At 51.0% G+C, this 230,686-nt stretch carries 214 protein-coding genes, 7 tRNA genes, 1 other RNA gene and 1 pseudogene (2 of these 223 only partly in view); 81 read left to right on the top strand and 142 right to left on the bottom strand.

The window, feature by feature from the left end:
* Together FQ015_RS06445 and FQ015_RS06440 are read right to left on the bottom strand one after the other, a co-directional pair.
* A protein-coding gene (locus FQ015_RS06445; RefSeq protein WP_160523858.1) for a nicotinamide mononucleotide deamidase-related protein YfaY crosses the window boundary here: on the bottom strand, positions 1-830 show its 5' portion. Its footprint begins 373 nt before the window's first position; 830 of the gene's 1,203 nt are visible here — the first part of the coding sequence; its start codon is at positions 828-830; the stop codon falls past the left edge of the window.
* Between the two features lie 99 nt (positions 831-929).
* The gene (locus tag FQ015_RS06440) at positions 930-1,472 is read right to left on the bottom strand and encodes a YfaZ family outer membrane protein (RefSeq protein WP_160523857.1); all 543 of its coding nucleotides are present in this window, start codon (positions 1,470-1,472) and stop codon (positions 930-932) included.
* 278 nt (positions 1,473-1,750) lie between these two features.
* On the opposite strand from FQ015_RS06440, the gene nudI reads away from it, so the two are divergent.
* Complete coding sequence (nudI, locus tag FQ015_RS06435) at positions 1,751-2,176, top strand: nucleoside triphosphatase NudI (protein ID WP_001353076.1); 426 nt, start codon at positions 1,751-1,753, stop codon at positions 2,174-2,176.
* A gap of 38 nt (positions 2,177-2,214) precedes the next feature.
* Here nudI and ais read toward each other — a convergent pair whose 3' ends face one another.
* On the bottom strand, positions 2,215-2,817 hold the full coding sequence (ais, locus tag FQ015_RS06430; protein WP_001306469.1) for a lipopolysaccharide core heptose(II)-phosphate phosphatase Ais: 603 nt from the start codon (positions 2,815-2,817) through the stop codon (positions 2,215-2,217).
* Positions 2,818-3,124: 307 nt separating this feature from the next.
* Here ais and arnB point away from each other — a divergent pair, with 307 nt between their 5' ends.
* The 7 genes from arnB to arnF are packed head-to-tail and all read left to right on the top strand — an operon-like array spanning position 3,125 to position 10,475.
* A complete protein-coding gene (gene arnB, locus FQ015_RS06425) occupies positions 3,125-4,264 on the top strand; it encodes a UDP-4-amino-4-deoxy-L-arabinose aminotransferase (RefSeq protein ID WP_160523856.1) in 1,140 nt (379 codons plus the stop codon).
* A gap of 3 nt (positions 4,265-4,267) precedes the next feature.
* Positions 4,268-5,236 (top strand): undecaprenyl-phosphate 4-deoxy-4-formamido-L-arabinose transferase, encoded by a 969-nt coding sequence (gene arnC / locus FQ015_RS06420; RefSeq protein ID WP_000461657.1) that lies wholly within the window; start codon positions 4,268-4,270, stop codon positions 5,234-5,236.
* The gene (arnA, locus tag FQ015_RS06415) at positions 5,236-7,218 is read left to right on the top strand and encodes a bifunctional UDP-4-amino-4-deoxy-L-arabinose formyltransferase/UDP-glucuronic acid oxidase ArnA (RefSeq protein ID WP_160523855.1); all 1,983 of its coding nucleotides are present in this window, start codon (positions 5,236-5,238) and stop codon (positions 7,216-7,218) included. The genes arnC and arnA overlap by 1 nt, the downstream gene beginning before the upstream one ends.
* A complete protein-coding gene (gene arnD, locus FQ015_RS06410; protein WP_160523854.1) occupies positions 7,215-8,105 on the top strand; it encodes a 4-deoxy-4-formamido-L-arabinose-phosphoundecaprenol deformylase in 891 nt (296 codons plus the stop codon). Before arnA ends, arnD begins: the two co-directional genes overlap by 4 nt.
* Complete coding sequence (arnT, locus tag FQ015_RS06405) at positions 8,105-9,757, top strand: lipid IV(A) 4-amino-4-deoxy-L-arabinosyltransferase (protein ID WP_160523853.1); 1,653 nt, start codon at positions 8,105-8,107, stop codon at positions 9,755-9,757. Before arnD ends, arnT begins: the two co-directional genes overlap by 1 nt.
* Entirely contained in the window at positions 9,754-10,089 is a 336-nt protein-coding gene (arnE, locus tag FQ015_RS06400) for a 4-amino-4-deoxy-L-arabinose-phosphoundecaprenol flippase subunit ArnE (protein WP_160523852.1), read from the top strand. The genes arnT and arnE overlap by 4 nt, the downstream gene beginning before the upstream one ends.
* The gene (gene arnF, locus FQ015_RS06395; protein WP_000523867.1) at positions 10,089-10,475 is read left to right on the top strand and encodes a 4-amino-4-deoxy-L-arabinose-phosphoundecaprenol flippase subunit ArnF; all 387 of its coding nucleotides are present in this window, start codon (positions 10,089-10,091) and stop codon (positions 10,473-10,475) included. The genes arnE and arnF overlap by 1 nt, the downstream gene beginning before the upstream one ends.
* Here arnF and pmrD read toward each other — a convergent pair.
* The 9 genes from pmrD to FQ015_RS06350 form a co-directional block, all read right to left on the bottom strand.
* The gene (gene pmrD / locus FQ015_RS06390) at positions 10,469-10,735 is read right to left on the bottom strand and encodes a signal transduction protein PmrD (RefSeq protein WP_032184684.1); all 267 of its coding nucleotides are present in this window, start codon (positions 10,733-10,735) and stop codon (positions 10,469-10,471) included. The genes arnF and pmrD overlap by 7 nt on opposite strands.
* A gap of 109 nt (positions 10,736-10,844) precedes the next feature.
* A complete protein-coding gene (menE, locus tag FQ015_RS06385; protein ID WP_160523851.1) occupies positions 10,845-12,200 on the bottom strand; it encodes an o-succinylbenzoate--CoA ligase in 1,356 nt (451 codons plus the stop codon).
* A complete protein-coding gene (menC, locus tag FQ015_RS06380) occupies positions 12,197-13,159 on the bottom strand; it encodes an o-succinylbenzoate synthase (protein ID WP_160523850.1) in 963 nt (320 codons plus the stop codon). Before menC ends, menE begins: the two co-directional genes overlap by 4 nt.
* Entirely contained in the window at positions 13,159-14,016 is an 858-nt protein-coding gene (gene menB / locus FQ015_RS06375; RefSeq protein ID WP_000640000.1) for a 1,4-dihydroxy-2-naphthoyl-CoA synthase, read from the bottom strand. The genes menC and menB overlap by 1 nt, the downstream gene beginning before the upstream one ends.
* Before the next feature lie 14 nt (positions 14,017-14,030).
* The gene (menH, locus tag FQ015_RS06370; RefSeq protein WP_160523849.1) at positions 14,031-14,789 is read right to left on the bottom strand and encodes a 2-succinyl-6-hydroxy-2,4-cyclohexadiene-1-carboxylate synthase; all 759 of its coding nucleotides are present in this window, start codon (positions 14,787-14,789) and stop codon (positions 14,031-14,033) included.
* Positions 14,786-16,456, bottom strand: coding sequence for a 2-succinyl-5-enolpyruvyl-6-hydroxy-3-cyclohexene-1-carboxylic-acid synthase (menD, locus tag FQ015_RS06365; RefSeq protein WP_001354789.1), 1,671 nt, complete (start codon positions 16,454-16,456; stop codon positions 14,786-14,788). Before menD ends, menH begins: the two co-directional genes overlap by 4 nt.
* Positions 16,457-16,544: 88 nt before the next feature.
* Positions 16,545-17,840: an isochorismate synthase MenF gene (menF, locus tag FQ015_RS06360; RefSeq protein ID WP_160523848.1), complete on the bottom strand. Its 1,296-nt coding sequence runs from the start codon at positions 17,838-17,840 to the stop codon at positions 16,545-16,547.
* 78 nt (positions 17,841-17,918) lie between these two features.
* A complete protein-coding gene (gene elaB / locus FQ015_RS06355; RefSeq protein WP_000070621.1) occupies positions 17,919-18,224 on the bottom strand; it encodes a stress response protein ElaB in 306 nt (101 codons plus the stop codon).
* A gap of 54 nt (positions 18,225-18,278) precedes the next feature.
* Positions 18,279-18,740 carry a GNAT family N-acetyltransferase gene (locus FQ015_RS06350; protein WP_000574094.1) on the bottom strand — a complete coding sequence of 154 codons (462 nt, stop codon included), beginning with the start codon at positions 18,738-18,740 and terminating at the stop codon, positions 18,279-18,281.
* A 64-nt stretch (positions 18,741-18,804) separates the two neighbouring features.
* On the opposite strand from FQ015_RS06350, the gene rbn reads away from it, so the two are divergent.
* The 5 genes from rbn to FQ015_RS06325 all read left to right on the top strand — a co-directional run bounded on the left by rbn (position 18,805) and on the right by FQ015_RS06325 (position 23,823).
* On the top strand, positions 18,805-19,722 hold the full coding sequence (gene rbn / locus FQ015_RS06345; protein ID WP_160523847.1) for a ribonuclease BN: 918 nt from the start codon (positions 18,805-18,807) through the stop codon (positions 19,720-19,722).
* Positions 19,723-19,909: 187 nt separating this feature from the next.
* Positions 19,910-21,133, top strand: a complete 1,224-nt coding sequence (gene elaD, locus FQ015_RS06340; protein WP_160523846.1) for a deubiquitinase ElaD — start codon at positions 19,910-19,912, stop codon at positions 21,131-21,133.
* Positions 21,134-21,522: 389 nt separating this feature from the next.
* The gene (locus tag FQ015_RS06335) at positions 21,523-22,497 is read left to right on the top strand and encodes a M28 family metallopeptidase (RefSeq protein WP_115738503.1); all 975 of its coding nucleotides are present in this window, start codon (positions 21,523-21,525) and stop codon (positions 22,495-22,497) included.
* Positions 22,498-22,596: 99 nt separating this feature from the next.
* Positions 22,597-23,100 (top strand): YfbM family protein, encoded by a 504-nt coding sequence (locus FQ015_RS06330; RefSeq protein WP_069912951.1) that lies wholly within the window; start codon positions 22,597-22,599, stop codon positions 23,098-23,100.
* Between the two features lie 150 nt (positions 23,101-23,250).
* A complete protein-coding gene (locus FQ015_RS06325; protein ID WP_115738502.1) occupies positions 23,251-23,823 on the top strand; it encodes an SMI1/KNR4 family protein in 573 nt (190 codons plus the stop codon).
* Here the strand turns inward: FQ015_RS06325 and FQ015_RS06320 are convergent.
* The 15 genes from FQ015_RS06320 to lrhA form a co-directional block, all read right to left on the bottom strand.
* A complete protein-coding gene (locus FQ015_RS06320; protein ID WP_160523845.1) occupies positions 23,818-24,534 on the bottom strand; it encodes a hypothetical protein in 717 nt (238 codons plus the stop codon). The genes FQ015_RS06325 and FQ015_RS06320 overlap by 6 nt on opposite strands.
* Positions 24,535-24,676: 142 nt before the next feature.
* Positions 24,677-26,134: an NADH-quinone oxidoreductase subunit NuoN gene (gene nuoN / locus FQ015_RS06315; protein ID WP_000156701.1), complete on the bottom strand. Its 1,458-nt coding sequence runs from the start codon at positions 26,132-26,134 to the stop codon at positions 24,677-24,679.
* Positions 26,135-26,140: 6 nt separating this feature from the next.
* Positions 26,141-27,670 (bottom strand): NADH-quinone oxidoreductase subunit M, encoded by a 1,530-nt coding sequence (gene nuoM / locus FQ015_RS06310; RefSeq protein WP_105277986.1) that lies wholly within the window; start codon positions 27,668-27,670, stop codon positions 26,141-26,143.
* 230 nt (positions 27,671-27,900) lie between these two features.
* Complete coding sequence (gene nuoL / locus FQ015_RS06305) at positions 27,901-29,742, bottom strand: NADH-quinone oxidoreductase subunit L (protein WP_001056607.1); 1,842 nt, start codon at positions 29,740-29,742, stop codon at positions 27,901-27,903.
* Entirely contained in the window at positions 29,739-30,041 is a 303-nt protein-coding gene (gene nuoK / locus FQ015_RS06300) for an NADH-quinone oxidoreductase subunit NuoK (RefSeq protein ID WP_000612644.1), read from the bottom strand. The genes nuoL and nuoK overlap by 4 nt, the downstream gene beginning before the upstream one ends.
* A complete protein-coding gene (gene nuoJ, locus FQ015_RS06295; RefSeq protein WP_000393511.1) occupies positions 30,038-30,592 on the bottom strand; it encodes an NADH-quinone oxidoreductase subunit J in 555 nt (184 codons plus the stop codon). The genes nuoK and nuoJ overlap by 4 nt, the downstream gene beginning before the upstream one ends.
* Before the next feature lie 11 nt (positions 30,593-30,603).
* Positions 30,604-31,146, bottom strand: a complete 543-nt coding sequence (gene nuoI / locus FQ015_RS06290) for an NADH-quinone oxidoreductase subunit NuoI (RefSeq protein WP_000172749.1) — start codon at positions 31,144-31,146, stop codon at positions 30,604-30,606.
* Positions 31,147-31,160: 14 nt separating this feature from the next.
* The gene (gene nuoH / locus FQ015_RS06285; protein WP_000118503.1) at positions 31,161-32,138 is read right to left on the bottom strand and encodes an NADH-quinone oxidoreductase subunit NuoH; all 978 of its coding nucleotides are present in this window, start codon (positions 32,136-32,138) and stop codon (positions 31,161-31,163) included.
* Positions 32,135-34,861 (bottom strand): NADH-quinone oxidoreductase subunit NuoG, encoded by a 2,727-nt coding sequence (gene nuoG, locus FQ015_RS06280; RefSeq protein ID WP_160523844.1) that lies wholly within the window; start codon positions 34,859-34,861, stop codon positions 32,135-32,137. The genes nuoH and nuoG overlap by 4 nt, the downstream gene beginning before the upstream one ends.
* A 52-nt stretch (positions 34,862-34,913) precedes the next feature.
* Positions 34,914-36,251: an NADH-quinone oxidoreductase subunit NuoF gene (gene nuoF, locus FQ015_RS06275; RefSeq protein ID WP_000789502.1), complete on the bottom strand. Its 1,338-nt coding sequence runs from the start codon at positions 36,249-36,251 to the stop codon at positions 34,914-34,916.
* A complete protein-coding gene (gene nuoE / locus FQ015_RS06270) occupies positions 36,248-36,748 on the bottom strand; it encodes an NADH-quinone oxidoreductase subunit NuoE (protein WP_000545042.1) in 501 nt (166 codons plus the stop codon). Before nuoE ends, nuoF begins: the two co-directional genes overlap by 4 nt.
* A gap of 2 nt (positions 36,749-36,750) precedes the next feature.
* Entirely contained in the window at positions 36,751-38,553 is a 1,803-nt protein-coding gene (gene nuoC, locus FQ015_RS06265) for an NADH-quinone oxidoreductase subunit C/D (RefSeq protein WP_000247885.1), read from the bottom strand.
* A gap of 93 nt (positions 38,554-38,646) precedes the next feature.
* Positions 38,647-39,309, bottom strand: coding sequence for an NADH-quinone oxidoreductase subunit NuoB (gene nuoB, locus FQ015_RS06260; protein ID WP_000386733.1), 663 nt, complete (start codon positions 39,307-39,309; stop codon positions 38,647-38,649).
* 15 nt (positions 39,310-39,324) lie between these two features.
* Entirely contained in the window at positions 39,325-39,768 is a 444-nt protein-coding gene (gene nuoA / locus FQ015_RS06255; protein WP_000062997.1) for an NADH-quinone oxidoreductase subunit NuoA, read from the bottom strand.
* A gap of 629 nt (positions 39,769-40,397) precedes the next feature.
* The gene (gene lrhA, locus FQ015_RS06250) at positions 40,398-41,336 is read right to left on the bottom strand and encodes a transcriptional regulator LrhA (protein WP_000622290.1); all 939 of its coding nucleotides are present in this window, start codon (positions 41,334-41,336) and stop codon (positions 40,398-40,400) included.
* 919 nt (positions 41,337-42,255) lie between these two features.
* Between lrhA and alaA the strand changes: the two genes are divergently transcribed.
* Positions 42,256-43,473, top strand: a complete 1,218-nt coding sequence (gene alaA / locus FQ015_RS06245) for an alanine transaminase AlaA (protein ID WP_000074527.1) — start codon at positions 42,256-42,258, stop codon at positions 43,471-43,473.
* 83 nt (positions 43,474-43,556) lie between these two features.
* Entirely contained in the window at positions 43,557-44,156 is a 600-nt protein-coding gene (yfbR, locus tag FQ015_RS06240) for a 5'-deoxynucleotidase (protein ID WP_000813867.1), read from the top strand.
* Between the two features lie 58 nt (positions 44,157-44,214).
* On the opposite strand, the gene FQ015_RS06235 is transcribed toward yfbR, so the two are convergent.
* The 4 genes from FQ015_RS06235 to yfbV form a co-directional block, all read right to left on the bottom strand.
* Entirely contained in the window at positions 44,215-46,047 is a 1,833-nt protein-coding gene (locus FQ015_RS06235) for an SLC13 family permease (protein ID WP_001012889.1), read from the bottom strand.
* A gap of 86 nt (positions 46,048-46,133) precedes the next feature.
* Positions 46,134-46,784 carry a hexitol phosphatase HxpA gene (gene hxpA, locus FQ015_RS06230; protein WP_039021420.1) on the bottom strand — a complete coding sequence of 217 codons (651 nt, stop codon included), beginning with the start codon at positions 46,782-46,784 and terminating at the stop codon, positions 46,134-46,136.
* 10 nt (positions 46,785-46,794) lie between these two features.
* Positions 46,795-47,289, bottom strand: a complete 495-nt coding sequence (locus FQ015_RS06225) for a YfbU family protein (protein WP_000426124.1) — start codon at positions 47,287-47,289, stop codon at positions 46,795-46,797.
* 82 nt (positions 47,290-47,371) lie between these two features.
* Complete coding sequence (yfbV, locus tag FQ015_RS06220) at positions 47,372-47,827, bottom strand: terminus macrodomain insulation protein YfbV (RefSeq protein ID WP_000106627.1); 456 nt, start codon at positions 47,825-47,827, stop codon at positions 47,372-47,374.
* Positions 47,828-48,164: 337 nt separating this feature from the next.
* On the opposite strand from yfbV, the gene ackA reads away from it, so the two are divergent.
* From ackA to yfcC, 3 genes are all read left to right on the top strand, one after another.
* Positions 48,165-49,367, top strand: a complete 1,203-nt coding sequence (gene ackA, locus FQ015_RS06215; RefSeq protein ID WP_160523843.1) for an acetate kinase — start codon at positions 48,165-48,167, stop codon at positions 49,365-49,367.
* 74 nt (positions 49,368-49,441) lie between these two features.
* Entirely contained in the window at positions 49,442-51,586 is a 2,145-nt protein-coding gene (gene pta, locus FQ015_RS06210; RefSeq protein ID WP_000086716.1) for a phosphate acetyltransferase, read from the top strand.
* A gap of 189 nt (positions 51,587-51,775) precedes the next feature.
* Complete coding sequence (yfcC, locus tag FQ015_RS06205; RefSeq protein ID WP_001274485.1) at positions 51,776-53,296, top strand: putative basic amino acid antiporter YfcC; 1,521 nt, start codon at positions 51,776-51,778, stop codon at positions 53,294-53,296.
* A 32-nt stretch (positions 53,297-53,328) separates the two neighbouring features.
* On the opposite strand, the gene yfcD is transcribed toward yfcC, so the two are convergent.
* From yfcD to yfcF, 3 genes are read right to left on the bottom strand one after another with little or no spacing between them, the layout of a single operon-like run.
* Positions 53,329-53,871, bottom strand: a complete 543-nt coding sequence (yfcD, locus tag FQ015_RS06200; protein ID WP_000437935.1) for an NUDIX hydrolase YfcD — start codon at positions 53,869-53,871, stop codon at positions 53,329-53,331.
* A gap of 57 nt (positions 53,872-53,928) precedes the next feature.
* Complete coding sequence (gene yfcE / locus FQ015_RS06195) at positions 53,929-54,480, bottom strand: phosphodiesterase (RefSeq protein ID WP_000772452.1); 552 nt, start codon at positions 54,478-54,480, stop codon at positions 53,929-53,931.
* A gap of 55 nt (positions 54,481-54,535) precedes the next feature.
* A complete protein-coding gene (gene yfcF / locus FQ015_RS06190; protein ID WP_032303444.1) occupies positions 54,536-55,180 on the bottom strand; it encodes a glutathione transferase in 645 nt (214 codons plus the stop codon).
* Positions 55,181-55,319: 139 nt separating this feature from the next.
* Between yfcF and yfcG the strand changes: the two genes are divergently transcribed.
* The 3 genes from yfcG to FQ015_RS06175 are packed head-to-tail and all read left to right on the top strand — an operon-like array spanning position 55,320 to position 57,300.
* Complete coding sequence (gene yfcG, locus FQ015_RS06185) at positions 55,320-55,967, top strand: GSH-dependent disulfide bond oxidoreductase (RefSeq protein ID WP_000566496.1); 648 nt, start codon at positions 55,320-55,322, stop codon at positions 55,965-55,967.
* A gap of 56 nt (positions 55,968-56,023) precedes the next feature.
* Positions 56,024-56,386 (top strand): dihydroneopterin triphosphate 2'-epimerase, encoded by a 363-nt coding sequence (gene folX, locus FQ015_RS06180; protein ID WP_039021419.1) that lies wholly within the window; start codon positions 56,024-56,026, stop codon positions 56,384-56,386.
* Between the two features lie 20 nt (positions 56,387-56,406).
* The gene (locus FQ015_RS06175) at positions 56,407-57,300 is read left to right on the top strand and encodes a TIGR01777 family oxidoreductase (protein WP_039021418.1); all 894 of its coding nucleotides are present in this window, start codon (positions 56,407-56,409) and stop codon (positions 57,298-57,300) included.
* 47 nt (positions 57,301-57,347) lie between these two features.
* Here FQ015_RS06175 and rpnB read toward each other — a convergent pair whose 3' ends face one another.
* The 16 genes from rpnB to pdxB all read right to left on the bottom strand — a co-directional run bounded on the left by rpnB (position 57,348) and on the right by pdxB (position 72,529).
* Positions 57,348-58,238, bottom strand: coding sequence for a recombination-promoting nuclease RpnB (gene rpnB, locus FQ015_RS06170; protein WP_000156119.1), 891 nt, complete (start codon positions 58,236-58,238; stop codon positions 57,348-57,350).
* Positions 58,239-58,433: 195 nt separating this feature from the next.
* Positions 58,434-59,207, bottom strand: a complete 774-nt coding sequence (gene hisP / locus FQ015_RS06165; protein ID WP_001293612.1) for a histidine ABC transporter ATP-binding protein HisP — start codon at positions 59,205-59,207, stop codon at positions 58,434-58,436.
* A 7-nt stretch (positions 59,208-59,214) separates the two neighbouring features.
* Entirely contained in the window at positions 59,215-59,931 is a 717-nt protein-coding gene (locus FQ015_RS06160; protein ID WP_000569957.1) for an ABC transporter permease, read from the bottom strand.
* Complete coding sequence (gene hisQ / locus FQ015_RS06155; RefSeq protein ID WP_000965505.1) at positions 59,928-60,614, bottom strand: histidine ABC transporter permease HisQ; 687 nt, start codon at positions 60,612-60,614, stop codon at positions 59,928-59,930. The genes FQ015_RS06160 and hisQ overlap by 4 nt, the downstream gene beginning before the upstream one ends.
* A gap of 89 nt (positions 60,615-60,703) precedes the next feature.
* Positions 60,704-61,486, bottom strand: coding sequence for a histidine ABC transporter substrate-binding protein HisJ (hisJ, locus tag FQ015_RS06150; RefSeq protein ID WP_000737621.1), 783 nt, complete (start codon positions 61,484-61,486; stop codon positions 60,704-60,706).
* 217 nt (positions 61,487-61,703) lie between these two features.
* A complete protein-coding gene (argT, locus tag FQ015_RS06145) occupies positions 61,704-62,486 on the bottom strand; it encodes a lysine/arginine/ornithine ABC transporter substrate-binding protein ArgT (protein WP_039020357.1) in 783 nt (260 codons plus the stop codon).
* Positions 62,487-62,750: 264 nt separating this feature from the next.
* Complete coding sequence (ubiX, locus tag FQ015_RS06140) at positions 62,751-63,320, bottom strand: flavin prenyltransferase UbiX (RefSeq protein ID WP_000825697.1); 570 nt, start codon at positions 63,318-63,320, stop codon at positions 62,751-62,753.
* A 94-nt stretch (positions 63,321-63,414) separates the two neighbouring features.
* Positions 63,415-64,932, bottom strand: a complete 1,518-nt coding sequence (purF, locus tag FQ015_RS06135) for an amidophosphoribosyltransferase (RefSeq protein WP_000334221.1) — start codon at positions 64,930-64,932, stop codon at positions 63,415-63,417.
* 35 nt (positions 64,933-64,967) lie between these two features.
* On the bottom strand, positions 64,968-65,456 hold the full coding sequence (gene cvpA, locus FQ015_RS06130; protein WP_032184707.1) for a colicin V production protein: 489 nt from the start codon (positions 65,454-65,456) through the stop codon (positions 64,968-64,970).
* A gap of 243 nt (positions 65,457-65,699) precedes the next feature.
* Entirely contained in the window at positions 65,700-66,362 is a 663-nt protein-coding gene (dedD, locus tag FQ015_RS06125) for a cell division protein DedD (protein ID WP_000146990.1), read from the bottom strand.
* Positions 66,352-67,620 carry a bifunctional tetrahydrofolate synthase/dihydrofolate synthase gene (gene folC, locus FQ015_RS06120; RefSeq protein ID WP_160523842.1) on the bottom strand — a complete coding sequence of 423 codons (1,269 nt, stop codon included), beginning with the start codon at positions 67,618-67,620 and terminating at the stop codon, positions 66,352-66,354. The genes dedD and folC overlap by 11 nt, the downstream gene beginning before the upstream one ends.
* A 69-nt stretch (positions 67,621-67,689) precedes the next feature.
* The gene (accD, locus tag FQ015_RS06115; RefSeq protein ID WP_160523841.1) at positions 67,690-68,604 is read right to left on the bottom strand and encodes an acetyl-CoA carboxylase, carboxyltransferase subunit beta; all 915 of its coding nucleotides are present in this window, start codon (positions 68,602-68,604) and stop codon (positions 67,690-67,692) included.
* A 155-nt stretch (positions 68,605-68,759) separates the two neighbouring features.
* Positions 68,760-69,419: a DedA family protein gene (locus tag FQ015_RS06110; protein WP_000364335.1), complete on the bottom strand. Its 660-nt coding sequence runs from the start codon at positions 69,417-69,419 to the stop codon at positions 68,760-68,762.
* Positions 69,420-69,501: 82 nt separating this feature from the next.
* Positions 69,502-70,314, bottom strand: a complete 813-nt coding sequence (truA, locus tag FQ015_RS06105; RefSeq protein WP_001283592.1) for a tRNA pseudouridine(38-40) synthase TruA — start codon at positions 70,312-70,314, stop codon at positions 69,502-69,504.
* Positions 70,314-71,327 carry an aspartate-semialdehyde dehydrogenase gene (locus FQ015_RS06100; RefSeq protein ID WP_001289165.1) on the bottom strand — a complete coding sequence of 338 codons (1,014 nt, stop codon included), beginning with the start codon at positions 71,325-71,327 and terminating at the stop codon, positions 70,314-70,316. The genes truA and FQ015_RS06100 overlap by 1 nt, the downstream gene beginning before the upstream one ends.
* 65 nt (positions 71,328-71,392) lie before the next feature.
* Entirely contained in the window at positions 71,393-72,529 is a 1,137-nt protein-coding gene (gene pdxB, locus FQ015_RS06095; RefSeq protein WP_160523840.1) for a 4-phosphoerythronate dehydrogenase PdxB, read from the bottom strand.
* 98 nt (positions 72,530-72,627) lie between these two features.
* On the opposite strand from pdxB, the gene flk reads away from it, so the two are divergent.
* The gene (gene flk / locus FQ015_RS06090; protein ID WP_000615830.1) at positions 72,628-73,623 is read left to right on the top strand and encodes a flagella biosynthesis regulator Flk; all 996 of its coding nucleotides are present in this window, start codon (positions 72,628-72,630) and stop codon (positions 73,621-73,623) included.
* Here the strand turns inward: flk and FQ015_RS06085 are convergent.
* Together FQ015_RS06085 and fabB are read right to left on the bottom strand one after the other, a co-directional pair.
* Entirely contained in the window at positions 73,620-74,798 is a 1,179-nt protein-coding gene (locus FQ015_RS06085) for an arabinose transporter (protein ID WP_000127791.1), read from the bottom strand. The two genes, flk and FQ015_RS06085, sit on opposite strands and share 4 nt — an antisense overlap.
* A 266-nt stretch (positions 74,799-75,064) precedes the next feature.
* Entirely contained in the window at positions 75,065-76,285 is a 1,221-nt protein-coding gene (gene fabB, locus FQ015_RS06080) for a beta-ketoacyl-ACP synthase I (RefSeq protein ID WP_000817187.1), read from the bottom strand.
* A gap of 158 nt (positions 76,286-76,443) precedes the next feature.
* Between fabB and mnmC the strand changes: the two genes are divergently transcribed.
* On the top strand, positions 76,444-78,450 hold the full coding sequence (mnmC, locus tag FQ015_RS06075) for a bifunctional tRNA (5-methylaminomethyl-2-thiouridine)(34)-methyltransferase MnmD/FAD-dependent 5-carboxymethylaminomethyl-2-thiouridine(34) oxidoreductase MnmC (protein WP_160523839.1): 2,007 nt from the start codon (positions 76,444-76,446) through the stop codon (positions 78,448-78,450).
* 218 nt (positions 78,451-78,668) lie between these two features.
* On the opposite strand, the gene FQ015_RS06070 is transcribed toward mnmC, so the two are convergent.
* From FQ015_RS06070 to prmB, 6 genes are read right to left on the bottom strand one after another with little or no spacing between them, the layout of a single operon-like run.
* Positions 78,669-78,944, bottom strand: a complete 276-nt coding sequence (locus FQ015_RS06070; RefSeq protein ID WP_032184715.1) for a YfcL family protein — start codon at positions 78,942-78,944, stop codon at positions 78,669-78,671.
* Between the two features lie 33 nt (positions 78,945-78,977).
* The gene (epmC, locus tag FQ015_RS06065) at positions 78,978-79,526 is read right to left on the bottom strand and encodes an elongation factor P hydroxylase (RefSeq protein ID WP_039020353.1); all 549 of its coding nucleotides are present in this window, start codon (positions 79,524-79,526) and stop codon (positions 78,978-78,980) included.
* Positions 79,526-80,335 (bottom strand): sulfite exporter TauE/SafE family protein, encoded by an 810-nt coding sequence (locus tag FQ015_RS06060; protein ID WP_000447348.1) that lies wholly within the window; start codon positions 80,333-80,335, stop codon positions 79,526-79,528. Before FQ015_RS06060 ends, epmC begins: the two co-directional genes overlap by 1 nt.
* The gene (gene mepA, locus FQ015_RS06055; protein WP_001043810.1) at positions 80,335-81,159 is read right to left on the bottom strand and encodes a penicillin-insensitive murein endopeptidase; all 825 of its coding nucleotides are present in this window, start codon (positions 81,157-81,159) and stop codon (positions 80,335-80,337) included. The genes FQ015_RS06060 and mepA overlap by 1 nt, the downstream gene beginning before the upstream one ends.
* Before the next feature lie 2 nt (positions 81,160-81,161).
* On the bottom strand, positions 81,162-82,247 hold the full coding sequence (aroC, locus tag FQ015_RS06050; protein WP_001353064.1) for a chorismate synthase: 1,086 nt from the start codon (positions 82,245-82,247) through the stop codon (positions 81,162-81,164).
* Between the two features lie 34 nt (positions 82,248-82,281).
* Positions 82,282-83,214, bottom strand: a complete 933-nt coding sequence (gene prmB, locus FQ015_RS06045) for a 50S ribosomal protein L3 N(5)-glutamine methyltransferase (protein WP_001298774.1) — start codon at positions 83,212-83,214, stop codon at positions 82,282-82,284.
* A gap of 164 nt (positions 83,215-83,378) precedes the next feature.
* Here prmB and smrB point away from each other — a divergent pair, with 164 nt between their 5' ends.
* On the top strand, positions 83,379-83,930 hold the full coding sequence (gene smrB / locus FQ015_RS06040; RefSeq protein ID WP_000730533.1) for an endonuclease SmrB: 552 nt from the start codon (positions 83,379-83,381) through the stop codon (positions 83,928-83,930).
* 57 nt (positions 83,931-83,987) lie between these two features.
* Here the strand turns inward: smrB and FQ015_RS06035 are convergent, their stop codons facing one another.
* The 11 genes from FQ015_RS06035 to FQ015_RS05985 all read right to left on the bottom strand — a co-directional run bounded on the left by FQ015_RS06035 (position 83,988) and on the right by FQ015_RS05985 (position 95,590).
* On the bottom strand, positions 83,988-84,827 hold the full coding sequence (locus FQ015_RS06035; RefSeq protein WP_039020352.1) for a StfH/YfcO family fimbrial adhesin: 840 nt from the start codon (positions 84,825-84,827) through the stop codon (positions 83,988-83,990).
* A gap of 1 nt (position 84,828) precedes the next feature.
* Entirely contained in the window at positions 84,829-85,368 is a 540-nt protein-coding gene (locus FQ015_RS06030; RefSeq protein ID WP_160523838.1) for a fimbrial protein, read from the bottom strand.
* A complete protein-coding gene (locus FQ015_RS06025; protein ID WP_160523837.1) occupies positions 85,365-85,853 on the bottom strand; it encodes a fimbrial protein in 489 nt (162 codons plus the stop codon). The genes FQ015_RS06030 and FQ015_RS06025 overlap by 4 nt, the downstream gene beginning before the upstream one ends.
* On the bottom strand, positions 85,850-86,365 hold the full coding sequence (locus FQ015_RS06020; protein WP_160523836.1) for a fimbrial protein: 516 nt from the start codon (positions 86,363-86,365) through the stop codon (positions 85,850-85,852). Before FQ015_RS06020 ends, FQ015_RS06025 begins: the two co-directional genes overlap by 4 nt.
* A gap of 15 nt (positions 86,366-86,380) precedes the next feature.
* Complete coding sequence (locus FQ015_RS06015) at positions 86,381-87,133, bottom strand: fimbria/pilus periplasmic chaperone (RefSeq protein WP_160523835.1); 753 nt, start codon at positions 87,131-87,133, stop codon at positions 86,381-86,383.
* Between the two features lie 19 nt (positions 87,134-87,152).
* Entirely contained in the window at positions 87,153-89,789 is a 2,637-nt protein-coding gene (locus FQ015_RS06010; RefSeq protein WP_160523834.1) for a fimbrial biogenesis outer membrane usher protein, read from the bottom strand.
* An 84-nt stretch (positions 89,790-89,873) separates the two neighbouring features.
* Positions 89,874-90,434 carry a fimbrial protein gene (locus FQ015_RS06005; RefSeq protein WP_160523833.1) on the bottom strand — a complete coding sequence of 187 codons (561 nt, stop codon included), beginning with the start codon at positions 90,432-90,434 and terminating at the stop codon, positions 89,874-89,876.
* 547 nt (positions 90,435-90,981) lie between these two features.
* Positions 90,982-91,467 (bottom strand): phosphohistidine phosphatase SixA, encoded by a 486-nt coding sequence (gene sixA / locus FQ015_RS06000; protein ID WP_001195813.1) that lies wholly within the window; start codon positions 91,465-91,467, stop codon positions 90,982-90,984.
* Positions 91,468-91,669: 202 nt separating this feature from the next.
* Entirely contained in the window at positions 91,670-93,814 is a 2,145-nt protein-coding gene (fadJ, locus tag FQ015_RS05995; protein ID WP_160523832.1) for a fatty acid oxidation complex subunit alpha FadJ, read from the bottom strand.
* The gene (fadI, locus tag FQ015_RS05990) at positions 93,814-95,124 is read right to left on the bottom strand and encodes an acetyl-CoA C-acyltransferase FadI (protein ID WP_032303470.1); all 1,311 of its coding nucleotides are present in this window, start codon (positions 95,122-95,124) and stop codon (positions 93,814-93,816) included. Before fadI ends, fadJ begins: the two co-directional genes overlap by 1 nt.
* A 181-nt stretch (positions 95,125-95,305) precedes the next feature.
* Positions 95,306-95,590, bottom strand: coding sequence for a YfcZ/YiiS family protein (locus FQ015_RS05985; RefSeq protein ID WP_135492858.1), 285 nt, complete (start codon positions 95,588-95,590; stop codon positions 95,306-95,308).
* Between the two features lie 371 nt (positions 95,591-95,961).
* Here FQ015_RS05985 and fadL point away from each other — a divergent pair, with 371 nt between their 5' ends.
* Together fadL and FQ015_RS05975 are read left to right on the top strand one after the other, a co-directional pair.
* Positions 95,962-97,302 carry a long-chain fatty acid transporter FadL gene (gene fadL, locus FQ015_RS05980; protein ID WP_004017164.1) on the top strand — a complete coding sequence of 447 codons (1,341 nt, stop codon included), beginning with the start codon at positions 95,962-95,964 and terminating at the stop codon, positions 97,300-97,302.
* Positions 97,303-97,668: 366 nt separating this feature from the next.
* Positions 97,669-98,928, top strand: coding sequence for a hypothetical protein (locus FQ015_RS05975; RefSeq protein ID WP_160523831.1), 1,260 nt, complete (start codon positions 97,669-97,671; stop codon positions 98,926-98,928).
* 181 nt (positions 98,929-99,109) lie between these two features.
* Here the strand turns inward: FQ015_RS05975 and mlaA are convergent, their stop codons facing one another.
* Positions 99,110-99,865, bottom strand: coding sequence for a phospholipid-binding lipoprotein MlaA (mlaA, locus tag FQ015_RS05970; RefSeq protein WP_000776770.1), 756 nt, complete (start codon positions 99,863-99,865; stop codon positions 99,110-99,112).
* A gap of 293 nt (positions 99,866-100,158) precedes the next feature.
* Between mlaA and FQ015_RS05965 the strand changes: the two genes are divergently transcribed.
* Complete coding sequence (locus FQ015_RS05965; protein ID WP_000368131.1) at positions 100,159-101,091, top strand: formate/nitrite transporter family protein; 933 nt, start codon at positions 100,159-100,161, stop codon at positions 101,089-101,091.
* Between the two features lie 75 nt (positions 101,092-101,166).
* A tRNA-Arg gene (locus FQ015_RS05960) sits at positions 101,167-101,241 on the top strand.
* Positions 101,242-101,676: 435 nt separating this feature from the next.
* On the opposite strand, the gene FQ015_RS05955 is transcribed toward FQ015_RS05960, so the two are convergent.
* Both FQ015_RS05955 and FQ015_RS05950 read right to left on the bottom strand, forming a co-directional pair.
* Entirely contained in the window at positions 101,677-102,924 is a 1,248-nt protein-coding gene (locus FQ015_RS05955; RefSeq protein ID WP_001197033.1) for an oligosaccharide MFS transporter, read from the bottom strand.
* Positions 102,925-102,995: 71 nt separating this feature from the next.
* Positions 102,996-103,910 carry an aminoimidazole riboside kinase gene (locus FQ015_RS05950; RefSeq protein ID WP_001274880.1) on the bottom strand — a complete coding sequence of 305 codons (915 nt, stop codon included), beginning with the start codon at positions 103,908-103,910 and terminating at the stop codon, positions 102,996-102,998.
* A 215-nt stretch (positions 103,911-104,125) separates the two neighbouring features.
* Between FQ015_RS05950 and cscA the strand changes: the two genes are divergently transcribed.
* Positions 104,126-105,559, top strand: a complete 1,434-nt coding sequence (cscA, locus tag FQ015_RS05945) for a sucrose-6-phosphate hydrolase (RefSeq protein ID WP_000194536.1) — start codon at positions 104,126-104,128, stop codon at positions 105,557-105,559.
* Between the two features lie 7 nt (positions 105,560-105,566).
* On the opposite strand, the gene FQ015_RS05940 is transcribed toward cscA, so the two are convergent.
* A complete protein-coding gene (locus FQ015_RS05940) occupies positions 105,567-106,562 on the bottom strand; it encodes a LacI family DNA-binding transcriptional regulator (protein ID WP_001354799.1) in 996 nt (331 codons plus the stop codon).
* A 256-nt stretch (positions 106,563-106,818) separates the two neighbouring features.
* On the opposite strand from FQ015_RS05940, the pseudogene FQ015_RS05935 reads away from it, so the two are divergent.
* Both FQ015_RS05935 and dsdA read left to right on the top strand, forming a co-directional pair.
* Positions 106,819-107,001, top strand: a pseudogene (locus tag FQ015_RS05935) (GntT/GntP/DsdX family permease); the annotation flags it as partial.
* A 17-nt stretch (positions 107,002-107,018) separates the two neighbouring features.
* A complete protein-coding gene (gene dsdA / locus FQ015_RS05930; RefSeq protein WP_039020913.1) occupies positions 107,019-108,347 on the top strand; it encodes a D-serine ammonia-lyase in 1,329 nt (442 codons plus the stop codon).
* 128 nt (positions 108,348-108,475) lie between these two features.
* On the opposite strand, the gene emrY is transcribed toward dsdA, so the two are convergent.
* Both emrY and emrK read right to left on the bottom strand, forming a co-directional pair.
* Entirely contained in the window at positions 108,476-110,014 is a 1,539-nt protein-coding gene (gene emrY / locus FQ015_RS05925) for a multidrug efflux MFS transporter permease subunit EmrY (protein WP_039020914.1), read from the bottom strand.
* The gene (emrK, locus tag FQ015_RS05920; protein WP_000435154.1) at positions 110,014-111,177 is read right to left on the bottom strand and encodes a multidrug efflux MFS transporter periplasmic adaptor subunit EmrK; all 1,164 of its coding nucleotides are present in this window, start codon (positions 111,175-111,177) and stop codon (positions 110,014-110,016) included. Before emrK ends, emrY begins: the two co-directional genes overlap by 1 nt.
* A 415-nt stretch (positions 111,178-111,592) precedes the next feature.
* Here emrK and evgA point away from each other — a divergent pair, with 415 nt between their 5' ends.
* Complete coding sequence (evgA, locus tag FQ015_RS05915; RefSeq protein WP_000991370.1) at positions 111,593-112,207, top strand: acid-sensing system DNA-binding response regulator EvgA; 615 nt, start codon at positions 111,593-111,595, stop codon at positions 112,205-112,207.
* 4 nt (positions 112,208-112,211) lie between these two features.
* Complete coding sequence (evgS, locus tag FQ015_RS05910) at positions 112,212-115,805, top strand: acid-sensing system histidine kinase EvgS (protein ID WP_160523830.1); 3,594 nt, start codon at positions 112,212-112,214, stop codon at positions 115,803-115,805.
* A gap of 55 nt (positions 115,806-115,860) precedes the next feature.
* Here the strand turns inward: evgS and yfdE are convergent, their stop codons facing one another.
* From yfdE to FQ015_RS05885, 5 genes are all read right to left on the bottom strand, one after another.
* Positions 115,861-117,006 carry a CoA:oxalate CoA-transferase gene (gene yfdE / locus FQ015_RS05905; RefSeq protein WP_160523829.1) on the bottom strand — a complete coding sequence of 382 codons (1,146 nt, stop codon included), beginning with the start codon at positions 117,004-117,006 and terminating at the stop codon, positions 115,861-115,863.
* A gap of 73 nt (positions 117,007-117,079) precedes the next feature.
* Positions 117,080-118,024, bottom strand: a complete 945-nt coding sequence (gene yfdV / locus FQ015_RS05900; RefSeq protein WP_000955028.1) for a transporter YfdV — start codon at positions 118,022-118,024, stop codon at positions 117,080-117,082.
* 68 nt (positions 118,025-118,092) lie between these two features.
* Positions 118,093-119,787, bottom strand: a complete 1,695-nt coding sequence (gene oxc, locus FQ015_RS05895) for an oxalyl-CoA decarboxylase (protein ID WP_160523828.1) — start codon at positions 119,785-119,787, stop codon at positions 118,093-118,095.
* A gap of 53 nt (positions 119,788-119,840) precedes the next feature.
* The gene (gene frc / locus FQ015_RS05890) at positions 119,841-121,091 is read right to left on the bottom strand and encodes a formyl-CoA transferase (RefSeq protein ID WP_000106772.1); all 1,251 of its coding nucleotides are present in this window, start codon (positions 121,089-121,091) and stop codon (positions 119,841-119,843) included.
* A gap of 513 nt (positions 121,092-121,604) precedes the next feature.
* A complete protein-coding gene (locus FQ015_RS05885) occupies positions 121,605-122,237 on the bottom strand; it encodes a YfdX family protein (RefSeq protein ID WP_000825617.1) in 633 nt (210 codons plus the stop codon).
* Positions 122,238-122,532: 295 nt separating this feature from the next.
* On the opposite strand from FQ015_RS05885, the gene ypdI reads away from it, so the two are divergent.
* Entirely contained in the window at positions 122,533-122,808 is a 276-nt protein-coding gene (ypdI, locus tag FQ015_RS05880) for a colanic acid biosynthesis lipoprotein YpdI (protein WP_160523827.1), read from the top strand.
* A gap of 76 nt (positions 122,809-122,884) precedes the next feature.
* Here ypdI and FQ015_RS05875 read toward each other — a convergent pair whose 3' ends face one another.
* A complete protein-coding gene (locus FQ015_RS05875) occupies positions 122,885-123,127 on the bottom strand; it encodes a YfdY family protein (protein WP_000639883.1) in 243 nt (80 codons plus the stop codon).
* A 353-nt stretch (positions 123,128-123,480) separates the two neighbouring features.
* Here FQ015_RS05875 and lpxP point away from each other — a divergent pair, with 353 nt between their 5' ends.
* A complete protein-coding gene (gene lpxP / locus FQ015_RS05870) occupies positions 123,481-124,401 on the top strand; it encodes a kdo(2)-lipid IV(A) palmitoleoyltransferase (RefSeq protein WP_000484014.1) in 921 nt (306 codons plus the stop codon).
* Between the two features lie 355 nt (positions 124,402-124,756).
* Positions 124,757-124,828, top strand: coding sequence for a membrane protein YpdK (gene ypdK, locus FQ015_RS24120; RefSeq protein ID WP_010723117.1), 72 nt, complete (start codon positions 124,757-124,759; stop codon positions 124,826-124,828).
* Between the two features lie 64 nt (positions 124,829-124,892).
* On the opposite strand, the gene alaC is transcribed toward ypdK, so the two are convergent.
* A complete protein-coding gene (gene alaC, locus FQ015_RS05860; RefSeq protein WP_000785914.1) occupies positions 124,893-126,131 on the bottom strand; it encodes an alanine transaminase in 1,239 nt (412 codons plus the stop codon).
* A 376-nt stretch (positions 126,132-126,507) separates the two neighbouring features.
* Here alaC and ypdA point away from each other — a divergent pair, with 376 nt between their 5' ends.
* Genes ypdA through FQ015_RS05845 form a run of 3 tightly spaced genes read left to right on the top strand, consistent with a single transcriptional unit; the run spans position 126,508 to position 129,823 of the window.
* The gene (gene ypdA, locus FQ015_RS05855; RefSeq protein ID WP_000544359.1) at positions 126,508-128,205 is read left to right on the top strand and encodes a two-component system sensor histidine kinase YpdA; all 1,698 of its coding nucleotides are present in this window, start codon (positions 126,508-126,510) and stop codon (positions 128,203-128,205) included.
* A gap of 14 nt (positions 128,206-128,219) precedes the next feature.
* On the top strand, positions 128,220-128,954 hold the full coding sequence (gene ypdB / locus FQ015_RS05850) for a two-component system response regulator YpdB (protein ID WP_001295458.1): 735 nt from the start codon (positions 128,220-128,222) through the stop codon (positions 128,952-128,954).
* Between the two features lie 11 nt (positions 128,955-128,965).
* Positions 128,966-129,823, top strand: a complete 858-nt coding sequence (locus FQ015_RS05845) for an AraC family transcriptional regulator (RefSeq protein WP_000648314.1) — start codon at positions 128,966-128,968, stop codon at positions 129,821-129,823.
* A gap of 1 nt (position 129,824) precedes the next feature.
* Here the strand turns inward: FQ015_RS05845 and ptsP are convergent, their stop codons facing one another.
* The 6 genes from ptsP to glk form a co-directional block, all read right to left on the bottom strand.
* On the bottom strand, positions 129,825-132,320 hold the full coding sequence (ptsP, locus tag FQ015_RS05840; protein WP_160523826.1) for a phosphoenolpyruvate--protein phosphotransferase: 2,496 nt from the start codon (positions 132,318-132,320) through the stop codon (positions 129,825-129,827).
* 24 nt (positions 132,321-132,344) lie between these two features.
* The gene (gene ypdE / locus FQ015_RS05835; RefSeq protein ID WP_000365995.1) at positions 132,345-133,382 is read right to left on the bottom strand and encodes an aminopeptidase; all 1,038 of its coding nucleotides are present in this window, start codon (positions 133,380-133,382) and stop codon (positions 132,345-132,347) included.
* On the bottom strand, positions 133,382-134,467 hold the full coding sequence (gene ypdF / locus FQ015_RS05830; protein WP_160523825.1) for an aminopeptidase: 1,086 nt from the start codon (positions 134,465-134,467) through the stop codon (positions 133,382-133,384). The genes ypdE and ypdF overlap by 1 nt, the downstream gene beginning before the upstream one ends.
* Before the next feature lie 14 nt (positions 134,468-134,481).
* Positions 134,482-135,729: a PTS fructose transporter subunit IIC gene (locus tag FQ015_RS05825; protein WP_000985313.1), complete on the bottom strand. Its 1,248-nt coding sequence runs from the start codon at positions 135,727-135,729 to the stop codon at positions 134,482-134,484.
* 21 nt (positions 135,730-135,750) lie between these two features.
* Complete coding sequence (locus tag FQ015_RS05820; RefSeq protein WP_000038455.1) at positions 135,751-136,077, bottom strand: PTS fructose transporter subunit IIB; 327 nt, start codon at positions 136,075-136,077, stop codon at positions 135,751-135,753.
* A gap of 218 nt (positions 136,078-136,295) precedes the next feature.
* Positions 136,296-137,261 carry a glucokinase gene (glk, locus tag FQ015_RS05815; RefSeq protein WP_115739242.1) on the bottom strand — a complete coding sequence of 322 codons (966 nt, stop codon included), beginning with the start codon at positions 137,259-137,261 and terminating at the stop codon, positions 136,296-136,298.
* A gap of 203 nt (positions 137,262-137,464) precedes the next feature.
* Between glk and FQ015_RS05810 the strand changes: the two genes are divergently transcribed.
* The gene (locus FQ015_RS05810) at positions 137,465-138,721 is read left to right on the top strand and encodes an ion channel protein (protein WP_160523824.1); all 1,257 of its coding nucleotides are present in this window, start codon (positions 137,465-137,467) and stop codon (positions 138,719-138,721) included.
* A 114-nt stretch (positions 138,722-138,835) separates the two neighbouring features.
* Positions 138,836-139,162, top strand: coding sequence for a DUF2502 domain-containing protein YpeC (gene ypeC / locus FQ015_RS05805; RefSeq protein WP_000490072.1), 327 nt, complete (start codon positions 138,836-138,838; stop codon positions 139,160-139,162).
* Between the two features lie 141 nt (positions 139,163-139,303).
* Here the strand turns inward: ypeC and FQ015_RS05800 are convergent, their stop codons facing one another.
* A complete protein-coding gene (locus FQ015_RS05800; protein WP_047645924.1) occupies positions 139,304-140,542 on the bottom strand; it encodes an Nramp family divalent metal transporter in 1,239 nt (412 codons plus the stop codon).
* Positions 140,535-140,579 carry a hypothetical protein gene (locus FQ015_RS24695; protein WP_418517219.1) on the bottom strand — a complete coding sequence of 15 codons (45 nt, stop codon included), beginning with the start codon at positions 140,577-140,579 and terminating at the stop codon, positions 140,535-140,537. The genes FQ015_RS05800 and FQ015_RS24695 overlap by 8 nt, the downstream gene beginning before the upstream one ends.
* A gap of 298 nt (positions 140,580-140,877) precedes the next feature.
* On the opposite strand from FQ015_RS24695, the gene nupC reads away from it, so the two are divergent.
* Positions 140,878-142,080 (top strand): nucleoside permease NupC, encoded by a 1,203-nt coding sequence (nupC, locus tag FQ015_RS05795; RefSeq protein ID WP_001317971.1) that lies wholly within the window; start codon positions 140,878-140,880, stop codon positions 142,078-142,080.
* A 142-nt stretch (positions 142,081-142,222) separates the two neighbouring features.
* Here the strand turns inward: nupC and FQ015_RS05790 are convergent, their stop codons facing one another.
* The 3 genes from FQ015_RS05790 to FQ015_RS05780 form a co-directional block, all read right to left on the bottom strand.
* Positions 142,223-144,412: a bifunctional diguanylate cyclase/phosphodiesterase gene (locus tag FQ015_RS05790; protein ID WP_001353055.1), complete on the bottom strand. Its 2,190-nt coding sequence runs from the start codon at positions 144,410-144,412 to the stop codon at positions 142,223-142,225.
* A gap of 206 nt (positions 144,413-144,618) precedes the next feature.
* Positions 144,619-144,694 (bottom strand) — tRNA-Ala (locus tag FQ015_RS05785).
* A gap of 39 nt (positions 144,695-144,733) precedes the next feature.
* Positions 144,734-144,809, bottom strand: a tRNA-Ala gene (locus FQ015_RS05780).
* Positions 144,810-145,029: 220 nt separating this feature from the next.
* On the opposite strand from FQ015_RS05780, the gene FQ015_RS05775 reads away from it, so the two are divergent.
* Positions 145,030-145,389 carry a YfeC-like transcriptional regulator gene (locus FQ015_RS05775; protein WP_000472023.1) on the top strand — a complete coding sequence of 120 codons (360 nt, stop codon included), beginning with the start codon at positions 145,030-145,032 and terminating at the stop codon, positions 145,387-145,389.
* A gap of 1 nt (position 145,390) precedes the next feature.
* Positions 145,391-145,783 (top strand): MerR family transcriptional regulator, encoded by a 393-nt coding sequence (locus tag FQ015_RS05770; protein WP_000826498.1) that lies wholly within the window; start codon positions 145,391-145,393, stop codon positions 145,781-145,783.
* Between the two features lie 50 nt (positions 145,784-145,833).
* On the opposite strand, the gene gltX is transcribed toward FQ015_RS05770, so the two are convergent.
* Complete coding sequence (gene gltX / locus FQ015_RS05765; RefSeq protein ID WP_160523823.1) at positions 145,834-147,249, bottom strand: glutamate--tRNA ligase; 1,416 nt, start codon at positions 147,247-147,249, stop codon at positions 145,834-145,836.
* A 258-nt stretch (positions 147,250-147,507) separates the two neighbouring features.
* Here gltX and FQ015_RS05760 point away from each other — a divergent pair.
* The 5 genes from FQ015_RS05760 (at position 147,508) to FQ015_RS05740 (ending at position 148,060) form a co-directional block, all read left to right on the top strand.
* Positions 147,508-147,583 (top strand) — tRNA-Val (locus FQ015_RS05760).
* Positions 147,584-147,626: 43 nt separating this feature from the next.
* Positions 147,627-147,702: transfer RNA gene (locus FQ015_RS05755), tRNA-Val, on the top strand.
* Positions 147,703-147,748: 46 nt separating this feature from the next.
* A tRNA-Val gene (locus FQ015_RS05750) sits at positions 147,749-147,824 on the top strand.
* Between the two features lie 4 nt (positions 147,825-147,828).
* Positions 147,829-147,904: transfer RNA gene (locus FQ015_RS05745), tRNA-Lys, on the top strand.
* Between the two features lie 30 nt (positions 147,905-147,934).
* Positions 147,935-148,060: non-coding RNA, RtT sRNA (locus FQ015_RS05740), on the top strand.
* Positions 148,061-148,170: 110 nt separating this feature from the next.
* Here FQ015_RS05740 and xapR read toward each other — a convergent pair.
* Genes xapR through xapA form a run of 4 tightly spaced genes read right to left on the bottom strand, consistent with a single transcriptional unit; the run spans position 148,171 to position 151,457 of the window.
* On the bottom strand, positions 148,171-149,055 hold the full coding sequence (xapR, locus tag FQ015_RS05735) for a DNA-binding transcriptional regulator XapR (protein ID WP_000442947.1): 885 nt from the start codon (positions 149,053-149,055) through the stop codon (positions 148,171-148,173).
* Positions 149,056-149,095: 40 nt separating this feature from the next.
* A complete protein-coding gene (locus FQ015_RS05730) occupies positions 149,096-149,254 on the bottom strand; it encodes a DUF1427 family protein (RefSeq protein WP_000651752.1) in 159 nt (52 codons plus the stop codon).
* 52 nt (positions 149,255-149,306) lie between these two features.
* A complete protein-coding gene (xapB, locus tag FQ015_RS05725; protein ID WP_160523822.1) occupies positions 149,307-150,563 on the bottom strand; it encodes a xanthosine/proton symporter XapB in 1,257 nt (418 codons plus the stop codon).
* Positions 150,564-150,623: 60 nt separating this feature from the next.
* Entirely contained in the window at positions 150,624-151,457 is an 834-nt protein-coding gene (gene xapA, locus FQ015_RS05720) for a xanthosine phosphorylase (RefSeq protein ID WP_000283878.1), read from the bottom strand.
* 248 nt (positions 151,458-151,705) lie between these two features.
* Between xapA and FQ015_RS05715 the strand changes: the two genes are divergently transcribed.
* On the top strand, positions 151,706-152,470 hold the full coding sequence (locus FQ015_RS05715; protein WP_000716371.1) for a nucleoside-specific channel-forming Tsx family protein: 765 nt from the start codon (positions 151,706-151,708) through the stop codon (positions 152,468-152,470).
* 38 nt (positions 152,471-152,508) lie between these two features.
* On the opposite strand, the gene FQ015_RS05710 is transcribed toward FQ015_RS05715, so the two are convergent.
* Positions 152,509-153,435: a LysR family transcriptional regulator gene (locus FQ015_RS05710; protein WP_001109794.1), complete on the bottom strand. Its 927-nt coding sequence runs from the start codon at positions 153,433-153,435 to the stop codon at positions 152,509-152,511.
* An 89-nt stretch (positions 153,436-153,524) separates the two neighbouring features.
* On the opposite strand from FQ015_RS05710, the gene FQ015_RS05705 reads away from it, so the two are divergent.
* Positions 153,525-154,523 carry a bile acid:sodium symporter family protein gene (locus FQ015_RS05705; protein ID WP_000765604.1) on the top strand — a complete coding sequence of 333 codons (999 nt, stop codon included), beginning with the start codon at positions 153,525-153,527 and terminating at the stop codon, positions 154,521-154,523.
* Here FQ015_RS05705 and FQ015_RS05700 read toward each other — a convergent pair.
* From FQ015_RS05700 to zipA, 3 genes are all read right to left on the bottom strand, one after another.
* Positions 154,520-154,738, bottom strand: a complete 219-nt coding sequence (locus FQ015_RS05700) for a DUF3820 family protein (RefSeq protein WP_000410201.1) — start codon at positions 154,736-154,738, stop codon at positions 154,520-154,522. The genes FQ015_RS05705 and FQ015_RS05700 overlap by 4 nt on opposite strands.
* A gap of 1 nt (position 154,739) precedes the next feature.
* On the bottom strand, positions 154,740-156,755 hold the full coding sequence (gene ligA / locus FQ015_RS05695) for an NAD-dependent DNA ligase LigA (protein WP_115739234.1): 2,016 nt from the start codon (positions 156,753-156,755) through the stop codon (positions 154,740-154,742).
* 70 nt (positions 156,756-156,825) lie between these two features.
* Complete coding sequence (zipA, locus tag FQ015_RS05690) at positions 156,826-157,824, bottom strand: cell division protein ZipA (RefSeq protein ID WP_001305210.1); 999 nt, start codon at positions 157,822-157,824, stop codon at positions 156,826-156,828.
* A 229-nt stretch (positions 157,825-158,053) separates the two neighbouring features.
* Here zipA and cysZ point away from each other — a divergent pair, with 229 nt between their 5' ends.
* The 5 genes from cysZ to crr all read left to right on the top strand — a co-directional run bounded on the left by cysZ (position 158,054) and on the right by crr (position 162,934).
* Positions 158,054-158,815 carry a sulfate transporter CysZ gene (gene cysZ / locus FQ015_RS05685; protein WP_000254839.1) on the top strand — a complete coding sequence of 254 codons (762 nt, stop codon included), beginning with the start codon at positions 158,054-158,056 and terminating at the stop codon, positions 158,813-158,815.
* A 184-nt stretch (positions 158,816-158,999) separates the two neighbouring features.
* Positions 159,000-159,971, top strand: a complete 972-nt coding sequence (cysK, locus tag FQ015_RS05680) for a cysteine synthase A (protein WP_000034402.1) — start codon at positions 159,000-159,002, stop codon at positions 159,969-159,971.
* A gap of 383 nt (positions 159,972-160,354) precedes the next feature.
* Entirely contained in the window at positions 160,355-160,612 is a 258-nt protein-coding gene (gene ptsH, locus FQ015_RS05675) for a phosphocarrier protein Hpr (protein WP_000487600.1), read from the top strand.
* A gap of 44 nt (positions 160,613-160,656) precedes the next feature.
* The gene (gene ptsI / locus FQ015_RS05670) at positions 160,657-162,384 is read left to right on the top strand and encodes a phosphoenolpyruvate-protein phosphotransferase PtsI (RefSeq protein ID WP_000623136.1); all 1,728 of its coding nucleotides are present in this window, start codon (positions 160,657-160,659) and stop codon (positions 162,382-162,384) included.
* Positions 162,385-162,424: 40 nt separating this feature from the next.
* Positions 162,425-162,934: a PTS glucose transporter subunit IIA gene (crr, locus tag FQ015_RS05665; RefSeq protein ID WP_000522247.1), complete on the top strand. Its 510-nt coding sequence runs from the start codon at positions 162,425-162,427 to the stop codon at positions 162,932-162,934.
* Between the two features lie 42 nt (positions 162,935-162,976).
* Here crr and pdxK read toward each other — a convergent pair whose 3' ends face one another.
* Positions 162,977-163,828, bottom strand: coding sequence for a pyridoxine/pyridoxal/pyridoxamine kinase (gene pdxK, locus FQ015_RS05660; protein WP_000096641.1), 852 nt, complete (start codon positions 163,826-163,828; stop codon positions 162,977-162,979).
* A 104-nt stretch (positions 163,829-163,932) separates the two neighbouring features.
* On the opposite strand from pdxK, the gene FQ015_RS05655 reads away from it, so the two are divergent.
* The gene (locus tag FQ015_RS05655; RefSeq protein ID WP_000719945.1) at positions 163,933-164,301 is read left to right on the top strand and encodes a YfeK family protein; all 369 of its coding nucleotides are present in this window, start codon (positions 163,933-163,935) and stop codon (positions 164,299-164,301) included.
* A gap of 2 nt (positions 164,302-164,303) precedes the next feature.
* On the opposite strand, the gene cysM is transcribed toward FQ015_RS05655, so the two are convergent.
* The 7 genes from cysM to murR all read right to left on the bottom strand — a co-directional run bounded on the left by cysM (position 164,304) and on the right by murR (position 171,242).
* Positions 164,304-165,215 (bottom strand): cysteine synthase B, encoded by a 912-nt coding sequence (gene cysM, locus FQ015_RS05650; protein WP_000105473.1) that lies wholly within the window; start codon positions 165,213-165,215, stop codon positions 164,304-164,306.
* A gap of 134 nt (positions 165,216-165,349) precedes the next feature.
* Positions 165,350-166,447, bottom strand: coding sequence for a sulfate/thiosulfate ABC transporter ATP-binding protein CysA (gene cysA / locus FQ015_RS05645; RefSeq protein ID WP_000021027.1), 1,098 nt, complete (start codon positions 166,445-166,447; stop codon positions 165,350-165,352).
* The gene (cysW, locus tag FQ015_RS05640; RefSeq protein WP_000852696.1) at positions 166,437-167,312 is read right to left on the bottom strand and encodes a sulfate/thiosulfate ABC transporter permease CysW; all 876 of its coding nucleotides are present in this window, start codon (positions 167,310-167,312) and stop codon (positions 166,437-166,439) included. The genes cysA and cysW overlap by 11 nt, the downstream gene beginning before the upstream one ends.
* Positions 167,312-168,145 carry a sulfate/thiosulfate ABC transporter permease CysT gene (gene cysT, locus FQ015_RS05635; protein WP_000458406.1) on the bottom strand — a complete coding sequence of 278 codons (834 nt, stop codon included), beginning with the start codon at positions 168,143-168,145 and terminating at the stop codon, positions 167,312-167,314. The genes cysW and cysT overlap by 1 nt, the downstream gene beginning before the upstream one ends.
* Positions 168,145-169,161, bottom strand: a complete 1,017-nt coding sequence (gene cysP, locus FQ015_RS05630; protein ID WP_000290253.1) for a thiosulfate/sulfate ABC transporter substrate-binding protein CysP — start codon at positions 169,159-169,161, stop codon at positions 168,145-168,147. The genes cysT and cysP overlap by 1 nt, the downstream gene beginning before the upstream one ends.
* 303 nt (positions 169,162-169,464) lie before the next feature.
* Entirely contained in the window at positions 169,465-170,256 is a 792-nt protein-coding gene (ucpA, locus tag FQ015_RS05625) for an SDR family oxidoreductase UcpA (protein ID WP_000517442.1), read from the bottom strand.
* 128 nt (positions 170,257-170,384) lie between these two features.
* Positions 170,385-171,242: an HTH-type transcriptional regulator MurR gene (murR, locus tag FQ015_RS05620; RefSeq protein WP_000966432.1), complete on the bottom strand. Its 858-nt coding sequence runs from the start codon at positions 171,240-171,242 to the stop codon at positions 170,385-170,387.
* Positions 171,243-171,405: 163 nt separating this feature from the next.
* Between murR and murQ the strand changes: the two genes are divergently transcribed.
* From murQ to pbp4b, 3 genes are read left to right on the top strand one after another with little or no spacing between them, the layout of a single operon-like run.
* Positions 171,406-172,302 carry an N-acetylmuramic acid 6-phosphate etherase gene (gene murQ / locus FQ015_RS05615; protein WP_046081661.1) on the top strand — a complete coding sequence of 299 codons (897 nt, stop codon included), beginning with the start codon at positions 171,406-171,408 and terminating at the stop codon, positions 172,300-172,302.
* 3 nt (positions 172,303-172,305) lie between these two features.
* The gene (gene murP / locus FQ015_RS05610) at positions 172,306-173,730 is read left to right on the top strand and encodes a PTS N-acetylmuramic acid transporter subunit IIBC (RefSeq protein ID WP_001040487.1); all 1,425 of its coding nucleotides are present in this window, start codon (positions 172,306-172,308) and stop codon (positions 173,728-173,730) included.
* Between the two features lie 2 nt (positions 173,731-173,732).
* Positions 173,733-175,034 (top strand): penicillin binding protein PBP4B, encoded by a 1,302-nt coding sequence (gene pbp4b, locus FQ015_RS05605; protein WP_160523821.1) that lies wholly within the window; start codon positions 173,733-173,735, stop codon positions 175,032-175,034.
* 57 nt (positions 175,035-175,091) lie between these two features.
* Here the strand turns inward: pbp4b and yfeX are convergent, their stop codons facing one another.
* From yfeX to FQ015_RS05585, 4 genes are all read right to left on the bottom strand, one after another.
* Positions 175,092-175,991 (bottom strand): porphyrinogen peroxidase, encoded by a 900-nt coding sequence (yfeX, locus tag FQ015_RS05600; protein WP_001561819.1) that lies wholly within the window; start codon positions 175,989-175,991, stop codon positions 175,092-175,094.
* A gap of 95 nt (positions 175,992-176,086) precedes the next feature.
* Positions 176,087-176,662, bottom strand: a complete 576-nt coding sequence (locus tag FQ015_RS05595) for an RpoE-regulated lipoprotein (protein ID WP_000838945.1) — start codon at positions 176,660-176,662, stop codon at positions 176,087-176,089.
* 60 nt (positions 176,663-176,722) lie between these two features.
* Positions 176,723-177,172: a DUF2919 domain-containing protein gene (locus tag FQ015_RS05590; RefSeq protein WP_105277949.1), complete on the bottom strand. Its 450-nt coding sequence runs from the start codon at positions 177,170-177,172 to the stop codon at positions 176,723-176,725.
* The gene (locus FQ015_RS05585; protein WP_000406000.1) at positions 177,159-177,584 is read right to left on the bottom strand and encodes a GNAT family acetyltransferase; all 426 of its coding nucleotides are present in this window, start codon (positions 177,582-177,584) and stop codon (positions 177,159-177,161) included. Before FQ015_RS05585 ends, FQ015_RS05590 begins: the two co-directional genes overlap by 14 nt.
* 213 nt (positions 177,585-177,797) lie before the next feature.
* On the opposite strand from FQ015_RS05585, the gene amiA reads away from it, so the two are divergent.
* The 4 genes from amiA to FQ015_RS05565 all read left to right on the top strand — a co-directional run bounded on the left by amiA (position 177,798) and on the right by FQ015_RS05565 (position 181,329).
* The gene (amiA, locus tag FQ015_RS05580) at positions 177,798-178,667 is read left to right on the top strand and encodes an N-acetylmuramoyl-L-alanine amidase AmiA (protein WP_000102907.1); all 870 of its coding nucleotides are present in this window, start codon (positions 177,798-177,800) and stop codon (positions 178,665-178,667) included.
* Between the two features lie 3 nt (positions 178,668-178,670).
* A complete protein-coding gene (gene hemF, locus FQ015_RS05575; protein ID WP_160523866.1) occupies positions 178,671-179,570 on the top strand; it encodes an oxygen-dependent coproporphyrinogen oxidase in 900 nt (299 codons plus the stop codon).
* A gap of 138 nt (positions 179,571-179,708) precedes the next feature.
* Positions 179,709-180,971: a DUF1963 domain-containing protein gene (locus FQ015_RS05570; RefSeq protein WP_160523820.1), complete on the top strand. Its 1,263-nt coding sequence runs from the start codon at positions 179,709-179,711 to the stop codon at positions 180,969-180,971.
* Positions 180,972-181,059: 88 nt separating this feature from the next.
* Complete coding sequence (locus FQ015_RS05565; protein WP_202385066.1) at positions 181,060-181,329, top strand: hypothetical protein; 270 nt, start codon at positions 181,060-181,062, stop codon at positions 181,327-181,329.
* 76 nt (positions 181,330-181,405) lie between these two features.
* Here FQ015_RS05565 and eutR read toward each other — a convergent pair whose 3' ends face one another.
* The 18 genes from eutR to maeB all read right to left on the bottom strand — a co-directional run bounded on the left by eutR (position 181,406) and on the right by maeB (position 198,861).
* Positions 181,406-182,458: an HTH-type transcriptional regulator EutR gene (gene eutR, locus FQ015_RS05560; RefSeq protein WP_160523819.1), complete on the bottom strand. Its 1,053-nt coding sequence runs from the start codon at positions 182,456-182,458 to the stop codon at positions 181,406-181,408.
* A gap of 45 nt (positions 182,459-182,503) precedes the next feature.
* On the bottom strand, positions 182,504-183,004 hold the full coding sequence (gene eutK, locus FQ015_RS05555) for an ethanolamine utilization microcompartment protein EutK (protein ID WP_001295463.1): 501 nt from the start codon (positions 183,002-183,004) through the stop codon (positions 182,504-182,506).
* Between the two features lie 12 nt (positions 183,005-183,016).
* Positions 183,017-183,676: an ethanolamine utilization microcompartment protein EutL gene (gene eutL / locus FQ015_RS05550; protein ID WP_160523818.1), complete on the bottom strand. Its 660-nt coding sequence runs from the start codon at positions 183,674-183,676 to the stop codon at positions 183,017-183,019.
* A 9-nt stretch (positions 183,677-183,685) separates the two neighbouring features.
* Positions 183,686-184,573 carry an ethanolamine ammonia-lyase subunit beta gene (gene eutC, locus FQ015_RS05545; protein WP_000372324.1) on the bottom strand — a complete coding sequence of 296 codons (888 nt, stop codon included), beginning with the start codon at positions 184,571-184,573 and terminating at the stop codon, positions 183,686-183,688.
* Positions 184,574-184,593: 20 nt separating this feature from the next.
* The gene (gene eutB / locus FQ015_RS05540) at positions 184,594-185,955 is read right to left on the bottom strand and encodes an ethanolamine ammonia-lyase subunit alpha (RefSeq protein ID WP_112013743.1); all 1,362 of its coding nucleotides are present in this window, start codon (positions 185,953-185,955) and stop codon (positions 184,594-184,596) included.
* Positions 185,956-185,966: 11 nt separating this feature from the next.
* Positions 185,967-187,370, bottom strand: coding sequence for an ethanolamine ammonia-lyase reactivating factor EutA (gene eutA / locus FQ015_RS05535; protein ID WP_032184843.1), 1,404 nt, complete (start codon positions 187,368-187,370; stop codon positions 185,967-185,969).
* Complete coding sequence (gene eutH, locus FQ015_RS05530; protein WP_000512386.1) at positions 187,367-188,593, bottom strand: ethanolamine utilization protein EutH; 1,227 nt, start codon at positions 188,591-188,593, stop codon at positions 187,367-187,369. Before eutH ends, eutA begins: the two co-directional genes overlap by 4 nt.
* 216 nt (positions 188,594-188,809) lie before the next feature.
* Positions 188,810-189,997 (bottom strand): ethanolamine utilization ethanol dehydrogenase EutG, encoded by a 1,188-nt coding sequence (gene eutG / locus FQ015_RS05525; protein WP_039020935.1) that lies wholly within the window; start codon positions 189,995-189,997, stop codon positions 188,810-188,812.
* Positions 189,987-190,823, bottom strand: coding sequence for an ethanolamine utilization protein EutJ (gene eutJ / locus FQ015_RS05520; protein ID WP_039020936.1), 837 nt, complete (start codon positions 190,821-190,823; stop codon positions 189,987-189,989). Before eutJ ends, eutG begins: the two co-directional genes overlap by 11 nt.
* 10 nt (positions 190,824-190,833) lie before the next feature.
* A complete protein-coding gene (locus FQ015_RS05515; protein WP_039020937.1) occupies positions 190,834-192,237 on the bottom strand; it encodes an aldehyde dehydrogenase family protein in 1,404 nt (467 codons plus the stop codon).
* 11 nt (positions 192,238-192,248) lie between these two features.
* Positions 192,249-192,536, bottom strand: coding sequence for an ethanolamine utilization microcompartment protein EutN (eutN, locus tag FQ015_RS05510; protein WP_000762196.1), 288 nt, complete (start codon positions 192,534-192,536; stop codon positions 192,249-192,251).
* 105 nt (positions 192,537-192,641) lie between these two features.
* Positions 192,642-192,935 (bottom strand): ethanolamine utilization microcompartment protein EutM, encoded by a 294-nt coding sequence (eutM, locus tag FQ015_RS05505; RefSeq protein ID WP_000387713.1) that lies wholly within the window; start codon positions 192,933-192,935, stop codon positions 192,642-192,644.
* A gap of 38 nt (positions 192,936-192,973) precedes the next feature.
* On the bottom strand, positions 192,974-193,990 hold the full coding sequence (gene pta / locus FQ015_RS05500; protein WP_039020938.1) for a phosphate acetyltransferase: 1,017 nt from the start codon (positions 193,988-193,990) through the stop codon (positions 192,974-192,976).
* The gene (gene eutT, locus FQ015_RS05495; protein ID WP_160523817.1) at positions 193,987-194,790 is read right to left on the bottom strand and encodes an ethanolamine utilization cob(I)yrinic acid a,c-diamide adenosyltransferase EutT; all 804 of its coding nucleotides are present in this window, start codon (positions 194,788-194,790) and stop codon (positions 193,987-193,989) included. The genes pta (FQ015_RS05500) and eutT overlap by 4 nt, the downstream gene beginning before the upstream one ends.
* Positions 194,787-195,488: an ethanolamine utilization acetate kinase EutQ gene (gene eutQ, locus FQ015_RS05490; RefSeq protein ID WP_000733930.1), complete on the bottom strand. Its 702-nt coding sequence runs from the start codon at positions 195,486-195,488 to the stop codon at positions 194,787-194,789. The genes eutT and eutQ overlap by 4 nt, the downstream gene beginning before the upstream one ends.
* On the bottom strand, positions 195,463-195,942 hold the full coding sequence (gene eutP / locus FQ015_RS05485; RefSeq protein WP_105288159.1) for an ethanolamine utilization acetate kinase EutP: 480 nt from the start codon (positions 195,940-195,942) through the stop codon (positions 195,463-195,465). Before eutP ends, eutQ begins: the two co-directional genes overlap by 26 nt.
* Before the next feature lie 12 nt (positions 195,943-195,954).
* On the bottom strand, positions 195,955-196,290 hold the full coding sequence (gene eutS / locus FQ015_RS05480) for an ethanolamine utilization microcompartment protein EutS (RefSeq protein WP_000356956.1): 336 nt from the start codon (positions 196,288-196,290) through the stop codon (positions 195,955-195,957).
* Between the two features lie 291 nt (positions 196,291-196,581).
* The gene (gene maeB / locus FQ015_RS05475; protein ID WP_000342645.1) at positions 196,582-198,861 is read right to left on the bottom strand and encodes an NADP-dependent oxaloacetate-decarboxylating malate dehydrogenase; all 2,280 of its coding nucleotides are present in this window, start codon (positions 198,859-198,861) and stop codon (positions 196,582-196,584) included.
* A 288-nt stretch (positions 198,862-199,149) separates the two neighbouring features.
* On the opposite strand from maeB, the gene tal reads away from it, so the two are divergent.
* Together tal and tkt are read left to right on the top strand one after the other, a co-directional pair.
* Positions 199,150-200,100 (top strand): transaldolase, encoded by a 951-nt coding sequence (gene tal, locus FQ015_RS05470; RefSeq protein ID WP_160523816.1) that lies wholly within the window; start codon positions 199,150-199,152, stop codon positions 200,098-200,100.
* A 19-nt stretch (positions 200,101-200,119) separates the two neighbouring features.
* Positions 200,120-202,123: a transketolase gene (tkt, locus tag FQ015_RS05465; protein WP_160523815.1), complete on the top strand. Its 2,004-nt coding sequence runs from the start codon at positions 200,120-200,122 to the stop codon at positions 202,121-202,123.
* Positions 202,124-202,218: 95 nt separating this feature from the next.
* Here the strand turns inward: tkt and FQ015_RS05460 are convergent, their stop codons facing one another.
* From FQ015_RS05460 to aegA, 3 genes are all read right to left on the bottom strand, one after another.
* Positions 202,219-203,262, bottom strand: a complete 1,044-nt coding sequence (locus FQ015_RS05460; RefSeq protein WP_001270546.1) for a DUF1176 domain-containing protein — start codon at positions 203,260-203,262, stop codon at positions 202,219-202,221.
* Positions 203,263-203,387: 125 nt separating this feature from the next.
* Positions 203,388-203,963, bottom strand: a complete 576-nt coding sequence (nudK, locus tag FQ015_RS05455) for a GDP-mannose pyrophosphatase NudK (protein WP_160523814.1) — start codon at positions 203,961-203,963, stop codon at positions 203,388-203,390.
* A gap of 67 nt (positions 203,964-204,030) precedes the next feature.
* The gene (aegA, locus tag FQ015_RS05450; protein ID WP_160523813.1) at positions 204,031-206,010 is read right to left on the bottom strand and encodes a formate-dependent uric acid utilization protein AegA; all 1,980 of its coding nucleotides are present in this window, start codon (positions 206,008-206,010) and stop codon (positions 204,031-204,033) included.
* 205 nt (positions 206,011-206,215) lie between these two features.
* Between aegA and narQ the strand changes: the two genes are divergently transcribed.
* Positions 206,216-207,916 carry a nitrate/nitrite two-component system sensor histidine kinase NarQ gene (gene narQ, locus FQ015_RS05445; RefSeq protein ID WP_160523812.1) on the top strand — a complete coding sequence of 567 codons (1,701 nt, stop codon included), beginning with the start codon at positions 206,216-206,218 and terminating at the stop codon, positions 207,914-207,916.
* A gap of 163 nt (positions 207,917-208,079) precedes the next feature.
* Positions 208,080-211,193, top strand: coding sequence for a multidrug efflux RND transporter permease AcrD (gene acrD / locus FQ015_RS05440; RefSeq protein ID WP_001273157.1), 3,114 nt, complete (start codon positions 208,080-208,082; stop codon positions 211,191-211,193).
* A 98-nt stretch (positions 211,194-211,291) separates the two neighbouring features.
* On the opposite strand, the gene ypfM is transcribed toward acrD, so the two are convergent.
* The gene (gene ypfM, locus FQ015_RS05435; RefSeq protein WP_001386977.1) at positions 211,292-211,351 is read right to left on the bottom strand and encodes a protein YpfM; all 60 of its coding nucleotides are present in this window, start codon (positions 211,349-211,351) and stop codon (positions 211,292-211,294) included.
* Between the two features lie 380 nt (positions 211,352-211,731).
* Here ypfM and FQ015_RS05430 point away from each other — a divergent pair, with 380 nt between their 5' ends.
* From FQ015_RS05430 to FQ015_RS05420, 3 genes are read left to right on the top strand one after another with little or no spacing between them, the layout of a single operon-like run.
* Positions 211,732-212,088, top strand: coding sequence for an ArsC family reductase (locus FQ015_RS05430; protein WP_039020945.1), 357 nt, complete (start codon positions 211,732-211,734; stop codon positions 212,086-212,088).
* A 3-nt stretch (positions 212,089-212,091) separates the two neighbouring features.
* Complete coding sequence (gene dapE / locus FQ015_RS05425; RefSeq protein ID WP_001277784.1) at positions 212,092-213,219, top strand: succinyl-diaminopimelate desuccinylase; 1,128 nt, start codon at positions 212,092-212,094, stop codon at positions 213,217-213,219.
* A gap of 27 nt (positions 213,220-213,246) precedes the next feature.
* Positions 213,247-213,447, top strand: coding sequence for a YpfN family protein (locus tag FQ015_RS05420; RefSeq protein ID WP_039020946.1), 201 nt, complete (start codon positions 213,247-213,249; stop codon positions 213,445-213,447).
* Positions 213,448-213,541: 94 nt separating this feature from the next.
* On the opposite strand, the gene ypfH is transcribed toward FQ015_RS05420, so the two are convergent.
* The 6 genes from ypfH to dapA all read right to left on the bottom strand — a co-directional run bounded on the left by ypfH (position 213,542) and on the right by dapA (position 220,233).
* On the bottom strand, positions 213,542-214,243 hold the full coding sequence (gene ypfH / locus FQ015_RS05415) for an esterase (protein ID WP_000679813.1): 702 nt from the start codon (positions 214,241-214,243) through the stop codon (positions 213,542-213,544).
* Positions 214,244-214,316: 73 nt separating this feature from the next.
* On the bottom strand, positions 214,317-216,332 hold the full coding sequence (gene tmcA / locus FQ015_RS05410; RefSeq protein WP_160523811.1) for a tRNA cytosine(34) acetyltransferase TmcA: 2,016 nt from the start codon (positions 216,330-216,332) through the stop codon (positions 214,317-214,319).
* A 14-nt stretch (positions 216,333-216,346) separates the two neighbouring features.
* Positions 216,347-217,210 carry a KPN_02809 family neutral zinc metallopeptidase gene (gene ypfJ, locus FQ015_RS05405; protein WP_160523810.1) on the bottom strand — a complete coding sequence of 288 codons (864 nt, stop codon included), beginning with the start codon at positions 217,208-217,210 and terminating at the stop codon, positions 216,347-216,349.
* A gap of 167 nt (positions 217,211-217,377) precedes the next feature.
* The gene (gene purC / locus FQ015_RS05400; protein ID WP_001295467.1) at positions 217,378-218,091 is read right to left on the bottom strand and encodes a phosphoribosylaminoimidazolesuccinocarboxamide synthase; all 714 of its coding nucleotides are present in this window, start codon (positions 218,089-218,091) and stop codon (positions 217,378-217,380) included.
* Positions 218,092-218,303: 212 nt separating this feature from the next.
* Entirely contained in the window at positions 218,304-219,338 is a 1,035-nt protein-coding gene (gene bamC / locus FQ015_RS05395; protein WP_001297320.1) for an outer membrane protein assembly factor BamC, read from the bottom strand.
* Positions 219,339-219,354: 16 nt separating this feature from the next.
* Entirely contained in the window at positions 219,355-220,233 is an 879-nt protein-coding gene (gene dapA, locus FQ015_RS05390) for a 4-hydroxy-tetrahydrodipicolinate synthase (RefSeq protein WP_160523809.1), read from the bottom strand.
* 145 nt (positions 220,234-220,378) lie between these two features.
* Here dapA and FQ015_RS05385 point away from each other — a divergent pair, with 145 nt between their 5' ends.
* The 10 genes from FQ015_RS05385 to hyfH form a co-directional block, all read left to right on the top strand.
* Positions 220,379-220,951: a glycine cleavage system transcriptional repressor gene (locus FQ015_RS05385; RefSeq protein ID WP_000176186.1), complete on the top strand. Its 573-nt coding sequence runs from the start codon at positions 220,379-220,381 to the stop codon at positions 220,949-220,951.
* Positions 220,951-221,421 carry a thioredoxin-dependent thiol peroxidase gene (gene bcp, locus FQ015_RS05380; RefSeq protein WP_001068682.1) on the top strand — a complete coding sequence of 157 codons (471 nt, stop codon included), beginning with the start codon at positions 220,951-220,953 and terminating at the stop codon, positions 221,419-221,421. The genes FQ015_RS05385 and bcp overlap by 1 nt, the downstream gene beginning before the upstream one ends.
* A gap of 252 nt (positions 221,422-221,673) precedes the next feature.
* On the top strand, positions 221,674-222,291 hold the full coding sequence (hyfA, locus tag FQ015_RS05375) for a hydrogenase 4 subunit HyfA (protein WP_160523808.1): 618 nt from the start codon (positions 221,674-221,676) through the stop codon (positions 222,289-222,291).
* Complete coding sequence (hyfB, locus tag FQ015_RS05370; protein WP_160523807.1) at positions 222,291-224,309, top strand: hydrogenase 4 subunit B; 2,019 nt, start codon at positions 222,291-222,293, stop codon at positions 224,307-224,309. The genes hyfA and hyfB overlap by 1 nt, the downstream gene beginning before the upstream one ends.
* Positions 224,310-224,319: 10 nt before the next feature.
* The gene (gene hyfC, locus FQ015_RS05365) at positions 224,320-225,267 is read left to right on the top strand and encodes a hydrogenase 4 subunit HyfC (protein ID WP_160523806.1); all 948 of its coding nucleotides are present in this window, start codon (positions 224,320-224,322) and stop codon (positions 225,265-225,267) included.
* A 16-nt stretch (positions 225,268-225,283) separates the two neighbouring features.
* Positions 225,284-226,723 (top strand): hydrogenase 4 subunit HyfD, encoded by a 1,440-nt coding sequence (gene hyfD / locus FQ015_RS05360; RefSeq protein ID WP_000429082.1) that lies wholly within the window; start codon positions 225,284-225,286, stop codon positions 226,721-226,723.
* 11 nt (positions 226,724-226,734) lie between these two features.
* Positions 226,735-227,385, top strand: a complete 651-nt coding sequence (gene hyfE, locus FQ015_RS05355) for a hydrogenase 4 membrane subunit (protein WP_000147995.1) — start codon at positions 226,735-226,737, stop codon at positions 227,383-227,385.
* Between the two features lie 4 nt (positions 227,386-227,389).
* A complete protein-coding gene (hyfF, locus tag FQ015_RS05350) occupies positions 227,390-228,970 on the top strand; it encodes a hydrogenase 4 subunit F (protein WP_160523805.1) in 1,581 nt (526 codons plus the stop codon).
* The gene (gene hyfG, locus FQ015_RS05345; protein ID WP_160523804.1) at positions 228,960-230,675 is read left to right on the top strand and encodes a hydrogenase 4 catalytic subunit HyfG; all 1,716 of its coding nucleotides are present in this window, start codon (positions 228,960-228,962) and stop codon (positions 230,673-230,675) included. Before hyfF ends, hyfG begins: the two co-directional genes overlap by 11 nt.
* 9 nt (positions 230,676-230,684) lie before the next feature.
* Positions 230,685-230,686 carry a 2-nt sliver of a hydrogenase 4 subunit H gene (gene hyfH / locus FQ015_RS05340; RefSeq protein ID WP_000916074.1) on the top strand. 544 nt of this gene lie beyond the right edge of the window, so a 2-nt sliver of its 546-nt coding sequence is all that appears in the window; its start codon straddles the right edge of the window (only 2 of its three bases are visible, at positions 230,685-230,686); its stop codon lies beyond the right edge, outside the window.

Here is a 230,686-nt window from a genome sequence, read left to right as displayed (position 1 = left end):
GTGAATTGCTCACTCAATGTCAGGCTGAACTGACGGCTTTGCAATTCGCGGCTGATCTGCGCGGGCAGTCCTTCAGTACCTTCGAAAATCACGCTCTGTCCGGCAACACGTTTAACGTCCAGCCACAGTTTTTCCATCGCCTGTTGCTCGCTTGCCGGTCCGGTCAGCTTAAGTTCAATTATCGGCATAGAAGAGCGATAACCCATTGTTACGCCCGGCGGCAGTTGCAGGGAGTCCAGGCTTTGCGCCAGATCGCTTTCCGAACGACCAAAGGTAGTCAAACGCAGACAAACCGGCGGCTGCGGTAAAGAAAAACGCTCGCGCAGGCGCGGCAGGATTTCGTGCTCGACCATCACCTTAAATTCTGACGGTACGCCGGGGGTAAAGAACATCAGGCAACGATTAAGCTGCACGGCAAAACCACAGGCGGTGCCTACCGGGTTATTGATAAATTCTGCACTGGCAGGTAGCTCCGCTTGTTTACGGTTGCTCGGTGCCATCACCCGTCCACGTTCGCGAAAATAACGTTCCATCTCTTTGAGCCAGGCCTCATGCAGCACCAGGCCTTCTCCTTTTGCAGTCGCAGCGGCGAGTGCGCTTAAATCATCACTGGTCGGCCCCAGCCCGCCGTTCACAATCAGCACATCGGCGTGCTGACTACGTTCACGAAGAATGGTCACTAAGTCATCGAGGTTATCCCCCACCGTATTACGGCGAGATAATGGCAACCCCTGATGAAAGAAAAAATCGGCCAGCCAGGCAGCGTTAGTGTCAACGATTTGCCCGTGTAACACTTCATCCCCGGTGGATAACATTTCCACTGTTAACATGGTTATCTCCTGCTTTTGTTATCGAATCACTATAACGCAAAGGGAGATAAGGCGTAGTAAGAAACTGAATGGCGCGACAGAATGCCGCGCCGGAAGGCATCAGAAACTGGCGTTAACCCCAACATATGGACCGTCAGCCACGGCGTTGTCGCGGTTACCGTCTTTACCAGAAAGGTTCAGGTAGCGATAGCCCGCCTCAATACTCACTGGACGCATAATGGTGTAACGCGCGCCCGCATTCGCTTCCTCATAACTTTGAATACCGCTGGAGAGCGAATCTGGAGAGTAGTAATACTCACCAAACAAACGGAAGCTGTTGCCAATCTGCCACTGCAAACCACCACCAACAGCAGCGGCATAGCCTTCATCACCATCATTCGGATTGGTATAAATACCTTTACCGCCAACGGTCGCCATTAACGGACCAAGAGGCAGATTCAACCCCAGCCCCACACCCGCGACGTCACCGTCGTCGTCGTTATGTGTCCAGTTACCGCTTAACGCCAGGCCCGTCGATTCCGTACCAAAACCGACACCAATATTGGTGTATTCTTTACCCGCCTGACCGCTGATACTCATTGCATTGACCGATGCAGAAACCAACAGCATTCCGGCCAGACCTGCTAGCGCAATTTTTTTCATTTTCCCCTCTCCCACAAGCAATAAATCAAAATTCCCAAAGCTGCGGGATTGTACTGCCTGGCACAGAGGATTCAATGAGCGAAAAAAGGGATCTAGTCACTTATTGTAACTAAATACTTCTTAAATAATTAAACGCCGAAAAAATAAACACACTTTACCGATACACACAAAAATAATAATAAGTGCAGTTATCATCGCAAAAGAAATTACTGTCATTTTCACATATTTCTGAGTTACCGTATTCTCATGGTTTCTTTTTATTTATAAGGAATATCCCCGTGCGACAACGGACTATTGTTTGCCCTTTGATTCAAAATGATGGTGCTTATTTGCTGTGTAAAATGGCCGACGATCGCGGCGTTTTCCCCGGTCAATGGGCGCTTTCGGGTGGTGGCGTGGAGCCTGGCGAACGAATTGAAGAGGCACTACGCCGCGAAATTCGCGAAGAACTGGGAGAACAGCTGCTTTTGACAGAAATCACGCCGTGGACCTTCAGCGATGATATTCGCACCAAGACGTATGCAGATGGTCGCAAGGAAGAGATTTATATGATTTACCTAATTTTTGACTGCGTTTCTACCAACCGAGAAGTGAAAATAAACGAAGAGTTTCAGGACTACGCGTGGGTAAAACCTGAAGATCTGGTACATTATGATTTGAATGTCGCCACCCGAAAAACGTTACGTTTGAAAGGTCTTCTGTAACAATGATGACAGCCATTACTGGCTGTCAGATTGAAAATTTAGTGGTTAACGAATTCCCCATCCAGATAAACTTTGCCTTTTTCCACATGCATGACTAAACCATCCAGATAATCAGGTTTAAATGTCGCATCACGCTTATCTTTAGCAATATATGTCAGGCAATGATTATGGGTAAAAATAACGATATTTTTATCAGGTGCTTTGCTTTGTAAGTCCTTAATTGCACTATAAATCTCATTACCGCATTGAAGAAGTCGTTTATCTACCGTCAGCTTTTTCCCCGCTGAAAACCAGGTCGCCGACTGAATGGTCCGGACGGTATTACTGGAATAAAGATCGAAATCAGGAATGTCAGCGCTAAAAGCGTTGCCCAGTTCACGGGCATCCTGGGTACCTTTGACCGTAATACCTGTTTTATCTGACAAGCATTGATTGGTTGAACGATCGCAACGTTCAGCATGGCGAAACAAAACGACAACCGGGTGCTGCTGTGCCAGTCTGGCCAGTGTTTTATTGTCGATACGTGGCAAACCATTGCTACTCCAGGCGGCATGAGTACCCAGTCCGGCAATTGCAGCGAGCGCCAGTAAAATGATGAAATATTTTTTTGACTTCAACGAAGAGCGGCAAAAAGCTAACACGTAAACTCCACCTATAGACAAGCGCAACCAGACAATTACCGTGAAATTGAGCGACATTTCTGGCGATAATTAGCAGTTGGTGTAATATTAAAAATCCTACGATGCCGGAAAAATGCCTCAAAATTTTGCCAAATGCAAAGCCTAAATAAGAAAAAATATAAAAATTTCAATATTTACGTCTAATATTAATTTCTTAAGGTTAAGTTAATATTCTATCCTTAGAATTTCGCTCCAAATGGCAAAATATACACAACACTCTTTATAGCAAATATAAGTGGACAGGTATTCAATGGCGGAAGGAAAAGCAATGTCAGAATTTTTGCCTTTTTCGCGACCAGCAATGGGCGAGGAGGAAGTCGCTGCAGTTAAAGAGGTTCTCGAATCTGGTTGGATCACTACAGGTCCGAAGAATCAAGCGCTTGAACAAGCCTTTTGCCAATTGACGGGAAATCAGCATGCCATCGCGGTCAGTTCAGCCACCGCAGGAATGCATATCACGCTGATGGCGTTGGGAATTGGCAAGGGCGATGAAGTGATTACGCCTTCCCTGACCTGGGTTTCAACGCTCAATATGATCTCCTTGTTGGGTGCAACGCCGGTAATGGTGGATGTTAACCGCGATACGCTGATGGTCACGCCAGAATTGATAGAAGCAGCCATTACGTCACGCACTAAAGCCATCATTCCGGTGCATTATGCCGGTGCGCCAGCAGATATTGACGCTATTCGCGCCATTGGCGAACGTTACGGCATCGCGGTTATCGAAGATGCGGCCCATGCCGTCGGTACATATTACAAAGGCCGACATATTGGCGCGAAAGGTACCGCTATTTTTTCGTTTCACGCCATCAAAAATATTACCTGTGCGGAAGGTGGGTTGATTGTTACCGATGATGAAAACCTCGCCTGCCAGCTACGGATGCTGAAATTTCACGGTCTGGGTGTCGATGCATATGACAGACAAACCTGGGGCCGTGCACCGCAAGCTGAAGTCTTAACGCCGGGCTATAAGTATAATCTGACCGATATTAACGCCGCGATTGCCCTGACCCAGTTAGCCAAATTAGAGCACCTCAACACCCGTCGGCGCGAAATTGCTCTGCAATATCAGCAAGCTCTGGCAGCTCTCCCCTTTCAGCCATTAAGCCTTCCCGCCTGGCCGCACGTTCACGCCTGGCATCTGTTTATTATTCGTGTCGATGAACAACGTTGTGGTATCAGTCGCGATGCGTTGATGGAAGCGTTAAAAGAAAGAGGCATTGGTACCGGGTTACATTTCCGCGCCGCTCACACGCAAAAATTTTATCGCGAGCGTTTTCCCGAGCTGTCGTTACCGAATACCGAATGGAATAGCGAACGCATCTGTTCGTTGCCGCTGTTCCCGGATATGACCACCGCCGATGCCGACCGCGTCATCACAGCCCTTCAGCAACTCGCAGGACAATAAGCCATGTTTGAAATCCACCCTGTTAAGAAAGTCTCGGTGGTTATTCCCGTTTATAACGAACAGGAAAGCTTACCGGAATTAATCAGGCGCACCACCACAGCCTGTGAATCGTTGGGGAAAGAGTATGAGATCCTGCTGATTGATGACGGCAGTAGCGATAATTCCGCGCATATGCTGGTCGAAGCCTCACAAGCGGAGAACAGCCATATTGTGTCTATTTTGCTTAACCGCAATTACGGACAACATTCAGCGATTATGGCGGGTTTCAGTCACGTTACCGGCGACTTAATTATTACCCTCGATGCCGATCTCCAGAATCCTCCAGAGGAGATCCCCCGCCTGGTGGCAAAAGCCGATGAAGGTTACGACGTAGTAGGAACTGTACGCCAGAACCGCCAGGACAGCTGGTTTCGTAAAACCGCTTCGAAGATGATCAACCGACTTATTCAGCGCACCACCGGCAAAGCAATGGGTGACTACGGTTGTATGCTGCGCGCCTATCGCCGTCATATTGTCGATGCGATGTTGCACTGCCATGAACGCAGCACCTTTATCCCGATTCTGGCGAATATCTTCGCCCGCCGCGCCATTGAAATTCCAGTGCATCATGCCGAGCGTGAGTTTGGTGAATCCAAATACAGCTTTATGCGCCTGATTAATTTGATGTACGACCTGGTGACCTGCCTTACTACTACGCCGCTACGTATGCTGAGTCTGCTCGGCAGCATTATTGCGATTGGAGGTTTCAGCATCGCGGTACTGCTGGTGATTTTACGCCTGACCTTCGGCCCCCAATGGGCGGCAGAAGGCGTCTTTATGCTATTTGCCGTGCTGTTTACTTTTATTGGCGCTCAGTTTATCGGCATGGGATTGCTCGGTGAATATATCGGCAGGATCTACACCGATGTCCGCGCCCGCCCCCGCTATTTTGTTCAGCAAGTTATCCGTCCATCCAGCAAGGAAAATGAATAATGAAAACCGTCGTTTTTGCCTACCACGATATGGGATGCCTCGGTATTGAAGCCCTGCTGGCTGCCGGTTACGAAATTAGCGCTATTTTTACTCATACTGATAATCCCTGTGAAAAAGCCTTTTATGGTTCGGTAGCTCGTCTGGCGGCGGAAAGAGGCATTCCGGTTTATGCGCCGGATAACGTTAATCATCCGCTGTGGGTGGAACGCATTGCCCAACTATCACCTGATGTGATTTTTTCTTTTTATTATCGCCATCTTATTTGCGACGAAATTTTGCAGCTCGCTCCTGCAGGCGCATTTAATCTGCATGGTTCGCTGTTACCAAAATATCGTGGTCGCGCGCCGCTGAACTGGGTGCTGGTGAACGGTGAAACGGAAACTGGCGTGACATTGCACCGAATGGTGAAACGTGCCGATGCTGGGGCCATTGTGGCCCAATTGCGCATTGCCATTGCGCCAGACGATATCGCCATTACGCTTCATCACAAGTTATGCCATGCCGCGCGCCAGCTACTGGAGCAGACATTACCCGCCATTAAAGACGGTAATATTCTGGAAATCGCCCAGCGCGAAAACGAAGCCACCTGTTTTGGTCGCAGAACGCCAGAAGACAGCTTCCTCAAGTGGCATAAACCGGCAGCAGTATTGCATAACATGGTGCGTGCCGTCGCCGATCCGTGGCCGGGAGCCTTCAGCTATGTTGGTAATCAAAAATTTACCGTCTGGTCGTCACGCGTACATCCTCATACATCCGCAGCGCAGCCGGGAAGCGTGATTTCTGTTGCGCCGTTGCTGATTGCCTGTGGCGATGGCGCGCTGGAAATCGTCACCGGACAGGCGGGCGACGGCATTACTATGCAAGGCTCGCAATTGGCGCAGACACTGGGGCTGGTGCAAGGTTCACGCTTGAATAGCCAGCCTGCCTGCGCCGCCCGACGCCGTACACGGGTACTCATCCTCGGGGTGAATGGCTTTATTGGCAACCATCTGACAGAACGCCTGCTGCGCGAAGATCACTATGAAGTCTACGGTCTGGATATCGGCAGCGATGCGATAAGCCGTTTTCTGAATCATCCGCATTTTCACTTTGTCGAAGGCGATATCAGTATCCATTCCGAATGGATTGAATATCACATCAAAAAATGTGATGTCGTCTTGCCGCTGGTGGCAATAGCCACGCCGATTGAATATACCCGCAACCCGCTGCGCGTCTTTGAACTCGATTTTGAAGAGAATCTACGCATTATCCGTTACTGCGTGAAGTACCGTAAGCGAATTATCTTCCCGTCAACTTCGGAGGTTTACGGGATGTGTAGCGATAAATACTTCGATGAAGATCATTCTAATTTGATTGTCGGGCCGGTAAATAAACCACGCTGGATCTATTCGGTGTCAAAACAACTGCTTGATCGGGTGATCTGGGCGTATGGCGAAAAAGAGGGGTTACAGTTCACCCTCTTCCGCCCGTTTAACTGGATGGGACCACGACTGGATAACCTTAATGCGGCAAGAATCGGCAGCTCCCGCGCTATTACGCAACTCATTCTCAATCTGGTAGAAGGTTCACCGATTAAGCTGATTGATGGCGGAAAACAAAAACGCTGCTTTACTGATATTCGCGATGGTATCGAGGCGTTGTATCGCATTATCGAAAATGCGGGAAATCGCTGCGACGGCGAAATTATCAACATTGGCAATCCTGATAACGAAGCGAGCATTGAGGAACTGGGCGAGATGCTGCTGGCGAGCTTCGAAAAACATCCGCTGCGCCATCACTTCCCACCATTTGCAGGCTTTCGTGTGGTCGAAAGTAGCAGTTACTACGGTAAAGGATATCAGGACGTAGAGCATCGTAAACCGAGCATCCGCAATGCCCGCCGTTGCCTGGACTGGGAACCGAAAATTGATATGCAGGAAACCATCGACGAAACGCTGGATTTTTTCCTGCGCACCGTCGATCTTACGGATAAACAATCATGACCAAAGTAGGCTTACGCATTGATGTCGATACCTTTCGTGGCACCCGTGAAGGCGTGCCACGTCTGCTGGAAATCTTGAGTAAGCATAATATTCAGGCCAGCATTTTTTTCAGCGTCGGCCCGGACAATATGGGCCGCCATCTCTGGCGACTGGTGAAGCCACAGTTTTTGTGGAAGATGCTGCGCTCAAACGCAGCATCGCTTTATGGCTGGGATATTTTGCTGGCGGGTACGGCATGGCCAGGAAAAGAGATTGGTCATGCCAATGCCGATATCATTCGAGAAGCGGCTAAACACCACGAAGTCGGCCTACACGCCTGGGATCATCACGCCTGGCAAGCCCATAGCGGTAACTGGGATCGGCAAACGATGACCGACGATATTGCACGCGGCCTTCGCACCCTGGAAGAAATTATCGGCCAACCGGTAACCTGCTCCGCAGCCGCTGGCTGGCGTGCCGACCAGCAGGTGATCGAAGCAAAAGAAGCGTTCCATTTGCGCTACAACAGCGATTGTCGTGGGGCGATGCCGTTTCGTCCATTGCTCGAATCAGGAAAACCCGGTACTGCGCAAATTCCGGTGACCTTACCCACCTGGGATGAAGTGATTGGTCGGGATGTGAAAGCAGAAGATTTTAACGGTTGGCTACTCAACCGCATCCTGCGAGATAAAGGCACGCCGGTTTATACCATTCATGCAGAAGTTGAAGGCTGTGCTTATCAGCATAATTTTGTGGATCTCCTGAAACGTGCAACCCAGGAAGGCGTAATATTTTGCCCTTTAAGCGAACTATTATCAGAGACGTTGCCGCTCGGGCAAGTTGTTCGCGGAAAAATTGCCGGACGTGAAGGCTGGCTGGGTTGCCAACAAATTGCGGGTAGTCGCTGATGAAATCGGTACGTTACCTTATCGGCCTCATCGCGTTTATTGCCTGCTATTACCTGTTACCGATCAGCACGCGTCTGCTCTGGCAACCAGATGAAACGCGTTATGCGGAAATCAGTCGGGAAATGCTGGCATCCGGCGACTGGATTGTGCCCCATATGTTAGGGCTACGTTATTTCGAAAAACCCATTGCCGGATACTGGATTAACAGTATTGGGCAATGGCTATTTGGCGCAAATAACTTTGGTGTGCGGGCAGGCGTTATCTTTGCGACCCTGTTAACTGCCGCGCTGGTGACCTGGTTTACTCTGCGCTTATGGCGCGATAAACGTCTGGCTCTACTCGCCGCAGTGATTTATCTCTCACTGTTTATTGTCTATGCCATTGGCACTTATGCCGTGCTCGATCCGTTTATTGCATTCTGGCTGGTGGCGGGAATGTGCAGCTTCTGGCTGGCAATGCAGGCACAGACGTGGAAAGGCAAAAGCGCGGGATTTTTACTGCTGGGAATCACCTGCGGCATGGGGGTGATGACCAAAGGTTTTCTCGCCCTTGCCGTGCCGGTATTAAGCGTACTGCCGTGGGTAGCGGCGCAAAAGCGCTGGAAAGATCTCTTTATTTACGGCTGGCTGGCAGTTATCAGTTGCGTACTGACGGTTCTCCCCTGGGGACTGGCGATAGCGCAGCGGGAGCCTGACTTCTGGCACTATTTTTTCTGGGTTGAGCATATTCAACGCTTTGCACTGGATGATGCCCAGCATAAAGCCCCGTTCTGGTATTACGTGCCTGTAATCATTGCCGGTAGCCTGCCGTGGTTAGGATTACTCCCCGGTGCACTGTATGCTGGCTGGAAAAACCGCAATCATTCCGCAACCGTCTATTTGTTGAGCTGGACGGTAATGCCGCTGCTGTTTTTCTCTGTCGCCAAAGGCAAATTACCCACCTATGTTCTTTCCTGCTTTGCACCATTAGCGATGCTGATAGCGCATTACGCTTTGCTGGCGGTAAAAAATAATCCTCTGGCGTTGCGGATGAATGGCTGGATTAACATTGCTTTTGGCGTTACTGGCATTATTGCCACGTTTATATTTTCCCCCTGGGGACCGATGAACACGCCGGTGTGGCAAACGTTCGAGAGCTATAAAGTCTTTTGTGCATGGTCGATTTTTTCGCTATGGGCATTTTTCGGCTGGTATACCTTAACAAACGTCGAAAAAAACTGGCCTTTTGCCGCACTTTGCCCGCTTGGGCTGGCGTTGCTGGTAGGATTTTCAATTCCTGACAGAGTCATGGAAGGAAAACATCCGCAATTTTTTGTCGAGACGACACAAGAATCACTGCAGCCAAGCCGCTATATTCTTACCGATAGCGTCGGCGTTGCTGCTGGTCTGGCATGGAGCCTGAGACGTGATGACATCATCATGTATCGCCAGACAGGGGAATTGAAATACGGCCTAAATTATCCGGATGCGAAAGGGAGATTTGTCAGCGGTGATGAGTTCGCAAACTGGCTTAATCAACATCGTCAGGAGGGGATTATTACACTCGTGCTTTCGGTTGACCGCGATGAAGATGTCAACAGTCTCGCCATTCCACCTGCAGATGCCATCGATCGTCAGGAGCGTCTGGTACTCATTCAGTATCGGCCCAAATGATCTGGATAACATTAGTCTTTGCCAGCTTGCTTAGCGTTGCCGGGCAGTTGTGTCAGAAACAAGCAACCTGCTTTGTGGCGATAAACAAACGGCGCAAACATATCGTGCTGTGGCTGGGACTGGCGCTGGCTTGTCTTGGCCTTGCCATGGTGCTCTGGCTGCTGGTCTTGCAGAACGTACCGGTAGGCATTGCCTACCCGATGTTAAGTCTGAATTTTGTCTGGGTGACGCTGGCTGCAGTAAAACTGTGGCACGAGCCGGTATCACTGCGTCACTGGTGTGGGGTGGCGTTCATTATTGGCGGCATTGTGATCCTCGGGAGTACGGTGTAATGGGCCTGATGTGGGGATTATTCAGCGTCATTATTGCCTCAGCTGCGCAATTAAGCCTGGGTTATGCGGCGAGTCATCTACCGCCGATGACGCACTTATGGGATTTTATCGCGGCGCTGTTAGCTTTTGGCCTGGATGCCCGGATACTGTTACTCGGGCTGCTGGGTTATCTGCTTTCCGTTTTTTGTTGGTATAAAACGCTACATAAACTTGCGTTAAGCAAAGCCTATGCCTTGCTCAGTATGAGTTATGTGCTGGTATGGATTGCATCAATGATACTTCCCGGCTGGGAAGGAACTTTTTCTCTGAAGGCACTACTGGGAGTAGCCTGTATTATGAGTGGGTTGATGCTGATTTTCCTGCCCACGACAAAACAACGTTACTGAGTTTTCTCAGCCGATTGACACTGCCGTTCCCACTCATCGGGGCTGTAGCTGCATGCCGAGAGGACTTTCACCGTATGTAGCTTTTCACGATTAATGCAGTAAAGCGCATTCTGCAAAGGGGAGAGTAAATCGCCCACTTTCACGGCGAAGTCACTCTTCACTTCGGCGATCATTTTTATCGCGCCGCCAGCATCGCAGAGCATAAGTACATGTCTGTTATCTTGTTTATCGCAGCACGATTTTTTGACCAGCCATTCCATTGCATTATCCTGTTTGCTAAGAGTTTTCACATCAATTTACAGATTAACAGATAAACTCTTTATCAACGGCAATGGAATGGCAGAAATGAGAAGTGCAACGGATGGTTAATTATTGCTGGCGTTGCACCCACTCTTTTAGCGCCTGACGTGAAATTTTAATACCGCCGTTTTTCAGCTCCGGCGGCAAAGTCAGCCAGCGCACCGGTTGTTGAAAACGGGCCAGCTTATCTTTCACCCATTCGCCAAGATCAACGCTTTGATGGTCATACTCCACCACCGCTACCGGTCGATGACCAAACTCCTTGTCAGCAACGGGAACGATAAACACCTGCAAAACCGCAGGATGTGCAGCAATAACGCGCTCGACTTCTTCTGGCTGAATGCCTTCGCCACCACTGAAGAACAGATTATCTAAGCGCCCGACAATGGTCAGTTTACCGTTATGCATCTCGCCGCGATCGCGCGTAGCGTACCAGCCTTCGTCATTGAGCAGCGGCACCAGTTGTCCGTTACGCCAGTAACCTTCTGCCATGCTGGCAGCCCGCAGCCACACTTCATCGTTAACGATTTTCACTTCCCGACCGGGCAGCGGCGAACCGACGTCCGCCAGACCGTCGGCTTCTTTCGCACACACCGTGGAAGCAAACTCGGTCAGACCATAGCCACAAAAGCAACGAATACCCTGCTCGCGCGCCTGTTCCGTCAACTCGACCGGGATCGCCGCGCCGCCAAGCAACACTGCTTTCAGGGAAACGGAACTGCGGTTAACCAGCAAACGCCAGAGCTGCGTCGGCACCAGCGATGCGTGAGTACAGCCTGCCAGCATTTGCTCCAATGGCTGTTTATCACGTACCGTCATCCGCGCACCAGCGTATAACCAGCGCCACATAATTCCCTGACCGGAGACGTGAAACAGCGGTAAAGAGAGCAACCAGTCATCGTGCTCGCCAAACGGTATCAGCGATAACACACCTTGCGCACTGGCAAGATGGGCCTGATAAGTATGAACAGCGGCTTTCGGCAAACCGGTAGAGCCGGAGGTCAACGTCATTGAGCACAGACGCGTCGGCTGCCACGCAGCGGCATGTACGCCTTCAACCTGCTGAATATGCAGCGATGTTAACGCCGAAAATGTGTTTTCCCCTTCCGGCACCAGCGCAAATTGCAGCGTCAGATTGGGCAACAACTCCTCAAGTAACGGTTGCGGCAGCTGTGGATTCACGGGCAGCACCCGCGCCCCGCATTGCAGTAACGCCAGCCAGGCCAGCAGCGTTTGCGGCGAATTCCACGCCCGCAACATCACGCCGCTGCCCTCAACAACGCCCTGCGCCGCAAAGCCTGAGGCTAATTCATCGACGCGAGCACAAAGCTCGCGCCAGTTGAGTTGCTCGTCATTGAGGCGTAAGGCGATGGCTTCTCCCCGCACTTGCCGCCAATGACGCCACGGCCAGTCAGAGAAGATCATAACAACCGCTCCAGTGCATCAACGTCGACAAAAGGCAGCGTGCTACCCGGCCAGCGACGAACCTGCTGCGCCTGCATCAGATCCAGCGTGTCCAGCCCCGGAATGGTGTCTGGTGTTAACCAGGCAGCAATCCGCGCCAGTTGCGTTAAGCCTAAGCTCGACTCAATAGATGAACTGATCACCGCCGTCAGCCCCAGCGCGTGCGCCGCCTGCACCTGCTCGCGCACTTTCTCCAGGCTGCCCGTAAGCGTGGGTTTGATCACCACCGCTCGCACGCCTTCTTCCGCCACAAAGGCAAAATCCGGCTCACGCAGGCTTTCATCCCAGGCAATGGCAATACCCGTTTCACGGGCAAAGGCGCGGGAATCCTCGCGGGTTTTGCACGGTTCTTCGAGAAACGCGATGCGGGGGCGATAATCCGGGTTAACGTATTTGGCAAACTGCTGGCCTTTCAGCGGTGTCCAGGCGCGATTCGCGTCAAGACGCAAATGCAGATCCGGAATGGCCTCCAGCAACAGATTCACCACCATGCCGTCGCGCACCGCTTCGTACAATCCCACCTTGACCTTCGCCACTTTCTCGCCAGGCATATCGGCAAGTTTCAGGATCAGATCGTCCGGATCGCCATTACACAGTGGTGCCGCACGATAATTGGCCGCCTGCGGGAGCGTGTCTGCCAGCTCAGCCAATGCACAGCTTACGCCAAAGGCGACGGAAGGCATTTGCGGTAATTCGCAATCACCTGCCAGCCAGTTATTTACCCAGGCAAGCAGCGCACTTTGCGCCTCTTCCCAGGTTTCCTGACTGAAGCCCGGCAGTGGGGAGCTCTCCCCCCACCCTTCGCGCTCGCCCTCACGCAGGCAAACATACAGCCCGTCGCGAGTTTTTAACCGCCTGTCGCGCAGAACCACCCCCGCGTCCATGGGGATCTGCCAGCGGTATACCTGCGCGCTACGCATTACGGATTCCGTTTAAATTTGCTGAAGTCAGGCTGACGTTTCTGGTTGAAGGCGTTGCGACCTTCCTGCCCTTCTTCCGTCATGTAGAACAGCATGGTGGCGTTGCCCGCCAGTTCCTGCAGACCCGCCTGACCGTCACAGTCGGCGTTCAGCGCAGCTTTCAGGCAGCGCAGCGCCATCGGGCTGTTTTGCAGCATTTCACGGCACCAGCGCACGGTTTCTTTTTCCAGATCCGCCAGCGGCACCACGGTGTTGACAAGGCCCATATCCAGCGCCTGTTTCGCGTCGTACTGACGGCACAGGAACCAGATTTCACGCGCTTTTTTCTGCCCAACAATGCGCGCCATATAGGAAGCGCCCCAGCCGCCATCGAAGGAACCGACTTTCGGGCCAGTCTGACCGAAGATGGCGTTTTCCGCCGCGATGGTCAGGTCGCACATCATGTGCAGAACGTGACCGCCGCCGATGGAGTAACCCGCTACCATCGCGACAACCGGTTTCGGACAGGTACGGATCTGACGCTGGAAGTCCAGCACATTCAGATGATGTACGCCGGAATCATCTTTATAGCCGCCGTAATCGCCACGCACTTTCTGGTCGCCACCAGAGCAGAACGCTTTATCGCCTGCACCAGTCAGAATAATTACGCCGATGTTATCGTCATAACGCGCATCTGCCAGTGCCTGGATCATCTCTTTTACCGTCAGAGGACGAAAGGCATTGCGCACCTGCGGACGATTAATGGTGATTTTTGCGATACCGTCGGTGGATTTTTCATAACGAATGTCCTCGAAACCTTCGGAGCAGTCGTGCCATTCAACCGGTGCGTAAAGCATTGCTTCATCAGGATAAATCATATTGTGTCCTTTAGTCAGAAACGCAAGATCTGCGCCAGACTTGCGATTACGCCAGCGGGATTTTCCCGGTGCGCGTTATGTCCGGCGCGAGGAATGACATGGCAGTCGGCAGCCAGTTCCGCCGCCAGAGCGCGGAATTTGCTGTCACGTTCACCACATAAATAATAAAACGCAAATGTGCGGGCGCTAAGGTTAGCACGTAAATCAGGCTGGACGGCGAGAGAAGTCGCCTCCAGCATGGCGGCAAGGGTTGCGCCATTATTGTTGTTGCGCAGCGCCACCAGCTCCCGGCGTTGGTCGTCATTGAGCGAGGCAAAAACAGGCTGTTGATACCAGTCGGTAAACACCGCCGTTAACGGTTCTGAGCGAAAACGCTGCGCCCACTGGCGATCGGAAAGCAGACGTTCCGTGCGTTGTTCAGCACTTTGCAGCCCGGGATGCCCACCTTCGACAATCACGCCACAAAGCCCCGCCATCCCCTGGCAAGCCGCCATCATCGCCACCCGTCCGCCGAGTGAGTACCCCACCAGCCAGAAGTTAAGGATGTTGTAACTAACCAGAGTTTTACGCAGTAAGCCGGTGACATCAGCAAATCCATCGACGCTAATTGCCGCCGAACCGCCGTGACCAGGGAGATCAACATACAACCGTGAGTAGTCGGCAAACGCCTCGCCCACTTCTTGCCATTCGTGGCAATCGCCGGAAAAACCGTGCAAAAACACCAGCCAGGGTAAACCTGGTTTGCCGTGTTTTGCCTGCGCGTGCAGGATCATAAATGGCTTACCTGCGCCAGAAGTTGCTGGAGCGTTTGCGCACCATCGGTGTCGTTAACCACCATTTCAATTACCGTGGTGGTCGGCGTGCGCCAGGCGTCGGCAAGTGCCGTTTCAAGTTCCTGCCAGTTTTGCGGACGATGATATTTCAGCTCGAACATCGCGGCGGCGTGCTCAAAATGGACGTTTTGCGGCATCAGATAGAAACGCTCACGCTCGCTTTTCGGTGTCGGCAGCAGCGAGAAAATTTGCCCGCCGTTGTTGTTCACCACAATTAATACCAGCGGCGCGGAAACCTGGCGCAATAGCGCCAGCGCGTTGAGATCGTAAAGTGCTGAGAGATCGCCCACAATCGCCAGCGTCGGTTTGCCACTGGCCCGCTGAACGCCTGCGGCAGTAGATAGCAGCCCGTCAATACCGCTGGCCCCACGGTTGCTATACACCGGGTAACCCGCCGGAAGTTGCGAGAGCGCATCGATCAGACGTACCACCAGGCTGTTGCCAACAAACAGTTGCCCCTGTTCCGGCAAATAGTCGCTGATGCGATGCGCCAGTTGCGCTTCGCCAAACGCATCGCGACGGGCAATAACCGCCTGCATTGCCTGTTCCGCCAGGCGCGGGATTTCAACGCACCAGGGCTGGCGTTTTTCTGCCGGATGCAGCTCCAGCCAGTCGGCAATATTGGCAATTAAGCGGCGTCCGCGATGGTGTGCCGGATCAAGTCGACCTTCAATGTCATCAACAATCCAGTACTCTTCTGGTTCACAGCTTGCCTGCCATTGCAGGAGCCGTTTGCCCGTCAGGCTGCTGCCCAGTTGCACCACAATCTGCGCCTGTTGCAGTTCGCTGGTCGCTTTGGCATTGCCTAACCAGAGATCGGCACACGGCAGCGGCTGTCCGGTTTGCGACAGGACGTCGCCAATCAGCGGCCAGCCAAGAGTTTGCGCCCACAGAGCAACTTTTTTGCCCTCTTCCGCACTCATGCGACCAGCAACTACCACGCCGCGCTTTTGTCGCCAGAAGAACCAGTCACGCTGTTTTTCACTTTCCAGACGAGGCGCTTCACGCAGCCACGGTTTATCGTCCTGCCACCAGTCGCCAAGACGCTGTTGCCAACTAAGCCCGGTGTCGTCCATCTCGCCATATAGCGGTTCAGCAAACGGGCAGTTGATATGGACTCCTCCAGCATGAAGCGTACCAAGGGCGTGGTCGATAGTAGAGACCAGCCAACGGGCAGAAATATCCTGCGTCGGGCGCGGCAGTGAAATGCTATGCGTAGGATGAGAGGCGAACATTCCCGGTTGACGAATCGCCTGATTCGCACCGCAGTCAATGAGCTCCGGCGGGCGATCGGCAGTTAGCAGGATCAGTTTTTCTCCGGTTAACCCAGCTTCAATCAATGCCGGATAGAGATTCGCAACCGCCGTACCGGAGGTCACTATCACCGCCACCGGCTGCTTGCTGACTTTCGCCAGCCCCAGCGCCAGATGCCCCAGTCCACGCTCATCAAAATGGGTGTGGTGAATGAATGCGGAATTCTCCGCTGCCGCTAACGTTAACGGTGTAGAACGCGAGCCAGGGGCGATACAAATGTGTCTGACGCCGTGACGCGTTAATGCTTCCAGAATGACCGCCGCCCAGCGTCGGTTAAATGCGCTTACTGACATGAGTTTGTCCGGTATCAATATTGCGGCTAAGTATAAGGAGCTACAAAAATAGATTATTGATATGAATCGGTAATGATGCGACTCATTACTATTCCATTTGTAATAAAGTACGCAGCCCTGCCGCTTTGTTGTCGATTTCCTGCCACTCTTGCTCGGGGTCGGAGCCACGGACAATGCCCGCGCCAGCATATAACCGCACGACATTGCCGCTAATTTTTGCTGAGCGCAGGGAAACGCAGAATTCGCTTTGTTGTAACGAAAGATAGCCCGCGGAACCGGCATACCATTCACGGGTGAACGGTTCGTGACGGGCGATAAACTGCCGCGCCAGGTCACGCGGTAAGCCCGCAACCGCGGCCGTTGGCTGCAACTGATGTAAACAGATCACATCATCCGCTTTGTTGAGTGAAGTCCAGATACAGCGGCGCAGATGCTGCACTTTACGCAGACGCAGTACCTGCGGCGGTAAAACATCCAGCGTCTGGGTATCGGCCTGCAATCGTTGGCAAATATCTTCCACCACCAGCATGTTCTCGCGCTGGTTTTTATCATCCGCCATCAGCCACTCGCCCAACTGCTGCGCCTGCTTATCATCAGGATGATTTGCTACCGTTCCCGCCAGCGCTTCAGTACGCAGCGCTTTGGCACGCCGCCGCCATAGCCGCTCAGGAGACGACCCCAGAAACGCGGTCTCGCCATCAAAGGCCATAAAGAAATGATAGCAGTTCAGATTGAGCCGACGGCTGGCTGCCATCATCGCCGCTGCGTTAACCGGGCTTGCAAAATGCAGGTCGGTCGCCCGTGCAAGAACGACTTTGTCGAGTTCACCTTCGGTGATGGTTTTCGTTGCCAGTTCGATTAATTGCGTCCAGACCGTTTTGTCCGGCCAGTGTTGTTCTCGCGTGGTGGTTAAATGTAACCCTGGCAGGGACTTGATACTCACCAGTGTGGCGATAAATTCTTTTGCCTTTATCGCATCGTGCTGAAGGGAGCTTTCGCTGAATAGCGTCAGCCGCAGCGTGGCTTTACCGCCACAGCGTCGCCATTCCAGTCGTGGTAAAAGTAAATTGCCCTGCGACGGGTCAAACGCATTCAGCCCCCAGATGCGTAAGTCGGCATGTTCCGGGTGCTGGTGAAGAAAACGTTGCGCCTGGTCCAACGAGGTAAAATGGGTAATCGCGCCCAGGACGGCAGCTTCTTCATCACCATTACGTTGTTGCCAGTAGAATTGCGGATACGTTTGCTGACTGGCCAGCCAGCTCAAGGCATCAAAAGCATCTTTGAGAGGGAAAGGAGTATCAATAACCCGAATGCCGGGTGTCGCTGGAATCTCTTGCGACAAAAGGCGCAGTAGATTTTCCAGCGCCGTAGTGAGTGATTGCACGCGGACCTCTCCCTGTTAAAAGCCTCACATTATACGGGGTACTACAAAAAAAATGCAGTACCCCGGTGTAGGGAGGTTTTAACGGCGTGCCAGCAACAGTCCTAATACCAGCCCAACGGCCGCGCCCACCCCAATTCCTTGCCAGGGTTTTTCGTGGACGTAGTCATCAGCACGATAAACAGCCTGCTTCGCCCGATAGTAATAACTGTCTGAAGCCTGGCTAACCCGTTTTTTCACATCATCCAGCGCTTTTTCTGCACGCGCTTTCAGCTCAACATATTTCTGATCGGCGGGATCGCCAGAGGAGCGGAGCACCTCTTCCAGTGTTTCACTAAGCAGCGTCAGGTCGTCATCGATACGTGTATCACCAAACTGATTAGACATTCTCGTTCTCCATTTGCGTAAAACCTGTCACTAACTATAGACAATGGTTATTGATTACGCCTGAATTACCTCGCGTGCCATCCCAATGTGTGGGATACCATCTTCTTCATAGACTTCCGTCACAGGGATAAAGCCAAAACTTTGGTAGAAGTTTTGCAGATGCGCCTGCGCCCCGAGGTAAACAGGTTTATCAGGCCAGTGACGCGTACATGTTTCGAGTGTTTTACTCATCAGCTGCTGCCCCACTTTTTCGCCACGCAACGCTTCACTGACAATCACCCGACCTATAACGACCGGCTCAAGATCATCATCACTTTTCAGAATCCTCGCATACGCCACCAGTTCATCATTTTTCCAACCGAGAATATGGCGATTATCCCCCGTCAAATCATCACCATCGATATCCTGATAAGGGCAATTCTGCTCGACAACAAACACCGCGCAACGCAGTTGTAATAAGGCATAAAGCTGGGAAACCGATAATTCAGAGTGATGCAGATCTTGCCATTCAATCATAATGCTCTCCTTTTAGATGTATGCCTTATACTAGCCGGAATATTTTTTGAAACGTGATGAACTCATGGAATTAATTTTTTTAGGTACTTCAGCCGGTGTGCCAACCCGTACGCGCAATGTCACGGCAATATTGCTTAACCTGCAACATCCGACCCGGAGCGGTCTTTGGTTGTTTGACTGCGGTGAAGGCACCCAGCATCAGCTACTGCATACCGCCTTTAACCCTGGAAAACTGGACAAGATTTTTATCAGTCACCTTCATGGCGATCATCTCTTTGGTTTACCCGGCTTGCTGTGCAGTCGTTCTATGTCTGGTATTGTCCAACCCTTAACGATTTATGGTCCGCAAGGTCTCCGTGAATTTGTGGAGACTGCGCTGCGGATTAGCGGCTCATGGACCGATTATCCGCTGGAAATTGTCGAAATTGGCGCTGGCGAAATTTTCGATGATGGCCTGCGCAAAGTAACCGCTTATCCGCTGGAACACCCACTGGAATGTTATGGCTATCGTATTGAAGAACATGATAAACCGGGTGCATTAAATGCCCAGGCATTAAAAGCTGCTGGCGTGCCGCCTGGCCCACTGTTTCAGGCATTAAAAGCGGGCAAAACAATCACGCTGGAAGATGGAAGGCAGATTAACGGCGCAGATTACTTAGCTGCTCCAGTGCCAGGTAAAGCGCTCGCTATTTTCGGTGATACCGGCCCCTGCGATGCCGCACTTGACCTGGCTAAAGGCGTCGATGTCATGGTACACGAAGCGACGTTGGATATAACCATGGAAGCCAAAGCCAATAGTCGCGGCCACAGCTCTACACGCCAGGCTGCGACACTGGCCCGTGAGGCTGGAGTCGGTAAGCTAATCATTACCCACGTCAGCTCGCGCTATGATGACAAAGGTTGTCAGCACCTGTTACGTGAATGTCGGTCAATTTTCCCGGCGACTGAACTGGCGCATGATTTCACCGTGTTTAACGTTTAACTCTGCTTCCTACTAAAAACAGGGCGAAACTTGCCCTGTTATCGCAACCCGCGCCACATATATCCACCCACACGGGCATATTGAGCGATTTTTGATATTTATTCATCTCCGCACGCACTATATTCAGAGCAATAAGTTGCCTCTTTTTATCTTCATTCAGCACAACCTTTGCAACTAAAAGGAGCCTATGATGGTTACAGTTGTCAGCAATTATTGTCAATTATCTCAAACACAACTCAATCAGACATTTGCAGAAAAATTTACTGTGACCGAGGAATTACTGCAATCTTTAAAAAAAACAGCGTTATCCGGAGATGAAGAAAGCATTGAGTTACTGCATAATATTGCGTTAGGTTATGATGAATTTGGAAAAAAAGCCGAAGATATTCTTTATCATATTGTTAGAAACCCAACAAATGAAACCCTATCGATTATCCGACTTATCAAAAATGCCTGTTTAAAATTATATAATTTGGCACATACCGCAACCAACTCCCCCCTTAAACCAGCTGGTCCGGATAATTCAGATGATCTCCTGTTCAAAAAGCTATTCTCCCCGTCAAAATTAATGACAATTATCGGTGATGATATTCCTCTTATATCTGAAAAACAGTCGCTTTCAAAGGTACTTTTAAATGATAAGAATAATGAACTGAGCGATGGTACAAACTTCTGGGATAAAAATCGTCAATTAACCACGGATGAAATAGATTGCTATCTTCAGAAGATCGCCGCTAATGCAAAAAATACTCAAGTCAATTATCCTACTGGTCTCTACCTCCCCGATTCCAACAGCACTTACCTGGAAATCGCTCTCAATGATAATATTAAGAGCGATCCATCATGGCCGAAAGAAGTCCAGTTATTCCCCATAAATACTGGCGGACACTGGATATTAGTTTCGCTACAAAAAATAGTTAATGAAAAAAATAACACACAACAAATAAAATGCGTCATATTCAACTCATTACGTGCACTAGGCCATGATAAAGAAAATTCACTTAAGCGTGTCATTAATAGTTTCAATTCTAAATTCATGGGAGAAATGCCGAATAATAAGAATATAACAGATCATTTAACTGAACAAGAGATAACATTTTTACATGCCGATCTTCAGCAATACTTAAGCCAAAGTTGCGGTGCATTTGTGTGCATGGCAGCCAAAGAAGTAATTGAACAAAGGGAAAGCAATTCTGACAGCGCTCCCTATACGTTATTAAAAAACTATGCTGACAGATTTAAAAAATATTCAGCAGAAGAGCAGTACGAAATTGATTTTCAACATCGACTGACAAACAGAAATTGTTATTTAGATAAATATAGCGATGCAAATATCAATCATTATTATAGAAACTTAGAAATAAAATATTCACAACCCAAAAATAGAGCATCAGGAAAAAGAGTAAGTTAACATCATTGTTAATTAATTCGACCAGTCAGTAAATATGCTGACTGGTCGAACATAGTTTGCTAAAAAGTCATCACTGACTGATGCCAGTCACACCATCCGCCAGTTCAATCTGCGGGTATTTCCAGCGTATCGCGGCACGCGATTGCTGGTCTGTTGATGTAGTGGATTGTTATTGCTGTCTTTTCTTACCCTCAGATTTCTGCACCCTGTCAATTCAATCTACCAATAAATAACATAATTATTTTTTATTTCTCATATGAATTCCTTTTTAAAATAGCGAACCCACTGAAAAAATACTTTTTGTATATTCCTACCAACCGTAATAAAATAAACGCTCATAACTCATTATAAATAATAATGAAATAACGCCCTTTATTGATAATTTACATATGAAAAAAATAACACCTCTTTGTTTTATATCATTACTACTATCACTTCCTTTTATTATTTTTTACCAACCCTGGGTCAATGCATTACCGCCAACGCCCCGACACGCAAGTCCTGAGCAATTAGAAAAAACAGTTCGTTATCTTACACAAACTGTGCATCCCCGTAGTGCCGACAATATTGATAATCTGAAAAGGTCCGCAGAGTATATAAAAGAGGTCTTTATCAGTAGCGGTGCCAGAGTTACCGCGCAGGACGTCCCCATTACGGGAGGTCCCTACAAAAACATTGTTGCTGATTATGGTCCTGCCGATGGACCGCTGATTATTATTGGTGCGCACTATGACTCTGTCAGCAGTTATGAAAACGATCAATTGACCTATACGCCGGGCGCGGATGATAACGCCAGCGGCGTGGCAGGATTACTCGAACTGGCACGTTTGTTACAGCAGCAAGCACCGAAAACTGGCGTGCAGCTGGTCGCCTATGCGTCGGAAGAACCGCCCTTCTTTCGTAGCGATGAAATGGGGAGCGCGGTACATGCAGCTTCGCTTGAGCGTCCAGTTAGATTAATGATAGCGCTGGAGATGATTGGCTATTACGACTCTGCGCCTGGTAGTCAGGATTACCCTTACCCGGCAATGTCCTGGCTTTATCCCGATCGGGGAGACTTTATTGCCGTGGTCGGCAGAATGCAGGATATCAACGCCGTTCGTCAGCTAAAAGCGGCATTGTCGTCATCTCAGGATTTATCTGTTTATTCTATGAATGCCCCAGGGTTTATTCCCGGTATTGATTTCTCTGATCACCTTAATTATTGGCAACACGATATTCCCGCCGTAATGATTACCGACACCGCTTTTTATCGTAATAAACAATACCACTTGCCCGGTGATACCGCAGACAGATTGAATTATCAGAAAATGGCTCAGGTCGTGGATGGTGTTATCACCTTGTTATACAACAGTAAACAATAAAATTTTCTCGAGGCGGGTCCAGAAAAAGCAACATGCGCATTTTATTTTCCCTCATCTGTTTTAAGATGCGAAACATGAAATTCAACGGAGGAAAAATAAATGGGAATGATTGGCTATTTTGCGGAAATCGACTCAGAAAAGATTAACCAACTGCTTGAGTCAGCTGAAAAACCTTTAATGGACAATATTCATGACACGCTTTCAGGATTACGCCGACTGGATATTGATAAACGCTGGGATTTTTTACATTTTGGCCTGACGGGCACCTCTGCTTTTGATCCAGCTAAGAATGATCCGCTGAGTCGTGCTGTGCTTGGTGAACACAGCCTCGAAGATGGCATAGATGGTTTCCTGGGGTTGACCTGGAATCAGGAGTTAGCTGCGACAATCGACCGACTGGAAGCTCTTGACCGAAATGTGCTGCGTAAACAGTTTTCCATTAAACGACTCAATGAAATGGAGATTTATCCGGGAGTGACCTTTTCAGAAGAGTTAGAGGGGCAACTCTTTGCCTCGATTATGCTCGATATGGAAAAGCTGATTAGTGCGTACAGACGTATGCTGCGACAAGGGAATCATGCGCTGACGGTTATTGTTGGGTGATTTAGTTGGCAGCAGAATTGAAGGTTGATGTATAAAGTTTAAATGAAACATTCGTTCTAAAAGCTGGATGTGATGCAGAAATGTTTTATCCAGCTTACGAATGATTTAACTTCGTTTTAGACTGAAGCATAAGGATTTAAGGTTATTGGGATGAAATTAAACAAGGCATTGGACTACACATTTCTGGTTAACAAATTAAAAGCGCAAGGAATTACATTCTATGCAGGTTTGAGTGAGGCCGAGATTTCTGCCATTGAGCAAACTTTTAATTTCTGCTTTCCACTCGATTTTAAAGCATTTTTGCATACTGCTTTGCCAGCGTCGGAAGGTTTTATTCACTGGCGGCAAGCGCTGCACTCAGCAAAAATGGAACACGATGTGAAGCAGACATTTAAAACCCCTTTAGAGGGTGTATTATACGATGTTATAAAAAATAATTTCTGGCTTGATGTATGGGGAGAAAAACCCCTTAATTTAGATTCACGCAAAGATCATTTTGATAAAATTTCAAACCAATGCCCGGTTTTGATTCCTTTGTATAAGCATCGTTATATGTCTACTTCTTATACTGGTGGTAATCCCGTGTATTCAGTATATAACAGCGATATCATCTGTGCTGGCAACGATCTGGCATCCTGGATGAAAACGGAATTCAACCTGGCATTACCTCAACATTACCAGGCAGATAAAAAACCAGTTCATTTTTGGGATGATTTTTTATAAATCGTGTCCGTTGTGGCGACGTGGGAAAATCTCAATATTATCCTTTACAAATTGCAGTAATATAGCGTCGGCTTCACTATCCAGTTGTTCACAGTGCTTCATAAATTTTTTAAATTTATCATCTTTAATGATGTTATTATGGTCTTTGCCTTGTGCTCTTAACTCATCATAACGATTTCTCGCCACAACAATAACTTCAGCCATTTCATCTAAGCCTACTACCTGTAATTGTTGGGGGACATTTTCCATCTCATAATATAACGCACTATCCAGCCCTTCCCATCCCCAATAGTTACGCCATTCACATACCAGCATAAAGGCTTGTAATTGTGGAGGCAGCGATTGGAATGCCTTAAAACCAAACCAAAATTTGCATGTCAGATTCCATTCATATGTTATTGCTAATTCTATATTACTTAAAGCATCTCCGGCATCCTTATTTTTACGTATAATCAGTTCCGTCAGTGTATAACGCTGTTCATCAATACGCCGAAGAGCTTCTGCCATATCGTAGTTTGCCGCCAGCAAAACATTCTCTGCCTCCTGATGAGTGACGTCTACTTTTGCCGTCAATATATTGATTTGGTCAATATGAAACAACTTAATGGCTTCATCAACATCACCACCCGTCTTCTCTAACAAACGCCTGGCAGCCTGGATACCGACAGGTACGTTCTCCCGAAGTGTGCGAATCTCACTTAACCATTCCATTGGTTTTCCTTGTGTATTGTATTAGGAAGTGAATCATTATACTTCGACGCAGATATAGATTTATATGTTCTTTTTATTAGCAACAATTAACACCATAAAAAAACCGCCGAAATCGGCGGTTTTTTTACATCAACACTCAACCTTACATCAGCGGCATTGCTAACCGAACAATGCTAATCAGCGGTTGTGGCCATACACCCAGCACCAGTACCAACAGTGCAGAGATCAGCACCACGATACCACCTGCGCTGTACTGCCAGTTTGACGGTGCATCGCGACCCGGTTGCTCCGGGGCGTGCAGGTATAAGCTCACCGCTACGCGCAGGTAGTAGTAGAGGCCGATTGCCGAACCGACAACCACGGCACCCACCAGCCACCACAAGTGTGCCTGGACACCGACCGCCAGCACGTAGAACTTACCGATAAAGCCCAGCGTCATCGGGATACCGGCCAGAGACAGCATCATCACCGTCATCACCGCCGCGAGGATCGGACGATGCCAGAACAGACCGCGGTAAGAGAACAGGGAATCAGCATCCGGGCCACGATACGGGCTGGACATCAGGCTGACCACGCCGAACGCGCCTAGGCTGCTGAACAGATAACCGGCCAGGTAAACCCCTACCGCTTCCATCGACATCTCGCCAGTTTGCAGCGCAATCAGCGCCACCAGCAGATAGCCGAGGTGAGAGATAGATGAGTAACCGAGCAGACGTTTGATATTGGTCTGGCTCAGCGCCATCAGGTTACCGAAGATGATAGAGGCAAAGGCGATAATCGCCAGCACCACGCGAATCGCTTCGCTGTCACCCACCGGTGCGTAGAGGAACAGACGCATCACCACGCCGAAGATAGCGATTTTGCTCGCCGTCGCCAGGAAGGTAGAAACCGGCGCAGGCGCGCCCTGGTATACGTCTGGCGTCCACAGGTGGAACGGCACCAGAGAGAGCTTGAAGCCGAGGCCGACAATCATCAGGCCAAAACCTGCCAGCAACAGCGGCTCGTTGAGCATGCCGTCGCCGAGGTTTTTACCCAGTGCAACGAACGACAGGTCGCCAGACTGCGCGTACACCAGTGCCATACCAAACAGCAGGAAAGAAGATGCTGCAGCAGAAAGGATGGTGTATTTGATACTGGCTTCCAGCGAACGTTTCTGGCGGAAAGCGTAACCGACCAGGCCAAACAGCGGCAGAGAGATCAGTTCAATACCGAGGAACAGAGACGCCAGGTGATTGGCATTCGCCAGCAGGATCCCGCCCAGAGCGGCAATTAACACCAACAGGTAGAACTCGTCCTTGTTGTCGTTATAGCCTTCAAGCCACGGGTAGGCGAAAGTACAGGTGGCGAGGCTCGCCAACAATACCAGCCCGGTGTAAAGCATGGCGAAACCATCAACGCGCATCAGCGGCGTAACGTCCATAGCGCCCGCCTGGCCGACAAACCAGAGCGAAACCAGCGCCGCGTTAAGCCCAATAACCGAGAGCGTAGCGTTGAGGAAATGATTGCGTCGCCACGCAATGGAGAGCATCACAACCACCACCGTCAAGCCGACGATCAGCAACGGTAGCAGTGCGATCAGGTTTTGTGGAGTTATTGTCATGGCGATTTACGGCCTTGTAGTAGTAACGGAATTAACAAACCACTGCTGGATATTGCCAATCGCGGAGTGCGAGGTATCCAGAATCGGCTGCGGATAGAAGCCCAGCAGTACCAGCAGCACCACCAGCAACAGGATCATAAACAGCTCACGCAGCGACATCCCTGGCAGTTCCTGGCTGGCAATCTGGCTTTTCGCTTTACCGAAGTAAGCTCGATGAAGCATCGCCAGCGAATAAACAGAAGCAAAGACCAGCCCGAAGGTAGAGATAACGGTAATCATCGGGACAACCTGGAAGCTGCCGAACAGGATCATAAATTCGCCGACGAAGTTACCGGTGCCTGGCATCCCAAGCGTTGCCACTGCAAAGAACAGCGACAGTGCTGGCAGCCATTTCATTTTGCTCCACAGACCGCCCATCATGCGCATATCGCGGGTGTGGATACGTTCATAAAGCTGACCGCAGAGAATAAACAGACCCGCCGCCGACAAGCCGTGAGCAATCATCTGAATGACCGCGCCCTGGTAGGCTAACTGGCTGCCGGTGTAGATAGCAATCAGCACGAAGCCCATGTGGGAAACCGAGGTGTAGGCGATCAGACGTTTGATATCGGTCTGGGCGAAGGCCATCCACGCACCGTAGAAGATGCCGATAACACCCAACCACATGGCGATTGGCGCGAACTCTGCCGACGCGTTCGGAAACAGTGGCAGAGAGAAACGCAGCAAACCGTAAGCGGCGGTTTTCAGCAAGATCCCCGCGAGGTCAACGGAACCGGCAGTCGGTGCCTGAGAGTGCGCATCCGGCAGCCAGCCATGCAGCGGAACCACCGGCATTTTCACCGCAAATGCGATGAAGAAGCCCAGCATCAGCAGGTATTCCACGCCGTTAGACATCGGCGTATTCAGCAGCTCTTCATAATTGAAGGTCCAGACGCCGGTCGCATTGTAGTGAACAAAAACCAGCGCCAGGATAGCAATCAACATCACCAGACCACTCGCCTGGGTGTAAATGAAGAACTTGGTTGCCGCCGTGATACGCGTTTTACCGTCAGAAGCTTTATGCCCCCACAGTGCGATCAGGAAGTACATCGGCACCAGCATCATTTCCCAGAAGAAGAAGAACAGGAACATGTCGATGGCAAGGAACACGCCGATAACGCCGCCCAGGATCCACATCAGGTTGAGGTGGAAGAAGCCCTGATATTTTTCGATCTCTTTCCACGAACAAAGTACCGCCAGCACGCCGAGCAGACCGGTCAGCACGACCATCAGCAGCGACAGACCATCAATGGCGAGATGAATAGAGATACCAAAACGCGGGATCCACGGCATGTCGAATTCAGACTGCCACTGCGGAATTCCGGCAGATTGCGTCAGTGAATAACCGCCCTGCAACCACAGTTGCAGCGACAGCGCCAGCGTCAATCCCATGGTGATCAGCGCGATCCAGCGTGGCACCTTGACGCCAAAGCGTTCGGTCTGCCAGCACAGGAAGCCGCCAATAAAGGGGATTAGTATTAACCAGGGTAATAACATAGCTAAGTATGTCCCTTATATTTACTCCTGCTCAGGCTATCTCACTCGCCAGCCCGAATCCCGGCAGTGCTCGCAATCCTCACGTACTTAAGTACGCTCCGGTTGCTGTGCGCTGGCGGTATCCGGTCTGACTTCGCCGATGACGCCTGTACTTCAGGAACAGTTACCTAAAATTTATTCTTAGTTCACAGACCCGGCGCAACGCCGGGTATATTCACTCAGCCAACAACTCAACGCAGTACCATCAACAGTGCCAGCACCACGACCGCACCGATGCTCATGGATGCCACATACCAGCGCAGGTAGCCGTTCTCACTGAACAGCAGACCTTTACCCGCAAAGCGCGAGAGAACCGCCGGGATGTTCATCATTGAGTTCAGCGGATCGCGTTTCAGCAACCAGGCAATACCCAGGAACGGCTTGACGAACACTTTGTCGTACAGCCAGTCAAAGCCCCAGGCGTTGTACCACCAGGTACCCAGCAGACGGCCCGGCGCACTGTTGGCGATGGAGGTCACCAGAGTACGTTTACCCAGCCACAGCCAGGCTGCCAGCAGAATACCAACCACCGCGACCACGCCAGAGGTAATTTCCAGGGTCAACATGCTGCCGTGCGCTAGTTCCGTAGTTTGCGGAAGCACGCCCTGCAGCGGCGGTACAATCAGTGCGCCAACGAAGGTGGAAAGGATCAGCAGCACAATCAGCGGCAGGCTGTGAGTAATCCCTTTCACGGCGTGAGCGTGAATTTGTTCTTTCCCGTGGAAGACGATGAAAATCATACGGAAGGTGTAGAGAGAGGTCATAAACGCACCGACCAGACCTGCCACCATCAGATTGATATGACCATTCGCCATCGCACCCGCGAGGATCTCATCCTTACTGAAGAAGCCCGCAGTAACCAGCGGCAGTGCCGACAGTGCTGCACCACCCACCAGGAAGCAGAGATAAACCAGCGGAATAGATTTACGCAGACCGCCCATCTTGAAGATGTTCTGTTCGTGATGGCAGGCCAGAATGACGGAACCGGATGCCAGGAACAGCAGCGCTTTAAAGAACGCGTGGGTCATCAAGTGGAAAATCGCCGCATCCCATGCCTGTACGCCAAGCGCGAGGAACATGTAGCCAATCTGGCTCATGGTGGAGTAAGCGAGAACACGTTTGATGTCGGTCTGTACCAGCGCGGCAAAACCGGCCAGCAGCAGCGTAACTGCCCCGACAATACCCACCAGATGCAGAACTTCTGGTGTCATCAGGAACAGGCCGTGGGTACGGGCGATCAGGTAGACACCCGCGGTTACCATTGTTGCAGCGTGGATCAGCGCGGAGACAGGCGTCGGGCCCGCCATCGCGTCGGCAAGCCATGTCTGCAACGGCAGCTGCGCAGATTTACCAACCGCACCGCCCAGCAGCATTAGCGTCGCCCACATCAGCATGTTATTGCCGTCAGCAAAGTGCGCGGGTGCCAGTTCCACCATTTCACGGAAGTTCAGGGTGCCCAGTTCGTTGTAGAGAATGAACAGCGCGAAAGCGAGGAACACGTCACCCACACGGGTCACGACAAACGCTTTCATTGCCGCTGCGCCATTCTTCGGATCGGTGTAATAGAAACCGATCAACAGATAGGAGCACAGGCCCACGCCTTCCCAGCCGAGGTACATCAGCAGCAGGTTGTCGGCAAGAACCAGAACCACCATGCTGGCGATGAACAGGTTGGTGTAGGCGAAGAAGCGAGAGTAGCCCTCCTCACCACGCATATACCAGGAGGCGTACATGTGAATAAGGAAACCGACACCGGTGACCACCGAGAGCATGGTCAGCGACAGGCCGTCCAGCACCAGATTGAAACCGATGTTAAAGTCGCCTACCGACATCCATGTCCACAGCGGCTGGCTGTATGCCTGCTCGCCGTTAGCGAAGAAGTCAACGCCGATAAAGGCGGTTACCAGCGCCGCCAGGCCCACAGAGCCTACGCCCACGATCGCCGAGACATTTTCAGACCAGCGCCCACGGGAGAACGCCAGCAGGACGAAGCCAATCAATGGCAAAATAATGGTTAAGGCAAGCATGTTCATCCGCGCATCTCACTTACTGAATCGATGTTCAGGTTCTGGCGACGACGGTGAAGTTGCAGCAGCAGCGCAAGGCCGATACTCGCTTCCGCCGCCGCGAGGCTGATGGCGAGAATGTACATCACCTGACCGTCGGTCTGACCCCAGTAGCTTCCGGCGACCACAAAGGCCAGCGCAGAGGCGTTAATCATGATTTCCAGACCAATCAGCATAAAGAGCAGATTGCGACGGATAACCAGACCGGTTAAGCCAAGAACGAATAAGATTGCCGCGAGGATCAGTCCATGTTGTAAGGGGATCATGCGTGCTCCTCCGTTTTTCTTTTCGCGCTGTCGTCTTTACGATTGCTCAGCACTTCACCCGCACGCTCTTCACGACCGACGTGGAAGGCCACAACCAGACCAGCCAGCAGCAGCATAGAAGCCAGTTCCACCGCCAGTACGTAAGGCCCGAACAGCGTAATACCCACTGCTTTAGCACTGATTGGCGTACCGTCGATACCCTGATCGTTAACACCGAGAATGGCGTAAACAATCACCACCAGCATGATGGCTGACAAAATTGCCGGACCAATCCACACCTGCGGTTTCAGCCACTGGCGTTCCTGTTCGATTTCCGAACCGCCCAGGTTGAGCATCATCACCACGAACACGAACAGCACCATAATGGCACCCGCGTAGACGATAATTTCCAGCGCACCGGCGAAGTAAGCGCCCAGTGAGAAGAACACCCCGGAAATCGCCAGCAGCGAAATAATCAGGTACAGCAATGCATGTACCGGATTGGTATGGGTGATCACTCGCAAGGTCGCAAGTATGGCTATCAGGCCACAGATATAAAAAGCGAACTCCATTGCCCCTCTCCTTACGGTAACAGGCTCTTGACGTCGATAGGCTTGGCTTCGTTCTCTGCTTCGCCCTTATCTTTGCCGTCGATTGCCATACCTGCCATCCGGTAGAAGTTATATTCCGGGTATTTGCCCGGACCGGAGATCAGCAGATCCTCTTTCTCATAAACCAGATCCTGGCGCTTGTATTCCCCCATTTCGAAATCCGGGGTTAACTGAATCGCCGTGGTCGGACAGGCTTCTTCGCACAGACCACAGAAAATGCAGCGTGAGAAGTTGATGCGGAAAAATTCCGGATACCAGCGACCGTCTTTGGTTTCTGCTTTTTGCAGCGAGATACAGCCGACCGGGCAGGCTACCGCGCAGAGGTTACAGGCTACGCAACGCTCTTCGCCGTCCGGGTCGCGGGTCAGAACGATGCGACCACGATAACGGGGCGGCAGATAGACCGGCTCTTCCGGGTACATTCGCGTTTCGCGTTTGGCGAACGCGTGCAGGCCGATCATCCAGATACTACGAACCTGGGTGCCGAAACCTACTAACAATTCTTTTAAGGTCATGGTCTTAGTGCCCCTTATTGCGCCTGCCAGAGAATGACAGCCGCCGTTACCAGCAAGTTGATCAGCGTCAGCGGCAGGCAGATTTTCCAGCCGAAGGACATTACCTGGTCATAACGCGGACGCGGTAACGACGCACGAATCAAAATGAACATCATCATAAAGAACGCGGTTTTCAGCGCGAACCAGATGAATGGCGGTAAGAACGGGCCTTGCCAGCCACCGAAGAACAGCGTCACCATCAATGCGGAGATGGTCACAATCCCGATGTATTCGCCCACGAAGAACAGACCGAACTTCATGCCGGAATATTCAATGTGGTAACCATCCGCCAGTTCCTGCTCGGCTTCCGGCTGGTCAAACGGGTGACGGTGACACACCGCCACGCCCGCGATGGCAAAGGTAATAAAACCAAAGAATTGCGGGATGACGTTCCACACGTGCGCCTGGCTGTTAACGATGTCGGTCATGTTGAATGAACCGGCCTGCGCCACCACGCCCATCAGGGAAAGCCCGAGGAACACTTCGTAGCTCAGGGTCTGCGCAGAAGCACGCATCGCACCCAGCAGCGAGTATTTGTTGTTACTTGACCAGCCCGCAAACAGCACCGCGTAAACCGCCAGACCGGCCATCATCAGGAAGAACAAAATCCCGATATTCAGGTCGGCAACTACCCAACCAGGGCTGACTGGCACAATCGCAAAGGCCAGCAGCAGCGAGGTAAAGGCAATCATCGGTGCCAGGGTAAAGATGACGCGATCCGAGAATTTCGGGATCCAGTCTTCTTTAAAGAACATTTTGATCATGTCCGCGACCAGCTGGAGCGAACCGCCCCAGCCAACACGGTTAGGTCCGTAACGGTTCTGGAACAGACCCAGCAGGCGACGTTCGCCAAAGCTCATGAATGCCCCGCAGGTGACAACCACCAGCAGGATCACCACCGCTTTGAGGATGGTCAGCAGGATCTCAATCAGTTCCGGTGATATCCAACTCATTGTTGTGCCTCCTTGAGATCCTCAAGATGCGCGCCAGCCAGCACCGGAGCAATGCCGGACATGCCCATCGGCAAGCCCACCTGCCCTGCCGTCAGTCCTTCGGCGATTTCAACCGGCAGCGTGACCGTGTTGCCATCGTAACTAAAGGAGACGCGTGTACCCGCGTTCACTCCCAACTTCGCGGCATCCGCTGGGTTGAGTTTGATGTACGGTTGCGGCATACGGCTCTGGAAGACCGGAGCACGCTGTGACAATTCATCGCTGCCAAACAGGTGGTAGTACGGCGCGATACGCCATTTCCCGTCCTGCGGTTGGAAGCGTGCCGGTACGCTGGTGAAGTAATCCAGACCGTTTTCGCTGGCTTCAAACAGACGCACGCCCGGATCGCCAAAGCGCAGTTTGCCGCCCACTTCGTCCTGGAATTTGTTCCACGCCTGCGGGGAGTTCCAGCCCGGCGCCCAGGCAAACGGCACTTGCGAACGGTGCGCGGTCGGCTGGTTGTTACCTTCCATCGAGAAGGTGAACATGGTGTCAATATCCTGCGGCTGACGCGGCTCATGAACGCTGATGTTGGCGCGCATGGCGGTACGACCGCTGTAACGGTGCGGCTCACGGGCCAGTTTCTGCCCACGAATACGGAATGTCGCATCCGGCGCAGCATCTTTGATACCTGCCAGTTCCGGGATTTTCGCCACAACAGCGTCAATCACATGGTCGAGCTGCGTCCAGTCCACTTCACGGCTCAGCAGGGTGCTGTGCAGCGAGTGCAGCCAGCGCCAGCTTTCCAGCATCACAGTTTTGCTGTCGTAATAAGCCGGATCGTAAACCTGGAAGAAACGTTGGGCGCGGCCTTCGTTGTTGATCACCGTACCGTCGCTTTCAGCAAAGCTGGCGGCGGAAAGCACCAGATGGGCGTTTTCCATGATCGCCGTACGTTGATGGTCAACCACCATCACCAGCGGCGCTTTCGCCAGCGCAGCATTCACGCGGGTAGCGGAAGCGTGACGATGCAGATCGTTCTCCAGCACCACCACCGCGTCGGCGCGTCCTGTTTCCAGTTCGGTCAACGCTTCTTCAAGCGAACCGCCGCCCATAATGCCCAACCCCATGCTGTTGACAGAGCGGGCAATCATGGTGATACCGACGTCAGCGCCGCGACCTTTCAGGGCTTTCGCGACGTTAGCCGCAGCCTGAATCACTTCAGCGCTACCAGCGTTCGTCCCGGAGATAATTAACGGTTTCTTCGCACCAGCCAGTGCCTGCACGATGACGTCGATTTTGCTTTGCAGCTCAGGTTCGATACCGTCAACCGCTGGTGCAGAGTTATCCAGCGCATGGGCGATGGCAAAACCTAAACGCGCCTGATCTTCAACCGGTGCGCGGTAAGTCCACGCCGCGATATCATCCAGACGGGTGTCATCAACGTTAGTCACAAACAGCGGATGCTTCGCACGTTGACCGATGTTGAGGATTGCCGCAATCTGCCAGTCAGCCACTTTCTGTGCTGCTGCCATTTCGCGCGCTTTACCTTTCACCGCCTGACGCACTGCCAGCGCGACGCGCGCGCCGGTCTGGGTAACGTCTTCGCCCAGCACCAGTACCGCATCGTAAGATTCGATTTCGCGCAGAGCCGGAGTATAAATGCCGCCTTCGCGCAGAACTTTTAGCGCCAGTTGCAGACGTTCCTGCTCACCGTGAGCGATACCGGTATAGAAGTTTTCTTCGCCCACCAGCTCACGCAGCGCAAAGTTGCTTTCCACGCTGGCACGCGGAGAACCGATGCCGATGACTTTCTTCGACTGACGCAGAATATCTGCCGCGCCCTGCATTGCCTGTTCGGCGTTGAGGGTAATGAAATCATCGCCACGACGCTGTACTGGCTGACGCGGACGATCTTTCAGGTTGACGTAGCCGTAACCGAAACGACCTCGGTCGCAGAGGAAGTAGTGGTTTACCGTACCGTTGTAACGGTTTTCGATACGACGCAGTTCGCCATAACGCTCGCCGGGGCTGATGTTACAGCCGATGGAACATTGCTGGCAGATGCTCGGCGCAAACTGCATATCCCATTTACGGTTATAACGCTCGGAGTGCGTTTTGTCGGTGAATACGCCGGTCGGGCAAATTTCGACCAGGTTACCGGAGAATTCGCTTTCCAGGGTGCCGTCTTCCGGGCGACCGAAGTAGACGTTGTCATGTGCACCGTAAACGCCCAGATCTGTACCGTCAGCGTAATCTTTGTAGTAACGCACGCAGCGGTAGCAGGCGATGCAACGGTTCATTTCGTGAGAGATGAACGGCCCCAGATCCTGATTGCGGTGGGTACGTTTGGTGAAACGGTAGCGACGGAAGCTGTGTCCGGTCATCACGGTCATATCCTGAAGATGGCAGTTACCGCCCTCTTCACATACCGGACAATCGTGCGGGTGGTTGGTCATCAACCACTCGACCACGCTTTCACGGAACTGTTTCGCTTCTTCGTCGTCAATGGAAATAAAGGTGCCATCGGAAGCCGGTGTCATACAGGACATCACCAGGCGACCACGCGTGTCTTCCGCGTTTTGGTATTGCTTCACCGCACACTGGCGGCAAGCACCGACGCTTCCCAGCGCCGGATGCCAGCAAAAGTAAGGAATATCAAGGCCCAGAGACAGACAAGCTTCCAGCAGGTTGTCCGCTCCGTTAACCTCGTATTCTTTGCCGTCTACATGAATTGTAGCCATTAGCATGCTTCCAGTTTTCTCAGTCAGAGACTGAGCGTTAATCGAAATTCGGTTACCAGCGCTCTTTCAGCAGGTTCGGCTGAATCCCATTAATCAAATGGGTATTGCTGAACGGCTGTTTGATTCCCGCCTCAAATTCTTCGCGGAAATATTTGATGGCGCTCTGTAACGGCTCCACTGCACCAGGTGCGTGGGCACAGAAAGTTTTACCCGGACCCAAGAATCGACACAGTTGCTCAAGTGTTTCGATATCGCCCGGCTGACCTTCGCCACGCTCCAGCGCGCGCAGAATTTTCACGCTCCACGGCAAACCGTCGCGGCACGGCGTACACCAGCCGCAGGACTCACGGGCGAAAAACTCTTCCAGGTTACGCACCAGCGACACCATGTTGATCTCGTGATCAACCGCCATCGCCAGCGCCGTACCCAGACGGCTGCCCGCTTTACCGATACTTTCGAATTCCATCGGCAGGTCAAGGTGCGCTTCGGTCAGGAAGTCAGTGCCCGCACCGCCAGGCTGCCAGGCTTTGAATTTCAGGCCGTCACGCATACCACCGGCGTAATCTTCGAGGATCTCGCGTGCGGTAGTGCCGAACGGCAGTTCCCACAGGCCCGGATTTTTCACCCGACCGGAGAAGCCCATCAGCTTGGTGCCAGCATCTTTGCTTTTCGAGATGTTCTGATACCACTCCACGCCGTTAGCGAGGATCGCCGGAACGTTACACAGGGTTTCGACGTTGTTGACACAGGTCGGTTTGCCCCAAACGCCAGAGGTTGCCGGGAAGGGGGGCTTCGAGCGTGGGTTAGCGCGACGCCCTTCCAGGGAGTTGATTAACGCTGTTTCTTCCCCGCAGATGTAGCGCCCTGCCCCGGTATGGACGAACAGTTCGAAATCGAAACCTGTTCCCATAATGTTTTTGCCAAGCAGCCCTGCTTCGGTGGCTTCGGCAATGGCACGGCGCAGATTCACTGCCGCCTCGATATATTCGCCACGCAAGAAGATGTAGCCACGATAAGCTTTCAGCGCAAATGCGGAAATGAGCATACCTTCCACCAGCAGGTGCGGCAGTTGCTCCATCAGCAGGCGGTCTTTATAAGTGCCCGGCTCCATTTCATCGGCGTTACACAGCAGGTAACGGATGTTCATGGATTCGTCTTTCGGCATCAGGCTCCATTTCAGGCCAGTCGAGAAGCCCGCACCGCCGCGCCCTTTCAGGCCAGCGTCTTTAACCTGATTGACGATCTCGTCCGGAGACAGCCCGGTCAGCGCCTTACGCGCTCCTTCGTAACCGTTTTTGCTGCGATATTCGTCCAGCCACACTGGCTGTTTGTCATCACGCAGACGCCAGGTCAGCGGATGCGTTTCGGGAGTACGGATAATGTTTTTCATTTATACCGCTCCAGCAGTTCAGGAATCGCTTCTGGGGTCAGATGCGCGTGAGTGTCCTCATCGATCATCATGTTTGGCCCTTTGTCGCAGTTCCCCAGGCAGCAAGTTGGCAGCAGCGTAAAGCGACCGTCAAACGTCGTTTGCCCTGGTTTGATGTTCAGTTTTTTCTCCAGTGCCGCCTGAATGCCCTGGTAACCGTTAATGTGACAGACCACGCTGTCGCAATAACGGATCACATGGCGACCAACCGGCTGGCGGAAGATCTGGCTGTAGAAAGTAGCCACGCCTTCGACATCACTTGCGGGAATACCCAGAACGTCAGCGATCGCGTGGATCGCGCCGTCTGGCACCCATCCACGCTGTTTCTGAACGATTTTCAGCGCTTCAATGGACGCCGCACGCGGGTCTTCGTAGTGGTGCATCTCGTGCTCAATCGCTTCACGCTCAGCCGCACTCAGCTCAAAAGCCTCGGTTTGTGGTTGTTGATTCTCGTGCATAATTAGCGGTCCACATCTGACATAACAAAATCGATACTGCCCAGATAAACAATCAGGTCAGACACCAGGCTGCCGCGGATCGCCGCCGGAATTTGCTGCAAATGCGCATAACTCGGCGTACGGATACGGGTGCGATAACTCATGGTGCTGCCGTCGCTGGTCAGGTAGTAACTGTTGATCCCTTTGGTCGCCTCAATCATCTGGAAAGATTCATTGGCAGGCATCACCGGCCCCCACGACACTTGCAGGAAGTGGGTGATCAGGGTTTCGATATGTTGCAGCGTGCGCTCTTTCGGCGGCGGCGTGGTCAGCGGGTGATCCGCTTTGAACGGGCCTTCCGGCATGTTGTTGAGGCACTGCTCAAGAATGCGCAGACTCTGACGCAATTCTTCCACTTTCAGCATTACGCGGGTGTAGCAGTCAGAAACACCACCACCAACCGGGATTTCAAAGTCGAAGTTTTCATAGCCAGAATAAGGGCGCGCCTTACGCACATCGAAGTCGATCCCGGTAGCACGCAGGCCCGCGCCAGTGGTGCCCCACTCCAGCGCCTCTTTCGCGCCGTAGGCGGCTACGCCCTGGGAACGGCCTTTCAGAATCGTGTTTTGCAGCGCCGCTTTCTCATAAGACGCCAGACGTTTCGGCATCCAGTCGAGGAACTCACGCAGCAGGCGCTCCCAGCCGCGCGGCAGGTCGTGCGCTACGCCGCCAATACGGAACCACGCCGGGTGCATACGGAAACCCGTGATTGCTTCCACCAGATCGTAAATTTTCTGACGATCGGTAAAGGCGAAGAACACTGGCGTCATCGCGCCGACGTCCTGAATAAAGGTCGAGATATACAGCAGGTGGCTGTTGATGCGGAACAGCTCAGAAAGCATTACGCGAATGACGTTAACGCGATCTGGTACGGTGATCCCGGCCAGTTTCTCTACCGCCAGTACATACGGCATCTCGTTAACACAGCCACCGAGATATTCGATACGGTCGGTATACGGAATGTAGCTGTGCCATGACTGGCGCTCGCCCATTTTCTCCGCACCACGATGGTGGTAACCGATGTCTGGTACGCAGTCGACAATCTCTTCGCCATCGAGTTGCAAAACGATACGGAAAGCACCGTGCGCCGACGGGTGGTTCGGACCGAGGTTGAGGAACATGAAGTCTTCATTTTCGGTGCCGCGCTTCATCCCCCACTCTTCCGGTTTGAAGGTCAGGGCTTCCATCTCCAGATCCTGTTTGGCTTTGGTCAGCTCAAACGGCGAGAATTCGGTAGCGCGCGCCGGGTAATCTTTACGCAGCGGGTGACCTTTCCAGGTTTGCGGCATCATGATGCGGCGCAAATTGGGGTGACCATCGAAAGTAATGCCAAACAGATCCCAGGTTTCACGCTCATACCAGTTAGCGTTCGGGAACAGCTTGGTGAAGGTCGGTACGTGCAGGTCGTTTTCTGCCAGCGCCACCTTCAGCATGATGTCGCGGTTACGATCGATAGAAATCAGATGGTAGAAAACGGAAAAATCCGCGGCAGGTAACCCTTCGCGGTGTGTGCGCAGACGTTCGTCCATGCCGTGTAAGTCAAACAGCATGACGTAAGGTTTCGGCAGTTTCTTTAAGAAATCACCCACTTCCAGTAATTGTTCACGCTTGATCCACACAACGGGAACCCCGGTGCGAGTCGCCTGAACAGTAAAGGCATCCGGCCCAAAACGGTTGCGCAGTTCGCCAATCACCGGATCATCAAGATGATCGCGGGTCTGCCAGGCGGGTTCTTGCGCGGTTAAGTCGGTCATATTGTTCACCATTGCAAATGGTCCGTGGTGACTGTCGGCGCAGTAAGCTTCGCGAAATAGATTTAGGAATAAGCGAAGAAAAATCCCTTTGCCGACAGGCGCAAATTAAATCTCGTCAGGTGTACGCAGGTTGGTTACGGCAATGCGTTCACCGCGCTTGCGTTCGCGCTCTGATTGCATATTGGCGCGATAAACGCCCTGATCGCCAACCACCCAGGAGAGCGGACGACGTTCTTTACCGATAGATTCCTGCAACAGCATCAGTGCCTGCATGTACGCTTCAGGACGTGGCGGGCAGCCCGGGATATACACATCAACCGGAATGAATTTATCGACGCCCTGCACAACGGAATAAATATCGTACATACCGCCAGAGTTGGCACAGGCACCCATTGAGATAACCCATTTTGGTTCCAGCATCTGGTCATACAGACGCTGAATAACCGGTGCCATTTTGGTAAAGCAGGTTCCTGCAACCACCATCAGGTCAGCCTGACGCGGCGAAGCACGCAATACTTCTGCGCCAAAACGTGCCACGTCATGCACCGCGGTAAACGAAGTCACCATCTCAACGTAACAGCAGGAAAGACCGAAGTTATACGGCCAAATTGAGTTTTTACGACCCCAGTTAACCATGTCATTGAGCTTGCCCATAAACACGTTTTTGTTAACTTCTTGCTCCAGAGGGTCGGTTACGATCTCCTGCTTTTGCAGGGGGTAACGGTCGTTCTCACCGTTGGGATCTATGCGGGTGAGCGTATAATCCATCTTAATGCCTCGCGGTTAGCGTTGACGATTAGCGATACTGTTCGTTTCCGGGTTCATACGCTCGCGGCGTGAACGCGCGGGCGTCCAGTCCAGCGCGCCAATACGCACCAGATAAACCAGACCTGCCAGTAACACAAAAATAAAAATTGCAGCTTCCACAAAGCCTACCCAGCCGCTTTCGCGGATAGAAGTTGACCATGCGAACAGATACAGCGCTTCAACGTCGAAGATAACGAAGAACATGGCCACCAGATAAAACTTGGCGGACAGGCGTAAGCGGGCGGAGCCGACCGAGTCGATACCTGATTCAAACGGAACGTTTTTCGACCTCGCGCGTGCGCGACCGCCTAAAAACCAACCGCCTACCAGCATCAGGCAACACAGGCCAATGGCAACGATAAGAAAGATAGCGAATGCCCAGTGATGAGCGATGACTTCAGTGGATGTTGACATACTCATTGCTTACTCATCAAAAGTAGCGCCAGATTCACTGCTCTTCACGGCAGATGGACGCCACATCGATTCATGGGGAGGAATAAAAAAAACCTTACAATCACTGTAGAAACTCTTTTATACAGCTAATTGATGTGGTCTTTTACTCCTTTTTATAACCTTTTGTCAACTTTAACAAAAGTTTCTTCACATTAGTTTACATAATATCAACACCATTAGCATTTAATGCCCTTTCACCCCAGATCCTTGACGACTCCAGGATAATTAGATGTTGTTGAATCGTGTCCGTTGTGAAGCAATGGAAAAAATACGGGTCTATTTTGACAGGAATTTGTGTCGATTCCTCCCCCCAAAAGAGAGTATTTTCTTGATCTGTGACACGCTTTTGTCATTCCATAACAAAAACGCAGCAACAAATTTACGTATTTTTTAACATCATTGTAGCAGGTGATTTTTTTCAGGCGATTATTTGTGCGTTCGGGACGTGAATCTCTGGTGATTGAAAAATGAACAGTTTTGTGCGTTCTGCACGATACGAGGAAGGCTTTTTACTAAAAAAAAGCCGCTGGGGTTTAAAACACCCCCAGCGGCTCGTTTTTACACTATTGTCTTAGAAATTATCTATGGTCCGTCGATTACTCGATATCCCTTTCAATTAACAATGAGTCATCGCCTTCCGGAGCAGACATTGGGCTGTATTGCCACGGATTATGGTAGCTCTCCATCGCCTGATAGATCACCTGGGCCAGCTCATTATTACTGGACGGGTCATAGCACAGCAAATATTCGGTATCGGGTAGCGGCGGTAAGCCATCTACTCCACTCAGCACACGCAGGTCTGGACTCATCATCTCGACCGGCCTTGCCGTCACGCCAAGACCGGCTTTCACTGCCGCACGAACGGCCGGAAGCGTCGAGGCGACATAAGCCAGTCGCCATGGAATATCTGCTTTATTAAGCGTCGCCAGCACCATATCGCGAAACGGGCTAGGATCATCCAGCAATACAAGAGGGATCGGCTCGCCTTTTTGCAATACGTATTCCGCTGCGCAGTACCAGTGTGTTGGCGAGGTACGCAGGTTCAATGCCTTAAACGTTGAAGGACGATGGGTGGTTACCATCAAATCCACTTCCTGGGATTCCAGCATTTCTGCCATATAGGCATTACGTTTAACGCGGACATCCAGCGCTAGTTTCGGATAAACCGAACTCACGCGATTTAACAGGAAAGGTAAGATCGTATCGGCAGATTCATCTGAAGCACCGATAGTTAACACGCCCTGAAGATTGCTGAACATTAATGATGAGCAGGCCTCATCATTAAAACGCAGGATTTTCCTGGCGTAACCAAGAAGTTGAATGCCATGTTCAGTTAACAGTTTGTTGCGACCGTGACGAGCGAACAGTTCTTTCCCAACGAGTTGTTCCAGACGCTGCATTTGCTGACTTACGGCGGACTGAGTACGACACACAGCGGCAGCTGCGGCAGCAAAAGTGTTCAGATCGGCAACAGCAACAAATGTTCTCAGCAGATCGAGGTCGAGGTTAATTATCGGACGATTTGCACTTATCATATATTATCACTTACTGGCGGCTCGTACTGAGCTGGTTAATGCTGTGCACACACAAACAAGCAATTCCATTTGTAATGTGCCTCCCTGGCAGTTTCATCCGGAACCCGGACGAAAGTAAAAATGCATATGAGTTGCACTAAAAAAGCGACTCACATTGTTCCGTTATAATGCCTGAAGTAGATCACAGAATATATCTTCAGGAATCGCATATCTATTAAGTTACTCACTCTTTTGTATTTATGACATGCGCGTGTTTGTATAAATGTAAATGTGAGTCCTTGTTCCACTCTCGTGCAGCATCGCTGGTCATACGCGAACACGTACAAACAGCAATGGTGAGGCGGCATCAAGAGCAGGGATCCGTCATTTATGCGAGCATTTTACCCCAAAAACCTTTTATTTATAAGGGTCATTGCGAATTATCTGATGCAAAGTTATGTTATGTTAGGCAAAGTAATCTTCTATTATTAATAAGCACAACAAAACCTTTTTGAATATTAAATAATAATTAATTAGCATCATCCTCATTCATTAATCCCGCTTAACAATAGTTTCACACCTTGCACCCATTACGACACCTCGGAAATCATCACGCTGTTAAACTCTCCGTAATGCGGAAATATCATCATCACGATTCATTAGTGAATTCTTAAACGAGGCATTTTCAAACAATTATCTTACAGATAAAAAAACCACACTCACAATTAAGAATCAGAACAATTAACTACATAACATTAATTATTAAGCATATACATCTCATTATTTTGCCATTATTAAGTTATTAACAGCACAATCAAGCCTTCCCCTCTGGCAAAATCTTATTCTGCAGACCTTCAAAACGCCGTCCTGGGGGAGTACATTGTTCTAAGCTGACTTCCACGGCAGGGAGTGGCGATAACAGCAAAAAAGGTCAAGATTCATGTCCCCCATTGAAAAATCCAGCAAATTAGAGAATGTCTGTTACGACATCCGTGGTCCGGTGCTGAAAGAAGCAAAACGCCTGGAAGAAGAAGGTAACAAGGTACTGAAACTGAACATCGGCAATCCTGCCCCGTTCGGTTTTGACGCGCCAGATGAAATCCTCGTTGACGTGATTCGCAACCTGCCTACCGCTCAAGGGTATTGCGATTCCAAAGGGCTTTACTCCGCGCGTAAAGCCATCATGCAGCACTACCAGGCTCGTGGCATGCGTGATGTTACCGTGGAAGATATTTACATCGGCAATGGTGTATCGGAGCTTATCGTTCAGGCAATGCAGGCATTGCTGAACAGCGGGGACGAAATGTTGGTTCCTGCACCTGATTACCCACTATGGACCGCGGCGGTTTCGCTCTCCAGCGGTAAAGCGGTGCATTATCTTTGCGATGAATCCTCTGACTGGTTCCCGGACCTTGATGATATTCGCGCTAAAATTACGCCTCGTACGCGTGGGATCGTTATTATCAACCCAAATAACCCAACCGGCGCGGTATATTCCAAAGAGCTTTTAATGGAGATTGTGGAGATTGCACGTCAGCATAATCTCATTATCTTCGCCGATGAAATTTATGACAAAATTCTCTACGACGACGCTGAGCATCACTCAATTGCGCCGCTGGCACCTGATCTGCTGACCATTACCTTTAACGGATTGTCGAAAACGTACCGCGTTGCAGGCTTCCGTCAGGGGTGGATGGTGTTGAACGGGCCGAAAAAACACGCCAAAGGTTACATCGAAGGTCTGGAAATGCTGGCTTCAATGCGCCTGTGTGCTAACGTTCCTGCGCAACACGCCATTCAGACCGCACTAGGCGGTTATCAGAGCATCAGTGAATTTATTACTCCCGGCGGGCGTCTTTATGAGCAGCGTAACCGCGCGTGGGAATTGATCAACGACATTCCGGGCGTTTCCTGCGTGAAACCGCGCGGTGCGCTGTATATGTTCCCGAAAATCGACGCTAAACGCTTTAACATTCACGACGACCAGAAAATGGTGCTGGATTTCCTGTTGCAGGAAAAAGTCCTGCTGGTTCAAGGGACAGCATTCAACTGGCCGTGGCCGGATCACTTCCGCATTGTCACACTACCACGTGTTGATGATATCGAGCTGTCTTTGAGTAAGTTCGCGCGTTTCCTTTCTGGTTATCATCAGCTGTAATCTTAATTTCACTGCCGGAGATTGCATCCGGCAGTGTTATCCCGCCACAATGACCTGATGATGTCATCATACGTAAGGTCACTATGAAACAGAGCCATTTTTTTGCCCATCTCTCCCGCCTGAAACTCATTAACCGCTGGCCACTAATGCGCAACGTGCGGACGGAAAATGTGTCCGAACACAGTTTGCAGGTAGCGATGGTCGCCCATGCGCTGGCAGCTATCAAAAATCGTAAATTTGGCGGTAATGTCAACGCCGAACGTATCGCTTTACTGGCGATGTACCACGATGTCTCAGAAGTTCTCACCGGCGATCTCCCTACTCCGGTGAAATACTTCAATTCGCAAATCGCTCAGGAATACAAGGCTATTGAAAAAATCGCTCAGCAAAAACTGGTCGATATGGTTCCGGAAGAGCTGCAGGATATCTTTGCGCCGTTAATTGACGAGCATGCATACAGCGATGAAGAGAAATCTCTGGTGAAACAGGCAGATGCACTGTGTGCATATCTGAAATGTCTGGAAGAACTCGCGGCGGGAAATAATGAATTCTTGCTGGCAAAAACGCGACTGGAAGCGACGCTTGAAGCGCGCCGCAGCCAGGAGATGGACTACTTCATGGAAGTCTTTGTTCCCAGCTTCCATCTTTCGCTCGATGAGATTAGCCAGGATTCACCGCTGTAAGCAGCCGGAGTCTGCGTCGCATCAGGCAATAAGCGCCGGATGCGACATCAGGCTCTTGTCAAAACGGAAACAGCATCGGGATCATCACCACACAAACCGCCATCACGATAATGGTGAACGGTACCCCCAACTTCACAAAGTCACTGAAGCTGTAATTTCCCGGGCCTAAAACCAGTGTGTTAACAGGTGAAGAAACCGGTGTCATAAAGGCGGCGGATGCTGCCATCGCCACGACCATCGCAAATGGATAAGGCGACACACCCATCGTTTTGGCAGCAGCCAGCGCAATCGGAGCCATCAACACCGCCGTTGCGGTATTAGAGATAAATAGCCCAATAACCGCCGACAAGACAAACAAACAACCCAGCATCATATGTGGCCCGTAACCTCCGCCAATGTCCATCAGCCCTTTCACCGCCAGCGCGACACCTCCCGTTTTCTGTAATGCCACAGCAAACGGCATCATCCCAACGATCAAAATAATGCTCGGCCAGTGAATGGATTTATAGGCGCTTTCAGCATCGATACAACGGAATTTCCCCATCAGCAGGCAGGCGATGATAGCGGCAACAGGATTAGGGATTTCATCGGTAAGCATTAACGCTACCATCAACACCAGGCAAAAAATGGCATGAGGTGCCTGACTGTGTGCTGGCGATGCTTCACTCACCTCTTCGGGTAAGTTCAGCGCCACAAAGTCACGCCCCTGTTTTGCCAGCATACCGATCAGTTTCCAGTTACCCACAACCAGGATGATATCGCCCAGCAGCAGAGGCTCATCCGCCAGCGAACCTTCCATCGCCTCGCCATTGCGCTTTAGCCCCACCACATTCAGTCCGTAACGGGTACGAAAACCAATTTCGCGCACCGATTTGCCAATAAGTTCTGACTCAGGAATTAATGAAATCTCTGCCATGCCCACATCAAGGGCTTGATCAGAAAAATACTCGCCGCGCAGTACCATCGGCTCCAGCAATTGCTCACTACAGAATTGCCGGAGATCGACATCAGCCGCAGACATATCAATAAGCAAAACGTCACGCGCGCGAAATTCAGAAACCCCGTTAACATTCACGATAACGCGACGAAAACGCCGCCAGCGTTCAACACCGATGACGTTAGCACCATAACGCTCACGTAATTTGAGATCGTCCAGTCGTTGACCAATCATTGGCGAACCGGGGCGAATAGCCAGACGACGCGCACGCCCGGTCAGTCGATATTCACGGATAAGATCGCGAAAGGTTCGACGCGTCCAGCCTTCGCGCTGTGGGGTCTGGGTATCCCCTTTCAGCATGAAACGCATCACTAACATATACAAAATACCCAGCACCAGCACGACCAGGCCAATAGGTGTTACGCTAAAGAAACTAAAACCATGATAGCCTTCACGCAGCAATTCACTGTTGACTACCAGGTTCGGCGGCGTCGCCACCAGCGTCATCATGCCGCTTATCAGCCCGGCAAAACTTAACGGCATCATCAGGCGCGACGGCGACGTTTGCATACGCATGGCAACGCTTAACACCACGGGAATAAAGATAGCGACAACACCGGTTGAACTCATAAATGCGCCGAGGCCCGCGACGGTCAGCATCAACAAAACCAACATTTTGATTTCACTGTTACCCGCCACTTTGACCAGCCATGTCCCCATTACGGTGGCAACACCGGTACGGACCAAACCATCGCCAATAATGAACAAGGCGGCAATCAGGACAACGTTAGGATCGGAAAAGCCGGAAAATACTTCGGGGACCGTCAGCGTTCCGCTTAATGCAAACGCGACAATAACAAACAAAGCGACCGCATCCATACGCACTCTGCCCGTCGCAAACAAGACGATGGCAACGGCCAGTAATGAAAGAACCCAAATCAATTCACCGTTCACAACTTATCCTTGTTAATTGAGGGGGATGACTTGATTCTGCCATAAAAAAGCCCCGACGAGACGGGGCTAAATCATGATCAGGTGTTTCACTGAATAATAACATCGCCATTTGGCTGTTTGGTCACAGTAATTTGCTCCAGACTGTGGAGGACTAAATCGACCTCATTCAGGCGCGGGGTATCTGCCGGAGCGTTAACCGCAATTACATGACAACCCGCCGCCAGGCCTGAAAGCACGCCAGCGGGAGCATCTTCCACCACCACACACTCTTGCGGCGCAAGCCCCAACAACTGCGCGCCTAAGAGATACGCATCAGGCTCTGGTTTTCCGCGCTTCACCCGCTCAGCGGTCACAAACACCTCTGGTGCGGGAAGTCCGGCTATTTTGTGGCGCGCTCGCGCTACGGGCATGGAGCCAGACGTCACAATGGCCCATGGAATCCCCACTTTATTCAGATGATTGAGTAAAGCGACTGCCCCCGGAAGTGCGGTAATACCTTCGGTTTCCGTGGCCTCGATTTGCTCCAGACGCGTAAATTCGGCAGCAATGTCTGCCTCGGATTTGCCCACCATAAAATGGCGCAAAGAGGTGATGGCCTGTTTACCGTGAATGAAAGCCAGCACCTCTTCCGGCGCTAACCCATGACGTCTGGCCCAGTTGCTCCACGCCCGTTCTACCGCAGGCAGGGAGTCCACCAGCGTTCCATCAAGATCAAACAGAAAACCTTTGCACCGCACATGGGCCTCCTCAGGCGTTGATAATTTGATTAATTTCGTTGGCGCTCAAATGGTACTGACGCGGGCAGGCATGCCACACATTAAGCATGCGCTGATATTTTTCCCACATTGGCGTCTGGGCGTTAAAACCGTGAGTTCCGGCGTCAAAATGGGTATAGCGCCCTTCCACATTAACCATAAAGCGGACATAACCGAGGTAACGTGCTTCAGTGGCGGCGTCAAAGCCGAGGAAGGTGACACGACGTTCATCGATGGACTGCTGGTCCTGCAAATTAGACCAGGACACATGCAACGCATGATACATCTCCATAATGTCGATGATAGTGCGGCAGGTTTCTTCTTTCAGCTCGCCAAACTCGCGATCCAGTTCACGCATCTGTAATCCATAACCACGCTCAATGATTGTTTGCAGGCGACGGTAACGTTCAGCATTTGCCGGATCAAGCATAGTCATCATTTTGTACTGGTTAGACAAAATAAGACGTTGCGCGTTGGTCATTTCCATTGTTGACTCCTGTATCACTCTACTACGGTGAAAAAAAAGAAGGCTGAGTATGCCTTCTTTTATATGCGTAATCAGGGGTCAATTACAAATCATCAAGGAAAGTTTTATCCAGTTGTTTGAAGGCACGCTTAAGCGTGTCAGCTAATGCCTGGTAATCAGGCTTGCCTTCAACGGGTGCCAACACCTGTCCAGACTCTTGCAATTTACCGCGAACTTCATAAAACCAGTTAAGGATTGCAGGAGGTAATGGCGTTACAGAACGCTTGCCCAGCCACCATAGTCCCTGCATGGGTAAACTTAAGGCGAACAGCGCAGTGGCAACTGCCGGGCCCAGTTGACCGCCCAGGGCAATCTGCCAGCAGAGAGTAAATACGGCGATTGGCGGCATAAAACGGATCGCATAGCGCGTCATCTTGATAACGCGATTTTCGACAAAGACTGGGGCAAGGCGTTTTTCCAGCGGCCACGTCTTTGAGTAATGCTGTCCCCGGCGAAACAAGCTAAAAAAATTAACAGAACGATTATCCGGCGTTGACATGCTTCACCTCAACTTCACATATAAAGATTCAAAAATTTGTGCAAATTCACAACTCAGCGGGACAACGTTCAAAACATTTTGTCTTCCATACCCACTATCAGGTATCCTTTAGCAGCCTGAAGGCCTAAGTAGTACATATTCATTGAGTCGTCAAATTCATATACATTATGCCATTGGCTGAAAATTACGCAAAATGGCATAGACTCAAGATATTTCTTCCATCATGCAAAAAAAATTTGCAGTGCATGATGTTAATCATAAATGTCAGTGTCATCATGCGCTACGCTCTATGGCTCCCTGACGTTTTTTTAGCCACGTATCAATTATAGGTACTTCCATGTCGAGTAAGTTAGTACTGGTTCTGAACTGCGGTAGTTCTTCACTGAAATTTGCAATCATCGATGCAGTGAATGGTGAAGAGCACCTTTCTGGTTTAGCCGAATGTTTCCACCTGCCCGAAGCACGTATCAAATGGAAAATGGACGGCAATAAACAGGAAGCGGCTTTAGGTGCAGGCGCCGCTCACAGCGAAGCGCTCAACTTTATCGTTAATACTATTCTGGCACAAAAACCAGAACTGTCTGCGCAGCTGACCGCTATCGGTCACCGTATCGTACACGGCGGCGAAAAGTATACCAGCTCCGTAGTGATCGATGAGTCTGTTATTCAGGGTATCAAAGATGCAGCTTCTTTTGCACCGCTGCACAACCCGGCTCACCTGATCGGTATCGAAGAAGCACTGAAATCTTTCCCTCAGCTGAAAGACAAAAACGTTGCTGTATTTGACACCGCGTTCCACCAGACTATGCCGGAAGAGTCTTACCTCTACGCCCTGCCGTACAACCTGTACAAAGAGCACGGCATCCGTCGTTACGGCGCGCACGGCACCAGCCACTTCTATGTAACCCAGGAAGCGGCAAAAATGCTGAACAAACCGGTAGAAGAGCTGAACATCATCACCTGCCACCTGGGTAACGGTGGTTCCGTTTCTGCTATCCGCAACGGTAAATGCGTTGACACCTCTATGGGTCTGACCCCGCTGGAAGGTCTGGTAATGGGTACTCGCTCTGGCGATATCGATCCTGCGATCATCTTCCACCTGCACGACACTCTGGGCATGAGCGTTGACGCAATCAACAAAATGCTGACCAAAGAGTCTGGCCTGCTGGGTCTGACCGAAGTCACCAGCGACTGCCGTTATGTTGAAGACAACTACGCGACAAAAGAAGACGCGAAGCGCGCAATGGACGTTTACTGCCACCGTCTGGCGAAATACATCGGTGCCTACACCGCGCTGATGGATGGTCGTCTGGACGCTGTTGTATTCACCGGTGGTATCGGTGAAAATGCCGCGATGGTTCGTGAACTGTCTCTGGGCAAACTGGGCGTGCTGGGCTTTGAAGTTGATCATGAGCGCAACCTGGCTGCACGTTTCGGCAAATCTGGTTTCATCAACAAAGAAGGCACCCGCCCTGCTGTTGTGATTCCGACCAACGAAGAGCTGGTTATCGCGCAAGACGCCTGCCGCTTGACCGCCTGATTCCACACCGCCAGCTCAGCTGGCGGTGCTGTTTTGTAACCCGCCAAACCGGCGGTAACGAAAGAGGATAAACCGTGTCCCGTATTATTATGCTGATCCCTACCGGAACCAGCGTCGGTCTGACCAGCGTCAGCCTTGGCGTGATCCGTGCAATGGAACGCAAAGGCGTTCGTCTGAGCGTTTTCAAACCTATCGCTCAGCCGCGTACCGGTGGCGATGCGCCCGATCAGACCACGACTATCGTGCGTGCGAACTCTTCCACCACGACAGCCGCTGAACCGCTGAAAATGAGCTACGTTGAAGGTCTGCTTTCCAGCAATCAGAAAGATGTGCTGATGGAAGAGATCGTCGCGAACTACCACGCTAACACCAAAGACGCTGAAGTCGTTCTGGTTGAAGGTCTGGTCCCGACACGTAAGCATCAGTTTGCCCAGTCTCTGAACTACGAAATCGCTAAAACGCTGAACGCGGAAATCGTCTTCGTTATGTCTCAGGGCACTGACACCCCGGAACAGCTGAAAGAGCGTATCGAACTGACTCGCAACAGCTTCGGTGGTGCAAAAAACACCAACATCACTGGCGTTATCGTTAACAAACTGAACGCACCGGTTGATGAACAGGGTCGTACTCGCCCGGATCTGTCCGAGATTTTCGACGACTCTTCCAAAGCAAAAGTAAACAATGTTGATCCGGCGAAGCTGCAAGAATCCAGCCCGCTGCCGGTTCTCGGCGCGGTGCCATGGAGCTTTGATCTGATCGCGACCCGTGCGATCGATATGGCTCGCCACCTGAACGCCACCATCATCAACGAAGGCGATATCAACACTCGTCGCGTGAAATCTGTCACTTTCTGCGCACGCAGCATTCCGCACATGCTGGAGCACTTCCGTGCCGGTTCTCTGCTGGTAACTTCCGCAGACCGTCCTGACGTACTGGTTGCAGCTTGCCTGGCTGCCATGAACGGCGTAGAAATCGGTGCCCTGCTGCTGACTGGCGGCTACGAAATGGACGCGCGCATTTCCAAACTGTGCGAACGTGCTTTCGCTACCGGCCTGCCGGTATTTATGGTGAATACCAACACCTGGCAGACTTCTCTGAGCCTGCAGAGCTTCAACCTCGAAGTTCCGGTTGACGATCACGAGCGTATCGAGAAAGTTCAGGAATACGTTGCTAACTACATCAACGCTGACTGGATTGACTCTCTGACTGCCACTTCCGAGCGCAGCCGTCGTCTGTCTCCGCCAGCGTTCCGTTATCAGCTGACCGAACTGGCGCGCAAAGCGGGCAAACGTATCGTGCTGCCGGAAGGTGACGAACCGCGTACCGTTAAAGCAGCCGCTATCTGTGCTGAACGTGGTATCGCAACTTGCGTACTGCTGGGTAACCCGGCTGAGATCAACCGCGTTGCAGCATCTCAGGGCGTAGAACTGGGTGCTGGCATTGAAATTGTCGATCCAGAAGTGGTTCGCGAAAGCTATGTTGGCCGCCTGGTTGAACTGCGTAAGAACAAAGGCATGACCGAAACCGTTGCCCGCGAACAGCTGGAAGACAACGTGGTTCTCGGTACGCTGATGCTGGAACAGGATGAAGTTGACGGTCTGGTTTCCGGTGCTGTTCACACCACCGCAAACACCATTCGTCCGCCGCTGCAGCTGATCAAAACTGCACCGGGTAGCTCCCTGGTATCTTCCGTGTTCTTCATGCTGCTGCCGGAACAGGTTTACGTTTACGGTGACTGTGCGATCAACCCGGATCCGACCGCAGAACAGCTGGCAGAAATCGCGATTCAGTCCGCTGATTCCGCCGCGGCCTTCGGTATCGAACCGCGCGTTGCAATGCTCTCCTACTCCACCGGTACTTCTGGTGCAGGTAGCGACGTAGAGAAAGTTCGCGAAGCAACTCGTCTGGCGCAGGAAAAACGTCCTGACCTGATGATCGACGGTCCGCTGCAGTACGACGCTGCGGTAATGGCTGACGTTGCGAAATCCAAAGCGCCGAATTCTCCGGTTGCTGGTCGCGCTACCGTGTTCATCTTCCCGGATCTGAACACCGGTAACACCACTTACAAAGCGGTACAACGTTCTGCCGATCTGATCTCCATCGGGCCGATGCTGCAGGGTATGCGCAAGCCGGTTAACGATCTGTCCCGTGGCGCACTGGTTGACGATATCGTCTACACCATCGCGCTGACTGCGATTCAGTCTGCACAGCAGCAGTAATCTCGTCATCATCCGCAGCTTTGCGCTGCGGATACCTGAACCGGAAATAGTCACTATTTCCGGTTTTTTATTCTCTTAAATTGCATTAATCCTTTCTGATTATCTTGCTTAACTGCGCTGCATCAATGAATTGCGCCATCTCACTTTGCATACTTACCACTTTGTTTTGTGCAAGGGAATATCTGCGCTATGTCCGCAATCACTGAATCCAAACCAACCAGAAGATGGGCAATGCCCGATACGCTGGTGATTATCTTTTTTGTTGCTATTTTAACCAGCCTTGCCACCTGGGTAGTTCCGGTGGGGATGTTTGACAGTCAGGAAGTGCAGTATCAGGTTGATGGTCAAACAAAAACACGCAAAGTCGTAGATCCGCACTCATTTCGCATTCTGACTAACGAGGCGGGCGAACCTGAGTATCACCGCGTGCAACTATTCTCGACGGGCGATGAACGCCCGGGCCTGATGAATTTCCCGTTTGAAGGATTAACCTCAGGATCGAAATACGGGACAGCCGTTGGCATCATCATGTTTATGCTGGTGATTGGCGGTGCGTTTGGCATCGTGATGCGTACAGGAACCATTGATAACGGCATCCTGGCACTTATTCGGCATACACGCGGGAATGAAATTCTCTTTATCCCTGCCTTGTTTATTCTCTTTTCACTTGGCGGCGCGGTATTTGGTATGGGGGAAGAGGCCGTCGCCTTTGCCATTATCATCGCACCGCTAATGGTCCGGCTGGGCTATGACAGTATTACCACCGTCCTGGTGACTTATATCGCCACGCAAATCGGTTTTGCCAGTTCGTGGATGAACCCGTTTTGTGTGGTTGTTGCTCAGGGGATCGCTGGTGTTCCGGTGCTTTCTGGCTCCGGTTTGCGCATCGTGGTATGGGTAATCTCTACTCTGATTGGTCTGGTCTTCACTATGGTGTACGCCTCGCGGGTGAAAAAGAATCCGCTGTTGTCACGCGTTCATGAGTCTGATCGTTTCTTCCGCGAAAAACAGGCGGATGTAGAACAGCGTCCATTTACCTTTGGTGACTGGCTGGTATTGATTGTTTTAACCGCCGTCATGATCTGGGTAATTTGGGGCGTTATCGTCAATGCCTGGTTTATTCCAGAAATAGCCAGCCAGTTCTTCACTATGGGGCTAGTTATTGGCATCATCGGCGTTGTTTTCCGCCTAAACGGTATGACGGTTAATACCATGGCTTCATCCTTCACCGAAGGGGCGCGAATGATGATCGCCCCTGCCCTACTGGTGGGTTTCGCCAAAGGGATTTTGTTGCTGGTCGGTAACGGTGAAGCGGGTGATGCCAGTGTGTTAAATACCATTCTAAACAGCATTGCCAATGCCATTAGCGGTCTGGATAACGCAGTTGCAGCCTGGTTTATGTTGCTCTTCCAGGCGGTATTTAATTTCTTCGTGACATCCGGTTCTGGTCAGGCGGCGTTAACCATGCCGTTACTGGCACCGCTTGGCGATCTGGTCGGTGTTAACCGTCAGGTTACCGTGCTGGCATTCCAGTTTGGTGATGGCTTCAGTCACATCATTTACCCGACCTCAGCTTCGTTAATGGCAACGCTCGGTGTTTGTCGGGTGGACTTCCGTAACTGGCTGAAGGTGGGCGCGACACTGCTTGGACTGCTGTTTATTATGTCCAGCGTCGTGGTTATCGGCGCTCAGTTGATGGGCTACCACTAAAAATGTTAAGAGCCGCAATTGCGGCTCTTTTTTCATTCTGCCGTTTCAGTCTCTACGGCTTCATTTTTGGCATTGCGCTTCATCCACAACGCCAGCGCTTTCAGCGAGTCTGGAGTGAACTCATCGCAGCGTGCGGTGATTTCTTCCGGCGTCAGCCAGCAAACTTCACTGACTTCATCTTCCTGTAGGGCGAAGGGACCGTGCGAGACACAACTGAACAACGCGCCCCAGACACGGCAATTTTTATCTTCGAAATAGAACTGCCCGTGCTCGGCAAAGGGGACACCGGCAATGCCCAACTCTTCTTCCGCTTCGCGACGCGCGGATTCCAGCAGTTGCTCATCGGCCTGGACCACACCGCCTGCGGTCGCATCTAACATGCCGGGTAAAAAGTCTTTTGTCTCGGTACGACGCTGGACCAGAATTTTGCCCATGCCATCATGCACGACGATGTAAGTTGCACGATGACGCAGACACTGTGCCCGCATTTGTTCCCGGCTGGCTTGTGCAATAACTTCATTCTCTTCATTGACAATATCCACCCATTCAGTACTTGCCAAACGACGCTGTTCCATTATCAGGAAACCTTCTTTTTCTGGCGCTCTTACGGCGCATTTTGAGTTGTGGGTAAATTACGGATTAATCGCGACCTGCGCAATGATACTTTGATCATTGAGTGCGATTACACTCAGTACGTCATTATCCAGCATGCCATAACTCGCCGGATTACCGCCTTTCGGAATACTCACCGAGCCGGGGTTGAAGTGGAATATCTCCCCCCGCTGTTCTGCCACTGGCAGATGGGTATGACCGTACACCAGCACATCGTTCTGGTTTAAAGCGGGCAGATTTTCCGGACCAAATAGATGACCATGCGTCAAAAACAGACGTTGTTTTTCCAGTAATACCTGTTGCCACGGCGCGGTTATCGGGAAATGCAGCAGCATTTGGTCCACTTCGCTGTCGCAGTTGCCGCGCACAGCGATAACCTTATGTGCCACTTCATTAAGCCGTTCAGCGACTTTGGCTGGCGCGTAACCCTCCGGTAAAGCATTACGCGGGCCGTGATTCAACACGTCGCCAAGGATCACCAGCCACTGGGCACCGCTTTGGGCAAACAATTCCAGAACACGTTCCGTCGCCGGTAACGACCCATGAATGTCCGATGCAAACATCAGTTTCATCACTCACTCCTCGTCGAAAAAACGTAAGCTATGATACTGGATTCTGCCGTTGCTATCAGCCAGATTGCTTCGCCGAAAGTGCAATAAAACGCTGGACAGACGCTCGCTGCCACTGGAATGTTGCATAATCCACCAGGCGTTCTGGCACCTCATCGCCATGTAGTACCAGGCGGTTAATCATTAGCGCCAGATCAGTATCAGCAATGCACCATTCACCAAATAAATTCGGCTGACCCAGTGCTAACAAATGTTCTGCCATCGCGAACAGTTTCTCTGCACTGGCTTTTCCCTGCGCCGTCAGTGGCGCTTTTTTCGCACCCGCAAAGACAACATCCGTCGGACGTTCTTCGCGGATGGGCATCAGATCGCTACGCAGCCAGGCCTGAATCTGTCGTGCACGCGCACGATTTTCTAAATCAAGCGGATAAATGCGTTCCCAGGTCGGTGGCGCAAATCGATCTTCCAGATACTCCGCAATGGCAGAAGATTCACTCAACTCAAAATCATCGATTTGTAATAACGGCACACGGCGTGTCTGACCGTAACCTTGCCACGTCGGCTGCAAATGTTCACCGCTGTCGAGGTCGATGGTCTTGATATGAAACGACAGGCCTTTTTCCTGCAACGCCACCCAGGCGGATAACACATAAGGGGAGAAAAAATGGGCATCTGACCAAAGCGTGATAGCGGGTTTACTCATTATGTCCTCGGCAATAAAGGGGGGGGGCTAACTATCAAACTATAGAGCCTTTTTGTCACTGTCACGTGACGAATACTCACGCAAGTCGCCGCGCTTTCTATACTTGTGGTGTTCAGATGATTAGACAACCGGAGCTGCAATGATCGATCTCTATTTCGCCCCGACGCCAAATGGTCACAAAATTACGTTGTTTCTCGAAGAGGCAGGACTGGATTATCGCTTGATTAAGGTAGACCTGGGGAAAGGTGGCCAGTTTCGCCCGGAATTTTTGCGCATTTCGCCTAACAACAAAATTCCGGCAATTGTTGATCATTCCCCAGCCGATGGCGGCGAACCGTTAAGCCTCTTTGAGTCCGGGGCCATATTGTTGTATCTGGCGGAGAAAACGGGACTCTTTTTAAGTCATGAAATGCGTGAACGCGCCACCACATTACAGTGGCTATTCTGGCAGGTAGGCGGGCTGGGGCCGATGCTTGGGCAAAATCATCATTTTAATCACGCTGCACCACAAACCATTCCTTACGCTATTGAACGTTATCAAGTTGAAACTCAGCGTCTGTATCACGTGCTGAACAAGCGGCTGGAAAACTCGCCCTGGTTGGGCGGAGAAAACTACAGCATTGCGGATATTGCCTGCTGGCCGTGGGTTAATGCCTGGACTCGCCAGCGCATTGACCTCGCAATGTATCCTGCAGTTAAGAACTGGCATGAGCGGATCCGTTCGCGCCCTGCCACCGGTCAGGCACTACTAAAAGCACAACTCAGTGATGAGCGTTCGGATAGTTAACAGAAACAGGTTCTCGTGTATTATTTAATTCTAAGTAAAACAACGGAGAACCTGCAATGGCACAACCTGCCGCTATTATTCGTATAAAGAACCTTCGTTTACGTACGTTTATCGGAATTAAGGAAGAAGAAATTAACAACCGTCAGGATATAGTTATCAACGTGACGATCCACTACCCCGCCGATAAAGCGCGCACCAGCGAAGATATCAACGATGCGCTGAATTATCGCACCATAACGAAAAACATTATTCAGCACGTAGAAAATAACCGTTTCTCTTTGCTGGAAAAATTAACTCAGGATGTGCTCGATATCGCACGTGAACATCACTGGGTGACGTATGCTGAAGTAGAGATCGATAAACTGCACGCGCTGCGCTACGCCGATTCGGTATCCATGACCTTAAGCTGGCAGCGTTAACCGCCATATCGGGAGGCTGCATGAACATAGTGATCACCGGAGGGACGGGATTAATTGGTCGCCATTTGATTCCGCGTTTGCTGGAGCTGGGCCATCAAATCACGGTAGTGACACGTAACCCGCAGAAAGCCAGTTCCGTTCTCGGCCCCCGGGTGACACTATGGCAAGGGCTTGCAGATCAAAGCAACCTCAATGGCGTTGATGCGGTAATCAACCTGGCTGGAGAACCGATTGCCGATAAACGCTGGACTCACGAGCAAAAAGATCGTCTCTGCCAAAGCCGCTGGAATATCACGCAAAAACTGGTCGATCTAATTAGTGCCAGCGACACGCCGCCGTCGGTACTCATTTCCGGTTCGGCAACGGGCTATTATGGCGACTTAGGTGAAGTGGTGGTTACTGAAGAGGAACCGCCGCATAACGAATTTACCCACAAACTCTGCGCTCGTTGGGAAGAGATTGCCTGTCGGGCGCAAAGCGACAAAACACGTGTGTGCCTGCTGCGTACCGGCGTGGTGCTTGCACCGGACGGCGGGATCCTCGGTAAAATGCTGCCGCCGTTTCGTCTTGGCCTGGGCGGGCCGATTGGCTCCGGTCGGCAGTATCTGGCCTGGATTCATATCGATGATATGGTCAACGGTATTCTCTGGCTGCTGGATAACGAGCTGCGCGGGCCGTTTAATATGGTTTCGCCCTACCCAGTACGCAATGAACAATTTGCCCATGCGCTCGGTCATGCTCTGCATCGTCCGGCCATTTTGCGCGTCCCTGCGACCGCCATCCGGCTGTTAATGGGCGAATCTTCAGTACTGGTATTAGGTGGACAACGGGCTTTGCCCAAAAGGCTGGAAGAAGCGGGTTTTGCGTTTCGCTGGTACGATTTAGAAGAGGCGCTGGCGGATGTTGTTCACTGATGTGGTGTACTGCAAACATCCGCCAGTTAATTCCCGGTGTTACAGGATTAGTGGCTTTGCGCGATTAGGTCGTCTGGTGAAAGTCGGGTCAGCGTCAGGATGACTTCGTGGTCAAATCCTTTTTCCAGCATCTCCTGAGCAATACGCAGAGCTTCTTCGTGTTTGCCCTGCATTGCGCCTTCTTCACGTAATCTGTCAGCAATGGTCATCAGTTTCTCCTTTTCTTGTGGTGCTCGTTCCGCTATCTCACCAATAAATGCACGGAAACGCTGGGCATCTCCCGTTTGTAATACGTAATTAAACAGGGCTTTTAGCTGTCTGTCATTAGTGTTCCCTGTAACTAGCAGCGAAACAATTTGGTCGACTAATCCCAACAGATCGCGCTGACGAATATGTTTCTGAATTAACTCCAACAGCGCCATTTTGCGATGTTGCATAATCTCGTCATCCGGCACCACGGTAATATCCACCAGCGGAAAAGCCGATGAATATATTTTGCGGGCTATAGCAGGCTCGGCAAATTCATCAAGCCAGCAGAGTGAATAAGGATAAGGACTTCTGCAACCATGATAAAACAGCATTGGGATCACCAATGGAAGCTCTTTATAGCCTGCATCCAGATGGTTTTGCATCGCCGCGATGGAATAGCGCATCATGCGAAAAGCCATTAATTCCTCCGGCTTACTTTGGTGCTCTATCACCACATAAATATAACCCGCTCCCTCCTGCGTTTTCACAGACCACAAGAGGTCGGAATAATATTGCCGCAGATCTTCATCAATAAAACTGTTTGGTTCCAGTTTGAGCGTCGTTAAATCACACAGTTTGCGCAGCGGCGCGGGAAGATGAATATCAATAAAATCCCGCGCGGTGTCTGGATGGCGTAAAAAAGATTTAAATACCGCATCATGCGGCGTGGAAGTTGTCGATATTGTCATGGCGTTCCGTCACCCCTCAAATTTAAGATGACGCGACAATAACCACGATTTACACCCAATGCAGCAGGCAGTTTTTATCTTTGGACAGCTAATTCAGAAGTATTTTTAGCGGACTGCAACTTTTACATTTCAGCGGAAGCGGACTCGCAAATTCCCCATGAAATACTCCGGCAGCGTTAGCCACCGGAGAGGGAATTATTTCAGCGATCCCTTAAGGAACTGTTGCAGACGAGGGCTTTGCGGGTTGCCAAATAACTGCTCCGGCGCGCCTTCTTCCTCTATTTTCCCCTGATGGAGAAAAATGACGTGAGTAGAAACATGGCGAGCAAAGCCCATTTCGTGAGTCACCACCACCATGGTTTTTCCCTCTTCTGCCAGTTGCTGCATAATACGCAGCACTTCGCCTACCAGTTCAGGATCGAGCGCCGAGGTGGGTTCATCAAACAGCAGAACTTCCGGTTCCATTGCCAGCGCCCGCGCGATAGAAACACGCTGTTGCTGACCACCGGACAGATGCACCGGGTATTTCCCCTGCGCACGTTCGTCTATCCCGACTTTCGCCAGATACTTCACCGCCCGCTCGCGCGCTTCCTGCTTGCTCAGGCCTAACACCTGAATCGGCGCTTCCATGACGTTTTCCAGCACCGTCATATGGCTCCAGAGATTGAAGTGCTGGAATACCATCGTCAGGCGTGTGCGCAGTAAGCGCAGCTGATTTTTATCGGCGACTTTGAGTTGACCGTCTTTATCGCGCACCAGATTGATCGTCTGGCCGTTAACGACGATCGATCCTTCACTCGGTTTTTCGAGGAAGTTAATGCAGCGCAGAAAGGTACTTTTCCCCGATCCCGACGAACCGATGATACTTATGACATCACCGGCATTCGCTTGCAGTGAGACCCCTTTCAGCACTTCGTGTTCGCCGTAGCGTTTGTGCAAATCGATAACGTTTAATTTATTCTCGGACATCGTATTCTCAGTGCGTTGAAGAAGGTTTCACATGCTGCAACCAGCGTTTTTCCGCTTTGCGGAACAGACTGATCAGGACATAAGAGATGATTAAATAGAGCACCGCGGCGATACCGAAAGCGGTAAAAGGTTGATACGTGGCGGCGTTAATATCACGGGCTATTTTCAGCAGATCCGGCACCGTGGCCGTAAACGCCAGCGCAGTAGAGTGCAGCATCAGGATTACTTCATTGCTGTAGGCCGGTAACGCAATACGCAGCGCTGAAGGCAAAATAATGCAGCGATACATTTTAAAGGTCGAAAAGCCATAGGCTCTGGCGGCTTCAATTTCTCCGTGCGGTACCGAACGGATTGCTCCGGCAAAAATCTCGGTGGTGTAAGCACAGGTGTTAAGCGTCAACGCCAGCACAGTACAATTCAGGCCACTGCGGAAAAAGGCGTTAAGGAACTCGGTACCCTTAACAATCTCCAGCGTGTACATGCCGGAATAGAACACCAGCAATTGAACATACAGCGGTGTACCGCGAAAAATATAGGTAAATAACCAGATTGGAAACTGGATGTATTTATTGCTGGAGACGCGACCAATCGCCAGAAACAGCGCCAGAACTCCACCTATCACAACCGACAAAATCAGCAACCAAAGGGTAATCGCCACACCGGTAAAGCGATAACCGTCGGTCCACAACAGCGGTTTCCAGTATTCATGTAAGATTTCGATCACAGGTCAGCCCTCTTCACACCCACGGAGTAGCGGCGCTCAAGGAACAGCAGCACACCATTGGAAACGGTGGTGAAAACCAGGTAAATCACGCCACAGACGATGGCGAAATAGAACGGTTCCCATGTACTTTTGCCTGCCAGTTGCGTGGCTTTGACCACATCTTCCAGGCCGAGTAACGAAACCAGAGCGGTAGATTTGAGGATCACCTGCCAGTTGTTGCCGATGCCTGGCAGAGCGTAACGCATCATCGCCGGAAACATAATCCGCCGAAACACTTGCCCACGAGTAAAACCGAACGCCGTCGCCGCCTCTATATGCCCTTTCGGCACTGCCATAAACGCGCCACGAAACGTTTCGGTGAAGTAAGCACCGTAGATAAAACCGAGCGTGATAATACCTGCGACCATCGGATCGATATCAATCTGCCCGACGCCCATCGCCTCCGTCACCGTGTTTAGCGCAATCTGCAAACCGTAGAAAATCAGCAGCATCAACACTAAATCCGGCACGCCACGAATCAGCGTGGTATACCCTTCGAAAATCAGCCCCGAAAACCGATTTTGCGAGAGCTTACCGCCAGCGCCAATTAAACCGATGATTACAGCGAGCACTACAGAGCTGATCGCCAGCTCCAACGTGACGAGCGCACCCTGTAAAATAACACCTGAAAACCCATACAACATGCTGCCTGTCCTGTCGTGTGTGGTGAATTACCGCCTCTTGTCTCCCTCCGGTTACCCGAAGGGAGCGGGCTTTCTTTCACCGATGGCGATTAACCACCATAAACATCAAAATCGAAGTACTTTTTCGCTAATTTCTCGTAAGTACCGTCAGCGCGCATTTCGGCAAAGGCTTTGTTCAGTGCCTCGCGCAGTTCGTTATCTTCTTTACGCAGGCCCATGCCGGTCCCTACGCCAAACAGTTTTTCATCTTTAACAGACGGGCCACCGAATTTGTAATCTTTACCGACGGGTTGTTTGAGGAAACCTTCGCTGGCGGCGACCTCATCCTGGAATGCGGCATCAATACGTCCGGCAGTCAGGTCAGAATAAATGTTGTCCTGCCCCTGATAAGAGACGATTTCAATGCCTTTTGGTGCCCAGTGTTCGTTACCGAACGTCTCCTGGGTGGTGCCCTGCAATACGCCTACGCGCTTGCCTTTCAGCGACTCGACTGTCGGCTGAATGTCGGAATTTTTCGCCACTACCAGACGAGAGTCGGCAGCGTACAGTTTGTCGGTGAAGGCAATTTCCTGCTGACGTTTTTCCGTAATGGAAAGCGATGACATGATGGCGTCAATCTTCTTCGCTTTTAAGGATGGGATTAACGCATCCAGCGGGTTTTCGACAAACGTACATTGCGTATTGATGCGTTTGCACAATTCCTTCGCCAGATCGATGTCGAAGCCAACCAGTTCACCTTGTGAATTTTTTGATTCAAATGGCGCATAGGTCGGATCGGTACCGATGCGGATGTTTTGCGGAATCGCAGCAAACGCCGCCGTTGCGCTGGAGAAAGCCAGAACCAGAGAGAGCGATAGCACCAGTTTTTTCATAATGTCCTCAACTGACAGTCTTTTTATAGGGAATATTTACAGGTTTGTTACACTTATCGTGCCATAAAATTGACCATCAAGGCAAAATATCCCGCCCCGTTAGACGTATTATTTTTCATTAAAAATGCTTAAGTATGCATTTTAATGCACCACGATAGTGCAACAAACCTGGCGTGCACCATGATCATTCCATCAGGTACAGCTTCCCTGCGACGTATCAGTCACCGTAGACATTAAAGTCGAAATACTTTTTCGCCATCTTGTCGTAGGTGCCGTCCTGACGCAGCTCGCCAAGCGCCTTATTAAACGCAGCCGTCAGTTCAGCATCATCTTTACGTAGCCCGACACCGGTGCCGTCACCGAAGTATTTTTTGTCTTTCACTGAAGGGCCTGCAAAAGCGAAATCTTTACCGGCAGGTTGCTTGAGGAAACCTTCGCTGGCAGCAACCTCATCTTGCAGAGCGGCATCCAGGCGTCCTGCAGCCAGATCGGAATAGACCAAATCCTGGTTAGCATAGGCCACCACATCGACACCCTTACTGCGCCAGTTATCATTGGCATACGCTTCCTGGGTTGATCCCTGCAGCACACCCACATGTTTACCTTTCAGTGAATCCAGCGTTGGCTGAATCGGTGAACCTTTGGCAGCAATCAGACGAGAGTCTGCGGCGTACAGTTTGTCGGAGAAGGCAATCTCCTGCTGACGTTTATCGGTAATGGAAAGCGACGAAATAATGGCGTCGATCTTTTTCGCTTTCAGTGAGGGGATCAGCGCGTCAAAGTCACTGGCAACCCAAGTACATTTCACCTGCATCCGTTTGCACATCTCGTTACCGAGATCGATATCAAAGCCAACAAAGTCACCTTTGGCATCTTTCGATGAGAACGGTGCATAGGTGGTATCCGTTCCGATACGTACCGTCTCCGGCATCGCCGCGTAGCTGGAAGCTGCTGCGGAAATCCCGACTAACAAAGACAGAGCGAGAATCGACTTCTTCATACATAACCCTCAAGTGAAATGGCTTTTTTATGTTGTGTATTGTGTTGTGTGTTTGCAGGCTCGTTCATGCAGGTCTTATGCCATCTTGACGACAACAGTAACATTCAACGTTAAATATGTTAATAAGACGTTGCATTATTGTCCTGAAGTTGAAGATAGCAGGTATGGCGGTTGGATCGCAGCGTTTAGATTGAATGGCAGGAACAAAATGTTGAGGATTTGATCGCGGTTGCAAAATTGCCCTGAAACAGGGCAACAGTGGAGTTATGCGCCCTGCCAGCGGGCAAAGAGATCTTCGGGTAGATTTATCGCAAACTGGTCAAGAACACGGTTAACCGTCTGATTTATCACATCATCAAGGGATTGCGGGCGATGATAAAACGCCGGAACGGGAGGCATAATTACCGCACCGATTTCCGCCGCCTGAGTCATTAAACGCAGATGGCCTAAGTGCAATGGTGTTTCACGCACGCAGAGCACCAGCGGGCGACGCTCTTTCAGCACCACATCTGCCGCACGGGTCAGTAAACCATCAGTATAGCTATGGACAATGCCGGACAGGGTTTTGATTGAACAGGGTAAAATCACCATCCCCAACGTCTGGAAAGAACCAGAAGAGATGCTGGCGGCAATATCGCGCGCATCGTGCGTGACATCGGCTAATGCCTGCACATCACGCAGGGAGAAATCCGTTTCAAGGGATAAGGTCTGGCGCGCCGCCTGGCTCATTACCAGATGCGTTTCGATATCTGTGACATCGCGCAGAACCTGTAATAATCGTACGCCATAAATCGCGCCGCTGGCACCGCTGATGCCCACAATGAGTCGTTTCATAAATAGTTGCCCTGTCAGACTTGCAGGCAGACTTTGCAGGATTTCGGCGGGAGTTGCAAGTCAGGGTGCCAGACCGGCACCCTGAGCGAAGTCATTATCCTTCGTTATGCATTTCGAGATTTTCCACTTCGTTCTGACGTTGCACTGCTTTGGCGTCGTCATTACGTAAAGTATCGAGAAAATCGAGGTAGCCCTGATCAACATCTTTGGTGACGTAGACGCCGTTGAACACCGAGCATTCAAACTGCTGGATATCCGGGTTTTCAGCGCGAACGGCTTCGATCAAATCGTTGAGGTCCTGGAAAATCAACCCGTCAGCACCGATGATCTGGCGAATTTCATCTACTTCGCGACCGTGAGCGATCAGTTCCGTGGCGCTCGGCATATCGATACCGTAAACGTTCGGGAAGCGAATTTCCGGTGCCGCAGAAGCGAGGTACACTTTCTTCGCTCCGGCTTCGCGTGCCATCTCGATAATCTGCTCAGAAGTGGTGCCACGGACGATGGAGTCGTCGACCAGCAGGACGTTTTTATCGCGGAACTCGGCGCGGTTGGCGTTCAGTTTACGGCGCACGGACTTACGACGCAGCTGCTGGCCAGGCATAATGAAGGTGCGGCCAACATAGCGGTTTTTCACAAAGCCCTGGCGGTACGGTTTGCCCAGAATACGAGCAATTTCCAGCGCGATATCACAAGAGGTTTCCGGAATTGGGATCACCACGTCGATATCCAGATCTTCCCATTCGCGAGCAATTTTCTCGCCCAGCTTGGTGCCCATATTCACACGCGCGCTGTAAACGGAAATTTTGTCGATGAACGAGTCTGGTCGGGCAAAGTAAACATACTCGAACAGGCACGGATTGCTGACCGGGTTGTCAGCGCACTGACGGGTAAACAACTGCCCTTCTTCAGTGATGTAAATCGCTTCACCCGGCGCGACGTCACGCAGGAAATCAAAGCCCAGCGTATCGAGCGCAACGCTTTCAGAAGCGACCATATATTCTGTGCGGTTCTCGTCAATATCACGTTTTCCCAGTACCAGCGGACGAATACCGTTAGGATCGCGGAAAGCCACCATACCGTGGCCGATAATCATCGCCACACAGGCATACGCGCCGCGGATTAAGCGGTTTGTAGCAGCAATGGCGGCGAAGATGTTGTCGGCTTCCAGCGGGTAGTGGCGGAAGTTGTCCAGCTCGCTGGCGAAGATATTAAGCAGAATTTCCGAGTCGGAAGTGGTGTTGATGTGGCGGCGTTTTTCTTCAAACAGTTTTTTACGCAACTCGTGAGCGTTGGTCAGATTGCCGTTGTGGGCAAGCGTGATGCCATACGGGGAGTTAACGTAAAACGGCTGCGCTTCAGAGGCGCTGGAGCTACCAGCCGTGGGGTAACGCACATGACCAATGCCCATATTGCCCTGCAAACGCTGCATATGGCGAGCTTCGAAGACATCGCTCACCAGCCCGTTCGCTTTACGCAAACGGAAGCAGTTATTGGCATCAATGGTGATGATGCCGGCGGCATCCTGACCGCGATGCTGAAGCACCGTTAAGGCATCATAAATCGACTGGTTAACCGGCATAACACCGGCGATACCGACAATACCGCACATACGTCTTTTCCTCGTTAAGCCACATCTCAGAGCACTTACGCTCTGGGCAAGAAACTTGACGAGCTTTGCAGATAATCAAAAAACCATCTGATGATAAAACTGAACTGCGGGATCAGCTGTGATTTGCTCCAGTCTTCGCTTTTCGACACCCCGGTAAAGGAGTCGAGAAAGAAGAGAATGGCAGCAACAATCAACACACCGCGCAACGCACCGAAACAGACGCCCAGCACCCGGTCGGTGCCCGTCAGGTGGGTTTTCTCAACCAACTGACCTATCACGAAGTTCACGATAGCGCCAACGATCAGTGTCGCGATAAACAGTACCGCGATGGCAATCCCATTTCGAACCAGTTCGTCTTCAAAGCCCGTAAACCAGACTGACAGGTAAGTGTAGTAATGACTGGCGACAAAGAAAGCACAACCCCATGTCACCAGCGATAACGTTTCACGAACAAAGCCGCGGATCAGGCTAACCAGAGAGGAAAAAGCAATCACCGCGATTATGGCGTAATCAATCCAGACCATATGTGTCCCACGATTTTACGCCCTGTCATCCTGTTCGGGGCGCATTCTAACAGAAAAAGAAAACGTTTGCGTAGGGATTTCCTTCCCGCGCATCAATAAAAATGGCGCTGAAAAAATATTCAACGCCATCGACTTTTTATGCCTTTGCAGCATCGGGCAATGCGTGTCGGATGCGGCGTGAACGCCTTATCCGACCTACGGTTCTACTCCTGCACAGGCCTCGTCGCATCAGGCAAAACCGTATTAATTCGGTGTATAGCCCATCACCACGCCACTTAAGCCAGAAAGCTGCTTGAGTTCACCCAGCGAACCTTTCAGCTTATCTTTCGAGGCATCTGGCCCAACCAGAATACGGGTAATTTTACCCTGCACCGGCGTGGATGGCGACGTATAAACCCGATAACCCGCGCCGCGCAGCTTACCGACAATCTCATTCACTTTATCGGCATTTTTCAGCGCGCCCAGCTGGACGACATACGCTTTACCCGTCGGGGCGGCTTTTTCTTCCACGACCGGCTTCGGTTCTGGCTTCGGCGCAGGTGCTGCTTCAACCTTCGGTTTAGGCGGTTCCACCGGTTTCGGCTTCGGTGGGGCGACCGGTGCAGGTTCCGGTTCAAACTCGGTGTTATTGGCTGCAATAGTGGCCGGATCGAGCGACGGCGCGGCAGCATCACCTGCCCGCACCTCTTCCGCTGCGCCTTCCGGCGGCTGTGTCGGCAACGCCTGGGTGGCGGCTGGCATCATATCAGGCTCATCGCGATCGCCCGCTTTCGGCACCAGAGGGATTGCCGCGAACTCATCCTGATAATGTTTTTTCTGCCCGTCCAGCAACCCTGGAAGTACAATCACCCCCAGCGCCACCAGCACGATCGTACCCACTAACCGATTCTGAAACTTACTTGCCACCGCTTCTCCTCGCGTCAATCACTTCCATGACATGTGCGACCGTGTGGAACGAACCACACACCAGCACGGTATCTTCCGCTTTAGCGTCCGCCATTGCGGCATCCCATGCCTGCGCCACGCTATCAAATGATTTGCCGTTACCCAAATGCTCAAGCAGTTGTTCTGCCGTGGCACCGCGCGGCCCTTCCAGTGGCGCACAATACCAGTCATCAACCACGCTTTTCAACCAGGCCAGAGTTCCGGCAATATCTTTATCATGTAGCATACCGATAACCGCCAGCACGCGCCCGTTTTTCGGTAGCGCTTTCATACGCCCGGTGAGATATTCCGCCGCATGTGGATTATGCGCGACATCAAAAATAACGCGTGGCGACTCGCTCACAATCTGGAAACGTCCCGGCAAAATTGCGCTGGCAATCCCGTCGCGAATGGCATTTTCACTGACCTCCAGCCCGCTGGCACGCAGTGCCGCCAGTGCCGTTGCGGCATTCGGTTGCGGGACAAGCGGCAACGGCAGATTTTCCAGCGTGCCGTGAGCATCGCTAAACGTCCAGTCATGATCGGTGACGAAATAGTTCCACTCAACGCCCCGACGTTGTAGCAGTGCGCCTTTTTCCTGCGCCACATCAGCAATGGTAGAAGGCATTTCAGGCTCTCCGACAATTGCCGGTTTTTCATTGCGGAAAATCCCTGCTTTCTCACGACCAATGCTTTCGCGATCTGGCCCCAACCAGTCGGTATGATCCAGCGCAATGCTGGTCACCACCGCAACATCAGCATCGACAATATTGGTTGCATCCAGACGTCCGCCCAGCCCTACTTCCAGAATCACCACGTCAAGTTGTGCCTGTTTGAACAGCCACAACGCCGACAACGTACCGTACTCGAAATAGGTCAGGGAAATATCACCGCGTGCCGATTCAATCTCCGCAAAAGAGGCTGTGTGGGCCGATTCCGGCAATTCCTGGCCCTGCACACGTACGCGCTCGGTATAACGCACCAGATGCGGCGAACTGTAGACGCCCACTCTGTACCCTGCCGCCATCAGAATCGACTCCAGCGTACGGCAGGTGGTGCCTTTGCCATTCGTACCCGCAACGGTAAACACAAATGGCGCTGGTTTCAGAACGCCAAGACGTGCCGCGACCTGGCTTACGCGCTCAAGGCCAAGATCGATAGTTTTACTGTGCAGGTTTTCCAGATAAGAAAGCCACGAAGCCAGAGGCGACGCGGCTTGAGGAGTGCGTTTGATAATCATGGTATCCGCTGATTCGTTACGGTGAGAATAGCAAAAGGGCAGAGCCAGTGGCCCTGCCCTTATCAGTTATCAGGCCTCAGGTTCCTGATCCGGTACCGGTGGCACCACTACGCCTTCACGCGGCGCTTCAGGATTCGGCGCTGGCAGATTCATCAACTTCGCCAGAATGCTCGCCAGTTTCAGACGCATTTCCGGACGACGGACGATCATGTCGATCGCACCTTTCTCGATCAGGAATTCACTGCGCTGGAATCCTGGCGGCAGTTTTTCGCGAACGGTCTGTTCGATAACACGCGGACCGGCAAAGCCGATTAACGCTTTCGGTTCAGCAATATTGAGATCGCCCAGCATGGCGAAACTTGCAGAAACACCGCCCATGGTCGGGTCGGTCAGCACGGAGATGTACGGCAAGCCGCGCTCCTGCATTTTTGCCAGTGCCGCAGAGGTTTTCGCCATCTGCATCAGCGACATCAGTGCTTCCTGCATACGTGCGCCACCAGAGGCGGAGAAGCAGATCAGCGGGCAGTTATCTTCCAGCGCCTGCTCAACGGCACGTACGAAACGTGCACCTACCACAGACCCCATGGAACCGCCCATAAAGGCGAACTCGAATGCCGCAGCGACAACCGGCATTCCATACAGGGTGCCTTTCATCACCACCAGCGCATCTTTTTCGCCGGTTTCTTTCTGCGCAGATGCCAGACGGTCTTTATATTTCTTGGAGTCACGAAACTTCAGCACATCTTTCGGCTCAAGCTCGCTACCCAACTCCACAAGGGTTCCTTCATCTAACAGGCTATGCAGGCGATTACGCGCTGTCATACGCATGTGATGGTCACACTTCGGACAGACCTCAAGATTACGTTCCAGCTCAGCGCGGTATAAAACCTGACCGCAGCTATCACACTTAGTCCACACCCCTTCAGGAATGCTCGCCTTGCGGGTGGGAGTAATGTTGCTTTTAATTCGTTCAATCCAGCTCATTAGGGACCTTTCTGTCTGAACCTGGTTCGATGCCAGTTTTATCTTTGGGGACGCATAATGCCATTTTTGCCCCCAACAGACCATGAATGTTGCACATTAAAACATAACAGCCCGAAACTTTGGATAAAAAAGTGGTCGAACCGCGGAGTTACTTTTTATTTTGCGGCGCGTGCCGCAGCGCGTTTGTGACGGATAATTTCGATGACGCCCGGCAAAATGGAAACCACAATAATCCCGACGATCAGCAGCTTAAGGTTATCCTGAACCATCGGAATTGTACCGAAGAAATAGCCTGCGTAGGTAAAAAGCAGTACCCACAACAGTGCGCCGATCACGTTATAGGCAGCGAAATGACGGTACGACATGTGGCCCATCCCTGCGACAAAGGGGGCAAACGTTCTGACGATTGGCACAAAACGGGCGAGAATAATGGTTTTGCCGCCGTGTTTTTCATAAAACTGATGAGTTTTGTCGAGATAGCTACGACGAAAAATTTTCGAGTTTGGATTACTGAATAATTTCTCACCGAACAACCGTCCTATGGTGTAGTTGACCGCATCACCAACAATCGCGGCAATTAACATCAGTACCACCATCATATGAACATTGAGATCGTTGGTTTCAAGCGAGGCCAGTGCCCCTGCAACAAACAGCAGCGAATCTCCCGGTAAGAACGGCGTTACCACCAGACCGGTTTCACAGAACAAAATCAAAAACAGGATGGCATAAACCCAGACGCCGTACTCTGCGACCAGTTCTGCCAGATGCACGTCAATGTGCAGGATAAAATCGATGAGGAAATAAATCAGGTCCATATTTGCCTATGCCTTGTACTCGTTATCTCTCAGGCCGTAACTACGTTGGCTACAGCCTGAAATTTTCCGAGCTTTATTCTCGTTAGTCCGCCAGAAATAGCGGGCCCATTGGCGGTTTTGGAAGATCAAACCGGTCAGGGTAATCCACCGCGACCAGATACAGCCCTTCCGCTTTTGCCGTTGCTGCCGCCAGCGTTCTGTCCTTTGCGGCCAGCAGTTCTGCTATCCAGCTCTCCGGCTGGTTGTTGGCACCGACTTCCATCAGGCTGCCGACAATATTCCTCACCATATGATGTACAAAGGCATTTGCTTTGATATCTACCACCACATAAGGACCGTGACGCGTGACGTTAATATGCATAACATTGCGCCACGGGGTTCGGGACTGGCACTGCACCGCACGGAACGAGGTGAAATCATTCTCGCCCAGCAGGCATTGCGCGGCCCGATGCATCCGTTCAGCGTCCAGCGGTTCGTAAAAATGGGTTACCCCTTTACTCAGCACTGCCGGACGCAGCCGATGATTGTAGATGATGTAGCGATAACGGCGAGCCGTGGCGCTAAATCGGGCATGAAAATCATCAGGTACAGCTTTAACCCAACGCACGGCGATGTCACCAGGTAAATTCGCATTTACGCCCAACGTCCACGCAGCGTCTTTACGCTGCGCGGTAGTTTCGAAATGCACAACCTGCCCTGTACCGTGTACGCCTGCGTCGGTACGCCCGGCGCAGAAGACGGTGATCGGTTCGTTCGCCACCTGAGAGAGTGCCTTTTCCAGTTTCTCCTGCACACTGCGTACTTCGTTCTGCCGTTGCCAGCCGTAATACTTACTGCCGTCGTACTCAATGCCCAGCGCAATTTTGTAAACTGGCGGTTGTTGCTGGTCGGACATTAGTACAGATACTCCTGCACCAGTTTCTCGGCGATTTTTACTGCCATCAGCGCGCCGCCAAAGCGAACATTATCGGCCACTGACCAGAACTGGACTTGCTCCGGCATACCGTAGTCATTGCGTACGCAGCCAACGGAAAGATGCGGCGTACCAGAAGCATCCCCCACCTGCGTCGGGAATTCGTTCTCTTCAGAGAGCACAATATCTTCGCCCTGGGCAAACGCATCACGCGCTTCTTCTGCCGCCAGCGGACGCAGTGCTTCAAAGTTGACCATCTGGGCATGACCGTAGAAAACCGGTGCCTGGACGACGCTTGCCGAAATCATCAGCCCTTCGTCTTGCAGGATTTTGCGTACTTCGTCAACGATACGACGTTCTTCACGCACGCTACCTTCGCTATCCGGCAGTAACGGCAGCATGTTGAACGCCAGCTGACGACCGAAGAAATCCTCTTCATCAATCGGAATACCGTTCAACAGTTTCGCGCTCTGCCCTGCTAACGCATCGACCGCTTTTTTACCCTGGGCGGAGGCAGAAATCAGGCTGGTGACGCTGATACGTGACAAACCGCCCTGATCGATTAACGGTTTCAGTGCTGCCAACAGCTGGCTGGTCAGGCTGTCCGGTACGGCGATGACATTTCGGTTGCGGTAATCGGTCAGTACAAACGGGTTAACTTCCGGCACCACCAGCGGTACGTCAGGTTCGAGAGCAAACAATCCGCTGCTGTCGATCACCAGGCAACCTGAGTTGGTCGCTTCTTCAACCCAGGCAGCGGTAGCTTCTTTGCCTGCGACAAAAAACGCCAGTTGCGCCTGCGTCCAGTCGAATTCAGCGGCATCCTGCACGGTGATTGTCTTACCACCAAAGCGCAGTTGTTCGCCTGCGCTTTCGTTACGTGCCAGTGCATAAATTTCCCCAACCGGGAACTGACGTTCAGCCAGCGTTTCAAGCAGGGCTTCGCCCACAGCGCCAGTTGCGCCCAGGACGGCAATGTTCCAGCCTTCAGACATGGTGGTTTACTCCAGAAATAGCAAAGCTCCCTGCCAATATTACAGCAAAGAGCATGAAGAAGAGATTAACGTGCCGGATGATGAACGGCGTTAAAACCCAGTTTACACAGCAATGATGCCGCACTGGCGTCATCACAAATCACATACAGAGATGACCATTCACGGCGCTCAAGATAGTTTTTGCGCAGTTTATCGAACTCACCCGGTATCCCGGCGACTTTACGCAGCGGTGCGTCATCGCGGCGCACATCATACACCAAATGCACCAGCCTTTTCAGCGTCGGTTGATCGAGCGGACCATGCAGTGTAATACGGCCAAACTCTGGCGCGGGTAGCAACGTATCAAGCGCAACGTGTTGCTCATGCCCAATAAACTTGCTATACGCTTCAAATACTTGCGTAGTGCCACGGGCTTTACCTTCGAGGGTGTAGCCCGCAATATGCGGCGTGCCGATATCCACTTTTTTCAGCAATTCTACGTTGAGTTCCGGTTCGCCTTCCCAGACATCCAGCACAACGCTTAACTTCTGACCTTCATTCAGACAGGTCAACAGGGCAGTATTATCGACGACTGCGCCACGGCAGGCGTTAATCAAGATCGCTCCCGGCTTCAGGTTACGAATCAGTTTTTCGTCCGCCAGATGCAGCGTTTTGTACGGTCCGTCTTTAAAGAGTGGCGTATGGAATGTCAGGATATCCGCATGCTGGACTAATTCATCCAACGAACGGAAATCGCCCTCATCCCCACGATCGACACGCGGCGGATCGCAAAGCAAGGTTTTGATCCCCATCGCTTCCAGTCGCGCCTGTAAACGCCGACCAACGTTACCAACGCCCACAATCCCCACGGTACGCTCATGCAGTGAAAATCCATCGCGTTCAGCAAGCATCAGCAGTGAGGAGAAAACATATTCCACCACCGCAATCGCATTACAGCCAGGTGCTGCGGAAAAACCAATTCCCGCCTGCTTTAACCATGCTTCATCGACATGGTCGGTTCCCGCTGTGGCTGTGCCAACAAATTTAATGGGCTTTCCTGCCAGCAAAGATTCATTCACTTTCGTGACCGAACGCACCATCAGCGCATCCGCATCTGCCAGTTGAGCTACTGGGATTGGACGCCCCGGAACCGCAGTCACCTCACCCAAACGGCTAAATAAGTCGCGGGCATAAGGCATATTTTCATCAACAAGGATTTTCACGTTTGTGTTACCTGTATGAGACGAGAGTTAACCGGACAAGTGTGCCATAATCTCGCGGCCAGGCATACTTGCGATGATTTCAGGTATAAGGATACGTAATGATACAACCTATTTCCGGCCCTCCTCCTGGGCAACCACCAGGTCAGGGAGATAACCTGCCGTCTGGCGCGGGCAATCAGCCTTTATCCAGTCAGCAACGTACTTCGCTGGAAAGCTTAATGACGAAAGTGACTTCGCTGACGCAACAGCAAAGAGCAGAACTGTGGGCGGGTATCAGGCATGATATTGGCCTGTCGGGAGATTCGCCGCTACTTTCGCGTCACTTTCCCGCCGCTGAGCATAATCTGGCGCAACGTTTGCTGACCGCGCAAAAAAGCCATTCTGCCCGCCAGCTTTTAGCCCAATTGGGTGAGTATTTACGCCTGGGGAATAATCGTCAGGCGGTCACGGATTATATTCGTCATAACTTTGGTCAGACGCCACTGAATCAGCTCTCACCGGAGCAATTAAAAACCATTCTCACCCTGTTGCAGGAAGGGAAGATGGTTATCCCGCAACCGCAGCAGCGCGAGGCGACCGACCGTCCGTTATTACCGGCGGAGCACAATACGCTCAAACAGCTGGTTACCAAACTTGCGGCGGCAACGGGAGAACCCAGCAAGCAGATCTGGCAATCGATGCTGGAACTATCCGGGGTGAAAGATGGTGAGTTAATTCCAGCGAAACTGTTTAACCATCTGGTGACCTGGCTGCAGGCGCGTCAGACGCTAAGCCAGCAAAATACGCCGACGCTGGAATCACTACAGATGGCGCTGAAACAACCTTTAGACGCCAGTGAACTGGCGGCGTTATCGGCATATATCCAGCAAAAATATGGCCTTTCTGCGCAATCATCGCTTTCTTCAGCCCAGGCGGAGGATATCCTTAATCAGCTTTATCAACGGCGGGTTAAAGGGATTGATCCGCGTGATATGCAACCGCTGCTTAATCCTTTTCCACCGATGATGGACACGTTGCAAAATATGGCAACGCGTCCCGCGCTGTGGATACTATTAGTCGCGATTATCCTGATGCTGGTCTGGCTGGTTCGTTAACCCCGACGAAACGACAGTATCGTGACAATAATTCCCAGCACCGCAGAGATCGCCCCGGCAAGAAATACCGAAGAGTAACCAAACGTGGTCGCCAGCATTCCCGCCAGCGGCCCGGAGACGCCGAGGGCGATATCCTGAAACGCGGCGTATCCGCCCAGTGCGGTGCCACGAACTTGTGACGGTACACGTTTAACCACCTCCACGCCCAGCGCTGGAAAGATAAGCGAACATCCAGCTCCGGTTAAGGCCGCGCCCGCTAATGCGACCCACGCACCTGGCGCCTGCCAGAGCAGCAACAAGCCCACTGTTTCTACAAGCAGAGAAACAATCGCCACTTTCACGCCGCCAAAACGGTCCGGCATCCAGCCAAACATTACGCGCATCACGACAAATGCCCCGCCAAACGCGGTAAGAGTAAAGCCCGCCATCGCCCATCCTTTGCTGGCAAAGTAGAGCGAAACGAAAGTTCCGATAACCGCAAAACCAACACCTTGTAGCGCCAGACCTAACCCTGGTTTCCAGATAAGCCCGACAACGCTCCACAGCGATGGACGTTCTCCCGCCAGGGCCGGTACTTTGCGCACTGTGCCGTTACAGGCCCACGCCAGTATGGGTAATGCCATTGTGGTGAGCGCCAGGGCAGCAAAACCGTAATGGCTATGAATCAACAGGCCAAGCGGCGCACCAACAGCGAGGGCACCGTAAATCGCCATTCCGTTCCATGACATCACTTTGCCGGAATGTTTTGGTCCAACGATGCCCAATCCCCAGGTCAGAGCGCCCGTCAGTAACTGGCTTTCACCAAAGCCAAGAATCAAACGTCCGACGACCAACAGAGTAAATTTGAACGGTGCGGAGACGGGCAAAATCGCCGCCAACAGCAGTGCGCCCCCCGCCAGACCACAAGCTAACATCCCCTGAAGCGCCGAACGTTTTGCACCATATTGATCGGCCAGTCGCCCGGCATAGCCACGCGTCAGCACCGTAGCCAAAAACTGAATGCCGACGGCAATCCCGACCATGGTGTTGCCATAGCCCAGCTCATGATGAACAAACAGCGGGATAACCGGCAATGGTAACCCTACGGTCATGTAGGTGAGAAAAACCGCAAAAGCGATGCGGAAAAGCGAAAAATTGGCAGAAGATCGTGTTTCGGTTTGGCTTACAGCAGTCATGCATTACTCCAGAATGCAGCGCGAGGCGAGGAATTTCCCCGTCTCATCTCTCTGGTTTCAGGGTTACGGTACGCGTTGGCAGGATTTAACGCGTACGTCTTTTCAGAAGGAAATCGACAAAGCGGGAAGTTTGCCTGGAACAGGCGGCGATTGTCAATGATGTGAAAAAGGGAACCATCGGGTTCCCTTTTTCTTTAGTGCCGGAGGCGGCACTGGCGCGTATCGTCGGATGCGACGCTGACGCGTCTTATCCGACCTACTCCGAATTAATCTTTCAGCTTACGCATTACCAGCGTGGCGTTGGTGCCACCGAAGCCGAAGCTGTTAGACATAACGGTAGTCAGTTCGCGATCGGTCGTTTCGGTCACAATGTTCAGACCCGCAGCCTGCTCGTCCAGCTCTTCAATGTTGATGCTCGGTGCGATAAAACCGTGTTCCAGCATCAGCAGAGAGTAGATAGCTTCCTGCACACCCGCAGCGCCCAGAGAGTGACCGGTCATGGCTTTGGTTGCAGAAATCGCCGGGCTCTTATCACCGAATACTTCACGGATAGCCGCCAGCTCTTTCACGTCGCCAACCGGAGTTGAAGTACCGTGAGAGTTCAGGTAGTCGATTGGCGTATCAACACCGTGCATCGCCATCTGCATGCAGCGAACTGCGCCTTCGCCAGACGGAGCAACCATGTCTGCACCATCAGACGTTGCGCCGTAACCAACGATTTCAGCATAGATGTGAGCCCCACGCGCCAGCGCGTGTTCCAGCTCTTCAACCACCACCATACCGCCGCCGCCAGCGATAACGAAACCGTCGCGGTGAGCGTCGTAAGTACGGGAGGCTTTTTCCGGGGTGTCGTTGTATTTAGTAGACAGCGCGCCCATCGCGTCGAATTCGCAAGCCATTTCCCAGCACAGCTCTTCGCCGCCGCCAGCAAACACGATGTCCTGTTTGCCCAGTTGGATCTGCTCTACTGCGTTACCGATACAGTGTGCGGAAGTCGCACACGCGGAGCTGATGGAGTAGTTAACGCCGTGAATTTTAAACGGCGTGGCGAGGCAGGCAGAAACGCCAGATGCCATCGCTTTGGTGACCACATACGGGCCAACCGCTTTCAGGCCGCGCGGGCTACGCATAGCGTCAGCACCGAACACCTGGAAACGCGGGGAACCGCCGCCAGAACCTGCAATCAGGCCAACGCGCGGGTTATTCTGATAAGCTTCCGGGGAGAGGCCAGCATCTGCAATTGCCTGCTCCATAGAAAGGAATGCATAAATGGATGCGTCGCTCATAAAGCGCACAACTTTGCGGTCAATGAGGCCAGTGGTATCCAGTTTTACGTTGCCCCAGACGTGGCTACGCATGCCGGAATCCTTCAGCTCCTGAGAGAAAGTGATCCCTGAACGTCCTTCACGCAGAGATGCCAGGACTTCCTGCTGGTTATTACCGATGCTGGAAACAATGCCCAGGCCAGTAATCACTGCACGTTTCATTCAATACCTCTGTAAGTCGCACATAGAGTAAGTTTCGAATGCACAATAGCGTACACTTGTACGCCGAACAAGTCCGATCAGCCAATTAATAGAGAAATTTGCGCAGCCTGACACACATCGCTAAGATCGAGCCACCGCCTGTAAGACGAGTAACTTACGTGAAACACTACGCCATACAACCTGCCAACCTCGAATTTAATGCTGAGGGTACACCTGTTTCCCGAGATTTTGACGATGTCTATTTTTCCAACGATAACGGACTGGAAGAGACACGCTATGTTTTTCTTAGGGGTAACCAATTAGAGGCACGCTTTCCTGAACATCCGCATCCTCTGTTTGTGGTAGCAGAGAGCGGCTTCGGCACCGGATTAAACTTCCTGACGCTATGGCAGGCATTTGATCAGTTTCGCGAAGCTCATCCGCAAGCGCAATTACAACGCTTACATTTCATTAGTTTTGAGAAATTTCCCCTCACTCGTGCGGATTTAGGATTAGCGCATCAACACTGGCCAGAACTGGCACCGTGGGCAGAAAAACTTCAGGCGCAGTGGCCTTTGCCCTTGCCCGGTTGCCATCGTTTATTGCTCGATGAAGGCCGCGTGACGCTGGATTTATGGTTTGGCGATATTAACGAACTGACCAGCCAACTGGACGATTCGCTAAATCAAAAAGTAGATGCCTGGTTTCTGGACGGCTTTGCGCCAGCGAAGAACCCGGATATGTGGACGCAAAATCTGTTTAACGCCATGGCCCGGCTGGCGCGTCCGGGCGGTACGCTAGCGACATTTACGTCTGCCGGTTTTGTCCGCCGGGGTTTGCAGGAAGCCGGATTCACCATGCAAAAGCGCAAAGGGTTTGGGCGTAAACGGGAAATGCTTTGTGGGGTGATGGAACAGACATTACCCCTCCCCTGCTCCACGCCGTGGTTTAACCGTACGGGTAGTCGCAAACGGGAAGCGGCGATTATTGGCGGTGGTATCGCCAGCGCGTTGTTGTCGCTGGCGTTATTACGGCGCGGCTGGCAGGTAACGCTTTATTGCGCGGATGAAGCCCCCGCGCTGGGTGCTTCCGGCAATCGCCAGGGGGCGCTGTATCCGCTCTTAAGTAAACATGATGAAGCACTAAACCGGTTTTTCTCCAATGCGTTTACTTTTGCTCGTCGGCTTTACGATTTATTGCCTGTTAAATTTGATCATGACTGGTGCGGCGTCACGCAGTTAGGCTGGGATGAGAAAAATCAGCACAAAATCACACAAATGCTGTCGATGGATTTACCCGCAGAACTGGCTGTGGCCGTTGATGCTAAGGCGGTTGAACAAATTACGGGCGTTGCGACAAATTGCAGCGGTATTACTTATCCGCAAGGTGGTTGGCTGTGTCCGGCAGAGCTGACCCGTAATGTGCTGGAGCTGGCACAACAGCAGGGTTTGCAGATTTGTTATCAACATCAGTTAAAGGATTTATCCCGTAAGGATGACTGTTGGTTATTGAATTTTGCGGGTGATCAGCAAGCGACGCATAGCGTGGTGGTACTGGCGAACGGGCATCAAATCAGCGGTTTCAGCCAAACGTTGTCTCTGCCGGTGTATTCCGTTGCCGGTCAGGTCAGCCATATTCCAACAACGCCGGAACTGGCGAAGCTGAAGCAGGTGCTGTGCTATGACGGTTATCTCACGCCACAAAATCCGGCGAATCAGCACCATTGTATTGGTGCCAGTTATCATCGCGGCAGCGAAGATACGGCGTACAGTGATGAAGACCAGCTGCAGAATCGCCAGCGGTTGATTGATTGTTTCCCGCAGGCGCAGTGGGTAAAAGAGGTTGATGTCAGTGATAAAGACGCTCGCTGTGGTGTGCGTTGTGCCACCCGAGATCATCTGCCAATGGTAGGCAATGTCCCTGATTATGAGGCAACGCTCGCAGAATATGCCTCTCTGGCGGAACAGAAAGACAACGCGGTAAGCGCACCGGTTTATGACGATCTCTTTATGCTTGCGGCTTTAGGTTCGCGTGGTTTGTGCTCTGCCCCGCTGTGTGCCGAGATTCTGGCAGCGCAGATGAGCGACGAACCGATTCCGATGGATAGCAATACGCTGGCGGCGTTAAATCCAAATCGGTTATGGGTGCGGAAGTTGTTGAAAGGGAAAGCGGTTAAGGCAGGGTAATCTGCTTTGGCAGCGTTTGTCGGATGCGGCGTGAACGCCTTATCCGACCTACGTGAAATCTGTAGGCCTGATAAGACGCGGTAAGCGTCGCATCAGGCATTATGCACTCAATGTCGGATGCGGCGTGAACGCCTTATCCGACCTACGTAAAACCTGTAGGCCTGATAAGACGCGATAAGCGTCGCATCAGGCATGACGCTCCAGACGCCAACAACTTACTACTGTGACGCCTGTTGAAACAGATTTTCCCACATATCGGTCACCAGCGCCTGGTCTCGCGGCGACAACTCACCGGCACCAATGGCTTTTTCCAGACTCTGGCTAACGGTCGTATGTACCGCCTGGGCGGAGTGGTCATCACCACTTTCCAGTTCTGCGATGGCTAATGTCAGGTGGCCACGCAAATACCCACTGGCAAACAACTCATCATCACTGGCATGGTCAACCATACCGTCGATTAATGCCAGAATGCGTGATTCAAACTCCGCGATCATCTTCTTTCCTCATTGTAAAACGTGGCGCAGGCTTCAGTTGAGCGCTTCCGGCCACGGGAACTGTTCCGCCGTAAGTTCCGGCGTGTGATAATAATTTTGTAGTGCTTTAATGAAGCGTGCCGGACGCTCGGGAATACCGTTTGCCAGATAATCCATCACCTGTGCATGTACCCGCCGTTGAAATACCACGCGGTCCGGTTCGAAATCCCCTTCCAGATTGTCGCAACTGACATTAAACGGATATCCCGCCGCCACACAGAACAACCAGTCCAGCGCCTGCGGCTTCACTTCAACATCTTCAAACTGGCCTTGCGTTTGGGCATCGCGTCCGTCCGGACAATACCAGTAGCCGAAATCAACCAGCTCACGGCGCGCTTTCCCGGCAATACACCAGTGCGAAATCTCATGAATTGCGCTGGCATAAAAGCCGTGAGCAAAGACGATTCGGTTATACGGTACTTCCGCATCAGCAGGAAGATAGATCGGTTCGTCGTCGCCTTTAATCAGACGGGTATTAAATTCATCGGCAAAGCAGCTATTAAAAATTTCAATCAACTGCTCATAGTGGTGTGTACTATTCATTAGTTCATCCCCAACCAGTGGAGGATCTCCTGTCCGTGGCTATCATAAAGTAATTTGGCACTCATTACCGCCGAGACGATAACAATCATCGGGCGAATCAGCTTTTGTCCTTTGCTCAACACCAGTCTTGACCCCATGCGCGCGCCGAGGAACTGCCCCACCAGCATCACAAATCCTGTCGCCCAAATCACTTTGCCGCCGAGAATAAACAGCAGCAAACCGCCGATGTTTGACGTTGCGTTGAGTAATTTGGCGTGGGCCGTGGCTTTGGCGAGGTTAAAGCCGCACAGCGTAACGAAGGCTAACGCGTAAAACGATCCGGCAGCCGGGCCAAAGAATCCATCGTAAAAACCTACGCAGCCCCCCGCCACCAGCGCAAATGGCAGTCCATACATCCGACGCTGGCGATCTTCTTCTCCCAGTTTGGGCATCAGTAAGAAATAAAGCCCAATACAAATCACCAGAATGGGCAAAATCTGCCGCAAGACATCAGCCTGAACGTACTGCACCAGTAAAGCGCCGCTCATTGAGCCGATAAAGGTCATGGCGATATTAAGTTTCTGATCGCTTAAGCTAACCACTTTGCGGCGAATAAAATAGATAGTGGCAGAAATAGAACCACCGCAGGCTTGCAGTTTATTGGTTGCCAGCGCGTTAGCCGGAGACATCCCCGCCGCCATTAATGCCGGAATGGTGAGTAGCCCACCGCCCCCGGCAATAGAGTCGATAAATCCCGCCAGTATGGCGACAAAAAAGAGGAGTCCCAGTAATAGCGGGGAAACCATAAACAGGCTATTAAACGTTTCCATTAGATCACGTGCTCATCCAGTAGCGCCTGGCAGGAAGGCGGCAACGGAGGCGGTGTCTTCTTCTCAGGCTTTGTTGTTCCCGGTTTTGGTGGTTCAAACCAGCTTTGCAATTCTGCCCCGCAACCATCGCCCGGTGGCGGTAAAGGTTGATCTTCACACTCCAGGCTATCGGCAGGACAACGTAATCGTACATGCATATGGGCGCGATGCTGGAACCAGGGCCGCACTTTACGTAACCAGTCGCGATCGGTGCCCGCATCAAGGCAAAGTTGTTGTTTAATCGCCGGATTAACAAAAATGCGCGTGACGTCTTTATCCTGCGCGGCGAGTTTAATCAAGCTGAAAATTTCGGGCTTCCACAGCGTCGGGACAACGTGTTTACCGTCGCGGGAAACCAAATCTAATGCTTGCGGGCGCAAGAGTTGCGCGGAGGTCCAGCGTTTTTTCGGCAGTTGCAGGAAGATGTCCACATCCAGTCCGGTCTGATGACTGGCGTGACCGCCATTGAAACGCCCACCAGCAGGCATTCCCATATCGCCAATCAGCACCGTGCCCATACCCAGATTGCTCACCTGGCTACTCAGACGCTGGATAAACATCACCAGGTCCGGGTGCCCGAAATAGCGACGCTGATCGGTACGCATGACCTGATAATGTTCGGACTGTATCGGCAGCGTATCAGCACCAACGATACAGCCATTTGAAAAACTGCCTATCGATTGTGCACTACCCGGCACAGGTTGGGTTATTTTTTGCCACGGCGTCGCTGCCAGGCTGGCGCTACTGGCAAGCAGGGCCAGCAGCGCAATCGCAGTTTTGTTCATTTTTACCAGCGTGGAATATCAGTCTTCACATCAGCATTTTGCGCCCGTTGCCGTAACAGGTGATCCATTAAAACGATCGCCAGCATCGCTTCCGCGATCGGCACCGCGCGGATCCCAACACAAGGATCGTGACGGCCTTTGGTGATCATCTCAACTTCTTCGCCAAAGCGGTTAATGGTGCGTCCAGGCACAGTAATGCTGGAGGTCGGTTTCAGCGCCATATGGGCAATGATTTGCTGCCCGCTACTGATGCCGCCGAGAATGCCGCCCGCATGGTTGCTCTGGAAACCGTCTTTGGTGATTTCGTCACGGTTCTGGCTGCCACGCAGCGCTACCACGTCAAAACCATCACCAATTTCCACACCTTTCACCGCGTTAATGCTCATTAGCGCATGGGCGATATCAGCATCAAGGCGATCAAAGACCGGCTCGCCAAGTCCGGCAGGGACGCCACTGGCCACCACGGTGACTTTCGCGCCAATAGAGTCGCCCTCTTTTTTCAGCGCGCGCATCAGTTCATCTAAGGCTTCGATTTTGTCCGGATCCGGGCAGAAGAATGGATTTTGCTCGACCTGAGACCAGTCTTTGATTTCCAGCGGAATGTCGCCCATTTGGGTCAGGCAGCCGCGAATTTCTATACCAAATTTCTCAGCGAGATATTTTTTGGCAATCGCCCCTGCTGCAACGCGCATGGCGGTTTCGCGAGCGGAAGAACGACCGCCGCCGCGATAATCGCGCAGGCCATATTTTTGTTCGTAGGTGTAATCGGCATGGCCTGGACGGAAAACGTCTTTAATTGCGCTGTAATCCTGAGAACGCTGGTCAGTGTTTTCAATCAACAAACCAATGCTGGTGCCGGTAGTAACGCCTTCAAAAACACCGGAGAGAATTTTGACCTGATCCGGCTCACGACGCTGAGTGGTATAGCGCGATGTCCCAGGGCGACGACGGTCGAGATCGTGTTGCAGGTCTGCTTCCGTCAGCGGAATACCTGGCGGAACACCATCGACGATGCAGCCGAGCGCCAGCCCGTGCGATTCGCCGAAGGTGGTTACGCGAAAGAGTTGTCCAATTGTGTTTCCAGCCATCACGGCTCCGTTATTGTTGTGTTTGCGTGTTTACTTAATCTTTATAAATCGCGAAATGTTCTCGTGCAGCAATAAGCTGCTCTTTGGTGAGCATAAACACACCATCACCGCCGTTATCAAACTCCAGCCAGGTGAACGGAACATCCGGATATTGTTCCATAAGATGTACCATGCTGTTGCCGACTTCACAAATCAGCACGCCATCATCAGCAAGGTAATCTGCCGCATTACCGAGAATACGACGCGTCAGTTTCAGGCCGTCAGTACCAGATGCCAGACCCAGTTCCGGCTCGTGACGGTATTCATTTGGCAGGTCGGACATATCTTCCGCATCGACGTACGGCGGGTTAGTGACGATCAGGTCGTACTGCACTTTCGGCAAGTCCCGGAACAGATCGGAACGAATCGGGATGACGTTGTGGATCAGACCATGTTCTTCGATGTTCTGTTCAGCAACCGCCAGCGCGTCAGGAGAGATGTCTACCGCGTCGACTTCTGCTTCCGGAAAGGCATAGGCGCAGGCAATCGCAATACAGCCGCTTCCGGTGCACATATCTAAAATGTGCTGCGGTTGCTTGCTGATGAGTCCGGCAAATTTATTGTTGATAAGTTCACCAATCGGCGAGCGCGGCACCAGCACACGTTCATCGACGTAAAATTCATGGCCGCAGAACCAGGCTTTGTTGGTCAGGTAGGCCACCGGAATGCGTTCGTTGACGCGGCGGATCACGCGCTCAACAATACGGTGTTTTTCGCTGGAAGTCAGACGCGCGGTGCGCATATCTTCCGGAATATCCAGCGGCAGGTAGAGCGATGGCAGCACCAGTTGTACGGCTTCATCCCACGGGTTATCGGTGCCGTGGCCGTACCAGATATTTGCCGCGCTGAAGCGGCTCACCGACCAGCGCAACATGTCCTGAATGGTTTGCAGCTCATTTACTGCTTCGTCAACGAAAATTTTATCCACGTATTCCTCCAGGGCATGGTCGCATTAATTTCGGCGGCTAGTTTGCCATGAAGATGACGATAAATCAGCATTCACGCGCGGTGAGTGAGGAAAAATACGTTTAAAACGATCGATTAGACGACGAGTCGGGTAAACTGTAGGAAAATTAGAAATGAGAGATGTAAATGAAAAAGAAATCATCACTTAGCGAGGAGGACCAGGCGCTTTTTCGCCAGTTGATGGCGGGAACCCGCCAGATAAAGCAGGACACCATTGTCCATCGGCCGCTGCGTAAAAAAATTAGCGAAGTACCGGTCAAGCGGTTAATTCAGGAACAGGCCGATGCCAGCCATTATTTCTCCGATGAGTTTCAACCGTTATTGAATACCGAAGGTCCGGTGAAATATGTCCGTCCGGATGTCAGCCACTTTGAAGCGAAGAAACTGCGCCGCGGCGATTATTCGCCGGAGTTGTTTTTGGATTTACACGGTTTGACGCAATTGCAAGCTAAGCAGGAACTTGGGGCTTTGATTGCTGCCTGCCGTCGTGAACATGTGTTTTGCGCCTGCGTGATGCATGGTCATGGTAAGCATATTTTGAAGCAGCAAACGCCGCTGTGGCTGGCACAACATCCCCATGTGATGGCGTTTCACCAGGCACCGAAAGAGTACGGCGGTGATGCAGCTTTATTAGTGTTGATTGAAGTGGAAGAGTGGTTGCCGCCTGAGTTGCCCTGACATCATTATCAACATGCACTTTCACCGACCAGTTATCTGGTCGGTGAAAGATTAACACTACAATTCGTTCAGCACATACTGGAAACGGCACGTAGAATCAATCGGTTGCCGACTGCTGGTATTTACCTTCACCACAATGTCGTGTAACTGTTTATCGGTAACTGGATGGCGTGTCGGTGTGACAGTCACCGTTGATTCGTCACAACCGTAAGAAGTGAAGGTTAACAACTCAGAAACCACGCGGCAGTACGCGCCACGCGGATCAAAAACACTTCCATCACATAGCTTTCCATCCTCCATCAGGTAGGTCGAAAGTGTAGTGGTGATTATCGTCCCTGTGGATTTTAGTTGTAACAGTTTACTCTTGCTCACAGAGCTCTCATTCCAGGAAATATCATATGAAGCAACCGGGATCGTTGGGCATACTGTGGCATGAGCTGTTGGGCCAGTGTATGCCGTAGTCCACCGCTCTGTTGTGATTGCATAATACGAGGAGATCCACGGACACCCATAGTCATCAGACTGGACCGTGACTTTAAACGTCATAAAAGCACACCGATACCAAGCCGTATCAATACCAGGACAAAATGCGTTACTCACGGGCCCAAAATCATCCAGAATCAGAACAGGGGCAGGACCACTTCCTGTCCACGAAAGCAGCCTGGCTTCACTGCCCTTGTAGGTTGCGGAGTTATACGAACCATAAGCGACCTCATTCGGTGTTAACACTGACACGTAGAAAGTCATTCCGGCAAGATACTGTGTAGCCTGACCATAATAAACTTTGACACTATTAAAACTTGCGCTCATTAGCTTATCTTTGGCATAACTGGCGGGGGTTATGAAGCTTGATGCTATAAAGACCAGGCTTAAAAAAAACAACGTCCATTTTCTCATCTTAAATATACTCAAAGGTTGCGGTTAAGGAGGCGGTAAAATCGCCCATCGTCACTTCCCGACCGCTTTTCGCCTGTAACCAGGCCCTGAAATTAATGTCATTGCTGCCATCGCTAAGCGTGAATTTCGCCCCGGTTGGGTCGTTAATCGCCACCCGTACCCCGTCCGTCGTTTCCATCCCAATCCCGACGCCCTGCGCGGTTGATGTGGTATCCAGCGCCAGGAAACCGGGCTGCTCACTGTCTTCCGTACCGGTAAGAGTCACCTGGACCTGATAACTGGCAGGCCCCTTACAATCTTTCAACTTAAACACCACCGGCATGTGCGCAGACTCCCCCGCGACCATAAGATCCCGACGACTGATAGTCGGAAAATGGACTTCGGCCAGATTTCCGCTATCAACTACCAGCGTACAAGAGCGGCTAATTAAATTGCCGTAAAAATGCAGGTTGTTGTCCACGGCCAGGGCACGCGTGCTGCCGATCAACAACAGGCCCGCTAACAGCCCATAGCCGAGCGAATAAATACGTTCTGTCTTCATTGATAATCCACCCGCAATGTTGCATAGGCTGAAAACGTGGTATCACTCAGCACCGCATCGGCTGACTTCACTGGCACGGCTTCCAGCTTCGGCTTTTGGGTAAAATCGGTGGCGTTAATAGTAAGCGGAGTATTCAGCTTAAAAGGCTGACCATCGTGCTGAAGTTCAATACCAAAGCCGGGAACGTCTGTTTCGATAGCCGAGTCATTGTAGGCGGTCTGCGTACCCGTCCAGGTGAGTGTCATATTCCACTCGGGATCGCGCGTGTCAGAGTCACAGCTCAGGCCATATACCACTTCCTTGCGACCATAGTCTCCGTTGATACTGTCGATGATGAGATCGCGAAATTCCACTTCGAGGGTCTTTCCATCGCTGATAGCACAGGCAGGCGGTGCCACCAGCGTACCGTGGAAGGTGATGTCATCCTCAGCCGCCAGCGCAACGCCACCGCAGGTGCAAAGTAAAAGTAACAAGCGTTTTTTCATTGGTAATCCACCACCATCGTCATACTGGCGTTAAATTCCGCTGGCGTAAGCTGCACTCCGCTCTGTTTTACCGGCACCGCTGTGAGGTTGGGCAACTGGTTAGCATTAAAATCAGACCAGTTACCTTCACCCACTCTGAACAGGGAGTTATCGTCACCATTTTCAATGCGAATACCCAGGCCGGGTATTTCCGTCGCAATGACAGTTTCCCCGTTAATCACGGTAGTGGTGCCTTTAAGCTGCATCCGCAGATCATCAAGGCCCACCGCCCTGTTATCACAGTTCAGGGTATAAAGCGGCTGCGTGGTGCGGTAATTCGTGCCATTGATTTTGCTAATGTAGACTTGGCCAAATTGCACATTGCTCCCCTTTACGGAACAGGGCGGTGGCGCATCCACCAAAACGCGCAACGTCAATATCACCGGTTTACTTTGTCCTGCGACAGCAATATTCCCCATCAGCCAGCCGCTCAGGAGAAAAATGCCCGTTCCCACCAGAAACGTGTATTTCATAAGACTCTCCCGGCATCAGCCTTTGCGGCTTTGCTCTGCATCCACCAGGCAATCATTGCCAGTGCATTTAAAGTTCAGCGACATTCGCGCGCCGTAGTCGTTGACGTAAGTCAGCACCGGCACAGTGTCTATCTTCACATTCAACGGTGCGGACGATTTCGGCGGCATGACCAGCGGCGTAAACCCGGCTGCCGGATTACCATTTTTCTGTGTGCTGGCATTGCTGATAATCACGTAATACGGCGTGGGGTTATTGACGGTAAACGCCTGACCATTGCGGGTTAACGTCACCTTGTGCTGCCACGGCTCCCTCATGTCAATTTTTGCCAGTGCCTTGGGTCGCCAGAACAATTTGATACGCGTTTGCAGGGCAATTTGCAGCGTATTAGGTTTGTTCGATTTTGGCGGGATTTCACGCACGTTAAAGTAGAACATGCTCTCACGATCGGCCGGTAACTTGTTGATATCCGGCATTCCCTGGACTTTTACCTGACCATTCATCATCGCATCAATACGCTGTACCGGCGGCAGTACCGTGAGTGGCGAACTGATTTTGTTGCCCTTTTCGTCCTCCATCCAGCTTTGCGCCAGGTAGGGCTGCTTCGGGTCGTTATTGCGCAACGTGACGCTGATAGATTTGTCACCTTCATTGAAGATCAGGCGTGTGCGGTCGGGCGTCACCGATGCGTGGGTTGTAAAACTGGCGGCCGCCACCAGCAGCGCCAGCGCCGGGGTAACTCTTTTTGCAGAGCGAGTCAATGTATACATGGATCAATCCTTAATCACGTTATTGGTTTGCTGAAATAGCCATAGGTTCCGCACCAGGTGTGACCTGCTGCGTCTGTTCCTGAATCATCGGTTTAACCTCTGCCGGAGCCGCAGGCATGACAGTGCCTTGTTGCTTGCACGGCAGTAACAGGCCGTTGAACAGGTCGGCGGGCAGCGGGTCTGGCAGAGAAATCTCACAATGGGGTTCGCCATTCCATGAGACACGCATGTGTTCGCCCGCTTTTACCCCGGCCAGATAGACGTTGCCGTCATCATCAACCAGGCCGACCTGCTGGTCATGTTCGTTACTCACTTCCGCACCGAATGGCGGATAACTGCCATCACTCATACGCAGGACAGCCATCGCCTTTTGCCCACTGATGACCGCAAATTGACGGTAGCCAATGGCGCCTTCGGTAAGCGTCGCCTGCACCACTGACTGCGTGGCTTCGGCGTCTTCTGGCAGTTTGGTCAGGTCAATCGTGGCCTGGTTACGGTAGTAGTTATTGACGTCGGCAACGACGGCTTTACCAAACATATTGGTGTAAACCGCTGCGCCATTACCTTCGACCGGTACGTCAGCGACACCGTCAGCGTCAATCAGTAATCGCGTCCCGCCCATATTTTGAGTTCGGTGCAACGCACCACCGTGAGCCGTGAGCGTAGCGCCCCCCTGTAGCGATAAGCCGGCAGAGGTGTACTGTCCTTGATGGTAGTTAGCATTGAGGTCCACATGGGCCATTGAACCGTCACGGCTGTAATAACCATCCACGCTGGAGTGGTTTTCACTGTTGCCAACGTTTATCTGATAATGACTGGCGTCATCGATACGGCTGAAATACCCCACCTGGCTACTGTCTGGACCGCTACCGTAGTTACCGTTGTAACTCACAACGCTGCTATCGCCCCACGGCATACTTAAGGAGATGTAGACGCCTTTGTCAGCGCTGTTGTCATACTCGTAGCGATAACCGGTCAGAGAGATACTCATGTTACGAATGCCGCCCATATTGAAATAGTGGGAGAGCATTACGTTGTAGTTGGTCTGTTCATCACGATCCCAATAGGTGTGGCGCGTATAGTTCAGGTAAACAGAAACACCGGCATCCCTGAAGTTCTGGTTATAGGTGGCGGTGTACATCTCTTTATCATTGCCTGAGCGGACCATTGCGCTGTCATTTGCGTCCAGGTACTCGCTCATGGTCATATAGTTCTCTTCCGAGAAGCGGTATCCGGCGAAGGTGACGCGGCTGTTGAGTTCATCAAAATCTTTGGAATAACTGACTCTGAAAGAGTTACCGTCGAGCGTGCTTTTTCCGTAAGCGGTCGAATCGTCAAGTCGGGTATGCGAGTGGGTGATATCAAAGGCCATCGCACCGAAAACGGAGAGATCGCGACCAATCCCAAGCGCGGCTGACTGGTAATTTTCATCGCCAAGCGCCCCGCCATACAGTGACCAGCCGTTTGCTATCCCCCAGGACGCTTCGCCACCGGAAAAGAACCCGCCTTGCACATGGTGCCCCCACTCCTGTGGTCGCCCCATCATAATTTTGTAGCGCACCTGGCCCGGGCGAGTCAGGAACGGCATGGAGGCAGTGCTGATGTCATACTCCTGCACCTGACCGTTCACCTCTTCAATGCGCACATGCAGCGTACCAGAACTAAAATCGGCAAGATCCTGGATACGGAATGGCCCGGCTGGCACCTGGGTTTCATAGATTACGCGCCCGGCCTGGCTAACGGTGACTTTCGCCGCCGTATGGGCCACGCCGGAAATATCCGGGGCATAGCCGCGCAGGTTCGGCGGCAGCATTTGATCGTCAGTACTGATACTACCGCCGATGTAGTTAAAGCCATCGAAAATATCGGAATCGAGGTAATCTTCACCGAGTGCCAGTTTGGCTTTCAGGCTCGGTAACGCGCGCCAGGCATAGTAACGGCTCCAGTCCCAGTTTCTTTCGGTGCTGTCTTCTGTCTCTTCATCATTACTGCGGGTATGCTGATAATCGCTCTGCCAGTCGGCTCGCAGGCGCCACGGCCCGAGGTTAACGCCAACCGTACCGTTGCCGCTGATATCGTTGCTGTCATCACCGCCATTTTCTTCATGTCGGGTTTGGGCATTGATGCTGTAATCGGCAATTAAACCTGAGATGCCATCATCCCAGCGCGAGGGAGGGTCCCAGTCGACATCGCTGTATTCAAGATAAGCCTGCGGTAAGGTGATAAGAAGTGCGGACTGGCTTAAATCAGCGCGCATTTCCAGACCGTCAAATTGGCCTGGCTTAAGGCATTTACCGTCGTGAACCCATTGCAAATTTTTCGCAATGTCTTCTTTGAAACCAAGCAGTGCCACCAGGTCTGGCGACAGGCAGGCGTAAGTCTTATTGGCATCATTTTCTGCAGCATACCAGTAAATATCATATTCACCGGGTAATGGCTGTTTATTCACCTCAACCTGTAAACTGTATTTACCCGGTTCAACATAACCCTGGCTTGAAAATCGTTTTAAATCGATTTTCGTGTCGCCTTTTAATTCCAGAAAACGGGAATCAAACTGAATATCTTCATCAGCCCAGGCATTGATATGGCATCCAGAGATGGCCACGGCAACGCACCAGGGAAGCGCCCGTAAGCGGAAAAGGGAATGGTCAGGCATACACGTATTCATCCGTGATTATTATAATAAGTTCAAAAACTCGCTAAAATCCCCCATAGCGCGATGCTATGGGGGTGAATTACCTTAGAGATAGGTAATCTGGAAGGTGGTATTCGCTTCAAAACCACCCAGGTCAGGCGTACCAGCCGCACCGACTAACCAGGCTTTGAAGTTCAGAGTCTGTTTAGGTTTGCCTTTATTGGTTGCTGAGTCATTTACGATCGCCTGTTTAATGCCAGCACCGCTTTTATAGGAAGTACCTTGCTTATCACCAATCGCCAGGCTTACGTTGTTAAACGCAGCACCTGTATCGGTATTAAAAATGGTGTAGTAATTCTCGTTTCCCGTAGAAACGTTACCCGTGAACGTCGTTTCCATGGTCGTTTGGGTATCAAATACGCAGTCCTGTAAACGAATCTGAAAATCTTTCGGCGTGGTAGTCCCGTTGTTTTTGAGTGCTTCTGCACCAATGTTGCCTAAATCCACTTCCAGTTTGTGATCGTCTGGAACGATAGAGCACGGGGAGTCTTCAATGGTGCCATAGAAACGTGCAGTACCGTTGTTGCCTGCAGCAAATGCTGACATGGAGACAACTGCGCCCATCACCATTGCGGCAGCAATGGCTGTTTTGGCAAACTTACTCATTATTTGTCCTTAAATCATTAAAATGTATAATACAAGCAACTGACATAATATTATTGTATATATTATGTCTGACGCTTTTAGTTAACCATTGAACATCATATGTCCAAAATAATCATAGAATGTAAATAGATATTCTCTGGTGTGTCGTTATGTTGGTCTTATCCTTAAAAATAATCAATGTAGCAATACTTAAAGACTTTATGTAGATTTAATTAATCAATACACAACCAGAATATCTCACTCGCTTTTCAATAAAAAAACATGCGCATTATCAAAAAAAAGAAAAGACATCATAATCAATGTGAATGCATTGAATATAAAAACCACTGAGATAATTTATAATGATTTTGCAATTATTTATTGATAAGATTAAATCTCAATTAAATTAATTAATATATATTCAAGATACAAAACCATTATTCCACTGTGTTATTACCAGTTTCAATAACAAGAAAGATAATAAAATTCGTGATATGTAAAATATGATCACAATTAGGACAGAAAAAATTTGCCCGGTATACGCGTACGCAACCGGGCATATGAGCTTTTAAATTGCTTTTGCCATCTTCAGATTACACGGGCTCATCTGCCAGTTGAATTGACCGTTTCCACTTTCATCAAGTGTAACGCTGGCAATCGCTGAAGTGGTAAACATAGGCGGCGTTTCGCCCGGACATAACTCGGCAACCAGATACCCGACTAATGGTAAGTGGGAGATAACCAGTACCGACTCGACACCTTCGTTGGTCAGTGCCTGGAGATACGCACTGACCAGACCAACATCGCCACAGGGCGTTAGCTCAGGCAGAACTTCCACACTGGAAGGCAGGTCCATACAATCCGCCACTTCTTCCAGTGTTTGCTCGGCTCGCAGGAACGGGCTCACCAGAACACGTTCGATTTCCACTTTTTGACCTTTCAGCCAGTTCGCCATCAGGCGAGATTCGTCACAACCATTAGTGGTCAGAGGACGAACCGAATCACTGGCGGCATCGAGGGCTGCGTCGCCGTGACGCATGATAAAAACTTGCATATTGCACCGCTTTTGTTAACCAGATTCGCCCGTCGTGTTTCATCTGAAACCAGAGAAACACGACGGTGGCCGGCATTGTGCCTTATCCATTCACCGAATGAAACGCTGTTTTTTACCTCAATGGCGTAAGTATAGTCAATATGCGTTTACATTTTGACCAACGCTCCGCCATTCAGCGCGGATTCATATAACTTTGACCTTCTTATTGCAGGTCAGTTGCAGTTGTTTTCCAAAAACTTTCCCCACGCTCGCTCATCTCAACTAAACGATCGCAAGGGGTAAAACGAGAACCGTACCGCGCGGTCAGACGTTGCATTATTGCAACCACTTCTGCCGCACCGAGAGCGTCGATATAGCGAAATGGGCCACCGAGAAACGGCGGAAACCCAATTCCAAATACCGCGCCGATATCCCCGTCACGCACGCTACGGATAACCTGCTCGTCCAGACAACGTACAGCTTCATTCAGCATCATCATCACACACCGTTCAGCAACCTGCGGTGCGGAGAGTCGCCCCTGCCCTTGCGCGCCAATCAGCGGATAAATAGCAGGATCGACCTGTTTTTTGCTTTTACGCCCTTTCGGCCCATAAAGATAGAAACCCCGACCATTTTTTCTGCCTTTGCGATCGTCATTCAAAATTGAAGAAACAACATTTGCAGGCGCGCTAAAACGTTCTCCATAAGCGGCTTCCAGTACAGGAATAATTTTAGTCCCGGTATCGATTCCTACCTCATCCAAAAGTTGGATTGGTCCCACCGGAAAACCAAACTTGACCAGTGCGGCATCGATATGCTCAACACGTTCACCTTCAGTCAACATGCGGATAGCTTCATTGATGTAAGGCGCTAAAATGCGATTGACATAAAACCCGGCTTTGTCACGCACAACAATTGGCGTTTTTCCCTGTTTTTTCGCCAGTTTTACCGTTGTAGCGATGGTTTGCGCCGAGGTCCCCGTATGAGGAATGATCTCCACCAGCGGCATTTTTTCTACCGGGCTGAAGAAATGAAGACCGATAACCTGCTCCGGCCGCGAGGCGTGAGCGGCAATATCACTAATTGGTAAAGATGACGTATTCGAAGCGAAGATGGTATGAGTGGCGCAATTTTCCTCTACTTCCGCCACCATCTTTTGTTTTAATTCGAGATTTTCAAACACCGCTTCAATAATTAAGTCACGATGGGCAAAGCCGCGATAATCCGTTGTTCCCGAAATTAATGCCAGCTGTTTGTCACGTTCGCTGGCTTTGAGATGTCGGCGGCGCACTTTGCCCTCCAACTGATCCCAACTGTACTTCAATGCATGATTTATGCCCTGCGGGTTGATATCTTTAATTCTGACCGGCAAGCCCGCTTTACAAGCAGTAACATAAGCAATACCGCCCCCCATCAAGCCACCACCGAGAATCCCCACGCTGTTTAATGGCGCAGGCGGCGCATCACTGCCGGGATCTTTCTTCACTTCCGTACTGGCAAAAAAGATACTACGCAGAGCCTGCGATTGTGGTGTCATCGCCAGTTCACCAAAGGCACGGGCTTCCGCGTCATAGCCGCTGCTGGTGCCTTGCGCTAATCCGGTTTCGATGACTTCAAGAATGCGTTTTGTCGCCGGATAGTTCCCCTGAGTTTTCTGCTCTGTTTTCTTGCCGACCATTTTGAACAACAGTGCACGACCTAGCGGCCCCGCCAGAATGCGCTCGCGTACAGGTAGCGGGCGGGAAGATAGTCGATCATGCTTTGCCAACTCAACGGCGGATTCCAGTAAAATGGATTGCGGAACGACGTCATCCACCAGCCCCAGCTTTAATGCCTGTTTCGCCCGAAGTTGTTTTCCAGTGAGGATCATCTCTAATGCTGTGCTGACACCTATCAGGCGCGGTAAACGCTGGGTGCCGCCTGAACCTGGCAATAATCCAAGCTGAACTTCCGGCAAGCCAAGCACCGTTTTAGGATCGTCACTGCAGACGCGGCCATGACACGCCAGTGCCAGTTCCAGCCCGCCCCCCAGGCAAGCGCCATGAATAGCCGCGATAACCGGAACAGGCAGAGCATGAATCTCCGCCATTAACTGTTGCCCCTGCCGCGCCAGCTCTTCCGCTTCTTGCACCGTTTTGCAGTTGCCGATCATGTTGATGTCTGCTCCGGCGATAAAGTTGTCCGGTTTCGCTGAGATAAATACAACTCCACGTAATTCTTTGTTTTCGCGAAGTTGCTTAATAATGGCGCGCACCTGCGAGGCAAACTCCGCCTTCAGGGTATTCATTTTCTCACCGGGAACGTCGATGGTGATGACTGCAATGTTGTCCAGACGAACATTAAGAGTAAAAGCTGATGCCATTTCCATTATTCCGCCTCCAGAACCATTGCTGCGCCAAGCCCACCCGCAGCACAGGCGGTCACTAAACCAAATCCACCACCGCGACGGCGAAGCTCATGCAATGTCTGGGTAATCATCCGCGCTCCAGTCGCTGCGAAGGGATGCCCGTACGCAATGGAACCACCAAGCACGTTAAATTTACTATCGTCCACTTCACCAGTAGCATGGGAACGCCCCAGTACGTCGCGCGCAAAACGTTCGCTGCCAAGCAACTGAATATTAGCCAGCGTCTGGGCGGCAAAGGCTTCGTGCATGTCAATCAATGTCAGATCGGCCATCGTCAATCCAGCGCGTTCCAGCGCCAGCGGCGTTGACCAGGCCGGGCCGAGCAACATGTCCTGCCAGACATCAATAGCGGTAAATGCGTAGCTACGCAGATATCCCAGCGGCACCAGGCCCAATTCTTTCGCCCGCGATTCAGTCATCAGGATCACCGCCGCTGCGCCATCGGTCAGCGGTGTACTGTTTGCTGCCGTTACCGTCCCGTGTTTGCGATCAAACGCCGGACGCAGCTTTGCGTAATCAGCAAGCGTGGAATTGCCGCGAATATTGTTGTCTTCCGCGAGCGGTTGTTTATAAGGAGGAACGTAGGCGGTCATTACCTCTTCTTTGAGTTTACCTTCTGACCATGCCTGAGCAGCACGCTGATGTGAACGGTGCGCCAGCGCATCTTGCTGTTCGCGAGTAATACCGTAGGTTTTCGCCATTTGTTCGGCGGTGTCGCCCATCCGCAAGCCTGTGGAATACTCCGCCACCGCAGGCGGTACGGGCATTAAGTCACGCAAACGCAGGCGAGAAAAAAGTTTCAGTCGTTGGCTCATCGTGCGGGCTTTGTTGACATCCACCAACACGCGCGCCAGTTTTTTACTAACACCAATGGGCAATACGGAAGAGGAATCTGCCCCGCCGGCAATCCCCGCACGAATAGTTCCCGCCATCAGGCTTTCGGCGACGTTTGCAACCGCCTGAAAACTGGTAGCACAAGCGCGGCTGACGCTGTAAGCATCGGTATGGACATTCATTCCGGTGCCAAGAACAATTTCACGCGCAATGTTGGGGGCTTCAGGCATTTGTACGACCTGACCAAAAACAAGTTGTTCAATCACTTCGGCGGGGATCTCGCTGCGTGCCAGCAATTCGCCTACGACCATCTTCCCCAAATCAACAGCGGGAATGCCATGAAAAGCCGTCGCCTGACGGGCAAAAGGCGTACGTAAGCCGCTAACAATGGCGATACGATCGCCCTGGCGGGTAATCAGCGGTAAAACCTGACCCATAACACTCCCCTGTAAAAAAATAAATAAAGTGGTCTGACCTGATCATAGTCTTAACCATTTTTTTACATTTAGCCAAGTGGAGAAAAGGGAAAGTGGGAGCTATGACACAGAGAGAAAAGAGGAAGAGAAAATAAAAACGCCCCCGCCAGGAACTGACAGGGGCGTATATACCCGAGAGGAATTAACGCAGACCCAGCTGGAAGATCAACATTTCAGCTTCGCAGGCAAAAGTGAAATCGATATCCAGGTGCACACCGTCAGACTCTTCAGTGAAAGTCGGGGTGATTTTGCAAGGTTCGGATTCAACGCTACGGGCTTTTTCAGTCAGCGCCGCCAGCGTTTGTTCTGCTTCTGCGCGGTTTGCAAACACGCGGCTGTAAGACGCGGTGCAGTCGGAGTTGTCCATAATGGTGCCAACATCCATACAGCAGCAAACCGGGGTTTCATCAGCACTACATTTACTCATCGTTGATTTCCTCTGTATGTGCACCTAAGGTGCCAGATAAACGTTGGGGATATTTTACGCTTCCGGAAAGTACTGCTCCAGTTGTTAATTCTGCAAAATCGGATAAGTGACCGAAATCACACTTAAAAATGATCTAAAACAAAATTCACCCGAATCCATGAGTGCGCCACCTCCAAATTTTGCCAGCTGGATCGCGTTTCTTAGATCATATTTGAAAAAATATAGAAACATACTTGCAACATTCCATCTGGTCCGACCTATACTCTCGCCACTGGTCTGATTTCTAAGATGTACCTCAGACCCTACACTTCGCGCTCCTGTTACAGTACGTAACATAGTTTGTATAAAAATAAATCATTGAGGTTATGGTCATGAGCCAGAAAACCCTGTTTACAAAGTCTGCTATCGCAGTCGCAGTGGCACTTATCTCCACCCAGGCCTGGTCGGCAGGCTTTCAGTTAAACGAATTTTCTTCCTCTGGCCTAGGCCGGGCTTATTCAGGGGAAGGCGCTATTGCCGATGATGCAGGTAACGTCAGCCGTAACCCCGCGTTGATTACCATGTTTGACCGCCCGACATTTTCTGCGGGTGCGGTTTATATAGATCCGGACGTAAATATCAGCGGAACGTCTCCGTCTGGTCGTAGCCTGAAAGCCGATAATATCGCGCCTACGGCATGGGTTCCGAACATGCACTTTGTTGCACCGATTAACGACCAATTTGGTTGGGGGGCTTCTATTACCTCTAACTATGGCCTGGCAACAGAGTTTAACGATACTTATGCAGGCGGTTCTGTCGGTGGTACCACCGACCTTGAAACCATGAACCTGAACTTAAGCGGTGCATATCGCTTAAATAATGCATGGAGCTTTGGTCTCGGTTTCAACGCCGTCTACGCTCGTGCGAAAATTGAACGTTTTGCAGGCGATCTGGGGCAACTGGTGGCTGGTCAGATTAAGCAATCTCCTGCTTGGCAGACTCCTCAGGGGCAAGCATTAGCAGCTACCGCCAACGGCATCGACAGTAATACCAAAATCGCTCACCTGAACGGTAACCAGTGGGGCTTTGGCTGGAACGCCGGGATCCTGTACGAACTGGATAAAAACAACCGCTACGCATTGACCTACCGCTCTGAAGTGAAAATTGACTTCAAGGGTAACTACAGCAGCGATCTTAACCCGGCTTTTAATAACTACGGTTTGCCAATTCCTACCGCGACAGGTGGCGCAACGCAGTCGGGTTATCTGACGCTGAACCTGCCTGAAATGTGGGAAGTGTCGGGTTATAACCGTGTTGATCCGCAGTGGGCAATTCACTATAGCCTGGCTTACACCAGCTGGAGTCAGTTCCAGCAACTGAAAGCGACCTCAACGAGTGGCGACACGCTGTTCCAGAAACATGAAGGCTTTAAAGATGCTTACCGCATCGCGTTGGGTACCACTTATTACTACGATGATAACTGGACCTTCCGTACCGGTATCGCCTTCGATGACAGCCCAGTTCCGGCACAGAATCGTTCTATCTCCATTCCGGACCAGGACCGTTTCTGGCTGAGTGCAGGTACGACTTACGCATTTAATAAAGATGCTTCAGTCGACGTTGGTGTTTCTTATATGCACGGCCAGAGCGTGAAAATTAACGAAGGGCCATATCAGTTCGAGTCTGAAGGTAAAGCCTGGCTGTTCGGGACGAACTTTAACTACGCGTTCTGATAACGCGTTAGCTTAGTTAAAGTCACCTGCTATGCAGGTGACTTTAACTCCCTCTCTTCACCGAAAGTAGTTTCCTCATTGCTTGCCTCCTGAGTTTTGCAAACAGCCTGATGGCAGCTTGCCCTTGCAAATCTGTAAGCGTTATCCACAGACAGGCCTGAAGGGAAAGGCATATTATCAGGCGTTCTGCTCGTCCTTCTCAATGAGTTTACTTTTCTGAATTTCCAGGATACTCAAACCACCCTGGCTATTATGCGCTCATACACTCAAATTAAAGATAGGTTCTAAATAAATGAGCGTTTTTTGATAGTCTATTTTATCAGGTAATATATATTTGCAACAAATCAATCAACGTGGAATAAAATCATGCTACCATCTGTTTCAATCAACAATACCTGCCCTACTTACACAGAATCCACCAATGAAAATAACAATAATGAAGTTAATGGATTAGTACAAGAGTTCAAAAACCTTTTTAATGGCAAGGAAGGAATAAGTACCTGTATTAAACATCTACTTGAGCTTATAAAAAATGCCATACGAGGAACCGGTGAACCTGATAGAATAATTATCAATAATTCCTCAGTTACTTATATTGATATTGGCTCCAATGATACAGACTATATTACTATTGGTATCGACAACCAAGAACCAATAAAATTATCTGCGAACTATAAAGACAAAGAACTCGTCCGTACTATCATTAATGACAACATAGTTGAGAAGACTCATGATGATATAAATAATGCTGAATATACTGATGATGGTATTATTGTTAAAGGTATTGATGATGGTTTTGACATTGACACCAATGACACAGAGGATGTTACTATTAGTATTAATAATCAAGAACCAACAAAATCACCTGCAAACGATGAAAACAAAAAAGTCGGTCAAACCATCATCAGTAAAAATGTAGTAGAGAATACTCATGATATCCATAACAAGGAAATGATCTTCAGCGCAATAAAAGAAATATATGATGGAAATCCTGGTTTTATCTTCGATAAAATATCGCACAAACTCAGACATACGGTAACGAAATTTGATGAGAGCGGGAAAAGCGAACCAACGGACTTATTTACCTGGTACGGTAAAGATAAAAAAGGCGACTCTCTCGCTATTGTAATTAAAAATAAAAACGGAAATGATTACTTATCTCTCGGTTACTACGATCAGGACGACTACCACATTCAAAGAGGAATTCGTATTGATGGTGATAGTCTCACCCAATATTGTAGTAAAAACGCCAGGAATGCTTCAGCGTGGTTTGAAAGCAGTAAAGCTATCATGGCAGAATCATTCGCAACAGGTTCCGATCATCAGGTTGTAAACGAGCTCAACGGGGAAAGACTGAGAGAACCTAACGAAGTTTTTAAACGTTTAGGTCGAGCAATAAGATACAATTTTCAAGTGGACGATGCAAAATTTAGACGCGATAATGTAAAAGAAATAATTTCTACTTTATTCGCTAACGAAGTTGACGTTGACAATTCTCAAAATGAATATAAACAGTTTAAGGAAATCGAAGATAAAGTTGAAAAAAGACTTCAAAATCGCCAGATGAAATATCAAAGTGAAATTAAACAACTATCTGCGTTGGGTGTTAATTTTGATGATAATTAAAATTATTTGTCCAGTTTTTTGATTTTTCAACGTCTGAATATCGGAAACAGTCAGTGACGAACATCAGTATTTTTACATAATTTCGTCCGGGTCATTGTTGGTTTGTCTCCTTTTACTTGTGGTAATTGAGGGATAACAACAAAAAAGGTGAGTTTTGCGACTCACCTTTTTTATTTGTTTCTTATTCAGAATCGATATCTTTTAACTCATCCTGAATCGCTTGCGCGTTCGGGTTTTCCTGCGGTTTGAGTTCGCCGCCATTGGCGATGAAATCATGACGCTGGAAGTACGCTTCGCGCACCATAATGTATGGGTCGGACGACTGACGCAGCAGGCCGTCGGAATCCAGCAGTTGCGCACGGGTTTCGATACCTTCAAGCGTCCATTTACCCACGGACATCGGCCAGGTCAGCCAGGAAAGTACCGGGTAAAGACCATCCGCCATATCACCGCCGTCATCACGCAGCGTGAAGCTTCCGTAGAACGGTAATTGTACGTACGGCCCATACCCCACGCCATAATGACCAAGCGTACTACCGAAGCGGTGAGGTTCAGTCCGTTGCAGTTTCGGGTTCGCCATCCCCGCAACATCAATAAAGCCGCCCATCCCCAAAATAGTGTTCAGGAAAAAGCGGGTAAAGTGGACCATCCCCTGATAAGGGTCGCCCTGCAAGAAGTAGTTAACCATCACCGCAGGTTCTTCAAGGTTGCCGGTAAAGTTGCTCAAACCGTTACGCGCCGGTTGCGGAACATAATCACGCCAGGCGACTGCGACCGGTCGAACAATATACGGGTCTAATACATTGAAGTTGAAGTTGTACATGGTGCGGTTGAACCCTTCTAATGGGTCAGAACGCCCTTGCTGATCTGTACCGGAACTCGCACACCCCACCAGAAGCGTAGTTCCAAGAGCAAGCGCCGACAGGCGAAGCTTCATAAATGTCTCCCTGTTTTTTTATGGCTTATGCAGTTTGCCATCCATGACGGAACGATACCGTATCCGCCTGTTTAGGTGTGGGCGATTGTAACAGCACGTCAACTGATGTCCAGACGCCCTGATTTGCTGATTTGATCATAGCCTGGTAATCGACGCCCTGTAGGCTACTTGATTCTATAGAAACAGAAAAAGGCAAACACAGCCTTTTCTACATTTTCAGAGTAACTCCCGCCAGTTGCGAGCAAAAAAGCCGCTACGCTTTAGCTATACGTGCTAATTCAAGAGAAGAGACCATGGACAACGACAAAATTGATCAACACAGCGACGAAATTGAAGTTGAGAGCGAAGAAAAAGAACGCGGCAAAAAAATAGAAATAGATGAAGACCGACTCCCCTCCCGGGCGATGGCAATTCATGAACATATCCGCCAGGATGGTGAAAAAGAGCTGGAACGCGACGCAATGGCGCTACTGTGGTCAGCCATTGCGGCGGGTCTGTCGATGGGCGCTTCACTACTGGCAAAAGGGATATTTCATGTCGAACTGGAAGGCGTGCCGGGCAGTTTCTTGCTGGAGAATCTCGGTTATACCTTTGGCTTTATTATCGTCATTATGGCCCGCCAGCAATTATTTACCGAAAACACCGTGACTGCGGTACTACCCGTCATGCAAAAACCGACAATGAGCAACGTCGGCTTACTTATGCGGTTATGGGGCGTCGTGCTGCTGGGGAATATTCTCGGGACAGGTATTGCGGCGTGGGCATTTGAATATATGCCTATCTTTAATGAAGAAACTCGCGATGCATTTGTAAAAATCGGCATGGATGTGATGAAGAACACCCCCAGTGAGATGTTTGCCAACGCGATCATTTCCGGCTGGCTGATCGCCACTATGGTATGGATGTTTCCTGCAGCGGGTGCGGCAAAGATTGTAGTGATTATATTAATGACCTGGCTTATCGCCCTCGGAGACACCACCCACATCGTTGTCGGTTCTGTAGAAATCCTCTATCTGGTATTTAACGGCACGCTGCACTGGAGCGATTTCATCTGGCCCTTCGCGTTACCTACTCTGGCAGGAAACATCTGCGGCGGCACCTTTATCTTCGCGTTAATGAGTCATGCACAGATCCGTAACGACATGAGCAACAAGCGCAAAGCAGAAGCACGACAAAAAGCAGAACGTGCGGAAAACATTAAGAAAAATGATAAAAACCCGGCATAAATGGCGAGGGTTTAAGCAATCGAGCGGCAGTGTACTTACCCCGCTGAGCATTAGCGGGTATACTCATGCCGCATTGTCCTCTTAGTTAAATGGATATAACGAGCCCCTCCTAAGGGCTAATTGCAGGTTCGATTCCTGCAGGGGACACCATTTATCCTTCCAACGAAATCTACCTTCCCCGCGTAAAAGTTGGGTTTGGCAGCACACTTGCCCTAAATCTACTCATTTTCCCTGCAACAGGTTGAAATCTCAGCACTGTGCGGCGATGACTAAACAGCCCCGGGCCTGGCAATGTAATCATCACACAGAATCCTGATCGCGAAATCTGGCTTGACTCGATACTTCACTCCGCAATGCATTCCTTGATGGATTAGCAGGCCCGTGATACACGGGACAGGTCGCTGAATTACGACAATTTCCTGGAAATCAACGAACCGCGTATCCTGAGTACATTTGAGCGACTGTTCCAGAACATGAATGAGGCGTTTGGATTAGGCGATTATTAGCCGCGCTAAGCATTTTGGTATTATTATTTTCCGGTTGAGGGATATAGAGCTATCGACAACAACCGGAAAGAGTTTACGTCTATATTGCAGAAGGTACAGGCGTTTCCATCACCATTTGCTCACGTTTTTTACTCAGGAAGAAAATGCCAAATAACAACATCAGGCAGACAATACCCGAAATTACGAAGAAAACCGTCTGGTAACCTGCATGGTCAAAAAGTATTCCAGTCGGCGTTGAAAGCAACACAATCCCCAACGAACTGGCAATTTGAAAACCAATCAGAAAGATCGTCGACGACAGGCGTTTATCAAAGTTTGCCACGCTGTATTTGAAGACGGAAATGACACACAGTGGAACCTCAATGGCATGTAAAAGCTTCACTAATGAAATAATCCAGGGATTAACGAACAGTGCGCAGGAAAGAATACGCAACGCCATAATCACAACACCGATAAGTAATGCATTTTTTGGCCCTACCCGATTAACAAAGAAAGGAATAATGGCCATGCACAGCGCTTCGAGTACAACCTGGAATGAGTTGAGATAACCATACAGGCGCGTTCCTACATCGTGTGATTCGAATAAACCTGCATAAAAAACAGGAAAGAGCTGTTGATCAAAAATGTTATAGAAAGACCACGTCCCCACAATAAATATGACGAAAATCCAGAAGTTTCGATCCTTGAAAACTGCAATAAAATCCTCTTTTTTTACCCCTCCCGCATCTGCCGCTACGCACTGCTGATCCTGATATTTAAAACGCATGTTGATCATCATAAATACAGCGCCAAATAGCGAAACCAACCAGAAGTTGATATGGGGACTGATACTGAAAAATATGCCAGCAAAGAACGCGCCAATCGCATAGCCAAAAGATCCCCAGGCGCGCGCTGTTCCATATTCGAAATGAAAATTTCGTGCCATTTTTTCGGTGAAGCTATCAAGCAGACCGCAGCCCGCCAGATACCCCAAGCCAAAAAAGAGCGCCCCCAAAATTAGACCTACAGAAAAATTGCTTTGCAGTAACGGTTCATAAACGTAAATCATAAACGGTCCGGTCAAGACCAGGATGAAACTCATACACCAGATAAGCGGTTTCTTCAGACCGAGTTTATCCTGGACGATGCCGTAGACCATCATAAATAGAATGCTGGTAAACTGGTTGACCGAATAAAGTGTACCTAATTCCGTCCCAGTCAACCCTAGATGTCCTTTCAGCCAAATAGCGTATAACGACCACCACAGCGACCAGGAAATAAAAAAGAGAAATGAGTAACTGGATGCAAAACGATAGTACACATTTCTGAATGGTATATTCAGTGCCATAATTACCTGCCTGTCGTTAAAATATTCACGTCCTATTCAGAGACAAGAACGGCCTCGCCGTTTATTTCTCACTATTCCAGATCTTGTCGACATGGCAGCGCTGTCATTGCCCCTTTCGCCGTTACTGCAAGCGCTCCGCAACGTTGAGCGAGATCGATAATTCGTCGCATTTCTCTCTCATCGGTCTCTAATCCCGTAGAGGAAAGACCTGTGAGTAACCCGGCAACGAACGCATCTCCCGCCCCCGTGCTATCGACACAATTCACAGACATTCCAGCAAAATGGTGAACTTGTCCTCGATAACAGACCACCACCCCTTCTGCACCTTTAGTCACCAACAGCATGGCGATCTCATACTCTTTTGCCAGAGCACATATATCCCGATCGTTCTGTGTTTTTCCGCTGATAAGTCGCCATTCTTCTTCCGAGAGCTTGACGACATCCGCCAGTTGTAGCGCCTGTCGCAAACACAAGCGGAGCAAATGCTCGTCTTGCCACAGATCTTCACGAATATTGGGATCGAAGCTGACAAAACCTCCGGCATGCCGGATCGCCGTCATCGCAGTAAATGCGCTGGTACGCGAAGGTTCAGCAGACAACGCAATAGAACAGAGATGTAACCATTCGCCATGTCGCCAGAAGGGCAAGTCAGTCGTCTCTAAAAAAAGATCGGCACTAGGGCGGACCATAAACGTAAATGAACGTTCCCCCTGATCGTTCAGATCGACAAGCACCGTGGATGTTCGGTGCCATTCATCCTGCTTCAGATACGTGATATCGACTCCCTCCGTTAGCAGCGTTCTTTGCATTAACGCGCCAAAAGGATCATCACCCACCCGGCCTATAAACCCACTTATTCCGCCTAATCTGGCGATTCCCACCGCAACGTTAGCTGGCGCGCCGCCAGGACAAGGCAGTAGGCGCCCGTCTGATTCAGGCAAGAGATCGACAACCGCATCCCCTAAAACCCATACTTTGGCTGACATTTTTTTCCCTCAAATTCATCTGACTTACGCATAGTGATAAACCTCTTTTTCGCAAAATCGTCATGGATTTACTAAAACATGCACATTCGATCACAAAACGTCATAGTTAACGTTAACATTTGTGATATTAATCACATTTATAAAGATAAGGGGCTTTATTTTTATAAAAGTTAACGTTAACAATTCACCAAATTTGCTTAACCAGGATGATTAAAATGACGCAATCTCGATTGCATGCGGCGCAAAACGCACTAGCAAAACTTCACGAGCGCCGGGGGAATACTTTTTATCCCCATTTTCACCTCGCGCCTCCAGCCGGGTGGATGAACGATCCAAACGGCCTGATCTGGTTTAACAATCGTTATCACGCGTTTTATCAGCATCACCCGATGAGCGAACACTGGGGGCCAATGCACTGGGGACATGCCACCAGCGACGATATGATCCACTGGCAGCACGAGCCTATTGCGCTAGCGCCAGGAGACGAGAATGACAAAGACGGGTGTTTTTCAGGTAGTGCTGTTGATGACAATGGTGTCCTCTCACTTATCTACACCGGCCACGTCTGGCTCGATGGTGCAGGTAATGACGATGCAATTCGTGAAGTACAATGTCTGGCTACCAGCCGGGATGGTATTCATTTCGAGAAACAAGGTGTGATCCTCACTCCACCAGAAGGAATCATGCACTTCCGCGATCCTAAAGTGTGGCGTGAAGCCGACACCTGGTGGATGGTAGTCGGGGCGAAAGACCCAGGCAACACGGGACAGATCCTGCTTTATCGCGGCAGTTCATTGCGTGAATGGACTTTCGATCGCGTACTGGCCCACGCTGATGCGGGTGAAAGCTATATGTGGGAATGTCCGGACTTTTTCAGCCTTGGCGATCAACATTATCTGATGTTTTCCCCGCAGGGAATGAATGCCGAGGGATACAATTATCGAAATCGCTTTCAAAGTGGTGTAATACCCGGAATATGGTCGCCAGGACGACTTTTTGCACAATCCGGGCATTTTACTGAACTTGATAATGGGCATGACTTTTATGCACCACAAAGCTTTTTAGCGAAGGATGGTCGGCGTATTGTTATCGGCTGGATGGATATGTGGGAATCGCCAATGCCCTCAAAACGTGAAGGCTGGGCAGGCTGCATGACGCTGGCGCGCGAGCTTTCAGAGAGCAATGGCAAACTCCTACAACGCCCGGTACACGAAGCTGAGTCGTTACGCCAGCAGCATCAATCAATCTCTCCCCACACAATCAGCAACAAATATGTTTTGCAGGAAAACGCGCAAGCGGTTGAGATTCAGTTGCACTGGGCTCTGAAGAACAGCGATGCCGAACATTACGGATTACAGCTCGGCACGGGAATGCGGCTGTATATTGATAACCAATCTGAGCGACTTGTTTTGTGGCGGTATTACCCACACGAGAATTTAGATGGTTACCGTAGTATTCCCCTCCCGCAGCGTGACACGCTCGCCCTAAGGATATTTATCGATACATCATCCGTGGAAGTATTTATTAACGACGGGGAAGCTGTGATGAGTAGCCGAATCTATCCGCAGCCAGAAGAACGGGAACTGTCGCTCTATGCCGCCCACGGAGTGGCCGTGCTGCAACATGGAGCACTCTGGCAACTGGGGTAACATAATATCAGGTGGAACAACGGAGCAACAGCGGGCAAGGGATCTGCGTTACCCTTCCCCCTTCACGACCTTCAATAATATGCAATGCAGCTTCCCGCCCGATAATGTCATGTGGAAGCTGAATTGTGGTCAGCGGCGGTAAAAACAGATGCCCGACGCCAACCAGATTATCAAAGCCCATTACGGCGACATCCTGCGGGATACGTACCCCCTTCGCCAGAAGAACCTGATAAGCCACAAAGGCTGCGCGATCGTTACCACAAATCAGAACATCAAAATCTGGTTTTCCAGACTGGAAGTGGGCATTGAGTATACTTGCGAGATCGGTGTAGTGATCATCACCTATGGCCATGTGAAATTGTTTCACCTCAGCCAGATCTCGTCCAGCATCACGCCAGGCCTGCTCAAATCCCTGCCGACGATACCCTGTTGCCAACGCACCTTCCGGTAGCCAGAAGCATAACGGTTGACGATAGCCCGCCGCGAGCAAATGCTGTGTTGCTTCATATTGGGCAGTGTAATCATCAGGGATATAACTGGGTAACGCTGGGTCATCCGCCACACAGTTCGCCAATACAATATTTTCACCATGCAGAGACTCAGGCAGCGTGATATGCCTCAGTCCCATTGTAGTATAGATAATGCCATCCGGACGGAGGGCAAGCAGCTGACGTGCCGCGCGGGCAGCGTCATCTTCAGAAAAAATATTGATTAAAAAACTATTCCAGCCAAACTCGCTGGCGGTTTGTTCAATGGCAAGCAGAATATCAACAGAGAAAGGAGTGGTAGCAGTATCCTGCGCCAGCACGGCGAGAGTCGACGGCTTACGTCCCTGAGCGCGCATCTTACGAGCGGAAAGATCAGGAACATAATTCAGGGTTTGGATTGCCTGCAATACGCGGTCACGCGTTGCAGGACGCACAGATTCTGCATTATGCATCACCCGGGAGACAGTCATCATCGACACTCCCGCCAGGCGTGCGACATCCTTTAATGAAGCCATACCCAAGCCGTTTGCCGTAAAACGGGCACTGTAGCAGAAACAGACGTCACTGGCGAGATCCAGCGATATTCTTAACGTCCTATCACCCGACACGACAATACAGTAAAAAATAACAAGAATTCCCGGACAATTGTAACCAATTCCGCCTCTGTTCTCGCCAACGAGTCACCATGCAGACAAGTAGGTAAAACATGCCGACTGGCATCACCCACCCGGAGAAAAAATATAAATATGGATCATTGTGCTGTGGCTGTAACCAGACATCAGCCCGGAAATTATTGCGATTGGCTGCACGATCGTTACGGACTCGTTTTTCTGGCTGATGAAACAATTTTGCGGCGCTACGCTCAGTGAAACATATAAATACTATACGACAGCGACATTTATCGCTTCAGTCGTCGCTCTGGCGGGCACATTCCTGCTGTCATTTATCATCTAAGCGCAAAGAGACGTACTATGGAAAACGCTAAAATGAACTCGCTCATCGCCCAGTATCCGTTGGTAAAGGATCTGGTTGCTCTTAAAGAAACCACCTGGTTCAATCCTGGCACGACCTCATTGGCTGAAGGTTTACCTTATGTTGGCCTGACCGAACAGGATGTTCAAGACGCCCATGCGCGCTTATCTCGTTTTGCCCCCTATCTGGCAAAAGCATTTCCTGAAACGGCTGCCTCTGGAGGGATTATTGAATCAGAACTGGTTGCCATTCCGGCTATGCAAAAACGGCTGGAAAAGGAATATCAGCAACCGATCAGCGGGCAACTGTTACTGAAAAAAGATAGCCATTTGCCTATTTCCGGCTCCATAAAAGCACGCGGCGGGATTTATGAAGTCCTGGCACATGCAGAAAAACTGGCTCTGGAAGCAGGGTTGCTGACGCTTGAAGATGACTACAGCAAACTGCTTTCTCCGGAGTTTAAGCAGTTCTTTAGCCAATACAGCATTGCTGTGGGCTCAACCGGAAATCTGGGGTTATCAATCGGCATTATGAGCGCCCGCATTGGCTTTAAGGTGACAGTACATATGTCTGCTGATGCCCGGGCATGGAAAAAAGCGAAACTGCGCAGCCATGGCGTTACGGTCGTGGAATATGAGCAAGATTATGGTGTTGCCGTCGAGGAAGGACGTAAAGCCGCGCAGTCTGACCCGAACTGTTTCTTTATTGATGACGAGAATTCCCGCACGTTGTTCCTTGGGTATTCCGTCGCAGGCCAGCGTCTTAAAGCGCAATTTGCCGAGCAAGGTCGTATTGTCGATGCTGATAACCCTCTGTTTGTCTATCTGCCGTGTGGTGTTGGCGGTGGTCCTGGTGGCGTCGCATTCGGGCTTAAACTGGCATTTGGCGATCATGTTCACTGCTTTTTTGCCGAACCAACGCACTCCCCTTGTATGCTGTTAGGCGTCCATACAGGATTACACGATCAGATTTCTGTTCAGGATATTGGTATCGACAACCTTACCGCAGCGGATGGCCTTGCTGTTGGTCGCGCATCAGGCTTTGTCGGGCGGGCAATGGAGCGTCTGCTGGATGGTTTCTATACCCTTAGCGATCAAACCATGTATGACATGCTTGGCTGGCTGGCGCAGGAAGAAGGTATTCGTCTTGAACCTTCGGCACTGGCGGGTATGGCCGGACCTCAGCGCGTGTGTGCATCAGTAAGTTACCAACAGATGCACGGTTTCAGCGCAGAACAACTGCGTAATGCCACTCATCTGGTGTGGGCGACAGGAGGTGGAATGGTGCCGGAAGAAGAGATGAAGCAATATCTGGCTAAAGGCCGTTAATAACGTTTCACCGCAGCATCGCCATCCTTTCCGTGGGTGAGCGATGCTGCCTGATAATATCCATATAAAGTGATGGTGCAGGCTCAAAATTCCGCGGTCTTACCTGCTCTAGCCTCCTCTTTTTACCATCACCCAACGCCTTTCGCTGTAAACGGCGGTCTCGCGAACCAAACTAAAACTGTAAGTAAGATAAAAGCAATAGCCGCCATACGGAAAATCTCATTTGCAGAAATAGAAAGTGACTGCTGGGTTATTTCATTATTAATTTCATTAAGAACCCCTGAAAGCGAACCATAGTATTTATCCATAATTTGTGATGATGAATTAAACACGGGGTTAAATTGATCGATGGTTGCTGTCAACTGACTATGGTGTAACGATTCGCGTCGTCCCCACAACGTCATTGTCAACGACGTACCAACTGATCCTGACAGGGTACGAAAAAAATTACTCATACTCGAGGCATTGGCAAATTTATTATCTGGCAACCCTGAAAACGAAATCGTTGTTAAGGGTAAAAAGAAACAGGCAACGGCGAATCCCTGGAAAAACTGTGGCAAAATGATGCCTGTGAAATCAATCGTTGGCATAAATGTCACAGAACGCCAGTAATAGCAAACCGCATACATCAAAAAACTAAATGTAACCAATGCACGCATATCAATTTTGTTGCCATAACGTCCTATTAAAGGCGATATTAATAGTGGCATTATGCCGATTGGCGCATAGGCAAGCCCGGCCCATATCGCATTATACCCCATAGTTTCCTGCAGCAACTGCGGCATAAGTACAATCGCCCCAGAGTAAAATAAATATGCGCATGTGATACACACAATACCAATGGTGAAATTACGCGACTTGAATAAACTGAGGTCAAGAATTGGGTTCTCTGAGGTCGACTCCCAAATGACTAAAGAGATCAGAGAAATAATTGACACTATTGTTAATATTATGATTGTACTCGAGTTAAACCAATCCAGATCGCGCCCTTTATCAAGCATAATTTGCAAGCCACCAACACCGAGCACTAACAGGGTCAACCCTGGTAAATTCATTTTGACCGGTGAAGTTTCAGTTTCTCTTCCTTTAAGTAAAGTTAAACATAATGTCAGGACGATAATCCCCATAGGGACATTGATTAAAAATATCCATCCCCAACTAAAGTTATCACAAATATAGCCACCCAATATCGGCCCACAAATCGGAGCGATAATTACGGTCATTGACCATAACGCCAAAGCAAATGTTCTTTTTTCTGGCGGATAATTCCTTAATAATAAACTCTGTGACAATGGAATTAACGGCCCCGCCATTAATCCCTGGACGACTCTAAAAAATATAAGAACATCAAGATTAGTCGAAAGACTACACATTAATGAAGACAGCGAAAAGAAGGTTACTGATAGTAAAAATAACCTTAATTCGCCTATTCTTTGTGCCAGCCTGCCGGTAACAGGGATCGCAATGGCATTTGCTACGCCAAACGATGTGATAACCCATGTGCCTTCGTCCGTTGATGCTCCGAGAAAGCCAGATATTGTGGGTATTGCGACGTTAGAAATAGTGGAGTCCAACATTTGCATAAACGTCGCTAATGACAATGCAATAGTGACGCACCATAACGTCCCACCGGTTAATGGTGCCGGAGTTGATTTAGTGATTGCCATTAAAGTTGTCCATTATGAGAAATAATGTTGTTAATCTCTTTTTCTATCGGACTGGTATCGATAACTAAGGCCTTACTGGTGTAAGCAGGCATTGACGTCACGGATGAAGCCAGATCAGGCATATCGGCAATGTCTTCGTTCCTGGTATCAATGGTTGCAGTCATCGATAAACCAATGCGCAAGGGATGTTCCATGAGTTCTTTTGGATCCAGAGACACCTCAACCGGTACACGCTGAACGATTTTGATCCAGTTCCCTGTCGCATTTTGTGCAGGTAATAAGGAGAACGCATTGCCGGTTCCCATATTGATCCCTGTCACCCGACCATGAAACACAACATTTTCACCATAAAGATCGCTGATTATATTAACCGATTGACCAATCCGTACATCCGTGAGTTGTGTTTCTTTAAAGTTGGCATTAACCCACATTTGACGTGCCGGTACGACAGCCATTAACGATTGTCCAGGACTCACTGTTTCGCCAACCTGCACACTTCGCTGGGCAATATAACCAGTAACCGGACTCTTAATATCCGTACGCTTAAGCGCTAACCAGGCTTCTTTGGTTGCATCCGCAGCTTCAACAACTTGTGGCTGGCGATTTAATGGTGTGTTCATTACTAAGGCTTTGTTCGCTTTATAAGCCTGAATAGCTGCATTCAATGCCGCTTTGCTACTTATTAACGTATCTTTGGTGTGCTCCAGCGTTTCTTTTGAAATAACCCCCTGCTTTGCTAGCGGCACACGACGATTATAATCTTCTAAAGATTGTTGATACTGGATACGTGCTGAAGCGACTTCGGCACTGTATTGTTTATCCTGTAAGTATAGTTTATTCGTTTGTCGCACAATATTTGCCAGATTATTTTTAGCTTTATTGAGTGCAATCGTAGCATCAGTTTTATCCAGTGAAACTAAAATGTCACCCTGTCGAACAAAGTTCGTATCTTTATGATTAACGACAGTGACACTGCCTGAGACTTGTGCAGAAATTGGATCAGCATTCCCCGTAACATAGGCGTCATCTGTACTAATCATGTCTTCTAATTCCAGTGACCAATAGGCATAGGCTCCTGAAAACGCAATAAATAAAACCACTGCTAATAAAGCAAAATATTTTCTTCTGTCAGAATGTTTTTTATTTGAATTAATCTGTTCCACTATTATCTCTCATTTCGCATAGATGAAATTTATGAATTGAATGAAAAGAGTATTCATTCTTCATATCAAACACAGTGCATGTGTTACACATTATCCCAGGAACGTTGGAGGCCTAATTTAAAGGAGTTGCAGAAGATACAACAGAGGACTAAACCGTGACTTTTGCAATACAATTCTTACGCCTGTAGGATTAATAAGAAGCCTTATAGTACTCATTTGAAACTATAAGTTAGCGGTATTATCCCTGATTTTATTGTTGACATTTCATTTATGCCGACTATTTATATGGTATACTTGTTGAATTATCTTAAAGGAAGCTCAAATTTTCTTATTTTGATTGAGAAAATGAGATGATGCCTTATGTCTGTATTACTACAGGGAGAAGGGAGATGCTTCATTGCAAAGGGAATAATCTATGAACGCAATAATTATTGATGACCATCCTCTTGCTATCGCAGCAATTCGTAATTTATTGATCAAAAACGATATTGAAATCTTAGCGGAGTTGACTGAAGGGGGAAGTGCCGTTCAGCGGGTGGAAACACTTAAACCTGATATCGTCATCATTGATGTCGATATCCCCGGAGTTAACGGTATCCAGGTGTTAGAAACGCTGAGGAAGCGCCAATATAGCGGAATTATTATTATCGTCTCCGCTAAAAATGACCATTTTTACGGGAAACATTGTGCTGATGCTGGCGCTAATGGATTCGTGAGTAAAAAAGAAGGCATGAACAATATCATTGCGGCTATTGAAGCTGCAAAAAATGGCTACTGCTATTTCCCTTTCTCTCTCAACCGGTTTGTTGGAAGTTTAACGTCCGACCAGCAAAAACTCGACTCCTTATCGAAACAAGAAATTAGTGTCATGAGGTATATTCTTGATGGCAAGGACAATAATGACATTGCGGAAAAAATGTTCATCAGCAACAAAACTGTCAGCACGTATAAAAGTCGCCTGATGGAAAAATTAGAATGTAAATCACTGATGGATCTTTACACATTCGCGCAACGTAACAAAATCGGCTAATCACATGAAGTTTTTACCCTATTTTTTTCTTCTCTGTTGTGGTCTTTGGTCGACCATAAGTTTCGCAGACGAAGATTACATCGAATATCGTGGCATCAGTAGTAACAACCGTGTCACGCTTGATCCACTACGTCTGAGCAACAAGGAATTACGTTGGTTAGCGAGCAAAAAAAATCTTGTGATTGCAGTACACAAGTCCCAAACGGCTACGTTGTTGCATACCGATTCGCAGCAACGGGTTCGTGGTATTAATGCGGATTATTTAAATCTTTTAAAAAGAGCGTTAAATATCAAATTAACACTCCGGGAATACGCAGATCATCAAAAAGCAATGGACGCGCTTGCAGAAGGTGAAGTCGATATAGTGTTATCACATTTAGTTACTTCTCCGCCTCTTAATAATGACATTGCTGCAACCAAACCATTGATAATTACCTTTCCGGCGCTGGTAACCACCCTTCACGACTCAATGCGACCGCTTACCTCACCAAAACCAGTAAATATTGCTCGGGTAGCAAATTACCCCCCAGACGAGGTAATTCATCAATCATTTCCAAAAGCAACAATTATCTCTTTTACAAATTTATATCAGGCATTAGCATCCGTTTCTACCGGACATAATGATTACTTTATTGGTAGTAACATCATTACCAGCAGTATGATTTCCCGCTATTTCACTCACTCCTTAAATGTAGTGAAATATTATAACTCGCCGCGTCAATATAATTTTTTCTTGACCAGAAAAGAATCCGTCATTCTTAATGAAGTACTCAATCGGTTTGTTGATGCTTTAACAAATGAAGTTCGCTATGAAGTATCACAAAATTGGCTTGATACAGGAAACCTGGCCTTTCTGAACAAACCATTAGAACTCACTGAACATGAAAAACAGTGGATTAAGCAACATCCCGATTTAAAGGTGCTGGAAAATCCTTACTCCCCTCCCTATTCTATGACTGATGAAAATGGCTCGGTTCGGGGCGTTATGGGGGATATTCTTAATATTATTACCTTGCAAACAGGTTTAAATTTTTCTCCGATCACCGTTTCACACAATATCCATGCCGGAACACAGCTTAATCCCGATGGATGGGATATCTTACCTGGCGCTATTTATAGTGAAGATCGAGAAAATAATGTTTTATTTGCTGAAGCATTCATAACAACGCCTTACGTTTTCGTCATGCAAAAAGCGCCTGATAGTGAACAAACTTTAAAAAAAGGAATGAAAGTTGCCATTCCATATTATTATGAGCTTCATTCGCAATTGAAAGAGATGTATCCGGAGGTTGAGTGGATACAAGTCGATAATGCTAGCGCTGCATTTCACAAGGTTAAGGAAGGTGAACTTGATGCCCTGGTCGCGACACAGCTAAATTCGCGTTACATGATCGACCATTACTATCCTAATGAGCTTTATCATTTTCTTATTCCCGGCGTTGAGAATGCATCGCTTTCGTTCGCTTTTCCTCGCGGAGAACCAGAACTTAAGGATATTATTAATAAAGCATTGAATGCAATTCCCCCAAGCGAAGTTCTGCGCCTGACGGAAAAATGGATCAAAATGCCCAATGTGACCATTGACACATGGGACCTCTATAGTGAGCAATTTTACATTGTTACGACTTTATCCGTTTTATTAGTTGGCAGTAGCCTTTTATGGGGATTCTACCTGTTACGCTCAGTTCGTCGTCGTAAGGTAATTCAGGGTGATTTAGAAAACCAAATATCATTCCGGAAAGCACTCTCGGATTCCTTACCGAATCCAACTTATGTTGTAAACTGGCAAGGTAATGTCATTAGTCACAATAGTGCATTTGAACATTATTTCACTGCTGATTACTACAAAAATGCAATGTTACCATTAGAAAACAGTGACTCCCCCTTTAAAGATGTTTTTTCTAATGTGCATGAAGTCACAGCAGAAACAAAAGAAAACAGAACAATATATAGCCAAGTTTTTGAAATTAATAATGGTACTGAAAAAAGATGCATTAATCATTGGCATACATTATGCAATTTACCTGCAAGTGACAATGCAGTATATATTTGTGGTTGGCAAGATATTACCGAGACGCGTGATTTAATTCATGCACTCGAAGTAGAAAGAAATAAAGCGATCAATGCAACTGTCGCAAAAAGCCAGTTCCTGGCAACAATGAGTCACGAAATAAGAACACCAATAAGCTCCATTATGGGCTTCCTGGAACTTCTGTCGGGTTCAGGTCTTAGCAAGGAGCAACGTGTGGAGGCGATTTCACTTGCTTACGCCACCGGACAGTCGCTCCTCGGCTTAATTGGTGAAATCCTTGATGTCGACAAAATTGAGTCGGGTAACTATCAACTTCAACCACAATGGGTCGATATCCCTACTTTAGTCCAGAACACTTGTCATTCTTTCGGTGCGATTGCTGCAAGCAAATCCATCGCATTAAATTGCAGCAGTACGCTTCCTGAACGCTACCTGGTTAAAATCGACCCTCAAGCATTTAAGCAGGTGCTGTCTAATTTACTGAGTAATGCCCTTAAATTTACCACCGAGGGGGCAGTAAAAATTACGACTTCCCTGGTTCATATTGATGACAACCACGCTGTTATCAAAATGACCATTATGGACACCGGAAGCGGATTATCTCAGGAAGAACAACAACAACTGTTTAAACGCTATAGCCAAACAACAGCAGGTCGTCAGCAAACAGGTTCTGGTTTAGGCTTAATGATCTGCAAAGAATTAATTAAAAACATGCAGGGCGATTTGTCATTAGAAAGTCATCCAGGCATAGGAACGACATTTACGATCACAATCCCGGTAGAAATTACCCAACAAGTGGCGACTGTCGAGGCAAAAGCAGAACAACCTATGACACTCCCTGAAAAGTTGAGCATATTAATCGCGGATGATCATCCGACCAACAGGCTATTACTCAAACGCCAGCTAAACCTATTAGGATATGATGTTGATGAAGCAACTGATGGTGTGCAAGCGCTACACAAAGTCAGTATGCAACATTATGATCTGCTTATTACTGACGTTAATATGCCGAATATGGATGGTTTTGAGTTGACTCGCAAACTCCGTGAGCAAAATTCTTCCTTACCCATCTGGGGGCTTACAGCCAACGCACAGGCTAATGAACGCGACAAAGGGTTAAGTTGTGGCATGGATCTATGCTTGTTCAAACCGTTAACCCTGGATGTACTAAAAACACATTTAAGTCAGTTACACCAGGTTGCGCATATTGCACCTCAGTATCGCCACCTTGATATCGAAGCCCTGAAAAATAATACGGCGAACGATCTGCAACTAATGCAGGAGATTCTCATGACTTTCCAGCATGAAACGCATAAAGATCTATCCGCTGCGTTTCATGCGTTAGAAGCTGGCGATAACAGAACTTTCCATCAGTGTATTCATCGCATCCACGGTGCGGCTAACATCCTGAATTTGCAAAAGTTGATTAATCTTAGCCACCTGTTAGAAATAACGCCCATTTCAGATGACAGTAAGCCTGAAATTATTCAGCTGCTGAACTCCGTTAAAGAACACATTGCAGAACTGGACCAGGAGATTGCTGTTTTCTGTCAGCAAAATGGCTAAATAGCGGCTCCCACAAGGTTCAAATGTGGGAGCTATTTACCAGCACATCTTACATTTACGATGAGAATTCCTGGCGAATTTGTTCCCCATGCTGGTCGAGCGTTGCCGCTCCCGGCATAACATGCGGGTCCGCGCAGCCGCTGATTTTTATCGGATTACCCGGCATCATTATTCCGCCAGCTTCAATCAACATATTTCTCGCCTGAGTTTGTGGCAAATTAATGGCCTCAGCCACACTTAATAGCGGCGCTACGGGTACACCAACTTCATGTATTCTGGCTAACCAAACTTCAGCTGCCTGCGTTTTTAACGTCCGCTCAATATATTGTTTAAGAATAGCTTGATTTTGTACACGTAAAATATTGCTGTTAAATCGGGGATCATCAACAAGTTCCGTCAGATCCAGTGCCTGGCATAACGCAGAAAAAAGCTTGTCATTACCACAACAAATAGTAATTGGTTTATCCTGAGTATCGAAAACATCAAAAGGAGCCATGTAGGGATGGCGATTTCCCAGACGTTGTGGTGACTTCCCAGTCGCGATATATGCCATCAGTCCATGCTCCAGAAAACTCAGAGTGGCATCAAACATCGCGATATCGACATGCGCCCCTCGCTGGCTCTTTTCGCGGCCATAAAGCGCACTCACGATTCCACTGAATAAATAGACACCGCCACAGAGATCTGCAAGAGAGGTGCCAACACGCACTGGCGGAGCATCAGGATATCCCGTTTCCATCATTATTCCACTCATTGCCTGAATAATGGTATCGTAGGCCGGAGCATCTTTTAGCGGACCGGTATGTCCGAAACCTGACGATGAAGCATAGATGAGACGTGGGTTGATTTCTTGTAGCGTTTCCCACGAAAACCCCATTTTTTCCATTGTACCTGGGCGGAAATTCTCGGCTAATACATCAGCTTGTTTAAGCATATTTATAAATATACTTTTATCGTGGTCATTCTTTAAATCAAGAACCACACTCTCTTTGCCATGATTAATAAAACTGTAATAGAGTGACTGTCCATCCACATAGGGACCAAATGTGCGGGTATCATCACCATGACCTGGCGGCTCAACTTTAATTACCCTTGCGCCCATATTACAAAGAAGTTGAGTTCCGAAAGGCCCATTAAGGACATGCGTCATATCGATAACTAATAAGCCTTCAAACGGCCCTTTGCATTCATTATTGGTCATTTGCTTATGCCTTGAAAAAAAGCCGAAGGTGAAAAGACTCTTCGGCATTTATGAAAATTAATAACATGATTAATTATGAAACCAGTCGACTGACATAAATCCACAAGGGAGCCGTGACGACAAAACCCAGTACGCTAACAGCCAATGACGCTGTACCAGTGCGGGTGTAGACATTAAACCGGCTGGCAATAATGATTCCGGAGAATGCCGGCGGTAATGCGCCTGCCAGTACCATCATCTGCAGATGTTCGCTGTTCAAATGACATGCCATACCAACGAGAAGCAGTGCCAGTGGCATCAGAATCAGCTTCAGGAAGGTGTTATAAGCAATTTCAGCACTGAACTCGAATTTATGTGCAGCCAGAGTCAAACCCGCAGCGAATACCGCTACCCCTGAGTTGGCCTTCGCAATCAGATTAAAGGTTGGATCCCATGCTGCCGGAATTTTTACCCCAACCAACACCAGGATCGTTGCCAGAACAGGTGCCCATACGACTGGCTCCTTTGCCGCAGAGATTAACGCGCTCAGATTGCTATTCTTCTTACCATCCGCTCCTGAGGAGGGATTCAGCAAATACAGACCAATAGGAATAGTAATTGCGTTAACAATAATAGAAATAATTGCTACCACTAAACCTGTTGATACGGAATCACCATAAATAGGGTCGAGAACTGCAAACCCCAGGAATCCAATGGTAGGTGAACCTGCAATTAATGCACATACTGCTGCTTCTGCATGGGTACGTTTAAAAAATTTGTAGCAACCAAACCAGGAGAAAAAGAAACATCCGACAATAACCACAAGTGATACAAGGGTCAGGCGAGTGTCCGCAAAAATCATTTCCCTGTTTGCCCGGGTAATAGAAACAAATAGGGCCGCAGGAAGAGCGTAGTTTAATACCAGTTTATTAAATGCCCGGGCTTGATCTTCTGAAAAAGTTTCTCGTCTGCCGCTAAAATAACCCAACAGCATGATTACGATAATAGGCAATAAATCGCCAATAAAAAATGTTAGCATAATAGTATTTCCGATAAGGGTCCCCTCACCATCGATAATGATTTGGCAAGAGGAGACGATGTCAGTATTTAATTACCAGCGACTTGTTTTGGGTTAAGTTTGGTAATATGGCCACTTTCAGTTCCTGCTGCTGGGTCGATGACCACATTAATAATGGTCGGTTTGCGCGACTGAATACCGGTGGTTAAAGCATGACGAAGTTCATCTGTCGTGGTGACGTTATATCCAACGCCACGAAATGCATCCATTAATTTGTCATACCTTGCATGGTGCAATAGATCTGTTGGTGATGGTGCACCAGCGCCACTGAGATCAACACCGTCTCCTCTGTAGATGCCGCCATTATTAAAAATAACGATCGTCACCGGCAGGTTATATCGACAAATCGTTTCAATCTCCATCCCACTGAAACCAAAAGCACTATCACCTTCAATGGCGACAACCGGAGAACCAGAGGTCACGCTAGCACCGATGGCATAGCCCATACCGATGCCCATGACACCCCAGGTGCCACAATCCAGACGACGACGTGGTTTATACATATCAATAATATTTCGTGCATTATCCAGGGTATTTGCCCCTTCATTAACTAAATAAATTTCCTGGTTCTCGCGCAATACATCACGCACCGCACTCAATGCATTAAAGTAATTTAATGGTTGGGTATCTGTACTTAACTTTTCATGCATTTTTTGCGCATTTTGCTGCTTGTGGATATTTAAAATATCGCGCCACACCAGTGGAGTCGTAAATGTGTTTTGTTTCAGTTCTGCCAGCATACCGTGCATACTGGATGCAATATCGCCAACGACTGGCACAGCAATGGGGCGGTTGCTGTCAATTTCCTGCGGTTCTATATCCAGTTGAATAAACTGTGTATCTGCCGCCCATCCTTTTTTACCGTGCGCCAGTAACCAATTCAGTCGCGCCCCAACAAGCATGACAACATCAGCATTTGCCAGCGCAAACGAACGCGCAGCCGCCGCAGAAAGTGGATGCGTATCTTCCAGGATCCCTTTCGCCATAGACATTGGCAGGAATGGAATCTGGGTACTTTCAATAAACTCACGAAGCTGCTCATCAGCTTGTGAATACGCCGCGCCTTTACCAAGGATAATTAATGGCCGTTCTGCTTTTGCTAACAGCGAAATTGCACTAGTGACTGACTTCGGGCATGGCAATAACGCTGGCGATGGGTTTTCAACTTTAACAATAGTGGCTAATGCCTCGTCTTTTTCCATCGTCGCAGCCAGGACATTTGCTGGCAAATCAAGATAAACACCACCAGGGCGACCCGAAACGGAGACCCGGATAGCACGTGCCAACGCAATGCCAAGATCCTGCGGCTGGTTAACGCGGAATGCCGCTTTGGCATAGGGTTTTGCCGCATTCATTTGGTCCAGCTCTTCATAATCACCTTGCTGGAGATCAACGATCGCGCGATCGCTAGAGCCGCTGATCATGATCATCGGAAAACCATTTACTGTTGCGTTGGCCAATGCGGTCAAACCATTGAGGAATCCTGGCGCAGAAACGGTCAGGCAGATCCCTGGCTTTTGGGTAAGAAAACCGCTTGCCGCAGCCGCATAGCCTGCAGATTGCTCATGACGAAAACCAATATAACGAATGCCTTCCGCCTGGGCATGGCGCGCCATATCCGTCACAGGAATACCTACAACACCATAAATAGTGTCAATATTATTCTGTTTTAATGCTTCAACGATGATATGCATACCATCTGTCATTTGAAGTTGATCTGACATGATTAATAACCTCGAAATTTTTATAAATTGGGAGCCAGAAGCCCCCGTTAATATCAGATGGCGTGGTTTTGCTTCATTGCAGCAATTTCATCGTCGCTATAACCCAGCTCCTGCAATACAGCAGCGGTATGTTCACCTAATAGCGGCGCAGCTTTAATATCCGGCGTAAAGGCAGAGAATTTCATTGGACAACCAACTGTCAGATATTTTCCACGCAACGGTTGTTCCACTTCGACAACACTGCCACTTTGGCGCAAAGAGGGATCAAGTGAAATTTCTTTCATACTTAATACCGGTGCACAAGGAATATCAAACTGAGTCAAATAGGCCACCGCTTCATGTTTATCAATAGTGACAGTGTATTTTTCGATTTCAGCAAAAATATCGAAAATATGTGGCTGTCGGGCATGAGCTGTACTGTATGCCGGATCGGTAATCCATTCTGGTTTGCCGATAGCTTTACAGGTGTTTTCCCAGTTTTGCTCCTGAATAGTGAAATAAATATAGGCATTAGGATCGGTTTCCCAGCCTTTACATTTCAGGATCCAGCCAGGCTGACCGCCACCACCCGCATTACCACCGCGGGGAACTGCATCACCAAATGTGCCATTCGGATACTGCGGGTATTCTTCCAGATAACCCAGCTTATCGAGGCGCTGCTGGTCGCGTAATTTTACGCGGCAAAGATTCAACACGGCATCCTGCATTGACATGGTGACTCGTTGTCCACGCCCCGTTTTTTCACGATGCAGCAAAGCAGCAAGTAAACCGATCAGCAAATGCATTCCGGTGTTGCTGTCCCCCAACGCTGCAGCACTTACCAGCGGCGGGCCGTCCCAAAAACCCGTAGTGGATGCCGCGCCACCCGCTGCCTGAGCAACGTTTTCATAAGCTTTTACATTCACATAAGGCGAACACTCATCAAACCCTTTGATCGAACCAAAAATCAGACGTGGGTTGATTTCCTGAATATGCTCCCAGGTGAAGCCCATGTGATCAATAGCCCCTGGATGAAAGTTCTCGACCAAGATATCAGCTTCGCGGATCAGCTTTTCCATTACCTCTTTGCCTTCCGCTGTTTTGGTATTTAATTCAATAGAACGTTTGTTGCTGTTAAGCATGGTGAAGTAAAGTGCATCGATATCAGGAATATCTCGCAGCTGGCGACGCGTTACGTCACCAACGCCGGGACGTTCAATTTTAATGACGTCAGCGCCAAACCACGCCAGCATCTGAGTACAAGATGGGCCAGATTGCACACCGGTGAAATCGAGAACTTTAATTCCTTGAAGTGGAGTTGACATAGCAATACCTATTAGTTAATTAAATATATGTTAATTTAGCGTTTATTTAAGGCATAACGCCCTCTATAAATAATCCGCAAAATATCGTCGTAGCTGCACTCGATATTTTTAAATTCCTGTATCAAGTGCTGAAAATCATTTCATCGCCACTTCCAATTCCTTTTTGCATGGTAAGTAGTGAGGACAAAAAGAAGAATATGATAAATATTGGTTTGCGGTAATCAGAGAGAGCCGCGACATTTGTGATGTTATTCTTACAACTGTAAGAAGCGATTGTGATTTACAGTTAGGGAAATGATTACGATTTTTAAATCGTACCATAAAACATAACATAAACAATGATTTCGTGATGACACGGGATTATTGATGTTTACTTTGAGGAATAGAAAATGCGTGTTTATAGAACCGCGAGCGCCAAATAATTTTATGACCACAATCGGTCGTATTGTGGTCATAAAAAATTGTCGCCTGGAGGGAGTAAAATCTTTTACTTCAATATGCTGCCTGTCAGCATTAGTTCACAAACAGTGCTTCGCTATCGACGATGATTCCATCTTCCGCACCTTTAAGCGCCAGGTTTGCCTCGTAGTATTGCTTTTTATCAAGCAGTTTCTGCGCATCAGCAAGTGCATTACGAGTCTGTTTAAGCGGCATCAGATATTGGTTTTCCATTACGCCAACACCGGCCAGGCGAAGCTCTTCCATTGCGCCCTTTTTATCCCCTTTCGCCATTTTTTCATTCGCAATTTTTATCGCTGCTTCTTTTTCTGGTGTCGCTACATAACTCTCAGAAATTCCGACAGATGCATTAATGACAATATATTGGTCATCATTGATATTGGTCTTTTTACCTGGCTTAGCGAACTTTGCCCATTCAGTACTGTCATCTGACAGCAAAGCGGAAGCTTCATTGGTCAGTTCTTTTGCCTTTTCCGGATCGCCATGAAACAGAGCCAGGCGCGCTACCTGTACGTCACGCATCGCATATAAACCCTGTTCAGAGATACGCTCTGCTGCTACCGTTTTCTGGGTTTGCTGAACTTGCTGAGTTTGCTGTTGTGCTGCTACCGGTGCATTATCAGCAGCCCATACAGTTGAAGATGCCAGAACTGCTGTGACCATCGTAGCCATAATTAAACGTTTCATACTTACCTCATTCTTTAACAGTTTTAGAAAACGCCGCCATCATATTGGGTGAGCATGAAATGAGAAATCAGAGAGCAACGGTCATTTTGAAAGGGTTATCTTACAGTTGTAGTTATTATCGCAAGAAGTATTTTAGTCTTACAATTGTAGGAATATGCTTCCTGTCGCAGAGAACTATTCTTATATACCACAAAGAGATGTCATTTATTATATCGATGTAAATACTGATTAATTAAATGTAAATACAGCCATAACATCGTAGGTTCTCAGTGAGCCATTCTCAGGATAACTTTCTATGAAAGTAAACTTAATGCTTTTTAGCTTATTTTTATTGGTCTCTATTATGGCATGCAATATTTTTGCATTTTCCATTTCTGGTGGTGGAAGTGAGACGAGCTATAAAGAGACAGAAAAAACGTCAGTGATGACGACAACTCATTCTACAAAACTTCAACCATCACAGGCGATTTTGTTTAAGATGAGAGAAGATGCGCCACCATTAAATCTCACAGAAGACATCACGCCCCCTTTTCCGACAAAGGCGAATTATCTTATTCATCCAGTGCGATAGCGTCTGTCACATGGCAGGTGAACAATCATATCTGTTGATGATGTGAGCACCTGCCCAAATGATCCATCCTGAACTACTACCGCCTGCCATACCCCACCATAAAGCGAATCATCAAGCCACAAGCCGGGGCAAGAAACATAAATATCCCCGTCACTAGTTCATTACCGCCAGTTAACCACATGGTGAAGTAGTAAATGAGTGCAGCGAGGATCACCATGCCGAAGAAAGAAGAGACCGCCGAGACCACGTTCAGTACCTGACCGATGTATCCGCTTACGCAGACAATACACAGGGCGAGAAACATCCATAAATAAATCATAGCTCAACCTCCTGCCGCGCTAAAAAACCTGTAACTTCAGTCACTTTAATAGTAAGACAATCCTTAACCTCTGGCAATTTTTGCTAAGTATTAATGAAAACAGCACGTTAAATGCAAGACTGTAATGTGCGAAAAAAATATTTACTTTGCACGATAAATAATCAGTAGCTGAAAGCAGTCAGCCGGTGATAAAGTAAAAGCACCGCATTCATGCTCCTCGTGGTTATGTCCTGACTAGTCTTTACACTCTTTACAGGAACCATTGTCGTACATGATGGCCCAATCAATTGAGTGTACCGCTGTCGACATGGAATCTTCTGCGATACAACAATTCGTATCTACAGAAGGTAACTATGTTTCCAAAATGCAAATTTTCCCGCGAGTTTCTACATCCTCGCTACTGGCTCACATGGTTTGGGCTTGGTGTACTCTGGCTTTGGGTACAGCTTCCTTACCCTGTTCTCTGTTTTCTCGGCACGCGTATCGGCACGATGGCGCGACCATTCCTGAAACGTCGTGAATCTATCGCCCGTAAGAACCTGGAACTTTGTTTCCCACAGCATTCTGCTGAAGAGCGCGAGAAGATGATTGCCGAAAACTTTCGTTCTCTCGGCATGGCGCTGGTAGAAACCGGCATGGCATGGTTCTGGCCCGACAGTCGCGTACGTAAATGGTTTGATGTTGAAGGGCTGGATAACCTCAAACGCGCACAACTGCAAAATCGTGGCGTGATGGTTGTCGGCGTCCATTTTATGTCGCTGGAATTGGGCGGCCGCGTGATGGGACTTTGTCAGCCAATGATGGCCACCTATCGTCCGCATAATAATCAGCTGATGGAATGGGTGCAGACCCGTGGTCGCATGCGCTCTAACAAAGCGATGATCGGCAGAAATAATCTGCGCGGTATTGTCGGTGCGCTGAAGAAAGGTGAAGCCGTATGGTTTGCTCCCGATCAGGATTATGGTCGTAAAGGTAGCTCCTTCGCACCGTTCTTTGCGGTAGAAAATGTTGCCACAACCAATGGCACCTATGTCCTCTCTCGTCTCTCTGGCGCAGCCATGTTGACCGTAACGATGGTCAGAAAAACGGATTACAGCGGATATCGGTTGTTCATCACCCCTGAAATGGAAGGCTACCCGGCAGATGAAAATCAAGCCGCTGCCTATATGAACAAGATTATCGAGAAAGAGATTATGCGCGCACCTGAGCAATACCTCTGGATCCACCGTCGCTTTAAAACGCGCCCGGTGGGAGAATCGTCGTTATACATTTGACAAATTGCTTCTACTCTTTCCCTACTCAAATCAGCCATATTAACCTCATGGTTTTTATGGCTTTTTTCTTAAGGTTTTTTCCTTCGCTGAATCTCTAATTATTACCGTCAGAAATTAAACTGTCGCCGATATGAGACACTTGTAAGTTACTAAAAGTAAATAAGAAAATGCCTCTTGTCTCGTTTCAGTTTTAGGCGTACATTAGCGCCGTCTCGAGCAGTTTAGCTCAGAATTCTGAGGTGATGCCCACGGTAAAATGCAGGACTTTTAAGGTCGTTTTGCCCGGTGTCAACTCACTGTATCAGGTGTAATGAAGTCATTCAGGCGTAACAGTAATTACGCGGAGAGATGTAAAGTGAAATATTTCTTTATGGGCATTTCTTTTATGGTCATCGTTTGGGCCGGTACTTTTGCCCTGATGATCTAAAAGCAAACTGTGCAATGAAAAACAGGAGCCATCTGGCTCCTGTTTGCATTTCTGGCGATGGTGTTTATTCCGCGTTTTCGTGAATATGTTTGCTGCTGGCGGGTAGTAAACCGTCGGCACGGAACATCGCTTTAATTCCACGAATCGCCTGGCGTATACGGTCGCGGTTTTCAATCAGCGCAAAGCGGACATGGGTGTCGCCGTAGTCACCAAAGCCAATTCCCGGTGAGACACAGACCTTCGCTTCATTAAGCAGCTTCTTGGCAAATTCCAGCGAGCCCATGGCAGCATACGGTTCAGGGATTTTCGCCCAGACGTACATCGAAGCCTTCGGCATTTCGACCATCCAGCCTGCTTCATGCAGCCCTTTAACCAGTACATCGCGGCGGCGTTTGTACTGTTCGGCAATATCGCGCACGCACTGTTGATCGCCCTCCAGTGCCGCAATCGCCGCCACCTGCAACGGCGTAAAAGTACCGTAATCGTGATAGCTTTTAATACGTGCCAGCGCACTGACCAGCGTTTTGTTGCCAACCATAAAGCCGATACGCCAGCCCGCCATGTTGTAGCTTTTCGACAGCGTAAAGAACTCGACCGCCACATCGCGTGCACCTGGCACCTGCATGATTGACGGCGCTTTCCAGCCATCGTAGACGATATCGGCATAGGCCAGGTCATGGACCACCAGCACATCGTAGCGTTTCGCCAGCGCCACAACCTTCTCAAAGAATTCCAGTTCCACGCATTGCGCGGTTGGGTTCGACGGGAAGCCGAGGATCATCATCTTCGGTTTCGGATAACTTTCGCGAATAGCGCGTTCCAGTTCGTTGAAGAAATCAACACCGTCCACCAGCGGCACTGAGCGTACCTGCGCCCCGGCAATCACCGCGCCGTAAATATGAATCGGGTAGCTTGGATTAGGCACCAGTACAGTGTCACCGTGATCCAGCGTCGCCAGCATCAGATGCGCCAGCCCCTCTTTCGAGCCAATGGTGACGATAGCCTCTGATTCCGGGTCGATCTCGACGTCGTAACGATCCTGATACCAGCGGGAAATGGCGCGACGTAACCGCGGAATACCACGCGAGGTGGAGTAACCATGCGTGTCCGGGCGCTGGGCCACCGTACATAATTTTTCGACGATATGCGGCGGAGTCGCACCGTCAGGGTTACCCATACTGAAATCGATAATATCTTCGCCGCGCCGACGCGCAGCCATTTTCAGTTCAGCGGTAATGTTAAAAACGTAGGGCGGGAGACGATCAATACGCGTAAAGCGACGTTCAGGGCGAGTGTCAGCCATAATTTCCTCAGATTAACGTGAGCGCCCGGACCGTCCGAGCGACGCTGCCACGATGGTGGCTTTTTTGAAAATAGCCTGATTAATTTCTGTCTGTCCAGCGTTTTAGAACATTTTTGTTAATAGCCTTAAATGAGGAACTCCGCTTTAAAAACAGGAAATTTATCTACGCTAACAAGAAAATTACCACTCAATTTATTAACATTATAATTTCAATAAATTTACCAAACAGATGTGCATTTTCAAGAGATGCATTGCTAATACACCATTTAACTTTCAATCCCCTTTTAAAATTGTGGTATTTCCTCAAAAACGGCCTGCTGGTCATCAGCCTTCAGGTTACCTATCATAGAGGTTTAATCCTTATTCAGAGTCACCCGTGCACGAAATATTCAACATGCTGCTGGCGGTCTTCGATCGGGCAGCGTTAATGCTTATCTGCCTGTTCTTTCTTATCCGTATCCGCCTGTTTCGCGAACTGTTGCACAAGTCGGCACACTCACCGAAAGAGCTGCTCGCCGTTACCGCCATTTTCTCGCTGTTTGCCCTGTTCAGCACCTGGTCCGGCGTTCCCGTAGAAGGCTCACTGGTGAACGTACGTATTATCGCGGTGATGTCAGGCGGAATTCTATTTGGCCCGTGGGTAGGCATCATTACCGGTGTGATTGCGGGTATTCACCGTTATTTAATTGACATCGGCGGCGTGACGGCAATTCCGTGCTTTATCACCAGTATTCTCGCGGGTTGCATATCAGGCTGGATCAACCTGAAAATCCCCAAAGCACAGCGCTGGCGCGTCGGTATTCTCGGTGGCATGTTATGTGAAACGTTGACGATGATTCTGGTGATTGTCTGGGCGCCCACCACTGCACTGGGGATTGATATCGTCTCCAAAATCGGGATTCCGATGATCCTCGGCAGCGTTTGTATCGGCTTTATTGTGTTGCTGGTACAAAGCGTTGAGGGCGAAAAAGAGGCCAGCGCCGCGCGGCAGGCCAAGTTGGCGCTGGATATCGCCAACAAAACGCTGCCGCTGTTTCGCCATGTCAATAGCGAGTCATTACGCAAAGTTTGTGAAATTATCCGCGATGATATTCACGCCGATGCGGTAGCGATTACCAACACCGATCATGTGCTGGCCTATGTTGGCGTAGGTGAACACAACTATCAGAATGGCGATGACTTCATTAGCCCAACAACGCGTCAGGCAATGAATTACGGAAAAATCATTATTAAAAATAATGATGAAGCCCACCGCACGCCAGAGATTCATTCGATGCTGGTGATCCCATTGTGGGAGAAAGGCGTTGTGACCGGAACACTGAAAATTTACTACTGCCACGCGCATCAGATCACCTCGTCATTACAGGAAATGGCTGTCGGTCTGTCTCAAATCATCTCCACCCAACTGGAGGTTTCACGCGCCGAGCAGCTACGTGAAATGGCAAATAAGGCAGAGCTTCGCGCTCTGCAAAGCAAAATTAATCCCCATTTCCTGTTTAATGCTCTGAATGCTATCTCATCGTCGATCCGTCTGAATCCGGATACCGCTCGCCAGTTAATCTTTAATCTGTCGCGTTATCTACGCTATAACATTGAATTAAAAGACGATGAGCAAATCGATATCAAAAAAGAGCTGTATCAAATTAAAGACTATATTGCCATTGAGCAGGCCCGCTTTGGCGACAAGCTGACGGTTATCTATGATATTGATGAAGAGGTGAATTGCTGCATTCCCAGCCTGCTGATCCAGCCGTTGGTGGAGAATGCCATTGTCCACGGTATTCAGCCTTGCAAAGGTAAAGGCGTTGTCACCATCAGCGTTGCAGAGTGCGGTAATCGGGTACGCATTGCGGTGCGAGATACCGGGCACGGCATCGATCCAAAAGTCATTGAGCGGGTCGAAGCGAACGAAATGCCGGGCAATAAAATTGGCCTGCTGAATGTCCATCATCGCGTGAAGTTATTGTATGGCGAGGGGCTGCATATCCGCCGCCTGGAACCAGGAACGGAAATTGCGTTTTACATTCCTAACCAACGCACCCCTGTCGCCTCACAGGCTACGTTATTGCTTTGAGCCGGAGTGATATTGTGAAAGTCATCATTGTTGAAGACGAATTCCTGGCACAACAGGAACTGAGCTGGCTAATTAAAGAGCACAGCCAGATGGAGATTGTCGGCACCTTTGACGACGGTCTGGACGTGTTGAAGTTTTTGCAGCATAACCGCGTCGACGCCATTTTTCTGGATATCAATATTCCGTCGCTGGACGGTGTGTTGCTGGCGCAAAACATCAGCCAGTTCGCCCATAAACCGTTTATTGTGTTCATCACTGCGTGGAAAGAACATGCGGTGGAAGCATTTGAACTGGAAGCGTTTGACTACATTCTCAAACCGTATCAGGAATCACGCATTACCGGGATGCTGCAAAAACTGGAAGCAGCCTGGCAACAACAGCAGACCAGCAGTACGCCTGCCGCGACGGTAACGCGTGAGAATGACACCATTAATCTGGTGAAAGATGAGCGAATCATCGTCACGCCAATTAACGATATCTATTACGCCGAAGCGCACGAGAAAATGACCTTTGTCTATACGCGGCGTGAATCCTACGTAATGCCGATGAACATTACCGAGTTTTGCAGCAAGCTGCCGCCGTCACATTTTTTCCGCTGCCATCGCTCATTTTGTGTCAATCTGAACAAAATCCGCGAAATCGAACCGTGGTTTAATAACACCTACATTCTGCGACTGAAAGATCTGGATTTTGAAGTACCGGTCAGCCGTAGCAAAGTAAAAGAATTCAGGCAGTTAATGCATCTGTAATCGGGATTTTCATGAAAGCAACAGGCTTGCCCGCCGATCAACAATTTTTCGCCGATCTGTTCAGCGGCCTGGTGCTTAACCCGCAACTACTGGGGCGCGTCTGGTTTGCCAGCCAGCCGGCCTCGTTGCCGGTGGGCAGTTTATGTATTGATTTTCCCCGTCTGGATATCGTGCTGCGCGGCGAATACGGCAATCTGCTGGAAGCAAAGCAGCAACATATAGTGGAAGGAGAAATGCTGTTTATTCCTGCGCGCGCGGCTAATTTACCGGTCAACAACAAACCGGTAATGCTGTTAAGTCTGGTGTTCGCGCCGACCTGGCTTGGTTTATCGTATTACGATAGCCGCACCACGTCGTTGTTGCATCCGGTTCGCCAGATCCAACTTCCCAGCCTGCAACGCGGCGAAGGTGAAGCAATGCTTACTGCCCTCACCCATCTTAGCCGTTCGCCGCTGGAGCAGAATATCATTCAGCCGCTGGTGTTAAGTTTGCTGCATCTTTGCCGCAACGTGGTGAATATGCCGCCGGGTAATTCGCAGCCGCGCGGCGATTTTCTCTATCACAGCATTTGTAACTGGGTTCAGGATAATTATGCCCAGCCGCTCACCCGTGAGAACGTGGCGCAGTTTTTTAATATCACGCCCAATCATCTGTCAAAACTGTTTGCGCAGCATGGAACAATGCGTTTTATCGAATATGTGCGTTGGGTGCGAATGGCGAAGGCGAGGATGATTTTGCAGAAATATCATCTGTCGATTCATGAAGTGGCGCAGCGTTGCGGCTTTCCGGACAGCGACTATTTTTGTCGCGTCTTCCGGCGTCAGTTTGGCCTGACACCGGGAGAGTACAGCGCCCGTTTTCAGGGCTAATTTAAAAGGCTAATTCTGTTTCCAGCAGCGTCAGGATGCTTTGTGCATCTTGCGCGGCAAACAACGACTGGCGGAAGTTTTTATTCACCAGTTTACGCGCCAGCTGCGAGAAGACTTTCACATGATTCATCCCTTCGTTAGCGCCCAGCGTCAGCATAATCACCAGTTCGACTTCGCCCATTTCTGACTGCCAGTCAACCGGTTTCACCAACCGGGCAATGCTGATACTGGAATGACGGATCCACTGAGATTTGGTGTGCGGGATCGCCACGCCAAAACCAACGCCAGTAGTGACAATCTCTTCCCGCTGCCAGACATCCTCTTCCAGCTCAAACGGATGTTCAGTACGCCCGTTAACGCCAAGGTTGCCGCACAGGAACTGGATCGCCTGCTCTTTATTGCTAAACGCCTGATCAACGAAGATATTCTCCAGCGCCAGCAGCGGGCGAACGTCTTCTTCCGGCGTAAAGGCGGTGAGTAACGCTTCAATTTCCTGCGCACTGCGGCATTCACATGCCTGACGAGCCAATTCCCGACACGCCTCGCTATCCAGTTGACGAAGCTGGCTTTTCACCGCCGGAATACGCGGGCTACTCATACTCAGCTCATCCAGGCCCAGTCCAAGCAGTAGCGGCAGATAACGACTTTCACCGCCCAGTTCACCGCAAATACCTACCCATTTGCCGCGCTGATGCGCAGTGGTAACAATCTGCTGCAACATGCGCAGGAACGATGGCGTAATCGGGTTATACAGCGGCGATACGCGCGGGTTATTACGATCGACCGCATACAGATACTGGGTCATATCGTTAGAACCGATACTGAAGAAATCGACCTCATCGCAGAAGTGGTCGATGATGTAGCACACCGACGGCACTTCCACCATGATACCCAGCGTAATCGTCTCTGCATGACGCAGGCCATCGCGTTTAAGCTCAACGATCGCTTTTTGGATCTCACCCTTCACCCATAAGATCTGATCGAGGCTGTGAACCATCGGGATCATCAGCTGGGCGTTGCCGAAACTGGCAGCGCGCAAAATAGCCCGCAGTTGAGTGCGGAACAGACCAGCAAATTCCGGGTAAATACGTACCGCGCGATAGCCGAGGAACGGGTTCTCTTCCTGGGGAATGTTGAGGTAAGGAATGCTTTTATCGCCGCCGATGTCCATCGTGCGGAAAATAATCGGCTTGTCGCCCGCCGCCAGTAGCACCTGTTGGTATGCTTCAAACTGTTCCTGTTCGTCCGGCGCACTGTCGCGCTCCATATAGAGCATTTCGGTACGAAACAGCCCGACACCTTCCGCGCCGTTGGCAAACGCGCCAGGCGCTTCCAGAGCGGTGCCAATATTCGCCGCGATATCAATGCGCTTGTTATCACGGGAATAGGCCAGCTGCGCGGCGGCCTGCGCCTGTTGTTTCTGGCGTTTATCCGCCAGCGTCTGCGCAACCTGATAATAACCACTCACCGCGTCATCAGGATTAATAGCCAGCACGCCGCACTGGGCGTCAAGCACCGCCGGTTGCCCGGCATAGCGAGCAATGGCATCCAGCGGCAGGCCGCTCAGTACGGGGATCGCCGAGGCGCGGGCCAGAATCAGAGTATGCGAGGTGCGCCCGGTTTTCTCCAGAATCATGCCCGCAAGATTTTTTAAATTGAGGCTCAAAAACTGGCTAGGGGTTAAATCTTCTGCCACCAGAATGGTCGGTTTTTCGAGCACCAGATTATTACGCGGCTTCAGTTCCGGCCAGGTGATATGCAGCAATTGTTCGCTGATATCACGAATGTCGCTGACCCGCTCGCGCAGATAATCGCTGGCAGAGGCAGAAAGTTTGTCGCAAACCTGCTCCATATTGCTGATGATCGCAGCCCCCAGCCCCTGATGCTGTTCTGCCATCAGGCGACGGATATTCCCTGCAAATTCATCATCCTGAATCAGCGATAAATGGGCGCTGAGGATAGTTTTGCTTTCGCCGTCACGCTCGCGCAACTGCTGGTTCAGTTGCTCGGCAAGCGTTGCCAGGCTGTGTTCCAGCCAGGTGGAGTCTTGCGCACTAGCCGGGATTGCCCGATAACTGTCGAGGCTGTTGCTCTGTAGCAGGGTCAACGTACCCACGCCGACGCCGCTTGCCAGCACATTGCCGTACAGTAAATCAGGGTTCAGGCGGCTTAATGAACGCGGCAGTGGATGTGCCGTCAGTTCTGCCTGCGTCGGCTGGACGCTGTCGCTGTCGATAAAGCGCACCTGGATGTACTCTTCCAGCACGCGCCGCGCCTGCTCTTCATCGCTGCCGCTAATGTTCAGGCTGCAACTGTCATTAAATAAGGTGCCGGTGCCAATCAGCGCCAGCGAACTTTTGGCATCGGCCTTTACGTTCTGGCGATGGTTAATGAAGATGATTTCGCTTTGCCACTGGCTGCACTGCTCTTTAAGTTCCCACGCCGGACGAGCATGCAGGCCGTTTGGCAAAGGACAGAGAAATTGAATCGTTAACATAACCGCTCCGGGTTAATCAGGAGATCATCTGAAATCCGTCAGTTGAACAACCGTCTCACGGGTAAGACGTTGAATAAGGGCAGATAAAAGCTGCTGCATCTGCAAAATGTCGCGGCAGTCGGCAATCGATGCGGCGCAATGTCCGTGGCGGGTTGCTGGCCCCATCACCACTGTGGGTACGCCAGTGCCGGTTAAATGCACCGCCCCGCCGTCCGTTCCGCCGTTGCTGAACATATCGGCCTGCAACGGCACGCCAATTTCTGCCGCGACGGTTTCGATCCACGCGGTAAGTTTTGGCGGCGCAATCAGCGACTTGTCGCTTAACACCAGCATCGGGCCGTTACCAATCTGGCGATGGTTAGCCGCGCCATAATCAAAGTTTTTCGCCCAGCAGGCGGTATCAAGCACAATGGCGATGTCCGGCGACACCGCGCGGGTGGCGGTTTGCCCGCCGCGTAATCCCACCTCTTCGCTGGAACTTGCCACCAGCCACACTTCCGCAGGCAGCTCGGCGTTGTGCAGCTCACGTAGTAACGTCACCAGCAGGTAGCAACCGAGGCGGTCATCAAAGGCTTTACCCATCACTCGCTGGTGAGGGAGAACCTGAAAAGTGGTATCAAACGTGACACGATCGCCCGGACGAATACCTGCCTGCATCACTTCGTCATACGAGCGCGCACCAATGTCCACGCGCATGGCGCTGACGTCATTCCCCTGCCGTTCGCCATCGAGCAAACCGGGAATTTTGCACTCTTCACGAGTAGTGATCCGTACTGGCTGAAGCTGGCGGGCAGCCATGCGCACATTGCCAACTGGCAGGACATCAATCGCCCCTTCGCGGGAGATGCTACGCACCATAAATCCCACTTCGTCCATATGCGCACAGATCATCACCTTCGGACCTGTCGATTCATTGAGGCGGATCAGCACCGATCCCAGGCCATCAAATCGCACTTCTTTTTGCAGTCGATCCGCTTCATCCAGCAGGATCTGCCGCACTTCCTGTTCCGAGGAGGCGATCGCATCTGCCTCGCTCAACGCTTTTAATAGCGATAAATCCATTATGCCTCTCCCGTGAGCAACACTGTTTTTGGCATGGCGTAGAGCACTTCCGCGCCTTGCGGGGTAACCAGCACGACATCTTCGATGCGCACGCCACCTCGCCCTGGCAAATAAATCCCCGGCTCCACGGTCAGTAACATCCCTGGCTGTAGCGTCGTGGTGTCCTGCGGTGAAAAACGCGGCTCTTCATGGACTTCAATGCCGATGGCATGACCAGTGTTGTGACCAAAATAGTCACCATAACCGGCTTCTGTAATGATCCGGCGCGCGGCGTCGTCAACCTGTTGGCAGCGCACGCCGGGGCGAATCGCGGAGATTGCCGCGAGCTGTGCCTGCAGGACAATGTTATACACATCAAACAGCGGGTGAGATTCGGCGCTCACCCCTTCGCCATTCACCAGCAAGGTACGCGTCATATCAGAGCAGTAGCCCTGATACAGCGCACCAAAATCAAGAGTGACAAACTCGCCCGCTGCAACAATCTTGTCGCTGGCTTTGCCGTGCGGCAGCGCCCCACGCCAGCCACTGGCGACAATGGTATCGAAAGAGGCTTTTTCTGCGCCCTGCTGGCGCATAAACCACTCCAGTTCAGCGGCTATCTCGCATTCGCTCATCCCCGCCTGAATAAAGCGGCGAATATGCTCTGCACCGCGATCGGCAATCCCACAGGCGAGGCGGATTTTCTCCACCTCCTCTGGCGTTTTGATTTGCCGCAGCACATCCGGCGTGGCGCTTACCAGTTTCGCATTGAGTTCAGACTGCCAGCGGTGCGCGGTTTCCCAATTTACCTGCTGGCCTTCAAAACCGAGCGTTTGCAACTGCTCATCGGCAATGATTTGCCTGACGATAGTGGTAAGCGTGTGCGTCGCATCAAGCAAATGCAGCTGGTAGCCCTGGGTGCGGGCTTCTACATCCGCGTAATAGCGCGAATCCACCAGAATGTGCGCACTTTCACGACTAATCAGCACATAACCTGATCCGGTGGAGATCCCCAGATGCGGCTGTTTGTTCTGCCGTGAGGAGAGAAGCACTGCATCCAGTTGTTGCGCCTTAAGCCAGTCGCGCAGCGAAGCGAGTAATGTCATCTGGATTGTCCTTCTTACAGGCTATCGATTAACAATTTGCCTTTACGGAACATCATCAGACGCAGGAACACCACCATCAGCGCAGTAATGATTGCTCCCAGCGCGATCCCCGCCATATAGACACCGAGGTTAGTGACCAGCGGCCATGCCCAGATAGCAGATTCCGGGAACCATTGAACTGCACCCAGCCAGACAGCGGCGGTTGAGCCGACAATCGCGCCAACCATATAGGACGGAATAGCGGTGATGGGGCTTTCCAGCGCAAACGGAATCGCACCCTCACTGATCCCCATAAAGGCAAGGAACATGGCGGTTTTACCCTGCGGATAAAGCTGAGCGTTGAACAGGCGTTTGCCGGTTAAACGACGGTCAATAATGGTCGCCAGACCCAGACCAATCGGTGGAATAACGATAGCGATAGAACGTGCGGTGACCGGTAATACGTGGTCAGTGGTAAAGCTGAAGGCAACGAAACCTGCGGCTTTGTTGATCGGGCCACCAAGGTCGATTGCTGTCGCTGCTGCGATACCCATCGCATACATTAGCGCGCCCTTCTCACCTGCGGCAGTCAGCACGGCACGAATACCGCCGTTGATCCAGCCACCAAATGGGGTGATGACGTAGTACATCGCCAGCATGACAAAAATGGCGGAAAGAATCGGTAGCAAAAATGTGGTTTTGAACGCTAACAGGAAATCCGGTAACTGGATTTTCTGGTTCATCCACTTCACAAGGTAACCCGCAACGATAGAAATAATCAGGGCACCAATGAAGGTGGACGGCACCGGCGAAGAGGTCGCCCATTGCATCGTGCTGGGATCGAAGTTCAGCAGTTGCGTAGGCTGGGTAGACATCAAGCCGCCGATAAAACCAGCCGGGAACGCCAGTTTGCCACCGATAGAGTTCGCCACAAAAGCGGCAAACATCGGTATGGCAAAGCCAAACAGCACGCCACCAAAGGACTGTGACAGCCAGGCAAACTTCAGTAAGGAGAGGTCGAAACCGGAGAATTTCCCGCTATTAAGCGCATCCATGATGCCGATATCCGCAGGAATTTTAAGCCAGCTATAAGCAATCAACTGGCTGAAAGCGAGGATCACACCGCCCATAATTAAGGTCGGCACCATGCGTGAAATCCCTGACATCACATGCTGCGGGAGCTCACCCCAGAAGCTGGTTTTAGAGGCCTGCGGATTCTTAATTGCCGCTGCCGCACCGGATGCGCCAGGCACAACGGTTGCACTGCGTTTTTTAATGGCCATAACAATTATCCCTGTCGAATATTACTGTTGTTCAGCGGCAATCATCTCTTCGATTTCTTTGATGATGCCCGCAGCGTTTTTAATTGCGTCCTGCAAAGTGATTTCATAAACGTCGCGTGATTCGAAACGTTCGTTATCTTCCGGGGTAACCGCCACGGAGTGGATGATGATGGTCGCTTCGGCGATATCCTGCGCGGTCAGGCGATTCTGGATGCCATCCGCACCCTGAGTTTCAATTTTCACTTCATAGCCTGCTTCTACCGCCGCTTCTTCCAGCGCTTGGGCAGCCATAAAGGTGTGAGCCAGGCCCATTGGGCAGGCACATAAGGCAATCAGTTTCTTACTCATCGTTAATTCCTCGTTCAGTGATAGTTGACGAGTGAAATTATGAACGTGCAAAACAAATCGCCGTTACCAGACAAATAATGCATTTACTGGAGAATTAATCCCGCTGTACGGAAGTGTGACGCAGGTCGGCCTTGTGAGGGGACACAAAGAAAAATTGAATTAACTGTTTGATTTAAAAGATTATCGGGAGAGTTATCTCCCGATATAACAGGAAGGATTTACAGAATGTGACCTAAGGTCTGGCGTAAATGTGCACCGGAACCAAGAAGGCCCGGATTGTCATGGACGATGAGATACACCGGAATATCATGGACATATTCTTTAAAGCGCCCTTTATCTTCAAATGCGGCACGGAAACCAGAGGCTTTGAAGAACTCAAGGAAGCGCGGCACGATACCACCGGCAATAAACACGCCGCCAAATGTCCCGAGATTGAGCGCCAGATTGCCGCCAAAACGGCCCATAATGACGCAAAACAGCGACAACGCGCGGCGACAATCGGTGCAGCTGTCAGCCAGCGCGCGTTCAGTAATATCTTTTGGCTTGAGATTTTCTGGCAGGCGGTTGTCGGCTTTCACAATCGCGCGATACAAATTCACCAGCCCAGGACCAGAAAGCACGCGCTCTGCCGAAACATGACCAATTTCTGCACGCAGTATTTCGAGGATAATGGCCTCTTCTTCACTATTCGGCGCAAAATCAACGTGACCGCCTTCGCCTGGCAAGCTTACCCAGCGTTTATCAACATGAACCAGATGCGCAACCCCAAGCCCCGTTCCGGCACCGTAAACCGCAATAGGCTTACCTTCGACCGGTTCTGCGCCACCAAACTGAATCAGATGCTCTTTTTTCAGCATCGGGATCGCCATCGATACAGCGGTAAAATCGTTAATAATTTCCAGATGGCTAAAACCGAGATTCTTTTTCATTTCGGCAATTGAGAACGCCCAGGTATGGTTGGTCATTGCCACCCAGTCACCGGTAATTGGGCACGCGATGGCGATACAGCCGTCTTGCACCTCGACATTATGTTCTTCAAGATAAACGCGAATAACCGCTTCGAGGCTGGGGTAATCAAGCCCTGAATAGGTCTTAGCCTGCGAGATTTCACCACTGGCAATATCACACAGAGCAAGACGTGCGTTGGTGCCGCCCACATCACCGACTAATGCATACTTTGTCATTCTTCAACTGCTCCGCTAAAGTCAAAATAATTCTTTCTCACACTGTAAATACCTGGGGGCATAACAACAACGCCGGAAAGGCAGGCTCCCTGTAAATATCGATCTGGGTCACACAATTACTTTATCGTTTCAGCACCAATTGCAGCGATGCCTTTTTGCAAGCTGGGCAAACTAAGTATCTGACCCCGCATAAGGAATAGAACATGCTCCATCCGCGAGCCAGAACCATGTTGTTATTATCGCTCCCCGCCGTGGCAATTGGGATTGCGTCCAGTCTTATTCTGATTGTGGTGATGAAAATCGCCTCGGTATTACAGAATTTGCTCTGGCAACGACTGCCGGGAACTCTGGGAATAGCCCAGGATTCACCTTTCTGGATCATCGCCATATTAACGCTAACGGGTATTGCGGTGGGGTTGGTTATCCGTTTCAGCCAGGGGCATGCCGGGCCAGACCCCGCTTGTGAACCGCTGATCGGCGCACCCGTTCCGCCCTCTGCGCTACCAGGACTTATCGTAGCATTAATTCTCGGTCTTGCTGGCGGCGTCAGTCTCGGGCCGGAACATCCAATCATGACCGTCAATATCGCCCTTGCGGTTGCGATAGGCGCTCGTCTGTTACCGCGCGTCAACCGGATGGAATGGACTATTTTAGCCTCTGCCGGAACTATCGGCGCGCTGTTTGGCACACCTGTTGCGGCGGCGTTGATATTTTCGCAAACCTTAAATGGCAGTAATGAGGTTCCGCTATGGGACCGTCTCTTTGCGCCGTTAATGGCCGCAGCAGCTGGTGCACTTACCACCGGATTATTTTTCCATCCTCATTTTTCACTGCCCATTGCGCATTATGGGCAGATGGAGATGACCGATATTCTCAGCGGTGCAATTGTGGCGGCGATTGCCATCGCGGCAGGGATGGTTGCCGTATGGTGTCTGCCACGGTTACACGCGATGATGCATCAGATTAAAAATCCGGTGCTAATGCTGGGAGTTGGCGGATTTATTCTCGGTATTCTGGGGGTTATTGCTGGACCGGTTTCGCTATTTAAAGGGCTGGATGAGATGCAGCAGATGGTGGCAAATCAGGCTTTCAGCACCAGCGATTACTTTTTGCTGGCAGTGATTAAACTTGCCGCTCTCGTGGTTGCTGCCGCCAGCGGCTTTCGCGGTGGGCGAATATTTCCGGCAGTGTTTGTCGGCGTGGCATTAGGATTGATGCTGCATGAGCACGTTCCCGCTGTCCCGGCGGCAATAACCGTTTCCTGCGCTATTCTCGGCATCGTGCTGGTGGTAACACGCGATGGCTGGTTAAGTCTATTTATGGCTGCGGTTGTTGTCCCTAACACCACATTGCTACCGCTGCTCTGTATCGTCATGCTTCCTGCATGGCTGTTATTAGCCGGTAAGCCGATGATGATGGTGAATCGTCCGAAGCAACAGCCACCCCACGATAACATTTAGCAAAAAATGCTCTCCTTTATGATTTAAGAGTTATGGCGATGATACGGGGCTTTACCTCCCCGTAATATTGCGTTAACAGGCCGCTGACGGCTTCGATCGTGAAGGAGAATAACAATGTTCAGGTCACTGTTTCTGGCGGCCGCCCTGATGGCATTTACCCCACTTGCGGCAAACGCAGGTGAAATCACCCTACTGCCATCAATCAAATTACAAATTGGCGATCGCGATCATTACGGTAATTACTGGGACGGTGGTCACTGGCGCGACCGTGACTACTGGCATCGCAATTATGAATGGCGTAAAAACCGCTGGTGGCGTCATGATAATGGCTACCACCGTGGCTGGGATAAGCGTAAAGCCTATGAGCGTGGCTATCGTGAAGGCTGGCGCGATCGCGATGATCATCGCGGAAAGGGCCGCGGACATGGGCATCGCCATTAAACACATTCGCCACTGGAGCACAATGCCTGATGCGACGCTAGCGCGTCTTATCAGGCCTACAAACCGGCTCTTTAACGCGTAGGGCGGATAAGGCGTTTTACGCCGCATCCGCCAGTGATGCCTGGTACGACGCCAGTTGAACTATAGCCCCAGCGCCGTACCCACTAACAACCAGATATTCAGCGCCACTACCAGCACCACAATCACCCAGCCTATCTGTTTTACGCGTTTGCTGTTCACCAGATCGCCCATCAACTTACTGTCGCTGGTAAAAATCAGTAGTGGAACCAGCGCCAGAGCGATACCAAAACTTAACAGCACCTGACTCATAACCAGAATCCGTGTCGGATCTAATCCCATCAGAATGACAATAAATGACGGCAACATGGTAACGGTGCGACGCACCCACAGCGGGATATGAAAACGAATGAAGCCCTGCATCACTACCTGCCCCGCCAGTGTCCCCACAACCGTTGAGGACAGTCCCGCAGCAACCAGGCTTAAACCAAAGACCGTTGCCGCAGCATGGCTTAACAACGGTTGCAGCGTCAGATAAGCCTCATCAAGATCGGCAACGCCAGTATGACCGGAAAAGTGGAACGCCGCCGCAGCCGTCGCCATCATCGCCAGATTGACAAAACCGGCAATAGTCATAGCGATAGCCACATCCCATTTGGTGGCAGAATAACGCTGTTGACGCGAACCACCATGTAAATGCTGAGTCAGCGAAGAGTGTAAATAAATCACGTGCGGCATAATCGTCGCCCCCAACACACCTGCCGCCAGGAAGACTGCCTCCGAGGTGGGTAAACTCGGGATTACCATTCCTTTACCCAGTTGCGCCAGGTTAGGCTGGGAGAAAATCAACTCGACAATGTAAGCCGCAGCAACAAACAGCAGTAACCCGCCAATCACTTTCTCCAGCGGTTTTTGCCCTCGACGTTGCAGCATTAAAATCAGGAAAGTCGCGATCCCCGTCAGCACAGCGCCCTGCAACAGCGAAACACCCAGAATGAGTTTAAAACCGATCGCCGCACCAATAAATTCTGCCAGGTCGGTTGCCATCGCAATAATTTCTGCCTGAACCCAATAGAACCACACTACGGGACGCGGATAGTGATCGCGAATCTGCTCCGCCAGGTTTTTACCGGTGGCAATCCCCAGTTTGGCAGACAGTATCTGAATCAGCATCGCCATCAGGTTGGCCCAAACGACAACCCACAGTAGCTGATAGCCGAAGCTGGCCCCGGCCTGAATATTGGTCGCAAAGTTACCAGGATCGATATAACCAATCGCCGCAATGAAAGCAGGTCCCATTAATGCGAGCCTCATCTTGCGCGCCGCCCGTCCGCTGCTACTCTCAACGCGATAGTTAGTCATCTTGTGCCTCTAAAACATAGCCTTTGCTATGTTTCATGCTATGTCAAACGAGAATGATTATCAAATTCATTTAAGTGGATTGTGATGATTTCTTTGATAGACCAGAATTATGACGACGAAAAGATTGATGACTTGAATGTTGTGATTATGTTTAATGTTAGCACATTTACATAACTTTCAGCTTCCATACACAACATAGCAGAAATGTATTACAGCTCACTATTTTTGAAGCTTGTCACAGGACGTCATTATAGTGTGTGTCAGATCTCGTTTTCCTTAACCATGTTACATAGAATGTGCACGGAAATTTAACCTGCCTCATATTTGGAGCAAATATGGACCGCGTCCTTCATTTTGTACTGGCACTTGCCGTTGTTGCGATTCTCGCACTGCTGGTAAGCAGCGACCGCAAAAAAATTCGTATCCGTTATGTTATTCAACTGCTTGTTATCGAAGTGTTACTGGCGTGGTTCTTCCTGAACTCCGACGTTGGTTTGGGCTTCGTGAAAGGCTTCTCCGAAATGTTTGAGAAACTGCTCGGATTTGCCAACGAAGGGACTAACTTCGTCTTTGGTAGCATGAATGATCAAGGCCTGGCATTCTTCTTCCTGAAAGTGCTGTGCCCAATCGTCTTTATCTCTGCGCTGATCGGTATTCTCCAGCACATTCGCGTGTTGCCGGTGATTATCCGCGCAATTGGTTTCCTGCTCTCCAAAGTCAACGGTATGGGCAAACTGGAATCCTTCAACGCCGTCAGCTCTCTGATTCTGGGTCAGTCTGAAAACTTTATTGCCTATAAAGATATCCTCGGCAAAATCTCCCGCAATCGTATGTACACCATGGCAGCTACGGCGATGTCCACCGTGTCGATGTCCATCGTTGGTGCATACATGACGATGCTGGAGCCGAAATACGTCGTTGCGGCGCTGGTACTGAACATGTTCAGCACCTTTATCGTGCTGTCGCTGATCAACCCTTACCGTGTTGATGCCAGTGAAGAAAACATTCAGATGTCCAACCTGCACGAAGGTCAGAGCTTCTTCGAAATGCTGGGTGAATACATTCTGGCAGGTTTCAAAGTTGCCATTATCGTTGCCGCGATGCTGATCGGCTTTATCGCCCTGATCGCTGCGCTGAACGCACTGTTTGCCACTGTGACTGGCTGGTTTGGCTACAGCATCTCCTTCCAGGGCATCCTGGGCTACATCTTCTATCCGGTTGCGTGGGTGATGGGTGTTCCTTCCAGTGAAGCACTGCAGGTGGGCAGTATTATGGCGACCAAACTGGTTTCCAACGAGTTCGTTGCGATGATGGATCTGCAGAAAATCGCTTCCACGCTCTCTCCGCGTGCTGAAGGCATCATCTCCGTGTTCCTGGTTTCCTTCGCTAACTTCTCTTCTATCGGGATTATCGCCGGTGCGGTTAAAGGCCTGAATGAAGAGCAAGGTAACGTGGTTTCTCGCTTCGGTCTGAAACTGGTTTACGGCTCTACTCTGGTGAGTGTGCTGTCTGCGTCAATCGCAGCACTGGTGCTGTAAGTCCAATTCATTAATTAAAAAGCCGGGGATAATTCCCCGGCTTCAATTCCATGTAGGCCTGATAAGCGTAGCGCATCAGGCATTTTTCTGTTTGTCATCAGCCACAAAAGCCGGGGATAATTCCCTGCTTTTTTTACGCCTGTTAATCAGCTAATGGCTGAGGGCGACCAATCAAATACCCTTGCAGATATTGCACCCCGAGCTTATGCAATAGCGCCTGCTGCTGTGGCGTCTCGACAAACTCCGCGACCACACTCAATGACTTCGCTTTCGCCAGATCGGTAATTGATCTCACAATCATCGCATCCAGCGTGTTCGTGACGATATCTTTCACAAAGACGCCATCAATTTTGATGATATCAGCCTGCAAACGCTTTAGCCGTTCGTAGTTGGCATAGCCGGTGCCAAAATCATCAATCGCAATCCGGAAACCAAACTTATGCAGCTGCTCGATGTTGTACATACTGCTTTCTGCGTTAGAAAACGCCTGTTCCTCGGTGATCTCAAGAATGACCGCCTGCGGGGAGATGTGATAACGCTTAAACAGACGAATAATCCGCCCGGCAATATTTTTTTGCAGCAGCGTGAGCGGCATTAAATTGACTGAAAAGCGCGGACCTTTCTTGTCGCAAGGGTGTGTTGCCAGCCACTTCAACAGGGATTCCAGCACTTGCAAATCAAAACGCGCGCTAAGGTTAAACTGAGCAATAAGGGGCAGAAACTTATCCGGGGTCATAATGCCGCCGTCATATTTCAGTCGCGCGAGGATCTCATCATAACCTTCACCCTCTTTGTTGCGAATTGGCTGGGCGTAGAGCAGCAAATCCCCCTGATCTAACGCCGTGCGAATGGTATTCAGCAATAGCACCTGTTTAGTGGTCTGCCCGGAAACCATCTCCTCTCTGCTATCCAGCGCCAGCACATGATGATGTGCGCAGGATTGCTCCGCCAGCCAGCTTAACTGCCCCAACAAGGGTTGCAGGGTTTCCTGATTTCCATCAAAACGCCCCCAGGCAGCACCATAGCCCATATCCAGCCCGGTATTGTTCCAGTGAATTTGCCGACTATTCAGGATGTTAACCATATGCTGGAGTCGCCCTTCCGTTTCCGGCCCGCTCAGTACTAATAGCAGTTCACTCCCCGGCAATTGATACAACTTTTCGTTTTCCTGCATCAGCGGCATTAACGTACGGTAAATTGAGCGGATACAGTGAACGCGCATCATTAACCCGTAATGACGACTCATAAACTCAAGGTTATCAATACGCAGGCAGCAAAAACTCTTGCCAGCCTCTTGCTCTGGTGCTTGTTCCAACGCGCGAAAGTTGGGTAAGAGCGTTAACGGATCGGTCAGCGCCTGCAAATGCCAGCGTCGGTTAAGCCATTCACTACGATGATAAATGCGCACCATATAGAGCAGGCAAACACTAAAGGAAATCAGCACCGCGAGAATAAATGCCAGCGAATATTCGGTTTGTACCCCTTGCAAAAAGTTCTGGTTGTAATTCAGAAGGCAAAGCGTTGAAACAGCCCAGGTGAGATTTAAAAACGGATAGCGAAGCTTACCGACCCCGAGGGTAAAGATGATAAAGAAAACAGGTACCAGGTAACCGGCAATGAAGTCATTTTCATACGGTGTACACATCAGAAGTAGCAGCACGCTAAGAGCTGCCAGCCAGCTTAAGGTAAATACGCGTTTCTCTTTGCTCAACGACGGAGCGATATCCCTGCGCCACAGGATCTGCGCAAAGTGGGGACTTACAATCATGCGGGTGAGATAGTAAAACAGCATGTTGTAAATCAGCACTGCGGTGAAAAGGCTTAGCAAATCAACGACCGTGAAAATGGCATCCGCATCGCCGAAAAAGGTAGATATCTTTAGCGGAAAATCAAAGAAATTCCCCACAAGATACATGCTGCATTTGATGCCAATCGGTGCCACCAAACCAAGCCAGAAGAGACGTTGCCAGACGTATCGGCTGGTCAAACCATAACGCCAACGCGTTCCCAATTGCCAGCGTAATATTGCACAGGCACACAGGACTGCAAACGTCTGGCTGCCGAGCATGACGGAGTTCTGTAAAAAAGAGAGATGAAAATTCCACAGATTGGTGCAAAACATCCCGCCTAAAACAGGAACGACACCGCGCCAGCCAAAGATAAACAAGATTGCCAGCATTACGCACAGTGGCATCCACGCCAAAAAGATATAACTGGAATGGATAACGGCAAGTGGCGAAATAAAACGGGATAGCTGAATAAGTACCACGGTGAGCGTAAACGCTAGTGTGAATATCTTGATATTTTTTATCAGGTTATGCTCCACAAACATGAGTACACTACTCTCACTGATCGGGGTTTTCAGGCACACAAATAATAAGTTTATTCGCATCGCGAAGCAAACAGGGGCCAGCCTGTTGCTGTTTTTTCAGTCAGTGATGCATTCACCACACGGCACTGCCAGGATGTAGACTGTATTACAAAAGCGGCAAAAGGCAGAGACAAAAAACCCCCGCTTTACAGCGAGGGTTTGAAATTTGGTGGAGCTAAGCGGGATCGAACCGCTGACCTCTTGCATGCCATGCAAGCGCTCTCCCAGCTGAGCTATAGCCCCACGAGTCGTTTACGTACCAAATTTGCTGGGTGCAAAATTTGGTGGAGCTAAGCGGGATCGAACCGCTGACCTCTTGCATGCCATGCAAGCGCTCTCCCAGCTGAGCTATAGCCCCATCACGTAAAGCTTGTCGAGTTGACGGGCGGCATCATATGAATTCCGCCCGAATGTGTCAACGGCAAATTGCAGCGTGTAGTTTCAATCGCTGAAAAATCAGGCAAATGAACAATTTTGGAAAACCGCTCGCATTCAGTAGTTATTCATGTCACGGTTTCCTGTAAAGTGGTGTTATAAAATGAACCGCTAATAGACCTACATACATTCAGGGAATTGTTATGTTCAAGGAGAGGATGACGCCAGATGAACTTGCCAGACTGACCGGTTATAGCCGTCAGACCATTAATAAATGGGTACGCAAGGAAGGCTGGACGACGTCACCAAAACCAGGCGTCCAGGGTGGCAAAGCCAGACTGGTTCACGTCAATGAACAGGTTCGTGAATATATTCGCAATGCTGAACGTCCGGAAGGTCAGGGAGAAGCACCTGCCCTGTCTGGTGATACGCCGCTTGAAGTGTTACTGGTGACACTGGCGAAAGAGATGACGCCAGTTGAACAAAAACAGTTTACATCCTTGCTTCTGCGGGAAGGGATTATCGGGTTATTACAACGCTTAGGGATTCGCGATAGCAAATAATATGAAAAGATTACGCAATAAAATGACCACCGAAGAACTGGCGGAATGCCTCGGTGTGGCTAAACAAACTGTTAACCGTTGGATCAGAGAGAAAGGCTGGAAAACGGAAAAATTTCCCGGCGTGAAAGGCGGTCGCGCCAGACTTATTCTGGTCGATACGCAAGTTTGCGAGTTTATTCAGAACACGCCAGCCTTCCATAACACACCGATGCTTCTGGAAGCCGAAGAACCCCTTGCCGAATACGCACCGGGTATTCGCACTCCTGCTTATCGGCAAATCATCAGCGCAATAGACAACATGACTCACAGTGAGCAAGAAAAAGTTGCGCAATTTTTGTCACGTGAAGGAATTCGTCATTTCCTTGCTCGTCTCGACATAGATGAATCAGAATAAATAAAAAACGGCAGGGGTATCTCTCCTGCCGTTTATCTTTTATGCGCTAATTACTGCTGATTTTCGCGTTCCGCAATAAAAGCCAGCGCTTTGTTGATACGCTCGATACTGCGGGTCTTACCGATTGCGTGAACGGTAACATCCAGCGCCGGAGACTGCCCCGCACCGGTTACGGCGACACGCAGCGGCATACCAACTTTACCCATACCCACTTCCAGCTCATCCGCCGTCGCCTGAATAGCGTGATGAACGTTTTCAGCGGTCCAGTCAGTAATCGCGGCCAGTTTGTCACGAACCACTTCCAGCGGCTGACGCGCTACCGGACGCAGATGTTTTTTCGCGGCGTCGGCATCGAACTCAGCAAAATCTTCGTAGAAATAACGGCAGCTCTGAGCCATCTCTTTCAGCGTCTTGCAGCGTTCACCCAGCAGTTTTACCAGATCAGCCAGTTGCGGGCCGTTACGGGTATCGATATTTTCCTGCTCAATGTGCCATTGTAAGTGAGTAGCAACATACTCCGGCGGCAGCGCGTTAATGTAGTGATGGTTCAGCCACAGCAGCTTGTCGGTGTTGAACGCACTGGCAGATTTGCTGACGGCATTCAGAGTGAAGTATTTAATCATCTCTTCACGAGTGAAGATTTCCTGATCGCCGTGGGACCAGCCCAGACGCACCAGATAGTTCAGCAGTGCTTCAGGCAGATAACCTTCATCACGATACTGCATTACGCTGACCGCCCCGTGACGTTTGGACAGTTTTTTACCGTCATCGCCGTTGATCATAGAAACGTGCGCGTAAACCGGTACCGGCGCTTTCAGAGCCTTAAGAATGTTAATCTGGCGCGGTGTGTTGTTGATATGGTCTTCGCCACGGATAACGTGGGTGATTTCCATATCCCAGTCATCGACAACCACACAGAAGTTATAGGTTGGGGAACCATCGGTACGGCGGATAATCAGATCATCCAGCTCCTGGTTGCTGAACTCGATCGGACCACGGATCTGATCGTCAAAAACAACAGAACCTTCCTGCGGGTTAGCAAAACGTACGACACACGGCTCATCATCAGCGTGATGCTCATGACTGTGGCGGCAGCGACCGTCATAACGTGGTTTCTCACCTTTTGCCATTTGCTCTTCACGCAGCGCTTCCAGGCGCTCTTTAGAGCAATAGCATTTATAAGCTGTGCCCTCTTCCAGCATCTGATCGATCACCGCGTTGTAGCGATCAAAACGTTTGGTCTGGAAGTACGGACCTTCATCCCACTCCAGGCTCAGCCAGTTCATACCATCCATAATGGCTTCGATAGCTTCCGGCGTGGAACGCTCAAGATCGGTGTCTTCAATACGCAGCACGAACTCACCGCCGTGGTTACGTGCAAAAAGCCAGGAGTAAAGAGCAGTACGCGCGCCGCCAACGTGCAGATAGCCTGTTGGGCTTGGCGCGAAGCGAGTTTTGATTTTCATGAAATGGCCTTACGTTTAGAAAGATGCCGACAACCGGCAAATCCTGGAAAAATTGAGTGGGCGATATTCTATCACTCCCGCCTGATTCCTCAATGTAGTTCGGGTTGCTACATGATGCATTATTGTTTTCGTTGAGAAATTGCGCAACACGGTCTGTTTTGCGATCATCTTGCTTAAATTTACGACGAACGAACAATTTCTTTAGAAAATGCGTTGACTCATTTTGAACTCTCCCTATAATGCGACTCCACACAGCGGGGGTGATTAGCTCAGCTGGGAGAGCACCTCCCTTACAAGGAGGGGGTCGGCGGTTCGAACCCGTCATCACCCACCAACTACTTATGTAGTCTCCGCCGTGTAGCAAGAAATTGAGAAGTGGGTGATTAGCTCAGCTGGGAGAGCACCTCCCTTACAAGGAGGGGGTCGGCGGTTCGATCCCGTCATCACCCACCACTTTCTCGCCAGCTAGATTTCTTGTAAAAATGTGAAGTACCGAAGTGGGTGATTAGCTCAGCTGGGAGAGCACCTCCCTTACAAGGAGGGGGTCGGCGGTTCGATCCCGTCATCACCCACCACTTCGGGTCGTTAGCTCAGTTGGTAGAGCAGTTGACTTTTAATCAATTGGTCGCAGGTTCGAATCCTGCACGACCCACCAATGTAAAAAAGCGCCCTAAAGGCGCTTTTTTGCTATCTGCGATACTCAAAGATTCGAACCTGCAGCAGGTTCGAGTTGAGCGCAGCGAAACAACGGAGCCGCTCGCGGCGACGGCCCGAAGGGCGAGCGAAGCGAGTCATCCTGCACGACCCACCAATGTAAAAAAGCGCCCTAAAGGCGCTTTTTTGCTATCTGCAATTTGCGAAATTGCCTGATGCGCTTCGTTTATCAGACCAACTATGTCCGGCAGTTCCCGTGCCTCTCATCTACTGCGCCAACGCCGCCAGCAGTTTAACCAGCGCGGGCGTCACCTGCTGCGTTTCATAAACAATATATAAGTCTGCCGGGATGCGTTCTTTGAGCGGACGGAATATGACACCGGGCCAGTTCATCTGCGCGTAGCTGTCCGCTATCAATGTGATACCAATACCCATACTGACCATGGCGAGTACCGTTTGCGGTTCATTAACTTCGCGAATAACAACCGGTGAAAATCCCACCTGCTGGCAAACTCGCTGCAAAAAATCCCAGTCAGTGTACACGGGCGGCATTGTAACGAAATACTCGTCACGTAGCGCTTCCAGCGGGACGGTGGAAAATGATGAGAGATGATGCTCTTCAGGCATCGCCACCAGAAACGCCGATTCATGCAACCGTAAGCTGGTAAAACCAGTCGGTGGTTCTGTCGCCATTCGCCAGATCCCGGCATCAAGTTCGCGGCGTTCCAGCAAGGCCATTTGCATCGCGGGCATCTTTTCGCGAAACAGAACTTCAACGTTAGGATTTTCTCTAAGGAATCGCCGCATAACCGGGCGCATCCGTCCCCACATTGCCGTTCCCACAACCCCGAGTTCAATCCGCCCTGCTTCTCCCCGACCTATTTGTTCAACCCGAGCCAATATATTATTTGCATTCACCAGCAATCGACGCGATTCTTCCATCAAGATTTTGCCCGCGTGTGTCAGTACGACGCTGCGCGAATGGCGAATAAAAAGCTGCGTGCCGAGTTGATTTTCCAGCTCTTTAATATGAATACTGAGCGGAGGCTGAGACATATTTAAACGCGCTGCTGCGCGACCAAAATGCAACTCTTCCGCTACGGCAAGAAAATAACGGAGCAACTTAAGATCTGTTCTATATACGCGTTCCATAATTAAGTGCTCCATATAAAAAATACATCGTATTAAATTATCATGGCATAAAGTATTTCACCACCAGATATCCGACATACATAAACACGATGGATAATATACCCGGCAATACATTTGGAACAGGAATAGGTAATCGCACGATTGTAAACAAAGCACCAATGCCAAAACCAACGCCAGAAGAAAATAAAATATCTTTCACTAATTAACCTTTATCATAAAAGCAGCCCCAAGGAACAGAGCTGCGAATCCTTTTAATGTGTAACTGAACGATGCGTTATCTTTTCAGGGTCATGGTTATATTTAAACCCAAAGAAAAATATCACTGCGAGGAAAAGAGCATACCCTGCAAACATCAGCCAAATGGTATGCCAATCTTTTACGCCATCCGCCGAGAAGTAATCCACTGCCATACCGCTCAGAATCGAGCCAACCCATGCGCCGACGCCATTTACCATCGTCATAAAAAGGCCCTGGGCGCTGGCACGAATGCTGGAATCAACTTCCTGTTCGACAAAGACCGAACCAGAAATATTGAAGAAATCGAATGCACAACCGTAAACAATCATCGACAGCAGCAGCAAAATAAACCCGGTTGGTGATGGGTCGCCATAGGCAAAGAAGCCAAAGCGCAGCGTCCACGCCACCATACTCATCAGCATGACGGTTTTAATACCGAAACGCTTCAAAAAGAACGGTATCGTCAGAATGAAACCGACTTCAGCCATCTGTGAAACTGACAGTAAAATGGACGGGTATTTCACCACGAAGCTATCAGCAAACTCAGGATTACGGGCGAAATCATGCAGGAACGGGTTGCCAAAAACGTTGGTAATTTGCAGCACCGCGCCCAGCATCATGGCGAAGAGGAAAAAGATAGCCATGCGTGGATTTTTAAACAGCACGAAGGCATCCAGACCCAGCTTGCTGGCAAGCGATGTAGTCGCTTTTTTCTCCGCAACCGGAATCTTCGGCAAAGTCAGCGCATAAGCCGACAGCAGCAATGACGCACCGGACGCGATATACAGCTGCAGACTACTCAATTCCAGATGCAGCAGGCTTACTGCCCACATGGCGACAATGAACCCCACCGTACCAAAAACGCGAATGGGCGGGAAAGCGGTCACCGGGTCAAGCCCTGCCTGGGCAAGACAGGAATAAGAGACGCTGTTCGATAACGCAATAGTCGGCATAAACGCCATCGCATTGACTAACATCACCCAAAACATCATATCCGGATCAGTTACGGATGCCGCATAAAAAAGTACGCCCGCACACACCAGGTGACACAGCATGTATGCACGTTCTGCACGCAGCCATTTGTCTGCGATGATCCCCATTATACCAGGCATAATAATCGCGGCGATCCCTTTGGAACTGTAAACCATGCCAACATTAGCGCCGGTGAAATGAAGGGTATTAATCATGTAAGAACCGAGGGTAACCAGCCAGCTCCCCCAGATAAAATATTGCAAAAAGGACATTACCTTTAAGCGCAAAGCGATGCTCATAATCGTTTCCTTGTCGCATCATATGGCCTCACTCAGTGAGGCCGTTTATTGTTGTTTTACTCAGGCAATTTTGCGCAGAAAGCCGCAAATAAGATTAATAAAGTTTTGCTTTGAGAGTTCCGCTGCTGCCAGCGTTTGGGCATGAGAAAGCTTCACGTCACTCAGACCTTCCGCCATGTTGGTAATCGCAGAGACCGCAACGACTTTAAGTTCGCAATGGCGAGCTGAAATAACCTCAGGCACCACAGACATACCAACAACATCCCCACCAATAATTTGCATCATGCGAATTTCCGCCGCAGTCTCGAAATTCGGCCCCGGATACGAGACGAACACGCCCTCCGTCAGAGGGAACCCCTCTTCTTTCGCCACTTTTTGTAACAGTGCGCGGTATTCCGCATCGTAGGCATTCGCCAGCGAGAAGAAGCGCTCACCAAAACGTTCATCATTAAGACCCACCATCGGCGTTCCCGGCATGGTGTTGATGTGATCTTTCAATGCGACCAGACTGCCGGCCCCCACTTCAGGACGCAGTGAGCCAGCCGCATTGGTGCAGAACAGCAACTCGCAGCCCAGCAACTTAAAGGTACGGATTGCATCCGTCATGATGGTCATCCCACGACCTTCGTAGAAATGTCCGCGACCTTTCATGCACGCCACTGGCACCCCCTGGAGATAACCCAGCACCAGCTCACCCGCATGACCGTGTACGGTACTTACCGGGAACCCAGGCAGCTTTTCGTAGGAAATTGCGACCGCGTTCTCAATCTGATCGGCCAGCGCGCCCAGCCCGGAACCTAAAATAAAGGCCACTCGTGGCGTGAAATCAGGTTTATAAGTCTTGATAATATCTACGCAATACAGTGGGTTATGAGAAAACTGAGCCTGATACATATATATCCTTTTTTTGTAGGGTGGAATCTAACGCCTTTTTATAACGAGATTGCCCTACCTCATACCAATACACTTTTTTCATGTATCCGATAGTTATTCGATATCGATATATTTATATTTTTTCACTATTAATAGGCTGAAAAAACTGTATTGGTACTCTCCTTTCCCTTGCATTAACAATATGCCGCTTTTAATCAACCTTTTTATTAAGCAATCAACTAATAACGATCGGCATAGGGAATTATGCTATGAAAAAACATCTTTTTACTCTGACACTCTCTTCTGTATTGGCGATACCAGCAGTATCCCATGCAGAATTTAAAGGCGGTTTTGCTGATATAGGTATTCATTATCTTGACTGGACTAGCAGAACCACTGAGAAATCGTCGACCAAATCACACAAAGATGATTTTGGATATCTGGAACTGGAAGGCGGCGCTAACTTTAGTTGGGGAGAAATGTACGGGTTCTTCGACTGGGAAAACTTTTATAATGATCGTCATGATAAACAGGGTAGCGAGCAGCGTTATACATTTAAAAATACCAACCGTATTTACCTGGGTGACACCGGATTTAATCTCTACTTGCATGCGTATGGCACCTACGGTTCTGCGAATCGTGTGAATTTCCATGACGATATGTTCCTTTACGGGATCGGCTACAATTTCACCGGCAGCGGTTGGTGGTTCAAACCGTTCTTTGCAAAACGCTATACAGACCAAACCTATTATACCGGCGATAACGGTTATGTCGCCGGTTGGGTTGCAGGTTACAGCTTTATGCTGGGCAGTGAGAAATTCACCCTCACCAACTGGAACGAGTACGAGTTTGATCGTGATGCCACCTACGCGGCAGGTAATGGCGGCAAAGAAGGTCTGAATGGTGCCGTCGCACTTTGGTGGAATGCAACTTCACACATCACCACAGGGATTCAGTATCGTTATGCGGATGACAAACTGGGCGAAGATTTTTACCAGGATGCGATAATCTACTCCATCAAATTTAATTTTTGATTGATTACTGCCGGAGCTCCCGGCAGTATGAATTCACTCTATATCTGATACAACGGATCCCCTTCCCGCCCAGCCATTAGCGCATTGCCCTGGTCTCGTACTACGTCCCATAACGCTTCAGCGGCGGTGGAAAGTGAACGGTTCTTCCTGCGCACCAGCATCAACTGGCGTTCAACCACCGGCGTAATGCGCTTTACCACCAGCGGGCTACCTTCAGGCAATGGTAGCGCCAGTGCGGGAAGAATACTGATGCCGATGCCTGCGGCTACCATCGGGAACAGCGTCGCCGGATGACCAATCTCCTGCACAATATTCGCCTGAATACCATTGCGCGCCAGCGCTGCGTCAATCAGCGGTCGGCTGCCTGACGCGTAATCCTGCAACACCAATTTCGCTCCCTGTAATGCTTGCCAGGGTACATAATCTTCCACGGCCAAAGCGCTATCGCGATGGCAAAGCAGAAAGAAAGGCTCGGAAAGAATCGCTTCACATTGCAGATCGCCCACTGGGCCTGGATCGATGACGATGCCAAAATCGACATCTCCCTGGCGAATACTTTCCATCACCCACTGCTGCGGACGATCGTGCAGGACAAACTGAATATCTGGATAGCGGCGATGGCTTTCAGCAATGCATTGCGGAATAAGATGCGCGGAAATGGTCTGGCTGGCAGCGACCCGAACTTTTCCGCTCAGTTGTTGCCCCATACGCCCGGTATCGCGCAACGTGCTGTTAAGTTCATCCAGCAGTCGCTCAAGACGCAAAGCCAACTGCTGCCCTGCATCTGTAAGCACCACTTCACGCGTGGTTCTGTCCAGCAGGCGAACACCAGTATGATTTTCCAGCTCCTTCACACTGTGACTCACTGCCGACTGGCTCAGGCCGATACGCTCTCCTGCACGACTAAAACTTTTCTCCTGCGCTACTGTGACGAAAACCTTTAATTGCTTTAAAGAATAATTCATCTGTTTTCTTCATGAATGGATGCAATAAATCAATTTTATTTCTCAAACTGGAAGAAGCACAATAGAACCATCGATCATCTGGAGTCTTTATGAAACTTTTTCGTATCCTCGATCCTTTCACCTTAACCCTGATCACGGTGGTGTTGCTGGCCTCTTTCTTTCCGGCCAGGGGCGATTTCGTTCCCTTCTTTGAAAATCTGACTACCGCAGCTATTGCTCTGCTGTTCTTTATGCACGGCGCGAAGTTGTCGCGTGAGGCGATTATTGCTGGCGGTGGTCACTGGCGACTGCATTTGTGGGTAATGTGCAGCACCTTCGTGCTGTTTCCAATTCTGGGCGTGCTGTTTGCCTGGTGGAAACCGGTAAATGTCGACCCGATGCTCTACTCCGGTTTTCTCTACTTGTGCATTCTCCCTGCGACCGTGCAGTCTGCAATCGCCTTCACGTCAATGGCGGGCGGTAACGTCGCGGCGGCGGTTTGTTCTGCGTCGGCATCCAGCCTACTGGGGATTTTCCTTTCACCGTTGCTGGTTGGCCTGGTGATGAATGTTCACGGTGCAGGGGGCAGCCTTGAGCAGGTAGGTAAGATAATGCTGCAACTGCTGCTGCCATTTGTGTTGGGGCATCTTTCCCGGCCGTGGATTGGTGACTGGGTGTCGCGTAATAAAAAATGGATTGCGAAAACTGACCAGACGTCCATTCTGTTGGTGGTTTATACGGCATTCAGCGAAGCCGTCGTTAACGGTATCTGGCACAAAGTTGGCTGGGGATCATTGCTGTTTATCGTGGTGGTCAGTTGCGTTCTTCTGGCTATCGTGATTGTAGTTAACGTCTTTATGGCACGCCGACTGGGCTTCAATAAGGCAGATGAAATTACTATCGTCTTTTGTGGTTCGAAAAAGAGTCTGGCAAATGGCATCCCGATGGCAAACATTCTGTTCCCCACATCGGTGATCGGTATGATGGTGCTGCCTCTGATGATTTTCCATCAGATCCAATTGATGGTCTGTGCGGTGCTGGCGCGTCGATACAAACGCCAGACCGAACAGTTACAGGCGCAGCAGGAAAGCAGCGCCGATAAAGCTTAAAGTGGGCGTTTCAGGGGCTGGACCAGTTGCGTCAGCCCCTCGGTTTTAATCAGCAGCGTGATTTGCATTAGCTCACCGAGCTTCCCTGCCGGGAACTCATCTTTGCGGGCAAACCACAGAAGATACTCCTCCGGCAGGTCGATTAAGCGACGCCCTTTGTACTTGCCAAACGGCATTATCGTATTGGCTATTTCAATCAGCTGCTCTTTTTCCATCTCAGCTACCCAGCAAACGCAGCATTTCCGTTTCGTCGATGACTTCAATGCCCAGTTCCTGCGCCTTCGCCAGTTTAGATCCTGCAGCTTCACCCGCTATCACCAAATCGGTTTTCTTCGACACGCTGCCCGCGACTTTCGCCCCCAGTTCGACCAGTCGAGCTTTAGCGTCATCACGCGACATCTGGCTTAAGCTGCCCGTAAGCACCACGGTTTTACCAGCAAACGGACTGTCAATCTCTTCCGCATTGATAACGATCGGCTCAGGCCAGTGAACACCTTCCGCCAACAGCTCGCTGATGACATTGCGGTTGCTTTCTTCGGCAAAGAAGTTGTGAACGTGGGAGGCAACGACAATGCCAACATCAGGCACCTTTTGCAGCTCTTCAATCGACGCGGCTTCCAGCGCTTCCAGCGTGCCGAAATATGCCGCCAGACCTGCTGCGGTAGCCTCGCCAACTTCACGGATACCAAGTGCATAGAGGAAGCGAGCAAAGGTGGTTTCTTTCGCTTTTTCCAGCGCGTTAACCACGTTTTGTGCCGATTTCGGCCCCATGCGCTCCAGTCCGGTCAGTTTGCCTGCGGTGAGTTTGAACAGATCCGCCGGGGTATGGACATATTCTTTTTCAACCAGTTGATCGATGATTTTGTCGCCCATACCGTCAACGTCCATCGCACGGCGGGAAACAAAGTGTTTCAGCGACTCTTTACGCTGAGCACCGCAAATCAGGCCACCGGTACAGCGGGCAACCGCTTCACCTTCCACACGCTCGACGTCAGAACCACATACCGGACAATGCGTCGGGAATACAACCTCACGGGTATCTTCAGGGCGTTCAGAAAGCACGACGTTCACCACCTGCGGGATCACGTCGCCTGCGCGGCGAATCACCACTTTATCGCCAATGCGTAAACCAAGACGTTCGATTTCGTCAGCATTATGCAGTGTGGCGTTACTCACCAGCACACCAGCAACATGGACTGGTTCAAGACGCGCAACAGGCGTAATCGCGCCAGTACGCCCAACCTGAAACTCGACGTCACGCACAAAGGTCATCTGTTCCTGCGCCGGGAATTTAAACGCTACCGCCCAGCGCGGGGCACGCGCGACAAAGCCAAGCTGCTCCTGCTGTGCCAGTGAGTTGACCTTAATCACCACGCCGTCAATATCAAAGCCCAGCGTCGGGCGGTCTTCTTCCACTTTGTGGTAGAACGCCAGCACTTCTTCCGCCGATTCACAAAGCGTTACTCGATCGCTGACCGGCAAACCCCACTTTTTAAATTGCAGTAAACGGCCAAGATGAGTATCCGGCAGCTCGCCACCTTCCAGAACACCGACGCCATAGCAGAAAAAAGTGAGCGGTCGCTTCGCTGTAATACGCGGATCAAGCTGACGCAGTGAACCTGCAGCCGCATTACGCGGGTTAGCAAACACTTTCCCGCCTGTGCGTCGCGCATCTTCGTTGATCTTTTCGAAGCCGGCCTGCGGCAGGAACACTTCACCACGAACTTCCAGACGCGCCGGGATATTCTCGCCGTGAAGCTTCAGCGGAATGGCGCGAATAGTACGCACGTTTGATGTAATGTCTTCGCCAGTAGTGCCATCGCCACGGGTCGCTGCACTGACTAAAACGCCATTTTCATACAGAATGCTGACGGCAAGACCATCCAGTTTCAGCTCACAGCACCAAGTCACTTTTTCGTTGCTTTTCAGACGGTCCTGTACGCGTTTGTTGAAAGCAAGAAAGCTTTCTTCATCAAAGACGTTATCCAGCGACAACATGGGCACTTCATGGCGGATCTGGCTGAAAGCCGCCAGCGGCGCAGCACCTACACGTTGGGTAGGTGAATCAGGTGTAATCAGCTCTGGATGTTTGGCTTCCAGCTCGCGCAGTTCGCGCATCAGCCTGTCATATTCAGCGTCGGGAATTTCCGGCGCATCCATCACATGATAAAGATATTCATGATGGCGAAGCGTCGTTCGCAGTTCTGTCAGTTGTTGTTCGATTGATTCCATATCGCACCATCAATGCTAAAAACCCCCGACAAGCGGGGGTTCGAAGAGGAGTTAATTTGCCTTAAGTGTATCAGGCGTTGGCGTCTTTGACTTCGCGGATGATGTCCTGGTACTCGCGCAATTTCTGCGGAGTCATCATACGGCGCTGATCGTCAAGCACTACACCGCCCACTTCATCGGCAATATGCTGCGCAGATTGCAGCATCAGCTTAAAGTTCTGCAGCTCGTCACCGTAAGACGGTACCTGCATAAAGATAGTGACACCCGGAGTAGTGAAATCCTTCATTTCAGGATCGAAGGTTCCCGGTTTCACCATATTCGCCAGGCTGAATAACGCCGGGCCGCTGCCATCCGGGCTAAGATGACGATGGTAAATGTTCATATCGCCAAAAATGAAGCCCGCTTGTTGAATGCTGTTAAGAAGCAGTTCACCGTTTAACTCGCTACCGTGATGCGCCGCGACGTTCATGATAATCACCGCTTCTTTGCGCTTCGGTTTATCCATAACTGGAGCCGGTTCCGCTACAGGCTCAGGCTGTGGTGCCGCTACAGGTTCTGCAGGCTGGAAAGCCTGTTGTGCCGGTTGCGGTGCTGAATGCACTGGCTGCGGCGCTGACGCGACCTGTGGCGAAACTGGCTGCTGCAACGGCTGTTCAGGCTGAGGCTGATAGGCAGGCTGCTGCACGGGTTGCTGCACCGGCTGCGTTGGACGCGGAGCATGTTGCGGCGGTACCTGCGCTTCAGGCGGCTGCTGGACCGGTTGACGCGGCTGCGCAGACGCATAAGGCGGTTGGTACTGGTGTTGCGGCGACGGACGAGCAGCCTCATGCTCCTGGGCGTTAGCCGGAGCATGATTTACGCGGTGAACACGAACCTCACCAACGCCCTCATCATCTTCGACATCCTCGTCATAAGAATCGTCGTCACGTTTTGACTTCATTCGTTTTAATGGCCGATCGCGGAACATAGAAGATCGTTCTTTACGGCTGGTCCAGAAACCATGTACCAGTAAAGCGATTATGGCGATCGCGCCAACAATGATTAATATCAGACGCAAATCCTGCATCATTATATTCTCTGTTGTTCTAACACCTTGCCACCACGGCAAACATTTACTCACTAAGAGTATTTGCCGATTACCTCAAGTGCAAGTGCACTATTAACTTTCACAGCACAAAGATAGATGAAATCGTGCTTTTTGCTGTTTTTTCGAACATATCCTAACTGTCCATTGCGCAATTACCCGGTAAAATACGCAGAATTTTCCTGGGATTGGTCAAAAGGAGCTCATCCTGATTATGGTTTCATCATTCACATCTGCCCCACGCAGCGGTTTTTACTATTTTGCGCAAGGCTGGAAGCTCGTCTCGCAACCTGGGATTCGGCGTTTTGTTATTTTACCGCTGTTGGTCAATATTTTGTTGATGGGGGGCGCATTCTGGTGGCTCTTTACGCAACTCGATGTCTGGATCCCGACTCTCATGAGTTACGTTCCGGACTGGTTACAATGGCTGAGCTATCTGTTGTGGCCCCTGGCTGTCATCTCTGTGCTGTTAGTGTTTGGCTATTTCTTCTCAACGATTGCTAACTGGATTGCTGCTCCGTTCAACGGTTTATTGGCTGAACAACTGGAAGCAAGACTGACTGGCGCTACACCGCCAGATACCGGAATTTTCGGTATCATGAAAGATGTGCCGCGAATCATGAAACGCGAATGGCAAAAATTTGCCTGGTATCTGCCGCGCGCAATTGTATTGCTAATTCTTTACTTCATCCCTGGCATTGGGCAAACCGTCGCACCGGTACTGTGGTTCCTGTTTAGCGCCTGGATGTTAGCCATCCAGTATTGCGATTACCCCTTCGATAACCACAAAGTGCCGTTTAAAGAGATGCGCACCGCCCTGCGCACACGCAAAATCACCAATATGCAGTTTGGTGCTTTAACCAGCCTGTTTACGATGATCCCGCTGCTTAATCTGTTCATTATGCCCGTTGCCGTTTGTGGCGCGACGGCGATGTGGGTCGATTGCTATCGCGATAAACACGCGATGTGGCGGTAACAATCTACCGGTTATTTTGTAAACCGTTTGTGTGAAACAGGGGTGGCTTATGCCACCCCTTATTCCATCTTGCATGTCATTATTTCCCTTCTGTATATAGATATGCTAAATCCTTACTTCCGCATATTCTCTGAGCGGGTATGCTACCTGTTGTATCCCAATTTCATACAGTTAAGGACAGGCCATGAGTAAGATTTTTGAAGATAACTCGCTGACTATCGGTCACACGCCGCTGGTTCGCCTGAATCGCATCGGTAACGGACGCATTCTGGCGAAGGTGGAATCCCGTAACCCCAGCTTCAGCGTTAAGTGCCGTATCGGTGCCAACATGATTTGGGATGCCGAAAAGCGCGGCGTGCTGAAACCAGGCGTTGAACTGGTTGAACCAACCAGCGGTAATACAGGGATTGCACTGGCCTATGTGGCTGCCGCTCGCGGTTACAAACTCACCCTGACCATGCCAGAAACCATGAGTATTGAACGCCGCAAGCTGCTGAAAGCGTTAGGTGCAAACCTGGTGCTGACCGAAGGTGCTAAAGGCATGAAAGGCGCAATCCAAAAAGCAGAAGAAATTGTCGCCAGCAATCCAGAGAAATACCTACTGCTGCAACAATTCAGCAATCCGGCAAACCCTGAAATTCACGAAAAAACCACCGGTCCGGAGATCTGGGAAGATACCGACGGTCAGGTTGATGTATTTATTGCTGGTGTTGGGACTGGCGGTACGCTGACCGGCGTCAGCCGCTACATTAAAGGCACCAAAGGCAAGACCGATCTCATCTCTGTCGCCGTGGAGCCAACCGATTCTCCGGTTATCGCCCAGGCGCTGGCAGGTGAAGAGATTAAACCTGGCCCGCATAAAATTCAGGGGATTGGTGCTGGTTTTATCCCGGCTAACCTTGATCTCAAACTGGTCGATAAAGTCATTGGCATCACCAATGAAGAAGCTATTTCTACCGCGCGTCGTCTGATGGAAGAGGAAGGTATTCTTGCAGGTATCTCTTCTGGAGCGGCTGTTGCTGCAGCGTTGAAACTACAAGAAGATGAAAGCTTTACCAACAAGAATATTGTGGTTATTCTACCGTCATCGGGTGAGCGTTATTTAAGCACCGCATTGTTTGCCGATCTCTTCACTGAGAAAGAATTGCAACAGTAATGCCAGCTTGTTAAAAATGCGTAAAAAAGCACCTTTTCAGGTGCTTTTTTGTGGCCTGCTTCAAACTTTCGCCCCTCCTGGCATTGATTCAGCCTGTCGGAACTGGTATTTAACCAGACTAATTATTTTGATGCGCGAAATTAATCGTTACAGGAAAAGCCATAGCTGAATCGATTTTATGATTTGGTTCAATTCTTCCTTTAGCGGCATAATGTTTAATGACGTACGAAACGTCAGCGGTCAACACCCGCCAGCAAAGGACTGTATTGCGCTCTTCGTGCGTCGCGTCTGTTAAAAACTGGCGCTAACAATACAGGCTAAAGTCGAACCGCCAGGCTAGACTTTAGTTCCACAACACTAAACCTATAAGTTGGGGAAATACAATGTTCCAGCAAGAAGTTACCATTACCGCTCCGAACGGTCTGCACACCCGCCCTGCTGCCCAGTTTGTAAAAGAAGCTAAGGGCTTCACTTCTGAAATTACTGTGACTTCCAACGGCAAAAGCGCCAGCGCGAAAAGCCTGTTTAAACTGCAGACTCTGGGCCTGACTCAAGGTACCGTTGTGACTATCTCCGCAGAAGGCGAAGACGAACAGAAAGCGGTTGAACATCTGGTTAAACTGATGGCGGAACTCGAGTAATTTCCCGGGTTCTTTTAAAAATCAGTCACAAGTAAGGTAGGGTTATGATTTCAGGCATTTTAGCATCCCCGGGTATCGCTTTCGGTAAAGCTCTGCTTCTGAAAGAAGACGAAATTGTCATTGACCGGAAAAAAATTTCTGCCGACCAGGTTGATCAGGAAGTTGAACGTTTTCTGAGCGGTCGTGCCAAGGCATCAGCCCAGCTGGAAACGATCAAAACGAAAGCTGGTGAAACGTTCGGTGAAGAAAAAGAAGCCATCTTTGAAGGGCATATTATGCTACTCGAAGATGAGGAGCTGGAGCAGGAAATCATAGCCCTGATTAAAGATAAGCACATGACAGCTGACGCAGCTGCTCATGAAGTTATCGAAGGTCAGGCTTCTGCCCTGGAAGAGCTGGATGATGAATACCTGAAAGAGCGTGCGGCTGACGTACGTGATATCGGTAAGCGCCTGCTGCGCAACATCCTGGGCCTGAAGATTATCGACCTGAGCGCCATTCAGGATGAAGTCATTCTGGTTGCCGCTGATCTGACGCCGTCCGAAACCGCACAGCTGAACCTGAAGAAGGTGCTGGGTTTCATCACCGACGCGGGTGGCCGTACTTCCCACACCTCTATCATGGCGCGTTCTCTGGAACTGCCTGCTATCGTGGGTACCGGTAGCGTCACCTCTCAGGTGAAAAATGACGACTATCTGATTCTGGATGCCGTAAATAATCAGGTTTACGTCAATCCAACCAACGAAGTTATTGATAAAATGCGCGCTGTTCAGGAGCAAGTGGCTTCTGAAAAAGCAGAGCTTGCTAAACTGAAAGATCTGCCAGCTATTACGCTGGACGGTCACCAGGTAGAAGTGTGCGCTAACATCGGTACGGTTCGTGACGTTGAAGGTGCAGAGCGTAACGGCGCTGAAGGCGTTGGTCTGTATCGTACTGAGTTCCTGTTCATGGACCGCGACGCGCTGCCCACTGAAGAAGAACAGTTTGCTGCTTACAAAGCAGTAGCTGAAGCGTGTGGCTCACAAGCGGTTATCGTTCGTACCATGGACATCGGCGGCGACAAAGAGCTGCCATACATGAACTTCCCGAAAGAAGAGAACCCGTTCCTCGGCTGGCGCGCTATCCGTATCGCGATGGATCGTAAAGAGATCCTGCGCGATCAGCTCCGCGCAATCCTGCGTGCCTCTGCTTTCGGTAAATTGCGCATCATGTTCCCGATGATCATCTCTGTTGAAGAAGTGCGTGCACTGCGCAAAGAGATCGAAATCTACAAACAGGAACTGCGCGACGAAGGTAAAGCGTTTGACGAGTCAATTGAAATCGGTGTAATGGTGGAAACACCGGCTGCCGCAACAATTGCACGTCATTTAGCCAAAGAAGTTGATTTCTTTAGTATCGGCACCAATGATTTAACGCAGTACACTCTGGCAGTTGACCGTGGTAATGATATGATTTCACACCTTTACCAGCCAATGTCACCGTCCGTGCTGAACTTGATCAAGCAAGTTATTGATGCTTCTCATGCTGAAGGCAAATGGACTGGCATGTGTGGTGAGCTTGCTGGCGATGAACGTGCTACACTTCTGTTGCTGGGGATGGGTCTGGACGAATTCTCTATGAGCGCCATTTCTATCCCGCGCATTAAGAAGATTATCCGTAACACGAACTTCGAAGATGCGAAGGTGTTAGCAGAGCAGGCTCTTGCTCAACCGACAACGGACGAGTTAATGACGCTGGTTAACAAGTTCATTGAAGAAAAAACAATCTGCTAATCCACGAGATGCGGCCCAATTTACTGCTTAGGAGAAGATCATGGGTTTGTTCGATAAACTGAAATCTCTGGTTTCCGACGACAAGAAGGATACCGGAACTATTGAGATCATTGCTCCGCTCTCTGGCGAGATCGTCAATATCGAAGACGTGCCGGATGTCGTTTTTGCGGAAAAAATCGTTGGTGATGGCATTGCTATCAAACCAACTGGAAACAAAATGGTCGCGCCTGTAGACGGCACCATTGGTAAAATCTTTGAGACCAACCACGCGTTCTCTATCGAATCTGATAGCGGCGTTGAACTGTTCGTCCACTTCGGTATCGACACCGTTGAACTGAAAGGCGAAGGCTTCAAGCGTATTGCTGAAGAAGGTCAGCGCGTGAAAGTTGGTGATACCGTGATTGAATTCGATCTGCCGCTGCTGGAAGAGAAAGCCAAGTCTACCCTGACTCCGGTTGTTATCTCCAACATGGACGAAATCAAAGAACTGATCAAACTGTCCGGTAGCGTGACTGTGGGTGAAACCCCGGTTATCCGCATCAAGAAGTAATTCTTGCCGCAGTGAAAAATGGCGCCCATCGGCGCCATTTTTTTATGCTTCAGTCAGCGGCGGCAAAATCAATTCATCACTACCATGCTGCTGGGTATAGCGCATCACCTCCAGCACGCGTAATCCCGCGCTATGTACCGCGTCAGTTAATTCCTTACCTTTCAACAAGCCACTGATAAGCTGGGCGCAAAACAGATCGCCTGTTCCTTTAAGATCCGTCTTTACCCGAGAATGGGAAATGACATTCACGCTGTCGGCACTGACCACCACCACCTGCATCTCCTGATTTTCTTCGTTACCGGAGGCACTGGTAATCACCACCCACTTTAATGTGTCTGAAAGCAGACTTTTTGCGGCAGCAATGGCGCTGTCGAGATCGCGGCAATCTTTACCGGTCAGGATTTCCAGCTCAAAGATATTAGGCGTAATACCCTGCGCCAGAGGCAGTAAATATTGTCGGTATGCCTCAGGAAGGTCAGGTTTGACATAAATTCCGCTATCAATATCGCCAATCACCGGATCGACCATAATCAATAAGTCAGGATGGTCTTTGCGTAGCGCAGTCAGCCACTCGGCAAGGATTTTGATTTGCGATGCCGTTCCCATATAGCCCGTGGTGACAGCGCGCAGCTGGCGCAGCGCATCACGCTCCTGAAGCGCACGCAAATAACCGCTAAACCATTCGTCCGGAATCGCACCACCGTAGAAAGTGTCATAATGCGGCGTATTGCTCAGCAATACCGTCGGCACGGCAAAGACATTCAGGCCGTTCTGTTTGATAGCAGGCACGGCAATGCTGTTGCCTACGCTGCCGTACACTACCTGCGACTGCACGGCGACGATATCCGCCTGCAATGCCCTGCTCTTATCGTTAAACAACAACAAACTACTCATTTAATTTTTTCTCCTTGCCGATGATCCTCATCGTATTCCAACCGAAACTTTACCTGATTCTGGCAGTCAAATCGGCTATCACAAAACAAGGATAAGGTAATTCAATGAAGAAAATCATTTGTCTGGTCATTACGCTGCTAATGACACTCCCCGCTTACGCGAAGTTAACCGCCCACGAAGAAGCCCGCATCAACGCCATGCTGGAGGGATTAGCACAGAAAAAGGATTTGATATTTGTGCGCAACGGCGATGAACATACCTGCGATGAAGCGGTTTCCCATTTGCGTCTGAAGCTGGGCAATACCCGTAATCGTATTGATACTGCTGAGCAATTTATTGATAAGGTTGCTTCGTCATCATCGATTACCGGGAAGCCGTATATCGTGAAGATGCCCGGTAAGAGCGATGAAAACGCGCAACCTTTTTTACATGCGTTAATTGCGCAGACGGATAAAACGGTGCCTGCACAATAATCTTAAATCCCCGCCCCCTGACTAAAGTGCTCTTCCCCAAACACCCCGGTAGAAAGGTAGCGATCGCCGCGATCGCAGATGATCGCCACCACTACAGCGCCGGGGTTGGCTTTTGCCACCCGCAGTGCTCCGGCAACCGCGCCGCCAGAACTGACACCGCAGAAAATCCCTTCCCGCACTGCCAGTTCGCGCATGGTGTTTTCCGCATCGCGCTGATGAATATCCAGCACCTCATCCACCAGCGAAGCGTTGAAGATGCCTGGCAGATATTCCTCAGGCCAGCGACGAATGCCGGGAATGCTGCTGCCCTCTTCCGGCTGCAGACCAACAATGGTCACCGGTTTGGATTGCTCGCGCATAAAGCGCGACACGCCGGTAATCGTACCGGTCGTCCCCATGCTGGAGACAAAATGGGTAATGCGACCGCCGGTTTGCTGCCAGATTTCCGGCCCGGTGGTGGTGTAATGCGCATAAGGATTATCGGGATTATTAAATTGATCGAGCAGCTTGCCTTCACCACGATTCGCCATTTCCAGCGCCAGATCGCGCGCACCTTCCATGCCCTGCTCTTTGGTGACCAGAATCAGCTCCGCACCGTAGGCACGCATCGCCGCGCGACGCTCCTGGCTCATGTTATCGGGCATCAGCAATTTCATGCGATAGCCTTTTAGCGCGGCAATCATTGCCAGCGCAATCCCGGTGTTACCACTGGTGGCTTCGATTAACACATCACCCGGTTTAATTTCCCCGCGCTTTTCCGCCTCGACGATCATCGAAAGCGCCGCACGATCTTTCACCGAACCGGCCGGATTATTGCCTTCCAGCTTTAACCACACTTCACTGCCGTTATCCGGCCCCATTCGTTGTAATTTCACCAGAGGCGTATTGCCTATTGTTTGTTCTAATGTACTCACGATCTCTGTCCATACGTGGTGTTGCCTGATGCGACGTTTACGCGTCTTATCAGGCCTACAGGTTACAAAACCTTGCCATTAAAAAGCCCGGATCGCGGGAAGCGCCTCCGGGCGTTTAACATTCACTCAACCTATCAGGCGCTTTGTGCGAGGGCAAGTTCCTCATCACGGGTTTCAATACGCTCGTCGCCGTGATACAGCCGCGCATGTTGCAGCCCGACGAACAAACGATCGCCGCGCACTGGCGCATCATCGCCACGCATCACCACGGTGAGCGGATCTTCATACCACCCCAGCGGCTGCACGACTAATTGGGTGTAGTGGCCTTTCGGGCTGGCTTCCAGCACCTGTACCGGCAGCGGCGAATCGAGGCTGGTGCGGCGGCTGATATCCACTTCCCACGGGCGCAGGAAGAGATCCACCGGCCCCTGATACGCAGGGGTATATCCCAGCGGCCAGCGATGTGCGCCAACGTGGAACTGCCCGCCGCGAATCGTTCCCTGCAGGCGGTTTACTTCGCCCATAAACTCCAGCACAAAACGGGTCGCCGGTTCGCGCCAGACCTGATCGGGTTCATCAGCCTGTTCGATATTGCCCTGGCTCATCACCACAACGCGGTTGGCGACTTCCATCGCTTCTTCCTGGTCGTGGGTAACGAACACGCTGGTGAATTTCAGCTCTTCATGCAACTGACGCAGCCAGCGACGCAGCTCTTTACGCACCTGCGCATCCAGCGCGCCAAACGGTTCATCAAGCAGCAGAATTTGCGGTTCGACAGCCAGCGCGCGCGCCAGCGCCACACGCTGTTTCTGACCGCCGGAAAGCTGCGCCGGATAACGATCCGCCAGATGGGCAAGCTGCACCATTTCCAGTAATTTTGTCACTTTCGCTTTGATCGCCGCGGCATTCGGGCGCTCGCGACGCGGCAGCACCGTCAGGCCAAAGGCGATATTGTCGAACACCGTCATATGGCGGAACAGCGCGTAATGCTGAAACACGAAACCGACTTTACGATCGCGTGCATGCAGGCGGCTGACGTCGGTGCCGTGGAAACGAATATGCCCGCTGGTTTGATGCTCCAGCCCGGCGATAATCCGCAGCAGCGTGGTTTTCCCGGAACCGGACGGCCCCAGCAATGCGACCATCTGACCAGAAGGAATATCCAGTGAGATATCGTTCAGCACCTGGGTGCGACCAAACGACTTCTTAATATTGGCAATCTCAATGCTCATGATGTTCCTCCTGTTGCGCGCGTTTTTCCTGATTCTCCAGGCGCCACTGCAACATACTCTTTAAAAACAGGGTGATAATCGCCATCAGCGTCAACAACGCCGCGGCGGTAAAGGAGCCGACGGTGTTGTAGTCCTGCTCCAGCAATTCAATCTGTAACGGCAGCGAAAGTGTTTCGCCGCGAATCGAGCCGGAAACCACCGACACCGCGCCAAACTCGCCAATCGCGCGGGCGTTGGTCAGCACCACGCCATAAAGCAGCGCCCAGCGGATGTTCGGCAGCGTGACGCGGCGGAACATCTGCCAGCCAGACGCGCCAAGCAAAATCGCCGCTTCGTCTTCCTGGCTTCCCTGGCTTAACATCACCGGCACCAGCTCGCGCACCACAAACGGACAGGTCACAAAGATGGTGACCAGCACCATTCCCGGCCAGGAGAACATAATTTGCAGATTATGTTCATCCAGCCAGCCGCCGAGCGGGCCGTTAGAGCCGTAGAAAAGCAGATAGACCAGACCGGCAACCACCGGCGACACGGCAAACGGAATGTCCAGCAGCGTCAGCAGCAACTGGCGTCCGGGGAAGTTAAAGCGCGTCACCAGCCAGGCCAGCAGAATGCCGAACACCAGGTTTACCGGTACGGCAATCAGCGCGATCATCACCGTCAGCCAGATGGCATGCAGCATGTCCGGATCGGCCAGATTCTGTAAAACTGGCATCAGCCCTTTGCTGAATGCCTGCACGAAAATGTATATCATCGGCACCAGCAGGATGAACGCCGAAACCAGCATTCCGGTGCCAATCAGAAACCATTTGCCCCAGTTAATCGGGCGCGCGTCATAACGCTTCAACTGTGTCACTTCCGCCATTAATGACCTACCACACGCCGACCAAAGCGACTTTGCAGTGTGTTAATTGAGAACAGCAGCAACAGTGATGCCGCGAGGATCACCGAAGCAATTGCGCTCGCCGCCGGGTAATCAAACTCCTGTAAGCGAACAAAAATCATCAGCGACGTCACTTCCGTCTTCCAGGCGATGTTCCCGGCGATAAAAATCACCGCACCAAACTCACCGAGACTACGGGTAAACGACAGCGCCACGCCCGCCACCAGCGCCGGAGAAAGCTCCGGCAGCACCACTTTGCAGAAACTCTGCCAGCGCGTTGCGCCGAGCGTTTCTGCCGCTTCTTCATATTCCGGGCCTAACTCCTCCAGCACCGGCTGGACGGTACGCACCACAAACGGAATGCTGGTAAAGGCCATCGCCACCGCGATACCAAGCCAGGTGTAGGTGACTTTGATATCAAACTTCGCCAGCCACTCGCCGTAAAAACCGTTCACAGAAAAGAGCGAGGCCAGCGTTAAACCTGCTACCGCCGTTGGTAGCGCAAACGGTAAATCCATCAGCGCATCAAGCAGCGTGCGGCCCGGAAAGCGGTAGCGGGTTAAAATCCACGCCATAAGCAGGCCGAAAACGCCGTTAAAAATTGATGCCACAAACGCCGACAGCAGCGTCACTTTATAGGCCGCGACCACCTGCGGGTTGGTGATCACCTCCCAATACTGCGCCCAGCTCATCTGAGCCAGTTGCATCACCAGTGCGGAGAGCGGCAGCAGCAAAATCAGGCACACAAACAGCAGACTGGTGCCGAGGCTTAAGGTAAAGCCCGGCAGCACGCGTCTGGAAGAAACTGCAAACATTAGTTACGCCCCGCCGCTAACAGCTTGTCTAACTCGCCGCCGCTGTTGAAGTGGGTTTTCATCACTTCCGGCCAGGAGCCAAATTTATCTTCCACGCGAAACAGCTCGGTCTGCGGGAATTTGTCTTTCAGTTTGTCCATGACTTCCGGGTTATTCACGCGATAGTAATAGTCGGTGATGATGGTTTGCGCCTGTGGGCTGTAGAGCCAGTTCAGGTAGGCTTTTGCCGCTTTTTCCGTACCGTTGGCCTGCACGTTCTTATCGACCCACGCCACCGGGAATTCCGCCAGAATGTTGGTTTTCGGAATCACCACTTCAAAGCCCTGCGCTTCATACTGCTTGCGGATGTTGTTCACTTCCGATTCGAAGCTAATCAGCACATCGCCCAGCCCGCGCTCGGCAAAAGTAGTGGTCGCGCCACGACCGCCGGTATCGAACACTTCAACGTTTTTCAGGAACTGGGTCATAAACTGTTCGGTTTTGGCTTTATCGCCACCGTCAGCTTTATCCGCTGCGCCCCATGCCGCAAGGTAGGTGTAACGCGCGTTACCGGAGGTTTTCGGATTAGGGAAAATCAGCTTCACATCGGAGCGCACCAGATCGTTCCAGTCGTGGATATTCTTCGGGTTTCCCTTACGCACCAGGAAGCCCATGGTGGAGTAAAATGGCGAGCTGTTATTCGGCAGACGCGACTGCCAGTCAGCCGGGATCAGCTTGCCTTTATCATGCAGGATCTGCACGTCGGTCACCTGGTTATAAGTGACAACGTCTGCTTTTAAGCCCTGCAAAATCGCCAGCGCCTGTTTTGATGACCCGGCATGAGATTGTTTAATCGTTAGCTTGTCGCCACCGTTATCTTTCGCCCATTGTTGCTCAAACGGGGTATTCAGGGCGGCAAAGAGCTCGCGGGAGACGTCATAAGAACTGTTCAGCAGTTCCGTTGCCTGTACATGGCCCGCCAGCAGCAGAGAAGCGACCAGCGCGAGTGAGTTCTTTTTCAGTAAGTTAACGGCCATTGCGCACCCTTATTAATTAAATGACTTTCTATTAGTCATCATATTTATAACGGACGTGAAAGGAGTAACGGTTTTATATACCGTTTGGTGATTTGGAAGTTGAAAAGGGAATAAGAACTTGGTTCAACAGGCGTAATTGTTGCAGTCAGTTTGGACACGAACAGCGCGGAGAAACCGGAGCGTACACATAGTACGTGAGGATTTCGAGCACTGCCCGGGGCCAAAATGACAAATAAAATAGCCTGGTGAACTTAGTTCAAGACGAAATCCTCCCCACAAATACAGGGAGGAAACAGAGGTGAATCAGATGCCGACGCTAACCGTCTCCGGCAGTGTGCTGCCGCCATCAATCACATTCTGTGTACCGGTTAAATAGCTGGATTCATCGGATGCGAGGAAGGCCGCCAGTTCGCCAACTTCCAGCGGATCGGCGAGGCGACGCAGCGGGATTGCTTTCGCCATTTCAGTCAGTACCGATTCCGGATCCTCCGGGTTTGACTGACGCGCGATGCTTTCCGCCATTGGCGTGCGAACATATCCTGGGCAGATGGCGTTAACGCGAATACCAGACTGCGCGTACTCCACCGCCAGCGATTTAGTCAGGCCAACAATCGCCGCTTTCGTTAAGGCATACGCCGTTTCGCCCGGATCGGCCACCATATCGCCAGTGACCGAAGACATCATCACAATGCGACCATCTTTGCGGGCAATCATCTCCGGCAGCACCGCCTTCGTGACGTTCCATACGCCTTTTATATTGATATCAATATGGAAATCGCGATCTTCATCGCTCATATCGAGGAAACTGCCCAGACGACAAACGCCTGCGTTATTCACCAGGATATCAATGCGCCCTTCTTTTTCCTTTGCGCGCTTGATAGCTGCGGCTACCGACGCCGGGTCACGCACATCGGCGACAACCGCCGTACAGCGATGACCACGACCACACAGTTCGTCCGCCAGCTTTTCGATCTCAGGGGAGATATCCAGCAAGATTAGGTTTGCGCCATGACGCGCAAAAGTTCTGGCAATTCCTTCGCCAATTCCCTGCAATGCGCCCGTAATCAGTGCTGTCTTGCCCGTGAGTTTACCCATTTTAATGCTCTCCTTGTTAATACAGAGCGTTACACTCCATTCCCTCTGAAAATACAGGATAAACAAAATATTGCTGCGGATCAGCTCACTAATTCAGGAAAATCTCAATCCAGTCGCTGCTTTATGCATCATTTCAGGCGTTGTGTTAGCTCACTGCTGCGCTCAATCATTTTCAATGACTCGACATCATTAAGTTGTACCAGCCCAACAAACAGTAAATCGGTAACCGAATTTTGTGCCGTGCGGGTGGACATCGACGAGCTACGCCATTCGGTTTCACCAGAAACGGTATCGAGGGTGAAATGTGCCAACCGCCGCAGCGGAGAGTCAGTCAGTGAAGTAATGGCAATCACCGTTGCCCCCTGCTTTCGCGCTGCCTCGGCGCATAGCAAAATCTCTTTTTTACTGCCGCTGTAAGAGATAGCGATTTGTACATCACCTTTTTTCAACGCCTGGGAAACGGTAGCTTGTACGTGCGTGTCGGCTTCACAGGCCACGCGATAACCAATTTTCATCAGTTTGAATGAAAGATCGCGCCCCACCAGCGCCGACCCGCCCAGGCCTGTTATCTGGATAAACGGCGCTTTACTGATGACCTCAATGATTTTTTGCAGCCGCGCGTAATCGAGTAAGGCGCAGGTTTGCTCCAGTGCCAGCTCTTTTTCGCGATTCAGTTTGCGGGCAATCACTTCCAGCGAATCATCACTGGTAATCGAACTGTGCAAGTGCAGCGCCGTGGCATTCGTTTTCTCCCGGCTGGCACTGTATTCGCCAATTAACGCCATACGCAATTCGGTAAACCCTTGCGCGCCGAGCTTCTGGGCGAACTTCACAATACTCGACTGGCTGATGCCGAGCTGTTTCGCCATCTTGCGCGAAGAGACGGATTTCAGCTCACTCACTTTAGCCTGCAGAAAGTCAGCTATTTTTTGCTCGTTCTCGGTAAATTCACTTTCTGCATTGCGTATTTTCGTCAGGTACAACATCTTCCACTCTCCTGGGCTGGCAGCAAAAATTCCGCTTAAGTTCTTATGACGCTCTTCACACTCTGCGAGTGTAGACTCAATGATTCCTTTAAGTCTGTCAATTCGGGATATATGATTCCATCCATCTGCAATTATTTGATCGTAAATAGTAAGGTCACCACCGATGCAACTTGAAAAGATGATTACCGAAGGCTCGAACGCCGCTTCGGCTGAAATTGACCGCGTATCAACGCTGGAAATGTGCCGGATTATCAACAATGAAGATAAAACCGTACCACTTGCCGTTGAGCGTGTACTGCCGGATATCGCCGCAGCAATCGATGTTATCCACGCCCAGGTAAGCGGCGGCGGTCGACTGATTTACATCGGTGCGGGGACTTCCGGTCGTCTGGGTATTCTTGATGCCAGCGAATGTCCGCCGACCTACGGCGTCAAACCGGGCCTGGTGGTTGGTTTGATTGCTGGCGGTGAATATGCCATTCAGCACGCGGTGGAAGGCGCAGAAGATAGCCGGGAAGGTGGCGTTAACGATCTAAAAAATATCGGCTTAACCGCACAGGATGTGGTGGTTGGTATTGCTGCCAGTGGTCGCACACCGTATGTGATTGCCGGGCTGGAATACGCACGCCAACTCGGTTGCCGCACAGTGGGCATTTCCTGTAATCCGGGGAGCGCCGTTTCAACCACCGCTGAGTTTGCTATTACTCCGGTGGTTGGTGCCGAAGTGGTTACCGGTTCTTCGCGAATGAAAGCAGGCACAGCGCAGAAACTGGTGCTCAATATGCTTTCTACCGGGCTGATGATTAAATCCGGCAAAGTGTTCGGCAACCTGATGGTCGATGTGGTCGCCACCAACGAAAAATTGCATGTGCGCCAGGTCAATATCGTTAAAAACGCCACCGGATGTAACGCCGAACAAGCGGAAGCGGCGTTAATTGCCTGCGAGCGCAACTGCAAAACGGCCATTGTGATGGTGCTGAAAAATCTCGATGCCGCAGAAGCTAAAAAACGCCTGGATCAACACGGCGGCTTTATTCGTCAGGTTTTAGACAAGGAATAACCCATGGCCAAAGAGATCAGCAGTGAACTTCTGAACACCATCCTTACCCGTGTCGGCGGACCGGGGAATATCGCCAGTTGTGGTAACTGTATGACGCGCCTGCGTCTGGGTGTACATGACAGTTCACTGGTTGATCCCAATATCAAAACGCTGGAAGGCGTGAAGGGCGTCATTTTGACCAGCGATCAGGTACAGGTCGTTTTTGGACCAGGTAAAGCGCATCGTGCCGCAAAAGCGATGAGCGAGCTGCTGGGCGAAGCCCCGGTACAGGATGCCGCAGAAATCGCCGCTCAGAATAAACGCCAGTTAAAAGCCAAACAGACCTCCGGCGTGCAACAGTTTCTTGCCAAATTCGCCACTATCTTCACGCCGCTGATCCCCGGTTTTATTGCTGCGGGTCTGTTGCTGGGGATAGCGACGTTAATTGCCACCGTGATGCACGTTCCGGCAGATGCTCAGGGAACGCTACCCGATGCGCTAAATTTTATGAAGGTGTTCAGCAAAGGTTTGTTCACTTTCCTGGTGATTCTGGTGGGCTATAACGCTGCCCAGGCATTTGGCGGCACGGGCGTCAATGGCGCAATTATCGCCGCGCTCTTTTTGCTCGGTTATAACCCTGCTGCCACCACCGGTTACTACGCCGGTTTTCACGATTTCTTCGGTCTGCCCATCGATCCGCGTGGCAATATTATCGGCGTGTTGATTGCCGCCTGGGCCTGCGCCCGCATCGAAGGCATGGTGCGCCGCTTTATGCCGGACGATCTCGACATGCTGTTGACCTCGTTAATCACTCTGCTGATCACCGCCACACTGGCGTATTTGATCATTATGCCGCTGGGTGGCTGGTTATTCGAAGGCATGTCGTGGCTGTTTATGCACCTGAACAGTAATCCGCTCGGTTGTGCAGTTTTAGCAGGGCTATTCCTGATCGCCGTGGTGTTTGGCGTGCATCAAGGCTTTATTCCTGTTTACCTGGCGTTAATGGACAGCCAGGGATTCAACAGCCTGTTCCCCATCCTTTCAATGGCAGGCGCGGGCCAGGTGGGTGCGGCGCTGGCACTCTACTGGCGGGCGCAACCGCACAGTGCATTACGCAGTCAGGTCCGCGGGGCAATTATTCCCGGCCTGCTGGGCGTTGGCGAACCGTTAATTTACGGCGTCACCCTACCCCGCATGAAACCGTTTGTTACCGCCTGTTTAGGTGGCGCGGCGGGCGGTTTGTTTATCGGCCTGATAGCCTGGTGGGGTCTGCCGATGGGCTTAAACAGCGCCTTTGGGCCGTCTGGCCTGGTGGCGCTGCCGCTGATGACATCCGCGCAAGGCATCCTTCCGGCAATGGCGGTTTACGCTGGCGGGATTCTGGTGGCATGGGTTTGTGGGTTTATTTTCACCACACTCTTTGGCTGCCGTAACGTCAATCTGGACTGATTATGAAACGGACAATGCTCTATTTTTCTCTGCTGGCTGTCAGCTGTAGCGTCAGCGCCGCAAAATACCCTGTTCTGACAGAAAGTTCGCCAGAGAAAGCAGGGTTCAATGTGGAACGGCTTAACCAGATGGATCGCTGGATTAGCCAGCAAGTTGATGCCGGTTATCCCGGCGTTAACCTGCTGATCATTAAAGATAATCAGATTGTGTATCGCAAAGCCTGGGGCGCGGCGAAAAAGTACGATGGCAGCGTGTTAATGGCGCAGCCTGTTAAAGCTACCACCGAGACGCTGTATGACCTGGCCTCAAACACTAAGATGTACGCCACAAACTTTGCTCTGCAAAAGCTGATGAGCGAAGGCAAGCTGCATCCTGACGATCGGATTGCGAAATTTATTCCGGGATTTGCCGACAGTCCAAATGACACCATCAAAGGCAAAAACACGCTGCGAATTTCTGATCTGCTGCATCACAGCGGCGGTTTCCCGGCGGACCCGCAATACCCGAATAAAGCCGTCGCGGGCGCGTTATATTCCCAGGATAAAGGCCAGACGCTGGAAATGATCAAGCGCACGCCGCTGGAATATCAGCCCGGCAGCAAACATATCTACAGCGATGTCGATTATATGCTGCTTGGATTTATCGTCGAGTCAGTTACTGGTCAGCCGCTTGACCGCTATGTTGAAGAGTCGATTTATCGCCCGCTCGGCCTGACGCATACGGTGTTTAATCCGCTGCTGAAAGGCTTTAAACCACAGCAAATTGCCGCCACGGAACTGAACGGCAATACCCGCGACGGCGTGATTCACTTCCCGAATATCCGCACCTCCACTCTCAGGGGTCAGGTGCACGATGAAAAAGCATTCTATTCGATGGGCGGCGTTTCCGGGCACGCAGGTTTGTTTTCCAATACCGGCGATATTGCGGTGTTAATGCAAACGATGCTGAACGGCGGCGGCTATGGCGATGTGCAGCTGTTCAGTGCGGAAACGGTGAAGATGTTCACCACCAGCTCTAAGGAAGACGCCACTTTTGGCCTTGGCTGGCGCGTGAATGGTAATGCCACCATGACACCGACATTTGGCACGCTGGCAAGCCCGCAAACCTACGGTCACACGGGCTGGACCGGGACGGTGACCGTTATCGATCCGGTGAATCATATGGCGATTGTGATGTTAAGCAACAAGCCACATTCGCCCGTTGCCGATCCACAAAAAAATCCCAATATGTTCGAAAGCGGTCAGCTACCGATTGCAACTTATGGTTGGGTGGTGGATCAGGTGTATGCGGCGTTAAAGCAGTAATAAAAAGGCCAGTCAGTTGTGATACTGGCTGGCCTTTAATCATCGCATCAGAAGCGCTTACAGTGCCATCAGTTTGTCCAGCGACGGCGCGAAATAATAGCCGCCAGTGACTGGTTTGGTGAAACGCAACATCGCATCACGCTTACCATCGGTATCGCCAAACATACTCAGCAGTTGCTGCTCAATGTTATGTAAACGCGCGCAGTAGGCACAGAAATACAGACCGTGCGTGCCGCTGGCAGTGCCGTATGGCAGGCTCTGGCGAACAATCTTCAGTCCTTTGCCATCTTCTTTCAGATCAACACGGGTCAGGTGAGAAGTTTCCGGACGCTCATCGCCGTCAATCTCTTCATTAGCTTCTTTGGTACGGCCGATCATCATCTCCTGATCGTGAATGCTCATACGGTTGAGTTGCTTCAGGTTGTGCTCCCAACGCTGCACAAACACATAGCTGCCGCCTGCATCCACGCCGTCTTTGATAACCGCCACTTCGCGACGCGTCTCTTCACCCGCCGGGTTTTCTGTACCGTCAACAAAGCCGCTCAGATCACGCTCTTCAACCCAACGAAAGCCGTGGATCTCTTCTTTCACTTCAATGCAGTCACCAAAGGCTTCCATTGCCGCCTGAGCGACAGAGAAGTTTACGTCATGACGCAGAGAAAGAATGTGGATCAACACATCGAACTGGGTCGTCGGCGCAAGGCCTTTACCGTAGCCCGGAAAATCTTTCAGCTCTTCGGCCCCAACGCCGCCGCTCAGAGCACGCCAGGTGTTGTTACCAAAGGCAACTACCGCACCAAGATGCGCGTCCGGGAATTTCGCTTCAAAAGTTGCCAGTTTGTCGGCAAATGTTTTACTGGCCGCACGCAGGGCGTCAACTTCCCCTTTAACGTTGGCTTCGATCCAAATCGCCGCGCGGCAATGTTCTGGCAAAATGCCACTCTGAACCTGAGACATTGTTCCTCCTGAAAATAAGAATGCCACGCAATCCGTGGCATTGTTGGGCGCTATTTTACGTGTTTTTTTGCGGCGGCGGTTTGTTCAGACGCAAATTAACGCCGCCAGATAATTTTACTGACTTTCCAGTTTTTCAAGGTATCGTCCGAAGGCATTAACCCTTCAGGACCACTCCATTCCCCGCTGAACTGGTAGCTAATATGTTGACTGCCTTCAGCTTTACATTCGACGGCACGATTATCATCACCATCAGCTTTTTGGCAATTGCCAAATGCTTTGCTGTAAAGGTCGCTAAACGGTGTACCGATTTTAACACCGGTGTCAGCAGGAATATCGCTATCCAGCACATCAATGCGGCTGATCGTGCCCTGATCGCCGTTAATTACCATCGCCACGTTGTCGCCTTTCATCACTTCAAAAAAGCGCACCACGTTGCCGTTCGCGGTTTTCATTCCGCTGCGCAGGCGATAATCACCATCAAGCGCATCGGCAATAGCTTGTTCTTGCAGTGGTGTGGACGCCGTTAATTCACCCACGCCCTGCTCGCTCACTTTGGTGGACGACCCAAACCAGTTCCACGGATTAGCGGCAGACCAGTTAACTGACGACATCGTTGAACAGCCGGTCAGCATCAACGGCATAGCGCATAACATTAAACGCAGCGATTTCATGTCACTTCCTTTGGTTATTCAATAACGTTGCTTGGAGTGCAAATTCACCAAAAAGTGCCGTTATTCTTTTTCTTCATTAAAACAAGCGCGTAAACGTCGATTGGTCAGCAGCCAGATTAACGCCACAATATCCGCCACTACCAGCGCCAGACCGATACCGCTAACGGATTCACCGTTCAGCCACAGCCACGGTTGCCAGCAAAGTAAAACCACCTGCGCCAACAGCAACAGAAAATAGAGTACATACCAGATGCGAGGAAACGTAGCCCGCCGACCGCTCAACAAAAACGCCAGCACCGCAGGAATGCCAGGAATTAACCCCAGCCAGAAATTATCGTGATCGGGATAAAACAGATTCAACAGCGCAGTACCCTGCTCCCGCGACGCACCGGCAATGACAAACAGCACCCAGGTTCGCGCCTGAAGCAATAGCACAAGCCAGAAGAGAAAAGGTAAACGCAGGCGTCCGTGCGCATCATAATGGGCAGGATGAAACTCAGTACTCTTCATCTTCAATCAAACGCTTGCCCAGACTCAGCACGTCGGCGTGTTCATATCCAAGGCGTTCATACATTCCGAGCACCATGTCGTTATCTTCCGGCACGTTGATCTGAATTTTCGGGCAGCCACGAGCAATCAGCTTTTTCTCCAGCCGATTAAGCAACGCGTTAGCAATGCCACGCCCACGAAACTCTGGATGCACACCAAGATAATAAGCAGACCCGCGATGCCCGTCATAACCGCCCATCACCGTTCCGACCACTTCACCGTTTACCTCAGCGACCAGAAACAAACTGACGTCATGGTTCATCTTACGCTCGATGTCCATTTCCGGATCGTTCCACGGACGCAGCAAGTCGCAACGCTCCCAAAGGGTGATGACCTCTTCGAAATCTTCCTGGCGAAATACGCGTATCTCCATGGTATTCGTTACCTTTTTGCGGGTTAAAAGGCTGATTATGGCGTGAACGGTCGAATTAGCCAATATCTGACGAAAATCGGTTGAAAAAGTGGCATAATGGGGAGTTGTCAACTATTGAAATGAAAAGTAAAACAATTCTCAACAGCAAACGGTCGTAACGGATTACGCGATACGATATAACATCTGGAACTTTATTATTACAACTCAGGCCGTATGAGCACTTTTAAACCACTAAAAACACTCACTTCGCGCCGCCAGGTGCTGAAAGCCGGATTGGCTGCCCTGACGTTGTCAGGAATGTCGCAAGCCATCGCCAAAGAAGAACCTTTAAAAACCAGTAACGGACACAGTAAGCCGAAAGCCAAAAAAAGCGGCGGCAAACGTGTCGTTGTTCTCGATCCAGGCCACGGCGGAATTGATACCGGAGCGATTGGTCGCAATGGATCGAAAGAAAAACATGTGGTGCTGGCGATTGCCAAAAACGTCCGTTCCATTTTGCGTAATCATGGCATTGATGCGCGTTTAACGCGTTCTGGCGATACGTTTATCCCGCTGTACGATCGCGTTGAAATCGCCCATAAACATGGCGCAGATCTGTTTATGTCAATTCATGCCGATGGCTTTACCAACCCGAAAGCTGCCGGTGCTTCGGTATTTGCTCTCTCTAACCGTGGGGCAAGTAGCGCAATGGCGAAATACCTGTCTGAACGCGAAAACCGCGCCGATGAAGTTGCCGGTAAAAAGGCGACTGACAAGGATCACCTATTGCAGCAAGTGCTGTTTGATCTGGTGCAAACCGATACTATTAAAAACAGCCTGACGCTCGGCTCGCATATTCTGAAGAAGATTAAGCCGGTGCATAAACTGCACAGCCGCAACACCGAACAAGCCGCGTTTGTGGTGTTGAAATCGCCGTCGGTTCCTTCGGTGCTGGTGGAAACCTCATTTATCACCAACCCGGAAGAAGAGCGGCTGTTAGGCACGGCGGCATTTCGCCAGAAAATCGCCACAGCGATTGCCGAAGGCGTGATCAGTTATTTTCACTGGTTTGACAACCAGAAAGCACACTCGAGAAAGCGGTAAGTGATGAAACCCGACGCACACCTGGTTAAACAGTTCCTGCTCAACCTTCAGGATACAATTTGTCAGCAGCTGAGCGCCGTCGATGGCGCAGAGTTTGTCGAAGATAGCTGGCAGCGCGAAGCTGGCGGCGGCGGACGTAGCCGGGTGTTACGTAATGGTGGTGTTTTCGAACAGGCGGGCGTCAACTTTTCACATGTCCACGGTGAGGCGATGCCTGCTTCCGCCACTGCTCATCGCCCGGAACTTGCCGGACGCAGTTTCGAAGCGATGGGCGTCTCGCTGGTAGTGCATCCGCATAACCCGTACGTTCCCACCAGCCACGCGAATGTGCGTTTTTTTATTGCCGAAAAACCGGGTTCCGATCCCGTCTGGTGGTTTGGCGGCGGCTTCGACTTAACCCCTTTCTATGGCTTTGAAGACGATGCTATTCACTGGCACCGCACCGCCCGTGATCTGTGCCTGCCATTTGGCGAAGACGTTTATCCGCGTTACAAAAAGTGGTGCGACGAATACTTCTACCTCAAACATCGTAACGAACAACGCGGCATTGGTGGCCTGTTCTTTGATGACCTGAACACGCCAGACTTTGACCACTGTTTCGCCTTTATGCAGGCGGTAGGTCAAGGCTACACCGACGCTTATTTACCGATTGTTGAACGACGCAAAGCGATGGAATACGGCGAGCGCGAGCGCAATTTCCAGCTCTACCGTCGCGGTCGCTATGTCGAGTTCAACCTGGTCTGGGATCGCGGAACGCTGTTTGGCCTGCAAACTGGCGGGCGCACCGAGTCTATCCTGATGTCAATGCCGCCACTGGTACGCTGGGAGTATGATTATCAACCGGAAGAAGGCAGCCCGGAAGCGGCGTTAAGTGAGTTTATTAAGGTCAGGGATTGGGTTTAATATCATGAAAATAAAAGAAAAATAACCCTCTGTTGGTGGCATGAAATTAATGCTGTTTTAATTTGTGTGCCATAGTGACACCCTAATATCTAATAATAATCTCTTTCGACTTAATATCCTCAGGCAAGGAGCGCCTCTATGACTCACCGTATTCCCTGTAAAAGCCCCGCTTGTACATCAACCATTCTGCCACAAACCGCGGCGCGCACCGGTGGGGTTTGCATGCCCTGCGTGCAGGCCCAACAGCAGCGTGAGCACGACGAATATATCAAGAAAAACAAAAAGATCGTGAATGTGTTTGCAGGGTTAAGCGATCCGGTTGCTATGCTGAAATTAGTTCACCAGCCGCGAAAATTCGATGCGTTAATCGACTGGACTCCCTGCCCCGTTCCCACAGATGCCCTGTATCAACAGTTGACCGCCGATCAAGCGCAGCAAATGGCTGATTACGCCACAGAACGCTTTGCATCTGGTGAATATAAGCTCGCTCAGGAGATTTGCCTTTGTCTGGCGGCATTTACCCAGGCGAATCTGAATGCCTATTTCAGAGAATGGATCTCTTACGATGATTTGGACAGTGATTCTTATATGCCTTTCCACCGCGCCCCCACAGATGTACGCGACAGGCTGTTAGAACGGGTTGAGGATGATGCAGAAAACAGAAATTGTATTCTGCAATGTCTGGCATGGATTGGGGATGACGTTGTCGTTGAACGTTTTGCCCACTGGCGCAATAGCCCACCGCCGTGGCGCAGCTCCCTTTACATCGAGCCTGAAGAATATGCGCATGAGGCCGGTTGGGAGTTAACCGCTGAAGATCAAAGGCGTAATCTCTATTTTCCTCAATGTTTTCATCTGGAGATGAAAAGCACCGGGTGTTGCGAAGCTTTGCGTGTTGTTGATGAACGCAACGATACCTGTCCAAATTGCGCATTGCCCCTAACAAATCTTTTCGACGTTGACCTGAAGGCAACGGGTCTTAGCGATAAAGGCAGGTTTCGCGTCGTGACTTGCGAATGTTGCACCGCCTACAGCACCATTTTCGGCTACATGGACTCAAAGGGTAACGCTCATTTGTCTGCAAAAAATATCCCGCCTGCCTGGCTGCCGGATGATGTATCGGAATGGCGTCGACTCCCTGTAAACAGCATGAGACAGGGAAACCTTAGGTCACCGTTATTTGCCGCAGACCCATTTTTACCTGTCTCTTTCTCGCAACTTGGCGGGCATCCAACCTGGATTCAGGACGCGGAATATCCTCTCTGTCCGCAATGTTCCCACACAATGATGTTTCTTGCGCAACTGGATTATGCCGATATTGAACAATATGGCGAAGGGATAATTTACGCGTTTATCTGCCCGGAGTGCCGGACAACGGCAACGTCTTATCAGCAATCTTAGAAATTGTTTTGCGCCAGTTTGCTCATGGGAGCATTTAAGAATATCAGACACATCACATAAAGAAAGTAAATGGCACCCTCATCTGGATATGAGTTTTCTGGGATGCGTGCTGGCATTTGCTATGGAAGTTTATTTTGAAGAACATATTTTTATTCCCCACGGTGGAGGAGCAAGTTTTGGATTGATAGCACTCATCGTTATTAATTTTATGACTATCCCGGTAGTGATCGTGGTAACAACACTATTTTGCTATTTATTTAAAATTTCGCGAAAGCGCGTAAATTGTATGTTGGTATTCCTGCTGGCGTGTATTTTGACAATTGTCGGTTTGTTTATCACCTATCCCGTTGGGCAATAAAATACATAGCAATTCAACGTAATTTGTAACTTCACTATTGGCCGGCTCAAACACCATCCTCATCCGGCCCTCTCCCTCACTCCATTTCCTGCATCCGCTGATGCAGCGTCAGTGAAGGCTTTTCTGCAAACAATTGCTGATAATCCGTGGCAAACTGCCCAAGATGCCAGAATCCCCACTGCATGGCGGCGTCTTTTACCGTCATACTTTGCGACCACGGGCTAATCAGTTCACGGCGCACGGCGTTCAGGCGAATGCGTTTCAGCCACGCATTCGGGCCAATGCCCAAAATAGCGTGAAATGCGTTTTGCAAGGTGCGGCGACTGACGTGCAGTTGATTACACAAGTCCAGCACCGTCACTGGTTCGGACATGTTTTCCAGCACATATTCACGGGCCCGGGAAAGCAATCGGCGGTAACTCTGATGACTTATACTTTCCGCCGTCATCATTGGCTGCGCTTCTTCCAGCATCGCCCCCATCGCCATTAGCAAATTATCTCCCAGCACTTTACGCACTGCAGGCTGATGTAGATTTTCCGGGCTCTCGCAAAACGTCGCCAGCGCCTGTTGGACAAACCCCCACAGCGCGACCTTATGCTGCTCTTTCACTTCCAGCGCCGACTGGCTACGCAGCATATGTAATACCCGATCCGGATTATGCAAAAAGTTAGCCTGCCGGGTGATGACATCTTCAGAAAGCACCACACCAAGGATCGTGTAATCGTCTGGCGTACTTAATTCAAACTCGGTGCCGCCAGGACGGGTGGCAATTTCTGCGCTTCCCAGACATTGCGAACCAATAAATCCCTGCTCACCGCGCGTCGCCGGAATGCCAAACCAGAACGAGTTCGGCCAGACCAAGCACGACTGACGCAGCGCCAGCCCCGTGTATTCACGGAAAACCTGAATATCATCGAGCAGTATTTCCGTAAATTCACCATGAAACTTGCCCGGATGCAGCTGATCGTAAATCTGCTGCCAGGCGGTAATCGTCAAAGCATGTTCATAGACATCCGTTGTCTGTCGTTGATGAACATTATCCACTTCGACCTTCGGCGTGAGCTTCAGGTTTTCGGGTAAGGGTTCATGATAAAGATGGTGCAAATTGGCTGTACGGGTCTTTTTCATGATGTTAATGCCGGGTGTTGTAGGACACCCGGCACCTCCGACAGGTTAATGGGGCTTGAGACGATAACGACTACTGCGTTTACGTAACGTCCCGGCAGAAAAGAGCTGTTCGAGCGCATTTCTGGCTTTTTCCAGCGGCCAGCCAAAGTGGGCAGCCACTTCTCCTGCCGTCATTCCCTGACGTACTGATGTTAACAGCGCCAACAACTCGTCAGCAGATTCCGCGACGATAACTGGCGCGTCGGGTTCCTTTACGGGTTGCTTCGGCTGGCGGTTAAAGCCAGTAACCAGCCACTGGGTGTCATCGTCTGGCCGACCGATCTCCTTACGGCTGATGACACGCCCGGTACGCATCGCGGCAGCACAACCTGCGTCCAGCGCCGCACGACACGCCGCCAGATCGCCTTCCACCACCAGCGTTAGGCGACCAGGGTCAAGCACTTCGTGACTGAGCAAACGAACGTTAGCTGCTTTGAGCATGGCATCAGCTGCATCTATCGCGGCGACCATGCCGTCCACTTCCAGCAATCCCAGTGCATTGATCATCGGCAACCTCCGTTACGCACGCTGGATTGGATTACGCACGATTTCCAGCACTGCATCGGTAAAGGCGTTACAGGCTGCTTTACACGCGGCCTGGCTACCGGTTAAAAATGCTGCCGAGTAGTTGGTTTCAGACGGTGGCGGGACATAGGTCACCAGCTGCACGTCGGCAGATTTCAACGCTGCATCAATGCCGTAGGTCGCTTCCAGCGGCGGTGCCACCAGATACGCCAGCGGATCGCCAAGCGTGATCCCGGCGGTTGATGAGAGATAAGAACCGGTACGCGAAACGACATGCGCCAGGAAGGCTGTGTTTTCTGCATCATTAGCCCACTGGAAAGCAGCGCCATTTTCAATATGCGCAACCATCGCATCCAGACCGGCACGCACTTCCGCCGGGTTTGGCCCCCCGAGCATAATCAGCACTTCACCGGCAGTCGGTGACGGCCCGTGTGCAGCTCCCGCATACAGCGAGCGACCATACACGACTTCAACCATCGCCTGCTTGGTCGCTTCGTCAGCCGCAATGTAGGTGACGTCATCGGAATCAGCAGAAATCAGCCCGAGGCTACGAATATGCGGCGGCAATTTCAGTTCACGCGCAAATTCGGCGTTAACAGAGGCAATCACCCGCATGGCGGTTACCGACGGTCGAATCAAATCTAAAGCTGGCATGATGCCTCCTTATCGGGTCATGTTGATGCCGGATGCTTTCTGCTCCAGCATACGTTTCGCCAAATCCACAATGACGGCTGCGGCTTCAACCGGCGGCGTGCCGCCCTGGTGAATGTTAGAGATACAGGTACGGTCGGCCTCAACGGTGGTTGCCATACGCGGCGAGTAAACGGCGTAGCAGGAGAGACTTTCTGACTGCCCCAACCCGGGACGTTCACCCACCAGCAGGATCACCACTTTCGCGCCAAGAAGTTCGCCAATCTGATCTTCAATCTTCACGCGACCGTAACGCACAAAGAACGGTGTGCCGACTTTCAACCCGGCCTGTTTCAGGCCCGCCATCAGCGGTGGCAGAATCTCTTCATAGTTCACGGTGATCGCATCAGTAGACAGACCATCGGAAATAACCACCTGTACGTCCGGATTGGCAACACACTGCGCTTTCAGCGCTTCAACAGCCTCTGCACACAAGCGGCGGCCCATATCCGGGCGAGTCAGATAGAGATTTTTGTCGCTAATTTCAGAGCGGACTTCCAGCAAGCCCTGCGCTTTCACCCACTCTTCCGGCACTTCTTTCAGTACGGTATCTTTCGAACGAGAGTGATCGGCCAGGAAACGCAGCAACGCCTGGGTACGCGGACGCGGACCGGCACGACCGGTACAGACGCGGGCCACGGTGCTGCGGCGCAGTTCTGTTAATACGTCTGCGCGATGCGGGTTTTCAACGCCAATCCACGCTTTTGCTTCTGCGGAACCTAAATCCAGCGCGCAGCTTTCCGAGGTCACCGGTGCTGCACAGGTGGTAGTGGCGCATTTTGCTTCTGACGGCGCGGGGGCCGCTTGTCCCATTGACGCCATCACGCTGCGTACAATTTCTTCAATCTGTTTTTGATCCATGATGTGTTATCTCCGCGTCATCAGAAGAACAGTGACGGATCGCCCGCCCGTTTGGTCAGGCGACCGTTTGCCATAATGCCCATGCTTTCCAGCCAGCGTTCAAACTCCGGTGACGGGCGCAGGTTGAGTAACTGACGCACAGTGGCGGTGTCGTGGAAGGCCGTAGTCTGGTAGTTGAGCATGATGTCATCACCCAGCGGCATCCCCATGATGTAGTTACAGCCTGCGGTGGCGAGCAAGATCATCAGGTTTTCGTTGAGGTTCTGGTCAGCGTCAGCGTGGTTGGTGTAGCAGCAGTCACAGCCCATAGAAATGCCGCTCAGTTTGCCCATAAAGTGATCTTCTAAGCCCGCACGGATAATCTGCCGGTCGTTGTAGAGATACTCTGGCCCAATAAAGCCCACTACGGTGTTGACGATAAACGGATCGTAATGACGTGCCAGCCCGTAGTTACGCGCTTCCATCGTTACCTGATCTGCACCGAAGTTAGCGCCCGCCGATAGCGCAGAACCCTGCCCGGTTTCGAAGTAGAGGCAGTTTTCCCCGGCGATACGGTTAAACTCTGCGCCCACTGCGCGTGCTTCATCGAGCATCGCCAGCTCCACGCCAAATTCTTTCAGCCCTTTTTCGCTGCCGCAGATGCTCTGGAAAATCAGCCCGCCCGGCGCGCCGCGACGGATCGCTTCAATCTGGGTAGTAACGTGCGCCAGCACGCAGCCCTGGGTCGGAATGTTGAATTTGTCGATCACGCCATAGATGGTATCCAGCACGCGGCTTAAGTTTTCCACGTCGTCAGTCACCGGGTTAACGCCGATCACCGCATCGCCCACCCCGAAAGAAAGCCCTTCGTAGATTTGCGCGGCGATACTTTGCACGTCGTCGCGGGTATCGTTTGGCTGCAAACGGGCGCTGAAGGTGCCCGGAATACCGATGGTGGTATTGGCCTTTTTGATCACCGGCATTTTCTTCGCGCCATAGATCAGGTCCGCGTTGGAGCAAATCTTCGCTACCGCCGCGACCACTTCCGAGGTCAGCCCTTTGCGGGTAAAGGCAATGTCGTCCACGCTGGTTTCATCGCTCAGCATATACTCACGCAGTTCGCTGATGCTCCAGTTTTTAATCTGGTTGTAGGCCGTTTCGTTAACGTCGTCCTGAATCAGTCGCGTCACGCAGTCATCTTCATAGGCAATCACCGGATTATTGCGGATGTCCGCTACGGTCATTTCCGACAACACCTGCTTTGCCGCCACGCGCTCCTGTGAGCTTGCCGCTGCAACGCCCGCCAGCACATCCCCCGAACGCAGTTCGTTGGCTTTAGCCAGCACCTCTTTTACATCCTTAAACTGATATACATTGCCGAACAATGTGGTCTTTAGTTTCATAAGTCGTTCCCTCAGGAAGGAAATGCGAGTGATTTCACCGTCACCGGCACAACCGATCCGCCAAAAAGAGGCGTACCAATGTCGATATAGTCCCCCGCGCGGACAATCACTTCGTCAATGACTGCCAACGGGAGTTGTTGTAGCTGTGGGCGCAACAACATGCCCAGAGCTTTACCAAAGTCCTGCCCGGCCACCACCAGCAGGGGATGCGGATTCGGAAAACGCGCGACGAAATCGACCAGCGCGTTGATGACCGTCAGTACCGCGGCGTAACGCACAGGCAGCGAGGCGGGAAGCGCCAGCACGTACGCGTCAGTTTTGGGGCAAAGATCCAGCTGAATCAGCGCCTGTTGCCAGGCACTCACCAGATCCGTTTCATCAATTGGGATCGCCACCGGCAAATTGCGCAGCGGCAGTTGTACGCCCTCCAGCCAGATTGTGCTGCCAGAGAGCGAAAGGGTATGTGCGCCCGCGCCAATCACCGTGGCGCGTACGGTTTGCGCCGGAAACTGCACGTTCATCTCACGCAGGCGCGGATGGTCATGCAGCGCCGTTGCCAGAAGCGGGCCAATATCGGCAAAACAGAACGGGTCGGCGGGCTGGTGGCGATAACATTCGCCCACGCCGCCAGAAAGCGTAATGATTTCGGGCGTAACACCTGCGGGCAGCAAACCGGTTTGCATCAATGCCTGCGCGAGCGGCGAGAGCGTTCCGTCAATCACTTCGACAATCAGTTCCGCCATCCGCCGGGTAACCTGCACCAGCTGCGCGCCGGTCAGCGAACGGGCGTCAGTGCCTGCACCGAAGCACTCATCCACTATCATCTGCCCCGGTTTATGAGCGTAAACCACGCGCCCCTGGCTGTCGGTTTCCAGCAGGCGACCGCCGACGTTGAGGCAAGCGGTGCCGCTGATTTTTCCGGCATCGAACAGAGCGTAGTTCGCGGTGCCACCGCCAATATCGATATTCAGTACCCGACACAGCCGTTGTTCAGAAAGGGTTTGCGCCCCGGCACCGTGACCGGCGATCACGGATTCGAGATGCGGCCCGGCGCTGGCGACGACAAAATCGCCAAGCGACTGGGAGAGCGTCATCACCGCCGGGCGAGCATTGCGGGTTTTCGCGCTTTCACCGGTGATGATGATGGCACCAGAATCAACGCTTTCCGGCGCAATGCCCGCAGCCTGATATTGCTCGAGGATTAAGGATTTCAGTTCCGCTTCTTTTAAACCGCCCTGTTTATCGACAGGGGTAAAGAACACCGGGCTTTGCCAGCTAATTTCGCGTTTGATGAATTCGTAGCGCGGCACCTGCGACACCGCCGCACGGTTAACCAGCTCCAGGTGGGAGAAGATCACCTGGGTGGTGGTAGTGCCGATATCGATACCGACGCTCAGTAGCTGGCGAGTGTTCACGATTGTGCCTCCGCTTCGGTTTTAGCCGCGGTCGCGTCTTCTTTTGGCACCAGCATCATCGCCACGCCAATCGCCGTTACGCCGCCGATCAACTTGCCGACAATCATCGGGAAGATCATGGCGTTCATGTTGGCAGCGGCGAAGCCTAAGTGGTCACCCAGGGCGAAAGCAGCGGAAACGGCGAAGGCACAGTTGATCACTTTGCCGCGGGTATCCATCTGCTTCATCATGCCGAACATCGGGATGTTGTTAGCAAGCGTTGCCACCATGCCAGCTGCCGCGATATTGTTCATATTCAGCACTTTACCGACGCTCATCAGCGGTTTTTCAAACCAGCGTGTCAGCAGCAGCACCATCGGATACGCCCCTAACAGCACGCAGGAGATAGAACCGATAACTTCAATGGCGCGCATCACTTCACCGGGTTTATCGCCAGGGGCCATAAAGATCGGATCAAGACCGGGGATCAGTTCCCAGCCAAGGAGGAATTTCACTACCGCGGCAGCAAGACCGAGGGTGATCAATGCAACGAGGAATTTGGCGAAGATCTGGAAGCCGTTGATCATTTTTTCCGGGATGAATTTCAGCCCCAGCGCCACCAGTACCGCGACGATAAGTACCGGGATCATGTTCATCAGGATCAGGGCAAAGGTGAATTCCACCGGCTGACCGTTGATCTGCACACCGGAGTACATAGCCACCAGACCACCGGCAATACAGCCAATCGGAATGGTCACAATGCCCGCCAGCACGCCGAGCGCCAGATAACGACGGTCAGAAGGTTCGATAATGCCGAGCGCCACCGGAATGGAAAACACAATCGTTGGCCCCATCATCGACCCGAGAATTAACCCAGAGTATAGCCACGCTGCTACGTCGCCGCCCGCCAGCTCTTTGGCGAGGAAGAAGCCGCCCATATCGCACGCCAGCAGCGTTCCGGCGAACATTGACGGGTTTGCGCCGAGCATTTCGTAAACCGGGATAATTACCGGCCCGAGTACGTGAGCCAGTACCGGTGCCAGCGCGGTCATACCGACCATCGCCAGACCCAGAGCGCCCATTGCCATAAAGCCTTCTTCGAACTGACCGCCTGATCCTTCGATACTTTTACCGAACTTACCGAGGAAACGAGCAGAACCGCCGAACTGCGACAGGATCCTGTCTACGGCAGCTATCAGCATAAAGAACATCATGATGTACATGATGATTTCGTTAATTCCCATCGCCTTTACTCCCTGTTAGTTGTTATTTATTGGCGGATGCGGCGTAAACGCCTTATCCGCCCTACATGTGCAATCCCGTAGGCCGGATAAGACGCGGCAAGCGTCGCATCCGGCACTTGCACCGCGCCATTGGCGGATGCGGCGTGAACGCCTTATCCGCCCTACATGTGCAATCCCCCAGGTCGGATAAGACGCGACAGGCGTCGCATCCGGCATTTATTGCGCCGCTGCGTACAAGCCGACAATCTGCTCCAGGCTGGCGGTACGCGGGTTGCTGCGCAGACAAATATCTTCCAGCGCGGCCTGCGCCCATGCGCCGTAATGCGCAGATGCCGCACCAACATCGCCCAGTCGTTTACCAATCCCGACTTCCGCAATCAGCTCACTTACCGCGTTAATAGCGTCACGATCGTCGGATTTTTTAGTTCGCAGCGCCCGACCAATCTGACTAAACCGTTCGCGACAGACCATCCGGTTAAACTCCATCACCGTGGGCAGCAGCATGGCGTTCGCCAGTCCGTGCGGAATATGCAGCGCCGCCCCCGGCTGATGCGCCATCGCGTGACATAACCCAAGCCCCGCACTGGAAAACGCCATTCCCGCCATGCATGATGCGAGCAACATACTCTCGCGCGCGGCAAGGTCATGACCGTAGCCCACTGCTTTCGGCAGTGATTTACCAATCATCGCAATTGCGCCAATCGCCAGGCTGTCTGTAAACGGTGTAGCGTTCAGCGCGCTGTACGCTTCAATAGCATGGGTTAACGCGTCGATACCGGTCATCGCCGTGACATGCGACGGCACGCCTTCGGTCAGCGCGGCGTCGAGAATCGCCACATCCGGCATCAGCGAGGCATGGGCTAACACCTGCTTGCGCCCGCTCACCGCGTCGATAATCACCGTTACGTTGGTGGTTTCAGAGCCGGTTCCGGCGGTAGTTGGAATGGCAATCAACGGCAGGCGCGGTTGCAGAACGCTGGTTTCTGACATTTCTGCCAGCGTGCTATCGGGATTCGTTACCAGCAACGCCACGGCTTTTGCCGCATCCAGCACCGAGCCACCGCCAAACGCGATCACCCCATCACAGCCTGATTCACGCAACTGCGCCACGGCTGCACACACGTCAGTGATGCACGGTTCGCCCACCGGACACGGCCAGAGAGTCATGGCGATGCCTTTTACTGCCAGACTGCGCGTCAGCCCGGCGGTCATCCCCGCCTGATGCAAAAAGCTGTCTGCCATCACGAACAGATGTTTCAGCCCACGCGTTTGTACTTGCTGTCCGCAACTGCTCACCGCGCCCGGACCGCAAAGCGTCATCGGTGGAACGCTGAATGTTTTTACCCGTTGCAGATTCAGGGTATCGAACGCCTGAAAGAGCGCGGTCTGCAATTCATTTTGCATATAGTCCCTCCGCTTTCTCTCGCCCGCTACTGGCGATCGCCAGCGGGGTCATAAACAAACTGTGCTGCGGTAAATACACCTGTAACGCCGGGAATTGTTTGCGAAACAGCTCCGCCACGCCCGGTTGCATACAGGAACCGCCCGCCAGCCATAAATCAGTAATGCCCTGCCCTTCAATATGTCGGGCAACAATGTCCGCCATTTTTTCGTACACCGGCTTCACCGCAGGCCAAATCTCGTCACCGTGACCGCGCTTGTACTGCTCTGCCTCTTCCAGCGAAATACGGCGATTTCCGGCGAGAGTCAGAGAAATGTGATGTCCGCCGGTCGCTTCATCCGCTGAATAAGTCACCTTGCCCTTTTTCACGATGGCAATTCCGGTAGTGCCGCCGCCAATATCCACTACACCGGCGTTGTCCAGTTGCAGCAGATCCGCGACTGCGGTTGGCTCATCCAGCACATGGCTCACTTCCAGCCCGGCAGACTCCAGCACATTGATGGAAATACGCGGATCCGTACCTGGTGGAAATGAAGTCGCCGCACGGCTAAAACGGCGACCAAATTGCTGCTCGAGGGTATCGAGATGGCGACGAACAATGGTGACAGCACCGAAGAAATCCCAGACGATGCCGTCGCGGACCACATCGGCCCAGTCGAGACATACCGCCACCGGCTGACCGTCGCCGTCGACAACCATCGACACCACATCGCAGGTGCCCAGATCTACCCCCAGCCACAGCGGAGATTCCGTCGCGGCAGGCGTCTGGTTACACAGCGTTGCCGCCGTTTGCAGACGCGGGGTGAGCCATTGTTCGTCGTGCGCCATCGGTTACTCCTTAAACAATGCGAAACGCATCGACTAATACACAGCGACGCAGACGGACAAACGTACGCGCGCTGGTTACCCCTTCACCGGTTGGCGTGGTGATGGTCATCGTGGTCCAGCCTTCCCCGCCCAGCCCCAGCCCGGCAATGCACGGTCCGTTCTTAACGAAAATACTGGTATCAATGGCGTTCGCCATTTGGTTCATGTTCTCGATATTGCGCGAGTGCATTGCCGCCGTGTGGTGGCAACCGCCTTCCAGTTTCACCGCCAGCGCAATGGCATCCGCCACGTTGGCGACGCGCACGACCGGCAGCACTGGCATCATCAGTTCGGTCACGGCAAACGGATGTTCTGCGGGGGTTTCTACAAACAGCAAGCGCGTTTCTTGCGGCACGTTCAGGCCGATTGCCGCCGCGATTTTCGCGGCATCGCGACCCACCCAGTCACGGCTGACGGTGCCTTTTCCGCGCTCATCAATATTTTTCAGCAACACCGGTTGTAACTGCTGTGCCTGTTCTGCGGTCAGTTTCACCGCTTGCTGGCCTTCCATCAGACGCATTAGTTCATCGGCTACGCTATCAACAACAATCAGTACCTTTTCGTCGGCACAAATGATGTTGTTATCGAAAGAAGCGCCTTTGACGATGGACTGAGCGGCACGGGCGAGGTCGGCGGTTTCATCCACCACTACCGGTGGGTTGCCAGCGCCTGCGGCAATCAGACGTTTATTGGTGTGTTTACGCGCCGCTTCCACTACCGCTTCGCCGCCGGTCACCACCAGCAGGCCGATACCCGGGAACTTGAACAAACGTTGCGCGGTTTCGATATCCGGATTGGCCACAGTAACCAGTAAGTTTTCCGGCCCGCCTGCGGCAACAATCGCCTGGTTGAGCAACGTAATAGCCCGTTGGGAGACTTGTTTCGCCGCTGGATGCGGGGCAAAAATGACGCTGTTGCCCGCGGCAATCAGGCTGATGGCGTTATTAATTACGGTTGCCGCCGGGTTAGTGGAAGGCGTCACCGAAGCCACCACGCCCCAGGGCGCGTTTTCAATTAGGGTCAGGCCGTTGTCACCCGTCAGCACCTGTGGAGAGAGGCACTCAACGCCTGGCGTACCGCGCGCCTGAGCGACGTTTTTGGCAAATTTATCTTCTACGCGGCCCATACCCGTTTCACTGACGGCAAGTTCCGCTAAATCTCTGGCGTGTTTTTCGCCTGCTTCACGAATGGCAGCAATGGCTAACTGGCGCATTGCCACGCTTTTTAACCCTTGCTGGGCAATTTTGGCCGCCGCAACGGCGTCATCCAGGGAAGCAAAAACGCCCATCTCATGAACGGCGGCGGGCGACGTGTCACTGCTTTGCATTTTCAGCAGTACCGCTTTCACCACCTGTTCAATATCCTGTTGATTCATGATGTTCTGCCTTATTTGTGGAAAATTACCTGACCGCCAGAGACCACCTCATCGACAATGCCAATTACGCACAGATCGACCGGTGACGTTTCGCTTTTATGCGCCTGGCGGGCGGAACTGCCACTCACCAGCAACACCCACTCCCCGGTTCCCGCGCCAATATTGTCGATGGCGACAGCACATTGCCCATCAGGATTACCTTGTGGATCAATCATTTCCACCATCAGCAATTTGTCATGCGCCAGTCCGTGATGGCGTACGGTACAAACAATTTGTCCTGTGACGACTGCCAGTTTCATACCCGCCTCCGTGGCGTATTTCAGGTAAAAACTCCCCCTACCCTCCGCGGAAGGTAAAAGAAAAAGGAGAGAGCGTGACGCCCGGATCGACGTCACACAGGGTGATTACAGGTTGCTGCTATCGCCTTTCAGGCCGATCGGGAAGACCTCTTCCAGATCGCCGTGCGGACGCGGAATAACATGTACGGATACCAGTTCACCGATACGCTGTGCCGCTGCGGCACCGGCATCGGTCGCGGCTTTACAGGCTGCAACATCACCGCGAACCATGGCAGTACACAGGCCGCCGCCAATCTGCTTAACACCAACCAGTTTGACGCGCGCAGCTTTCACCATCGCATCAGAAGCCTCAATCAGTGCAACCAGGCCCCGGGTTTCGATCATTCCTAATGCTTCCATTGTGTTTTCCTCTTTATAGGGGTCCAGAACGGGACCGTTCATTCAACCAGTGTGTGTAAACTGCTTTCGCGGTTCACATTTGTCTGACGCGGCACAGCTGCCACCAGCGCCAGCTCGATAATTTCCTGCACGCTACAACCACGAGAGAGATCGTGCATCGGCGCGGCAAGTCCTTGTATCAATGGCCCGACGGCACGATATCCGCCAAGTCGTTGTGCGATTTTGTAGCCAATATTTCCCGCCTCCAGCGACGGAAAAACCATCACATTGGCTTTGCCCTGTAGCGGGCTGGCTGGCGCTTTTTGCGCCGCCACTTCTGGCACAAAGGCGGCGTCAAACTGCAACTCGCCATCGACGACCAGCTGCGGTGCGCGCTCACGGACGATTTCTGTCGCTTGCTGCACGTTGGCAACGCAGGGGTGACGGGCGCTGCCGTTACTGGAGAACGACAACATCGCCACGCGCGGCTCTTCTCCGGTGATGGCTCGCCAGGTTTCGGCGCTGGCAAGCGCGATATCCGCCAGTTGTGCCGCCGTCGGCTGTGGCACTACGCTGCAATCGGCAAAGCCCAACGCTGGACCGCTGTACTGTGGCAGCATCAGGAAAATGGAGGAGAGCGTTTTACAGCCAGGCTGCAAGCCAATAACGCGTAATCCGGCACGTAGTACATTTGCCGTTGAAGAGAGGTTGCCTGCAATACAGACATCCGCTTTACCAGCGCTAACCATCGCAGCGGCGAACATTAGTGGATCGGTAAGTTTTTCCAGCGCATCCGACGGCGTTTTATCTCCCGCACGGGCCTGCCAGCGGTCAGCAAATTCTTCCCGCATTGCGAGGTTGCTATGAGGATCAATCACCAGTAGCCCGTCCATCGCCACGCCGTGGCTGAGCGCAAACTGGCGAAGTTCAAACGGATTGGCGATAAGAACGGGCGTCGCCAGACTTTGTTGATACAGATATTGCGCGGCTTTCAGCACGCGTTGGTCTAACGCATCAGGAAAAACCACTCTGGCGGGCGCTCGCAACGCCAGTTCACGACAACGTTCAATAATCATTGCGTTTCCCCCAGTCGTTGTTGGATCTGCTTCACCGTTAGCGGCTGCTTCGTTACGCTCAAAATCATCATCACGTAAACCGTGCTGGAAAGGCGGTTCAGCGCCTGCAAGATGTCCGGGCGTAATACTTCAAAACTACGGGTAATAAACACCTGCGCCGCGACGGTTTCGGTTTCCCGCACTTTGGTGCGTAGCAGATTCAGCAACGCCGCATCGCGTCCGTGGCTGGCTTCCGGCACCAGATGATCGTGACCAAGATAGCGCAGCGGCTGGTGAGAAAGCCGATGCAGATCTTCGTCAGAAAGCCCGACAATCGCCTGGCAGGCCAGCGGTTCCCCCAGCGCATCGGCGCGCATAATGTTGCCAAGACGCGAGCGGATGTCCGCCAGCCATGGCTGCCACGGTTCTGCCAGTTCAATTTGCAGCCACACTGCCAGCGCAATGGTGCTGTCGAGAACAGCGCGAAAACCCAGGCGCGGATCGCTTTTGGCGACCATTTTTTCCGCCGACAGGTGAGTCAGCGTATCCGGCTTTTTCGCCACTGGCTGGTGACACAGTTCGCAGCACGCCTGCGGATGTTCATCACTACTGGTCAGCACGTGAACGGGCTGTAGCTGCTGCTGTTCATCGTCAACAAACAGGCGGCCCTGCTCGTCAATAAACTTGATGCGCAGATGGCGGCTTTCCAGCAACTCCCGGGCAGAGGGCGTCAGGCGACTGTCCGCAGGGAGATGGATCTCTACGCCTTCGCTGAGCGTATGGTTCGCTCTTAGCCATGCTTCGGTGATGAAATCTTTCATAGGGATTGCCAGTTAGCCGGCCAGGCGACATACAGGAATTTCACGCTGGATGTCGTACCAAATTCGATGCTGGAGCCTTTCGGGATAAACATCACGTCGCCTGCTTTGGCGATCATGGTTTCGCCTTCGTGGCGAACGTGCAGTTCCCCTTCCAGTACCATGTCGATTTCGTCGTAGTTCAGGGTCCACGGGAAGAAGGCGTTCTCCCACTGCATAAAACCAGCGGCCATGCTGCTGCCGTCGTCTCCGGTCACGAGATCAGTCAAGCCTACGCAGTGTGGTTCCGCGCCATCGAAACGACCAAACTTCACGCTGCTGCCATCAATAACTTTGATGCCGCCTTTGCCGGTCACCGATTTAAAACTCGGCTGCATTGCCCCCTGCTCCAGCGACTGTTTTTCCTTCATCACTTTTTCCATCAGCTGCGCGACCAGGCTTTCGGTAAACTGGCCTTCCGGCAGCTGGGCGATGATGGTTTCGCGGATACGCTGGCTTTCAGTTTTATCGGCAGGCACGCTGACGGGAACAGATGCCGCTACTGGCGTCGATTCAGTGCATTCGGTGATGGTAAACCCCAGCAAGTCCGCCACTTCGCGGGCTTCCGGGGTAATAATGCTGGCGCGCAGAACCACAGACATTGCCTGTTCGCCGCGCGCATGTGCTTCACGAATATCATTCGCTGTGATGAGTTTTTTCACCTGCTTCCTCCTGTTCGGTGAGAGATGCCAGATAATTCACCAGTTGCTGCACGCTTTGCGGGTCGTGGCTGTTTAGCTCGAAAATCGGCTCTTCAAAACCAGTTTCAAGCAATAACTTTCGCGTTGCTGCGACGTCAGCATCCGGCATGTCCGTTTTACTGATGACGGCGATTTGCCGTTTGCTGGCACCAATATCCAGCAACCCGGCAGGCAATCGGCTTTCCGGGTCATTCGCGCCGTGGACATAAATCAGCATGTCCACATCCTGTAGCGTGGTAATTAAGGCGTGATACCAGCGGGGATGGCTAAAATATTCACCCGGCGTATCAATATCACCCTTATCATTAAATTCCACAGCCTGTGTTTTTCTTGCGAGGGTATAATTCCCCTGTAATGCATTAAATAACGTTGTTTTTCCTGCCCCGACGGCACCCACAAACGCAATTCGTTTCATGAATGCCTCGTATTAACTTTTGGTCATTTCACACAGCGTATAATTTAATAAGCGTCCTAAACCGCTGACGGTTTGTGATAACGCTTCTTCTACTGCGCCCACCGAACCATAAATCACCAGTGCGCCGCTAAAACGGTCGAGGAAACCGATATGCACATCGGCAGCTTTCAGCGCTAAATCACCGGCGATCATCGCCGTTTCGCCGGGAGTTAGCGTCATAATGCCGATTGCGCCCGCATCCGGAACGCCGATTTTCTTCGCCAGTTCCTCGCCGGGATGCGCGATGAGATGCGCCAGTGTGACCTGTTTGCCGGGCACAAATTCCTGAATGATGCGTTCTTTATCCATGAGTCGCCGCCTGTGAAAAACTTGCGTGTATCGTGACAATTTTTCGTCAGAGTAAATAACAAAATTCGGCAAGCGCGTTTAAAAGGTGAGGTAGATCACTAAGAATGGAGAGATATTTACTGTGATGCATAAACTTTCATATGCAACGCATGAATATAAATAAAATAATATCGAGATAGTTTATATGCTGCTTTTTTATTACTCGAAAACTTAGTAATAAGCTTTACTAATATATTGCAGTAAAACCGCTTACCCTGAATATTCAGGGTAAGCGTGAGAGTTAAGAATGAATTACAGCGGTTGGGTTTGCGCTTCAACCACGGCCAGCGCTACCATGTTGACGATACGACGTACGGATGCGATTGGTGTTAACACGTGAACCGGTTTCGCCACACCCATCAGCACCGGACCGACAGTCACACCTTCCGAGCTGGAAACGCGCAGTAAGTTGTAACTAATACGGGCAGCTTCCATGTTCGGCATCACCAGAATATTGGCGGAACCTTTCAAAGGGCTGTCCGGCATACGATCGCTGCGAATCGCTTCCACCAGCGCTGCATCGCCGTGCATTTCACCATCAATCATCAGTTCTGGCGCACGCTCCCTGACCAGTTCCAGCGCTTGACGCATTTTGCTCGACGACGGGCAGTCAGAAGAACCAAAGTTGGAGTGTGACAACAGAGCCACACGCGGCTCAATACCAAAACGACGAACAGTTTCTGCCGCCATCAAGGTGATCTCCGCCAGCTCTTCTGCGTCTGGCTCGTCATTGACGTAGGTATCGGCAATAAAAGTGTTACCACTCGGCAATAGCAGCGCGTTCATTGCACCTGCGGTGTGAACGCCATCGCGATAACCAAAGACATTTTTCACCACGCTGAAGTGTTCATGATAATCACCCACCGTACCGCAAATCATTGCATCGGCTTCGCCACGCTGAACCATGATCGCGCCGATCACTGTCGGGTTACTGATCAGCGCCCGCTGTGCCTGCTCCTGAGTTACACCACGGCGCTTCATGATCTGGAAGTATTCGGTCCAGTATTCTTTAAAACGCGGATCGGATTCGTTATTGACGATCTCAAAATCAACGCCCGCTTTGATCTGCAAGCCCAGTTTTTGAATGCGCATTTCGATCACGTTCGGACGACCGATAAGGATCGGTTTCGCCAGTCCCAGAGTCACCAGTTCCTGAGTAGCATGCAGAACGCGAGCCTCTTCCCCTTCCGGCAAAACAACGCGCTTCGGCGCTTTGCGGGCCTGGGAGAAAATCGGCTTCATAAACAGGTTGGTTTTGTAAACGAACTCAGTCAGCTTGTCGATGTAGACGTCGAAATCAGCAATCGGACGCGTCGCCACGCCCGACTCCATCGCCGCTTTAGCGACCGCAGGAGCGATCTTAACGATCAAACGCGGATCAAACGGTTTTGGAATGATGTATTCCGGACCGAAGCTCAAATCTTGATCGCCATACGCCGAAGCAACGACTTCGCTCTGTTCCGCATGGGCCAGTTCTGCAATCGCACGTACCGCCGCCAGTTTCATTTCCTCGTTGATGGCAGTTGCACCAACGTCCAACGCGCCACGGAAGATGAACGGGAAGCAAAGCACGTTATTAACCTGGTTCGGGTAGTCGGAACGGCCGGTACAGATGATGGCATCCGGACGCACTTCTTTTGCCAGCGGCGGCAGAATTTCTGGTTCCGGGTTTGCAAGCGCCAGGATCATCGGCGCACGAGCCATTTTCTTAACCATTTCCTGGGTCAGCACTTTCGGGCCGGAACAGCCCAGGAAAATATCCGCGCCTTCAATTACATCATCGAGGGTACGTTTGCCGTCATCCACCACCGCATATGCGGCTTTGGTTTCCGCCATATTTGGCTCACGGCCCTGATAGATAACGCCTTTTGAATCACAAACCACGATGTTATGTTTTTGCAGCCCCAGCGCCACCAGCAGGTTCATACAGGCAATTGCTGCTGCACCCGCGCCGGAAACCACCATCCGCACGTCGGAGATGTTTTTCTCCACCACGCGCAATCCGTTGAGGATGGCTGCAGTGCTGATAATTGCCGTGCCGTGCTGATCGTCGTGGAATACTGGAATATTCATCCGCTCGCGCAGTTTCTGTTCAATATAGAAACATTCTGGCGCTTTAATGTCTTCGAGGTTGATGCCGCCGAAGGTCGGTTCGAGCGCAGCGACGACTTCAATAAATTTGTCCGGGTCAAGTTCATCAACTTCAATGTCAAATACATCAATCCCGGCGAATTTCTTAAACAGAACGCCCTTGCCTTCCATCACCGGTTTGCCTGCCAGCGCGCCAATGTTGCCTAACCCCAGCACCGCCGTACCGTTAGAGATCACCGCCACCAGGTTACCACGAGCGGTATATTTGTAGGCTTTTAACGGGTCTTTTTCGATTTCAAGACAAGGTGCGGCAACGCCTGGTGAGTAGGCCAGCGCCAGATCGCGCTGCGTTGCCAGAGGCTTGGTTGGAGAAACCTGGATTTTCCCTGGAACTGGAAATTCATGGAAATCAAGTGCACTTTGTTTTAACTGGTCATCCATTTGGTTGTTCCTTTCACGTAACGTTCACAAATAAAGTGTGTGGGCAACAGCCCCTGCCCACAACGTGGCGCACATTATTACCTTGCCGGAGTCTACAGACTTTGAGCAAGTCCAAACTCTCACCATTAACATAATGTTTTGGTAATAATCCTATAACACTGATGTTACCTGCTTAATCCAGCAATACCATGCCTGTCTGCTATGCTTTTTTGATGCGTTTAGCGAAATTTCTCAGAAGTGTGAATTAACGCACTCATCTAACACTTTACTTTTCAAGGAGTATTTCCTATGAACGAGTTAGACGGCATCAAACAGTTCACCACTGTCGTGGCAGACAGTGGCGATATTGAGTCCATTCGCCATTATCATCCCCAGGATGCCACCACCAATCCTTCGCTGTTACTCAAGGCTGCCGGATTATCACAATATGAGCATTTAATAGACGATGCTATCGCCTGGGGTAAAAAAAATGGCAAGACCCAGGAACAACAGGTGGTCGCTGCATGTGACAAACTGGCGGTCAATTTCGGTACTGAAATTCTCAAAATCGTACCCGGTCGCGTGTCAACAGAAGTTGATGCACGCCTCTCTTTTGATAAAGAAAAAAGTATTGAGAAGGCGCGCCATTTGGTGGACTTGTATCAGCAACAAGGCGTTGAGAAATCACGTATTCTGATCAAGCTGGCTTCAACCTGGGAAGGAATTCGCGCGGCAGAAGAACTGGAAAAAGAAGGTATTAACTGCAACCTGACGCTACTGTTTTCTTTTGCTCAGGCGCGGGCCTGTGCAGAAGCAGGCGTTTTTCTGATTTCGCCGTTTGTCGGGCGTATTTATGACTGGTATCAGGCGCGTAAGCCGATGGACCCGTATGTGGTGGAAGAAGATCCGGGCGTTAAGTCAGTGCGCAATATCTACGACTACTATAAGCAACACCACTACGAAACCATTGTAATGGGCGCGAGCTTCCGTCGCACCGAACAAATCCTCGCCTTAACCGGCTGCGATCGACTGACTATTGCGCCGAATTTGCTGAAGGAGCTGCAGGAAAAAGTTTCTCCAGTAGTGCGTAAATTAATCCCGCCTTCTCAGACGTTCCCACGCCCAGCCCCGATGAGCGAAGCGGAGTTCCGTTGGGAGCACAATCAGGATGCAATGGCAGTAGAAAAACTCTCTGAAGGCATCCGCCTGTTCGCCGTTGATCAACGCAAACTGGAAGATCTTCTTGCCATCAAACTATAAACCAGCCACGGAGTGTTATATGTCCCGAAAAGACCTAGCCAATGCGATTCGCGCGCTCAGCATGGATGCGGTGCAAAAAGCCAATTCTGGTCATCCCGGCGCGCCGATGGGCATGGCCGATATTGCCGAAGTGCTGTGGAACGATTTTCTTAAACATAACCCCAACGATCCAACCTGGTATGATCGCGACCGCTTTATTCTCTCCAACGGTCACGCGTCGATGCTGCTCTACAGTTTGCTTCATCTGACCGGTTACGACCTGCCGCTGGAAGAGCTGAAGAACTTCCGTCAGTTGCATTCGAAAACCCCTGGTCACCCGGAGATTGGCTATACGCCTGGTGTTGAAACCACCACCGGTCCACTTGGACAAGGTTTGGCGAACGCGGTCGGACTGGCGATAGCAGAACGTACACTAGCGGCGCAGTTTAACCAGCCGGATCATGAAATTATCGATCACTTCACCTATGTGTTTATGGGCGACGGCTGCCTGATGGAAGGTATTTCTCACGAAGTCTGTTCGCTGGCGGGCACGCTGGGGCTGGGCAAGCTGATTGGTTTTTACGATCACAATGGTATTTCCATTGACGGTGAAACCGAAGGCTGGTTTACCGACGATACGGCAAAACGTTTTGAAGCCTATCACTGGCATGTGATCCATGAAATCGACGGTCACGATCCGCAGGCGGTAAAGGAAGCGATTCTTGAAGCGCAAAGCGTAAAAGATAAGCCATCGCTGATTATCTGCCGTACGGTGATTGGCTTTGGTTCACCCAATAAAGCGGGTAAAGAAGAGGCCCACGGTGCACCGCTGGGTGAAGAAGAGGTGGCGCTGGCTCGACAGAAACTGGGCTGGCACCATCCGCCATTTGAGATCCCCAAAGAGATTTATCACGCCTGGGATGCCCGCGAAAAAGGCGATAAAGCACAGCAGAGCTGGAATGAGAAGTTTGCCGCGTATAAAAAGGCTCATCCGCAACTGGCAGAAGAGTTTACTCGCCGGATGAGCGGTGGTTTACCGAAAGACTGGGAGAAAACGACTCAGAAATATATCAATGAGTTGCAGGCGAATCCGGCGAAAATCGCGACCCGTAAGGCTTCGCAAAATACGCTTAACGCTTACGGGCCAATGCTTCCTGAGTTGCTCGGCGGTTCGGCGGATCTGGCTCCCAGCAACCTCACCATCTGGAAAGGTTCTGTGTCGCTGAAGGAAGATCCGGCGGGCAACTATATTCACTACGGGGTGCGTGAATTTGGTATGACCGCTATCGCCAATGGCATTGCGCACCACGGCGGCTTCGTGCCGTATACCGCGACGTTCCTGATGTTTGTTGAATACGCCCGTAACGCCGCGCGGATGGCGGCACTGATGAAAGCGCGGCAGATTATGGTTTATACCCACGACTCAATTGGCTTAGGGGAAGATGGTCCGACCCACCAGGCCGTTGAGCAACTGGCCAGTCTGCGCCTGACGCCGAATTTTAGCACCTGGCGACCGTGCGATCAGGTGGAAGCGGCGGTGGGCTGGAAGCTGGCGGTTGAGCGCCACAACGGACCGACGGCACTGATCCTCTCCAGGCAGAATCTGGCCCAGGTGGAACGTACGCCAGATCAGGTAAAAGAGATTGCCCGCGGTGGTTATGTGTTGAAAGACAGCGGCGGCAAGCCGGATATTATTTTGATTGCCACTGGTTCAGAGATGGAAATCACCTTGCAAGCAGCGGAGAAATTAGCGGGAGAAGGTCGCAATGTACGCGTAGTTTCCCTGCCCTCGACCGATATTTTCGACGCCCAGGATGAGGAATATCGCGAGTCGGTGTTGCCTTCTAACGTTGCGGCTCGCGTGGCGGTGGAAGCAGGCATCGCCGATTACTGGTACAAATATGTTGGTCTGAAAGGGGCAATTGTCGGGATGACGGGTTATGGGGAATCTGCTCCTGCGGATAAGCTGTTCCCGTTCTTTGGCTTTACCGCCGAGAATATTGTGGCAAAAGCGCATAAGGTACTGGGAGTGAAAGGTGCCTGATGGTGATCGCCGGATGCTGATTGCCGGATGCGACGCTGACGCGTCTTATCCGGCCTGACGCGTCTTATCAGGCTGACATGTTCCCGCTATTATGTTTAACGGGTGATCCACAACGTGGGCCAGGCGTCTGGTCCATGCCAGTTATCGCAGGTGGGTTCTGCAGCGTAACGCACCAGGCGAAAACGCTGACCGTCAAAGCGCCAGCGCGCCTGAATGCCACAATCGCTTAATCCTCGCCCTTTCGCTAAGGTCACCAGTTCACGCGATTTTTCATCGAATGTTGCGTTCATCAGTTCGAGTTCATTGGTCTCCTGACCGTTGTTGAACGGCAAACGCAACCGTACCGGGCGCGAAGCCAGTGGCTTTTTACGCGACACAATCCACGCAAGATCAATGGTGTTATACGCGCCTGCTTCACAGCTAATCATCATTAATGCTTTATCGTCGGTCAGCGCCGTAACGCTCACTTCACGACGCAACGGATCAAGCGAACAGCGCAGACCATTCATCCGCCAGTTACCGTAATCCAGCAAATCGTTACGTTCTTCACGAGAAAGTGGGGTCGGCGTCGGGTTCACTACCGCGACCTCTTTTAGCGCAGGCGCTGGCGGTACGCTGAGCGGCGGTTCGTCCCCTTTCTTGATCCACGCGGTTTCACTGCCGAGGCGCTTTTGCTGGGCATCAATAAACAACAACGCTGCTTTTAAGCCACTCAGTGAAATGGTCTGATCGCCGTCGCGTAAGGTGATCGCTTTCCCTTCCTGAATCATCTGCAAAAACGCGGTGATGGTTGTCGTATCATCGGTTACTAATAACCATGGTGAAATCCGCCACGTGTTACCACTCAACGCCAACGGCTCGCCATCTAACAGCAGCCGTGGCGCTATCTCCCCTTCCGACGCATCCGGCGACTTCAACCCGCCGCGCTCAATACGTAAAACGGCATCGGTATGCGCCCCGGCGCTGCGGCTCAGGGTCATCACCAGTCCATTATGATTGCCCGTATTGCGCGCCACACAGAAATTTTGATTATTACAGGTGACCTGCCAGTCGGAAAATGCCCGTTGCGCTGGTGCCGCCCACACCAAAGACGTCGGCAATAAAGCGAAAAAAAAGAGAAGAAAAATGCGATAGCGCATGGACGGTACGACCCCAGAAGTTCAAACAAACAGCACAAGTCGTATCTTCGTTGCGCAGGTAGCGCGGCTCAATCGGATTTATCGGATTGAGCCAATAATAAACAACGAAATATTATTGTTATTTTTCAGTCCATTAAATGTGACATTTGCAAATAGTTAAGCAATAACACCGTCTTACCGTCACGTATTTCGCCGCTTTTGATCATCTCCAGCGCCTGGCTGAACGGCAGCTCGAGCACTTCAATATCTTCATCTTCGACACCACCGCCCGCATTAGCGCGCTGGCTGTCACTGTATTCGGCGATAAAAAAGTGGATTAGCTCAGTCACACCGCCTGGCGACATATACAGTTCAAATAATTTGCGCACTTCGCCAACTTCATAACCCGTCTCTTCAATCGCTTCTTTACGAATACACACTTCCGGTTCGTCGTTATCCAGCAGCCCGGCGCAGGTTTCAATCAGCTGCCCGCTTTCATTGCCATTAACCCAGGTAGCGACGCGGAACTGACGAATCAGAACCACGGTCTTTTTCTTCGCGTTGTACAGGAGGATCGTTGCACCATTACCGCGATCGTAAACTTCACGTTTATGGCGGATAACTTCGCCATCTTTTCGCGTGAGATCGTAAGTTATGTTGTGCAGGGTGAAATAGTTATCGGAGAGAATTTTGTCTTTAATGAGGGTGATTTGTTGCGTCATACCGACTCCACAGCGCGAAATGAACAATTATCTTACGCTGTGAAGCCGGATTTGTCTGCGCAGGCTATTAGTGAGATTTGACTGATTTTACTCCCAGCCAGTCAATGATCCCCTGTGCCGCATGACGTCCTTCTGCCATTGCTGTGACCACCAGATCCGCACCACGCACGGCATCGCCACCTGCGAAGATTTTCGGATTCGTGGTCTGGTAACGGTACTGGCTTTCAACGTCCGCTACGATGCGGCCCCATTTATCCACCGTTACACCGTGCGACTCCAACCACGGCATACCATGAGGATTAAAACCAAATGCCATGATCACCGCATCAGCTGGCATCACAAACTCACTGCCTTCCACCGGCACCGGACGCCGACGCCCCTGGGCATCCGGCTCGCCAAGACGCGTACGCAGGAAACGAATTCCGCAAACATGACCTTGCTCATTCAGCTCAAGCGCCACCGGCTGGACGTTAAATTCGAAGTTTGCCCCCTCTTCGCGGGCGTTCTTCACCTCCTTCTTCGAGCCAGGCATGTTAGCTTCATCACGACGATAGGCACAGGTGACGTTACTCGCGCCATGGCGCAGCGCGGTACGCACACAGTCCATCGCGGTGTCGCCTCCGCCCAGTACCACGACGTTAAGTCCGGCGGTATTGATAAACGGCTCTTCAGGTAACTCTTCAAGCCCCATCACCTGTTTAGTGTTGGCGATGAGGAATGGCAGCGCGTCATAAACGCCCGGCGCATCTTCATTAGGTAAACCCGCTTTCATGGAACGGTAAGTGCCTACGCCAACGAAAACCGCGTCGTATTGTTCCAAAAGCGAATCCAAAGAGACATCTTTACCCACTTCACAATTGAGTTCGAAGTGAATCCCCATCGCGCTGAAGATTTCCCGGCGACGCGCCAGCAGGGACTTATCCAGTTTGAAAGAAGGAATGCCGAAGGTGAGCAGGCCACCGATTTCTGGATGGCGATCGTACACCGTCACCTCCACGCCATTGCGGATCAGAACATCCGCACAGGCCAGCCCTGCCGGACCTGCACCGATAATCGCCACCCGCTTATCCACTTTGGTGACATGGCTTAAGTCAGGACGCCAACCTTTCGCCAACGCCTGATCCGAAATGTAGCGTTCGATGTTGCCGATAGTTACCGCTCCGTGCTCATCGCGAATGGTACAGGCTCCTTCGCACAGACGGTCTTGCGGGCAAACGCGTCCGGTAATTTCTGGCAGGGTGTTGGTCTGGTGAGAAAGCTCGACGGCGGCGTCGATATTTCCGGCTTTCACCAGCTCTATCCACTGTGGAATGTGGTTGTGCAGAGGGCAGGTCCATTCACAAACGCTGTGCTCGCCGCACTTCAGGCAACGCGAGGCTTCCCGTTGTGCCTGGTCGGCGCGAAATGGCAGATAAATTTCATCAAAACCAGTTTTGCGCGCTTCAATCGCCAGTTTATCCGGCTCGCCTCGCGCGGGGGTTGCCTGCATTTGCTCGACTTTACTCATCGCCGGCATTTCTGGTGCCCCAGTACTGGCATGCCACGGTTGATGCTCCTGACGTGCGGTGCGCAGGCGGCGAGATTTCGCTATGCCGGAGAGTGCGGCGTCAGTGACCAGTTGCAGAGCGTCCGCCGGACAATTCTCGACACAGGCAGGACCGCTTTCGCGACCTGCACAAAGGTCGCATTTATGCGCCGTGGCTTTAACTTTGCCTGCCGCGACGGGTGTCAGGACGATTTGCATCGTACCAAATGGACAAGCTACCACGCAGGATTTACAGCCAATACACTTTTGCTGATTGACCTGAATGCTGTCATCAACATGGCTGATCGCGCCATTAGGGCAACTACGGGCGCAGGGCGCATCTTCGCAATGGTGACAGGTCACCGCACTACGTTGCTGCTGATGTTTGATAACCGTAATTCGGGGATGAAAATGGTGTTGGCTCAGGACATGTTGCTCATCATTGTGAGCCATGACACAGGCGATTTCACAAGCATGACAACCCAGACATTGCTGACTGTTGGCCATAATAAAACGATTCATAACGACCTTCTTTTTTGGTTGTAAAAACCTTATTCTTTATATGAGTGTTGTTATTACCCGACTTACAGGGGAATCGGCAATGTTCATGTGCCCAGAATAAGTCACTATTTCGCTATAAACTGTGGCAGATCAAATAATCCCATCACTGACTAAATTGCATTTCAGCAAACTGGAACATTAATGATTTTATGTGGAGAAGACGCGTGTGATTGTTAAACGCCCCGTCTCGGCCAGTCTGGCCCGGGCCTTTTTTTACATTGTGCTGCTGTCGATTCTTTCCACGGGTATCGCTCTGCTAACGCTGGCGAGCAGTTTGCGCGACGCTGAGGCTATCAATATTGCCGGATCGTTGCGTATGCAGAGTTACCGCCTGGGCTACGACTTGCAAAGCGGCAGTCCACAACTCAATGCGCATCGCCAGCTGTTCCAACAGGCACTGCACTCTCCGGTGTTAACCAATCTCAACGTCTGGTATGTGCCAGAGGCAGTAAAAACCCGCTATGCGCATCTGAATGCCAACTGGCTGGAGATGAATAATCGGCTCAGCAAGGGCGATTTGCCGTGGTATCAGGCCAATATTAATAATTATGTTAATCAGATAGACCTGTTCGTGCTGGCTTTACAGCACTACGCCGAACGCAAAATGCTGCTGGTGGTTGCGATCTCCCTGGCTGGCGGCATCGGTATTTTCACGCTGGTCTTTTTTACTCTGCGCCGCATACGCCATCAGGTGGTTGCCCCGCTGAATCAGCTGGTTACCGCCAGTCAGCGTATTGAACACGGCCAGTTCGATTCGCCGCCGCTGGATACCAGTCTGCCCAATGAGCTGGGACTGTTGGCCAAAACCTTTAACCAGATGTCGAGCGAGCTGCATAAATTGTATCGTTCGCTGGAAGCGTCAGTAGAAGAAAAAACCCGTGATCTCCACGAGGCCAAGCGTCGCCTGGAAGTGTTGTATCAGTGTTCGCAGGCGCTGAACACCAGCCAGATAGATGTGCATTGTTTCCGCCATATTTTGCAGATTGTTCGCGACAATGAAGCGGCTGAATATCTGGAGTTGAATGTCGGTGAAAACTGGCGGATTAGTGAAGGGAAACCAAACCCCGAATTGCCGATGCAGATTTTACCGGTAACGATGCAAGAGACGGTTTACGGCGAACTGCACTGGCAAAATAGCCACGTGTCATCATCAGAACCGCTGCTTAACAGCGTTTCGTCGATGCTGGGGCGCGGTTTGTACTTTAATCAGGCGCAGAAGCATTTTCAGCAGTTACTGTTGATGGAAGAACGTGCCACCATCGCACGGGAATTACATGATTCGCTGGCCCAGGTGCTTTCTTACTTACGTATCCAGTTGACGTTACTTAAACGTTCGGTACCGGAAGATAACGCCACCGCACAAAATATCATGGCCGATTTCTCCCAGGCATTGAATGATGCTTATCGACAGTTACGCGAGCTGTTGACCACGTTCCGCCTGACGCTGCAGCAAGCGGATCTTCCCTCCGCGTTGCGGGAAATGCTGGATACGTTACAAAATCAAACCAGCGCAAAACTGACTCTCGACTGCCGTCTGCCAACACTGGCGCTGGATGCGCAAATGCAGGTGCATTTGTTGCAAATTATTCGCGAAGCGGTACTCAATGCGATGAAGCACGCCAACGCCAGCGAAATTGCCGTCAGCTGCGTCACCGCACCGGACGGCAATCACACAGTCTATATCCGTGATAACGGGATTGGCATCGGAGAACCGAAAGAACCCGAAGGTCACTATGGTCTGAATATTATGCGCGAACGCGCGGAACGACTGGGTGGAACGCTGACTTTTTCACAACCTTCCGGTGGCGGCACGTTAGTGAGTATTAGCTTTCGCTCTGCGGAGGGTGAGGCAAGCCAGCTAATGTAATGCCACCTACTGACCAAAGAATACTTGCACTTAAGGTTCAGTATAAAAGGGCATGATAATTTACATTAACTCCTTTTTTTCTCCACGATTGGTCCGTACCTTGCCGCTACAGTGAAGCAAGGCATGCCAACAACAATACGCAGAAACACGAGGTCCTCTTTTAATGGCGAATTTCTTTATTGATCGCCCCATTTTTGCTTGGGTGCTGGCAATCCTGTTGTGTCTGACAGGAACCCTGGCGATTTTCTCATTGCCCGTTGAACAATACCCGGATCTTGCACCGCCTAACGTGCGAGTAACCGCTAACTACCCCGGCGCATCGGCTCAGACGCTGGAAAACACCGTGACCCAGGTTATCGAGCAAAATATGACCGGCCTCGATAATCTCATGTATATGTCGTCTCAAAGCAGTGGCACCGGTCAGGCATCTGTCACCTTAAGTTTTAAAGCGGGCACCGATCCGGACGAAGCAGTGCAGCAAGTACAAAACCAGCTGCAATCAGCCATGCGAAAGTTGCCGCAGGCGGTGCAAAATCAGGGCGTGACGGTGCGTAAAACCGGCGATACCAACATTCTTACCATTGCCTTCGTCTCTACCGATGGTTCGATGGATAAGCAGGATATTGCCGATTACGTTGCCAGTAATATTCAGGACCCATTAAGCCGCGTGAATGGCGTCGGGGATATCGATGCCTATGGTTCGCAATATTCAATGCGTATCTGGCTGGACCCGGCGAAACTCAACAGTTTTCAGATGACGGCTAAAGATGTCACTGATGCCATTGAGTCACAGAACGCGCAGATTGCGGTTGGGCAACTTGGTGGTACGCCTTCCGTCGATAAGCAGGCGCTCAACGCCACCATTAACGCCCAGTCACTGCTGCAAACACCAGAACAGTTCCGCGATATCACCTTACGGGTGAATCAGGACGGCTCAGAAGTAAGGCTGGGCGATGTCGCCACCGTCGAAATGGGGGCAGAGAAATACGATTATCTCAGCCGCTTCAACGGTAAGCCAGCCTCCGGGCTGGGGGTAAAACTGGCCTCCGGCGCGAACGAAATGGCAACAGCGGAGCTGGTACTCAATCGTCTCGACGAACTGGCGCAGTACTTCCCACATGGACTGGAATACAAGGTGGCATATGAAACCACCTCATTTGTTAAAGCCTCCATTGAAGACGTGGTGAAAACGCTGCTGGAAGCTATCGCCCTGGTTTTCCTCGTTATGTATCTGTTCTTGCAAAACTTCCGTGCCACGCTGATACCAACTATCGCCGTGCCGGTGGTGTTGATGGGAACCTTCTCCGTACTTTACGCCTTCGGTTACAGCGTCAACACCTTAACCATGTTCGCGATGGTGCTGGCGATCGGTCTGCTGGTGGATGACGCCATCGTGGTGGTGGAAAACGTCGAACGTATTATGAGTGAGGAAGGACTCACTCCTCGCGAAGCCACACGTAAATCGATGGGGCAGATCCAGGGAGCACTGGTCGGGATTGCGATGGTGCTGTCGGCGGTATTTGTGCCAATGGCCTTCTTCGGCGGCACCACCGGAGCTATCTATCGCCAGTTCTCTATTACCATTGTTGCGGCGATGGTGCTGTCAGTACTGGTAGCGATGATCCTCACTCCGGCTCTGTGCGCCACGCTACTTAAGCCACTGAAAAAAGGTGAGCATCACGGGCAAAAAGGCTTTTTTGCCTGGTTTAACCAGATGTTTAACCGCAACGCCGAACGCTACGAAAAAGGGGTGGCGAAAATTCTTCACCGTAGCCTGCGCTGGATTGTGATTTATGTCCTGCTACTTGGCGGCATGGTGTTCCTGTTCCTGCGTTTGCCGACGTCGTTCTTGCCGCTGGAAGACCGTGGCATGTTTACTACCTCGGTACAGTTGCCCAGCGGTTCAACCCAACAACAGACCCTGAAAGTCGTTGAGCAAATCGAGAAATATTACTTCACCCATGAAAAAGACAACATCATGTCGGTGTTTGCCACCGTTGGTTCTGGCCCTGGGGGTAACGGGCAAAACGTGGCGCGAATGTTTATCCGCCTGAAAGACTGGAGCGAACGCGACAGTAAGACCGGCACCTCGTTTGCCATTATCGAACGTGCAACGAAGGAATTTAATAAGATTAAAGAAGCTCGCGTTATCGCCAGCAGCCCGCCAGCAATTAGTGGCCTTGGCAGTTCTGCGGGTTTTGATATGGAGTTGCAGGACCACGCTGGTGCGGGTCACGATGCGCTGATGGCAGCACGTAACCAGTTGCTGGCTCTGGCGGCGGAAAATCCGGAGTTAACCCGTGTACGCCATAACGGCCTCGACGACAGTCCGCAGTTGCAGATTGATATCGATCAGCGTAAAGCTCAGGCGCTGGGCGTTGCTATCGACGATATTAACGACACGCTGCAAACCGCGTGGGGTTCGAGCTATGTGAATGACTTTATGGATCGCGGTCGCGTGAAGAAAGTCTATGTGCAGGCCGCTGCGCCATATCGCATGCTGCCAGATGACATCAATCTCTGGTATGTACGAAATAAAGATGGTGGCATGGTCCCCTTCTCTGCTTTCGCGACCTCACGCTGGGAAACAGGCTCGCCGCGTCTGGAACGCTATAACGGTTATTCAGCGGTAGAGATTGTCGGGGAAGCCGCGCCGGGGGTCAGCACCGGTACGGCGATGGATATTATGGAATCGTTAGTGAAGCAGTTGCCAAGCGGCTTTGGTCTGGAATGGACGGCGATGTCGTATCAGGAGCGACTCTCCGGCGCGCAGGCTCCGGCGCTGTATGCCATTTCATTGCTGGTGGTATTCCTGTGTCTGGCGGCGCTGTATGAAAGCTGGTCGGTGCCGTTCTCGGTAATGCTGGTCGTGCCGCTGGGCGTTATCGGCGCGCTGCTGGCAACCTGGCTTCGCGGGCTGGAAAACGACGTTTACTTTCAGGTAGGCCTGTTAACGGTGATTGGTTTATCGGCGAAAAACGCCATCCTGATCGTCGAATTTGCTAACGAGATGAACCAAAAAGGTCACGACCTGTTTGAAGCGACGCTCCACGCCTGCCGTCAGCGTTTACGTCCGATTCTGATGACCTCTCTGGCCTTTATCTTCGGCGTATTGCCAATGGCAACCAGCACAGGGGCCGGTTCCGGTGGCCAGCATGCGGTGGGTACTGGCGTAATGGGCGGGATGATTTCGGCCACGATTCTGGCTATTTACTTCGTGCCGCTGTTCTTTGTGCTGGTGCGCCGCCGCTTTCCGCTGAAGCCACGCCCGGAATAAGCAATTAAAAAGGCGACATACCAATGTGTCGCCTTTTTCAACTTTCCGATAAAGAACCTGTTCAGCAGGTACTTTCTGTTTGTACTTTGTCTCAGGAATTACTTACGAAGCATAACTTCGATAAAGTCTTTCCAGTTCCCCAGTTCACGTTCAATCATAACAACCTCTCTTATAATTATGGGTATTCTACGGAAACAATATACCGTGGTGAAGCTAATTTACTCGATTGCTGCGATGACTACCTCCGGGGGACAAACCTTATGTAAATACTATGGTCCTGCGGTGATGATTTGTATGTGATACACAGCAACATTTCGAGATATTCATACGGCATCTAATACTTATTTAATTCTGGTTAAAATACAGACAGATAACAAGATGAATATTCTTAATGTTTACGTTAAAAATGTTTAATATTATTTAATAGTTGTTAATTTGAATACTTCGATAATGTTATATTTCTTGATAATCATTTGCAGGCAAAATGTTTTCACCCTTAAATGAGTATTTATTCTCATAAATCGAAAAAGGATTCATTATGGTTACACTTTACGGCATCAAAAATTGTGACACCATTAAAAAGGCTCGCCGTTGGCTGGAAGCCAATAACATCGCCTATCGTTTTCATGATTACCGCATTGATGGGCTGGACAGCGGATTATTGAACGGTTTTATCAACGAATTAGGCTGGCAAGCGTTACTCAACACCCGTGGTACAACCTGGCGTAAACTGGACGAAACCACCCGCAATAATATCACCGATGCGGCCTCTGCGGCGGCATTAATGACTGAAATGCCTGCAATTATCAAACGCCCATTGCTCTGTGCGCCCGGGAAGCCTATGCTGCTGGGTTTCAGTGATTCCAGTTATCAGCAATTTTTCCATGAGGTGTAGTCTATGTCGTGCCCGGTTATTGAGCTGACCCAGCAGCTTATTCGCCGCCCATCCTTAAGCCCTGATGATGCGGGATGTCAGGCAATCATGATCGAACGTCTGCAGGCGATCGGTTTTACCGTTGAACGCATGGACTTTGCCGATACGCAAAACTTTTGGGCGTGGCGTGGGCAGGGCGAAACGTTAGCCTTTGCCGGACATACCGACGTGGTACCGCCTGGCGACGCCGACCGTTGGATTAATCCGCCGTTTGAACCAACCATTCGTGACGGCATGTTGTTCGGGCGTGGTGCGGCAGATATGAAAGGCTCACTGGCGGCGATGGTGGTAGCAGCAGAACGTTTTGTCGCGCAACATCCCAACCATACAGGTCGACTGGCATTCCTGATCACTTCTGATGAAGAAGCCAGTGCCCACAACGGTACGGTAAAAGTCGTCGAAGCGTTAATGGCGCGTAATGAGCGTCTCGATTACTGCCTGGTCGGCGAACCATCGAGCATCGAAGTGGTTGGTGACGTGGTGAAAAATGGTCGTCGCGGATCGTTAACCTGCAACCTTACCATTCATGGCGTGCAGGGGCATGTAGCCTACCCGCATCTGGCTGACAATCCGGTACATCGCGCAGCACCTTTCCTTAATGAATTAGTGGCTATTGAGTGGGATCAGGGTAATGAATTCTTCCCGGCGACCAGTATGCAGATTGCCAATATTCAGGCGGGAACGGGCAGTAACAACGTTATTCCGGGTGAACTGTTTGTGCAGTTTAACTTCCGCTTTAGCACCGAACTGACGGATGAGATGATCAAAGCGCAGGTGCTTGCCCTGCTTGAAAAACATCAACTGCGTTATACGGTGGATTGGTGGCTTTCCGGGCAGCCATTTTTGACCGCGCGCGGTAAACTGGTGGATGCGGTCGTTAACGCGGTTGAGCACTATAATGAAATTAAACCGCAGCTACTGACCACAGGCGGAACGTCCGACGGGCGCTTTATTGCCCGCATGGGGGCGCAGGTGGTGGAACTCGGGCCGGTCAATGCCACTATTCATAAAATTAATGAATGTGTGAACGCTGCCGACCTGCAGCTACTTGCCCGTATGTATCAACGTATCATGGAACAGCTCGTCGCCTGATGAGTGGTTCTGCAAGAGGAAATAAGCATGGGCTGGCTGGCTAAATATTGGTGGATTCTGGTGATTGTCTTTTTGGTAGGCGTCCTGCTGAACGTGATTAAAGATCTCAAGCGCGTCGACCATAAGAAATTTCTCGCCAACAAGCCGGAGCTTCCCCCGCATCGTGATTTCAACGATAAGTGGGACGATGACGACGATTGGCCGAAAAAGGATCAACCGAAGAAGTAAGCTAAGTGGCCGGATAAGGCGTTAATGCCGCATCCGGCAATGGTGAACGATGCCTGATGCGACGCTCACGCGTCTTATCAGGCCTACCAGGCTATTATTGCATCATTTCAATTACATCATCATCGCCAGGTTTGCCACCACTTAGCGCTTCGTCGAAATAATGTTTCGGTATGGTATAACGCAAGTGATCCAGGGCAAATTGCATACTGCGATTGTCGATTGCATGGCCTAAATCCTCCACAATATCCAGCGTCACATCACCACCTGCACTGATTAACGCTTCCTGCGCCGCAACCGCATGCGCCAGATCGATAACCGGATCTTCACCGCCATGAATCAAGTGAATTGTCGTGGCTGTAGACGCGGTTTCCGGCAAGCTGGCATAACGTCCGTTAAAGGCAATGACGCGCGAAGCAAGACCCGGTTCGGCTTTAATGCTCTCCAGCGCCATAATCGCGCCTTGTGAGAAACCGATTAGCGCCGTGGCGTTTGCCCCTACTCCGCTCTGTTTCTGCCAGTAGCGCACCGTCTCAATAAACGTCGGCATGATGGCATCCACACGCGCCTGGCGATTATCTTCCGTAATACCCTGCACCGAAAACCACTGACGCCCCGCCGGATTACCGCTCGGCTCCGCGCCTCCGACACTCACTACCAGCGCATCAGGAAATAGCGGCGCAAACCAGCTGCCTATTTCCCCCATTGCCACCGGGTTATCCCCGACACCGTGGAAAAGCAGTAACAACTGTTGTGCAGGTTTATCCGGGCTTTGAACAACAAAATGGTCATGTTTCATGGCGAACTCCTTAACTGATGTCATTAATTTTACGCCGCTGACTCACAATGACCATGGGAGAAAATTGAAGGAGTCAGTGAAAAAATTGCCATTGCGTTATGAGATCGCGCAGACGCTCAGTGCGAACATTATCAAGTGCGAACAGCGCCTGCGCGGCCTCTTCTCGCTGACGGGCCAGTAACATCTTGCGGCCTGAAAGTTTAAGTGTGGTACATAACTGCGCGTCACTGGCGTTTTTCTGTAAACGACCACGCAGCGCCGGTAATGCCAGTTCACTGGTTTGTAGCAGACGCGTTAAGCAACCTAACGACGTTAATAGCGGACGATGAGCGAAAGCAAAACCGGCCAGTTCAAGCCAGTCGTCCTCAGAAAGGACGGCATCATTTCGTGGATCGACGGGGAGCGTTTCGCCATTCCACTGCGTGAGAGCATGCGCATCGCGACGTAAACGGTAATGCTCACGTTCAGCCAGCTGTTTACCCGCATCACTCATCGGTAACAGTGCCATCGCCGTATAGCAACCGCTGCTGGCTTCACGATGATTACCCATTCGCACCAGCACAAAACCGCAGCGTTGCCAGAAACGCCATAACTCCTCGGTGTAGCCAAAACTCACCGAAAGATAGTCGAGGTCATGCGTATAGTTTAAAGCACGGGCAATAAGCTGTTGCCCAACGCCTTCACGCTGACGAGCTGGATGAACTGCTATCCTGCTGACCCGCCGTCCGCGCAATGTCGCTGCCAGTGGATTGCTGCCGTGCGCCGCCAGCGACTGGGCTACCAGATTACCCCGCGGGCGACGAAAACCTGCCCATACCGCCTGGCTGAGTTCTTGAGATAATCCGCCCTCCTCGACCAGCCACAGCGCCCCGGCGATCTCGTTTTCACAAGCCGCCTGGAAAAAATGTTGCCCAGGTGCATCCATCATGCGGCGTAAATCCAGCGGCGAGGTCCGGTAGTGCGCGCCAGACAATAGCTGATATACCTTTAACGGTGTATCCGGATCGCTTCGCCATAAGGTCTGTTCAAAAGCGGAAATGACGATGTCACCTTGTGGTTCGTGAGTGAAGTTTTCATCGTCAAAAACCAGTGCCTCGCTGACCATTTTTTCCAGCGGGCATCCCTGCGCCCAGCGGATCGGCTGTTGCAATTCGAAACGGTGTAAGTGCGGGAAACACGCACAAAATTTCAGCAAAAAACCACGTCCGGTACCTTCGTAGCCCTGCACCGTAGTGGTTAACAACGTTCGAGGAAAACGCGATACCAGTTGATGCAACAACGGCGCAGGTATGGCTGCGGCTTCATCGACCACCAGCCAGTCGGCTTGCTCATCGCTGGCTAACAAGGCATCCGGCGCAATAAAGCGAAACTTTTCGCCCGCAAATTGTGCCAGTACATCCGTTGCCGCTTTTGCAGGCGCGGTGACAATCGCACTGCCCGCAATACGAGAAATGAGTTGCCCTGCCAGCGCCGACTTACCGCGCCCACGCGCAGCAGTTACCGCTGACACACCCGGCGGCATGGTGAGTAGCTGCTGTAAGAGTTGCTGTTGTTCTGGTTGTGGTGCGCCAGTCGCGGGTTGCCAGTCAGTACGGGGAATAAAATGCGTCAACGTGAACGGCTGGTTTTGCCGCCAGAGGATAGCGTCGTGATCCGCCGTAAGTACGCGTTTGAGGTGCAGGACAAAATGCGGCGTGGCAATAGGGTCAGGGCAATCACTCCAGCGCAGCGAATCGGCATCAGGTTGGTTTTCCCACTCTTCCCATACAGGGAGTAACAACACCAGCCAGCTTCCGGCTTTCAACGTTCCGCTAAGTGCCGCAAAGGCAGCGGCATCAAAGCCGTGGCGGGCGTCGAATACCGCATGCCGGAACTCGCGTCCAAGTAAAGTTTGTAGCGTCGAGGGAGTACAGTGGTTTTCAGCGACTGGCTGCGGCGAAACCCACAACCAGTCGCCAGGTAAGGCATCACGCAACTTAAGCGCAAGGTTAAAGCACCAACGTTCTTCCCCGCTCAACACCAGCAAGCGGCGGATCCCTTCACGTTTCATTTGCGCTGTTAATGGGTGAAGCGCAGTCAGTTCAGCCATCCCTGCCCCGAAAGTTAAATGCTTTTACCAAAAGTATTGCATTGTGCCGGATCGCCGCTGTCGAAACCACGTTTAAACCAGTTGTAGCGTTGCTGAGAAGTGCCATGAGTGAAACTGTCTGGTACGACTCGCCCCTGACTTTGCTGCTGTAAACGGTCATCGCCGATGGCCTGCGCCGCGTTCAGCGCTTCTTCCAGATCGCCCGTTTCCAGAACGCCTTGCTGCTGCATGCTATGCCCCCAGACACCGGCAAAACAGTCGGCCTGGAGTTCCATACGTACAGATAAGCGGTTCACTTCCGCCTGCGTCGCGTTTTGTTGCAGTTGACGGACTTTCGGCTCGATGCCTAACAGTTTCTGCACATGATGACCGACTTCATGGGCGATAACGTACCCCTGGGCAAAATCGCCATCCGCGCCAAGTTTGTCTTTCATGTCATCATAGAAGGAGAGATCGATATAAACCGTGCCATCCGCCGGGCAATAGAACGGCCCCATAATGGACTGGCCCGCCCCGCAGCCGGTGCGCGTCATTCCACGGTACATGACCAGCTTCGGTTGCTGATAGGTCTTACCCATCTTCTCGAACTGCTGTCCCCAGGTGTCTTCGGTGGTTGCCAGAATCACCGAGGTGAATTTTGCGGCTTCGTCTTCATTTGGGCTAATTGACCGCGTTGATTGCTGTTGGGAAACCGGCTGTCCGGTCATCAACCCAGTTAAATCAACGCCATAGTAGCCTGCAACCAGCACGACTATCAGTAAAATCAGCCCGCCTTTACCGCTTGGCAGACGGAAACCGGGACCGCCCATTGACGGACCACCGGAGCTATTGCGCCTGTCTTCAACATTGTCACTTTCACGTCGCCCTTGCCAACGCATAGATACCTCAACAATATATTCATTATAGAAATGATCGTAGGTGGTTCAGAGGAAGATTACCACAGGAAAGCGGGATGAAATGGCGGAGGAATGAGCGTTCAATGCACATCTTATGAGAGCGGTTGTCTTGCCGTGCCAGCAGCACGGCAAGATGATGAATAGAAAAATCAGTCCAGCTGTACACCCAGGCGGCGGGCAACGGCTTCATAGGCTTCGATCAGGCCACCGAGGCTCTGGCGGAAACGGTCTTTATCCATTTTCTCCAGCGTTTCTTTGTCCCACAGGCGGCTGCCGTCCGGGGAGAACTCATCGCCCAGAACCACTTCGCCTTTGTACAGACCAAACTCCAGCTTGAAGTCGACCAGAATGAGACCAGCATCATCGAACAGTTTTTTCAGCACGTCGTTCGCTTTGTAGGTTAGCTCTTTCATACGCGCCAGGTTCTCTTTACTTACCCAGCCAAAGGTTTCGCAGTAAGATTCGTTGACCATCGGATCGTGCATGGCGTCGTTTTTCAGGAACAGATCGAACAGCGGCGGGTTCAGCTCAATACCTTCTTCGATTCCAAGACGTTTCACCAGAGAGCCAGCAGCACGGTTACGCACGACACACTCAACCGGCACCATATCCAGCTTTTTCACCAGACATTCGGTATCGGAGAGCAGACGCTCCATTTGAGTCGGGATACCCGCTTCAGCCAGTTTGCTCATAATGAAGTAGTTGAACTTGTTGTTCACCATACCTTTGCGATCAAACTGCTCAATGCGCGCGCCATCCCCTGCTGATGTATCATTGCGGAATTCGAGCACCAACAGGTCCGGGTTTTCCGTGCTGTATACGGTTTTCGCTTTACCACGATACAACTCAGCTTGCTTTTGCATCTTTATCACTCCTGGGTGTGAATTAACGTTTTAAAATCTTTTGCTGTCTGATGTGCCAGATGTTTTGTCGGATGCGGCAAGAACGCCTTATCCGACCTACGTCCGACAAACAAATTTCGTGCGAATTACCGCTAAAATCGCATTTTTCTGCCGACGCACACGTTTGCGTATCATATCAGAAAAAAGGGCCGGATGACTCCAGCCCTGTATTTTTACTTGCTAAACGCAGCCTGGAAGACAGCTACCAGCGCGTCGTTCTGACTCTGAGTCAGAGTATGACCTTTCGGATCGATGAACTGTAGGCTGCTGCGGTTATCTAAATCGCCAACCTGCAGTTTATAGTCACCGGATGCCAGGCCTGGATCGCTCGCGCCCAGTTCCTGCCAGTCGCTGTCAGACAGCGGCTTGTAAGTTACGGCCATGTTGCCCTGCGAACGGGTGCTGTCGGTCACTTTCATGCCCACTTTTTCCAGCGCCGCTGGCAGACGTTGCCAAACCACATTGAACGGCCCGCGTACGACCAGCATCGGTAAACCGGTGTCATCAGCTGCACTTTGTACGTCCATAGTGGTGGAGGCACGATTTTGCGCAGCGTTCGCGGCGTCAGTGGCAGATTTATCCAGACCGGCGGAAATAACGTTCATCATCTCCGTGCTGTAACGCTGCATGGAAGCCGCGTCTGCAACCGGTTTGCCCGCCTGTTCCAGGTTCAGCAGTTTAACCGTAACCGCCTGCTGATAACCTTGCGGTTTAACAGAGATTTGATAACGACCACGATACTGCTCGTCTTCGTCCAGACGGTTCCATTGTACCCAATCGGTGGTCAGCGTCTGACCCGCATCATCACGTTGGGTGATGGTGTAGTTTTTCGCCTGCAGCACGCTAACCACCTGCGGCCACAGAGTATTGCCACGACCATTTTCCACCAGCAATGAAGCGGTATCGCCCGTGAACTGGGTACGCGCGCCAGAAACCAGTGCCAGCGGCTGGGCTGGTGGACGAATGTCCAGCGCCTTACCGACAGCACCACTACCGTTGGTCACCGGGATTGCATAATCACCGGAGGTCACCGGCAAAATCATTCCAGCCGGGGCATGAAGCTCCGCAAGCGGTGCCGCTTCCAGGTAGGCTTCATCACCACTGACCTGACGCTTATAGCGTGAGTCAGAACTACAGGCTGCGAGTAATAAAACAAGCGAAACACCCGCAACCTTTGCCAGGCGCGACTTTTGAACAGAGTAAGCCATCAAATCTCCCTAAACTTTACAGCAAACCGGCATGCTTAAGCGCCGCTCTGACCGTCTCACGACCACTGTCGGTGATTGGAGTCATTGGCAGGCGCAGCGTATCGGTCGCCACAAGACCCAGTTCCTTACATGCCCATTTCACAGGGATTGGATTGGGTTCGACAAATAGTTTGTTGTGTAATGGCATCAGACGCTGATTAATAACGCGTGCCTCGGCAAAATGCCCTTCTGCTGCCAGTTTGCACATCTGGGCCATATCACGCGCTGCGACGTTAGCCGTAACGGAAATAACCCCATGACCGCCCAATTGCATGAAGTCCAGCACGCTCGCATCATCGCCGCTCAGCAGAACAAAATCATCTGAAACCAGCTCTTTGATCTGGTTTACACGCGTTAAGTTCCCTGTTGCCTCTTTGATTCCGATAATATTTTTTACTTTCGCCAGACGGCCCACCGTTTCCGGGAGCAGATCGCAGCCAGTACGGGACGGCACATTATACAGAATTTGCGGCAGGTCAGTATGCTCAGCGATGGCTTTGAAATGCTGATACAAACCTTCTTGCGACGGACGATTGTAGTAAGGGGTTACCGTCAGGCAGCCGACGATACCACTGTCATTGAAGCGCTGCGTCAGGCTAATGGCTTCCGCAGTAGCGTTAGCGCCGGTCCCTGCAATTACCGGAATGCGCCCGTCAGCCAGCTCCAGCGTCATCATCACCACATCAGCATGTTCGTCATGATTTAAGGTAGCGGACTCGCCAGTGGTGCCAACAGAAACGATCGCCGAAGTACCGCTGGCGACATGATAATCAATCAGTTTTTTCAAGCTAGCCCGACAGACATTACCTTTTTCATCCATCGGAGTAACAATCGCGACAATACTTCCCGTGAACATGGGCCATCCTCTGTGCAAACAAGTGTCTCAATGGTACGTTTGGTATGGCATTAAAAGCAAGCAGACAGAACCGTTCTGATTGTTGTATGCATGTTTTTTTTATGCTTTCCTTAAGAACAACTCACCCCTTAAAGGAATAACCAGTTTGACACTGTCATCGCAACATTATCTGGTGATCACTGCGTTGGGTGCCGATCGCCCTGGAATTGTGAACACCATCACCCGTCATGTCAGTAGTTGCGGCTGTAATATCGAAGACAGTCGCCTGGCAATGCTGGGAGAAGAGTTCACGTTTATCATGCTGCTTTCCGGTTCATGGAATGCCATCACTCTGATTGAATCAACGTTACCGTTGAAAGGTGCCGAACTGGATCTTTTAATCGTGATGAAGCGCACGACGGCTCGTCCACGTCCGCCAATGCCGGCATCGGTCTGGGTTCAGGTCGATGTGGCAGACTCACCGCATTTAATTGAACGCTTCACGGCACTTTTCGACGCGCACCACATGAACATTGCGGAGCTGGTGTCGCGCACGCAACCTGCTGAAAATGAACGGGCTGCGCAGTTGCATATTCAGATTACTGCCCACAGTCCCGCCTCTGCGGATGCAGCAAATATTGAGCAAGCGTTCAAAGCCCTATGTACAGAACTCAATGCACAAGGCAGTATAAACGTCGTCAATTATTCCCCACATGATGAACAGGATGGAGTTAAGTAATGAATCCACTGAAAGCCGGTGATATCGCACCGAAATTTAGCTTGCCGGATCAAGACGGAGAACAAGTTAATTTGACCGACTTCCAGGGACAGCGTGTTCTGGTTTATTTTTACCCAAAAGCCATGACCCCCGGCTGTACCGTACAGGCCTGCGGCTTACGCGATAACATGGATGAGTTGAAAAAAGCGGGCGTTGATGTGCTGGGTATCAGCACCGATAAACCCGAAAAACTCTCCCGTTTTGCGGAAAAAGAGCTGCTTAACTTTACGCTCCTGTCTGATGAGGACCACCAGGTGTGCGAACAATTCGGCGTCTGGGGTGAAAAGTCCTTCATGGGCAAAACCTACGATGGTATTCATCGCATCAGCTTCCTGATTGACGCTGATGGCAAAATCGAACATGTCTTTGACGATTTCAAAACCAGCAATCACCACGACGTTGTGCTGAACTGGCTGAAAGAACACGCCTGATTACTTTGCTCCATTCAGTGCTGGCTGCGCTTGCGGCCAGCACACCTCACTTCTCGTGATCAAGATCACATTCTCGCTTTCCCCTGCGACACGGGTGTCGAATCCATTTATTGCTGAACGTTAATGACCATCATTTTTGTACCGTTCAGAATCCAGTTAACACATAACTTATTGAATATATTAAATTAATCAGACTGGCATCCTTTATGCAATATGAAATGCAATGTTTCATATCATTTTCAAGGAGCCGACATGAACCGCTTTGTGGTGGCCGAACCACTGTGGTGTACAGGATGTAATACCTGTCTCGCTGCCTGTTCGGACGTGCATAAAACGCAAGGTTTACAGCAACACCCGCGCCTGGCCCTGGCGAAGACGTCAACACTCACTGCCCCTGTCGTGTGTCATCACTGTGAGGAAGCCCCTTGCCTGCAGGTCTGCCCGGTCAATGCCATCTCCCTGAGAGATGATGCGATCCAACTCAACGAAAGCCTCTGTATTGGCTGCAAGCTTTGCGCCGTGGTCTGCCCATTTGGCGCAATCAGCGCTTCAGGAAGCCGTCCGGTGAATGCCCCTGCGCAATATGTTTTTCAGGCTGACGGCTCACTCAAAGACGGCGAAGAAAACGCGCCGACCCAACATGCTTTGCTGCGCTGGGAACCGGGTGTCCAGGCCGTCGCGGTGAAATGCGACCTGTGTGATTTCTTGCCAGAAGGTCCGGCCTGCGTTCGCGCTTGCCCGAATCATGCGTTACGGCTGATCACCGACGATAGCCTGCAACGTCAGATGAAAGAAAAACAGCGCCTTGCCGCAAGCTGGTTTGCCAATGGCGGGGAGGATCCCCTTTCCCTCACTCAGGAGCAACGCTAATGGATGCCCTGCAATTATTAACCTGGTCGCTGATCCTCTATCTGTTTGCCAGTCTGGCTTCGCTGTTTTTACTCGGTCTGGACAGACTGGCTATTAAGCTTTCCGGCATCACATCGCTGGTGGGCGGCGCGATTGGCATCATCAGCGGAATTACGCAATTACATGCAGGCGTAACTTTAGTCGCCCGTTTTGCCACGCCTTTTGACTTTGCCGATTTAACCCTGCGAATGGATAGCCTCTCGGCATTTATGGTGCTGGTTATCTCCTTGCTGGTGGTGGTTTGTTCGCTCTATTCATTGACTTATATGCGCGAATACGAGGGCAAAGGCGCGGCGGCGATGGGCTTCTTTATGAATCTTTTCATCGCATCGATGGTTGCCCTGCTGGTGATGGACAACGCTTTTTGGTTCATCGTGCTGTTTGAAATGATGTCGCTGTCTTCCTGGTTTCTGGTCATTGCCAGGCAGGATAAAACGTCAATCAACGCTGGCATGCTCTACTTTTTTATCGCCCACGCCGGATCGGTGCTGATTATGATTGCCTTCTTGCTGATGTGGCGCGAAAGCGGCAACCTCGATTTTGCCAGTTTCCGCACGCTTTCACTTTCTCCGGGGCTGGCGTCGGCGGTGTTCCTGCTGGCCTTCTTCGGTTTTGGCGCGAAAGCCGGGATGATGCCGTTGCACAGCTGGTTGCCGCGCGCTCACCCTGCCGCACCATCGCACGCTTCGGCGTTGATGTCTGGCGTAATGGTCAAAATCGGTATTTTCGGCATCCTGAAAGTGGCGATGGATCTGCTGGCGCAAACGGGTTTGCCGCTGTGGTGGGGCATTCTGGTGATGGCGATCGGCGCAATCTCCGCGCTCCTGGGCGTGCTGTATGCGCTGGCGGAACAGGATATCAAACGGCTGCTGGCCTGGAGTACCGTCGAAAACGTCGGCATTATTTTGCTGGCGGTCGGTGTGTCCATGGTCGGTCTGTCACTGCACGACCCGCTGCTCACCGTGGTTGGACTGCTCGGCGCACTGTTTCATCTGCTCAACCATGCGCTGTTCAAAGGGCTGCTATTTCTCGGCGCGGGTGCGATTATTTCGCGTTTGCATACCCACGACATGGAAAAAATGGGGGCACTGGCAAAACGGATGCCGTGGACAGCCGCAGCATGCCTGATTGGTTGCCTCGCGATATCAGCCATTCCTCCGCTGAATGGTTTTATCAGCGAATGGTACACCTGGCAGTCACTGTTCTCACTAAGTCGTGTGGAAGCCGTAGCGCTACAACTTGCGGGTCCTATTGCTATGGTGATGCTGGCAGTCACTGGTGGGCTGGCAGTAATGTGCTTCGTCAAAATGTACGGCATTACTTTCTGTGGTGCGCCGCGCAGTACACACGCTGAAGAGGCACAGGACGTGCCAAATACGATGATCGTCGCCATGTTACTGCTCGCGGCTTTCTGCGTATTAATTGCGCTTAGTGCCAGTTGGCTGGCACCGAAAATAATGCACATTGCCCATGCGTTTACCAATACCCCTGCCGTCACTGTCGCCAGCGGAATGGCACTTGTCCCCGGCACGTTTCATACACAGGTCACTCCCTCATTACTGTTGCTGTTACTACTGGCGATGCCTTTGCTGCCTGGCCTTTACTGGCTGTGGTGTCGTTCACGCCGTGCAGCGTTTCGTCGCACAGGGGATGCGTGGGCATGCGGCTACGGCTGGGAAAATGTAATGGCCCCGTCAGGCAATGGCGTGATGCAGCCGCTGCGTGTGGTCTTTTCTGCGCTATTTCGTCTACGACAACAGCTCGACCCTACGCTGAGGCTAAATAAAGGTCTTGCGCACGTCACCGCCAGGGCTCAGAGCACAGAACCCTTTTGGGATGAGCGGGTGATCCGCCCCATCGTGAGCGCCACCCAACGGCTGGCCAAAGAAATACAGCATCTGCAAAGCGGCGACTTTCGTCTCTATTGCCTGTATGTGGTCGCCGCACTGGTTGTGCTGCTAATCGCTATTGCCGTCTAAGGAAATCACCATGAGACAAACTCTTTGCGACGGATATCTGATCATTTTTGCGTTAGCACAGGCCGTGATTCTGCTGGCGCTAACCCCGCTTTTTACGGGGATTTCCCGGCAGATACGCGCGCGTATGCACTCCCGTCGCGGACCGGGGATCTGGCAGGATTATCGCGATATCCACAAACTGTTTAAACGCCAGGAAGTTGCGCCGACATCTTCAGGTCTGATGTTCCGCCTGATGCCGTGGGTATTAATCAGCAGCATGCTGGTGCTGGCGATGGCCCTACCACTATTTATTACTGTTTCCCCTTTTACGGGCGGCGGCGATCTGATCACCCTTATCTATCTTCTTGCCCTGTTTCGTTTTTTCTTTGCTCTTTCCGGGCTGGATACCGGAAGTCCGTTTGCGGGTGTCGGTGCCAGTCGCGAGTTGACGCTCGGCATTCTGGTCGAACCCATGCTCATTCTCTCACTGCTGGTATTGGCGCTGATAGCGGATTCCACGCATATCGAGATGATCAGCAAGACGCTGGCGACGGGCTGGAGCTCGCCGCTAACCACCGTACTGGCGTTACTGACCTGTGGTTTTGCCTGCTTCATTGAGATGGGAAAAATTCCCTTTGATGTTGCTGAAGCAGAACAGGAATTACAGGAAGGCCCGCTGACCGAATATTCCGGTGCCGGGCTGGCGCTGGCGAAGTTGGGGCTGGGGCTGAAACAGGTCGTGATGGCATCACTGTTTGTGGCCCTGTTTCTGCCCTTTGGGCGCGCGCAAGAGCTTTCTCTCACCTGCCTGCTGACTTCACTTGTCGTTACGCTGCTCAAGGTTTTGCTGATTTTTGTTCTGGCCACTATCGCAGAAAACACGCTGGCACGCGGGCGTTTTTTACTCATTCACCATGTGACCTGGCTTGGCTTCAGCCTTGCTGCGCTTGCCTGGGTCTTCTGGTTAACCGGTCTGTAAGGAGCACTGACGGAATATGGAAAATCTTGCTCTGACGACGTTATTGCTGCCTTTTATCGGCGCACTGGTCGTTTCGTTTTCGCCACAACGTCGGGCCGCCGAATGGGGGATTTTGTTCGCCGCGCTGACCACGCTGTGCATGTTGTCGCTGATCTCCGCGTTTTATCAGGCCGATAAAGTTGCCGTCACGTTGACGTTGGTCAACGTGGGGGATGTGGCGTTGTTTGGCCTGGTCATTGATCGCGTGAGTACGCTGATTCTGTTTGTAGTGGTGTTCCTCGGTTTGCTGGTCACGATCTACTCCACGGGTTATCTGACGGATAAAAATCGCGAACACCCGCATAACGGCACGAATCGTTATTACGCATTTTTGCTGGTTTTTATCGGCGCGATGGCGGGACTGGTACTCTCCTCGACGCTGCTCGGTCAGTTGTTGTTTTTTGAAATTACGGGCGGCTGCTCCTGGGCGTTGATCAGTTATTACCAGAGCGATAAAGCGCAACGTTCAGCACTAAAAGCGTTACTTATCACTCATATCGGTTCGCTGGGGTTGTATCTTGCCGCCGCCACGCTGTTTTTGCAGACCGGAACGTTTGCGCTTAGCGCGATGAGCGAGTTACACGGCGACGCACGTTATCTGGTTTATGGCGGCATCCTGTTTGCCGCGTGGGGAAAATCGGCCCAGCTACCGATGCAAGCGTGGCTACCGGATGCAATGGAAGCGCCAACACCGATCAGCGCCTATCTCCACGCCGCATCGATGGTGAAAGTGGGCGTTTACATTTTTGCCCGCGCCATTATCGACGGCGGCAATATCCCGCATGTGATTGGCGGCGTTGGCATGGTCATGGCACTGGTCACCATTCTTTACGGCTTCCTGATGTATTTGCCGCAGCAGGATATGAAGCGGTTGCTGGCCTGGTCGACCATCACTCAACTTGGCTGGATGTTCTTCGGCTTGTCGCTCTCCATCTTCGGCTCGCGGCTGGCACTGGAGGGCAGCATCGCCTACATCGTCAACCACGCGTTCGCTAAAAGCCTGTTTTTCCTTGTAGCAGGTGCGCTGAGTTACAGCTGCGGCACGCGCTTGTTGCCGCGTCTGCGTGGCGTATTGCACACCCTGCCGTTGCCAGGCGTGGGTTTCTGCGTGGCCGCGCTGGCGATTACTGGCGTGCCGCCGTTCAACGGCTTCTTCAGTAAATTCCCACTGTTTGCTGCCGGTTTTTCGTTGTCAGTGGAGTACTGGATCCTGCTGCCCGCCATGATTCTGCTGATGATTGAATCGGTCGCCAGTTTCGCCTGGTTTATTCGCTGGTTTGGTCGCGTCGTGCCTGGCAAACCGAGCGAAGCCGTCGCCGATGCCGCACCGCTGCCAGGATCAATGCGCCTGGTGTTGATTGTACTGATTGTGATGTCGCTGATTTCCAGCGTATTCGCCGCGACCTGGTTGCAGTAAGGAGATGATGAATGACCGGTTCTATGATCGTAAATAATCTGGCGGGACTGATGATGCTGACATCGCTGTTTGTGATTAGTGTCAAAAGCTATCGCCTGTCATGCGGATTTTACGCCTGCCAGTCGCTGGTGCTGGTGTCTATTTTCGCCACCCTCTCGTGCCTGTTCGCCGCAGAGCAACTGCTGATCTGGTCCGCCAGCGCCTTTATCACCAAAGTACTGATGGTACCGTTAATCATGATTTACGCTGCACGAAATATTCCCCAGAACCTCCCGGAAAAAGCGTTATTCGGTCCGGCAATGATGGCATTGCTCGCGGCATTAATTGTCCTGCTTTGCGCATTTGTCGTTCAGCCCGTGAAGCTACCGATGGCTACCGGGCTGAAACCGGCGCTGGCGGTGGCGTTAGGTCATTTTCTGCTTGGCCTGCTGTGCATTGTCAGCCAGCGCAATATCCTGCGGCAAATTTTTGGTTACTGCCTGATGGAAAACGGCTCCCATCTGGTGCTGGCGCTTCTTGCCTGGCGTGCACCGGAACTGGTGGAAATTGGTATCGCTACCGACGCCATCTTCGCCGTCATTGTGATGGTGTTACTGGCAAGAAAAATATGGCGTACCCACGGCACGCTGGACGTGAACAACTTGACCGCGCTGAAGGGATAATGAGATGAGTTATTCTGTGATGTTCGCTTTACTCCTGCTCACGCCGCTGCTTTTTTCGCTGCTCTGTTTTGCCTGCCGGAAACGGGAACACTCTGCGACTCGCACGGTGACAGTACTACATAGCTTAGGGATCACACTGCTGCTGATTCTGGCACTGTGGGTGGTCCAAACTGCCGCTGATGCGGGAGAAATATTCGCTGCGGGACTGTGGCTTCATATTGATGGTCTGGGCGGTTTGTTCCTCGCCATTCTTGGTGTGATTGGCTTTCTCACCGGTGTTTACTCGATTGGCTACATGCGTCATGAAGTGGCTCACGGCGAGCTTTCACCCGTTACGCTGTGCGATTACTACGGTTTCTTCCATCTGTTTTTGTTCACCATGCTGCTGGTTGTTACCAGCAATAACCTGATTGTGATGTGGGCGGCAATCGAAGCCACCACCTTAAGCTCGGCGTTTCTGGTAGGCATTTACGGTCAGCGTTCATCTCTGGAAGCTGCATGGAAGTACATCATTATTTGTACTGTTGGTGTCGCTTTTGGTCTGTTCGGTACCGTGCTGGTATACGCCAACGCCGCCAGCGTTATGCCGCAGGCAGAAATGGCGATATTCTGGAGCGAGGTTCTTAAGCAATCGTCCTTGCTTGACCCAACATTAATGCTGTTGGCCTTTGTGTTTGTGCTAATTGGCTTTGGCACCAAAACCGGGCTATTTCCCATGCACGCCTGGCTGCCGGATGCTCACAGTGAAGCGCCGAGTCCGGTCAGCGCCCTGCTCTCCGCCGTATTGCTGAACTGCGCGTTGTTGGTGCTGATTCGCTATTACATCATTATTTGCCAGGCCATCGGCAGCGATTTCCCCAACCGGTTGTTGCTCATCTTCGGCATGTTGTCGGTTGCCGTGGCGGCATTTTTCATTCTGGTACAGCGGGACATTAAGCGTCTGCTGGCGTACTCCAGCGTGGAGAACATGGGACTGGTCGCGGTGGCGCTAGGCATTGGCGGGCCGCTGGGAATTTTTGCTGCGCTGCTGCACACCTTAAACCACAGTCTGGCAAAAACGCTGCTGTTCTGCGGTTCCGGCAATGTACTGCTCAAGTACGGCACGCGCGATCTCAACGTCGTCTGCGGAATGCTCAAAATCATGCCATTTACCGCCGTGCTGTTTGGCGGCGGTGCGCTGGCGCTGGCCGGGATGCCGCCCTTCAACATTTTTCTTAGCGAATTTATGACCGTTACCGCCGGACTGGCTCGTAATCACCTGTTGATTATCGTCCTGCTGTTATTGCTGTTAACGCTGGTGCTGGCGGGCCTGGTACGGATGGCTGCGCGGGTGTTAATGGCGAAACCGCCGCAGGCCGTTAACCGGGGTGAACTTGGCTGGTTGACCACCTCGCCAATGGTGATTCTGCTGGTCATGATGCTGGCGATGGGAACGCATATTCCACAACCTGTCATCAGGATCCTGGCGGGCGCTTCCACTATAGTCCTCTCAGGGACGCACGACCTGCCTGCACAACGTAGCACCTGGCATGATTTTTTGCCTTCAGGCACCGCATCTGTTTCGGAGAAACACAGTGAACGTTAATTCATCGTCAAATCGTGGCGAAGCGATTCTCGCCGCCCTGAAAACGCAGTTCCCCGGCGCGGTGCTGGATGAAGAGCGACAAACGCCTGAACAGGTCACCATTACGGTGAAAATAAATCTGCTGCCTGACGTTGTACATTATCTTTATTATCAACATGATGGCTGGCTTCCGGTCCTGTTTGGCAACGACGAGCGGACACTTAACGGTCATTACGCGGTTTATTATGCCCTTTCAATGGAAGGGGCCGAAAAATGCTGGATCGTGGTGAAGGCACTGGTCGATGCCGACAGTCGGGAGTTTCCGTCAGTCACACCGCGCGTCCCTGCCGCGGTCTGGGGCGAGCGAGAAATTCGCGATATGTACGGGCTGATTCCGGTTGGCCTGCCGGATCAGCGTCGCCTGGTGTTGCCCGATGACTGGCCGGAAGATATGCATCCGCTGCGCAAAGACGCGATGGATTATCGACTGCACCCTGAACCGACGACTGATACCGAAACGTATCCGTTTATCAACGAGGGCAACAGCGATGCGCGGGTGATCCCTGTTGGCCCGCTGCATATCACCTCCGATGAACCAGGTCACTTCCGCTTGTTTGTGGATGGCGAGCAAATTGTCGATGCTGATTACCGCCTGTTTTATGTCCATCGCGGCATGGAGAAACTGGCAGAAACGCGGATGGGCTACAACGAAGTGACCTTCTTGTCGGACCGCGTGTGTGGGATTTGCGGTTTTGCCCACAGTGTGGCCTATACCAACTCGGTTGAAAATGCACTGGGGATTGAGGTGCCGCAACGAGCGCATACTATTCGCTCGATTCTGCTGGAAGTCGAACGGCTGCATAGTCATTTGCTCAACCTTGGCCTCTCCTGCCATTTTGTGGGTTTTGATACCGGTTTTATGCAATTTTTCCGCGTGCGGGAAAAGTCGATGACGATGGCGGAATTGCTGAGCGGGTCGCGTAAAACCTACGGTCTGAATCTGATTGGTGGTGTTCGCCGCGATATTCTCAAAGAGCAACGTCTGCAAACGATGAAACTGGTGCGCGAGATGCGCGCCGACGTGTCGGAGCTGGTAGAGATGCTGCTTGCCACGCCGAATATGGAACAACGCACTCAGGGCATTGGCATTCTCGACCGACAAATCGCCCGTGATTATAGCCCCGTAGGGCCGCTGATCCGTGGCAGTGGTTTTGCCCGTGATTTGCGCTTTGATCACCCCTACGCCGACTACGGCAATATTCCAAAAACGCTGTTTACCTTTACCGGCGGCGATGTCTTCTCCCGCGTGATGGTCCGTGTCAAAGAGACGTTTGATTCGCTGGCAATGCTGGAATTTGCCCTCGACAACATGCCGGATACCCCACTGCTGACCGAAGGCTTTAGCTATAAACCTCACGCATTCGCGCTGGGCTTTGTTGAAGCGCCACGCGGTGAAGACGTGCACTGGAGCATGCTCGGCGATAACCAAAAATTGTTCCGCTGGCGCTGTCGTGCCGCCACCTACGCCAACTGGCCAGTGCTGCGTTACATGCTGCGCGGCAATACCGTTTCTGACGCACCGCTGATTATCGGTAGCCTTGATCCCTGCTACTCCTGTACCGACCGTGTGACGCTGGTTGATGTGCGCAAGCGCCAGTCAAAAACCGTGCCGTATAAAGAGATCGAACGCTACGGCATTGATCGTAACCGTTCGCCGCTGAAGTAAGGACAGAAAAT

This window comes from Escherichia sp. HH26CH (assembly GCF_009820205.1).
Taxonomy (GTDB): domain Bacteria; phylum Pseudomonadota; class Gammaproteobacteria; order Enterobacterales; family Enterobacteriaceae; genus Escherichia; species Escherichia coli_F.
Note: the sequence above shows the minus strand (reverse complement) of the source record. Positions and strands in the feature narration are given on the sequence as shown.

What these genes read in the sequence shown, in the direction of transcription:
- argT (WP_039020357.1), bottom strand. Translation starts at nt 62,486, where the DNA reads ATGAAGAAGTCGATTCTCGCTCTGTCTTTGTTAGTCGGGATTTCCGCA.
- FQ015_RS05965 (WP_000368131.1), top strand. Translation starts at nt 100,159, where the DNA reads ATGGACAACGACAAAATTGATCAACACAGCGACGAAATTGAAGTTGAG.
- arnC (WP_000461657.1), top strand. Translation starts at nt 4,268, where the DNA reads ATGTTTGAAATCCACCCTGTTAAGAAAGTCTCGGTGGTTATTCCCGTT.
- elaB (WP_000070621.1), bottom strand. Translation starts at nt 18,224, where the DNA reads ATGTCTAATCAGTTTGGTGATACACGTATCGATGACGACCTGACGCTG.
- FQ015_RS05955 (WP_001197033.1), bottom strand. Translation starts at nt 102,924, where the DNA reads ATGGCACTGAATATACCATTCAGAAATGTGTACTATCGTTTTGCATCC.
- yfdV (WP_000955028.1), bottom strand. Translation starts at nt 118,024, where the DNA reads ATGCTAACATTTTTTATTGGCGATTTATTGCCTATTATCGTAATCATG.
- FQ015_RS05790 (WP_001353055.1), bottom strand. Translation starts at nt 144,412, where the DNA reads ATGTTTGTGGAGCATAACCTGATAAAAAATATCAAGATATTCACACTA.
- hyfF (WP_160523805.1), top strand. Translation starts at nt 227,390, where the DNA reads ATGAGTTATTCTGTGATGTTCGCTTTACTCCTGCTCACGCCGCTGCTT.
- yfcG (WP_000566496.1), top strand. Translation starts at nt 55,320, where the DNA reads ATGATCGATCTCTATTTCGCCCCGACGCCAAATGGTCACAAAATTACG.
- FQ015_RS05845 (WP_000648314.1), top strand. Translation starts at nt 128,966, where the DNA reads ATGAAAGCAACAGGCTTGCCCGCCGATCAACAATTTTTCGCCGATCTG.
- nuoI (WP_000172749.1), bottom strand. Translation starts at nt 31,146, where the DNA reads ATGACCTTAAAAGAATTGTTAGTAGGTTTCGGCACCCAGGTTCGTAGT.
- hisJ (WP_000737621.1), bottom strand. Translation starts at nt 61,486, where the DNA reads ATGAAAAAACTGGTGCTATCGCTCTCTCTGGTTCTGGCTTTCTCCAGC.
- FQ015_RS06085 (WP_000127791.1), bottom strand. Translation starts at nt 74,798, where the DNA reads ATGACTGCTGTAAGCCAAACCGAAACACGATCTTCTGCCAATTTTTCG.
- FQ015_RS05810 (WP_160523824.1), top strand. Translation starts at nt 137,465, where the DNA reads ATGCTCCATCCGCGAGCCAGAACCATGTTGTTATTATCGCTCCCCGCC.
- yfcE (WP_000772452.1), bottom strand. Translation starts at nt 54,480, where the DNA reads ATGAAACTGATGTTTGCATCGGACATTCATGGGTCGTTACCGGCGACG.
- folC (WP_160523842.1), bottom strand. Translation starts at nt 67,620, where the DNA reads ATGATTATCAAACGCACTCCTCAAGCCGCGTCGCCTCTGGCTTCGTGG.
- eutP (WP_105288159.1), bottom strand. Translation starts at nt 195,942, where the DNA reads ATGAAACGAATTGCGTTTGTGGGTGCCGTCGGGGCAGGAAAAACAACG.
- menE (WP_160523851.1), bottom strand. Translation starts at nt 12,200, where the DNA reads ATGATCTTCTCTGACTGGCCGTGGCGTCATTGGCGGCAAGTGCGGGGA.
- FQ015_RS05585 (WP_000406000.1), bottom strand. Translation starts at nt 177,584, where the DNA reads ATGGAGATACGCGTATTTCGCCAGGAAGATTTCGAAGAGGTCATCACC.
- nuoF (WP_000789502.1), bottom strand. Translation starts at nt 36,251, where the DNA reads ATGAAAAACATTATCCGTACTCCCGAAACGCATCCGCTGACCTGGCGT.
- eutG (WP_039020935.1), bottom strand. Translation starts at nt 189,997, where the DNA reads ATGCAAAATGAATTGCAGACCGCGCTCTTTCAGGCGTTCGATACCCTG.
- zipA (WP_001305210.1), bottom strand. Translation starts at nt 157,824, where the DNA reads ATGATGCAGGATTTGCGTCTGATATTAATCATTGTTGGCGCGATCGCC.
- FQ015_RS06070 (WP_032184715.1), bottom strand. Translation starts at nt 78,944, where the DNA reads ATGATCGCGGAGTTTGAATCACGCATTCTGGCATTAATCGACGGTATG.
- FQ015_RS06015 (WP_160523835.1), bottom strand. Translation starts at nt 87,133, where the DNA reads ATGTATACATTGACTCGCTCTGCAAAAAGAGTTACCCCGGCGCTGGCG.
- FQ015_RS05705 (WP_000765604.1), top strand. Translation starts at nt 153,525, where the DNA reads ATGAAACTTTTTCGTATCCTCGATCCTTTCACCTTAACCCTGATCACG.
- truA (WP_001283592.1), bottom strand. Translation starts at nt 70,314, where the DNA reads ATGTCCGACCAGCAACAACCGCCAGTTTACAAAATTGCGCTGGGCATT.
- fadJ (WP_160523832.1), bottom strand. Translation starts at nt 93,814, where the DNA reads ATGGAAATGGCATCAGCTTTTACTCTTAATGTTCGTCTGGACAACATT.
- menC (WP_160523850.1), bottom strand. Translation starts at nt 13,159, where the DNA reads ATGCGTAGCGCGCAGGTATACCGCTGGCAGATCCCCATGGACGCGGGG.
- aroC (WP_001353064.1), bottom strand. Translation starts at nt 82,247, where the DNA reads ATGGCTGGAAACACAATTGGACAACTCTTTCGCGTAACCACCTTCGGC.
- FQ015_RS05820 (WP_000038455.1), bottom strand. Translation starts at nt 136,077, where the DNA reads ATGAGTAAGAAACTGATTGCCTTATGTGCCTGCCCAATGGGCCTGGCT.
- nuoE (WP_000545042.1), bottom strand. Translation starts at nt 36,748, where the DNA reads ATGCACGAGAATCAACAACCACAAACCGAGGCTTTTGAGCTGAGTGCG.
- sixA (WP_001195813.1), bottom strand. Translation starts at nt 91,467, where the DNA reads ATGCAAGTTTTTATCATGCGTCACGGCGACGCAGCCCTCGATGCCGCC.
- FQ015_RS06330 (WP_069912951.1), top strand. Translation starts at nt 22,597, where the DNA reads ATGGGAATGATTGGCTATTTTGCGGAAATCGACTCAGAAAAGATTAAC.
- pta (WP_039020938.1), bottom strand. Translation starts at nt 193,990, where the DNA reads ATGATTATTGAACGTTGTCGTGAACTGGCGTTGCGAGCGCCCGCCAGA.
- FQ015_RS05775 (WP_000472023.1), top strand. Translation starts at nt 145,030, where the DNA reads ATGTTCAAGGAGAGGATGACGCCAGATGAACTTGCCAGACTGACCGGT.
- ypfH (WP_000679813.1), bottom strand. Translation starts at nt 214,243, where the DNA reads ATGAAACATGACCATTTTGTTGTTCAAAGCCCGGATAAACCTGCACAA.
- hyfB (WP_160523807.1), top strand. Translation starts at nt 222,291, where the DNA reads ATGGATGCCCTGCAATTATTAACCTGGTCGCTGATCCTCTATCTGTTT.
- murQ (WP_046081661.1), top strand. Translation starts at nt 171,406, where the DNA reads ATGCAACTTGAAAAGATGATTACCGAAGGCTCGAACGCCGCTTCGGCT.
- glk (WP_115739242.1), bottom strand. Translation starts at nt 137,261, where the DNA reads ATGACAAAGTATGCATTAGTCGGTGATGTGGGCGGCACCAACGCACGT.
- accD (WP_160523841.1), bottom strand. Translation starts at nt 68,604, where the DNA reads ATGAGCTGGATTGAACGAATTAAAAGCAACATTACTCCCACCCGCAAG.
- FQ015_RS06030 (WP_160523838.1), bottom strand. Translation starts at nt 85,368, where the DNA reads ATGAAGACAGAACGTATTTATTCGCTCGGCTATGGGCTGTTAGCGGGC.
- FQ015_RS06100 (WP_001289165.1), bottom strand. Translation starts at nt 71,327, where the DNA reads ATGTCTGAAGGCTGGAACATTGCCGTCCTGGGCGCAACTGGCGCTGTG.
- nudK (WP_160523814.1), bottom strand. Translation starts at nt 203,963, where the DNA reads ATGACGCAACAAATCACCCTCATTAAAGACAAAATTCTCTCCGATAAC.
- bamC (WP_001297320.1), bottom strand. Translation starts at nt 219,338, where the DNA reads ATGGCTTACTCTGTTCAAAAGTCGCGCCTGGCAAAGGTTGCGGGTGTT.
- arnD (WP_160523854.1), top strand. Translation starts at nt 7,215, where the DNA reads ATGACCAAAGTAGGCTTACGCATTGATGTCGATACCTTTCGTGGCACC.
- FQ015_RS05590 (WP_105277949.1), bottom strand. Translation starts at nt 177,172, where the DNA reads ATGAAGAGTACTGAGTTTCATCCTGCCCATTATGATGCGCACGGACGC.
- FQ015_RS05885 (WP_000825617.1), bottom strand. Translation starts at nt 122,237, where the DNA reads ATGAAACGTTTAATTATGGCTACGATGGTCACAGCAGTTCTGGCATCT.
- xapR (WP_000442947.1), bottom strand. Translation starts at nt 149,055, where the DNA reads ATGGAACGCGTATATAGAACAGATCTTAAGTTGCTCCGTTATTTTCTT.
- lrhA (WP_000622290.1), bottom strand. Translation starts at nt 41,336, where the DNA reads ATGATAAGTGCAAATCGTCCGATAATTAACCTCGACCTCGATCTGCTG.
- ypdF (WP_160523825.1), bottom strand. Translation starts at nt 134,467, where the DNA reads ATGACATTACTCGCTTCGCTGCGCGACTGGCTTAAGGCGCAACAACTG.
- FQ015_RS05655 (WP_000719945.1), top strand. Translation starts at nt 163,933, where the DNA reads ATGAAGAAAATCATTTGTCTGGTCATTACGCTGCTAATGACACTCCCC.
- ptsH (WP_000487600.1), top strand. Translation starts at nt 160,355, where the DNA reads ATGTTCCAGCAAGAAGTTACCATTACCGCTCCGAACGGTCTGCACACC.
- FQ015_RS06350 (WP_000574094.1), bottom strand. Translation starts at nt 18,740, where the DNA reads ATGATTGAATGGCAAGATCTGCATCACTCTGAATTATCGGTTTCCCAG.
- eutR (WP_160523819.1), bottom strand. Translation starts at nt 182,458, where the DNA reads ATGAAAAAGACCCGTACAGCCAATTTGCACCATCTTTATCATGAACCC.
- emrY (WP_039020914.1), bottom strand. Translation starts at nt 110,014, where the DNA reads ATGGCAATCACTAAATCAACTCCGGCACCATTAACCGGTGGGACGTTA.
- epmC (WP_039020353.1), bottom strand. Translation starts at nt 79,526, where the DNA reads ATGAATAGTACACACCACTATGAGCAGTTGATTGAAATTTTTAATAGC.
- FQ015_RS06010 (WP_160523834.1), bottom strand. Translation starts at nt 89,789, where the DNA reads ATGCCTGACCATTCCCTTTTCCGCTTACGGGCGCTTCCCTGGTGCGTT.
- cysP (WP_000290253.1), bottom strand. Translation starts at nt 169,161, where the DNA reads ATGGCCGTTAACTTACTGAAAAAGAACTCACTCGCGCTGGTCGCTTCT.
- FQ015_RS06005 (WP_160523833.1), bottom strand. Translation starts at nt 90,434, where the DNA reads ATGAGTAAGTTTGCCAAAACAGCCATTGCTGCCGCAATGGTGATGGGC.
- FQ015_RS05875 (WP_000639883.1), bottom strand. Translation starts at nt 123,127, where the DNA reads ATGATTTATTTATGGATGTTTCTCGCCCTGTGTATTGTCTGCGTAAGC.
- FQ015_RS05595 (WP_000838945.1), bottom strand. Translation starts at nt 176,662, where the DNA reads ATGAAATCGCTGCGTTTAATGTTATGCGCTATGCCGTTGATGCTGACC.
- arnB (WP_160523856.1), top strand. Translation starts at nt 3,125, where the DNA reads ATGTCAGAATTTTTGCCTTTTTCGCGACCAGCAATGGGCGAGGAGGAA.
- hyfD (WP_000429082.1), top strand. Translation starts at nt 225,284, where the DNA reads ATGGAAAATCTTGCTCTGACGACGTTATTGCTGCCTTTTATCGGCGCA.
- nuoC (WP_000247885.1), bottom strand. Translation starts at nt 38,553, where the DNA reads ATGGTGAACAATATGACCGACTTAACCGCGCAAGAACCCGCCTGGCAG.
- eutJ (WP_039020936.1), bottom strand. Translation starts at nt 190,823, where the DNA reads ATGGCGCACGACGAACAATGGCTCACCCCGCGTCTGCAAACGGCGGCA.
- fabB (WP_000817187.1), bottom strand. Translation starts at nt 76,285, where the DNA reads ATGAAACGTGCAGTGATTACTGGCCTGGGCATTGTTTCCAGCATCGGT.
- FQ015_RS06325 (WP_115738502.1), top strand. Translation starts at nt 23,251, where the DNA reads ATGAAATTAAACAAGGCATTGGACTACACATTTCTGGTTAACAAATTA.
- eutB (WP_112013743.1), bottom strand. Translation starts at nt 185,955, where the DNA reads ATGAAACTAAAGACCACATTGTTCGGCAATGTATATCAGTTTAAGGAT.
- FQ015_RS05460 (WP_001270546.1), bottom strand. Translation starts at nt 203,262, where the DNA reads ATGCGCTATCGCATTTTTCTTCTCTTTTTTTTCGCTTTATTGCCGACG.
- FQ015_RS06320 (WP_160523845.1), bottom strand. Translation starts at nt 24,534, where the DNA reads ATGGAATGGTTAAGTGAGATTCGCACACTTCGGGAGAACGTACCTGTC.
- pmrD (WP_032184684.1), bottom strand. Translation starts at nt 10,735, where the DNA reads ATGGAATGGCTGGTCAAAAAATCGTGCTGCGATAAACAAGATAACAGA.
- FQ015_RS06025 (WP_160523837.1), bottom strand. Translation starts at nt 85,853, where the DNA reads ATGAAAAAACGCTTGTTACTTTTACTTTGCACCTGCGGTGGCGTTGCG.
- tkt (WP_160523815.1), top strand. Translation starts at nt 200,120, where the DNA reads ATGTCCCGAAAAGACCTAGCCAATGCGATTCGCGCGCTCAGCATGGAT.
- eutC (WP_000372324.1), bottom strand. Translation starts at nt 184,573, where the DNA reads ATGGATCAAAAACAGATTGAAGAAATTGTACGCAGCGTGATGGCGTCA.
- purF (WP_000334221.1), bottom strand. Translation starts at nt 64,932, where the DNA reads ATGTGCGGTATTGTCGGTATCGCCGGTGTTATGCCGGTTAACCAGTCG.
- eutT (WP_160523817.1), bottom strand. Translation starts at nt 194,790, where the DNA reads ATGAAAGATTTCATCACCGAAGCATGGCTAAGAGCGAACCATACGCTC.
- cysZ (WP_000254839.1), top strand. Translation starts at nt 158,054, where the DNA reads ATGGTTTCATCATTCACATCTGCCCCACGCAGCGGTTTTTACTATTTT.
- crr (WP_000522247.1), top strand. Translation starts at nt 162,425, where the DNA reads ATGGGTTTGTTCGATAAACTGAAATCTCTGGTTTCCGACGACAAGAAG.
- FQ015_RS05825 (WP_000985313.1), bottom strand. Translation starts at nt 135,729, where the DNA reads ATGGCCATTAAAAAACGCAGTGCAACCGTTGTGCCTGGCGCATCCGGT.
- evgA (WP_000991370.1), top strand. Translation starts at nt 111,593, where the DNA reads ATGAACGCAATAATTATTGATGACCATCCTCTTGCTATCGCAGCAATT.
- FQ015_RS05800 (WP_047645924.1), bottom strand. Translation starts at nt 140,542, where the DNA reads ATGACTAACTATCGCGTTGAGAGTAGCAGCGGACGGGCGGCGCGCAAG.
- ptsP (WP_160523826.1), bottom strand. Translation starts at nt 132,320, where the DNA reads ATGTTAACGATTCAATTTCTCTGTCCTTTGCCAAACGGCCTGCATGCT.
- mlaA (WP_000776770.1), bottom strand. Translation starts at nt 99,865, where the DNA reads ATGAAGCTTCGCCTGTCGGCGCTTGCTCTTGGAACTACGCTTCTGGTG.
- ypdI (WP_160523827.1), top strand. Translation starts at nt 122,533, where the DNA reads ATGAAAGTAAACTTAATGCTTTTTAGCTTATTTTTATTGGTCTCTATT.
- FQ015_RS05420 (WP_039020946.1), top strand. Translation starts at nt 213,247, where the DNA reads ATGGGCTGGCTGGCTAAATATTGGTGGATTCTGGTGATTGTCTTTTTG.
- cysA (WP_000021027.1), bottom strand. Translation starts at nt 166,447, where the DNA reads ATGAGCATTGAGATTGCCAATATTAAGAAGTCGTTTGGTCGCACCCAG.
- menB (WP_000640000.1), bottom strand. Translation starts at nt 14,016, where the DNA reads ATGATTTATCCTGATGAAGCAATGCTTTACGCACCGGTTGAATGGCAC.
- cysK (WP_000034402.1), top strand. Translation starts at nt 159,000, where the DNA reads ATGAGTAAGATTTTTGAAGATAACTCGCTGACTATCGGTCACACGCCG.
- mepA (WP_001043810.1), bottom strand. Translation starts at nt 81,159, where the DNA reads ATGAACAAAACTGCGATTGCGCTGCTGGCCCTGCTTGCCAGTAGCGCC.
- purC (WP_001295467.1), bottom strand. Translation starts at nt 218,091, where the DNA reads ATGCAAAAGCAAGCTGAGTTGTATCGTGGTAAAGCGAAAACCGTATAC.
- fadI (WP_032303470.1), bottom strand. Translation starts at nt 95,124, where the DNA reads ATGGGTCAGGTTTTACCGCTGATTACCCGCCAGGGCGATCGTATCGCC.
- hyfC (WP_160523806.1), top strand. Translation starts at nt 224,320, where the DNA reads ATGAGACAAACTCTTTGCGACGGATATCTGATCATTTTTGCGTTAGCA.
- elaD (WP_160523846.1), top strand. Translation starts at nt 19,910, where the DNA reads ATGATGGTTACAGTTGTCAGCAATTATTGTCAATTATCTCAAACACAA.
- nuoH (WP_000118503.1), bottom strand. Translation starts at nt 32,138, where the DNA reads ATGAGTTGGATATCACCGGAACTGATTGAGATCCTGCTGACCATCCTC.
- FQ015_RS06020 (WP_160523836.1), bottom strand. Translation starts at nt 86,365, where the DNA reads ATGAAATACACGTTTCTGGTGGGAACGGGCATTTTTCTCCTGAGCGGC.
- arnA (WP_160523855.1), top strand. Translation starts at nt 5,236, where the DNA reads ATGAAAACCGTCGTTTTTGCCTACCACGATATGGGATGCCTCGGTATT.
- nupC (WP_001317971.1), top strand. Translation starts at nt 140,878, where the DNA reads ATGGACCGCGTCCTTCATTTTGTACTGGCACTTGCCGTTGTTGCGATT.
- FQ015_RS05715 (WP_000716371.1), top strand. Translation starts at nt 151,706, where the DNA reads ATGAAAAAACATCTTTTTACTCTGACACTCTCTTCTGTATTGGCGATA.
- ypfJ (WP_160523810.1), bottom strand. Translation starts at nt 217,210, where the DNA reads ATGCGTTGGCAAGGGCGACGTGAAAGTGACAATGTTGAAGACAGGCGC.
- yfbR (WP_000813867.1), top strand. Translation starts at nt 43,557, where the DNA reads ATGAAACAGAGCCATTTTTTTGCCCATCTCTCCCGCCTGAAACTCATT.
- hisQ (WP_000965505.1), bottom strand. Translation starts at nt 60,614, where the DNA reads ATGTTGTATGGGTTTTCAGGTGTTATTTTACAGGGTGCGCTCGTCACG.
- FQ015_RS06035 (WP_039020352.1), bottom strand. Translation starts at nt 84,827, where the DNA reads ATGAGAAAATGGACGTTGTTTTTTTTAAGCCTGGTCTTTATAGCATCA.
- yfeX (WP_001561819.1), bottom strand. Translation starts at nt 175,991, where the DNA reads ATGTCTCAGGTTCAGAGTGGCATTTTGCCAGAACATTGCCGCGCGGCG.
- nuoL (WP_001056607.1), bottom strand. Translation starts at nt 29,742, where the DNA reads ATGAACATGCTTGCCTTAACCATTATTTTGCCATTGATTGGCTTCGTC.
- FQ015_RS06110 (WP_000364335.1), bottom strand. Translation starts at nt 69,419, where the DNA reads ATGGACCTGATTTATTTCCTCATCGATTTTATCCTGCACATTGACGTG.
- FQ015_RS05515 (WP_039020937.1), bottom strand. Translation starts at nt 192,237, where the DNA reads ATGAATCAACAGGATATTGAACAGGTGGTGAAAGCGGTACTGCTGAAA.
- amiA (WP_000102907.1), top strand. Translation starts at nt 177,798, where the DNA reads ATGAGCACTTTTAAACCACTAAAAACACTCACTTCGCGCCGCCAGGTG.
- ypdE (WP_000365995.1), bottom strand. Translation starts at nt 133,382, where the DNA reads ATGGATTTATCGCTATTAAAAGCGTTGAGCGAGGCAGATGCGATCGCC.
- yfdE (WP_160523829.1), bottom strand. Translation starts at nt 117,006, where the DNA reads ATGACCAATAATGAATGCAAAGGGCCGTTTGAAGGCTTATTAGTTATC.
- FQ015_RS06335 (WP_115738503.1), top strand. Translation starts at nt 21,523, where the DNA reads ATGAAAAAAATAACACCTCTTTGTTTTATATCATTACTACTATCACTT.
- cysW (WP_000852696.1), bottom strand. Translation starts at nt 167,312, where the DNA reads ATGGCGGAAGTGACACAGTTGAAGCGTTATGACGCGCGCCCGATTAAC.
- frc (WP_000106772.1), bottom strand. Translation starts at nt 121,091, where the DNA reads ATGTCAACTCCACTTCAAGGAATTAAAGTTCTCGATTTCACCGGTGTG.
- fadL (WP_004017164.1), top strand. Translation starts at nt 95,962, where the DNA reads ATGAGCCAGAAAACCCTGTTTACAAAGTCTGCTATCGCAGTCGCAGTG.
- evgS (WP_160523830.1), top strand. Translation starts at nt 112,212, where the DNA reads ATGAAGTTTTTACCCTATTTTTTTCTTCTCTGTTGTGGTCTTTGGTCG.
- ackA (WP_160523843.1), top strand. Translation starts at nt 48,165, where the DNA reads ATGTCGAGTAAGTTAGTACTGGTTCTGAACTGCGGTAGTTCTTCACTG.
- nuoK (WP_000612644.1), bottom strand. Translation starts at nt 30,041, where the DNA reads ATGATCCCCTTACAACATGGACTGATCCTCGCGGCAATCTTATTCGTT.
- nuoA (WP_000062997.1), bottom strand. Translation starts at nt 39,768, where the DNA reads ATGAGTATGTCAACATCCACTGAAGTCATCGCTCATCACTGGGCATTC.
- eutL (WP_160523818.1), bottom strand. Translation starts at nt 183,676, where the DNA reads ATGCCAGCTTTAGATTTGATTCGACCGTCGGTAACCGCCATGCGGGTG.
- eutM (WP_000387713.1), bottom strand. Translation starts at nt 192,935, where the DNA reads ATGGAAGCATTAGGAATGATCGAAACCCGGGGCCTGGTTGCACTGATT.
- ypeC (WP_000490072.1), top strand. Translation starts at nt 138,836, where the DNA reads ATGTTCAGGTCACTGTTTCTGGCGGCCGCCCTGATGGCATTTACCCCA.
- menD (WP_001354789.1), bottom strand. Translation starts at nt 16,456, where the DNA reads ATGTCAGTAAGCGCATTTAACCGACGCTGGGCGGCGGTCATTCTGGAA.
- FQ015_RS06175 (WP_039021418.1), top strand. Translation starts at nt 56,407, where the DNA reads ATGAACATAGTGATCACCGGAGGGACGGGATTAATTGGTCGCCATTTG.
- lpxP (WP_000484014.1), top strand. Translation starts at nt 123,481, where the DNA reads ATGTTTCCAAAATGCAAATTTTCCCGCGAGTTTCTACATCCTCGCTAC.
- nuoJ (WP_000393511.1), bottom strand. Translation starts at nt 30,592, where the DNA reads ATGGAGTTCGCTTTTTATATCTGTGGCCTGATAGCCATACTTGCGACC.
- dapE (WP_001277784.1), top strand. Translation starts at nt 212,092, where the DNA reads ATGTCGTGCCCGGTTATTGAGCTGACCCAGCAGCTTATTCGCCGCCCA.
- FQ015_RS05700 (WP_000410201.1), bottom strand. Translation starts at nt 154,738, where the DNA reads ATGGAAAAAGAGCAGCTGATTGAAATAGCCAATACGATAATGCCGTTT.
- gltX (WP_160523823.1), bottom strand. Translation starts at nt 147,249, where the DNA reads ATGAAAATCAAAACTCGCTTCGCGCCAAGCCCAACAGGCTATCTGCAC.
- eutS (WP_000356956.1), bottom strand. Translation starts at nt 196,290, where the DNA reads ATGGATAAAGAACGCATCATTCAGGAATTTGTGCCCGGCAAACAGGTC.
- smrB (WP_000730533.1), top strand. Translation starts at nt 83,379, where the DNA reads ATGAAAAAGAAATCATCACTTAGCGAGGAGGACCAGGCGCTTTTTCGC.
- FQ015_RS05950 (WP_001274880.1), bottom strand. Translation starts at nt 103,910, where the DNA reads ATGTCAGCCAAAGTATGGGTTTTAGGGGATGCGGTTGTCGATCTCTTG.
- FQ015_RS05770 (WP_000826498.1), top strand. Translation starts at nt 145,391, where the DNA reads ATGAAAAGATTACGCAATAAAATGACCACCGAAGAACTGGCGGAATGC.
- FQ015_RS06060 (WP_000447348.1), bottom strand. Translation starts at nt 80,335, where the DNA reads ATGGAAACGTTTAATAGCCTGTTTATGGTTTCCCCGCTATTACTGGGA.
- flk (WP_000615830.1), top strand. Translation starts at nt 72,628, where the DNA reads ATGATACAACCTATTTCCGGCCCTCCTCCTGGGCAACCACCAGGTCAG.
- acrD (WP_001273157.1), top strand. Translation starts at nt 208,080, where the DNA reads ATGGCGAATTTCTTTATTGATCGCCCCATTTTTGCTTGGGTGCTGGCA.
- arnT (WP_160523853.1), top strand. Translation starts at nt 8,105, where the DNA reads ATGAAATCGGTACGTTACCTTATCGGCCTCATCGCGTTTATTGCCTGC.
- xapA (WP_000283878.1), bottom strand. Translation starts at nt 151,457, where the DNA reads ATGTATCAGGCTCAGTTTTCTCATAACCCACTGTATTGCGTAGATATT.
- ptsI (WP_000623136.1), top strand. Translation starts at nt 160,657, where the DNA reads ATGATTTCAGGCATTTTAGCATCCCCGGGTATCGCTTTCGGTAAAGCT.
- aegA (WP_160523813.1), bottom strand. Translation starts at nt 206,010, where the DNA reads ATGAATCGTTTTATTATGGCCAACAGTCAGCAATGTCTGGGTTGTCAT.
- bcp (WP_001068682.1), top strand. Translation starts at nt 220,951, where the DNA reads ATGAATCCACTGAAAGCCGGTGATATCGCACCGAAATTTAGCTTGCCG.
- FQ015_RS05985 (WP_135492858.1), bottom strand. Translation starts at nt 95,590, where the DNA reads ATGAGTAAATGTAGTGCTGATGAAACCCCGGTTTGCTGCTGTATGGAT.
- alaA (WP_000074527.1), top strand. Translation starts at nt 42,256, where the DNA reads ATGTCCCCCATTGAAAAATCCAGCAAATTAGAGAATGTCTGTTACGAC.
- folX (WP_039021419.1), top strand. Translation starts at nt 56,024, where the DNA reads ATGGCACAACCTGCCGCTATTATTCGTATAAAGAACCTTCGTTTACGT.
- FQ015_RS05710 (WP_001109794.1), bottom strand. Translation starts at nt 153,435, where the DNA reads ATGAATTATTCTTTAAAGCAATTAAAGGTTTTCGTCACAGTAGCGCAG.
- yfcC (WP_001274485.1), top strand. Translation starts at nt 51,776, where the DNA reads ATGTCCGCAATCACTGAATCCAAACCAACCAGAAGATGGGCAATGCCC.
- rpnB (WP_000156119.1), bottom strand. Translation starts at nt 58,238, where the DNA reads ATGACAATATCGACAACTTCCACGCCGCATGATGCGGTATTTAAATCT.
- tal (WP_160523816.1), top strand. Translation starts at nt 199,150, where the DNA reads ATGAACGAGTTAGACGGCATCAAACAGTTCACCACTGTCGTGGCAGAC.
- alaC (WP_000785914.1), bottom strand. Translation starts at nt 126,131, where the DNA reads ATGGCTGACACTCGCCCTGAACGTCGCTTTACGCGTATTGATCGTCTC.
- dsdA (WP_039020913.1), top strand. Translation starts at nt 107,019, where the DNA reads ATGGAAAACGCTAAAATGAACTCGCTCATCGCCCAGTATCCGTTGGTA.
- ucpA (WP_000517442.1), bottom strand. Translation starts at nt 170,256, where the DNA reads ATGGGTAAACTCACGGGCAAGACAGCACTGATTACGGGCGCATTGCAG.
- yfcD (WP_000437935.1), bottom strand. Translation starts at nt 53,871, where the DNA reads ATGGAACAGCGTCGTTTGGCAAGTACTGAATGGGTGGATATTGTCAAT.
- nuoB (WP_000386733.1), bottom strand. Translation starts at nt 39,309, where the DNA reads ATGGATTATACGCTCACCCGCATAGATCCCAACGGTGAGAACGACCGT.
- ubiX (WP_000825697.1), bottom strand. Translation starts at nt 63,320, where the DNA reads ATGAAACGACTCATTGTGGGCATCAGCGGTGCCAGCGGCGCGATTTAT.
- nuoG (WP_160523844.1), bottom strand. Translation starts at nt 34,861, where the DNA reads ATGGCTACAATTCATGTAGACGGCAAAGAATACGAGGTTAACGGAGCG.
- hemF (WP_160523866.1), top strand. Translation starts at nt 178,671, where the DNA reads ATGAAACCCGACGCACACCTGGTTAAACAGTTCCTGCTCAACCTTCAG.
- nuoM (WP_105277986.1), bottom strand. Translation starts at nt 27,670, where the DNA reads ATGTTATTACCCTGGTTAATACTAATCCCCTTTATTGGCGGCTTCCTG.
- murP (WP_001040487.1), top strand. Translation starts at nt 172,306, where the DNA reads ATGGCCAAAGAGATCAGCAGTGAACTTCTGAACACCATCCTTACCCGT.
- pdxK (WP_000096641.1), bottom strand. Translation starts at nt 163,828, where the DNA reads ATGAGTAGTTTGTTGTTGTTTAACGATAAGAGCAGGGCATTGCAGGCG.
- nuoN (WP_000156701.1), bottom strand. Translation starts at nt 26,134, where the DNA reads ATGACAATAACTCCACAAAACCTGATCGCACTGCTACCGTTGCTGATC.
- eutH (WP_000512386.1), bottom strand. Translation starts at nt 188,593, where the DNA reads ATGGGAATTAACGAAATCATCATGTACATCATGATGTTCTTTATGCTG.
- eutK (WP_001295463.1), bottom strand. Translation starts at nt 183,004, where the DNA reads ATGATCAATGCACTGGGATTGCTGGAAGTGGACGGCATGGTCGCCGCG.
- yfcF (WP_032303444.1), bottom strand. Translation starts at nt 55,180, where the DNA reads ATGAGTAAACCCGCTATCACGCTTTGGTCAGATGCCCATTTTTTCTCC.
- FQ015_RS05570 (WP_160523820.1), top strand. Translation starts at nt 179,709, where the DNA reads ATGACTCACCGTATTCCCTGTAAAAGCCCCGCTTGTACATCAACCATT.
- xapB (WP_160523822.1), bottom strand. Translation starts at nt 150,563, where the DNA reads ATGAGCATCGCTTTGCGCTTAAAGGTAATGTCCTTTTTGCAATATTTT.
- arnF (WP_000523867.1), top strand. Translation starts at nt 10,089, where the DNA reads ATGGGCCTGATGTGGGGATTATTCAGCGTCATTATTGCCTCAGCTGCG.
- FQ015_RS06440 (WP_160523857.1), bottom strand. Translation starts at nt 1,472, where the DNA reads ATGAAAAAAATTGCGCTAGCAGGTCTGGCCGGAATGCTGTTGGTTTCT.
- yfbV (WP_000106627.1), bottom strand. Translation starts at nt 47,827, where the DNA reads ATGTCAACGCCGGATAATCGTTCTGTTAATTTTTTTAGCTTGTTTCGC.
- tmcA (WP_160523811.1), bottom strand. Translation starts at nt 216,332, where the DNA reads ATGGCTGAACTGACTGCGCTTCACCCATTAACAGCGCAAATGAAACGT.
- oxc (WP_160523828.1), bottom strand. Translation starts at nt 119,787, where the DNA reads ATGTCAGATCAACTTCAAATGACAGATGGTATGCATATCATCGTTGAA.
- dapA (WP_160523809.1), bottom strand. Translation starts at nt 220,233, where the DNA reads ATGTTCACGGGAAGTATTGTCGCGATTGTTACTCCGATGGATGAAAAA.
- cvpA (WP_032184707.1), bottom strand. Translation starts at nt 65,456, where the DNA reads ATGGTCTGGATTGATTACGCCATAATCGCGGTGATTGCTTTTTCCTCT.
- rbn (WP_160523847.1), top strand. Translation starts at nt 18,805, where the DNA reads ATGGAATTAATTTTTTTAGGTACTTCAGCCGGTGTGCCAACCCGTACG.
- cscA (WP_000194536.1), top strand. Translation starts at nt 104,126, where the DNA reads ATGACGCAATCTCGATTGCATGCGGCGCAAAACGCACTAGCAAAACTT.
- eutN (WP_000762196.1), bottom strand. Translation starts at nt 192,536, where the DNA reads ATGAAACTGGCAGTCGTCACAGGACAAATTGTTTGTACCGTACGCCAT.
- pbp4b (WP_160523821.1), top strand. Translation starts at nt 173,733, where the DNA reads ATGAAACGGACAATGCTCTATTTTTCTCTGCTGGCTGTCAGCTGTAGC.
- murR (WP_000966432.1), bottom strand. Translation starts at nt 171,242, where the DNA reads ATGTTGTACCTGACGAAAATACGCAATGCAGAAAGTGAATTTACCGAG.
- FQ015_RS05430 (WP_039020945.1), top strand. Translation starts at nt 211,732, where the DNA reads ATGGTTACACTTTACGGCATCAAAAATTGTGACACCATTAAAAAGGCT.
- FQ015_RS05565 (WP_202385066.1), top strand. Translation starts at nt 181,060, where the DNA reads ATGAGTTTTCTGGGATGCGTGCTGGCATTTGCTATGGAAGTTTATTTT.
- maeB (WP_000342645.1), bottom strand. Translation starts at nt 198,861, where the DNA reads ATGGATGACCAGTTAAAACAAAGTGCACTTGATTTCCATGAATTTCCA.
- hyfA (WP_160523808.1), top strand. Translation starts at nt 221,674, where the DNA reads ATGAACCGCTTTGTGGTGGCCGAACCACTGTGGTGTACAGGATGTAAT.
- arnE (WP_160523852.1), top strand. Translation starts at nt 9,754, where the DNA reads ATGATCTGGATAACATTAGTCTTTGCCAGCTTGCTTAGCGTTGCCGGG.
- hyfE (WP_000147995.1), top strand. Translation starts at nt 226,735, where the DNA reads ATGACCGGTTCTATGATCGTAAATAATCTGGCGGGACTGATGATGCTG.
- FQ015_RS05975 (WP_160523831.1), top strand. Translation starts at nt 97,669, where the DNA reads ATGCTACCATCTGTTTCAATCAACAATACCTGCCCTACTTACACAGAA.
- cysT (WP_000458406.1), bottom strand. Translation starts at nt 168,145, where the DNA reads ATGTTTGCAGTTTCTTCCAGACGCGTGCTGCCGGGCTTTACCTTAAGC.
- menH (WP_160523849.1), bottom strand. Translation starts at nt 14,789, where the DNA reads ATGATCCTGCACGCGCAGGCAAAACACGGCAAACCAGGTTTACCCTGG.
- FQ015_RS05940 (WP_001354799.1), bottom strand. Translation starts at nt 106,562, where the DNA reads ATGGCTTCATTAAAGGATGTCGCACGCCTGGCGGGAGTGTCGATGATG.
- hisP (WP_001293612.1), bottom strand. Translation starts at nt 59,207, where the DNA reads ATGTCCGAGAATAAATTAAACGTTATCGATTTGCACAAACGCTACGGC.
- ligA (WP_115739234.1), bottom strand. Translation starts at nt 156,755, where the DNA reads ATGGAATCAATCGAACAACAACTGACAGAACTGCGAACGACGCTTCGC.
- FQ015_RS06225 (WP_000426124.1), bottom strand. Translation starts at nt 47,289, where the DNA reads ATGGAAATGACCAACGCGCAACGTCTTATTTTGTCTAACCAGTACAAA.